General features: G+C 42.5%; 168 protein-coding genes, 1 tRNA gene, 1 pseudogene and 1 riboswitch (2 of these 171 cut by a window edge). Of the genes and pseudogenes, 59 read left to right on the forward strand and 111 right to left on the reverse strand.

Translation table 11 applies throughout. The features are described from left to right. Window positions 1–1,719, reverse strand: the 5' portion of a protein-coding gene (locus tag DXD68_RS08485; protein ID WP_122361219.1) for a SusC/RagA family TonB-linked outer membrane protein. Its footprint begins 1,287 nt before the window's first position; the window shows 1,719 of its 3,006 coding nt (coding positions 1–1,719); the start codon lies at window positions 1,717–1,719; its stop codon lies beyond the left edge, outside the window. 374 nt (window positions 1,720–2,093) lie between these two features. Between DXD68_RS08485 and dgt the strand changes: the two genes are divergently transcribed. Beyond that, window positions 2,094–3,419: a dGTP triphosphohydrolase gene (gene dgt, locus DXD68_RS08490; protein ID WP_122361220.1), complete on the forward strand. Its 1,326-nt coding sequence runs from the start codon at window positions 2,094–2,096 to the stop codon at window positions 3,417–3,419. On the opposite strand, the gene rsgA is transcribed toward dgt, so the two are convergent. The 8 genes from rsgA to pyrH all read right to left on the reverse strand — a co-directional run bounded on the left by rsgA (window position 3,416) and on the right by pyrH (window position 15,639). Next, window positions 3,416–4,348, reverse strand: a complete 933-nt coding sequence (rsgA, locus tag DXD68_RS08495) for a ribosome small subunit-dependent GTPase A (protein ID WP_122361221.1) — start codon at window positions 4,346–4,348, stop codon at window positions 3,416–3,418. The genes dgt and rsgA overlap by 4 nt on opposite strands. A 91-nt stretch (window positions 4,349–4,439) precedes the next feature. Beyond that, a complete protein-coding gene (gene frr / locus DXD68_RS08500; protein WP_122361222.1) occupies window positions 4,440–5,003 on the reverse strand; it encodes a ribosome recycling factor in 564 nt (187 codons plus the stop codon). Window positions 5,004–5,352: 349 nt separating this feature from the next. Further along, entirely contained in the window at window positions 5,353–6,516 is a 1,164-nt protein-coding gene (locus tag DXD68_RS08505; RefSeq protein WP_122361223.1) for an MFS transporter, read from the reverse strand. Window positions 6,517–6,518: 2 nt separating this feature from the next. Next, window positions 6,519–7,388 (reverse strand): carbohydrate kinase family protein, encoded by an 870-nt coding sequence (locus DXD68_RS08510; protein ID WP_122361224.1) that lies wholly within the window; start codon window positions 7,386–7,388, stop codon window positions 6,519–6,521. A gap of 36 nt (window positions 7,389–7,424) precedes the next feature. Continuing rightward, window positions 7,425–9,311 (reverse strand): DUF4980 domain-containing protein, encoded by a 1,887-nt coding sequence (locus tag DXD68_RS08515; protein WP_122361225.1) that lies wholly within the window; start codon window positions 9,309–9,311, stop codon window positions 7,425–7,427. A gap of 19 nt (window positions 9,312–9,330) precedes the next feature. After that, the gene (locus DXD68_RS08520) at window positions 9,331–11,631 is read right to left on the reverse strand and encodes a TonB-dependent receptor (RefSeq protein ID WP_199715613.1); all 2,301 of its coding nucleotides are present in this window, start codon (window positions 11,629–11,631) and stop codon (window positions 9,331–9,333) included. A gap of 338 nt (window positions 11,632–11,969) precedes the next feature. Next, window positions 11,970–14,687, reverse strand: coding sequence for a substrate-binding domain-containing protein (locus tag DXD68_RS08525; protein ID WP_122361227.1), 2,718 nt, complete (start codon window positions 14,685–14,687; stop codon window positions 11,970–11,972). A gap of 241 nt (window positions 14,688–14,928) precedes the next feature. Next, complete coding sequence (gene pyrH, locus DXD68_RS08530) at window positions 14,929–15,639, reverse strand: UMP kinase (protein WP_122361228.1); 711 nt, start codon at window positions 15,637–15,639, stop codon at window positions 14,929–14,931. Between the two features lie 409 nt (window positions 15,640–16,048). On the opposite strand from pyrH, the gene DXD68_RS08535 reads away from it, so the two are divergent. After that, on the forward strand, window positions 16,049–16,270 hold the full coding sequence (locus DXD68_RS08535) for a hypothetical protein (protein WP_122361229.1): 222 nt from the start codon (window positions 16,049–16,051) through the stop codon (window positions 16,268–16,270). Between the two features lie 205 nt (window positions 16,271–16,475). Then, complete coding sequence (locus tag DXD68_RS08540) at window positions 16,476–16,904, forward strand: Hsp20/alpha crystallin family protein (RefSeq protein ID WP_199715596.1); 429 nt, start codon at window positions 16,476–16,478, stop codon at window positions 16,902–16,904. Between the two features lie 232 nt (window positions 16,905–17,136). Here DXD68_RS08540 and DXD68_RS08545 read toward each other — a convergent pair whose 3' ends face one another. The 9 genes from DXD68_RS08545 to DXD68_RS08585 form a co-directional block, all read right to left on the reverse strand. After that, complete coding sequence (locus tag DXD68_RS08545) at window positions 17,137–21,129, reverse strand: DUF6383 domain-containing protein (protein ID WP_122361230.1); 3,993 nt, start codon at window positions 21,127–21,129, stop codon at window positions 17,137–17,139. A 1,056-nt stretch (window positions 21,130–22,185) separates the two neighbouring features. Then, a complete protein-coding gene (locus tag DXD68_RS08550; protein WP_122361231.1) occupies window positions 22,186–23,061 on the reverse strand; it encodes an endonuclease/exonuclease/phosphatase family protein in 876 nt (291 codons plus the stop codon). Window positions 23,062–23,136: 75 nt separating this feature from the next. After that, window positions 23,137–24,735 carry a RagB/SusD family nutrient uptake outer membrane protein gene (locus DXD68_RS08555; protein WP_122361232.1) on the reverse strand — a complete coding sequence of 533 codons (1,599 nt, stop codon included), beginning with the start codon at window positions 24,733–24,735 and terminating at the stop codon, window positions 23,137–23,139. A gap of 19 nt (window positions 24,736–24,754) precedes the next feature. Beyond that, a complete protein-coding gene (locus DXD68_RS08560; RefSeq protein ID WP_158585865.1) occupies window positions 24,755–28,033 on the reverse strand; it encodes a TonB-dependent receptor in 3,279 nt (1,092 codons plus the stop codon). 222 nt (window positions 28,034–28,255) lie between these two features. Next, window positions 28,256–29,191: a FecR family protein gene (locus DXD68_RS08565; protein ID WP_122361234.1), complete on the reverse strand. Its 936-nt coding sequence runs from the start codon at window positions 29,189–29,191 to the stop codon at window positions 28,256–28,258. A gap of 78 nt (window positions 29,192–29,269) precedes the next feature. Continuing rightward, the gene (locus DXD68_RS08570; protein WP_122361235.1) at window positions 29,270–29,830 is read right to left on the reverse strand and encodes an RNA polymerase sigma-70 factor; all 561 of its coding nucleotides are present in this window, start codon (window positions 29,828–29,830) and stop codon (window positions 29,270–29,272) included. Between the two features lie 88 nt (window positions 29,831–29,918). Continuing rightward, entirely contained in the window at window positions 29,919–30,689 is a 771-nt protein-coding gene (locus DXD68_RS08575; RefSeq protein WP_122361236.1) for a biotin--[acetyl-CoA-carboxylase] ligase, read from the reverse strand. Continuing rightward, a complete protein-coding gene (locus tag DXD68_RS08580) occupies window positions 30,682–31,035 on the reverse strand; it encodes an MmcQ/YjbR family DNA-binding protein (RefSeq protein ID WP_122361237.1) in 354 nt (117 codons plus the stop codon). The genes DXD68_RS08575 and DXD68_RS08580 overlap by 8 nt, the downstream gene beginning before the upstream one ends. A gap of 19 nt (window positions 31,036–31,054) precedes the next feature. Beyond that, a complete protein-coding gene (locus tag DXD68_RS08585; RefSeq protein ID WP_122361238.1) occupies window positions 31,055–31,420 on the reverse strand; it encodes a YraN family protein in 366 nt (121 codons plus the stop codon). A gap of 68 nt (window positions 31,421–31,488) precedes the next feature. Between DXD68_RS08585 and DXD68_RS08590 the strand changes: the two genes are divergently transcribed. After that, window positions 31,489–31,716 carry a hypothetical protein gene (locus DXD68_RS08590; protein WP_122361239.1) on the forward strand — a complete coding sequence of 76 codons (228 nt, stop codon included), beginning with the start codon at window positions 31,489–31,491 and terminating at the stop codon, window positions 31,714–31,716. Continuing rightward, window positions 31,713–32,153, forward strand: coding sequence for a nucleoside deaminase (locus DXD68_RS08595; protein ID WP_122361240.1), 441 nt, complete (start codon window positions 31,713–31,715; stop codon window positions 32,151–32,153). Before DXD68_RS08590 ends, DXD68_RS08595 begins: the two co-directional genes overlap by 4 nt. Here the strand turns inward: DXD68_RS08595 and fic are convergent, their stop codons facing one another. The 6 genes from fic to DXD68_RS08625 form a co-directional block, all read right to left on the reverse strand. After that, complete coding sequence (fic, locus tag DXD68_RS08600) at window positions 32,154–33,038, reverse strand: protein adenylyltransferase Fic (protein ID WP_122361241.1); 885 nt, start codon at window positions 33,036–33,038, stop codon at window positions 32,154–32,156. It abuts the gene before it with no gap. A 15-nt stretch (window positions 33,039–33,053) separates the two neighbouring features. Next, window positions 33,054–33,320 (reverse strand): DUF4834 family protein, encoded by a 267-nt coding sequence (locus DXD68_RS08605; protein WP_122361242.1) that lies wholly within the window; start codon window positions 33,318–33,320, stop codon window positions 33,054–33,056. Between the two features lie 57 nt (window positions 33,321–33,377). Beyond that, window positions 33,378–34,070: a CDP-diacylglycerol--serine O-phosphatidyltransferase gene (pssA, locus tag DXD68_RS08610; RefSeq protein WP_122361243.1), complete on the reverse strand. Its 693-nt coding sequence runs from the start codon at window positions 34,068–34,070 to the stop codon at window positions 33,378–33,380. Window positions 34,071–34,091: 21 nt separating this feature from the next. Next, on the reverse strand, window positions 34,092–34,766 hold the full coding sequence (locus tag DXD68_RS08615) for a phosphatidylserine decarboxylase family protein (RefSeq protein ID WP_122361244.1): 675 nt from the start codon (window positions 34,764–34,766) through the stop codon (window positions 34,092–34,094). 140 nt (window positions 34,767–34,906) lie between these two features. Beyond that, on the reverse strand, window positions 34,907–38,170 hold the full coding sequence (locus DXD68_RS08620) for a UvrD-helicase domain-containing protein (protein WP_122361245.1): 3,264 nt from the start codon (window positions 38,168–38,170) through the stop codon (window positions 34,907–34,909). Window positions 38,171–38,183: 13 nt separating this feature from the next. Continuing rightward, window positions 38,184–38,528, reverse strand: a complete 345-nt coding sequence (locus DXD68_RS08625) for a translation initiation factor (protein WP_122361246.1) — start codon at window positions 38,526–38,528, stop codon at window positions 38,184–38,186. A 131-nt stretch (window positions 38,529–38,659) separates the two neighbouring features. Here DXD68_RS08625 and DXD68_RS08630 point away from each other — a divergent pair, with 131 nt between their 5' ends. Then, window positions 38,660–40,570, forward strand: coding sequence for a sensor histidine kinase (locus DXD68_RS08630; RefSeq protein ID WP_122361451.1), 1,911 nt, complete (start codon window positions 38,660–38,662; stop codon window positions 40,568–40,570). Here the strand turns inward: DXD68_RS08630 and ispF are convergent. The 8 genes from ispF to DXD68_RS08670 all read right to left on the reverse strand — a co-directional run bounded on the left by ispF (window position 40,548) and on the right by DXD68_RS08670 (window position 54,170). After that, on the reverse strand, window positions 40,548–41,024 hold the full coding sequence (ispF, locus tag DXD68_RS08635; RefSeq protein WP_122361247.1) for a 2-C-methyl-D-erythritol 2,4-cyclodiphosphate synthase: 477 nt from the start codon (window positions 41,022–41,024) through the stop codon (window positions 40,548–40,550). The two genes, DXD68_RS08630 and ispF, sit on opposite strands and share 23 nt — an antisense overlap. A 7-nt stretch (window positions 41,025–41,031) precedes the next feature. Then, the gene (gene porV / locus DXD68_RS08640) at window positions 41,032–42,231 is read right to left on the reverse strand and encodes a type IX secretion system outer membrane channel protein PorV (protein WP_122361248.1); all 1,200 of its coding nucleotides are present in this window, start codon (window positions 42,229–42,231) and stop codon (window positions 41,032–41,034) included. A 69-nt stretch (window positions 42,232–42,300) separates the two neighbouring features. Further along, a complete protein-coding gene (gene porU / locus DXD68_RS08645) occupies window positions 42,301–45,690 on the reverse strand; it encodes a type IX secretion system sortase PorU (RefSeq protein WP_122361249.1) in 3,390 nt (1,129 codons plus the stop codon). An 87-nt stretch (window positions 45,691–45,777) separates the two neighbouring features. Further along, entirely contained in the window at window positions 45,778–46,392 is a 615-nt protein-coding gene (locus tag DXD68_RS08650; protein WP_122361250.1) for a fumarylacetoacetate hydrolase family protein, read from the reverse strand. A 1-nt stretch (window position 46,393) separates the two neighbouring features. Next, complete coding sequence (locus DXD68_RS08655) at window positions 46,394–47,044, reverse strand: redox-sensing transcriptional repressor Rex (RefSeq protein WP_122361251.1); 651 nt, start codon at window positions 47,042–47,044, stop codon at window positions 46,394–46,396. 281 nt (window positions 47,045–47,325) lie between these two features. After that, window positions 47,326–50,649, reverse strand: coding sequence for a DUF6383 domain-containing protein (locus DXD68_RS08660; protein ID WP_147382986.1), 3,324 nt, complete (start codon window positions 50,647–50,649; stop codon window positions 47,326–47,328). Between the two features lie 910 nt (window positions 50,650–51,559). Beyond that, entirely contained in the window at window positions 51,560–53,014 is a 1,455-nt protein-coding gene (locus tag DXD68_RS08665; protein WP_122361253.1) for an aminoacyl-histidine dipeptidase, read from the reverse strand. 142 nt (window positions 53,015–53,156) lie between these two features. Further along, window positions 53,157–54,170: a lysylphosphatidylglycerol synthase transmembrane domain-containing protein gene (locus tag DXD68_RS08670; protein ID WP_122361254.1), complete on the reverse strand. Its 1,014-nt coding sequence runs from the start codon at window positions 54,168–54,170 to the stop codon at window positions 53,157–53,159. Window positions 54,171–54,266: 96 nt separating this feature from the next. On the opposite strand from DXD68_RS08670, the gene rsmA reads away from it, so the two are divergent. The 9 genes from rsmA (at window position 54,267) to DXD68_RS08715 (ending at window position 61,997) form a co-directional block, all read left to right on the forward strand. Next, complete coding sequence (gene rsmA / locus DXD68_RS08675) at window positions 54,267–55,070, forward strand: 16S rRNA (adenine(1518)-N(6)/adenine(1519)-N(6))-dimethyltransferase RsmA (RefSeq protein WP_122361255.1); 804 nt, start codon at window positions 54,267–54,269, stop codon at window positions 55,068–55,070. Between the two features lie 26 nt (window positions 55,071–55,096). Further along, entirely contained in the window at window positions 55,097–56,812 is a 1,716-nt protein-coding gene (locus DXD68_RS08680; RefSeq protein WP_122361256.1) for a phosphoethanolamine transferase, read from the forward strand. Further along, window positions 56,809–58,146, forward strand: coding sequence for a magnesium transporter (gene mgtE / locus DXD68_RS08685; RefSeq protein ID WP_199715615.1), 1,338 nt, complete (start codon window positions 56,809–56,811; stop codon window positions 58,144–58,146). The genes DXD68_RS08680 and mgtE overlap by 4 nt, the downstream gene beginning before the upstream one ends. 101 nt (window positions 58,147–58,247) lie before the next feature. After that, window positions 58,248–58,598, forward strand: a complete 351-nt coding sequence (locus DXD68_RS08690; protein WP_122361258.1) for a CidA/LrgA family protein — start codon at window positions 58,248–58,250, stop codon at window positions 58,596–58,598. Further along, window positions 58,591–59,289, forward strand: a complete 699-nt coding sequence (locus DXD68_RS08695) for an LrgB family protein (RefSeq protein WP_122361259.1) — start codon at window positions 58,591–58,593, stop codon at window positions 59,287–59,289. The genes DXD68_RS08690 and DXD68_RS08695 overlap by 8 nt, the downstream gene beginning before the upstream one ends. Before the next feature lie 168 nt (window positions 59,290–59,457). Continuing rightward, the gene (efp, locus tag DXD68_RS08700; protein ID WP_122361260.1) at window positions 59,458–60,024 is read left to right on the forward strand and encodes an elongation factor P; all 567 of its coding nucleotides are present in this window, start codon (window positions 59,458–59,460) and stop codon (window positions 60,022–60,024) included. Between the two features lie 54 nt (window positions 60,025–60,078). After that, on the forward strand, window positions 60,079–60,759 hold the full coding sequence (gene radC / locus DXD68_RS08705) for a RadC family protein (protein ID WP_122361261.1): 681 nt from the start codon (window positions 60,079–60,081) through the stop codon (window positions 60,757–60,759). A 147-nt stretch (window positions 60,760–60,906) separates the two neighbouring features. Beyond that, complete coding sequence (locus tag DXD68_RS08710) at window positions 60,907–61,224, forward strand: SUF system Fe-S cluster assembly protein (protein WP_122361262.1); 318 nt, start codon at window positions 60,907–60,909, stop codon at window positions 61,222–61,224. Then, window positions 61,221–61,997 (forward strand): UDP-2,3-diacylglucosamine diphosphatase, encoded by a 777-nt coding sequence (locus DXD68_RS08715; protein ID WP_122361263.1) that lies wholly within the window; start codon window positions 61,221–61,223, stop codon window positions 61,995–61,997. The genes DXD68_RS08710 and DXD68_RS08715 overlap by 4 nt, the downstream gene beginning before the upstream one ends. A 154-nt stretch (window positions 61,998–62,151) precedes the next feature. Here DXD68_RS08715 and DXD68_RS08720 read toward each other — a convergent pair whose 3' ends face one another. From DXD68_RS08720 to folP, 5 genes are all read right to left on the reverse strand, one after another. Next, window positions 62,152–63,315: a hypothetical protein gene (locus DXD68_RS08720; RefSeq protein WP_122361264.1), complete on the reverse strand. Its 1,164-nt coding sequence runs from the start codon at window positions 63,313–63,315 to the stop codon at window positions 62,152–62,154. 78 nt (window positions 63,316–63,393) lie between these two features. Then, window positions 63,394–64,593 (reverse strand): acetate/propionate family kinase, encoded by a 1,200-nt coding sequence (locus DXD68_RS08725; protein ID WP_122361265.1) that lies wholly within the window; start codon window positions 64,591–64,593, stop codon window positions 63,394–63,396. Between the two features lie 22 nt (window positions 64,594–64,615). Then, complete coding sequence (pta, locus tag DXD68_RS08730; RefSeq protein ID WP_122361266.1) at window positions 64,616–65,632, reverse strand: phosphate acetyltransferase; 1,017 nt, start codon at window positions 65,630–65,632, stop codon at window positions 64,616–64,618. Between the two features lie 127 nt (window positions 65,633–65,759). Further along, complete coding sequence (cdaA, locus tag DXD68_RS08735; RefSeq protein WP_122361267.1) at window positions 65,760–66,545, reverse strand: diadenylate cyclase CdaA; 786 nt, start codon at window positions 66,543–66,545, stop codon at window positions 65,760–65,762. A gap of 11 nt (window positions 66,546–66,556) precedes the next feature. Continuing rightward, window positions 66,557–67,417: a dihydropteroate synthase gene (gene folP / locus DXD68_RS08740; RefSeq protein WP_122361268.1), complete on the reverse strand. Its 861-nt coding sequence runs from the start codon at window positions 67,415–67,417 to the stop codon at window positions 66,557–66,559. A gap of 118 nt (window positions 67,418–67,535) precedes the next feature. Between folP and DXD68_RS08745 the strand changes: the two genes are divergently transcribed. Then, a complete protein-coding gene (locus DXD68_RS08745) occupies window positions 67,536–68,819 on the forward strand; it encodes a UDP-N-acetylmuramoyl-tripeptide--D-alanyl-D-alanine ligase (protein ID WP_122361269.1) in 1,284 nt (427 codons plus the stop codon). Between the two features lie 195 nt (window positions 68,820–69,014). Here the strand turns inward: DXD68_RS08745 and DXD68_RS08750 are convergent, their stop codons facing one another. The 7 genes from DXD68_RS08750 to DXD68_RS08780 all read right to left on the reverse strand — a co-directional run bounded on the left by DXD68_RS08750 (window position 69,015) and on the right by DXD68_RS08780 (window position 81,883). Continuing rightward, window positions 69,015–72,551: a DUF6383 domain-containing protein gene (locus tag DXD68_RS08750; protein WP_122361270.1), complete on the reverse strand. Its 3,537-nt coding sequence runs from the start codon at window positions 72,549–72,551 to the stop codon at window positions 69,015–69,017. Between the two features lie 936 nt (window positions 72,552–73,487). Continuing rightward, window positions 73,488–73,955, reverse strand: a complete 468-nt coding sequence (locus DXD68_RS08755) for a hypothetical protein (RefSeq protein WP_122361271.1) — start codon at window positions 73,953–73,955, stop codon at window positions 73,488–73,490. Window positions 73,956–74,054: 99 nt separating this feature from the next. Then, the gene (locus DXD68_RS08760) at window positions 74,055–75,194 is read right to left on the reverse strand and encodes a metallophosphoesterase (protein WP_122361272.1); all 1,140 of its coding nucleotides are present in this window, start codon (window positions 75,192–75,194) and stop codon (window positions 74,055–74,057) included. Between the two features lie 15 nt (window positions 75,195–75,209). Then, on the reverse strand, window positions 75,210–76,664 hold the full coding sequence (locus DXD68_RS08765; protein ID WP_122361273.1) for a RagB/SusD family nutrient uptake outer membrane protein: 1,455 nt from the start codon (window positions 76,662–76,664) through the stop codon (window positions 75,210–75,212). A 20-nt stretch (window positions 76,665–76,684) separates the two neighbouring features. Further along, entirely contained in the window at window positions 76,685–80,053 is a 3,369-nt protein-coding gene (locus DXD68_RS08770) for a SusC/RagA family TonB-linked outer membrane protein (protein ID WP_122361274.1), read from the reverse strand. Window positions 80,054–80,096: 43 nt separating this feature from the next. Continuing rightward, window positions 80,097–81,272 (reverse strand): FecR family protein, encoded by a 1,176-nt coding sequence (locus DXD68_RS08775; RefSeq protein ID WP_122361275.1) that lies wholly within the window; start codon window positions 81,270–81,272, stop codon window positions 80,097–80,099. Window positions 81,273–81,346: 74 nt separating this feature from the next. Beyond that, the gene (locus DXD68_RS08780) at window positions 81,347–81,883 is read right to left on the reverse strand and encodes an RNA polymerase sigma-70 factor (protein WP_122361276.1); all 537 of its coding nucleotides are present in this window, start codon (window positions 81,881–81,883) and stop codon (window positions 81,347–81,349) included. A 153-nt stretch (window positions 81,884–82,036) separates the two neighbouring features. On the opposite strand from DXD68_RS08780, the pseudogene DXD68_RS08785 reads away from it, so the two are divergent. Further along, window positions 82,037–83,071, forward strand: a pseudogene (locus tag DXD68_RS08785) (AAA family ATPase); the annotation flags it as partial. A 296-nt stretch (window positions 83,072–83,367) separates the two neighbouring features. Here the strand turns inward: DXD68_RS08785 and DXD68_RS08790 are convergent. The 3 genes from DXD68_RS08790 to DXD68_RS08800 form a co-directional block, all read right to left on the reverse strand. Continuing rightward, window positions 83,368–87,753: a DUF6383 domain-containing protein gene (locus DXD68_RS08790; protein WP_122361278.1), complete on the reverse strand. Its 4,386-nt coding sequence runs from the start codon at window positions 87,751–87,753 to the stop codon at window positions 83,368–83,370. Between the two features lie 730 nt (window positions 87,754–88,483). Further along, a complete protein-coding gene (locus tag DXD68_RS08795) occupies window positions 88,484–90,826 on the reverse strand; it encodes a DUF2339 domain-containing protein (RefSeq protein ID WP_158585866.1) in 2,343 nt (780 codons plus the stop codon). A 45-nt stretch (window positions 90,827–90,871) separates the two neighbouring features. Next, a complete protein-coding gene (locus DXD68_RS08800; protein ID WP_233577052.1) occupies window positions 90,872–91,837 on the reverse strand; it encodes a helix-turn-helix domain-containing protein in 966 nt (321 codons plus the stop codon). A 109-nt stretch (window positions 91,838–91,946) separates the two neighbouring features. Between DXD68_RS08800 and DXD68_RS08805 the strand changes: the two genes are divergently transcribed. Beyond that, window positions 91,947–92,840, forward strand: coding sequence for a PfkB family carbohydrate kinase (locus DXD68_RS08805; protein ID WP_122361281.1), 894 nt, complete (start codon window positions 91,947–91,949; stop codon window positions 92,838–92,840). 104 nt (window positions 92,841–92,944) lie between these two features. On the opposite strand, the gene DXD68_RS08810 is transcribed toward DXD68_RS08805, so the two are convergent. Continuing rightward, entirely contained in the window at window positions 92,945–94,156 is a 1,212-nt protein-coding gene (locus DXD68_RS08810) for an MFS transporter (RefSeq protein ID WP_122361282.1), read from the reverse strand. Window positions 94,157–94,307: 151 nt separating this feature from the next. Between DXD68_RS08810 and DXD68_RS08815 the strand changes: the two genes are divergently transcribed. Beyond that, a complete protein-coding gene (locus DXD68_RS08815) occupies window positions 94,308–94,850 on the forward strand; it encodes a DUF4840 domain-containing protein (protein ID WP_122361283.1) in 543 nt (180 codons plus the stop codon). An 81-nt stretch (window positions 94,851–94,931) separates the two neighbouring features. On the opposite strand, the gene uvrA is transcribed toward DXD68_RS08815, so the two are convergent. Continuing rightward, entirely contained in the window at window positions 94,932–97,718 is a 2,787-nt protein-coding gene (gene uvrA, locus DXD68_RS08820; RefSeq protein WP_122361284.1) for an excinuclease ABC subunit UvrA, read from the reverse strand. 245 nt (window positions 97,719–97,963) lie between these two features. On the opposite strand from uvrA, the gene DXD68_RS08825 reads away from it, so the two are divergent. The 6 genes from DXD68_RS08825 to DXD68_RS08850 all read left to right on the forward strand — a co-directional run bounded on the left by DXD68_RS08825 (window position 97,964) and on the right by DXD68_RS08850 (window position 105,547). After that, window positions 97,964–99,859, forward strand: coding sequence for a TlpA family protein disulfide reductase (locus tag DXD68_RS08825; protein ID WP_122361285.1), 1,896 nt, complete (start codon window positions 97,964–97,966; stop codon window positions 99,857–99,859). 230 nt (window positions 99,860–100,089) lie between these two features. Then, window positions 100,090–101,619, forward strand: coding sequence for a glycoside hydrolase family 10 protein (locus tag DXD68_RS08830; RefSeq protein ID WP_122361286.1), 1,530 nt, complete (start codon window positions 100,090–100,092; stop codon window positions 101,617–101,619). A 9-nt stretch (window positions 101,620–101,628) separates the two neighbouring features. After that, on the forward strand, window positions 101,629–102,480 hold the full coding sequence (locus tag DXD68_RS08835) for an AraC family transcriptional regulator (RefSeq protein ID WP_122361287.1): 852 nt from the start codon (window positions 101,629–101,631) through the stop codon (window positions 102,478–102,480). A 126-nt stretch (window positions 102,481–102,606) separates the two neighbouring features. After that, entirely contained in the window at window positions 102,607–103,524 is a 918-nt protein-coding gene (locus DXD68_RS08840) for a DUF5119 domain-containing protein (protein WP_233577053.1), read from the forward strand. 58 nt (window positions 103,525–103,582) lie between these two features. Next, a complete protein-coding gene (locus tag DXD68_RS08845; RefSeq protein ID WP_122361288.1) occupies window positions 103,583–104,545 on the forward strand; it encodes a fimbrillin family protein in 963 nt (320 codons plus the stop codon). Between the two features lie 93 nt (window positions 104,546–104,638). Continuing rightward, window positions 104,639–105,547 (forward strand): fimbrillin family protein, encoded by a 909-nt coding sequence (locus DXD68_RS08850; protein WP_122361289.1) that lies wholly within the window; start codon window positions 104,639–104,641, stop codon window positions 105,545–105,547. Window positions 105,548–106,550: 1,003 nt separating this feature from the next. On the opposite strand, the gene DXD68_RS08855 is transcribed toward DXD68_RS08850, so the two are convergent. Both DXD68_RS08855 and DXD68_RS08860 read right to left on the reverse strand, forming a co-directional pair. Further along, a complete protein-coding gene (locus DXD68_RS08855) occupies window positions 106,551–107,081 on the reverse strand; it encodes a DUF3868 domain-containing protein (protein ID WP_122361290.1) in 531 nt (176 codons plus the stop codon). Window positions 107,082–107,088: 7 nt separating this feature from the next. Continuing rightward, the gene (locus DXD68_RS08860; protein ID WP_122361291.1) at window positions 107,089–107,649 is read right to left on the reverse strand and encodes a DUF3575 domain-containing protein; all 561 of its coding nucleotides are present in this window, start codon (window positions 107,647–107,649) and stop codon (window positions 107,089–107,091) included. A gap of 120 nt (window positions 107,650–107,769) precedes the next feature. On the opposite strand from DXD68_RS08860, the gene DXD68_RS08865 reads away from it, so the two are divergent. Beyond that, window positions 107,770–108,903 carry a clostripain-related cysteine peptidase gene (locus DXD68_RS08865; RefSeq protein ID WP_122361292.1) on the forward strand — a complete coding sequence of 378 codons (1,134 nt, stop codon included), beginning with the start codon at window positions 107,770–107,772 and terminating at the stop codon, window positions 108,901–108,903. 50 nt (window positions 108,904–108,953) lie between these two features. On the opposite strand, the gene DXD68_RS08870 is transcribed toward DXD68_RS08865, so the two are convergent. The 3 genes from DXD68_RS08870 to DXD68_RS08880 all read right to left on the reverse strand — a co-directional run bounded on the left by DXD68_RS08870 (window position 108,954) and on the right by DXD68_RS08880 (window position 111,969). After that, on the reverse strand, window positions 108,954–109,292 hold the full coding sequence (locus DXD68_RS08870) for a hypothetical protein (RefSeq protein ID WP_122361293.1): 339 nt from the start codon (window positions 109,290–109,292) through the stop codon (window positions 108,954–108,956). Window positions 109,293–109,295: 3 nt separating this feature from the next. Beyond that, the gene (locus tag DXD68_RS24080; RefSeq protein WP_158585867.1) at window positions 109,296–109,463 is read right to left on the reverse strand and encodes a hypothetical protein; all 168 of its coding nucleotides are present in this window, start codon (window positions 109,461–109,463) and stop codon (window positions 109,296–109,298) included. A gap of 121 nt (window positions 109,464–109,584) precedes the next feature. After that, entirely contained in the window at window positions 109,585–111,969 is a 2,385-nt protein-coding gene (locus DXD68_RS08880; protein WP_122361295.1) for a lamin tail domain-containing protein, read from the reverse strand. A gap of 131 nt (window positions 111,970–112,100) precedes the next feature. Between DXD68_RS08880 and DXD68_RS08885 the strand changes: the two genes are divergently transcribed. Then, window positions 112,101–113,111: an aspartate-semialdehyde dehydrogenase gene (locus DXD68_RS08885; protein WP_122361296.1), complete on the forward strand. Its 1,011-nt coding sequence runs from the start codon at window positions 112,101–112,103 to the stop codon at window positions 113,109–113,111. A 452-nt stretch (window positions 113,112–113,563) separates the two neighbouring features. On the opposite strand, the gene DXD68_RS08890 is transcribed toward DXD68_RS08885, so the two are convergent. From DXD68_RS08890 to DXD68_RS08930, 9 genes are all read right to left on the reverse strand, one after another. Next, the gene (locus DXD68_RS08890) at window positions 113,564–117,109 is read right to left on the reverse strand and encodes a DUF6383 domain-containing protein (RefSeq protein ID WP_147382987.1); all 3,546 of its coding nucleotides are present in this window, start codon (window positions 117,107–117,109) and stop codon (window positions 113,564–113,566) included. Window positions 117,110–118,027: 918 nt separating this feature from the next. After that, window positions 118,028–119,962, reverse strand: a complete 1,935-nt coding sequence (locus DXD68_RS08895; protein ID WP_122361298.1) for a RagB/SusD family nutrient uptake outer membrane protein — start codon at window positions 119,960–119,962, stop codon at window positions 118,028–118,030. Between the two features lie 13 nt (window positions 119,963–119,975). Next, complete coding sequence (locus DXD68_RS08900; RefSeq protein WP_122361299.1) at window positions 119,976–123,431, reverse strand: TonB-dependent receptor; 3,456 nt, start codon at window positions 123,429–123,431, stop codon at window positions 119,976–119,978. A 138-nt stretch (window positions 123,432–123,569) separates the two neighbouring features. Then, complete coding sequence (locus DXD68_RS08905; protein ID WP_122361300.1) at window positions 123,570–124,544, reverse strand: FecR family protein; 975 nt, start codon at window positions 124,542–124,544, stop codon at window positions 123,570–123,572. A gap of 70 nt (window positions 124,545–124,614) precedes the next feature. Next, window positions 124,615–125,157, reverse strand: a complete 543-nt coding sequence (locus DXD68_RS08910; RefSeq protein ID WP_122361301.1) for an RNA polymerase sigma-70 factor — start codon at window positions 125,155–125,157, stop codon at window positions 124,615–124,617. Between the two features lie 116 nt (window positions 125,158–125,273). Then, window positions 125,274–126,461, reverse strand: a complete 1,188-nt coding sequence (locus DXD68_RS08915) for a phosphoribosylaminoimidazolecarboxamide formyltransferase (RefSeq protein WP_122361302.1) — start codon at window positions 126,459–126,461, stop codon at window positions 125,274–125,276. 19 nt (window positions 126,462–126,480) lie between these two features. Beyond that, entirely contained in the window at window positions 126,481–127,368 is an 888-nt protein-coding gene (locus tag DXD68_RS08920; protein WP_199715617.1) for an SDR family oxidoreductase, read from the reverse strand. Further along, on the reverse strand, window positions 127,365–128,588 hold the full coding sequence (locus tag DXD68_RS08925; protein ID WP_122361304.1) for a DcaP family trimeric outer membrane transporter: 1,224 nt from the start codon (window positions 128,586–128,588) through the stop codon (window positions 127,365–127,367). The genes DXD68_RS08920 and DXD68_RS08925 overlap by 4 nt, the downstream gene beginning before the upstream one ends. 15 nt (window positions 128,589–128,603) lie before the next feature. Further along, window positions 128,604–129,830, reverse strand: coding sequence for a hypothetical protein (locus tag DXD68_RS08930; protein ID WP_122361305.1), 1,227 nt, complete (start codon window positions 129,828–129,830; stop codon window positions 128,604–128,606). A gap of 156 nt (window positions 129,831–129,986) precedes the next feature. On the opposite strand from DXD68_RS08930, the gene DXD68_RS08935 reads away from it, so the two are divergent. Further along, window positions 129,987–131,351 (forward strand): TrpB-like pyridoxal phosphate-dependent enzyme, encoded by a 1,365-nt coding sequence (locus tag DXD68_RS08935; RefSeq protein ID WP_122361306.1) that lies wholly within the window; start codon window positions 129,987–129,989, stop codon window positions 131,349–131,351. A 108-nt stretch (window positions 131,352–131,459) separates the two neighbouring features. Here the strand turns inward: DXD68_RS08935 and DXD68_RS08940 are convergent, their stop codons facing one another. Beyond that, window positions 131,460–131,867: a DUF3836 domain-containing protein gene (locus DXD68_RS08940; protein ID WP_122361307.1), complete on the reverse strand. Its 408-nt coding sequence runs from the start codon at window positions 131,865–131,867 to the stop codon at window positions 131,460–131,462. 368 nt (window positions 131,868–132,235) lie between these two features. On the opposite strand from DXD68_RS08940, the gene DXD68_RS08945 reads away from it, so the two are divergent. Further along, window positions 132,236–133,444 carry a hexokinase gene (locus tag DXD68_RS08945; protein ID WP_122361308.1) on the forward strand — a complete coding sequence of 403 codons (1,209 nt, stop codon included), beginning with the start codon at window positions 132,236–132,238 and terminating at the stop codon, window positions 133,442–133,444. A gap of 207 nt (window positions 133,445–133,651) precedes the next feature. On the opposite strand, the gene DXD68_RS08950 is transcribed toward DXD68_RS08945, so the two are convergent. The 6 genes from DXD68_RS08950 to DXD68_RS08975 form a co-directional block, all read right to left on the reverse strand. Beyond that, window positions 133,652–134,323, reverse strand: coding sequence for a DUF2461 domain-containing protein (locus DXD68_RS08950; RefSeq protein ID WP_122361309.1), 672 nt, complete (start codon window positions 134,321–134,323; stop codon window positions 133,652–133,654). 36 nt (window positions 134,324–134,359) lie between these two features. Then, the gene (locus DXD68_RS08955) at window positions 134,360–135,769 is read right to left on the reverse strand and encodes a sialate O-acetylesterase (protein ID WP_122361310.1); all 1,410 of its coding nucleotides are present in this window, start codon (window positions 135,767–135,769) and stop codon (window positions 134,360–134,362) included. Window positions 135,770–136,213: 444 nt separating this feature from the next. Then, complete coding sequence (locus DXD68_RS08960; protein WP_122361311.1) at window positions 136,214–137,713, reverse strand: sulfatase-like hydrolase/transferase; 1,500 nt, start codon at window positions 137,711–137,713, stop codon at window positions 136,214–136,216. A gap of 27 nt (window positions 137,714–137,740) precedes the next feature. Further along, entirely contained in the window at window positions 137,741–139,450 is a 1,710-nt protein-coding gene (locus tag DXD68_RS08965) for a RagB/SusD family nutrient uptake outer membrane protein (RefSeq protein WP_158585868.1), read from the reverse strand. Window positions 139,451–139,462: 12 nt separating this feature from the next. Further along, a complete protein-coding gene (locus tag DXD68_RS08970) occupies window positions 139,463–142,837 on the reverse strand; it encodes a TonB-dependent receptor (RefSeq protein WP_158585869.1) in 3,375 nt (1,124 codons plus the stop codon). A 212-nt stretch (window positions 142,838–143,049) separates the two neighbouring features. Beyond that, complete coding sequence (locus DXD68_RS08975; protein ID WP_233577054.1) at window positions 143,050–144,216, reverse strand: FecR family protein; 1,167 nt, start codon at window positions 144,214–144,216, stop codon at window positions 143,050–143,052. Between DXD68_RS08975 and DXD68_RS08980 the strand changes: the two genes are divergently transcribed. Then, window positions 144,190–144,789: an RNA polymerase sigma-70 factor gene (locus tag DXD68_RS08980; protein WP_122361315.1), complete on the forward strand. Its 600-nt coding sequence runs from the start codon at window positions 144,190–144,192 to the stop codon at window positions 144,787–144,789. The two genes, DXD68_RS08975 and DXD68_RS08980, sit on opposite strands and share 27 nt — an antisense overlap. A gap of 6 nt (window positions 144,790–144,795) precedes the next feature. Here the strand turns inward: DXD68_RS08980 and DXD68_RS08985 are convergent, their stop codons facing one another. Beyond that, entirely contained in the window at window positions 144,796–147,006 is a 2,211-nt protein-coding gene (locus DXD68_RS08985; protein ID WP_122361316.1) for a patatin-like phospholipase family protein, read from the reverse strand. A 160-nt stretch (window positions 147,007–147,166) separates the two neighbouring features. Here DXD68_RS08985 and DXD68_RS08990 point away from each other — a divergent pair, with 160 nt between their 5' ends. From DXD68_RS08990 to DXD68_RS09000, 3 genes are all read left to right on the forward strand, one after another. Further along, window positions 147,167–151,192: a glycoside hydrolase family 2 TIM barrel-domain containing protein gene (locus tag DXD68_RS08990; protein WP_122361317.1), complete on the forward strand. Its 4,026-nt coding sequence runs from the start codon at window positions 147,167–147,169 to the stop codon at window positions 151,190–151,192. A 262-nt stretch (window positions 151,193–151,454) separates the two neighbouring features. Beyond that, a complete protein-coding gene (locus DXD68_RS08995; RefSeq protein WP_122361318.1) occupies window positions 151,455–151,676 on the forward strand; it encodes a DUF3791 domain-containing protein in 222 nt (73 codons plus the stop codon). A 10-nt stretch (window positions 151,677–151,686) separates the two neighbouring features. Then, complete coding sequence (locus tag DXD68_RS09000; RefSeq protein WP_122361319.1) at window positions 151,687–151,905, forward strand: hypothetical protein; 219 nt, start codon at window positions 151,687–151,689, stop codon at window positions 151,903–151,905. 19 nt (window positions 151,906–151,924) lie between these two features. Here DXD68_RS09000 and DXD68_RS09005 read toward each other — a convergent pair whose 3' ends face one another. From DXD68_RS09005 to DXD68_RS09040, 8 genes are all read right to left on the reverse strand, one after another. Then, window positions 151,925–152,329: a hypothetical protein gene (locus DXD68_RS09005; RefSeq protein WP_233577056.1), complete on the reverse strand. Its 405-nt coding sequence runs from the start codon at window positions 152,327–152,329 to the stop codon at window positions 151,925–151,927. 194 nt (window positions 152,330–152,523) lie between these two features. Continuing rightward, a complete protein-coding gene (locus DXD68_RS09010) occupies window positions 152,524–153,702 on the reverse strand; it encodes a 6-bladed beta-propeller (protein ID WP_122361321.1) in 1,179 nt (392 codons plus the stop codon). Window positions 153,703–153,750: 48 nt separating this feature from the next. Next, entirely contained in the window at window positions 153,751–155,283 is a 1,533-nt protein-coding gene (locus DXD68_RS09015; protein WP_233577058.1) for a tetratricopeptide repeat protein, read from the reverse strand. Window positions 155,284–155,298: 15 nt separating this feature from the next. Next, window positions 155,299–156,861 (reverse strand): tetratricopeptide repeat protein, encoded by a 1,563-nt coding sequence (locus DXD68_RS09020; protein WP_122361322.1) that lies wholly within the window; start codon window positions 156,859–156,861, stop codon window positions 155,299–155,301. Window positions 156,862–156,882: 21 nt separating this feature from the next. Then, entirely contained in the window at window positions 156,883–158,886 is a 2,004-nt protein-coding gene (locus DXD68_RS09025; RefSeq protein ID WP_122361323.1) for a M56 family metallopeptidase, read from the reverse strand. A 22-nt stretch (window positions 158,887–158,908) separates the two neighbouring features. Further along, window positions 158,909–159,271 carry a BlaI/MecI/CopY family transcriptional regulator gene (locus DXD68_RS09030; RefSeq protein ID WP_122361324.1) on the reverse strand — a complete coding sequence of 121 codons (363 nt, stop codon included), beginning with the start codon at window positions 159,269–159,271 and terminating at the stop codon, window positions 158,909–158,911. A gap of 318 nt (window positions 159,272–159,589) precedes the next feature. Further along, window positions 159,590–159,802 carry a hypothetical protein gene (locus tag DXD68_RS09035; RefSeq protein WP_122361325.1) on the reverse strand — a complete coding sequence of 71 codons (213 nt, stop codon included), beginning with the start codon at window positions 159,800–159,802 and terminating at the stop codon, window positions 159,590–159,592. Window positions 159,803–159,856: 54 nt separating this feature from the next. Further along, the gene (locus tag DXD68_RS09040) at window positions 159,857–161,596 is read right to left on the reverse strand and encodes a T9SS type A sorting domain-containing protein (RefSeq protein WP_122361326.1); all 1,740 of its coding nucleotides are present in this window, start codon (window positions 161,594–161,596) and stop codon (window positions 159,857–159,859) included. A 70-nt stretch (window positions 161,597–161,666) separates the two neighbouring features. On the opposite strand from DXD68_RS09040, the gene hflX reads away from it, so the two are divergent. Further along, entirely contained in the window at window positions 161,667–162,878 is a 1,212-nt protein-coding gene (gene hflX, locus DXD68_RS09045; RefSeq protein ID WP_122361327.1) for a GTPase HflX, read from the forward strand. Window positions 162,879–162,905: 27 nt separating this feature from the next. Further along, the gene (locus DXD68_RS09050; RefSeq protein ID WP_122361328.1) at window positions 162,906–164,912 is read left to right on the forward strand and encodes a DUF4954 family protein; all 2,007 of its coding nucleotides are present in this window, start codon (window positions 162,906–162,908) and stop codon (window positions 164,910–164,912) included. Window positions 164,913–164,918: 6 nt separating this feature from the next. Here DXD68_RS09050 and xerD read toward each other — a convergent pair whose 3' ends face one another. Continuing rightward, window positions 164,919–165,824, reverse strand: coding sequence for a site-specific tyrosine recombinase XerD (gene xerD / locus DXD68_RS09055; RefSeq protein WP_122361329.1), 906 nt, complete (start codon window positions 165,822–165,824; stop codon window positions 164,919–164,921). Between the two features lie 100 nt (window positions 165,825–165,924). Between xerD and aroQ the strand changes: the two genes are divergently transcribed. From aroQ to DXD68_RS09080, 5 genes are read left to right on the forward strand one after another with little or no spacing between them, the layout of a single operon-like run. Beyond that, window positions 165,925–166,359, forward strand: coding sequence for a type II 3-dehydroquinate dehydratase (gene aroQ, locus DXD68_RS09060; RefSeq protein ID WP_122361454.1), 435 nt, complete (start codon window positions 165,925–165,927; stop codon window positions 166,357–166,359). A 22-nt stretch (window positions 166,360–166,381) separates the two neighbouring features. Continuing rightward, entirely contained in the window at window positions 166,382–167,833 is a 1,452-nt protein-coding gene (gene pyk / locus DXD68_RS09065) for a pyruvate kinase (protein ID WP_122361330.1), read from the forward strand. 29 nt (window positions 167,834–167,862) lie between these two features. Next, entirely contained in the window at window positions 167,863–168,489 is a 627-nt protein-coding gene (locus tag DXD68_RS09070) for an O-methyltransferase (RefSeq protein WP_122361331.1), read from the forward strand. 12 nt (window positions 168,490–168,501) lie between these two features. Next, window positions 168,502–168,837 (forward strand): 30S ribosome-binding factor RbfA, encoded by a 336-nt coding sequence (gene rbfA, locus DXD68_RS09075; RefSeq protein ID WP_122361332.1) that lies wholly within the window; start codon window positions 168,502–168,504, stop codon window positions 168,835–168,837. A gap of 12 nt (window positions 168,838–168,849) precedes the next feature. Further along, window positions 168,850–170,073, forward strand: a complete 1,224-nt coding sequence (locus DXD68_RS09080; RefSeq protein ID WP_122361333.1) for an ABC transporter permease — start codon at window positions 168,850–168,852, stop codon at window positions 170,071–170,073. On the opposite strand, the gene DXD68_RS09085 is transcribed toward DXD68_RS09080, so the two are convergent. Continuing rightward, entirely contained in the window at window positions 170,066–171,148 is a 1,083-nt protein-coding gene (locus DXD68_RS09085; protein WP_122361334.1) for a mannose-1-phosphate guanylyltransferase, read from the reverse strand. The two genes, DXD68_RS09080 and DXD68_RS09085, sit on opposite strands and share 8 nt — an antisense overlap. Before the next feature lie 175 nt (window positions 171,149–171,323). Here DXD68_RS09085 and DXD68_RS09090 point away from each other — a divergent pair. The 8 genes from DXD68_RS09090 (at window position 171,324) to DXD68_RS09125 (ending at window position 177,322) form a co-directional block, all read left to right on the forward strand. Then, window positions 171,324–171,407: transfer RNA gene (locus tag DXD68_RS09090), tRNA-Leu, on the forward strand. Window positions 171,408–171,643: 236 nt separating this feature from the next. Further along, window positions 171,644–172,558 carry a hypothetical protein gene (locus tag DXD68_RS09095; protein WP_122361335.1) on the forward strand — a complete coding sequence of 305 codons (915 nt, stop codon included), beginning with the start codon at window positions 171,644–171,646 and terminating at the stop codon, window positions 172,556–172,558. 124 nt (window positions 172,559–172,682) lie between these two features. Next, window positions 172,683–172,970 carry a helix-turn-helix domain-containing protein gene (locus tag DXD68_RS09100; RefSeq protein WP_122361336.1) on the forward strand — a complete coding sequence of 96 codons (288 nt, stop codon included), beginning with the start codon at window positions 172,683–172,685 and terminating at the stop codon, window positions 172,968–172,970. A gap of 5 nt (window positions 172,971–172,975) precedes the next feature. Next, the gene (locus DXD68_RS09105) at window positions 172,976–174,049 is read left to right on the forward strand and encodes an AAA family ATPase (RefSeq protein ID WP_122361337.1); all 1,074 of its coding nucleotides are present in this window, start codon (window positions 172,976–172,978) and stop codon (window positions 174,047–174,049) included. A gap of 163 nt (window positions 174,050–174,212) precedes the next feature. Continuing rightward, the gene (locus DXD68_RS09110; RefSeq protein ID WP_122361338.1) at window positions 174,213–175,178 is read left to right on the forward strand and encodes a toprim domain-containing protein; all 966 of its coding nucleotides are present in this window, start codon (window positions 174,213–174,215) and stop codon (window positions 175,176–175,178) included. A gap of 147 nt (window positions 175,179–175,325) precedes the next feature. Continuing rightward, a complete protein-coding gene (locus DXD68_RS09115) occupies window positions 175,326–175,709 on the forward strand; it encodes a MobC family plasmid mobilization relaxosome protein (RefSeq protein ID WP_122361339.1) in 384 nt (127 codons plus the stop codon). Further along, window positions 175,675–176,598 carry a relaxase/mobilization nuclease domain-containing protein gene (locus tag DXD68_RS09120; protein ID WP_122361340.1) on the forward strand — a complete coding sequence of 308 codons (924 nt, stop codon included), beginning with the start codon at window positions 175,675–175,677 and terminating at the stop codon, window positions 176,596–176,598. The genes DXD68_RS09115 and DXD68_RS09120 overlap by 35 nt, the downstream gene beginning before the upstream one ends. Before the next feature lie 4 nt (window positions 176,599–176,602). Then, a complete protein-coding gene (locus DXD68_RS09125; RefSeq protein ID WP_122361341.1) occupies window positions 176,603–177,322 on the forward strand; it encodes a hypothetical protein in 720 nt (239 codons plus the stop codon). A gap of 52 nt (window positions 177,323–177,374) precedes the next feature. Here DXD68_RS09125 and DXD68_RS09130 read toward each other — a convergent pair whose 3' ends face one another. From DXD68_RS09130 to DXD68_RS09150, 5 genes are all read right to left on the reverse strand, one after another. Then, on the reverse strand, window positions 177,375–177,707 hold the full coding sequence (locus tag DXD68_RS09130) for a helix-turn-helix domain-containing protein (protein ID WP_122361455.1): 333 nt from the start codon (window positions 177,705–177,707) through the stop codon (window positions 177,375–177,377). 130 nt (window positions 177,708–177,837) lie between these two features. Next, window positions 177,838–178,233 (reverse strand): RteC domain-containing protein, encoded by a 396-nt coding sequence (locus tag DXD68_RS09135; RefSeq protein WP_039848101.1) that lies wholly within the window; start codon window positions 178,231–178,233, stop codon window positions 177,838–177,840. Further along, window positions 178,211–178,453, reverse strand: a complete 243-nt coding sequence (locus tag DXD68_RS24445) for a hypothetical protein (RefSeq protein ID WP_008147932.1) — start codon at window positions 178,451–178,453, stop codon at window positions 178,211–178,213. The genes DXD68_RS09135 and DXD68_RS24445 overlap by 23 nt, the downstream gene beginning before the upstream one ends. Window positions 178,454–178,530: 77 nt before the next feature. Then, window positions 178,531–179,379, reverse strand: coding sequence for an aldo/keto reductase (locus tag DXD68_RS09145; RefSeq protein ID WP_008147931.1), 849 nt, complete (start codon window positions 179,377–179,379; stop codon window positions 178,531–178,533). A gap of 4 nt (window positions 179,380–179,383) precedes the next feature. Continuing rightward, window positions 179,384–180,712, reverse strand: a complete 1,329-nt coding sequence (locus tag DXD68_RS09150) for an MFS transporter (RefSeq protein WP_122361342.1) — start codon at window positions 180,710–180,712, stop codon at window positions 179,384–179,386. Window positions 180,713–180,880: 168 nt separating this feature from the next. Between DXD68_RS09150 and DXD68_RS09155 the strand changes: the two genes are divergently transcribed. Further along, complete coding sequence (locus DXD68_RS09155; RefSeq protein ID WP_122361343.1) at window positions 180,881–181,783, forward strand: helix-turn-helix domain-containing protein; 903 nt, start codon at window positions 180,881–180,883, stop codon at window positions 181,781–181,783. Window positions 181,784–181,938: 155 nt separating this feature from the next. Here the strand turns inward: DXD68_RS09155 and DXD68_RS09160 are convergent, their stop codons facing one another. Together DXD68_RS09160 and DXD68_RS09165 are read right to left on the reverse strand one after the other, a co-directional pair. Then, complete coding sequence (locus tag DXD68_RS09160) at window positions 181,939–183,081, reverse strand: YhcG family protein (RefSeq protein ID WP_122361344.1); 1,143 nt, start codon at window positions 183,079–183,081, stop codon at window positions 181,939–181,941. 25 nt (window positions 183,082–183,106) lie between these two features. After that, complete coding sequence (locus tag DXD68_RS09165; protein WP_122361345.1) at window positions 183,107–184,330, reverse strand: site-specific integrase; 1,224 nt, start codon at window positions 184,328–184,330, stop codon at window positions 183,107–183,109. A gap of 418 nt (window positions 184,331–184,748) precedes the next feature. On the opposite strand from DXD68_RS09165, the gene DXD68_RS09170 reads away from it, so the two are divergent. Genes DXD68_RS09170 through DXD68_RS09180 form a run of 3 tightly spaced genes read left to right on the forward strand, consistent with a single transcriptional unit; the run spans window position 184,749 to window position 188,014 of the window. Further along, on the forward strand, window positions 184,749–185,912 hold the full coding sequence (locus DXD68_RS09170; RefSeq protein WP_122361346.1) for a hypothetical protein: 1,164 nt from the start codon (window positions 184,749–184,751) through the stop codon (window positions 185,910–185,912). Between the two features lie 36 nt (window positions 185,913–185,948). Further along, the gene (locus DXD68_RS09175; protein ID WP_122361347.1) at window positions 185,949–186,986 is read left to right on the forward strand and encodes a quinoprotein amine dehydrogenase; all 1,038 of its coding nucleotides are present in this window, start codon (window positions 185,949–185,951) and stop codon (window positions 186,984–186,986) included. A gap of 23 nt (window positions 186,987–187,009) precedes the next feature. Beyond that, on the forward strand, window positions 187,010–188,014 hold the full coding sequence (locus DXD68_RS09180) for a sensor histidine kinase (protein WP_122361348.1): 1,005 nt from the start codon (window positions 187,010–187,012) through the stop codon (window positions 188,012–188,014). Here the strand turns inward: DXD68_RS09180 and DXD68_RS09185 are convergent. From DXD68_RS09185 to DXD68_RS09225, 8 genes are all read right to left on the reverse strand, one after another. Beyond that, window positions 187,994–188,776 (reverse strand): class I SAM-dependent methyltransferase, encoded by a 783-nt coding sequence (locus DXD68_RS09185; RefSeq protein ID WP_122361456.1) that lies wholly within the window; start codon window positions 188,774–188,776, stop codon window positions 187,994–187,996. The two genes, DXD68_RS09180 and DXD68_RS09185, sit on opposite strands and share 21 nt — an antisense overlap. A 79-nt stretch (window positions 188,777–188,855) precedes the next feature. Further along, window positions 188,856–190,508, reverse strand: a complete 1,653-nt coding sequence (locus tag DXD68_RS09190; RefSeq protein ID WP_122361349.1) for a sigma-70 family RNA polymerase sigma factor — start codon at window positions 190,506–190,508, stop codon at window positions 188,856–188,858. A gap of 430 nt (window positions 190,509–190,938) precedes the next feature. Beyond that, window positions 190,939–191,991 carry a winged helix DNA-binding domain-containing protein gene (locus DXD68_RS09195; protein ID WP_122361350.1) on the reverse strand — a complete coding sequence of 351 codons (1,053 nt, stop codon included), beginning with the start codon at window positions 191,989–191,991 and terminating at the stop codon, window positions 190,939–190,941. A gap of 281 nt (window positions 191,992–192,272) precedes the next feature. Beyond that, the gene (locus DXD68_RS09205; RefSeq protein ID WP_122361352.1) at window positions 192,273–194,327 is read right to left on the reverse strand and encodes an alpha-L-fucosidase; all 2,055 of its coding nucleotides are present in this window, start codon (window positions 194,325–194,327) and stop codon (window positions 192,273–192,275) included. Window positions 194,328–194,353: 26 nt separating this feature from the next. Further along, window positions 194,354–195,814, reverse strand: a complete 1,461-nt coding sequence (locus DXD68_RS09210) for a TolB family protein (RefSeq protein WP_122361353.1) — start codon at window positions 195,812–195,814, stop codon at window positions 194,354–194,356. After that, window positions 195,811–197,571, reverse strand: coding sequence for a DUF6057 family protein (locus DXD68_RS09215; RefSeq protein ID WP_122361457.1), 1,761 nt, complete (start codon window positions 197,569–197,571; stop codon window positions 195,811–195,813). Before DXD68_RS09215 ends, DXD68_RS09210 begins: the two co-directional genes overlap by 4 nt. Window positions 197,572–197,657: 86 nt before the next feature. After that, on the reverse strand, window positions 197,658–199,511 hold the full coding sequence (locus DXD68_RS09220) for a RagB/SusD family nutrient uptake outer membrane protein (protein ID WP_122361354.1): 1,854 nt from the start codon (window positions 199,509–199,511) through the stop codon (window positions 197,658–197,660). A gap of 15 nt (window positions 199,512–199,526) precedes the next feature. Then, window positions 199,527–202,808, reverse strand: a complete 3,282-nt coding sequence (locus DXD68_RS09225) for a SusC/RagA family TonB-linked outer membrane protein (RefSeq protein WP_122361458.1) — start codon at window positions 202,806–202,808, stop codon at window positions 199,527–199,529. 558 nt (window positions 202,809–203,366) lie between these two features. Then, a riboswitch (FMN riboswitch) is annotated at window positions 203,367–203,493 on the forward strand. Window positions 203,494–203,612: 119 nt separating this feature from the next. Here DXD68_RS09225 and ribB point away from each other — a divergent pair. Beyond that, window positions 203,613–204,242 carry a 3,4-dihydroxy-2-butanone-4-phosphate synthase gene (ribB, locus tag DXD68_RS09230; protein WP_122361355.1) on the forward strand — a complete coding sequence of 210 codons (630 nt, stop codon included), beginning with the start codon at window positions 203,613–203,615 and terminating at the stop codon, window positions 204,240–204,242. Window positions 204,243–204,383: 141 nt separating this feature from the next. Further along, a complete protein-coding gene (locus DXD68_RS09235; RefSeq protein ID WP_122361356.1) occupies window positions 204,384–205,817 on the forward strand; it encodes an aspartate ammonia-lyase in 1,434 nt (477 codons plus the stop codon). Between the two features lie 103 nt (window positions 205,818–205,920). Here the strand turns inward: DXD68_RS09235 and DXD68_RS09240 are convergent, their stop codons facing one another. Further along, window positions 205,921–206,253: a DMT family transporter gene (locus DXD68_RS09240; protein WP_122361357.1), complete on the reverse strand. Its 333-nt coding sequence runs from the start codon at window positions 206,251–206,253 to the stop codon at window positions 205,921–205,923. A 159-nt stretch (window positions 206,254–206,412) separates the two neighbouring features. On the opposite strand from DXD68_RS09240, the gene DXD68_RS09245 reads away from it, so the two are divergent. The 5 genes from DXD68_RS09245 (at window position 206,413) to uxaC (ending at window position 212,038) form a co-directional block, all read left to right on the forward strand. Further along, window positions 206,413–207,366 (forward strand): nitrilase family protein, encoded by a 954-nt coding sequence (locus tag DXD68_RS09245; RefSeq protein ID WP_122361459.1) that lies wholly within the window; start codon window positions 206,413–206,415, stop codon window positions 207,364–207,366. A gap of 11 nt (window positions 207,367–207,377) precedes the next feature. Continuing rightward, window positions 207,378–208,565 carry a DUF418 domain-containing protein gene (locus DXD68_RS09250; protein WP_122361358.1) on the forward strand — a complete coding sequence of 396 codons (1,188 nt, stop codon included), beginning with the start codon at window positions 207,378–207,380 and terminating at the stop codon, window positions 208,563–208,565. Window positions 208,566–208,866: 301 nt separating this feature from the next. Then, the gene (locus DXD68_RS09255) at window positions 208,867–209,910 is read left to right on the forward strand and encodes a sugar kinase (protein ID WP_122361359.1); all 1,044 of its coding nucleotides are present in this window, start codon (window positions 208,867–208,869) and stop codon (window positions 209,908–209,910) included. Window positions 209,911–209,962: 52 nt separating this feature from the next. Continuing rightward, window positions 209,963–210,631: a bifunctional 4-hydroxy-2-oxoglutarate aldolase/2-dehydro-3-deoxy-phosphogluconate aldolase gene (locus DXD68_RS09260; protein ID WP_122361360.1), complete on the forward strand. Its 669-nt coding sequence runs from the start codon at window positions 209,963–209,965 to the stop codon at window positions 210,629–210,631. Window positions 210,632–210,634: 3 nt separating this feature from the next. Then, a complete protein-coding gene (uxaC, locus tag DXD68_RS09265) occupies window positions 210,635–212,038 on the forward strand; it encodes a glucuronate isomerase (protein WP_122361361.1) in 1,404 nt (467 codons plus the stop codon). A gap of 88 nt (window positions 212,039–212,126) precedes the next feature. On the opposite strand, the gene DXD68_RS09270 is transcribed toward uxaC, so the two are convergent. The 14 genes from DXD68_RS09270 to DXD68_RS09335 all read right to left on the reverse strand — a co-directional run. Next, a complete protein-coding gene (locus DXD68_RS09270) occupies window positions 212,127–215,720 on the reverse strand; it encodes a tetratricopeptide repeat protein (protein WP_122361362.1) in 3,594 nt (1,197 codons plus the stop codon). Window positions 215,721–215,767: 47 nt separating this feature from the next. Beyond that, complete coding sequence (locus DXD68_RS09275; RefSeq protein ID WP_122361460.1) at window positions 215,768–216,574, reverse strand: metal ABC transporter permease; 807 nt, start codon at window positions 216,572–216,574, stop codon at window positions 215,768–215,770. 169 nt (window positions 216,575–216,743) lie between these two features. Further along, entirely contained in the window at window positions 216,744–217,163 is a 420-nt protein-coding gene (locus DXD68_RS09280) for a phospholipase (protein WP_122361363.1), read from the reverse strand. Window positions 217,164–217,230: 67 nt separating this feature from the next. Continuing rightward, window positions 217,231–218,463 (reverse strand): 3-phosphoshikimate 1-carboxyvinyltransferase, encoded by a 1,233-nt coding sequence (locus DXD68_RS09285; protein ID WP_122361364.1) that lies wholly within the window; start codon window positions 218,461–218,463, stop codon window positions 217,231–217,233. 54 nt (window positions 218,464–218,517) lie between these two features. Next, complete coding sequence (locus DXD68_RS09290) at window positions 218,518–218,847, reverse strand: type II toxin-antitoxin system RelE/ParE family toxin (protein WP_122361365.1); 330 nt, start codon at window positions 218,845–218,847, stop codon at window positions 218,518–218,520. Then, window positions 218,844–219,125, reverse strand: coding sequence for a hypothetical protein (locus DXD68_RS09295; RefSeq protein ID WP_122361366.1), 282 nt, complete (start codon window positions 219,123–219,125; stop codon window positions 218,844–218,846). The genes DXD68_RS09290 and DXD68_RS09295 overlap by 4 nt, the downstream gene beginning before the upstream one ends. Window positions 219,126–219,286: 161 nt before the next feature. Further along, entirely contained in the window at window positions 219,287–219,733 is a 447-nt protein-coding gene (locus DXD68_RS09300; protein ID WP_122361367.1) for an HU family DNA-binding protein, read from the reverse strand. Between the two features lie 211 nt (window positions 219,734–219,944). Continuing rightward, window positions 219,945–220,625: a DUF4998 domain-containing protein gene (locus DXD68_RS09305; protein ID WP_122361368.1), complete on the reverse strand. Its 681-nt coding sequence runs from the start codon at window positions 220,623–220,625 to the stop codon at window positions 219,945–219,947. 32 nt (window positions 220,626–220,657) lie between these two features. Next, entirely contained in the window at window positions 220,658–221,830 is a 1,173-nt protein-coding gene (locus DXD68_RS09310; protein WP_122361369.1) for a DUF5000 domain-containing lipoprotein, read from the reverse strand. Window positions 221,831–221,848: 18 nt separating this feature from the next. After that, window positions 221,849–223,774, reverse strand: a complete 1,926-nt coding sequence (locus DXD68_RS09315; protein ID WP_122361370.1) for a RagB/SusD family nutrient uptake outer membrane protein — start codon at window positions 223,772–223,774, stop codon at window positions 221,849–221,851. 14 nt (window positions 223,775–223,788) lie between these two features. Beyond that, window positions 223,789–227,229 carry a TonB-dependent receptor gene (locus DXD68_RS09320; protein ID WP_122361371.1) on the reverse strand — a complete coding sequence of 1,147 codons (3,441 nt, stop codon included), beginning with the start codon at window positions 227,227–227,229 and terminating at the stop codon, window positions 223,789–223,791. A 132-nt stretch (window positions 227,230–227,361) separates the two neighbouring features. Then, window positions 227,362–228,552: a FecR family protein gene (locus DXD68_RS09325; RefSeq protein WP_122361372.1), complete on the reverse strand. Its 1,191-nt coding sequence runs from the start codon at window positions 228,550–228,552 to the stop codon at window positions 227,362–227,364. Between the two features lie 59 nt (window positions 228,553–228,611). Next, on the reverse strand, window positions 228,612–229,205 hold the full coding sequence (locus DXD68_RS09330) for an RNA polymerase sigma factor (protein ID WP_122361373.1): 594 nt from the start codon (window positions 229,203–229,205) through the stop codon (window positions 228,612–228,614). A 112-nt stretch (window positions 229,206–229,317) separates the two neighbouring features. Next, a protein-coding gene (locus tag DXD68_RS09335) for an alpha-L-fucosidase (RefSeq protein ID WP_122361374.1) crosses the window boundary here: on the reverse strand, window positions 229,318–230,686 show its 3' portion. It continues 155 nt past the right edge of the window; only the last 1,369 of its 1,524 coding nucleotides appear in the window; its start codon lies off the right edge, out of view; the stop codon is at window positions 229,318–229,320.

Here is a 230,686-nt window from a genome sequence, read left to right on the forward strand (position 1 = left end):
TGTACGCTGATTACCATTACCGGCAATATTTTCAGGTACAAAATAGTTCGCTTCGAGCAAACCTAACTTATCACTATCCAAAATAGAATTCTGAACCTTCGAATCCATAAAGCTTGTACCCAAAGAAGCATTCAATTCCCACTTTTCGTCCCAGGTTTTATTGAAATTGACCATAAAGTCCCCATAGAACTGTTTGGCATCAAAGCGTTCCTGACGATAACGGCCTTTACCACCCGGAGCCCATGTAGTCGTTGTGGTAGCATACCATTTGCGTTCGAATCTGTCGAATGTATTATCTACGCTCAAACGCCCCTGTACATTCAGGTAATCAGTAATTTTCAGCTTTGCAGTAGCAGAAGCCATAATACGATCACGTTTTTCTTTAGAAGTGATACGGTTCAACACCCAGTATGGATTGGCAGTGAAGTCGTCCAACGGAGTATACCAGTTCTGGGCATTCCAGTTCTTTGTTCCATCGAATACTTCGAAATTATTCTTATAATAGTCCCAATCACCATTAGCAGGGAATGTATAAGCACCTGTCAATGCATTATTATAAGTACCTCCGTGAGGACGGTTTGAAGCTTTCTGAGTTATATAAGACAAAGTAGCATCAATTGTCAATCTGTCCTGGAACAACTTGAATGATTCACGGGCAGTCATGTTATGACGATAGAATGTATTTTCCGGCATCATACCGATAGCAGACGTGTTCGCATATGAAAGGAAACTCTGAGCCTTTTCCGTACCGCCGTTAATCGTAACAGAGTTGATATAGGTCGAACCGACACGGAAGAAATCATTCAACCGATCTTTAGCTTTTGAATCGTTATCCGCAATTTTTTCACCCCAGCTCATAGCACTCAGTTGATCACCAGTTTTCACAGCTCCGTAACGTCCCTGTAACTTCGGTGCTGTTAACGGAGTTTCCAATGTGATATTAGAAGAGAAATCGACTCTGGCTGCACCTTCACGACCTTTCTTTGTCGTAATCATAATAACACCATTAGCCGCCATACTACCATACAATGCTGCTGCTGACGCTCCTTTCAAAACGTTCATACTTGCAATATCATCCGGGTTCAAGTTAGATAAGGCATCACCTCCGTCACGACCTTCATATTCCCCGGCCTGCTGCGTTGTCTTCGGATTGTTCATCGGCATACCGTCGATCACGATCAACGGCTGGTTATTACCATACACTGATTTATTACCACGTAAGATAATCTTAGAAGAACCACCCGCACCCGTAGAGTTCGGAGTAATAACCAAACCTGCAGTTTTACCCTGCAAAGCATTGATCATATTCGCATCTTTCGCACGAGTTAATTCCTGATTACTTACCTGCTGGGTTGCATATGTCAACGATTTAGCTTTACGCTGAATACCCATAGCAGTAACAACAACTTCTTCGATCTTCTCCGAATCGGAAATCATATCTACATTAATAACAGTACGGTCGCCGACAACTTCTTCAACCGACATCATTCCTATGTAAGAAAACTCAATAGTTGCATTGTCACCAACCGTCAACGTATACTTTCCATCCAAATCGGTAACCGTTCCGTTTGTCGTTCCTTTTTCAACGACATTACATCCAATCAACGGCATATTTACCTCTTTTTCCATAACGACACCGCTTACTGTCTTTTGTGCCCAAAGCACATTTGTACATATTCCTATGCAGAATAGTACTAACATAACAAAGCTCCTTCTCATACAGACAATTTGTTTAGGTTCAACAATAGATAATTTTTCATAATACACTTTTTAAAACGAGTTAAATATTAACACTTAAACAGTATATTCAAATAAACGAACTTAGTTCTACAAGAACTAATATACATTACCGCAAACGTAATCTATTTATTTCATTATTACACCATTCTTATACTTAAAAATCGATTTTCACACTTGTTAATTAACTTATTTTAAGCCCTATTATATTAATATTAAGCCTGAATTATTCCTTTTCAACTAACAAAATGACACAGTTCTTGTAGGACTAATCCCTTTTTGATGAAAATCAATCCATAACTTAGATAATAATTACATTTTTCCTACCTTTGTCGTGACTACATCAATATAAGACTATGAACTGGACCCAATTATTATCAGGCAAACGCTTTGGAATGGAAGAGTATCACGAACGCAAACACGAACGTACGGACTTCCAGCGGGATTATGACCGTTTGATTTTCTCATCCCCTTTCCGCAGGCTGCAAAACAAGACGCAGGTATTCCCTCTTCCGGGAAGCATCTTCGTCCACAACCGTTTGACACATAGCCTGGAAGTATCCTGTGTAGGCCGTTCACTGGGTAATAATGTAGCCAAGGGATTGATGCAGAAATATCCGGAGGGAAGCATTAACTTTCCGGAAATAGGATCGATTGTTTCGGCTGCCTGCCTGGCACACGATATGGGAAATCCGCCGTTCGGACATTCAGGCGAGAGAGCCATTTCTGCTTATTTCCTGGAAGGAAATGGAAGCCATTTGGAAGACGAGATACGTTCTGCCGGAGGACGTTGGGAAGATTTTCTTCATTTTGAAGGGAATGCCAATGCAATACGATTGCTGACCCACCAGTTTATCGGTCGTAGGAAGGGCGGTTTTGCTTTGACATACAGCACACTCGCCTCTATTGTCAAATATCCGTATGCCTCCGTTTATTCGGGTAAAAAAGGGAAGTTCGGCTTTTTCCAGTCGGAGGAAGAAACCTATATGCGTATCGCGACAGAACTGGGGATAAACCGTAATCCGGAAGACAGTAACAAGTTTGTCCGTTACCCGCTGGTCTATCTGGTGGAAGCTGCCGACGACATCTGCTATCAGATCATGGATATAGAAGATGCCTGCAAACTACATATCCTCACCACGGAAGAAGCGATCCAGTTACTGCTCAACTTCTTTGAAGGAGAACGCCTGGAGCACATCATCCGCGTCATGAAAATGGTCGACGATACAAACGAGCAGATTGCCTACCTCCGCTCCTGCATTATCGGGCTCCTGGTAGACGAATGCTCCCGTGTCTTTCTGGAAAATGAAGAAGGTATACTCGACGGCACTTATAATACACCGCTAATAGAAGAGATCGGCGAACAACCTAAACAGGCTTATGCCACCTGCTCGAAAACAGCTTATAAAAAGATTTACCGTGCCAAGGAAGTATTGGATATAGAACTCGCCGGTTATCATATCTTCAGCCATCTGATCGACAGCCTGACGGAAGCAGTCATGAACCAAAGCCATGCGTACAGCAAACTGCTATTGCAACGCATTCCGGAGCAGTATGATACAAATGCACCGACGACTTACGGAAAAATACAATGCGTACTCGACTATATCTCGGGAATGACCGATGTATATGCGCTCGACCTTTACCGGAAGATCACAGGCATGAGCCTGCCGGCTGTTTAAAAGTCGTCGCGATATTTGCTTTCCTCTTTATCCTCCAGGATACTGAGGTAGCTCTTATAACGGGATTCGCTGATGTAATGTTCTTCCAATGCCTGTAAGACGGCACATCCCGGCTCATGCCGATGAGAACAGTTACTGAACCGGCAATCTTCAGAGAATTTGAATATCTCAGGGAAGTAGTGGGAAATCTCTGCCGTCTCCATCTCGATCGTTCCGAAACCTTTGATACCCGGAGTATCGATCAGATAACCACCATCCGGCAGCGGAATCATTTCAGAGAAAGTAGTGGTATGCATTCCCTTATTATGGTATTCAGAAATATCGCCTGTCCGAAGATTCACTCCAGGGACAAGTTTATTTATTATTGTAGATTTACCGACACCTGAATGACCGGACAAAAGGGTTATCTTATCTTTCAGATCGTCCCGAAGCGCATCAAGCCCTTCCTCAGTCTTGGCACAAAGGGTGGAACAAGGATAACCGATCGCCGTATACAGATTGATCAGAGCATCCAGATACTCTTTATCTTCCCCTTTATAACGGTCGATCTTATTAAAAACCAACTTGACCGGCACACGGTAAGCCTCAGCCGTAGCTAGAAAACGATCGATAAAAACAGTGGTAGTGACCGGATAATTGACCGTCACAATCAACATGGCCTGATCCAGATTGGCAGCAATAATATGAGATTGTTTGGACAGGTTGGAAGCCCGGCGAATAATGTAATTTTTCCGGTCTTCGATTTTCGTAATGAAGGCAGTACCTTCATTATTGATATCGATATCGACCCGGTCGCCAACAGATACCGGATTGGTGCTGCGGATCTCTTTCAAACGGAAGTTCCCTTTCACCTTACTCTCCACATCACGTCCGTCATCGGTACGTACGGTATACCAGCTACCTGTATTCTTTATTACCAGTCCCTTCATATCAATTGACAATTGACAGTTGACAATTGACAGTTAAAAGACAATTAGCTAATTATAACTGTCAACTGTCACTTGTCAACTGTCAACTAATTTATACGGTCATTATTTCTTTTTCTTTAGCAGCGTAGAGGTCATCTACTCTCTTGATAAACTTATCGTGTATCTTCTGGACTTCTGCCTCAGTATCTTTAGCCACATCTTCAGGAGTACCGTCTGCCTTCACGCTTTTCTTTACCGCTTCGATGGCATCGCGACGGGCGTTACGAATACTGATCTTAGCTGTTTCAGCCTCCTGTTTGGATTGTTTAGCCAGGTTACGACGGCGTTCCTCCGTCAGCGGGGGAATACCCAAACGAATAATTTCACCGTTATTTTCCGGAGTGATACCGACTTCCGAGTTCAGGATCGCTTTTTCAATTTCTTTGATAAGAGGTTTTTCCCAAGGAGTGATAATAATCGTCTTTGCGTCCGGGGTATTCACTGATGCCACGTTTGAAAGTGGAACAAGACTTCCGTAATAAGGGACTTTCACTCCGTCAAGAATTTTCGGATTCGCCTTTCCGGCACGGATATGAGCTAACTGTTCGTCAAGATAATCGATTGCGAACGACATTTTCTCTTCTGCTGACTTTACATACTGCTTGATATCTGCCATAACTGATTGATATTTTGTTTTCTTTTTTTTCGATAAACAAAAGTACGAAAGTTTTTGAACCTAGCAAATAAGTAGAAAATGATTATTTAGGCTTAATGAAGATCAAAACACTATTAGGGAACGCAGATGACGCAGAATACACAGAGTTACGCAGATTTTTTATTTAATAATCAATATAATCTGCGTAACTCTGCGCTTTGTCTGCGTATTCTGCGTTCCCTAATAGTGGCTTTAACATGCCTTCGTTCATTATAAGCCATCATCAACTAAACATAGTTTCCAAGAGGAACAACTACGAGGAAACTGTAATAAGCCGACAAACAACCGATTAGCTCTTTTCCATAAATCCTTATTGTTTCAACTTCGGACAAAGGGCCGCCAAATACAAAACTCCTATGCCTAATACGATGATTGCTCCCATCTGCGAAGCCATTGCATCGGAAAGGAAACCCATGAAAAGCGGGAAAACCGTTCCACCAAACAAACCCATAATCATCAGACCGGATATTTCATTCTTGCGCTGCGGCATGGATTGAAGAGCCTGCGCGAAGATGATAGAAAACACATTTGAGTTGCCGAAACCAATCAGTCCTATACATATATATATGATTTCCTTGCTGTCGAAAAAGGAAAGACCCAACATGGCCGCCAGCATCATCAATACGCTGATACCGAAAAACAGCTTTGCCGACATCCGCGTCAGTATAAAAGCTCCGAGGAAGCATCCGATGGTACGCAGAATAAAGTACAGACTGGTAGCGAAGGAGGCCTCATGGAGCCCCATCCCCAAACGCTCCATCAATATCTTGGGAGCCGTCGTATTTGTACCCACATCGATACCGACATGGCACATGATTCCGACAAAGCACAGCAAGATAAAAGGTTTACCCAGTAGGGCGAAACATTCGCCAAACGTAGAAGGCTTGCCCTCCGGCTTCTCCTCCTCAATCTGCGTAGCTCCGAGCAGAAAAATGGCAACGACTGCCACCACCATATAGATGGGGAAAAGTACCCGCCAGCCCAATCCGAAGGAAGGGATGGCCGCCGTAGCTCCCCACATAGCGATATACGGGGCCAGGAAAGAGGCGATTGCCTTCACAAACTGTCCGAAGGTCAAACTACTGGCCAGCTTGTCACCACTGATTATATTCGACAATAACGGATTCAGCGAAGTCTGCATCAGTGCGTTACCAATTCCTAACAACGAGAAGGAAAGCAGCATCATCAAATAACCATCACCGAAGATGGGCAAAAGCAGCGAGAAGAAAGTCACAACCAGGCTGAGCAACACCGTTTTCTTTCGTCCGATACGGTTCATCAACATGCCGGTCGGCACGGAGAAAATCAAGAACCAAAAGAAGACCAGCGAAGGGAAGATATTCGCTTCCGAGTCCGTCAGATTCAAGTCGGCCTTTACGTAATTGGACGCAATGCCAACCAGGTCTACAAATCCCATGGCAAAGAATGCCAGCATGATAGGGATTAGTTTGAGATATAAGCCTTTTCCGTTCATAATCAATCTTTATTAGGATAAGGAGGCCATGCGCCTTCCTGCGTACAGACGAAAGCAGCTGTTTCGACTGCCGTCTGATGGGCTTCGCGCAATGACTTACCGGTTAATACAGAATAGACAAATGCTCCGGAGAAGGAGTCGCCGGCACCCACCGTATCGGCCACCTCCACGCGGGGAGTCGGGATAGTAGACACTTCATCGGCTGTATAGATTGAGCTGAAGGCACAACCGGCTGTCAGAACCAGATATTTCAGATTATACATCTGAAGTATCTGCCGACAAACCTCATCATCAGAGCCTTCCAGCTTACACATATCGCGAAGCAAGACCAGCTCTTCATCATTAATCTTAAACACATTCGCCTTGTGAAGCAAGGTTTCAATCAGTTCTTTTGAATAATAGGACTGACGGATATTGATATCGAAAAAGCGCAAAGCGTCTTCGCGGGCATACGACAATAGAGACAGGATGGTTTCCTTCGAGGCCTGCGAACGCAAGGCCAGCGTTCCGAAACAGATGGCATCTGCCCTCTTTATCAGGTCGATAGATTCCTGCGTCAGCGGGATATGGTCCCAGGCTACGCCTTCAATGATGGTGTAAGTCGGGATGCCTTCCTTCAGTTCTACCATGACGCTTCCGGTGGGATATTCCACTGTCCCCAGACTGTTGGAGATATGATTCTTTTCCAGTTCCTGAACAATCTCCGTTCCGGAAAGGTCATTTCCTACTGCGCTGATGGCGTATCCTTCGGCACCCATCTGGGTGGCATGATAGACAAAGTTGATAGGCGCACCGCCTGCTCTTTTTCCTGTTGGCAAAACATCCCATAGGAGTTCGCCGATACCGACTACGATTGGCTTCTTATTTTCCATGATATAACTTTTTATGCGTTGACAGATATGTGTGTATTACAGTGCTAATTTATACAATTTCAGTGAATCAACCTGATAGGAGCCATCTTTGCTGTAGAAGTGCAGGCTGTTGTAAGGTTCGTTGGGGAAGACAAGGTTGGTCATTGCGACCTTGCCGCCATCCAGGAATATTTCGACAGAACATTTATCAACATAAATTCGGAGTGAATGTTCCTTGTCGGCAGAGAGCGGTCCCCAGGTTGCCAGAGCAAAGTCGTCTACGTAATTGATTGAGTTGGCGATCCGGTTGTCGTGTGCTTCCTTTTCATGCGGGATGCTGTTCTTTCCAAAATCGACGATGCCGCTATGCACTCTGTCCATTACCAGCTTTCCTGTTGTCTGATCCAGGTAAATATCTACATATTCGCCTTTGCTGTTCATCAGTTTGAAGCCGGCAACACCAGAACCGTCTACAGACACCTTCATATCTATTTCGAACGCACCGTCGTTGTTGTCGAACAACGTGTTCATTTCGACTTCCTTGTCTGCCTGTACGGCGAAGTTATCAATTTCCTTTGTCTCCTTGCGGATGGCATCCAGTTCCTTTATCGGGTTAACGGCCAGATAGACATTCTTTCCTTCTGAATACATAGAGAGTTCGCGAGGCAGGGCATTGGCACTGCGGAATTGCTGCGTAGGAACGATGTTGGCATACTGCCAGTTGCTCATCCAGGGCATGGCAATGACACGGTCGCCCGTATTGGAGAAGCAGACGGTTGCATAATGGTCTTTTCCCCAATCCATCCATTTCACCTCTTCCGGTTTCGTATCGCAGATAAATTCTTTTCCGTTGAAATCGCCCACAAAATACTGAGTGGCAGAGCCGCCGAACAGACAGCCAGGGTTGATATTCACAATCAAGGCCCATTTCTTGTTGTTTACATCTCCGTTTACCGGCAGTTCAACCATATCCGGACATTCGAACTGGCTGGGCTGCACGCCGTAACCTTCACCGAAGGCACTCATATACGTCCAGTCCTTCAAATCTTGTGAAGAATAGAAACGCATTTCCTTATCGGCAGAAACAATCATAACCCATTTTTTTTCAGGAGCATACCAAAATACTTTCGGGTCGCGGAAATCCTTCAAGCCGTCGAACGGAGTCAGGATTGGGTTCTTTTCATATTTGGTGAACGTACGTCCGTTGTCGCTGCTGTGCGCCATACATTGTATCTGACCGTTCTTATCGCTGGCAGAGGTATAGAAAGAGACGATTTCGCCGGCACCATAACCTGCCGTATTATCCACATCCACCACTGAGCTGCCGGAAAAGATATGTCCCATCGTATCGCGGGCAAGGGCTGCGGGAAGATGCTCCCAATGAACAAGGTCGCGGCTGACGGAATGCCCCCAGTGCATATTGCCCCATACGGAACCATAGGGATTATACTGGAAATACAGATGATATTCTCCATCCTTGTAAACCAAGCCGTTCGCATCATTCATCCAACCGTAGAGCGGCGAATGGTGATAAAGCGGGCGGAACTGGTCACGGTTGCCGGTATCGAACGTATCAGACAGCTTCATTGCTTTCCAGCAAAGTGCATCTTTCGGGGCTTTCCGGATACGGATAACGGTTTCCTTAGCGCCTGCCGGCAGTTCGAAAGGCACGAAATAGTCTGTTTTCTCCTTGGCCAAACGGACATCCATCTCGGTGTCGGCCGGATTACCGGTGATAAGGCAGACCTGGTTTTCGGCAGAACGCTCTTCTACCGGCAGCAACAGATATTTAGCCGGCTGAGTGATACGGACAAGCGTAAGGGTGTCTCCCTGCTGCTCCAATGTAAATCCCTGGTTAGAACCTGACTGGCAGGAAGCCAAACTGAGTGATACGGCACAGGCCATCAAGAAATTCTTGCTGATATTCAAAACATTTGTTTTCATTATGATAATAGATTAATTGTTAAAACGTAATATTTGCACTAAACTCTACTGTGAAAGGACGGATATAGCTACCGGCCATCCATTGTCCGTTATGCTTGGCGGCATCTTCTTTCTTATCCAGTTCCGCACCGGAGATGCTACCGCGTGCACCGGTTTGATTCAGGATGTTGACTACCGTAGCACCCAGGCTAAGATACTTATTTACCTTGTAATTGACACCTCCGAACGTCTCCCAGCGACCATTGAAGTAATAGGCATTATTGATGTTCGCATAGGTCTTGCTGAAATAGCGGGCACTCAACCAGACTCTAAAATCCTTATACGTATAGCTTGGGTCGATTTCAACCAATACCTTCGGTATTTCCGTTACAATATTTCCCGTTGCATTGATGCCGGCATAGCTGCCGTCGGAGAAGCTGACACCTGTTTCATACTTCTTATAGGTCGGATTCTGATAGGTGAAGAGGAAATGCAGGTCGAAGCCTTTGAACAGCTTGGCAATCAAGTCGGTTGTCCAGCCAATTGTCTTGATGTCGTAGCTAAGTGGGGCGGCGTTAATATCCTGGCTGTTATTAGGATTTATCAGATTCAGTGTCGAGTTGTTGTTCGTCTTTCCGATATAAGAGAATAAAGAAGTCAGGCTCAGCCAGTTGTTGTTGTAATAGATACCGGCACGTCCCAATGGGATGGCAACCTTTTCTACGTTCGGCAATTCCGACGGGGCAAAGCTGGAGATTGTCGGATGCTGGGTATTATAGGTGAAATCGCCGGTAAAACCAAACTGGTCAGTCAGTTTGTAAGTCAATGCAAAGGTATAGACCTGGTTGAACCAGTTATAATCGAAATCCTGCGGAGTGATGGTTCCGGTCTGACCGTTCTTATTATAGGTGGCTCCTAAATGATAGTTGGCGAAACGTCCCAATACGCTGTCTCCTCTCAGATAGATGGCGGCGTTCTGTCCGTGCATCTTCTGATATTCAAAACGGGCACCGTAGTAGACGTTCAGCTTGTCGTTGATGTCCCAGTCGTGTGTAAAATAGAGGGCCAGCTTGTTTTCGTAGCCTTTGTAATATTCGGAAGCGTTCTTGTTGAAGTCGTAGTAAACGCCGTCGGTGTTTCCATCCTTAATCAGGCGGCTGGGATATTCCTCAACTGTATGGTCGAACATAGTCGTGTTGGAAGCGTAATCAATTTTGTAATGCCACTGGTTCAAGCCAATACGCCAGGTTCCGTTAGTATATTCGCGGGAGAGTTCGGAGGTAAGGAAGGCTTCGTCGATATTCCCACGGTTCAGGCAGGACATACGGCTCTGCACATAGCCCTCGTAGGGTTTCAGATTGCCTTTCACATCTTTGAGGAAATAGCCGTCGGCAGCTGTTTTCTGAGCTATAGCCATTGGAGTCTGGTAGACATACGAGCCTAGGGCATGGTCGTATTTCGCGTTGACAATCCATTTCATGCCGTTATCCCACTTGTAAGAATGATGCAGGCTGATTTGATTACCCTTGTTTAGAGAAGCGTCATAAAGATTAGTCTTTTTCAGTTCGCCGGAACGCATATCCATGTAGACCATCTCCCCGGTGGTCGGCAGATAAGAACTGGTTCCCAACTTAAAGCCGGGGATTTCCTTCACGCTACCGTCGCCCACATAGATAAACGGGGCACTGGTAGCGGCATTCGACGGCCAGCGGCTGTTGCTGTAATGATAGATGACCGACAGCTCGCCACGGTTCTGATTATAGCGTTTGGTAATGGCAGCTTTGTAGATTTGCGTCCGGTCCTGGTTGGAGGCAAAGCGCAATTTGAATGTGCCCGGGTCGAAATCCTGGTAAATACTTCCGCTGTAATACCAGCCTTTACCGGCATTGCCGCTGATGGTCAGGTCGAACTGTTGTTTGCCGAAATGGTTTGTATTATAGTTCAGCTTGCCTTGGAACTTCTCCGTACCCAACTGCGTTTGGGAGTTTACGGCATATCCGATATTACCGGTCGTGATGGCTGTTTCCGAGATTTTCAGCAATCCGACATGGCCCAGGCTGCCATCGCCACGCCAATGTGTATTCACATTATGAGGATTGGAGTTGTATACAACAGGGAGTCCGTTCTCCAGTACATTGACATCTCCCCCCGGCAATCCGATAGAAATCTCACGGGGTCCATTCGCACTGGATGCATTCAGCATCACATTACGGCTATTCGTTTCGTTCGATTTTTCTTTATTAATCTGAACTGTGTCTTTCACGGCTTCCTGTGCATACGTCACTGCTGTGGCAGTACAGCCGGCGAGCATTAATAAGAAAGACTTCTTCATGGCAATCATGGCAACTGTTTTCATATAGAATGTTTTAATGTTTGTTTCGTGGTAACAAGTTTACAGTTGCAAAAGTAGGGAGCCGGCAAATAAGGGAATATAACAAAACGCACGAGTACTTATACAATCGTCACATGCATGATTTTCAGTGGATAAGTATCAAATTAGTACCATAAATGTGACAAATGTACTATTCCATACAGCGGGGTAATTTTTACAATGCCTATTCTAAGACCCTAACAATAGGCATCGTAAGCACCTAACGATAGGCATTATAACACCCTTACAATAGGCAGTATAACACCTTAATGATAGGCATTGATAAAAAGGACTGTCCAAGAGCAAAATCAAATCTCCTCTGTCTGCTGATATTCCTTCGGAGTAAGATTATAGGCAGCCTTGAAGCATTTGGTAAAGTAGGCGGGAGAAGAGAAGCCGGTTTGGTAGGCTATTTCATTAATATTATATTGTCGTTGCTTTAGGAGCACAGCCGCCTTACGCAAACGATAGTTGCGAAGGAAATCGACAGGCGCCGTTCCCGTCAGCTCCTTAATCTTCCGATGCAAATGTCCGCGTGAAAGACCAAGCGTATCACTCAGTTTCTCCACATTAAATTCCGAATCGGCATACACTTCTTCTATCTGTACCAGGAAGCGACGCAGGAACAAATCATCCATATTCTCCACCTTCTCCGGTTGAGCAATCAAAAGATTACTGCCTTGCAGCTTCTTCAACAAGTTTTCACGCAGCCTCTTCTGTTCTTCAAGAATACGGATGATACGAAGTTTCACAAAGTTCATGCGGAACGGCTTCTGTATATATCCATCCGCCCCACCCGATATGCCATACATCCGCTGACGCTCGTCCGACAAAGCCGTCAGCAGAATAACCGGGATATGACTCACCGCCATATCTGTCTTTACACTACGGCAAAGCTCAAACCCATTCATCTCCGGCATCATCACATCCGAGAGTATAAGCGAAACCTCTTCCGTTTGAAGCATATCCAAAGCCACCTTTCCATTGACGGCTGTCAGCATACGGAAATTACCGGACAATTCCTTTTCCAGAAACGCCCGTACCTCATCGTCGTCTTCTACAACCAAAACAGTATACGAATATTTCTGCTCCAGCAAGGCCTTCTCCTCCGAATCATCCAGATTAGAAGCATCATACGCCAATGGAGAAACCGGCAGCTCGGTGATATACTCGCCTTTCAGCTCCGTCTTATCTTTCCGCAGTGAAAAAGAAAAGACCGTCCGCTGACCGGGAGTACTCTCCACCTTCACCTCGCCGTTATGCATCTTCACATATTCATTGACCAGATGCAGACCGATACCTGTTCCTACTCGGCTGTTCTCCGAATAGAACCGGTTGAACAGATAGGGCAGATTCTCCGGCTGTATACCGGAGCCATTGTCTTCCACTTCTATCGTCACCCATTCCTCCGATTCTTCCACAAGTACCTGGATAGCTCCGCCCTCCGGCGTAAACTTGAAAGCATTGGATAACAGGTTTACCAACACCTTCTCAATCATATCCGGGTCCACCCATATCCGACAACTCTTCATCTCCGAAGAAAAAGAATAGTTGATATTACGCACCTTCGCCATGCTGTTGAAGTAAGACTTCACTTCGTTTGAGAACGAGACAATCTCTATCTCCCGAATCTTCAGTTTCTCTTGTTTATTCTCCACTTTACGGAAGTCGAGTATCTGATTGATAACCCGAAGCAGGCGGCCCGCATTTTTATGAATCAATTCCAGGTCAGATAGATACGGGGAATCGTGCAACAGATTGAGCAATCGGTCCAAAGGGCCGAGTATTAATGTCAAAGGTGTTCGCACTTCATGCGATATATTGGTAAAGAACTGGAGCTTGGAAGCCGTTACTTCTTCTATCTCCGCATTCAGCGAGATAAGTTTACGGCGTTGCTCCTCTTCCTTTTTGTTTATCTCTCGTAGTTCACGGTTTTTGAGGCGTATCTTCCGGTTGATATAAAAGACATAGCCGGAAAGGGTGATAAAGCCAATCATCAACAGCGTGATGATAGTCAAAGAGTCTTGCAGGAAATTGAAACGATGGAAGAGGTCATCCATACGGTTTCGCTGCGTCTCGATGCGCTGCTGGTAATTACTCAGACGCTCGGCCTGGAGCAAGAGCGTGCGTGCAGCCTCCTGGTCGACAAGGCCGCTTGAAAGGGGGATGTATTTATCCACCTGTTCTCCCCGGATAAGTTGCATGGCTGTGCGGATTACCTGCTCACCGCCAGTCGGATACAGGAAGGAGACGTTAATACGTCCGTCTGCCACCGCTTCCAGGCCGGCATTGGCTACAGCGTCCATACCAATGATAGGTAGCGCCTTTCCCTTCACGGAGTCCAATGCCATGAAATGTTCACGAGCGGCAATAGCCATCATATCGTTGTGGGCATACACAAAATCAATGGGTTGGGAAAAGTCAATCTCTTTCAGTCGTCGGGCAGCAACATCATAACGCCACTCACCCTCTACCGGACGAAACGTTACATCTGTACGTTTAGCCAAAGCATCCCTGAAGCCATTGTGTCGTTCCTGAGCAGGGGAAGAGCCGACCATTCCCCATATTTCAAGCACGGAGGCATTCGGGACCAACTGTTTAGCGGCATAGGTTCCGGCGGCAAAGCCTATTTCATAGTTGTTGGCACCGACGAATGTGGTGTATTGATTCGTATTGACTTTACGGTCAGTTATAATGGTCGGGATACCTGCACGAAAAGCTTCTTCTGCTACTTCCGTTATCGGAGTCGATTCAAAAGGGGAGATAATCAAGACATCCACTTTTTGTGCGATCAGCTCCCGAATTTGTTCTATCTGACGGTCGTTGTCACTATCGGCATCCTTAATCAAAACCTGAATGCTGTCATAATTCGAAGCTTCGATACCTACGTCTCTGACCATCTGTTGCCGCCAGGCATCGTCAAGCATACATTGAGAGATTCCTATCACATATTTCTTTTCCTTATCGACCTGTGAACAGCCGGTAAGAAGGATAAAAAAGAGTAATATGGATAAGAGGTGTTTCATGGATTGGTAATTTATCAATAATGAGCCAATTTGCCAATGTGCCAATAGAGATAGCAATAAGTTCAGTATTTATCAGAATTGAGCCAATTCAAATCGTATTAGGGAACGCAGATGACGCAGAACACGCAGACGTCCGCAGACTTTTTATTTTCTTTAAAACAATATATTGTCTGCGTTTATCTGCGCTCGTCTGCGTCATCTGCGTTCCTTAATACAAACTGGATATATAGCTCACTTCTTTCTAGTTGTGTACCAATGTCCCGATATTCTCTCCGCTCATTACCTTCTTCAGATTACCGTTCGTATCCATATCGAAGACAATGATAGGCAAGTTATTCTCCTTACACATCGTAGTTGCTGTCAGGTCCATTACTTTCAGACCACGTGTATAGATTTCGTCGTATGTGATATCGGAAAACTTGGTTGCTGTCGGATCCTTTTCCGGGTCGGCCGTATAGATTCCGTCTACGCGCGTACCTTTCAGCATGACATCGGCTTCAATCTCAATGCCTCGCAAGGATGAACCGGTATCGGTTGTGAAGAACGGGTTTCCTGTACCGCCGGACATAATTACGACATTGCCCTGTTCCAATAGTTCGATAGCACGCCATTTATTATAGAACTCACCGATCGGCTCCATACGGATAGCTGTCAGAACCTTTGCTTTTACACCTTGTGCGACAAGGGCGGAACTTAATGCCAGACTATTGATCACCGTTGCCAGCATTCCCATCTGATCACCTTTCACCCGGTCGAAACCTTTAGATGCTCCGCTCAGGCCACGGAAAATATTTCCTCCACCGATCACAATTCCGATCTGTACACCCATTTCGGCAATTTCTTTGATCTGTGTTGCATATTCGTTCAGACGAACTTCGTCGATACCATATTGTTTTCCTCCCATCAGCGATTCGCCGCTAAGTTTCAGGAGAATTCGTTTGTACTGCGCCATCTTTATCTGTTTTAATTTCTAAATGTTCTGTCGGCAAAGATAATGCAAGTCGCAACTTATCTCCGCTGTAGGACAAAAATACAGAAATTCAATCAGTAAACAATATCAGGAGTTAATTATTACGACATTATTTAATAAAAGTGTATAGCGTATGTAACCGATTTGTAATATCGCCACTTTACTTTTGTTATTGAAATGAAAACACTTTATTCCTTATTTTGAAGACACTAAGAAAATAGCCAAACCTTCTTCCTAACTTTAGGTTTCCCCACTACTTTCAGCGGAAAGAGATGGGGAAACGTTGTTTTGCATAATTCTTATTTTTTCACTTCAAGCGGAAAACAAAATCTTCCGAGCTTCTGTTTCATATATAAATAGACCAGACAGAATCATTTAAAATAAAATAGTTATGAAAAATGTATTAATTGGCATTGCAGCCGGTATTGCAATTGGTTATGTACTCCGTAAAATGGAAGACGATGGTAAATTCAAATGTATTCATGATGACATGAGCGAGTTGGCAGACAGAACAAAAAAGAAATTTAAAGATGTTGTCGACAAAGGAGTCAATCAGGCTGAGTACATCGCTGACCGTGTGGAACATGTAGCGGAAAGAGCCAAAAAGAATTAACCATATTAGAAGCAAATAGAAGAATATGAAAACATTTTGTCACAAAAATAGGTAAAACAGACCTAAATACATGACAAAAAGACATCGTATTTCTTCAGGCTTCTTTGGCACGCAGTTTGTATATTGATAGACGAACAAAGGGTTCAAAAGAACCTGAAGTTCTATAAATTATTGAATGTGTAACTTAAATATAGGAGATTTAATTATGATGCCGATCAGAAAAAATCAAAATTGGTTACCGAGTGTCTTCAATGATTTCTTCGATAACGACTGGATGGAAAAAGCTAATTCTACAGCACCTGCCATCAATGTAATTGAAAGCGAGAAAGATTATAAAATAGAATTGGCTGCCCCAGGAATGACAAAAGACGATTTCAACGTCCGTATTGATGAGGATAATTGCCTGGTCATTTCAATGGAAAAGAAGAGTGAAAACAAAGATGAAAATCATAACGGTCGCTATCTGCGTCGCGAGTTTTCATATTCTAAATTCCAGCAGACAATGATATTACCGGATGATGTAGAAAAAGAACACATCAGTGCTAAAGTGGAACATGGTGTATTAACTGTGGATATTCCTAAAAAGGCTCCGGTTGAAACTGCTAAATTGCAGAGAAACATTGAGATTAAATAATCTCATAACCAATAAATGAATACCCCCCGGTGAATATTTCACCGGGGGGTATTTTTTTATCTGGTTTCTCTCTTCACAGGGATACTGGCAGATGAACTTTATTTTATTACTTTAGTATTAATACTATCACTTGTTCGCCCGTCTCAGGTTAATTGGCTGGGTTTATAGAGGCGTACAGGGAGTACGCCTCTACCGCAACCGCGTGATAATTTTAGAATTATTTCATTGTTTCTTATTTTACGATTGCTTTAACAGCAGCTTCTCCTTCAACTGATACTGCAACGAAACCTGCAGCTACGCTGATTGTTTCTTCATCTGAAGAAGCGATGCGCTGGGCAACTTTCTGACCCAATGCGTTAGTTACAGTAATTGTCTTACCGGCAGCACCCTTAACAACTACCTTACCATCGCTGGCAACTACACTGATAGCTGATACTTCAGGAGTCTTAGCATCTGTTGCCACTTCGTCAGTCGGTTCGATGTTGAAGATTTCAGTATCAAGGATAGCTTCGTTGTAATTTGCAGCTTTTGCAATTACAGGAACACCATTCTGGATCTTGATCCAACCACCCTTACCATCTGTAGGAATTGGTTTGTCACCTACTGATTCGATCAGGAAGTCGCAAGCAGGTTTATCGTCAACCAAACGCAATGCAAAGACTGCATTCTTGATACCATATTCGTGAGCAGCATTAATAGAATCACCCTTAGTATTCTTGCTAGGATCAGCATTCAATGTCCATGTTGTCATATTGTGCTTATTATCACCCAGGAAGATAGAGTCTGAAGCAACTGCATATTCAGCCAGGTTCATATCTTTACCGTGACGCATTACGATCAAAGTATCACCGATATGTTTTGCCCAAACAAATGACAGACGAGTGTACTTTTCATTCCAGATATAATCTTTACCGTTAGCAGCTAACTGTACAGAATCCTGTGCGTTAACTAAATAACGACCGATCTTATAACCCTGAGAAGGTACTTTGTGACCGCAATCACCGTGGTTAGCGATATATTCATCTGTATTATGTTCTGGATTATCAGGACATAACATACCAGCAGGAACTTCTGTTACATCTACAGCAAACATATACTGAGGCATCTTCGTGTTGTTACGTACATAAGCAGTATCAACATACAGAGCAGACAGTTTATCGTCACCCTTACCTTCTACTCCCAGGAAGTTAATTCCCTTACCTTGAGAATAAATGCTGTGAGCATCTTCATACAGATATTCTTTAGCTGTGCTGTTTACTCTGTAGATCTTAGCATACTTGTTAACATCCATATCTTTCAGACCATCTTCAGGATTAGAAACACCCAAACGACGATACAGAGGAGTATCACTTTCTTTCAAAGCAAATGTTGCAACACGTTCTTCTGAACAAGCTGTTTCAATTGAGAATCTCTGAGAAGCATCACGTACACCTACACGGTTGTAAGCATTAGTGTTACCACCAACCAAAGCATAATAGCAAGTTGTGTCACCTTCTTCTGAGATCAATTGATTGTTTTCTTTCAGATAGAAATGAGCTGCGTCTTTTACTTCTACTGGAGAAATAGCGTAAGATGCTTCATTGTCAGGATCTTCTACGATGAACTTGTTATCATTTACCAGCTTAGAGCTATCATATACACGGATTGCATAAGCTCTGTTATACAACTGAGGAGCTGCAGCACCTTCATAACCAAACTTCTGATCTTTGTCCTGAACCGGAACAAGTTCCAAAGTCACTTTTTCACCTTTCAGGTCTACATATACAGTTGTATCGGCAGCAGTTTTGTTTACATTTACATAGTGACCAATCTGAATACCGTTGAAGTAATCCATGATGAAGGATTTTCTTGAAAGATCATCCTGTTCTACTACATTATATCCCAGATATTTGTTAGTAAGCACTCCGGCAACCGGTTTCTTAACTTCAGCCTTAACCCATGCCAAAGTATCTGTACCAACTACACCTGCAAAGATTCCATATTGAGCGAAGATCTGACTTGCATCAGCACCCTTATACAACTGAACGTTCTTTACATTCTGAGCTGGGAATTCACGGTTATAGATATTAACAGTCTGTTCACCAGCCAAACCTGGATTCTGTTCAACAACCCACTGAGTACGTGGCATGTGACCGAAATCCTGAGCTTGTCCATAAAGCTGAGCTTGTTCTTCTGTTGTATATTCCAAATCGTTACCGCAGAAACTTGCAACCAAGTATTTTCCATTCAAAACTTTCTTCACATTAGAAGCTAAGTTAAAGAAGTAAACGCCTGAAGGCAAAGTTGTTCTTACATATTTAGAAGAACCATTGATAGTAATCTTCGTATTGATAGTTGAAATAGGAGTTGCACCTGCTTTGTACTCAGAGCTTCCTACTGTTACTTCACGGTGATTGTCAGCCAAAACAGCAATCTTAATCAAGTTCTGTTCGAACGGATCTTTACTTGCTGTAATTGGAACCAATGTTCCGCGAGCACCTGTTTCATCGGCTGCTGCACTTGCCTTCCACAGACCTAAATCCTTAGGATTAGTAAAAGGAGTCATATCTTCCCATTTTTCTACATTATCCGGTTTTTTAGCAAAACCAGCTGTACGGATTACAATAGAATCCTGAGACGGATACCATGTGAACTGGAAGTTATAACGACCATTCAAATCCTGACGTGTAGGATTGGCAATACTAGCTGTCGGCATGTTATCAACAAACTTTGCAGTAACCATTTTCAAATGTTTGTTACCAGCATCGCTTGTTAAGAATTCTGTTCCAACCTTCAAATAAGTCTTTTCATCAGCAGCTGTAGCATCGTTAGCTTGCAAAGAAACCCAACCTGTAGTTGTTGCCTTTGTCATCCAATCAGCAGGGAAAGTATTTGCATCTAATGTTGCTTTTGAAGCTGTCGTTGCTGCTTCTGCATTAGTTATTAAAGTAGCCAATGTAGCTTCTACAGCCCAAGGATTAGCGATATTTCTTGAAATCGCCATGTGTGCCACAGTTTGAGATGTAGCAGCAATTACATTATTATCAACGCCCCAACCACCATGAATATCTATCGTATTACAGATAAATTCATAAAAAGCTTTCTTCAATGCTTTATAAACAGGTTCATTTGCATCAAAGTTTGTAATTAATGTAGACTGAAATGCATCCAATTCTTTCAACAATTCAGTTCTAGTTGTAATCTTTGTTGTTGCGCTATTATTCTGTAAATGGAATTCATTCAATGCTTGAATAGCTTCTTCATAAGCCACCTGATTATTTGTATAATCAGTACCAGTACCTAATGCTTTTTTTATAGCCTTAAGTAAGGTTTCTGTTTGAGACTTATCTACATAGTCAAGGAAGCTCTGTGAGTAAGTAGTTATGTCAAGATCATTTCCTGTAGCAGTTGTTGCAACAAGACCTACTTTCCAACCTTTATTTGTCGGATCGATATAACCATAGTTCGCAGGGAAGCCAACCGGAGCAACTGCCTTAAATTCTTGTTTAGTAAACAAGTTGATTGCAGCAGGATTACCACCTTTCACATCTTCATCAAATGTAAGTTTCAATTTTCCGGCTTCTGTATTAGCCCAAAGCATTGAGTTCAGATCATCTACACCCAAAACGATAGCTTCCGGATCTACAGGAGCTACAGTCAATTGCCCAGTAACAGTTACCGGATTATTCAACGCATATTTCAATGCATAAACTTCATTAGTACCTTTTACCCAAGTTACAATAGAGTCATTCTTTGCACCAAAAACAGATGTCAATTCCTTTTCGTCACCACTAGCGAAACCTGCAACAGGATTATAAGCATCCTGCCATTTCCATAAAGCAACATCACCACCAACAGTTGTAGCAGAAGCAGAAGTATTTAATGCCTTCAATGCTGTTGCCGGATTAACTGCCAAAACAGATCTGGTTCCTAAGTTGATGAATGCATAACGATAACCGTCAGTCGCATTTCCCTGTACATCAATAGTCCATAAAGTGTAACGAGCATCAACGGCATCTGCTGTAGTAACAGCTTGCAGTTTATAAGTACCACCAGTTACCGGAACCATTGCAACCACTTCTCCTGCCGTACCAGTCATAAGCTGATAATAAGTACCAGCCTTGATTGCTTTTGCATACGTAGTTGATGCAGTAGCATACTTAGCATAGCTAGGAGCAGCATTTACAGTTCCAATACTTGTCGCCAGCAGGACACCGGCTACCAAAGTAGAAAACTTTTTGTTCATAAATCTAAATTTTAATATTAATAATAGTGTTAATGAAATTAGTTCTTGTTCTATCTTTTATACTCTTGTCATAATCGAATGACTAAAATAAACGATCCTTTAATCTCGTCACGTTTTTCTGATTTCCATGTGTTCGTAATCGAAAGGCTTATTTTTGTACAGACTTTGTTATTATCTTGATAAGAAAGAAGATACCTAAGTGAAATTTATTTGGAAAAGAGTTGTGGTTTCAAAAGTTATAGTTAATTTTGTTGACGGATTTAAAGGATCGTTTATTTTAGTCAGTCAAATTATCGCTCCTAGATCTTACTTTTCAAGTTATTAGAATCATCTATCCATTCATCATTTTATAGAGTATACAATTATATTAATGTACACGCGTACATTATATATAAGTTTTTTTCAATTTGGATTCAAAGTCGATATCGGCAACGTATCACATTATAATTCAACTTATTGCAGGTGACTCCGGAGTTTTATTCAGCGTCACCTACTTTCACCTAAAATAATCAAAACTCCCCCTATTACAGCAATATTATATGAGGCTAAAGAAGTTAATAGCCTATATTACAACTATTAAGCTTCAATATTATAACTATTAAGCGTCATTCTCCCTAGAATAAAATTTGAAATGTAATATGTACATAAATGTAAGACTATGCATACAAATATGTAAGGTATACCTTTCTTTTATGTAAAGTATATATTACATATATAAATATCCTAAGATAAGCCATTAATTCTCATATATTATAATCTTCATACTATAGAGCTGCGATTTAATGGAAAAGGCGGACCGAAAGAAAAGAAGAAGGACTGGAAGATTGAAAAACTCAGGTAGCTGCCAATATGAAAAAGAAAGGTATTGATCTGACTTTTATAGCCGGATGTACCGGACTGAATGAAGAAGCAATTAAAACATTGTAGCCACGTAATCCATACCTAGAGGTGATGCCGGATTAACTTCCGGCATCACCTCTATAATTCACTAATATTTAACAGTATAACCCGCTGAATACAGCTGGTGACGCCCTATTCGGGAAAACTTTATTGTAATCACTCCTTTGGAATAAACATACTGATCCCTACAGGATAATGATCGGAAAGATAATCATTGTCCGGACCATTATAGATCTGTGCATCTATACAATTGGGGCGCAGGCTGTCAGTCACAAATATGAAATCGATCCGTTCCTGCTGACGACGTAAAGCCTCCCCTTTCGGAGAACTTGCCAATATCCGGGTAGGGAAAGAATAACGTTGGTTATCAGGCGTAAACATATAACATATATCATGCAAAGAAGCAGCCATAAATGTGGATATAACAGCATAGTCCTCCAGGTGCTCATCCGTCCAGGAGGCATCGAAAGGAGAATGGGCATTCATATCGCCCATCAACAGACAGTCGGTTAATTGGTTACTGCTTATATAATCGATGATGTTGTCGGCTTCCTTCTTACGTTTCAGACGGTCGGAAGGATTCAGATGCGTCACCAGGAAATCCATATTCAGGACTTTGCAATGCAGCAAGCCGTGACCGTAACCATCAATCTTCCGATCGATCACTTGAAGCGGAGTTTTAGAAGTAAGACCGACCGGATAACCGTTCTCCTTTACAATAGCCGCGTAAGGATGACCATAAGAAGCTGCCAGCTCTTTCAGACGGGCTTCGGTAAAGCCGCAAAGTTCGTTCAGTGCCAGGACATCGGGCGACTGCTCTTTTACCCAGGCAGTAAAACGGGCAATACGGTCTTTATCCGAACCATTACTGAAACCATCCATGATATTGTAAGAGATGATCTTGATCTTTTGGCGGTCTGTACGCCAGTCGCGTTCGTAGGAAGTCGAATTCTGAGCATTCATTCCTGACCCTAAACCAAACAATAATGCCAATAGAAATAAACTGAACCAATTGTTGAATAAGCGTTTCATTCTTGTAATGTTTATGTTTATAACAAAGGTATATCAAAAAGACTGTAAATCCTTTCGATACACCTTTCAAGTTTATTAATAGCCAGGATTCTGCGGTTTGAGATTCGGATTCTTGCTCATTTCCGTATTCGGTATAGGCAATAACCTCATCTTTTTGTCCCACGTAAATCCCTGCACCTTTGCCCATGTAGACTCTTCGATATTCCAACGGCGCAAGTCATAACCACGAACATCCTCACCTGCAAACTCGACACGACGCTCATAACGTAATTTCGCCATACCATCTTCCTTACTACCAATCGTTATATCCGGCAACACCTTATTTTCCGGAAAACCAGCAGGGATATACTTATCCGGATGAGCCAAAGCGTAATTGCGGGCACGCGTTCTGACCATATTAATGTATTTGGTTCCGGATTGGAAATCACCGGTTTGTATATAAGCCTCAGCCAGATTCAACAAAACTTCAGCATATCGCATCAAGATATTATTTAAGCCGACATTCGTTTCATTCGGACCATACCACAAGGTATTCTTCTGAAAATCAACTCCACCTTCTTTGTTTAAAAGCCAATCCATAGAATAAACAAGCGGTTCGCCGGTTGTTCGGTGAGTAGAGACATCCATCGGTGTATAGAATGTGATATCAAAGCGAGGATCTCTGTTTTTCCAGTAAGCAGCAGCATCATACAAGGAATTGGCATCGCTACTTATCGGATTCCCATCAATCAACGCATAAGCATCTCTTAGATCAGGTGTCGGATTAAAGTGAGTCGTATAAATTTCTCCACGGCACATCCCCCCGTCAACCGTACCGAAATAACGGGTTTTCCAATTCTGTTGTTCTTTGCTAAACGATACTTCAAAGATAGATTCTTTATTGAACTCATTGGTTTCCATATAAATGGATTCCATATCTGCCAATAGTTCGTAAACGCCTTCATCTGCTAATTTTACTACTTCCTCACCTGTTTTAATTGCATCGGCATAATCCTGACGATAAAGATAGGCTGCAGACAGGAATGCATAAGCTGCACCGGAAGTAGCACGGGGCGCATCCTCGGAATCATAAGACGAAGGCAGATGCTGAGCAGCAAATGTAAGATCAGGAATAATTACCTTTTCATAGACTTCGTCGACAGAAGAACGTCCTGGATGTAACAGGGCTTCATCTTTTAAATCAACCTGGCTCAACAAAATAGGTACATCACCATACAAACGGATCAGATGATAATACCAATAACCACGAATAAAACGCATTTCGCCGACGATACGATTCCTGTCTTCACTACTGATATTATCATCCGGCATATTGGAAACTTTTTCAATACCGATATTGCAACGGGCTATCCCGGCATAAGCATTAACAAAAGAACCTGTTACCAGATAATTATCCCCCGGATCAAAACTTCCGCGGATATATGAAGCATCGATCGAACCACTCTGCAAACAGTCATCCGAACACATATCACCGAAGATTTGTACACCAGTTGCCCAGAAGCCGTTTAATGTCTGTAATGTTTTGTAACAAGCGTTGGCAGCATAGACAGCCTGGTCTTTATTCTGATAGAAATTCTCTTCGGAAAGTTCACCATACGGCTCCCGGTCAAGGAAATCACTACAGGAAGACAATATGGTCATCAAAGCTATTATATATATTTCGAATCTTTTCATATTCTCGTATTTTTACTGTTTAAAACTTAATATTCGCACCGATCATAAAAGTCATTGCAGCAGGATAGCTGTATGCCCAATTGTTATATTGAGCTGTACCGCTCCTTTCCGGATCATATCCGTAAAAATCTTTACTTGTAATCGTTACCAGGTTTTCGCCGCTCACATATACTCTGAACTTATACTTTCCAGCCATATCAAACGAATAACCGACAGAAAGATTTTTCAGACGAGCGTAACTGGAATTTGTCAACAGGAAGTCGTTCATCTGATACATCGAATAGGCTCCTCCCCAAATCACAGCAGGCCATTTTCCTGGAGTTCCTTCGCCATTCCAACGATTATCATACCACCATTTTCCATAGTTAATGCCACCGTCATTCAACCATTTTTCATATGGCATAAACTGTTTCTTGCCTAAATCTCCCTGCCAAAACATCGAGAAGTCAAAGTTTTTATATTGTGCACCCAGTTTAAAACCGAATGTCATCTTCGGGATAGAATTACCAAGGATTACACGGTCATCTGCATCGATCTTCTTATCACCATTCTGATCTTTGAACTTGATAGAACCGACAATTGCACTACCATAAGTTGGAGAATTATCAATATCTTCCTGGCTGGCATACACACCTTCCATTTCCCAACCATAAAAAGAGTCGATAGCATATCCCACCTTATTTATATAGGTATCACGATGACCTCCGTCCCGCAATTCTTCATCCTTACCGTCACTAAGTTGCAAAATCTTATTACGAACCGTACTGATATTAGCTCCGACAAAATAACTAAAATCATTATTTATTTTATCTTGCCAGTTAATTTCCAGCTCAACACCCCGATTAGCTACTTTTGCAAAGTTCACATTAGGAGCACCCAAACCGACAGTGCCCGGAATAACCTGCTGGCGAAGAATTCCAGAAGTACGTTTATCATAATATTCAGCAGAAGCTGTCAGGCGATTATTTAGTAAGCCGATATCCACACCAGCATTGGTGATTGTAGTCGTCTCCCACTTCAAATCTTTATTTACCAGGTTAGCAACATAATAGCCGGGAACGATTGTATGGTTATAACCGCCAGCTCCCATTAATACACTCATGTTACTAAGAGTTGCAATCGTCGGGTATCTTCCTGAAACAGATTGATTTCCCAGCTGTCCCCAGTTCACACGTAATTTCAAATTGGAAATTGCCGGCACATTAAAGAACTCTTCCTGACTGATCCGCCATGCACCGGAGAAAGAAGGGAAGAATCCCCAACGGTTACCAGAAGCAAAACGGGAAGAACCATCAGCACGCAAATTAAAAGAGAACAGGTAACGATCTGCAAAGTTATAATTGATACGTCCAAACCAGGACATCATTGCCAACTGGCTTTTAGCCCCGCTGTTACGGGAATCTGTCGGATTAGTACCTCCATTCAGTATCTGCATGTTCTTAGATTCCGAAACATAGTCGTAAGCGATTCCATAAATATCATCATCAGTCGTCAACTGCTGCGAGAAGCCAGCCATACCGTCTATAGAATGTTTGGAAGAGAAGGTATGATCGAAATAAAGTAAATAATCGGTTAACCAGGTTACATTTTTACCACGCGTTTCCTCATAACTCGAACGAGTATTTCCGTATCTGTCAGCAATATTATAAGTCGGAGTAAACGATTTCTTTTCATAATAGTTGAAATCAAGTCCGGCGTTAATACGGAACCGGAGGAAGTCAAATATCTTATATTCAGCATAGATATTTCCTAACACCTTATAAGTGCGATGATCCGGATTACTTAGGTTAGCCATATAGACAGGACTGATACCATTTTCTCCTGCATGCTTCGCATAACCTGGTGTTACCCCGTCAGCTTCATAAAGCGGAATTGTCGGAGACGTATTATAGGCATCTCCAGCGGCATTGGATGTACCATGTTGCAAACTTGTACTCAGATTAATACTTGTACCAAAAGAGAGACGCTCACCATATTTATTGTCATTATTTATCCTGAAGTTAGCTTTATTATAAGAGGTATTTTCCAGGATACCCTCCTGGTTAACATATCCTCCCGACATATAATAAGATGAATTCTGACTTCCTCCCTGGGCACTTACATTAATATTATAGGTTGGAGCTACGCTGAACAATTCTTTTCCCCAGTCAGTTCCTTTTCCGTAAGAAGCCGGAGAATTTGTGAAATAAGGTGTTATATTACTTCCGCTGATCCAACGGTTGGCATTCGCTATTGCTTCATTCTGTAATTCTACGAACTCAGCGGCATTACACATATCCAAATATTTAGTGATACGCTGCAAGCCAAAATAACCATCTACCGAAATACTGCTCTGTTCAGAAATTCCCCTCTTGGTAGTAACAAGGATCACTCCATTCGCCGCACGTGAACCATAGATAGCAGCGGAGGCAGCATCTTTCAATACATTGACCGATTCAATATCAGAAGATGAGATACTTTCCAGTCCACCGTCAGCCGGAATACCATCAATCACTACTAACGGAGCATTATCGCCAAACGTACCCATCCCCCTGATACGAATATCAGAACTTGCACCAGGCTGACCATTACTCTTCGTAATAACGACACCGGATAATTTTCCTTGTAAAGCCTGTGATACCGAGGAACTGGATACATCTTTCAGATCTTTAGATGAAACCACGGAGACAGCTCCAGTCAGATTGGCCTTCTTTTGTACACCATAACCAACAACTACCACTTCATCGAGATTCTGAGTATCTTCTTTCATCAGGACACGAATAGAACTTTGATTCTTAACCTGTACATCCTGAGTTGTGTAACCAATATAAGTAATCTGAAGAGTTGAATTTGAGGCTACCTCAAGCGTAAAACTTCCATCTATATCGGTAATAGTCCCATTACTGGTTCCTTTTTCCATCACATTCGCACCGATGATCGCTTCTCCTTGCTGATCAAGAATAATACCAGTTATTATCTTCCGATTGGTTTGCTGCATCATAGCAAGCATCCGGTCGCTGCTTTTCATCAAAATGATATTGTTGCTTTTCATCGCATAGACAATGTCCGTATTCCGGAAAATTGTGGAAAGAACTTCTTCCACTGTCTTCTCATGAGCATTAATTGACACTTTATGGTTCAAATCGATATCTCGTTTATCGTAGACGAAATAATACTCTGTCTGTTTTTCAATATTAGACAGGATTTCTTTGAAAGGAACCGACTGTGCCTTTATCGTAACCTTCGCAACCTGAGAAGTAGCCTCAGTCGCAAAAAGCCCCGTCACACATAAGAAAAGAGCTAAAAAGGTTAGTTTCATAATATTAATTATTCGTTTAATAGGATTTAACGGGGCATAACTATCCCCATCTGAAATATTTTTCATACTTTTAAAATCTGTATTAGTTAGTACTAAGTTTAAAGCAATTACACGGTATTAACTTCTCTGCCGGAAGAACGTTGGCGCGTTTTTCCGGTTTTGTTTTTTCATGGGACTTACTTCATAGGCATTCTATTTTAGGTTATTACTTTACATTCATTATTACTTAATGATAATCAAATTCTTTTCTTCATCTTTCTCGTAAACAAACCGATCTTTCAGTTGGAAAACGTTCAGGATATGTTCAACTCCTTTCTTTCCCTGGAACTTTCCGGTATATCTTCTTTTTTTGAAAGCCTCGTTTTCTACAATTATCTGAGTATCAAAATATAGTTCCAGTTTTTCAATCATCCGGTCTACCGGCTCATCTTCAAAACAAATTACCCCCTCCCTCCAAAGCAAATTATTGAATTGGGAGATCGGTCTTTTTACCAAGTAGTCGTTCTCTACATGTACCTGCATATTCGGCTCCAGTAATACTTTCTGCTGTTTTACATCAGAGTAAACCTCCACCGAACCTTTCAACAAAGAGACTTCGAACATGGGGGTTTTGGCATATGCCATTACATTGAACTCCGTTCCAAGTACTCTGACGTTATAAGTAGAAGTCTTTACAATAAAAGGTTTCTTTTCATCCCGGCTGACAGTAAAATAGCCTTCTCCATTCAGCTCCACCTCCCTATGTTCGGAAGAAAATACATTCGGGAAAGTAAAGGTTGTTCCGGCATTCAACCAAACATTGGTTCCATCAGCCAATGTTAATTCGACACGCTGCCCGGGAGGAACAGAGATCGTTTGCATAGCCATTACAGGAACTTGCTGTTTCAAATCAAAAATGTACCAGCTCATTCCCGCCAGGAGCAAGAATACTGCAGCAACAGAAGCAATACGAACCAAACTTAATAAATTTAATCTTACCGTCTTCTTCTGATGTCCTATCACATCACTTTGCTGCCAAAGGGTAACATCATACAGTTTACGCATAGCCATCAACTCATCCCGATTTTTCGGGTCATTCTTCACCCATGCCATGATCCGGTCTTTCTCATCTTCCGATGCCCAACCTGCTATATATTTTTTTATTAAATCTTGTTCCATCATTTTTATTGTAAGATATAATCAGCCTTACATCATATCGACGACTGATGATTACATATCCCTAAACGAAAAGTCATTTTATTTGAAAAAAAAGAAGAAATAAAATAAAGGAAGATAGTCTTTAAGACTTATACGTAAAGCCTTCAATACTTTGGTTATATGATATTCAACACTTTTCACACTAAGCTTCAGTTTGTCTGCTATTTCTTTATTTGTTTTATTATCAAAGCGACTCATTTCGAAAATAAGTTGAGTCTGTTCCGGAAAAGTAGCAAGTGTATTACGGATGATCAGTTGTATCTCTGTCGTAAAAACCTCTTCCGGATCACAGGATTCCAGCATGGAGATACGCATATCCAGTTCTTCCTGATGAGCTGTCTTCATATTACTGAAAGCTTCCTCTTTCACAGCCTCATGTTTCAGATAATCGAGTGATCTATTTTTCAAAAGAGTCAACAGGAAAGCATCCGGATTGTTTATACCTCCCCGTCTGATCTCTGTCCACAACCGGATAAGCACCTCAGATGCAATATCTTCCGCAGCCATCTCATTATGTATATACGACATCGTAAAAAGGAATGATTTCCTATAAAATCGTTTATAAAGATCTTCAAACTCCATATATGATCCTCTCCCCATAATACTCTAACGCCTTTTTATATGGTCAGCGCTGACAAAATTAAACTATTGCATCAGATCAGGTTATTAAAATTCAATGATAAAACATTTACAAATTCAAGTCAGCATCAGTATGTACCATAGTCACCTCCTTGAACGCATACCGCCTCAACTCCCCGTCACGCAGTTCGAGTATCAGATGTCCGGTCAGTTCCACCCCTTTAATGCAAGCTTCGAAGAAACCGTTTTCATCGCGATAGGGATGGAAGCCACTCCCACGATACAAGGCAATCCTGTAATCATTCCGGATATCGTCCTCTTTCTCCCGGATCAAGTCGACATAACGCTCATAAAGACGTTTCCGGAACTTGTTCAGGATTTCCTCCCGGTCATATTCCAGTCCCGTTATCTGTGTCAGCGACACCGGATTCGGAGCATCGCTCAGGAACTCCCGCTGGTTGATATTGATACCGATACCGAGCACGGAGCAATACAGCTCACGACCGGAAAGGTCATTCTCGATCAGCATACCGCATATCTTCCGGTCACGCCAGTAAATATCGTTCGGCCATTTCACCGTCACATCGTCTACATATTCATCGAGCGTTTCCTTTACACTCAGCGCCGTTATCTGGGAAATCAGAAACTGACGGTTTGCCGGCAGAAAGTCCGGATAAAGAATGATACTGAACATCAAGTTCTTTCCGCCCTCCGACTCCCAGGTATTACCGACCTGGCCACGCCCGGCAGTTTGAAAGTCTGTAACAACGACACTACCTTCCGGCAACGGTTCTTTACCGACCAGTCCCCGAAGATAATTATTGGTAGAGGTAGTCTCCTCCAAACGGATCATCCGCGGTATTTCATTTTCGTCACTCATTGTACATCTCCCTTATTTTCTTCGGCAGCTTGGCTATCACTTCGCGGTAGGAATGCTGAATCCAGTAACGTATCTCGTCGTCGGGCATGTCCCGTTCCAAAAAGACACCGTTCCAATACTTCTTGTTGAAATGGTAAGCCGGTTCAACCGCATTATAGCGGTCGCGCAGCTCTTCTGTATAATCCGTACTGCATTTCAAAGCGACATAAGGCTCTTCGGCATCCAGCGGCAGAAGGGCAAACATCTTATTTTCCACTTTAAAGACTAAAGAGACATCGTCAAACGGAAAACATTCCGTCACGTTCTTCAACGACAAGCAATATTCGCGGGCTTCTTCTATATTCATACGTTTCCTCTATTTTCAGTTATCGGCAAGGGGCGTAGAAAGCATCATCGATATGTTCGATCTGAAACCCCTCTTTTCCTTTGACCAGGGTGATGATATCGAAATGAACCGGCATTTCCAAATTAAAATACCGGACATAAGCATCTGCCGCAGCTACGATACGCCTGATCTTTTTATTGTCTACGGCTTCTTCCGGCGACAGAAGGTAATCTTCCGAACGCGTTTTCACCTCGACGACAATCAGTTCACCCTCTTTCATGGCAACAATATCCAGTTCATAATGATGCCATCTCCAGTTGGTATGCAAAATCGTATAACCCTGGCGGATCAAATAGTCGCGTGCTCTCGCTTCACCATCTTTCCCTAAATCGTTTTGTTCAGCCATCTTATTAATTTGCACAAATATAGGGATTTTCTTTTTTATTTGGGCTTTCACTTGTACATTTGCAAAATATGGCAATAAATCGGAAATACTCGCAAGCACAACCGAATCGCCCGAGGGTGCATAAGGTTACTTTTATGCTCAACGATGAAGAGCAGAAGGCTGTCGACCGCTATCTTGCCAGGTATAACATCGAAAACAAATCCCGCTGGTATCGGGAAACAATCCTTTCACATATACTCAAAACGCTGGAAGAGGATTATCCAACCCTCTTCAAAGAAACGGAAATGAGACGATGAATCCATTTAACGACGAATATTTCATGAAACAGGCACTGGTGGAAGCGCGTGCTGCCGCTGACGAAGGAGAAGTGCCCGTAGGAGCCGTGGTCGTATGTAACAACCAAATCATAGCCCGTGCCCATAACCAGACGGAACGGCTGAACGACCCGACCGCACATGCGGAGATGCTTGCCATTACGGCTGCCGTCAGTGTATTAGGAGCAAAATATCTGACCGGATGCAGCCTGTATGTGACGGTTGAACCCTGTATTATGTGTGCAGGAGCCATCGGCTGGTCGCAACTGAGTACGATCGTATACGGCGCGAGTGATGAGAAAAGAGGATACCAGGCATATGCCCCGAAAGCATTCCATCCGAAAGCTGTCGTAAAAAAAGGTGTGATGGAGAAAGAGTGTGCGGAAGAGATGCAGAAATTCTTCCGGCAGAGAAGATAGTTATTCGTTTTCTTCGTAATAATAGGAATAATCAATTCCTTTCATAAATAGTTCACGGTCATTTATCTTGTCGGTCAAAGCATTCTTCAGTAAATGCTTCAACAAGGTACTGTCAGTAGAGCTTTTTACCATGGCATTCAAATAGTCTTTCTTATTGATCAGGCTCCAGTCTACACATTGTTTCAAATGCTTCTTAAAAAGTAAATCCAACCATATCCGCGTACTCCGTCCGTTGCCTTCCATAAAAGGATGAGCAATATTCATTTCTACGTATTTATCGACTATTTCCTCAAATGTATTTTCGGGCATTTCCTCTATCAGCCTTAATGTACTCCCCAGAAAATGGGATACGGCAAACTGAAAGCCCCCTTTCGATATATTCTTTTGCCTGATCTGACCTGCAAAATCATACAACCCGCCAAACAAGTAGGCATGGATTTTCTGCAAGCTCTTTGCCGTACCGACTTCCGCTTCGCTGATCAGATTACTTTCAAAGAAAGAATAGGCCTTTTTCTTACTTTGCCCGTCAATGCTATTGTCGCTGTAGGTAAACCAATCGAGGAATTTAGTCGCCTTATTATTAGGAAAATATTTGGCAAGGGAGATTACGCCTTCACTATCAAGCGTATCAGTCAAATACTTTTTACCATCCGCTGCTGCTAATTTCAGTTGGTTAGTCGTACTAACCAACTCGTTTTTTTCTCTTTTAAGTTTACTTTTGAGATATTTCCAATAGTTCCTTGTCTTCGTATAGTCATCATGTCCCATTAAGACAGCAACAATATCTAAAACAGAAAACCACCATTTGTTATTATCTTCATCCCAAACAGCACGAACTTCGCGGTCGTTAAAAAAGCGGATCGATATTTTAGCATTATTGGTCATTGTCGATAACCAACTTTACTTCACTTCTTCGAAGTCAACGTACTCGCCTTCGTCTTTTGTAAAGATCTTCTTGCGGTTGACCGAGATATAATCATCTTCAGCCGTATTCGAATGATGTTGCCCGCTAGAGTAACTGCTTGTCTGACGACGCTGTTCCCCCTTCTTTGTATTGCTGCTTCCACTACCGAACAACATATTCTTAAATGTACGCAGAATAGAGAATCCCATCAGGAACACTAACAGGATGAAGAAGAAAAACATTACAAACAAAAACTTAAACATAATATTCGTTACTTAGTTGGTTTATAAGAGAAACATATAGAATAGACCTCTTGTTTACTATCTTTTGTTAAAAATAGACAAGAGGATATAGAGGAGAATGGTTCCGGCTATACCCAGCATGCCGAACAAGGCAACGAACAGGACAGCACAACCTACTAATATATAGCGTCTTTCATTACCTTTCCATGCAACCGACTTAATCTTCAACGAGAACATCGGAATTTCAGATACAAGCAATAAAGAGGTAGCCAACGCTACCACCAGGGTAACCACAATGAACAACACAGGCTTTACCTGTGCCAACGGAGCCAGAGAATATCCGGCAGAAGCCCAAAACAGCGCATGCGCAGGAACCGGCATACCGATAAACGATGTTGTCTGCCGTTCATCGATATTGAACTTCGCCAAACGCAAACCGGAGAAAGCCGGGATCACGAAAGCCAAATAAGGAATATAACGACCGATTTCTCCCAACGGAAGACCGGCCTGGCTGAGCATCCAAAATACGATCATACCGGGTGCGACTCCGAAACTGACCATATCCGACAAGGAATCGAGTTCCTTTCCCATCGGGGAATAGGCTTTCAGCAAACGGGCGGCAAAACCGTCCATGAAATCAAAAACGGCAGCAATGATGATCCATATAGCTGCCCACAACAAATTACCCTGCAAAGCCATCACTGTAGCGATGCAACCTGATACAAGACTCATACAAGTAATTGTATTGGGTATATGTTTTCTAATATTCATCTTCTGTATATTTTCCGGATTCTATTCACACGGGCATTTGCTTAACCGCGCGATCGGTGTCTGGTTACCGGTTACCTTCTGATCCATTTCGATCAGCACTTCTGTCCCTACCGGCAAATAAACATCTACACGCGACCCGAACTTGATAAAACCCATCTGTTCATCCACATGACATTTTTCTCCAACCTTGGCATAGGTGACAATACGCCGGGCAAGTGCCCCTGCAATCTGACGTGCCAGCACATCCACTCCGTTCTTGGTAGTAATGACAACAGCCGATCGTTCATTCTCGGTACTGCTCTTCGGTAAATATGCTGCCATGAATCGTCCGTTATTGTGAGAGACATGTTTCACCGTCCCGTTTACCGGAAACCAGTTGGCATGCACATTGAACACGGACATAAAGATAGATATCTGCAAACATTGCCTATGAAGGATCTCGTTCTCCATCACTTCCTCAATCGCCACGATCGTACCGTCGGCAGGTGCGATCACCAATCCTTCGGAATCATAAGGGAAACGGCGGAACGGACTACGGAAGAAATTCAGGATCAGCAGAAAAAGAATGGTTGAAATCGTAGCAACAGTATAGAACAGTATCCCCTTACCCACGGTATGGTATAATGCGACATTCACGACAAATAATACCGTAAACAACGTAAGTAACAGGCCAGTCCCTTCTTTATGTACTTTCATTCTTCCTTTAAAGCTGCGTTTCTATTTCAATTTGCAAAAGTATTCATTTTTACGGAATAACAAAAACAATTGAGAATTGAAATTTGAGAATTGAAAATTATTGTCCAAACTCTTAATTTTCAATTTTCAATTCTCAATTCTCAATTTTTAATTGCCTCTATTTTCTCTAGCTCCACGTACCAAAGGCAACCTTCTACCCTCTCGTATCCCATCTGATTGATCAGTTTCATATAATTCTTCACCTGGTTATGATGGCGTTTATCCTGTATCTCTCCGAATTTATAGTCTATTACGATCACTTTATCATCCGATATCATGACCCGGTCGGGACGTTTGGAGAGTCCTTTACCGAAGAGGATATCGACTTCATTCAAGACACGTGCCGTACCGTCGTACCAGGGGAAAACTTCCGGTGTATTCAGCAACTCTTCCAGACGGATAACCAAAGATTCGGCTTCCTCCTTGTTTATGATACCTGCCAGGCGGTAGCTTTCGACAGCAGAGGGGATATCTTTCCGGGTACGTATCTGGCTCAGTACTTCGTGCATCAATGTGCCGTGCTTGCGGCGGGCATTATCGAAGAAAAAGCCTTTTCCATGCAAACGGAGCTGCAGACGGTCGTCAGGGGAAATCGAATTGATACGTGCCATCGTGATCTCTTCCGGACTGTCTTCATCCGATTTGGCTGCAGAAGGATGCCACCAGCTACCCAATTCAAAAACACCTGTCCGAGTATCAAAAGAGGAAGGCAAAGAGACCAGTGTATCTCCTTCCCGGGTATCGTGTACTTCCACGTACAGACCTGCCCATAAAGCGTCTGCCATGGAAGAGATCTTTTCAATCTCACCGGTTTCCTCTTTAATCTTTTTCGGGCGGGGAGCAAACACGATCAGTTCGTCTTTGGAACGGGTGAAGGCTACGTACAGCGTATTCAGGTTATCGATAAAGGCATGCAGACGTTCACGGAAATAATCTTCCGCAAAGATGGTATTACCCAGCGACTGACTATAACGGACAGGTACCAGATGCAGCCGGTTGAACGGTTTCGTTTCGGGTTTGCACCACAGGATAACCGGCTTGCTGGGTTTATGGTCTATCTCCCAGTCGCCAAAGGGGATAATAACAACTTTGAATCCCAAACCTTTCGATTTATGGACGGTCAGGATACGGATAGCATTCTGTGCATCCGGAGTCGCTATTGTTTTACGATATCCCGTTTCATCCCACCATTTAAGGAAGCGGCTCAGGTCGGCACTTTCTTTCTGGGTATACTCGGATACCATATCGAGGAATGCCTGAACAAAGACTTGCTCATTCGCCTGAAAATCGCCGGAGAAGAGACGGAAAAGTCCTTCCGATATTTCATACAACGACTGACGGGAAAGAGCTTGTAACTCAGCAACCATCTCCGGAGGAAATACATTTTCGGATGTGTTGACGGAATAAGCTACCGAATGGTTCACCTCTTCTTCCGCCCCTTTCAGGATCCGGTAAGAATACAAGGCAGTCTGTTCGTTGATCTTATCTTCCGGGTTCCGCAGATAACGAAGCAGGGCAATCATAAAACGGACAGCCGGCGATCCACTGACAAACAGGGCTTCATCGGAGATTATATCATAATGATAGCGGTCGGACGGATTGGCTTCCTTATAGGATAGCAGCTTATCCGCCACCATCGCGCCTTCCATATTGGTCCGGACCAGAATAGCGATATCCTTCAAGGCATAGCCGTTATCCTGCAACTGTTCGACCACACCGGGCAGACGTTCCAGGGCTTCCTCCTTCCAGTCTTTCTCTTCATCACCGGTCAGGAACTCAATCTTCACATGACCGTCTTTCTGCTGAAAAGGCGGAGGTACCTGCTGATAACTTTTCGTATAAGCGGACATGATCTTCGTCAGATAAGCAGCGCGCTGCTCTTCACTCAACGAGGAGGTCAGCAGCGTTTCATTGTAAACGCTTTGCAGGACACCGGGGAGAGCGGTAAAAAATGTATTATTAAATTCTACGATATTCCGGCAACTGCGCCAGTTCTCTTTCAATGTTTCTTCGTGTACTTCCTCTGCCGGAAAGTCTGCCTGCACCTGCTGGTCCAGCAGTTTCCAGTCGGAGTTACGGAAACGGTAGATACTCTGCTTCACGTCTCCCACAATCAAATTGGTACGGTCGTGTGCCAAACTTTCTTCTATCAGCGGACGGAAGTTATTCCATTGCATACCGCTGGTATCCTGAAACTCGTCGATCATATAATGATCCACATGTGTACCGGTCTTCTCATAGATAAACGGGGCATCGCTTCCGCCGATCACCTTATTCAACAGTTCCGTCGTATCGGCGATCAGCATGACATTCTTATCTTCGCGGTAAGAGGCGATCTGACGGGAGACATCCGTCAGGATTCCCAATGTATAATAATAACGGACAATTTCGCGAGCGGTATTATAAGCAGTCAGGTTGGAGAACAGGGCGATGATCTTCTTGATGCAATCATTCAGCCCCTCTTCAAATACACAGCCGATAATCTGGCGCGTCCCCAGCGGAGTCGTTTTAGTGAAACAGCCCTCCAGGTTATCAGCCAGACCGATGAAAGTAGCAGTCGGCTCTTTCATTTCGCCTTTAGCCAGGCGGTCCAGCAAGGTAAGCGGAGAACGGCTTCCTCCTTTAAAATCGGTTGTACGGATGGCATACTTACTGAGCAAGGCCAGTCCGCTTTCACCTAACCGTTTCGCTTCAGCCTCTACCGAACGGATAATACCGAACAGTTCATTCTTATAGTTTTCGAGTGCTTCCTTGTCACGGATATCTTTCGCCACTTCTTCACTGGAAGCTTTATAGCTTTCTTTAAACACTTCACGGCTCAGCGACATGATGTCTTTACGGAGGTTCCATTCTCCGCCGTTCTCTATTTTATCCTCGGCAAAACGAAGCAACCAGCCCAACAGTTCCTTACTTTCCGGTTTCTCCAAATCTGCCAGCAGATTATCGACAGCGGTAGTCAGCACCAGCTCCTGGTCCATCTCGATTCCGTAACCGCCCTGCAAACCGATCTCACGGGTAAAGGCCCGCATGGTCTGCTGGAAAAAGCGGTCGATCGTACTTATATTGAACGCTGAATAATCGTGAAGGATATCGATCAATATCTTGGCTGCCTGTTTACGTACCTGTTCTTCTGTCAATGAATAGGTGGAACACAATGATTCCACATAGTCGGACTTCCGGCCGGACGAGAGATTGTAAAGTTCCTCTACAATACGGCTTTTCATCTCATCGGTAGCCTTGTTGGTAAATGTTACCGCCAGGATACGACGATAAGCTCCCGGCCCGGCAAACAACAGGGTCAAGTATTCACCGGTCAGTTTATGGGTCTTACCCGCTCCGGCCGAAGCTCTGTAAACAGTCAGCATACTATTTTATTTCTTATATGACGCGGCTTTTCGTGTAGCCTTCCTTTTGTAATATCTCAAGTACTTTCTGACGCAGATCACCCTGTACGATGATCTCGCCGTCTTTAGCAGAACCTCCGACACCGCATTTGACCTTCAGGAACTTGCCCAATGCTTCCAGATCGTCGGTCATGCCGCGAAAGCCGGTAACCAATGTTACGGCTTTACCTCCCCGATTGCGTTTATCCAGTGAAATACGTAACAATTGCTTTTCTTTGGGAAGTGTATCTTCCTCTTCCTCATCTCCTGTATGATATTGAAAATCCGGATTGGTGGAATACATTACCCCCAAACGGTCTTTCCAGTCATTATTCTTCATAATCTATTCAATTTTATTCGGTTCAAAACTACAAATTAACGGCGGGATAAGCAAGATTACAAAGAATAATACATATCTTTGCTTGAAATAGACTGAATTTCATAGCGTCGTAAAATTTCATGATTGTGCGTATGAAAAGACTTTTTTTCATAGTATACCTGATACTATTAACCAGTCGTTCATTGTATGCCTTGCCACACGATAAAGACGATTATATCCTGGTAGTACACTCCATAAACTTCAGCGAAGTATGGACACAAGGTATTTATGAGGCGATCAATAACACTTTCGCCGAAGAGAGCATATCCGTAAAAGGGGAAGAACTCTCTATCCCTGCCATGAGAGACACGACAGACGTAAATAAGAAGGTTGAATTATTACGAAAGAAATACCCTGTCCCCCCTAAAGTGATCGTTTGTATAGGAGACCCGGCGTGGCTGGTTTGTCAACCTCTTTTCGATAAAGAATGGAAAAACGTTTCTACTATCATCTGCCATTCACAAGAGCTGATCCCGACACAAATAGAATATCTGCTGGACAGGGACCTGCAGACCATTCAGCACATGGCTTATACAGAAGATCAGATGAAAAGCTATAATGCAACCAGGTTAGTCCAGCCTCTATACATAAAAGAGACCATTGAAACAATTAAGAAACTGCAGCCCGAGTTGAATCGAATAGTCTTTATCAGGGACAACCGGTATATCAGTTTATACACCCAAAAAGAGCTCTCAAAAACAATGCAGGCAGACTTTCCTGATCTGAAACTGGAAATACTTTCCACCCCGGCTCTTTCTACCGAAAATCTACTGGATAGCCTGAGCCTTTGCGGAAAAGAAACTGGAATTATCTATTACTCCTGGTTCATATTCAAAAACACGCATGAAAACCATTATCTAATAGACAACGTACAAAAGATGACCAACAGCTTCTCCCAACCGCCGGTATATATTTTAGCAGACCTGAATATCGAAACCGGAAACTTTGCGGGCGGACATTACATCTCAGAAAATGACTTCAGCAAGTCCGTTATTGCTACTGTCCGGTTGATATTGGAGGGGACAGAGGCACGAAACATCTTAACCCATATCGGAGGAACAGCTCATACACATCTGAACTATCAGCATTTGTTGAGCCACAGCATCGAACCATCCCATTTTCCGATCAATGCTATTTACTACCAGCAGCCGCCTACCTTTTTCCAAAAATACAAGATACATCTATTCAGCGGATTTGCCATCATCTGCCTGCTGATAACAATTGCCGTACTGCGTTTCCGCCTCTATTTCCAAAAACTGAAACGGGAGGAAGAACGACGGGAAAAAGAAAAAGCAGAAGAAGCCAACCGTCTTAAATCTGCTTTCCTGGCTAATATGAGCCACGAAATACGCACTCCGCTCAACGCAATCGTAGGCTTTTCCAACCTGATCGCCCATTCGGAAAGTCCGGAAGATACTGCCGAATTTTGCCAGATCATAGAAACCAACAACGAGCTATTGCTACAATTGATCAACGATATACTGGATTTATCAAAGATAGAAGCCGACCAACTGGAATTCACCTTTACCAATATCGATGTATCGGCGCTGCTTGCCACACTGGCACAAACTTTCAAGAGCCGAACCAAACAAGGGGTTATACTGGAATATTCCATCCCGGAACAACCTTGCTTCATCTACTCGGAAAAGACCCGTTTAACACAAGTCATAACCAACTTCCTGACCAATGCCTGCAAATTCACCATGGAAGGAAGTATCAAAATGGGATACGAAGAGACAACAGACGGACTGCGCTTTTATGTTACCGACACGGGAAAGGGCATCTCCGATGAAAATATCCCGCACGTATTCGAGCGGTTTGCCAAATTCGACAATTTTATTCAGGGAACAGGATTGGGATTATCTATCTGTATGACGATTGTAAAACGCCTGAACGGAGAGATCGGCGTGGAATCGAAAGAGGGGAAAGGAAGTACTTTCTGGTTCACAATCCCCTGTGAAGTTCATCACGAAAACACGGTTACTTCTGAATCAGTACAGTAGCATACGCAGCAATACCTTCCTGCCGTCCGGTAAAGCCCAGTTTTTCTGTCGTTGTAGCCTTGATGGAAATATCTTCCTCGCCTACCTGCATCACTTCAGCCAGCGTTTGTTTCATGGCAGGAATATGCGGATTCAGCTTCGGACGTTCAGCGGCTATGGTTGCATCGATATTTCCCAGTTCATAACCGGCTTCACGTATTAGCTTCATTGTATCACGCAATAATATCTTACTGTCTATATTCTTGTATTCGCCTGCCGTATCAGGAAAATGATAACCGATATCACGCATATTGGCAGCCCCCAGGAGCGCATCACAAATGGCATGTATCAGTACATCCGCATCACTATGTCCCAGTAAACCCAATGTATGCTCTATCCGTATCCCTCCCATCCACAACTCACGGTCGGGAACAAGGGCATGCACATCATAACCGAAACCTACACGTATCTTCATATTGATATTATCTGAACAGGTTCTTGATTCCGTCCATATCGAACGACAGAGAGAAACGAAGCGTCTGGTCCAACGGGTTACTCTGAACCGTACTTACCAGATAAGCGGCATCCAACTGGAATACACTCATACGGAAACCGGCCCCGACAGAGAAATACTGACGGTTACCTTTATTGGCATTTTCATAGAAATAACCTCCACGAACGAAGAACTGGTCATTATAGCTATACTCTGCACCGATAGAAACCATTACTTCCTGCAACTCTCCTTTGAACCCGTCGGGTGAATCACCGAAAGATTTGAAGATACCGGAAATACCGGATACATCTCTATACTCTTCCTTTTTCTTGTCGTATTCTTCCTTTTCTTCATCTGTATACCCTTCACGCAGATAAGGCAGACTGGGAACCAAATATTTACTCAGATCAAGGTACAGACCGATCCGGTTAAAATCATCGATCGGATACAGCAAACCAGTTCCCACACGAAGAGTCGTCGGGATAAATTCATTGTGTTCTCCACCGTCATAAGATATCTTCGTACCGATATTTGATACATTAAAACCGAAACTCCACAAACACTCGCTGTTACCCAAGATTACATATTTCTCCAGATAACCGGCGATATCCGCTGCAAAGGCATTACCAGGCACACGACTTTCATCGGAAGGATCCGATCCCATATCGGAACGGATATAACGCATGGCAACAGCCATTGAATAAGACTCTGATAATTTACGGCTATAACTTACGTCGAAAGCCATTTCATACGGACTTACAGAATAACCGCCGGTCGATTCTCCACTAATAGGATTATAGGGAACGTCTCCCAAAGAGAAATAACGTAGAGAAGCACCTACCGCCTGCAAATCACTGTCGCCAATCTTATAATATCCCGACAAGTTCGCCAAAGCCACGTCGTTTACCAACTTACGCAACCAGGGAGTATATGACAAAGATACTCCCGCCTTACTATACATAAATGCATACTTTGCCGGATTCCAATATTGAGAGTTTATATCGGGAGTAGTCGAAGCACCGTTGTCACCCATTGCACCACCACGGGCATCAGGAGCGATAGACAGTGAAGGTACTGCCGTATTAACCGGAGCAAATTTAGCCTTATCACCTTCGGCATGTAACGCCGTAAAAGTTGTCAAAAAGCTGATTACAACTATAAGTGTACTGATTTTTAATTCTTTTGTCATACTATATCTGTTAAAAACAAGGGAACCGAAAAGTTACCTTACGAACATATAAACTGATTTTGACTTACTTTATTGTGCGAGGATTATTAATTTCTTTGCATCCGTTGCTTCTTTAGAACCTCCGCTACTGATTGCCGCACGATAGATATATACGCCGGGACGAAGACGTCCTCCTCTGTTATTCGTCAGATCCCAGGTTACCGTATACGATTTGAACAGTTCGGAGGCTCCGGTTTCCTGATGTTTCCATTGCAGGCGCCCCATCATATCGTATACCATAATACCAACCGTCAACTGGCTTTCCGGACGGTTATGGAACAAGTGGAACTCTACCTGTTCGCGTGCCGGACTCGGTGTTGCCGTCAACTCCAGCAGGTAAGGCTTCAATCCTTCCACTACTTCAAATTCAAAATCGTAGGTAGTAGAATTATTCTGAATATCCCACACTTTAAACTCAGCAGTATGCATACCCGGTGCCAGGGCAGGAAGCAGATACTTCACGATACCTTCTCCATCCGTTCCGGGGATCAGCTCATAATAACTGTTCAGGTTGAAGCTGAGTGACGGATCGCCGTCAACGATCAGCATCATATCATGTCCGATACTGCTACCGGTTATATTCACGCCGCTCTTGTCCCAAAGACGTGCCACAAAGAACGGAGTCGTATTAACGGGACCGCCGCTTACAAATGTAGAATCATTCATATACAAGGAACGTATCTCCGGTCCATCGGAATCGTCTTCCGCATTATCATCCGTACCTCCGACACGATAATTCAGATAAGCCCCCTGTGCTTCCAGGTTATTCGTTTCATCCGAAGCATACAGGTTCATCTTTCCGAATTCATTCGAATAAGAAATATCTTTCGGAACGGTAAAGGTAAAGCTGAATTTTCCAGCACGAACCGAATCGTTTCCGACAAAGAGAATATTTGAATAATCCGTATATTTAAATGTCTTGCCGGTCTTGTTGTTATCCAATGTTTCGTAAGAAACACGGCTATCCAGTACGGTCGGGTTTAGCAAACCGGTAAAGTCTGTAGCAATATTACCATCCGCATTCAGTACTTCGCCTTCCACTGTAATCTTTTGCAATGCCTTAAAAGCGACCGGCTCGTCTGTTACCGGATTACCGTTTATCGTCGTCACTTGCATCCGGTATTCCGGATAAGCCAGTTTCAACGCCGGGTCACCGATCAGGGAGAATCCGAGCTTATACCGGCTTGCACTCAAATCCCGCTTGGTTTGTTTCATTACTTCGCCCAGTGTCAGGCGGCGTCCGTTCTTTTTCTCGAACAAATTCCGGATCAACATCTGATTGATCGTGAAGTTGGGAGAAGAATAAGCCACACGGGTTGTCGTAAACAGACCGATACCGCCACTGACCTTATTCAGGAAAACCTGCTCGCCGGCAGAAGTAACCGGAGCGTCAAAACGACAGAAGTCGCAAGTCGCCGTGATCCAGATAGGCAGACGTTTATAAGTTGATTTCGTAATATCGCTTTCAGTCAGTACCTTTTCATCACTCCAGGAAGTTGTATTACCGTGTCCGGTATAGTTAATCAGCAGTAAACCGTTCTTCAGTTGTTTCTGAATATTCGTTTTCACATCCGGATAAGTAGCCAATCCGGCCGAAACATCTTTTTTATAAGAATCGAAATAAATCTTATTGACAAGGAACTCCGGATGGCTTTCATTGATATATTCGCCCAGCTGGTCAGCCTGACTTGCATGATCTGTCATATAACTGTCAGCACTGTTTCCGTCGTCTGCGACAAAGCAAACATTGTTTTTCCAGGATCCGGTATCTTTATTATCCATATAACTGATCACCTTATCCACCATATTACTCGCCTCTGCCTGCGTCCGGACTGGGAAACGACCGATACCGATATCCAGCCTCATAGAGCTTAATCCTTTGCCATTGTTGCTGTCATCCAAAAATCCGAAATAATCGTCGATCACAAAAGATTCTTCATCCAGCGATTCTTCCGTCTGATAGGTCAGCAGCATATTACTTGTCGTTACATTCTTCCAGCTAGAAGTAATGAAACGGTTATCGAACGCGCCATCTCCGAAAAGAAGCAGATACTTGGGCGCATCGGCCTCCGAAGTCCGACGATCGTAGAACATCTTCATGAAACGACGATAGGCAGTAGCATCCGGCGTACCGCTCGAAAACTCATTATAAATAGCCTCCGGTGCAACCACCTGTACAGTCAGTCCGTCGCGTGTACGGTGAGCCTCAGCCAGCCGTTCTGCCTGCGAAGCCAATCCCGGTTGAGCGATAATGATCATATCTGTCTGCGGTAATGCGTGCAAATCCTGATTTGCCACTTCACCGATCACTTTCGGAGTAGGGAACGTCTGGTTTCTCTGTACCAAAGCAAACTCCCTCAGCGTTCCTGCAGGGATGGAAAAAGTCAATTCGCTCCCGCTCAGTTCCGTTTCCATCCGTTTCGGATTCAACTTATCCGTCACATCGAAAACCAAGGTGTTCGCATTGGCGTTCTGAACCGTAAAACGAGATGCATTGTTAACAGAAGCCAAACTACGAAAGAATGTACAGACACCATAAGGCTGCAACTCCCGCTTCATCTGCAAACGGATAAAATCGAGATGAACATTCTTATCTCCCAGTTTCCCGTATCTTACATTCACTTTTACACTGGAACTTTTATCTCCTTTCCAATCCACTACCTGATAAACCGGACGCGCCATTACATACGTATCGTATTTCCCGTTTGCGTTAGCGATGGTCCGCTCCAACAGTTTTTCTCCGTCTACGCTCATGCTCACGCTACCCGTACCGGTGATCGGCTTAGCGATGAAACGCAAGGTCACCTTGCCGTCATCATTGGTTATACCCGTTATACCGGTAAATGAGAAATCCCTGGAAAGAGTCATATCCATGGCTTCCCCGAAAAGTTCCCGTCCCGAATTATTCACAGAGACCAGGTCTTTTTCATGTAACAGATAATCGTCGAACGTCGTCACCTTCAAAGAGGCACCGGCAGCAGAAGCCACTGATTCCATCTCTTTCGTTGCAGTCGCATCCGTCAGGAAGTAATAGCCGTAATCAGAATAGGGATTATTGGTATGGACAAAACTCTTCGATTCCTGGTCGTACGTCCAGTTGATAACACCGCAACCATAGAACAGGAGATAATCGTCACCACGCCAGACTGGCACGGCAGGCACATCGTCTATATACGGATTCGAGAAATTTTCGTCCAGCATACAACCGCCGTAACCGTGTACGGAAACCTTAGCCGGATCCGAAAATCCCATCCCGCGAAGGTCTGCATATGTCAGTTTATAAATTCCCCGGTCTTCGACCTGTATTTTCACCCATTTCCCGGACGATAAAGCAGAGCTGGCTGCATATTTGCTACCATCCGCCCAGACAGAAGTAAAAAAGCAGATACTTATTATGAATGTATATAATAGTCGTAACATACTTGTTTCAATTGACAATTGACAGTTGACAATTGACAATTATTTGTACCATCTATTAATTATCAATTATCAATTGTTAATTGTCCATTATTTAATATGGAAATCAAGTAGCTTCTGTTCACCGATATACCCTTGCAAATGATCATTGATGCTAACGGGTCCCACACCTGCCGGTGTTCCTGTAAAAATCAAATCACCTATCTTCAAGGTAAAGAAACGGCTCACATAAGCGATAATCCTGTCGACCGGGAAAAGCATATCAGAGGTATTTCCCTCCTGCACTTTCTGACCGTTTATATCCAGATGAAACGGGATACGGTTGATATCCCCCACTCTGTCCAAAGGTACAAACGTTCCGACAACAGCCGAATTATCAAAAGCTTTACTGATCTCCCAGGGTAATCCTTTCGCACGCAGCTCTCTTTGCAGATCACGGGCGGTAAAATCGATACCGACAGTTACTTCATTATAGTAACGATGTGCAAAACGTTCGGCGATATTCTTACCCAGCCGGTCTATCTTTACAACGATCTCCGTTTCATAATGTATTTCCGAAGAAAAATCGGGAATAAAAAACGGTTTTCCATCCTTCAACAGGGAGGAGTCGGATTTCATAAAGATAGTAGGCTCCGATAATTCTAACGAATGATGCAGCTCTTTATTGTGCTCTGCATAATTCATTCCTACTGCTATAATCTTCATTTCAGTGATTAATTGAGTTCAAACGATTAAACATGACTGCCAGATGGGCATACATGGAAGTATTCTGTACCACAATATGTTCCGGGACACGGATACGGAACGGGGTAAAGTTCCACAGCGCTTTGATACCTCCGGCAATAATCTGTTCAGTCACCTCTTGTGCCTTGTCTACAGGCACGGTAATAACACCTATCGTCGCCCCGAACTCTTTCTGTTTGGCAGGGAAGTCATCCAAATGGAAAACCGGAATACCATTCACAACCGTACCTGCTAGTTCCTTGCGGACATCAAAGCCGGCAACAATCTCCAGTCCGTACTGATTCAACCCGGTATCCTGCAACAGAGCTGCTCCCAAACTACCGACACCGAATAAAAAAGCCTTGTGTTGTGCAGTAAAACCCAAAAAATCTTCCAACACATCAACAAGGGCGCAAATATCATAACCTACCCTGGTTTTCCCCGAAATATTTACAAACGAAAGATCTTTCGCCACCTGGCTGGGATCTACATTAATTTCTTTAGCAATCTGGGTAGATGATACAAACGTCTCTCCCTTGCCTTTCATCAGTTTCAGAAAAGCAAGATACCAAGGTAGTCTCCGAAGCGTCGGCTCAGGAATTTTCCAGGCTTGTTTTAATTCATCATTAGCCATTATTCTTATTCATAATTAATGTAGCTTACAAAAGTACAACTTTTTTCTTTCTTAGCTAGTTTACCGGGGATTTTATATAATAAGAAAGCCCGGCAGATAAACTCCGCCGGGCTCTGTTTTTGTCTGTCTTCTCTCTTCACAGAGGTAGAACAGAAGAACTTTATTTCATTACTTTAGTATTAATATCTACCACCTGTTCGCCCTCACGGGGTACTTTGTGTAAGGATGTCCTTACAACACATGGTAAACAATTTAGAATTATTTTGATTATAAATTATTTCTTATTTTACGATTGCTTTAACAGCAGCTTCGCCTTCGACAGCAACTACAACCACACCGGCAGGAGCAGAGATTGTAGCTTCATCAGAAGAAACAACTATGTTAGCAATTGTCTGACCAAGTACGTTGCTGATAGCAACATTCTTACCGGCAGCTCCCTTCACAATGATAGCGCCGTTAGCTGCTACAACCTTGATTGAAGATGTGTTAATGTTTTCGTTAGCAACTGTTTCGTCCGGATCAACCAAGAAACGAGTGGCACCTTCAATGTCGGAACCTAATGTCAGCTGGTTGTTGATCTGGATCAAATAACCGTTAGTTTTGTTACGAATTACATACGTACCATCTTCATCTCCTGATTCAATTACCTGGAATTTGAAGTTGTTCAAACCACCTACAACACCAGTTACTTTATTTGCCTTTTCTGCAACCTTAGTCTGCTTACCGTCGACTACAGTCTGCAAAGTATCAGAGTTGATACCGGCTGCCGCCTTAAAGATCAGACGCGTCTGATACTTGTCGTTACCATTGGCAAATGTATACTTCTGCCAATTGGTTACACGCTTACTATCAGCTGAGTCTTTTGCAAAATACAGGAAGTGACGAGCATTATCCACCTTTTTAGAGATATAGAATGAAGGAACATTCGTATCTGTATCTACTGTATCCAATCTGAATGTCATCTTATCGAACGGATTCAGAATACCGTTTTTATCTTCGTTCATATAAAGAGCTCCGAAACCGTCTTTTTCGTTGAATTCAGTTTCCTGCGGAACAGGATTCAATGTACCATATACTTTTTCTGCAACTAAGAAAGTCTTAACCGGCATATTTGCCATAACTTGATAGTCATAATAATAACCATATACCCATGCACGAACATCTACGTTTTCATCTTCTGCAACTTCACCAGATTGCAACTCCGAACTAACTAACAAGACATTTTGTGAGCGAGGACTCTGGAAATTGTTAGCAGGGGTAGTTGTTGCAAATACAGATACAGAACCATCTACATTGTATTTGATAATGTGTTCAGCTTCTGTTTTTGATAAGTTACCTGTATTCAGATAATATTCATCAGTTTCATCCGGTGCAAACAGTCTTATATTGTAAGAATAGAAAGCAACAGTATCTTTCTTAGTCTGAGCAGTTACAACTCTATCGTTTGCGATATAGATGAAGTCATTCAGGATATAAGATACTTTGTCTTCTTTGGGTGCTGCAGTTTTCTTTACACGAATCAGTTCAAACTGGTCAGCAGTCTTAGAGGTTACAACTCCATTTGCAGCTTTTGTAAAGTCGTATTCACCAGTCTTTTTATCTCTCGGAACGGCAGCATACAATCTATCGTCAGCTTCAGCGGTCTTAGCGAATTCGAAAGTAAACAAGCCTTGTTCGCTTTGGGCAGTTTCGAATGTAGCGAATTTATCTACATTTTCTTTCTTGATCAACTCCACCTGCATACCTCTGATTTCTTTATCTTTCAGAACAAGTTTTCCATTTTCCGTATAAGCCACCTGCAATTTCTGATCACGTGTCAAACCATCAGGAAGCGACGGATAAATTGTATAAACATTTTCACCCAGTTCTTCTTCATCATACAGTACTACCGATACAGACGCTTTTGTCAGACGATTTGTAATCTTAACAGTTTCATAGTTATCGTCATCATCATTATCAGCAACACCTGTAACAACAAACTGATACAACGGATCGTTTTCGTTAGCTCCGTCGTTTACACTTGGCATAGCAGCAAATGTAAAGCTACCATTAGACTCAAGGGTCAGATACTGACCATACTCAGAAACTTCTTCATTGGCAGCTTCTTCTGCACCGCTGACAAACTTGATAGCATAGATAGCCGGAGTTGCATCATTGTTCAACAGTTCTTTCACGTCTGCGATAGTTGTTGAAGGAACAGCTTTTACTTTTACAGCGTTACCGTTAGTTACCAGATAAACAAATTCTTCTGTTGTATCAACATTGTCGTTGTTGGTATTAGGTATTTTACCAATAGTGACTTTTTTGAAATATTCATGTTTGTCATCACCTTTCTTATCCAAACGGGCATTGGCAACAGACAAGCTATATTCGTCATTCTTTGACAACGGGTTGATTTCTGTGATTGTGAAACATGCGTTACCAACGAATACTTCATCCTTTTTGGAGTCCATATTAGCGTTATACTTTTCATTATTCTTAGCCGTTTCAGCATCATAGTAATTCATGTCGCTACCTTTCACAGTAGTCAATGTAAAACCTTTACCATCTTCACGTTTTGTATTCGTGATTGTAGTGAAGTCCTGCGGATCGATAGCCAAGAAAGTCATTTTTTGGAACAATTCCTTTTCGGCCGCGTTATCAATAATGTTATCTTCCAGAATAGCTTTTCCTTCTTCTGTTTTAGCCAATTCTTTCCAAGAATCTCCTGTTGCCAAATAGATACCTGCCGGGATTTCAAAATAGTTACCACTTTGGTCTTCCCAACCGATAGAGTCACCAGTTGCAGCCTGTGCACCAGCCAACTTCACTCTGAAAGCTCTCAAATCCAAGTCTTTGAAGATGTTGTCGATTACCGTTTCACCATCAGGGAATGTGAATTGGAAGCCTTTACCACCTTTCTGGTCGTTCAGTTCATCGACTACATCAACAACTCTATCTTCCATAGTAACAATAAGGAGGCTTGCAGATGTACCGCCACCAACACCAATACCGCCACTTACATCAGTAGTATTACCTTCTTCCACCATGAAATTATTTGCTCCACAACTAGCCGGTTGATAATAAAGGGGATCTTTTTGATTAAAACGCGCACAAATATTATCATAAGTTGCAAAGTAAGTACCTTTATCATCTTTATGATAAGTCGCAGAAGTGTACGAGCCTCCAGCTTCAGTTACAACGGAATACTGTCCCCCCTTGGTACTAATAGTCACAAAGTCCCCTGTATTAGCACTTTGTAAGCTATAATAATATTTAGGAGCATCAGGAGTTCCCATTATATGCTCTTTGATATTCCAAACAGCAGCATCTTCAGCATCATCGTTTCCTGCATCCTTAAGCTCACTAAGTTTTTTTACCGTATAAGTTAATGTACCATTTTGGTCTTTTGTAGCCAAAATAACAAGATCTTGTTCATCAATCTCACCAATTGTACCACCATCACGAAGAAGAATAACATTATCCATCTGTCGAGAATCATCGGCTTTGATTTCAACCAGCTTCAGTGGTTTCCCATTCAGCATAACAGCATCCTGAGCACTAACAAACGACGAACCTGCAACCAGCATACCCGCCATCATAAGCGTAGAAAACTTTTTGTTCATAATCAATAAATTTAATATTAATAATAGTGTATATAAAAGTCCTTCTCGTTTGGCTCGTTTAAACTGCCCAAATACAAATGACGAGTTTAAACGTTCCTTTTTTCTCGTCATCATTTAGGACTTTGTAACTGAAAGTTGTAATTTCGTACTAACTTTGCTATTCAATTGATAAGAAAGCATATAAGCAAGAAAATTTTATTTTGAAAAAGATTGGCAGTTAAAAAGAATCTAGTAACTTTGCTGGCGAGAATAAAGGAACGTTTAAATTAGTCACTCATAATACCGTACATTCCTTATTATTCAAAGTATATACCAATTTACCTCTATTTTATATATCTACAAACATGCATATTTCAATGTACGTGCGTACATTATTATATATTATTTCTCCCCATTGTGGCATCACAACTAATCTATTACATATTATCAACTGTTATTCAACGTCTTATAGATGACGCCGTAATAGAACAATGGCGTCACTCACCACTCTTCAATGCCATTGTTACGGAGCATACGACAATTAAAATCCATCCCCCTTAAAACCAAGATTAAAACATAGGACTATTTAGGGCATTTTTCCTATACTTTATAAGCGTAAGGCATACGTTACATATTTGCAACTAGATATTTACATTTATATAAAGCATACCTTACATTTTAGGAATAATAATATTACAAAAACAAAAGTCAGCAGGAAAAAGATTAAATAGATAGAGCTTTAGGCTTAAAGTTCCGCATAAAAGCTATTAACGATAAAAAGAATAACAACTGGAGGAAAACAAAAAAAGGTGATGCCGGAAATAACCCCGGCATCACCTCTCTATCTATTTATTTTCAAGGAATAAACCTTGTTTATCTTTTAGGTGACTCCATTAATAATGAAAAAACAAAAAGATATTCCTGTTTCTTATCAAATCCGCGCCAGCGTAGCCACGATGAAATCCCAAACTTTCTGTACAGACGGAATATTCACCCGTTCGTCCGGTGAATGCGGATGCTCCAGGTCCGGTCCGATAGAGATCATATCCATGGCAGGATAAGACTCCTGGATGATGCCACATTCCAAACCGGCATGCATTACTTTTACCGACGGCTTCTTTCCAAACAACTCTTCGTATGTCTTCTGCATCACATTCAGGATCGGAGAATTGATATTCGGCTGCCATCCGCCATAAGCACCGCCATATTCTACTTTCGCACCTGCCAGAGAGAAGACACTTTCAAGGCTGGAACATACAGATGCTTTACGGCTCTCGGAAGAACTGCGCACCAATATCTTTATTTCGATCAATTCATTCGACGACCTGACAATCGCCAGGTTGGATGAAGATTCCACCGTGCCGGGGAAATCGTTCAACATGCTGATCACGCCATTCTGACAACCTTCTATCGCATTGATGATATCGTCCTGAATCTCTTCCGGAATCAATGTAGCAGGCAAATCAGTCATATCCGCCACAAAGTCAATCTTATTCTCAATACCGGCATATTCTTCACGGAACATATCCCGATAATCAGCCACCAACTCCCACAAAGCCTCCACATTGTCGCCCGGGATCGTGATCACAGCAAACGCCTCCCGCGGAATCGCATTACGCAACGAACCGCCGTCGATAGAAGACAAGCGTGCCCCGTAATCGCAAACGGCTTCTTTCAGGAAGCGGAACATCAGTTTATTGGCATTGGCACGTCCCAGATGGATATCCACTCCGGAGTGACCGCCTTTCAGCCCTGTCAGACTCAGCTTTACAGCCACATCGCCTTCAGGAATATACGTATCTTCTTTAAACTGGATCGAAATATTCAGGTCCGCACCGCCCGCACAACCGACAAACAGTTCACCTTCTTCTTCCGAGTCGCAGTTGATCAATGTTTCTCCTTTCAGGAAACCGGATTTCAAACCGAAAGCGCCGTCCATTCCTTCTTCTTCGTCAATGGTGAAAAGAGCTTCGATCGGTCCGTGCTGAATAGTCGTATCTGAAAGCACCGCCATCGCCAACGAAGCACCGATACCGTTGTCGGCACCCAATGTCGTTTCGCGGGCTGTTACCCAATCACCGTCTATATAAGCATCAATAGGATCAGTCAGAAAATCGTGTTTTACAGAGGCGTTTTTTTGGGGAACCATATCCAAATGAGACTGCAGGACAACTGTTTTGCGATCTTCCATTCCGGGAGTAGCCGGTTTACGGATCAAAACGTTTCCAATTCCGTCCCGTAGGGTTTCCAATCCCAATCCTTTTCCAAAAGCTTCCACAAAACGAGTTACTGCTTCCATATGTCCGGTAGGACGTGGAATCTGTGTAAGGTCATAGAAATAACCCCAGACATGCTGCGGGGAAAGATTCTTGATTTCTGCTGACATAGTTTCTAAGTTGAAAGTTGGCAAATGACTGCTGACAGATAAAACTGCAACTGCCTGTTGTCAACATGATTAATAATATATTAGTAACAAACTTATTCTATAAAAAGGATAACAAACGGATTTTTTTAACAGTCGGCAGTCTCTATTGTTCTACTGCCAGCTCTTTGCTGTTATCTCTGTTGGTAAGCGGCAAAGCCACAATACCGAACAAACCGCATAACACCGTCCAGACTGTCTGTACTGTATGAACCACAAGGGCAAAAGCGGCAGCATCATTCTCGTTGACACCGAAGCAAACCAATGTAGCGATCACCATAAAATGCCAGGCTCCGATACCTGCCTGTACAGGGACGGCAACCCCGATACTACTCATGGTAAAGGCGATCAGTCCGACCGTTATCCCCAAATCGCGGGTGAAGTCAAAAGCGTAGAACGTGATATAGAAATAACAGAAGTAACCGCCCCATATCATCAGTGTCTGTAAGACGAAACGACCTTTCTGCTTTAAGAGCCAGATGCTCTTCATTCCGTCCCATACATTCAGCAACAACGCCTTTGCTTTCTGAACCAGCGTAAAGTTACTCATATATTTGAAAACAAACCAAATTCCGGCAACTAAAATTACTGCACCTACGTAAATCCATATCGAATCGAACATTTTCTGAAAGCCTTCGAGCAACGCCGGATTGCGTGCAAAGAAACTGATGAAGAAGTCGAAATTGAATATAAAGATCAGCAAAGTGATCGTTCCGACCACGATCGTATCGCTCACACGGTCGATCAGCAGGGTTCCGAACAATTTGGTGAAAGGAATCTTATCGTATTTGGTGATGATTCCGCAACGCCATACTTCCCCGACACGCGGCAATACCATATTCACGGCATAATTACCCAGCACGGCATAAATGATATTACTCATCTTGAAGCGTTCACCCAAAGAGGAGATCAACAACCCCCAACGCAATCCGCGGACCACGTTGGCAAACAAACCGAACAGCAAAGAAACCAGTATTATATCATATCTCACCCCTTCACGGATTACGCGCCATATCTCGCTGACATCCATATTGCTATACAGAAACCACAGCAACAAACAGCCAAAACCTAAGGGTAAAAATATCTTGACAAACGTTTGTAGGATACTCTTAAAATTCATTCTACGTAGGATACTTTAAATTATTTGTTGTATTTTTGTGCACCCGCAAAGATAAGCATTATATTTTAATACAAACATTTTAGATCGAATAACCGGATGAGATTAGTTAAGCCAAAGAAAGCATTAGGACAGCACTTCCTGAAGGATTTACAGATCGCACAGCGTATTTCAGACACGTTGTCGGACTACAAAGATTTACCGGTTTTAGAGATCGGTCCGGGTATGGGCGTGCTTACCCAGTATCTGCTGACGGCGGGTCACGACCTGACAGTTGTGGAACTGGATATGGAGTCAGTCGATTACCTGGAACAGAACTTTCCGGCACTCGAAGGACGTATCCTCGCTGAAGATTTCCTCAGGTTGGACCTGGCGAAACTTTTCCCCGGCCAGTTCTGCGTGATCGGAAATTATCCTTATAATATATCCAGTCAGATATTCTTTAAAGTACTCGATTATAAAGAGCATGTCCCGTGTTGTTCCGGAATGATCCAGAAAGAGGTCGCTGAACGTCTGGCAGCCGGACCGGGAAGCAAAACATATGGTATCCTGAGTGTCCTGCTGCAAGCCTGGTACACGGTGGAATATCTTTTTACTGTCAGTGAACAAGTTTTCGATCCGCCCCCAAAAGTGAAAAGCGCGGTTATCCGGATGGTCCGGAACGACCGGAAAGAACTGGGATGCGACGAAAAGCTATTCAAGACAGTGGTAAAAACGTCTTTCAATCAACGCCGCAAAACCCTACGCAATTCAATGAAGCCTTTGCTGGGCAAAGACTGCCCGGACTATGCGCTTCCTATCTTCGACAAACGCCCCGAACAGCTTTCGGTGGAACAGTTCGTCGAACTCACATTGATCGCAGACCATCATCTGAAACAAACAGGAATGATACAGAAAGAATAACAATATAAACAGCAACGTATAATTATATGAAGTCAATAGGAAAAATACTCCGTTCGCTCTTTCCAGCTAACAACTACGGTTGGATGACTCTTTTGTTTTTCCTGCTCCTTCTACCTAATTTCGTTGTTATGTTCAAGTCTAGCGATCTAGCTGGAGATTTTGTTAAACAGGCAGCTTACATGTTCTTCTCTTGCCTGATCCTATTGGTCCCGGCGCTTTTCTTCAAAGTCCGGTTCTACTTTCTTTTCCAAAGTCTTTTTCTATTGATGAGTCCTATCGAAATAGGACACATCCTATTCAGTCGAATGCCTGTCACTATCGGACTAATGTCAGCCATTCTAAATACGAACCAACAAGAGGCGTTTGAGTTAATTTACTCGATGAAAGGGTATGTGATACTCTTTCTATTGATCCTTTTGGTATTTTATGGGATTTTATTTACTCAAATTGAAAATAAACCGCTGTTCACACGACGAGGGAAGATATGGATGTGTTGTTTGTACATTTTTTTCAACCTCGCGCTATGGACTGCCATGTGGAAAATTTCCGATGACACGAACGGAACAGCTTTTCGAATACAGGCGGCAACCAACAATTTTTATTCAAAATATACCAAGACCTACCCTTGCAACTTAATAGCTGTCTTCATCGAGACCCTAGCCACCGAACAAGAGACAGAACAGATGCAAGAAAAACTAAAAGACTTCAGGTTCCATGCACAACGCCAAAAGACGATCCAAGAGAAAGAAATATATGTATTGATCATTGGCGAATCGTGCCGATACGGAAACTTTTCTGTAAACGGGTACGAACGTCCCACGTCCCCTTTACTGGAGAAAGAAAAGGATTTGATATCGTACAGCAAGGCGTTAACAACATCCAATGTAACCCACTTGGCTATACCCCAAATACTAACAAGAGCCACTCCACATGATCCGGATCGAGCGCATAAGGAAAAAGCATTGCCTGACCTTTTCATCGAATGCGGATTCCATACGGCCTGGATTGCCAGCCAGTATGCGAGCAACCGTTTTGTCAAACGCATCACAAAAGGAATGGATTATAGCTTCTTTTCCACAACCGATTTTGACTCCGCCGATAATTACGATGGTAAACTATTGCCTCACATTGATTCAGTTTTGAATATGAATAATCAGAAGCAATTAATCATAGTCCATACATTAGGTAGTCATTTTCGCTATAATGCTCGTTATCCGAAGTCATTCGAACGTTTTACGCCCTCTCTCCAGGATAATACCGGATACGATGTAATCAATCCGGACAACAAAGAGGTACTTGTCAACAGTTACGACAACAGTATCTGTTATACTGATTATGTGCTGGATGAAATCATCCGGAAGGTAGATGCCCAAGACGCCATCAGTGCAGTGGTATTCATCTCCGACCATGCAGAAAACCTATATGACGACGAACGCCATATGACTATGCATGGAAATGTAGAACCAACCATATACGAATTGCATATTCCGCTATTTATATGGACGTCAAGTGCCTATCGGAAAATTCATCCAAACAAAACAGAAACCATAAACAATCATAAAGAGAAAAAAGTCAGCACATCCAACCTATTTCATTCCTTTCTCGACCTAGCAAGCATATCTTATCCGGAAGAGAAAAAGGAAAAAAGTTTTGCATCGACAGAATTCAGAGAAGATAGTGTATGGTATATATTAACTACGGACGAACGTATCATAAACAAAAGTGACCTATGGTTGAAATGACGAAAGACTATATCGAGAACCTGAAAAATATCATCGCCGACAAAGACGATGCCAAGGCTCAGGCATTGCTTCACGATCTATATCCGGCAGATATCGCCGAATTATACCAGGAGCTGAACCTGCGGGAAGCTATCTATCTGTATTTGCTCATGGATGGCGACAAGGCTGCCGATGTCCTGATGGAACTGGATGAAGAAGATCGTCACAAGTTACTGAAAGAATTACCCAACGAGCTGATCGCCAAACGCTTCGTCGACAATATGGAAACCGACGACGCGGTAGACCTGATGCGTGAGTTGGATGAAGATACGCAGGAAGAGATTCTTTCGCATATCGAAGACGTGGAGCAGGCGGGCGATATCGTCGACCTGTTAAAGTACGACGAGGACACTGCCGGTGGTTTGATGGGTACGGAGATGATCGTGGTCAACGAGAACTGGAGTATGCCGCAGTGTATCGACGAAATGCGTAAGCAGGCGGAAGATATGGACGAAATCTATTATGTATATGTAATAGATGACGACGAACGCCTGAAAGGTGTTCTTCCCTTGCAGCGTCTGATCACCAATCCGTCTGTTTCGAAGATCAAGCATGTCATGAAGAAGGAGCCTATCTCCGTCCGCGACAGTGACAGTATCGAAGAGGTGGCTGAAACGATCGAGAAGTACGACCTTGTGGCGCTGCCGGTTGTCGACAGTATCGGACGTCTGGTCGGTCGTATCACGATTGACGACGTAATGGACGAAGTACGCGAACAGCACGAACGTGACTACCAGTTGGCTTCCGGTATCTCGCAGGACGTGGAGACTTCGGATAATGTATTTACCCAGACGGCGGCACGTCTTCCCTGGTTGCTGATCGGTATGATCGGAGGACTGGCCAACTCGGTCATTCTAGGCGGTTTCGAAGGAAATCTGGCAAGTAATCCCAAGATGGCGCTGTTCATTCCGCTGATTGGCGGGACGGGGGGTAATGTCGGAATACAATCTTCGGCTATCGTCGTACAGGGGTTGGCTAATAACTCTCTGAAACAGGATAATATTATTCCGCAGATATTAAAGGAAGGGGTCGTTTCGCTGATCAATGCCAGTATTATCAGCCTGGTCGTATTCGTATACAATTTCTTTATGCTGGGCGACAAAGGGATTACGGCTTCCGTTTCCCTCAGCTTGTTTGCAGTCGTCATGTTCGCCAGCGTTTTCGGCACGCTTGTCCCAATGACGCTCGATCGCCTGAAGATCGATCCGGCATTGGCTACAGGGCCTTTCATCACAATTACCAACGACATTATCGGAATGATGATTTATATGTTCATATCTTCGGCGTTGACGTAATAGGGAAATCAATCATCAGACTATGTTAAATTAATATGTTGTAGAACATATTTCATGTAGAACTGTTATCTTTGCAGTGAATAATAAAACAGCGAAGAAATATGCTAAAACAAGCATTTTACATTCTGTTCTTCTATTTTACCGGAGAATTTATCAGTTCTTTCATTGATGGCTTTATCCCGGGGAGCGTCATCGGTATGATATTGTTATTCCTGGCATTGGTATTCAAATGGGTCAAGCCAGCGAATGTAAAGAAGCTATCGACGATCCTGACTGAGAACATGGGGCTGTTCTTCCTTCCTGCCGGTGTCGGACTTATGAGTTCTCTCGGCATTATCTCACAATATTGGGCAGTAATCGTTACGGCATCCGTGGTCAGCACCATCCTGGTCATCGCCAGCGTCGCCCTTATCCAACAAAAACTCGGCAAGGAGGGCGAAAGCAATGAATAGTCTGGCACACTCCGAAGTATTTGCACTTACTCTAGTGATCGGTACTTACCTGGCAGCACTTGCATTATATAAAAAGACGCGTATCAGCCTGCTGAACCCGTTGCTGACTTCCATATTCGTTATCATTCTCGTTTTAAAGACAATGGGGATAGAGTACGAATCTTTCCAAAAAGGAAGCCATCTGATCCATTTCATGCTGGGTCCTTCGGTCGTAGCATTGGGATTTGTCCTCTATGACCAGATACAATATCTGAAAGGGAATGTGATTTCCATCCTTACTTCCGTATTTGTCGGAGCCATTATAGGCATCGTCAGCGTTATCGTGATCGGCGACCTGATGGGAGCCGACCAGGCATTGATCGCCTCGCTTCAACCGAAATCGGTAACAACTCCTATCGCCATGGGGATTGCGGAAAAGGCCGGCGGAATACCTTCGCTGACTGCTGTGATTGTCGTAGCCGTAGGTATATTCGGCAGTATTGTCGGACCGTTTGTCATGAAAGTACTCGGCATAGAAAGCCGGATTGCCAAGGGATTAGCCCTCGGAGCCTCTTCACACGGACTGGGCACTTCCGTTGCCATTCAGATCGGAGCTATCGAAGGCGCTTTGAGCGGATTAGCGATCGGACTGATGGGGATCATGACCGCTATTCTGGTTCCGGTAATCAGTTTTATCATTTCCCTGTTTTAGATCAATTCTTTCTCCTAGGGCTGCTGTAAATCATATTAGACTGATTTGCAACCCATTTCTAAAGAAAAAAGATAGGCATGTATTGGTTCTTTAAGAGGAAAACACTACTTTTGTACCCGAAAATGACCGGAGACAATTCAAAAAAACATTATAAATAAAAATATTCGTATGATTAATTCACAAGACATTAAAAAAGGAACTTGTATTCGTTTGGATGGCAAACTGTATTTCTGTGTTGACTTCCTTCACGTAAAACCGGGAAAAGGAAACACAATTATGCGTACTACATTGAAAGACGTAGTAAAAGGAGGCCAGATCGAACGTCGCTTCAATATCGGTGAAAAACTGGAAGATGTACGCGTAGAACGTCGTCCTTATCAATATACTTATGCAGAAGGCGAACACTACCACTTTATGAATCAGGAAACATTCGAAGATGTTATTATCGACAAAGAACTGATCAACGGCGTCGATTATATGATCGAAGGACAGATCGTTGAAGTTGTTTCCGATGCATCTACTGAAACTGTTCTTTTCGCCGATATGCCTACAAAAGTTCAGTTAAAGATCACTTATACTGAACCGGGTGTAAAAGGCGATACAGCTACTAACACATTGAAACCGGCCACAGTTGAATCAGGAGCAGAAGTTCGTGTTCCGTTGTTTATCAACGAAGGCGAAATCATCGAAATCAACACGACAGACGGTTCTTATGTAGGACGTATCCGCGAATGATACTATTACTGTAAGGGCGGTTCGCGAACCGCCCCTACCAAAACACATACAACTATGAAAATAAAAGAATGGGCAGAAGAAGACCGCCCGCGCGAAAAGATGTTACTCAAAGGCGTTGCCTCTCTCAGTGAAGCCGAACTCCTGGCTATCCTGATCGGTTCGGGCAATAGTAATGAAACAGCCGTACAACTTTCACAACGTATCCTCAACACTGTAGACAACAATCTGAATGCATTGGCAAAACTGACTATCCAGGAGCTTATTTCCGGCTTCAGAGGTATCGGTGAAGCGAAAGCCATTACGATTTGCGCCGCCCTCGAAATAGGCAAACGCCGTAATCTGGCCGACCCGATCCTCCGCCAGTCCATCCGGAGCAGCCACGACGCTTACTCCCTGTTCCACCCCTTGCTCTGCGACCTGCCTCACGAAGAGCTGTGGATCGCCCTGACCAACCGTGCAGGAAAAGTTCTGAGCAAAGTCCGGATCAGCCAGGGAGGAACCGGAGAGACCTCTGCCGACCTGCGTATCATCCTGAAAACAGCCATCAACGCACTGGCAGCAGGTATTATTCTCTGCCACAATCATCCTTCCGGAAATACCCGTCCGAGTTCACAGGACGACTCCCTCACCAAACGTCTGTATAAAGCTGCCGAATTGCTGGAAATTAATCTACTCGACCACATAATCCTCTCCGACGGGAGCTACTTCAGTTATGCAGACGAAGGACGACTTTAAAGAATTGAAAATTGAGAATTGAGAATTGAAAATTAAAGGGATAGGTGGGTAAACTATATACTAGGGTTAAATGTTTATCAGATAATTATCAATTTTCAATTTTCAATTCTCAATTATTTATTAAGTTTGCATTCAAATTAAAAAAAGATGAACAACGAATTCCTCCAAACAGAAGAAGCGATTGTCGCCATGCTGAAAACAGTATACGATCCGGAAATACCGGTCAACGTATTCGATCTCGGCTTGATATATAAAGTAGACGTAGACGACGAAAAGAACGTCCGTATAGATATGACCCTGACTGCCCCGAATTGTCCGGCAGCCGATTTCATCCTGGAAGATGTACGCATGAAAGTGGAATCGGTAGACGGTGTGAACAACGTGGAAGTCAACCTCGTATTCGAACCGGAGTGGGATAAAGACATGATGTCGGAAGAGGCAAAACTGGAACTCGGTTTCTTATGAATTCATTCCGGAAGAAGATATTTTTTGCATCGGACGCTCACCTGGGCGCCCGATTTCATAAAGACCCGCTGGCCATTGAGAAAAAGCTGGTGCGTTGGCTCGACAGCATCAAAGACGAGGCAACGGCAATCTATTTTCTGGGGGATATGTTCGACTACTGGTACGAATACAAATATGTCGTACCTAAAGGATTCATCCGTTTTCTCGGTAAACTGGCAGAACTGTCGGACAGCGGGGTAGAAATTCATATTTTCATCGGAAACCACGATATCTGGATGTTCGATTACCTGCCGAATGAGATCGGTGCAATTATTCATCGCGACGTACTGATTACCGATTTGCTGGGTAAACGTTTCTTCCTCGGTCACGGTGACGAAGTGGATTACCGCAGCAAGGCTTTCCGTTTTATCCGTGCCCTTTTCCGCAATAAATTCTGCCAATGGCTGTATGCCGGCATCCATCCCCGCTGGACTTTCGGCTTTGCATTAGGCTGGTCGCTGAGCAGCCGCAAAAAAGGATTGGAAAAGCACAAGACAAGTGAGGCAGCCGATTATCAGGGAGAAGACTGCGAATATATGGTTCTCTTTGCCAAAGAATATCTGAAAACACATCCTGATATCAACTTCTTTATTTTCGGCCATCGCCATATCATGCTCGACCTGATGCTCTCCCGCACTTCCCGCCTGCTGATAGCCGGTGACTGGATGAGACTGTTCTCGTACATTGTATGGGATGGAGAAAGCCTGTTCCTTGAACAGTTCGAAGTGGAATAAATGTTTCATACGATCATAAAAAAACTGCTCCAACCGGTGTCGGAGCAGTCTAAACACTAATCCTGTGTTTTGTAAGCTGTGAGGATTAGTACTTCAATTATTCACGGCTGCAATTTACACAGTTTTCTTCAGATATTCCTCACTCGAAAGCAATTTATTTACTTCCTTTGAGTGAAGACACATAAAAATCCCGTACCAGCAAGCCTATAACGCATAAATAAAAAAGAGTTACCGGAACACCCAGATAACGGATCAGAGGCTCATTCAACGAGGTACAGAGTGCATATGAAAAGAAAGAGATCAGAGGTACTCCCAAAGCATTATAGAACTTAGAAGGGAAATACATGATATAAACAATAGCCAGCAGGTCACCGGCATACATATATCGCTCGTGCATTCCCGGCAATATGAAAGGAAAGATCACCGCTGAAAGAAGAGCCAGGCGAACCAGATAATCATCCGTTAACTCCGTCTTGTATTTTTTAGCCAGCAATCCGCCCGTCAAAAGAGCAAATAAGAATGTAAAGAGGATACCACCCCATTTTACCGGCTCATAATAATCGTTACTGATCCACATATACAAATTCGGGAATTGTAACGACAATTCCTCATAGTGACCGGACTGAGCAACGAAAACAGACAACAGTTCAGTCAACGGACGACCTGCACAATACGCAGGCAATAATGAAATCAGATAAACAGCAGGCACCAGCAGAAAATAGTACCATTTGATCCTGTTTCTCAGCAACAGTACAAAATAAAACGGGAAAAGCAGTACAGCCTGCAGCTTAAAGGAAAATGAAATCCCTAAAAACAGGATAGAAAGAAAAGAACGTTTCTTTAACGCAAAATAAATACTGCCGATCAGAAATGAGACATATATCGAATCGCATTGCCCCCAATAAGAACTATTGATCAGTACAGTCGGCAATAGCGGAACGACCGCCAAAGCACACCATCTCACCCAGTTTTCCCTATATTTCTGACAGGCAATCCCACCTATAAACCAGGCTGCGACATATTCAAAACAAATCGACAACAACTTGATCGGAATAAGCGGCTCCACTCCCAGTTTGGCAATTCCCAGCAAGAAATATAAATAAGCCGGTGAATAGTTCGCAAACTCAAAACGGAACGCCTGCCAATAACCATGCGACCGGATAAACTCGACCCAGGGCTTCAGAAAGAAGGTATAATCACCCGGCTCGGGTATAAAGGGAATCATTAGCAGCTTGATCACCAATCCCATAGCGATCAACAGCGCAAGGAACTTTTTGTTTCTGAACAGAGATTGTAAAACAGGCAGGATCTTCAACATAGTATTTATTTTACAAAAAGACCGGAGGATAGTTATACACTATTCCTTCGGTCTTCTGATTAATATCCGGGTATCTGTTTATTTACCTAATATATCCATCGTATCGGAAGCAATCATATATTCTTCGTCAGTCGGCACAACGATAATTGTCACCTTACTGTCCGGAGTACTGATCACCATCTCTTCACCACGCATACCGTCGTTCTTCTGAACGTCGATCTTCATGCCCATGTATTCCATGTTTTCACATACAACACGACGGGTAGCCCACTGGTTTTCACCTACACCACCGGTCCATACAAGAATATCGCAACCACCCATAGCAGCTGCATAGGCACCGATATATTTCTTGATACGATAGTTGTAAATGTTCAATGCCATGATAGCACGCTTGTCGCCTTCAGCTACAGCAGCTTCGATCTCACGCATATCGGAAGAGATACCGGAAAGACCCAAAACACCACTTTGCTTATTGATCAGGTCAGACAAACCTTTTGCATCCAGTTTTTCCTTATCCATGATAAAAGAAAGAGCCCCTGCATCTACGTCACCGCAACGAGTTCCCATCAACAGACCTTCAACCGGAGTCAATCCCATAGAAGTATCTACGCTCTTACCGTTCTTTACAGCAGCGATTGAACCGCCGTTACCCACGTGAGCCGTGATGATCTTTTGTTCTTCATAAGGAACACCCAAAATTTCACACGCACGTTTTGAAACGTAACGGTGGCTGGTTCCGTGGAAGCCATAACGACGGATACCGTATTTCTTATACAGAGAATAAGGCAAACCATACATATAAGCATAATCAGGCATTGTCTGATGGAAAGCTGTATCGAATACACCTACCTGACGGATTCCCGGGATCAATGCGCTCATGGCACGGATACCTTTCAGGTTTGGCGGGTTATGAAGCGGTGCCAGGTCGATGCACTCAACCATTTTACCGATCACTTCCGGAGTAATTTCCACACTACTGCTGAATGCTTCACCACCGTGTACCACACGATGACCTACAGCATCGATTTCGTTAAACGACTTGATACAGCCGTATTGATCGTCAGTCAGCACGCTCAGGATAAACTCGATAGCCGCATTGTGCTCAGGCATATCCTTTTCCAGAATCACTTTCTTGCCGTCCGGCTGAGTGAATTTCAGGAAAGAACCCGGCAAGCCCAGCTTTTCTACGCCACCCTGTGCCAGTACTTCGTGTTTGTTCATATCAAACAACTTGTACTTGACAGACGAACTTCCGCAATTTAATACTAATATCTTCATATCTTTCTTGTTGTGTCTTTTTTTACTTTTTAGCAGCCTTTAAGCCGATAGACTGATTGCTGGCGATGGCAACCATCTTATAGATATCATCAACTGAACAACCGCGTGACAGGTCATTGACAGGAGCAGCCATACCCTGAAGAATCGGACCAACAGCTTCTGCATCACCCAGGCGCTGAACCAGTTTATAAGCGATATTACCTACTTCCAGTGTCGGGAATACCAATACGTTAGCCTTACCGGCAACTTCGCTGCCCGGAGCTTTCAATGAAGCAACCGATTCTACGAGTGCAGCATCAGACTGTAATTCACCGTCGATCTTCAGTTCAGGAGCCATTTCTTTTGCCAGACGAGTAGCTTCCACCACTTTGTCGACCATTTCGTGAGATGCACTACCTTTAGTAGAGAAGCTCAACATCGCAACACGCGGTTCAACACCTACGATATCACGAGCCGTTGCAGCTGTAGCTACAGCAATACTAGCCAATTCAGGAGCTGTCGGGTTCGGCATTACAGCACAGTCGGCAAAGACCAAAAGACCTTCTTTACCATATTCCGGTTTCTTTGTAAACATAAGGAAAGCACCGGATACACAACTCATGCCTGGAGCAGTCTTAATAATCTGCAAAGCAGGACGAAGCACGTTACCGGTTGTATTCTGAGCACCTGCGATTTCACCATCAGCATCACCAGCCTTGATCATCAGGCAGGCAAGGAATAAAGGATCTTCTACCAAAACGGCAGCCTTTTCGGGAGTCATACCTTTTTTCTGGCGTAACTGGAAAAGCAGGTCGGCGTAAGCGGCTTTCTTTTCGTGATCTTTAGGGTCAACAATAGTAGCCTGTCCGATGTGGTTCAGACCGAAGTTTGCTGCCAGAGAAGAAATCTCTGCCGGATTTCCGATCAAAATGATGTCAGCAACTCCATCGGCCAATAAACGGTCGGCGGCTTTCAGTGTTCTTTCTTCTGTTCCTTCAGGAAGAACGATGCGCTGCTTGTCAGCTTTAGCGCGTGCAATAATCTCTTGCATTAAGTCCATAGCGGAAGATATTTTTATAGAATTTAGTAATTGCTACTGTTTGCGGGTACAAAAGTAGGCAAAATGCAACATAGAGTTTGCAAAAAGCGCAAAAGATTTGCATCCGGAGCTGTCACTTTCAGAAGATTTAACAGTAATTCACGACTTCACGGTCACCGGACAAGATTTGCTGCAGGTCTTCGGCTGAAATATTAATTTCCAGTTTACCATTATGAGCCACAGATATTTTGCCACGTTCTTCCGAAACAATAATTATCAACGCATCCGTCTCAAGCGACATTCCTAATGCCGAACGATGCCGCAAACCGAGATCTTTTGGCAAATTGGCGTTTTGGGCAACGGGCAAAATACAGCCTGCAGCCTTGATGCGCCCGTCGGCAATGATCATGGCCCCGTCATGCAAAGGACTATTTTTAAAGAAGATATTTTCAATCAGCCGGGCATTCACATCGGCATTAAACATCTCTCCTGTATGTTCAAACACGGTCAAATCCACCTCCTGCTGTATAACGATCAGGGCACCGGTCTTTTTACGTGCCATATTCATACAGGCCAGTACTACCGGAGCGACAAACTTTCCTTCATTCTCTTTATCCGATCCTCTCTTGGAAAACAGATTTCCCAAAAATTTCCATCCCCTGTGAGAACCGAGAGCCATCAGGAAACGCCGGATCTCATCCTGAAACAAAATCACCAGCACGACAAAACCGACACTGATAAACTTATCCAGTATGGCACCCATCAAACGCATTTCCAACACCTGGGATACCAAAATCCATACAATAATAAAAGAAACGACCCCACTAAAGATAGCCATTGTTCCCGAACTCTTCATCAGCTTATAAGTCTGATAGAGGAAAAAGGCTACCAGCAATACATCAATCAGGTCTTTTACGCCAAAATGCATCCACATAATATTACGAATTAACAATTGACAATTGACAATTGACAATTGACAGTTTTAGAGACTAGCTTGACGGCTTCGACAGCTGCTTTTACATCGTGAACACGGAGAATATCCGCACCGTTCAGCAAAGCATATGTATTTAATACGGTAGTACCATTCAGGCTATCCGCCGGTGTACCGCCCAAGAATTTATAGATCATGCTTTTGCGGGATATACCGACCAAAAGGGGAAGTCCGAATGCTTCAAACTCTTTCAAATGTCCCATCAGCTGATAATTCTGACTGACCGTTTTACTGAATCCGAAACCGGGATCAAGAATGACATCGCTTACTCCCAACAAATGTAGTTCACGGACTTTCGCGGCAAAATACAACATGATTTCTTCCATCATATCCGCATAATCCGTATGCTGTTGCATCGTCTGGGGAGTTCCGCGCATATGCATCATGATATAAGGTACTTTCAGTTCTGCCACCGCAGCAAACATTCCGGGATCCAGTTCACCGCCGGATATATCATTGATGATAGCTGCCCCGTACTCTTCCACACACCTGCGGGCAACACCGGCACGGAAAGTATCCACCGAAACGATTGCCTCCGGATAATGTGCATTCAATATCTTCAAAGCAAAAGCCAGTCGTTCCATTTCCTCTTCCGGCGAGACTTCAGCCGCATCCGGACGGGATGAATAACCGCCGATATCGATGATCTGCGCACCTTCGGATAAGATTGCCTGTATCCGTTCTTCAATGGCTGCCTCCGTTTGTTTCCGGCTATCGGCATAAAAAGAATCAGGGGTAACATTCAAAATCCCCATCACTACCGGAGTAGACAGAGACATCAGTGTTCCCTTTATATTGAGCACTTTATCAAACATTTTACTTTATATTTCCAGCAAAGATACACGATTCTCACTTAAATATTCATTCTTCATTCCTCATTCTTTATTTAATTACTACTTTTGCTCACCAATAATCACCAAACGAAAAAAAGCTATGGGTATTTCAGAACTGTACGAATTATTTATACACCATCCGCAAATAACGACAGACAGCCGTAATTGTCCGCGCGGCTCGATCTTCTTCGCTTTAAAAGGAGACCGTTTCGACGGCAACCAATATGCAGCCAAAGCACTCGACACGGGCTGCGCTTATGCTGTCATCGATAATCCGGATTATGTCACAGGAGAGCGTACCATTCTGGTAAACGATGTATTAAAAGCTTTACAGCAACTAGCTCACCGCCATCGCAAGGTATTGGGTATTCCGATTATCGGGATCACCGGGACGAACGGAAAAACAACGACTAAGGAATTACTGGCCGCTGTCCTGTCCACCAAATTCAACCTGTTATATACAGAAGGCAATCTGAACAACCACATCGGTGTTCCTCTGACCCTGCTCCGGCTGACGCACGATCATGAAATGGCCGTTATCGAAATGGGCGCCAGCCATCCGGGAGATATCAAGGAGTTGGTGGAGATCGCAATGCCTAATTACGGTATCATCACCAATGTAGGCCGCGCCCATCTGGAAGGCTTCGGCTCCTTTGAGGGAGTTGTAAAGACCAAAGGAGAGCTTTACGATTATATCCGTCGCACAAAAGGGAAAATATTCATTCGGAAAGAGAATAAGGACTTACAGGGAATAGCTAAAGGGATCGAACAGATCACATACGGTTCCGACGATACATCATTTGCTTCGGGACATGTGGTCAGCTGCAATCCGTTCCTTACTTTCGACTGGAAGCAGCAAGGGAAAATCCATACGGTAGATACGCATCTGATAGGCGCGTATAATTTAGATAATGTGTTGGCTACCGTTGCCGTAGGTCGTTATTTCAAGATCCCGGCAGAACGCATCAGCCGTGCCATCGCAGCATACGAACCGACCAACAACCGTTCGCAGCTGAAAAAGACAGCCAACAACACATTGCTTATCGATGCTTACAACGCAAATCCCAGCAGCATGAAAGTCGCTCTGGAGAACTTTGCCTCCATGCCGGTATCACCCAAAGCCGTGATCCTGGGAGATATGCGTGAACTGGGACCGACCAGCGACGAATTGCATGCTGAAGTCATTGCAGAAATTAAAGAAGGAAAATTCGATCAGGTATTTTTGTGCGGAGAGCATTTTCAGAAAGTAGGAAAAGATTTTACGACATACGCCACCACTGAAGATTTACTAAATGCATTAAAAAGCAACCCTTTGAAAGGATATCATATCCTTATAAAAGGCTCTCACGGAATGGCATTGGAAAAGACAGTGGAAATTTTATAAACAAAAAGCTCAAACACAAAGAAATCCCCGAAAGTTCGAAACCTCCGGGGATTTTTTTGTGTCTGCTTTCTACCTTCGCAGGAATACTGGCAGATGAACTTTATTTTATTACTTTAGTATTAAACTGTCACTTGTTCACCCTCACGGGATACTTGATCGATGGTCGCGTGACAGATTTATTTGATTATAATTTTCTTATTTTACGATAGCTTTAACAGCAACTTCACCTTCAACAGCCACTACAACAATACCTGCCGGAGCAGCAATTGTAGCTTCGCTAGAAGAAACAACCGTGTTAGCGATTTGCTGACCAAGTACGTTAGTAATTACGACGTTCTTGCCTTCAGCACCTTTAACGATTACAGCGCCATTAATAGCAACTACTGATACTTCAGAAGCTGAAATTTCGTCATTTGCAGTCGGAGTACGAGTTTCATCCTCGTTGATACCGAATACATCACCTCTTTCGAAAGTAGGAACAACAACTACTGTACCGTTGATCCACTTCAGGTAACCTTCGTTAGATACTTCGTCATCAGTTTCCAAATCACCTTCTTTGTAATTCTTGATCTGAGTCTGGATCTTGAATGTTTTGTCGTTTTCGTTTGCTGGATTTACATAACGGAATGCAAACTTGGCGATATTGAAGTCAGGAGTATCTAATTCTAATTTAACAGAATCACCGTTGTTACGAATGATATATAATGTATCATTGATATGGATACCATCTACGAATGCCAATTTAGCAAGGTTTTCACCAGCTTCACCTTCATTGATGTACGGATTGTTATGTAGATGAGATGCACCATATACATTAGCAGAATCAATCACGTTGATCAGATAACGAGCCGTTACCATACGGTCTGTTTTCGGGTGTCCAGGAACTGTACAAGTATCAGGATCATGAACGTCAGCATTTACAGCCAACAGATACTGCCAGCAAGTATTCGGATTTTCTTTTGTACCACGGTTGATATAAGCTGTATCGACAAACAGAGCCGGGTTAATCTTTCCATACTGATTTACATTATCAATATTCAAGAAGCTTGCGCTATCTTTCAGAATATTAGTAGCATCCTTATCCTGTTTTTCATACAATACCTGAGATTCGTTGTCTGCACGGAAGATACTTACAACTTCACCGAAGCCATTAGCTACTTTATGATATTCAGGAGCATCCAAATTTACAATCTTGAACAAGTCGTTAGAGTTGATCTGTTCCCAAGTAGCTTCCACCTGTACCTGACCTTGTTTTGTAGTTGTTGCACCAAACAATTTCTTAGTAAGATCTAATCCGTAATAAGCATATCCTTTTTTATGGTCTTTTTCATCAACCCAAACTCTTCCTTCAATACCAATGATATTAAACAAACCATCTGCTTTTTTCTTCAAAACAAATGCATAATTTGCAATATCTTTTGCATCTTCCAGATCCTTAACATTCTTATCGCAGATCATAGCATCTTCATCCAGTGATAAACTTCCATCCATATCATCATAAGTCAAGAATTCTCTGTTACCAGCGTTCTGGAATGCATAAGTCGGGATAAACAAAGTATCAGTAACTGATACAAAACCCTTCTTCTTCTTACTGTATTCGTAAGATGCATTGACAACGATAGCAGTATCACCTGTAGCAACTACTTTCCAGTTTGCACCGTCATTCTTTTCCTTAGTCAAACCTAGCAAGTGCTTACCTGCATGGTTTTCAGTCACATAGAAATCAGTTTCTTCTGTTGAAGCAACCGCTAGCTTATACTGAGTATCTTTGATTTCTGTTTCCTTATAATTAACATAGAAATCAGCAACAGTCAGTTTCGGATCAACAGCATTGATGATGAATGTATCACGTTCACCATAACTGAATGTAGAAGCTGTTTTATATGTTACAGCATACATATTCTTAGCAGCATCGATTACATTCATATACAGAACATCAAAATCTACTTCTTCACTTTCACGGTTAATGAAAATAAACTCAGTTTCAGTAGTTGCTTTAGGCAATGAAACAACCCACTGTCCTTCCGGTTTAGCCTGCAAATATCTTGCTGCTTCAACCAACTCAGCGGAAGCACCGTCATTGTCCAAACCTAACACTTTACCATTTTTAGCTTTCAGTTTTTTATCGTTTGTCACAAAAGTCATTGTTACATAACGATCCAGGAACGGATTGTTCTTTTCGTCGTAAACATTTACGCGCGTATCTGATGCGAATACATAGCTCAAGTTAGCGTCATCTTTATTAGAAACAAGTGTCAGATACTGTTCATCAATGGCATTACCGTCTTTAGTTGCAACAGCAGATAAATATTGATTACCAACTTTAACATAAAAGATTACTTTAGAAGAAGGAATACCCCATACTTCAACTTTTTCTGCGTTATCTTTTTTATCTGTTGTAGCTAGCTTATCATACAATGTTCCGTCAATTCTCCAAGTTCCGTCAATAGTCAGATATTTGCCGTCAACCTTTAAATAGCCATCGTCAGTCAGCGTAAGTAATTTGCCGTCAAAAATGTCTCCTTTTGTAATTGCATGATCATTAGCTACTAAATCCAGCATAAAGCCGTTACCTAACATGGCGTTTAAGCCATCAGCATCCCATTTTGTAGCAACCAAACTTCCATCCAAATCAATAACCAAGTCTTTATTTTCATTGTCTAAAGAAGCATCACCCACAACTAAGTTTACACCGCCTACTGCGAGAGCGAAGTCATCAGGGAATTCAACAGTTGTAACACCTGCTTCACCTGCCTTCGTAATAGCAGCAACAACATCCTTTATGTCTGCGCCATTAACAGTTAAGTTACTTGTATAACCGCTCTTGTAACCAGATGCCAACTCAGCAACAGCCTGAGCAAAAGCATTTTCTGCTGTATTTTCACCTAGGGTTACCTGAGCATCATAATAATATGATTTTCCGGCACTTGTTTTACGACTATCAGCATAGTCCATTACACAATCATCAAAGACATTCTTTGCAGCAATTTTGGCAGCAGAATCATCATCTCCCTCCAAACCTGTGAAAGAAAGAGCAGAAGGGACCCAAGTTTGGCCTTTAGGATCATTAGCAACAGCTGTAATTTTAAGATCATTATTTTCAATCTTCAATTTTTCCGTATCATTACCTTTTACAACAATTCCATAAGACATCAAACCTGTTTGTTCTGTTGCATCTGTAATCGTATTGTTGGTAATAGTAGCTTCCGTCACATCCGCACCCAACACAATAGCCGATTTTGTTGCTGTAGGCTGATTGTTGCAGCTCTTTACTTCCAGTGTCAAACCATCAATAGTAACACCATCAGAGTTAATTTCAAGTCCCATACCGGTGATCTTTCCATTGCTCTTATCAGCAACAAATGTTACCGGATGGTTGATGCGAAGATAGTTAGCCAAATTAGCTACACCACCATTTCCACCTTTAGCGACCTGGTAAGCAGTAAGTGTTTGATTACTGCTCATTGCGAAAATCACCTTGTCAATAGAAGTATCCTTCTCATTATCCTGTTTTACCTCGATACCCTCAGCCAAATTTTCAGGGATTTCTTCTAACAGCGTCCAAACTCCTGTACCTGTTTCTCCTTGACTTTTGATTTTTTCCCAGTTAGTAATTGCTTGCAAGTCTGCCAAAGAGGTCACCTTAACAGTTGCAGCAGAAGCATCACCACTCCACAGCGAACCGGCTAGTACCAAGCTCGCCGCCATAAGCGTAGAAAACTTTTTGTTCATAATTCTAAATTTAATATTAATACTAATTGTTAATGAAAAACTTCTTCGTATAGTTGTTTTAGCTTAAATGACTAGCTAAAACGTTCCTTTTTTCTCGTCATCATTTAGGACTTTGTAAGTGAAAATTGTAATTTCGTACTAACTTTGCTATTCAATTGATAAGAAAGCATATAGGTAAGAAAATTTTATTTTGAAAAAGATTGGCAGTTAAAAAGAATCTAGTAACTTTGCTGGCGAGAATAAAGGAACGTTTAAATTAGTCATATAGAACTACATACGTGCATTGATTTTCAATTCTTATAACAATATCACCCTATCAAAAATATATAAATTACACATTTTATTAATGTACATGCGTACATTAATATACATTGTTTATACATTTGGCGGCATCAGAACCAGTCAAAAGCTTATTAGAATCTATTAATCAACACCTTACAAATGACGCTACAATAAGAAACGGCGTCACCCGCCACTCGACGGTGTCACCGTAACCGAATATATAGCGATTAAAATCTATCCTCCTAAAAAGTAAAGATACAACATAGGACAATTTTGGTCATTTCTCCTATATTATAAATAAGAAAGGCATACCTTCCGTTTTCGTAATGTAATCATTACAAATAAGTAAAGTAAGCATTACATATTCAGAATATATTTATTTCAAAAATCAAACACCACAGAAAAAAGATTAGATATAAGGAGTTTAAGGTTTAAAATTCCGCATGAAAGCCATTTGTAATAAAAACTAAGATAACAGGAAAATAACAAAAAGAGGTGACACCGGAAATAATCACAGCGTCACCTCTCCATTCATTTATTATCAAAGGATAAAGGCACTTTCTTTCCTTGGTGATCCGGCAATTGACAAACAAATGACCGAAGTCCTCCACAATTTCCTCCATAAAGAAAAAAATCACCCCTAACCTTTCTCATCTACCCTGCGATCATCAGCTGGATGGCAAGTGCAAACACAAAATAAGCGACATAGCAGAAAACTGAAACACCCAACGATACAAGCAGCTGCTTCACAAAAGACTTTTCCTGCCGCATATAATTATAATTGAACGTAGCCCCCACAATACCGAATAAAGCACCGAGTAAGCCACCTAACAGGATGAGTAACACAGGCAATCCACCTACTATATACTCACGGGGAGACAACCGTTCTTCCAAATCGATTTTCCGACCGCGAAACATAACTACATGAACAAAGTCAAAACCATAGACAATCTTCATCTCTTCCTGTTCCCCATTCGTATTGGTCACATAATATTTCGGATTAAATCGCCCTTGCCTCACGACCTCTCTTCCATCCTGATACAAACGTAGTTTAAAAGGACCGTACTCTAACTTCAAATCGCCCTGTACGCCTTCAACTGTGAAATTCAACACTTTTGCCATAACTGCTTTTTTAGAATTAAGTTCTATTCGCAAAGATATACGAAAGTCCTGGTTTTCGGCACCTGCAGGAGTTTTTTATGATCTGTTTTTCAAAAAAGATCACTCTTCCCGTATCAACTCCTTTTTACCGGAATCAAAGATCACATACATTTGACCATCTTCAACCAACACACCACGTCCACGTTTCTTTTCCATATTCTCTTTGTTATCTACATTGACAGCCACGACCTTATATTTATAAAACGTTGTGATGTCATCAAAGATCGTATGGCCGACAAACAGACGTTTAGCCTTGTATTTATCCAATACTTTCGGAAGATCTTCCGGATACAGCGGATGATATCGGTCGGCACTGTGAACCATGCCGCGATACCAGACAGGTCCGTAAGTCGCATACATAAAAGCAATCTCATCCGACGCGGCCTTACGTTCCTGCTTATTAAGGAACAATCCCTCGCTCATGATCTTGTTCACCTCCGGAATACTTTTGTTCTTATCCAGGAAGTTCAGACTCAATCCGGCATGAACAAAAAGATTGTCACCGATCAGCTGCATCGTATTACGCGTACCCAGCCAACGTCCCAACTCTGTCTGCTTGTTCCATAACTCCTGATAAGGAATATGCAACGTATCAGCCAAATGAAGATATTTGCTTTTGACATAACGCAGATCACCGGCAAGCACCATGCCTTCATGATTACCCAGCAAGAAAACAAGCTGTCCTCCGGCATCAGCCGCCTCTTTTTCTAGTTTATAAAGCAGCCAGTAAATAGGAAGAACGTCCTTTCCCCGGTCAAATACATCACCGATAACGACCAGTTGATTCTTTCCAAATGTCCAACGATACTCCTGATCCACCACATTCCACTTTTTCAATATAGAAGAGAAGCACTCCCAATTACCATGAGGATCCGAAAGAATAAGCATTTTTCCTGCCTGTTTACTTTTCCATTCAGGACGCTTGATTTTATGCAGGGAAACCGGGAATAACTTCTCCCCTTTATCAGAATACACATCAAATGAGAAATTCTTCGGTACAGCCCCGTAAGTCTGATCATTCAGAAAACCGGCCGTATCCACCGATACCGACCGAAAACCATGCTCTGCCGTGTAAAGCAAATACGGGCCATCTGTTGAGAGAGCCCGCTTTTCATGCTTTTTATCCGCCCCTGACAGCTGCACGAGGCAGCTTATCAGTAAGACGAATAACCATATAAATCTATATTGGTAGGATTTCATACCTCAATCATTGGATTAGTAACCCGGATTCTGCTGTGCTGCAATATTCGGATTCGTATCGATCTCAAATTTAGGAATAGGCAATACCACCTTATAATAATTCCAGTCGAACTTCTTCGCGTCTTCTGTCATGGATAGATGTTTCGTACTGCTGATTGCCGGGATTTTCACATCCTTACGTTCGATAGTCTGGTTGTTACGCAAAGCATCGTACAGACGATGACCTTCGCCAAAGAGTTCTTTACGACGTTCATTCAGCACACGTTCCAAAGTAACAGTTTCGCCCTCAAGCGTCTTTTCCGGATTCGCGCGATTAACGATCGGTTCGAGATACTCAACTGCTTTCGCATTATTGCCCAACTTGACGGCTGCTTCGGCAGCATTCAGATAAAGCTCGGATACACGCAGCAGCGGAATATTGGCATCTGCCTCATTCTCACCTTTCTGCGGCTGATACTTATTGATATAAGCTTTATTCTTATAAATCTCATACACTTCATTACGGACATCGTCCGGATCTTCGCTCAACAGCTGAAAGAATGTACTTGTCAGAATCATATCCGAATAACCGCTACGCCAGCAGAGGTATCCCATACTTTCCTTACCCGGGCTGTCTACAGTTGTATTCACGATCTCGAAGAAAACTTCACCCGGATCGGATGCACTGCGCTCATCTCCCCAAGCTGTCGGATATTCTTCATTGCTCCACAAATGATATTTATATTCGGACATGCCGGCAATCGCTTCTTCCGCCACTTTCAACGCGTTGGTATTATCACCTTTATACAAATAAGCGCGGCTTAACAGCAACATGGCCCCCCAACGGTTCAATTTACCGAAATTAAACTTCGGGCTCAGCTGCGGAACCGCATCGTTCAGATCTTTAATGATAGCGTCATAACATTCAGCTACCGTGTTACGTCCCGGCTTGCTATCGATCTGACGTACATCTTGAACAATACAGGCTCCCCACGATGCACCATTGTCTTTGGCATAAGGGTAACCATAGATACGAGTCAGGTCGAACAATGCTAATGCACGGATCGTCAGTGCCTGACCGATGATGTCGCTACGTTCAGCCTTGTTATCTTCTGTCTCGGGAATATTTTCGATTTCTTGCAAGATGATATTCGCATTGCGGGTCAACTCATAAGGAATTTTCCACAAAGAAGAAGGGGCATTGTCTTTCGTATATTTCAACAAATAATAGGTACCTGTTCGCTTCGTGGCACTGGCAGCCTGTATATCGTCTGCCGTTACATCACCGTAATAAACAATACGTCCGGAATACCCGTCCGAGTTTTGCATCGCACTGTAAATGCCGTTCAAGGAAAATTGAAAATCCGACAAACGCTCCAGCGAACCTTCAGATGGAATTTCCGTTGAAGATTCCAAATCCAGCCAATCGTTTCCGCAAGAAGTAACGGACAAAGTCAAAATACCGGATAATATATAATTTAATGCTTTCATTATGCTATAGACTTTAATGATTAGAAATTAACATTTAACCCAAAAGTAACCGAACGCAAAGGAGGAGTACCCCAAATAGCCGTACCACCGCTTACAGCTTCCGGATCGTAATAATCATACTTTGCCCAGGTCAGCAAATTATTTCCGGATACATACAGGCGAACTCGGTCGATACCAGCCTTACCGGTCACTGCTTTCGGCAGAGAATAACCGAATGTCAGGTTCTTCAGACGGATAAAGTCCGTACTATGCAGACGGCGTGTCGTTGCATACGATTTCATGGAAACATCACCATTCAGAATAAAACGTTCGATATTCGTATTATCTCCCGGATTCTGCCAACGATCCCGATAATAAGTAGGAATATTTGCTTCCGGATCGTCGCCGCCATGTTCGGTTTTCTGTGCCCAGTTGTCATAAGAATAACCGCCAAACTGATAAGACAACATGAAGTTCAGATCGAATCCTTTATAACTCAAAGTGTTTGACAAACCTCCCTGTACAACGGGATCCGCATTTTTCGTTGCTATACGATACACGTCGTCACTCGGATCTTCCGTAATTGTACGATCCAGCGTACCGTCTGCATTCGGTTTGTTCTTATAGAACTGAGGTGCTCCAGTTTCCGGATTAACACCGGCAAACTCTATCAGATAAAAAGTACGATAAGGCATACCTACTTTACGGATTTGCGAACCGCTGATGATTTCTGTCTGCAGACCATCCAGGCGAACGATTTCGTTTTTGTTATGTCCCAGGTTGAAGACCGTGCTCCAGGAGAAATTCTTATTTGAAATATTGGTAGAGCGTATTTCCAGTTCGACACCTTTATTCTTTACTTCACCGATATTCATCAGATATTTATCAAAACCGGTTGTCATAGACAACGGACGGTCCATCAGCAGGTTCTTGGTCCGACGGGTGTAATATTCCAATGTCACATTCAGGCGGTTAAAGAAACCTAAGTCAAATCCCAGGTTAAAGTTATGGTTGGTTTCCCACGACAGATCGAGATTTTCCAGCTGTGACTGCAAAATACCCGGCTGTTCCAGATAACCTTCCTTGATGGAACTCAATCCCATATAACCATAATAATCGGAAGGCAATGTGCCGTTCACACCGTAAGATGCTCTGATCTTCAGGTCACTCAACCAATCCTTATAATCATTCAGGAATTCTTCTTCGATGGCTCTCCACGCTCCGGAAACAGACCAGAAACTACCCCAACGATTGTCTCTTGACAAACGGGAACTACCGTCCAAACGGTAACTGCCACCTAAATAATATTTATTCTTATAATCATAATTCACACGTGTCAGATAAGAAACCAGACGATATGAACGGCCATAACCTCCCACAGCTTCCAGCTTCATTCCGTTTTCCACATCATTTCTGTCGTTGCGGGCAAAGTTGGAAGATTCGCCGGAGAGGAAATCGCGTTCGTACATATCTGTTTCGTAGCCGACCAAAGCGTCCAGATGATGATTCCGGGCAATAGTCGTCTGATAGCTCAATGCATTCTCCCAAACCAACTTACGATATTCATAAAAGACTTTCTTCATGTCACCGTTCAGGTCATCTCCGTTCGAGGTACGCGGGTCATACCAACGATCTCCTTTCGACAAAGTATAATCGTAACTCAACGTACTCTTCAGCTTCAGATTATCGATAAATTCATACTGAGCATAAGCGGTATTGAATGCACGGGTCACATGTTCACGCTCGTAGTCATACATGGCCGATAACAGAGGATTACGGTCTGCAATACGAATCAGTTCGCGGTTCCAGCTTCCGTCTTCGTTGTAGACAGGATCGGAAGGAGTCACGGCACTTTTAGAAGTATAGAAAGGAGAGGTATAAGAAGTTCCTTCCTGGTTAACATCCTGGTTGACATTGGCAAAAAGGGACTTAACACCCAAACTGAAACGCTTGGTTGCCTGATAATCGACATTCACACGACCGGTTATACGTTCAAGACCGGAATTCAACGCAACACCTTCCTGTTTCAAATAGCCGAGAGAGCTGTAGTATTTGAACTTATCCGTCCCGCCCGTAATGGATGCTTCATACGTCTGATGGCTGCCTTTCTGGAATAACGCATCATCCCAATTGACAAACCCGCACCAGGGAACCGGTGCATAATCATCTATTTCACCATCCGCATAAGCACGGGCTTCGGCCTCCGTCATACCATGATGAACCATTCCGTCGGCTACCAATCCGTCATAAATCAGGTTACGACGTTCTTCACCGCCCATTACCGGACGATAATCCATCGCAAAATCAGAGAATCCCCAGTCAGCTTTCAAAGAGACTGACGGCTTACCTGTTTTACCTTGCTTTGTCGTAATAAGGATAACTCCGTTGGCTGCACGCGAACCGTACAGGGAAGCTGCCGCCGCATCTTTGATCACCGTAATATTTTCAATATCCGACGTATTGATCGTAGACATGATATCCATACCTGCGTCAGATCCCGTACTACTGATATTTCCGGAACTGACCGGAACACCGTCGATGACATACAACGGCGAGTTAGATGCATTGAAAGAACCCATACCACGGATATTAATGGAAGAGGTTGCCCCCGGCTGGCCGGATGCAGACGATATCTGAACACCCGGAGCTGCTCCCTGCAACACTTGCGAGAAAGAAACAGCCGGCACATCTTTCATTTCCGAAGTCTTGATAGTGGAAGCCGAACCGGCATAAGCTGATTTCTTATAGGTTCCGTAACCGGTAACAATGACTTCTTCCAATTGCTGATCTTCCGATTCCAGTACAATCTTCAACGGTGAATTGCCTGTTACACGTACTTCTTTCGGGCTGTATCCGACAAATGAAACGACCAAAGTTATATTTTTACCATCTGCCACTTCAAAAGCGAAATTTCCATCCATATCGGTCGTCGCTCCCTGTACAGTTCCTTTTACTACAATATTTGCTCCGGGAACCGTTTCGCCAGTCTCGTCAAAGACCTTTCCCTGGACCATTCTTTTTTGCTGGGTGGCAGAAGTGCGGGCCATTTCTTCGGCATGGCGGATAGCCACCACTCCATTATGGATCGTATAGGTGAGTTTCGTATCACGTAGACATTTGTCCAGTACTTTATAGACATCTTCATTGACGACATCCACTTTATTCACTTTGACGTTTTGTACGTCAAGTGTACTGTACACAAAAGTAAAGTCGGTCTGTTTTTGCAATTCCCAAATCACATCTCTCAATGTAGCATTATTGAAAGTGACAGTTACTGTCGCAGTAGTCTGCGCGGTAGAACGTGCCGGAGCCTGAGCCAGGCCGGTTGCAAGAAACAAACAAACCAGGCCGGAAATACAGAGAACTCTCTTCCCGGTGGATTGCCCTAGGCTTTCTTTGTTTTTTCTCATAATAATGATGTTTAAAATTTGAAATTATTTAGTTTTATTCTGATCAATAGATTGTTATGTTTCGCTGTTCCACTCGTGTCTTCACTTTGCCGGTAGCATTCAGCAGTTCAAGGAAAGGAGCGATCTCATCATACCGGTTCAGATTACATCCGAATTGCAGGTTTTTCAATTTATCATCGGCAAACACAATATTCACATCATACCAACGCGACAAAACAGTCATAATATCTTCCAGCCGTTCGTCTTTAAAATAGATTTTTCCGGTTATCCAGGATGTATACAGGGAGACATCAACCTGACGGACAACCAGCTCATGTGATTTATTATCCAGTTCAGCCTGTTGGGAAGGTTCCAGTACAATGCTTCCTCCCTCTTTGGTCTGGATCCGGACTGAACCGGTCATCAAGGTCGTTTGTGTCACAAGATCATCCGGATAAGCGGATACGTTGAATTGGGTTCCTAATACGCGTACATCTACTCCTGCCGTCTTTACAATAAAGGGAGCTTCACTTTTACTGACATCAAAAAAGGCCTCTCCGCTCAGTTCCACTTCCCGCACATCACCTGTAAAATGAACCGGATAGCGTAATGAACTCATGGAGTTCAGATGTACCAGGCTGCCGTCACTCAAACGAAGTTTATATTCGCCGCCGCGGGGGATTTCTATTTTATTGTAGACGACTTCTTCTGTAATTGCTTCCGCTTCTTTCTTATCGTAAGCCAGCTCCTCCTTCTTCACATTGATCTGAATCCCGGATTCTTTCAGCTCTGTCTGAGTTTCAGCATCCAGGTCGACCACGGTACCGTCTCCCAATGTCAAGATAGCCTTGCTTTCGCCGGGAGTGATATGTACCGACTGGGCTACGACAGGGATAGCAGGATTTTGTTCTGTCTCGCGGGTAAAATGCCAGGTCAGCATCCCTGCCAGCAAAGGGAGAAGGAAGATGGCTGCATACTGGCAAATAGTAATATAGATTTTTCTGCGACGATCCGTGCTGATCCGCTTCTGCACTTGTTCCCAGCCGATATTTTTATCATATTTCGCGGACTTCCGGGAGTAGGCATATAAATTTTCCTGACGGCACATTGACTCGAACAGCCGGAAATTATGCTCTGACGCATTTTTCCAGTCTTCCAGTTCCTGTTTTTCCTTTTCCGATAAGGAGTTTGTAACTGATTTGGCAATTAATGCTGCAATATAGAAGTCTTGTTCCAACATTCCTGTGTTCTTTATTTAGTAAAACAGGCGAAGTCAAAAACAGGGTGAATGGCGTTGAAGAAAATTTTATCGGTTTATAAAAAAAGTACATAATAATAGTAATCCTTCAGGAAAGCACGGAGTTTCTTATAGGCTCCTTTCTTCAAAGTATGTACTGTTTCTTTGGATACGGACAGTTTTTCGGCAATCTCGGCGTTTGAATGGTTTTCCAAAGCCAGCCGTATGATATTCCGGCTCTGCTGAGGCAGTTTATCGACCGCTTCCATCACAATGCGATGCATTTCTTCTTCGATGAGATAGTCATGAAACGTAGATTCTTCCATCCGGGCAATGGTTACTTCCTGATAGCCCGACACCACCTGCCGGTGTTCCAACTCGTTCAGGCAGGAATTACGAACGCTGGTGTACATAAACGAGCGGACCTGATAAATAAACTGAAAATCATTCTGTTTCTGCCAGACCCTGGCAAAACATTCCTGCACAATATCCGAGGCTATTTCTTCATCGTTCACATAGCGTTCCGCAAACACACACAAAGGCACATAGTAACGGTCAAACAGATTCCTGAACACCTGCTCGTCAGTCAAATTTATTTTCTCCTCATTGTTCACACTCTTTTATAATCGCTGAATATCTTATGCCTCATGTATTTTGGGCGCTTAAAGTTACACAAAATTATATACTTCACAAGAAATGCCCGCCTTTCCCGAAAAAACTATACTTTTGTATACGACTCAAAATAGAAAACTTTAAAACAGATCGTTATAAGCAGTAAGATTTATCCTATCGGGATACAAAGTTTCGAAAAGATACGCAAAGACGGCTATTTCTATATAGACAAAACTGCTTTGGTTTATCAAATGGTGAAGACTGGAAGTTATTATCTCCTGAGCCGTCCACGCCGCTTTGGTAAAAGCTTGCTGCTCTCTACACTGGAAGCTTATTTCCAAGATTTGAACTCCCGCAACTATGAAAATAAAAACTCCCTGTTGGAAGAGCTGAACAAACATTTGGAAATATGGGAACGAGCCTACAACAGTCCGTATGGCAATCGTGCTCCGGAAGAACGTTTCTATCAAGTCATCCGGTTAGCTGCTGAACAAACAGGACAGCCTGTAGTCATATTAGTTGATGAATACGACAAGCCTTTGCTACAAACTATCGGCAACAAAGAGTTGCAAGCCAGTTATCGAAGCATACTGAAACCCTTTTACGGCGTACTTAAGTCGATGGACAAATTCATCAAGTTCGCTCTGCTGACAGGGGTTACTAAATTTGGTAAAGTCAGCGTGTTCAGCGATTTGAATAACCTGGATGACATTTCTATGCGCGAACCGTATATCAGTTTATGTGGTATGACAGAAAAAGAGATTCATGATAATCTGGAAATAGAACTACATGAACTAGCAACTACTCTAAACATAACTTTCGAGGAGGTTTGCTCTAAACTGAAAGAGTATTATGACGGATACCATTTCGTAGAAAACACGGAAGGAATTTATAATCCGTTCAGCCTACTGAACACTTTCAAATATAACAAATTCAGTAATTACTGGTTTGAAACAGGCACTCCGACCTATCTCGTCGAGTTGCTCAAACAAAATCATTACGATTTGGAACGCATGGCGCATGAAGAAATCGATATACCATCGATTGACACTACTTGTTTGATGTTCCCTGAACCAATTCCAATACTCTATCAATATGGATATTTAACAATAAAAGACCATGATGAAAAATTTGAACTTTATCAACTAGGAATTCCTAATAGAGAAATTAAAGAAGGCATATTAAATTTCAGTGCACAGACACGTAATAACGAAAAATGGATAGTGGAATAAAGGATATTCTTCCTTCATTTGAATAAAAACCAAAAGAGAGTCCCAGAAGTTCGAAACCTCCGGGGCTCTTTTTTGTGTCTGCTTTCTTCCTTCACAGGAGTACTGACAGATGAACTTTATTTTATTACTTTAGTATTAAACTGTTACTTGTTCACCTGTCGCAGGGTAGTTGGTTGGTTTGTGGTAGAGACGCACGGCGTGCGTCTCTACGGGGTCAACCGCGTAACAGATTTAAATTTCAATTTAAATGTTTCTTATTTTACGATTGCTTTAACAGCCTTTTCACCTTCAACAGCTACTGTTACATATCCCTTAGGAGCTGCGATAGTTGCTTCGTCTGAAGAAAGAACTGTGTTGGCAATTGTCTGACCAAGAACGTTGCTGATGATAACATTCTTACCTGCTGCACCCTTAACGATTACAGCACCGCCAGTTGCGATTACTGATATTTCACCAGCTTCGATAGCATCTGTAGAAGTTGCAACTTCGTCAGTCGGTTCGATGTTGAAGATTTCAGCGTCACGGATAGCATCTGTATAAGTTTCCATTGCAGCTACAACAGGAACACCATTCTTAATAGCAACCCATTTACCTGTTCCATCTGACGGGATCTTATGATCACCTGCTGATTCGATCAGGAAGTCACAAGCATCTGCATTAACCAAACGGAATGCGAATACCGGATTCTTAATACCGTTAGGTCTTGCTGTTGTTACCTTGTTATGGTCATTATTACCTAAGAAGATAGAGTCTTTTGCAGCAGTGCTAGCTTTACCATTACGGAAGATTACTAATGTATCACCGATATGTTTAGCATCAACGAATGCCAGACGAGTGTATTTAGTATTCCATACATAATTATTGTTTCCTGCAGCAACAGAGTCTTCTGCATTGATCAGGTAACGACCTGTGATGCTAGCCGGAGTAATAGTTGTGTGAGGACAAGCCAGAGAATCAGCCAATGTAGCATGTTTGTGAGTAGATGTAGCATTACACCATACAGTGTCAGCCTTAACGATCTGCGGATTCATAACCAACATATACTGAGGCATGTTAGTGTTTCCACGTACATAAGCTGTATCGATGAACATTGCAGATTTTGCATCTACACCCTTACCTTCAAGACCCAGGAAGTTTATATTCTTACCTGCTGAATATTTGCTTGTTGCATCTTCATACAGATATTCTTTAGCAGCGCTGTTTACAGTATAGATCTTACCATTCTGAACTGTCATATCTTTGAAGCCATCATCAGCCTTTGATACGCCCAGACGACGATACAACGGAGTGTTATCTTCAACTACTGCGAAAGTAGCGATACGTTTTTCAGGAGTGAAATAACAAGATTCTTCTACAGTAAATGCCATTGAAGCGTCACGTACACCTACACGATTCCAGTCGCTATTTACATAGAATTTCTTATCGTCTACATAACGTGAAACTTGCTGCAATGCATAGTAACAAGTAGTGTCACCTTCTTCAGAAACCAATTCGTTATTTTCTTTCAGAACAAAGTAAGAAGGAGTAATACCGCTAGTTTCGTGAGTGATTACATAAGATTTACCATCTTTACCAACTGTTACATAATAACTACCAGTTGTCAACAATGTTTCGTTATGAACACGCAGTGCATAAGCTGCTTTATAAAGTTGTACAGCACCAGCTTTTGTGCTTGCATAACCGAATTCAGTATCTTCAGAAGCAGGAACAAATTCGATAAATGTCTTACCACCCTTCAGGTCTACATAAACAGAAGAGTCACCCTTGAAGCTTACATAGTTACCCAATTCCATACCTGACAGATAATCCAAGTTGTAGAATTTTTCGTAGTCTAATGCTTTTTCAAACTTCTTGTAACCAAGGTATTTGTCTGATGTATATTTATCAGCAACCTTAGTATAAGCCAATGTATCAATTACAGAAGTATTAGCAAATGCACCTACCTGAGCAAATACATTGTCACCAGCTTTGTACAATTGAACATTATTATAACGAACACCAAATTCACGGTTTGTGATAGTTACAGTCTGAATTCCAGCTACGCCTTCGTTCTGTTCTACAACCCACTGAGTACGTGGCATGTGATTGAAGTCCTGAGCTTTACCAAAACGCTGAGTTGTTTCTTCGTTTTCATAAGCTTTCCAGTTATCACCACAATAAGTAGCTACACGATATTTACCATTGTCATCCATTCTTGATTTCAGATCTGTTACCAGATTGAAGAAATAAACACCGGAAGCCAAAGTTGTACGTTCGTAGTTGGAATTTCCACCCAAGTAGATACGAGTGTTGATAGTTGTAGCAGATGTAGATGTGTTCGTTTTATCAGCTACACCTACTGTCACTTCACGGTGATCCTTAGCCAAAATAGCCAATTTAACCTGCTGACCAGCATATTCCGGTTTAGCTTTAGCTGTTGCAACTTCTGTATTAGTTATATCAGCATATGCCTTATCAGTAAATGGATAAATGTAAGAAGCCGGTTCAATCATCAAAGAATCCTGAGTAGGATAATAAGTGAACTTGAAGCTATAACGACCATTGAAGTCTTCTTGTAAACGTGCATCAACCAACTGTTTTTTAGAGTTTTTCAATGCAGAATTAAATGTACCGACAGCAAATGCTAACTGATACTTATCAGAAGATACAGTTGTCAAATAAGTAGTATCTACACGCAGATATGTAGTCTTGCTTGCATCTGTTTTATTGATATTTGAAGCCAAAGATACATAATCAGCAGAAGCACCAACATATTCAGCAGCTTTTTCTACGGCAGCATCAATAACTTCAGCCACAGGTGTTTTTGTATCAGCAGCATCATGAATAGCTTTTACAACAGCTTTTTCTTCTGTAGAATAATAAGATTGTACTGTTGCATTAATTGCAGCAAGAACCTGTGCTTTATTACCAGCATAGCTAGAAACTGCAGTACCTACAGTTGTTGCAATTGTATTTGCTTCTGTTGCAGCCAACTTAGCATCTTCAAAAGAACGAACTACAGCTAAAACTGCTTCAGCCGTTGGTTTTACAAAACCAGGACCAGCAACCAATGCTTTCATAGCCTTTTGAACAGCCTTCATTTCGTCGGCTGTAGCAGATGAACCTCCTACGGCAACTGCTTCTACAGCAGCATCGTAATCAGCTTTTGAATTAACGCCAGTCAATGCTTTAACTGCAGTATTAATTGCCTGAACATCTGTCAGATTAGTAGCAGCTGTTGTTGCAGCGCCATCATATTCAGCTAAAGTAGCTTTTGCTGCAGTTTTAGCTGTTGCTATCGCAAAAGGATTGCCACAATCAGCTTCAGCTACTAAAGCGACCTTATCTATTAACTCCTTCAAAATAATTTGATCTACTGCTGGTAAAGATATTGCTTTAAGATCAGTGATCAACGCTGCATAATTAGCACTTGTCAAACCGTCAATCTCAGCATCAATCAAATCTCTGATAGCCTTCTTTTGATCTGCACTAGCTTTTTTTGCAACATATTCATCTTCCATTTCTTGGATAGCCGTTTTTGCAGCAGTCAAGCTATAACCGGCTTCTGCAACTAAGGCTTTTGCATCATTCTTCAAAGCAGTTGCAGCAGAAGCTCCATCCACAGCACCAACAAATTCAGCATAAGTTGCAGCAGCTAAAGCGTTAATAGCAGTCTGTTGCAGCACTGCATAATCATATTCATGAGTCGCTGCAGTTTGAGCTGAAGTATACTTACCAACAGCAGCAGTCGCTTTTGTTTTTGCTTCAGTAACTGTACTTCCTTTAGCAGCCTCTGTTGCGATTGTATATACAATCTCTCTTTGAGCAGCTGTATAGCTAGGAGTAATTGTTGCAATAATGGCATCTGCAACTCCAGAAGGAGTATTTACATTCTTTGCAGCTTGAGCAGCAGCTTGCGCAGCTTTAGCAACAACACTTTCACCAAGAGCCGTTACTGCTGTGTATTCTTTTAACCAAATGTTCTCAACACCATTCAACTGATCGCGAGTGAAGCCTAATTTCATCTTGCCATCTGTCGGCTGGATACCCAACATTGAGTTCAAAGCATCAACCCCTAAAACAACTTCCTCTGCCTGATATGCATCAACAGTAAAAGAACTTGAAGGAGTTGTCGTCTTTGCATACACTTTCTTTGCAGAAATCGCTCCACCATTATTTTCCAAAACCAAAGCAGAGTCCTTATGGAAATAAGACACTAAATCTTTAGCACCTTTGACAGAAGTTCCTGTTCTCCATTTCCACAAAGAAACATTACCCATTGCATTTGTAGCATTTGCACCACCTAATTTTGCATCTTTTGTATCGAATGCAAGAGGAAGACCTGTTGCTTTGTTGATGAATGTATAAGACACACCACCTTCACCATCATCTTCAGATACAATCGTCCATAAAGAAGACATCAAATCTGCTTCATCGGCAGCAACCATCTTTAATGCCATAGTACCATTGCTCTGTTCCTGCATAACCAGAACATTAGCGCCTGAAGTCAATTGATAGGACACACCATTAACAACTGTTTCTGCCTGAGTACCGACACCGGCACTCTTCACATAACTGTTGTAAGGAACAACAGCCCCCACAGTTCCAACGGCACCCGCCAGCAGGACGCTGGCAACAAGCGTAGAAAACTTTTTGTTCATAATTCTAAATTTAATATTAATACTAATGTTAATGAAAACTTCTTTGTACACGTTCTATAGCTGTAATGACTAGCTAAAACGTTCCTTTTTTCTAGTCATTTTTTCGGGGGTTCGTATCTAAAAGACATAATTTCGTACTAACTTTGCTATTCAATTGATAAGAAAGCATATAGGTTGAGAAAAAAATATTAAAAAAGGATTGCGCATTCAAAAGTTATAGCTAATTTTGTTGACTAGAAAAAAGGAACGTTATTTCTAGTCATTTCGAACTTTTCGTATCACACTAATTTCCATAACATTATATATCAAATTCGACCTATATATTAATGTACGCGCGTACATTAATTACTAAAGGGAAGCAATCTGTTAATCAGACGTTTAAAAAAACAGACTTTCAGGGGCCGTTTAAAAACCATGATTTCATCCCTTTTTTACAGGTATTTCACGACTGAAAACAACCGGGCTCTTTCCTGCAATCAGTAAGGACTACTTCCCCATTACCTGCCGGAAAAATTCAACTACCCCAAAGATCTTTTGGAACCATACGCCTGACAATCCAATTTACCTGGCACATTTTTATTGTTCGACACGGCTCGAACAGCTGTCCGACAGCGGTGGGATAGCTGTCCCACTCCCGTCAGACAGCTGTTCCACGACTGTCAAACATAAAATAATTAGGATAATAAACAGGAAAAGAAGGTAAGTCTCTGACTACAAATATATAGGTATTTCATTCTTTTGTCAATAGATTCTCTTCATTATCCATAAACAATACTTTTTTCAGCTTCTGATACAAGAAAGACAAGACCAACAGGATTACCCCCAACATAATGAAAACAATAATCTTCCCGACCGTCGGAAGCAGCCACAAATCGACAATGACCAACTTCAGCAAGACTACACCGAAAACCGCCAGGCTGATCATACGCAATATCTTCAGATGCAGACGCATACCCAACGACATCTGAATAAACCCCGCCATACTCAGAGAAATAGACAAAGCCGCACTCGATTCATTCTCCCAACCAGCCAGATGCAGCATATTATTAACAGCAACCGCAAACAAAACAGTAGAAGCAATCGCAATAAACGAAGTCATCGGATTCGCTCTTTTCTGCCGGAAGTCAAAGGAACGATAGTAATATCTTGCCAATAAAAAGAGATGAATAATCACAACAACCAACGAACCCCACTGCAACAAAAGCAAAGAAGTATCGCCATACTCATTGACTATCGGTGACAACAACACGAACAAACAGACAGAAAGTCCGGCAGCTATTACATAAACAACAGCATATCGATCGATAGCAAAACGTCTCCTCAATCCAACCAATAACAGCAATAACGCCAGACTGGTAAATGCCAGGCAAGCACTTTCCTCCAACGGATAATAAGTAATATTCAAACAGAAATCGACAATAAACGACAGATAGATTATTCCGCACCCCACCAACAAGGCAATCGCATTGAACGGCATATATGAAATCTTCGAAGCAGTTGTGAATGAAGCCTTCCTGCGCTCCATCAGCCACGCGAAAACACCGAACGCCAAACCGGTAAATATTCCGGTAGCAAACGTCCCGTTCACGAACAGCGAAGAAGCCACACCGTCAGACAAAGCATTCTCCAGATCGATCATATATGAAATAAGCGTCAGGAAGAAGAGTATATAAGTGAAATAAGCATACACCGGTTTCCCGAACCGGCTGAAAAGCCATAGAACAACCACCATTTCCGTAGCCCACAACAACGTAATGAAAGTCCCTTCCAACTGGATCGGTATGCTTAACGAAATAAAAGTCAAAAACATACCCGTCAGCAGAGCCAGCAACAACCCTTTGTCCGCCGCCCGTTTACGTACAGCAAAGGCTATCACACCATTGATCAAAGCAATAAACAGCGTAAACACACCTTTAATATTATAAGGCAGCTGCAATTCACGTAAAAACCAAAGGGCGAAAAAGAGATACAGGAAATTATTCAGCACGACCGTCATCACCAGCCACTGATTGATCTTCTTATCGTCCGTACGCAACACCGATACGACGGGCAACAGGAATATCAGATAATATAACGTAGAAAAAAGCAACAGATGAACCAGCTGCGCGTTTCGGGCAACATCTAGATCCGCGACCATCGAATAGCCCAGCATAATCACATAAGTAGCGATAAAACAGATAAGCGGCAATTCACCCCATTTCTTATAGAGTGCCAATCCGAACATCCCCATATTCAAAATGGTCATATACGTAAACAACACCAGATAATTTCCCATCCCGTTACTTACCAGGAAAGGAGCGATAAAACCACCTATCAAGGCGATAACCGCCAGCTCACGCCGGTTATAGAGAACAGAAAGAAGCGACATAAAGACCGTCAGCACCACCAGTATGATAAAGGCAGCCACCTGACTGAACAACCCATAATAATGATAGGCCATCCCAACCGTCACATAGAAAATGGCAAACGCGCCACCCGCCAACAAAGAGCTGAACGTCCGGTATGTCTTTTTAAGTCTTTGAGATAAAAACAATAACCCTCCGCCGACAACAAACCCGAGCACCGTACGGAACACTTCATTGATCCAGTTCTTATCGATGGCATATTTGACAAACAATCCCATACCGACCACCAGCACCAGAATCCCAATCTTCCCGAAGAGATTCTCGCCGATATATTTTTCATAATCGACCTTTTTCTTCTCCTTGACAATCCCAAAAGGTTTGATAACAGGCTCAGGAACGACCTTCTTCTCTTCAATATTTACAGGAAGGGGCGGTTCTTCCTGCTCACTTTCAGTCCGTTCTTCTACCACCGTGACAGGAGTGACTGGAATAACAGGAACTACGACTTCTTCAGCCACAGGCACGGAAACAACCGCTTCCTCCGGTTTTTCTTCAACAGGGGCCATTGCTGCCTGCTGTTTTTTGAGTTCTTCCAACTGGATCTCGATATATTTCCGCAAGCTATACAGATCTTTTCGCAAAGAATCCGTATGGCTATTCATCTTACTTATATGGGAATACAGGCTGATCCACACAACCACGATCAATATAACTAGCAGGGTTTCCATAAGCATCTTATTAAGAACGCTACTAATATACAGATTAATTTAACATTACAAGCTATCCACAATCCTCCTTTGCTTTTCAAAAAACAAAATACGCTGCTGCTCTCCGCTGACAGAGATCATTGTAGATGATTTCAGCAAAGACTGCAACCAATTACGAATTATCTCATACGCTTTCCGGTCCAGCGAGATAACCGTATTCAAAATAAATGCACGAATAATACTGATTTGATATTCCTGCGTTTCCAAATAACTGTAGCTGGCATCAAAATTGATACTGGAAATATAGAACTGGATCGGGTTACCAGTCTCGCTGTGCACGCCACGGGTTGCCAATATCTCCATATTGTCGAGGAAACGAAGCAGTTCCTGTTTTAAAAGACGGACATTCTCCTCGTCTATCAGATGAATGCTGCGGCAATACTGGATGTCATTCACGATATACTGGAAAATCAGCGGATCCATAATATAAGAAGTCTTCCTGATATACTTCGATTCCGCAGCTGTCACCCGCTGCACTTCCAGTAACTCAGCAGACGTCTCTATATCCCTGAAATGGACGGCCTTATCCGAATCGCCATACTGATTATACCATTTACATAAGTAGAAACGGGTGATATAGTCATAGTCGAGCAGGAAAGTAGCAGGAAGTACATTCATACACTCCACACTGCAGGAAGCAGGGTCGTTGCGAACGCGGCGCAACCGTTCATTATACATCCTCCACATCTTAAAATCATCCTCGATCGGATCGACATACTCCACCAGGCTCAGCTGATAAGGGCGGCTCTTTGCCGCAGATTCTCCAACCAGACTATCCAACGAAATCCCGAACTTATTGGAGATCGCTGCTATCTCCGTAAACGAGAAAGCGACATCGCCCCTCATCCGGCGGTATACGGCTTCTCTCTCTATGCACAGTAAATCAACCAATGCATTGGTTAAGGTGGCTTTGTGGGGTATCTTTTCTCTGATCGCGCTGATTAACTTTTCGTAAATCAGGTCTTTACTCATAACATCCATTTTAATAATTGCCAACACACAAAAATAAGAAAAATAAAGAAGCATTCCTACCAATGCACATTTTTGACTACTTTTGTACGCTTATCAACAATATTATATTATGCACGATCTTTGTTGTATCGGTCACATCACACTAGATAAAATAGTGACCCCGAAAAATACGGTACATATGGCGGGAGGAACCGCATTTTACTTCTCGCATGCTATCAAACATTTCAACGATATCGATTATTCGCTGATCACGGCTTTGGCTGAAACTGAAATGAAAGAAGTGGAGAAACTACGGTCGGAAGGGATCGATGTTTCAGTCATGCCCAGCAAACATTCCGTTTATTTCGAAAACATCTATGGCGAGAATCAGGACAACCGTACACAGCGGGTTCTGGCGAAAGCAGATCCGTTCACGGTCGATTACCTGAAAGATATACAGGCACGTATCATCCACCTGGGAAGCCTGCTTGCCGACGATTTTTCTTTGGACGTTGTAAAGTTTATGGCTGGAAAAGGACTTGTGTCCGCCGACTCTCAGGGATATCTACGCGAAGTACGTGATAAGAACGTATACGCCGTCGACTGGACCGAAAAAGAGGAGGCTTTAAAATATATTCATTTCCTGAAAGCGAACGAACATGAAATGGAAGTATTGACAGGCCATGATGATGTAGTGGGCGCTGCACAAAAAATGTATGACTGGGGAGTAAAAGAGGTACTGATCACACTAGGCAGCCTCGGTTCCGTGATATACGACGGAAAGACCTTCCATAAGATCCCCGCCTACAAACCCAGGGAAGTGGTAGATGCCACCGGCTGTGGTGACACCTATATGACCGGCTACCTGTATCAGCGTGCCAAAGGTGCTTCCATAGAAGAAGCCGGCCGTTTTGCCGCTGCTATGTCGACCCTGAAGATAGAGGCTTCAGGCCCTTTCAGCGGTACGAAAGAGGAAGTCATCCATTGTATGGAAACTGCAGAACTACGTTTTCCGGAGATTTAGCAAATAAATATTCTCAGTTGACAGATGACAGTCAGGATTCGCGTTGTGTGAATAAATCGACAGAAAGTCGAAAGAACTGTCAACTGTCACTTGTCAACTGTCAACTATTTAAACGCCTTGCTGAATGTCGTCATCAACAGAATGCAAAGTCCCAGCAAGCCGACAACCATATAGGCATACTCCATATTAAATGCCTGTGATATAGCACCGATCAGCAATGGTGCAATAAGCGAACCGATAAAGCTGATGCTTGAAAGGATGGTAAGGGCAATCCCCACGGGTGTCTTCGACTTGGCACCGACCAAACTATAGATGGTCGGAACCATACTCGATATACCCAGCCCCACCAGCATAAAACCGAAAGAGTTGACAATCACCTTCAAGGCCATGGAGTCGAACGTGCTGCCCAGCAACGCCGAGATAAAGAACCCGATAAAAATAAAAGCGCCCGACAGTTGCAGTACCCGTTGCTTTCCACAAATCCGATAGGCATAATTAGCCAGGAAACGCCCTACAGTCATCATGACCATAAACACCAGGAATCCGATCTGTAAAGACTTAGGCACCTGCAATACCGATTCAAAATAAACACCGCTCCAATCGAACATCGCACTCTCCACCACCAGTGCAAACAATCCGACCAGTCCCAACTTGATCAGCAGCATTTCCGGCTTCCGGATATATTGCCATTTCTCCGATTTATCTGCAGCCGGTTCTTCTTTCACGTCGGCAACAACAATATCTTCCTGCAAATACTTACGGTTCACCATGGTAAGGAACAGAATCAATACGGCGATCAATGTAAAATGCCAGAACGGAGTAACATCCGAAACAATCATGATAAAGCCGATCAACGCCCCCATACATGCCGCCAGGCTCCATCCTCCGTGAAAGGATGCCATGATCGTCCGCCCGTAGAGCCGTTCAATGCCTATCCCCTGCGTATTCAACGATATGTCGCATAAGTTCCAGAACACCCCGAAGCAAAACAGGAATGCGCCCAACATATAGATATTCAAAGCCGTTCCGATCGCAAACAGCGACAAGGCATATCCCATAATACTTATCTGCACCATGATGCGGCTTCCCAGCTTCGACACCAAATAACCAGCCAGCGGAATGGCCACAAATTTCCCTACCGGAATCATAAACAAGACAATTCCCCAATACAGAGCATCGTTCACCGTAAAAAACTCCTTAATATCGGGAATACGACTTGCCCAGCTCGAAAAACAAAGTCCCTGGGCAAGGAAAAAGGAAAGAACCGCAAAACGTATGCGCTCTCTCGGATAAATAGCATGGTTAGTAGAATCCATTTCGTCAGATATTTTTGAACATACAAAGATACTTAATAAGAGTAAGATACAAGAGAAAAAAATAAATAGTGCCAACTAAATGCAGCATTTTCCAACTTCATCCCATCTTAATAGTCGTACATAATTTATTAACATTAAAAAAATAAGAAAGATGAAGAAGACGTTGAAATGGTCGATTGTGATGATGTTAGCTGTAGTAGGTATGACTTTTACCTCTTGTGATGATGACGACACTCCTGCTGTTCCTACAGTGGAAGAAGTGAATGGCAACTATAGCGGTACGATGAAATACCTCGAAGCTGATGCCAAAGAATTAGATCTGAAAGTAGCTAATGACTCTGTCATTTTCGAAGCATTCCCTTACCAGCCATTAGTAGAAGCGGTCGTAGGTAAAGAAGCTGCAGCCGGTATCATTGCTTTAATCGGCGACAGCCTGGCATATAAAGTAAATTATACTGCAGCGATGAACGCAGCTAATGATTCTGTTATTATCACACTGAAACCGGAACCTCTGAACATTCCGTTAGGAGAAAACGCAGCAGTAGTCGTTACTATTACTGCAGACAAGAAAGCATCTTATGCTATCGACAAAAAGAACTTTAAATTCGACTTAACAGCAACAGAAGCTAAGTTAGGTGAAGCGAATGCTCTTCAGAATCCGATTGATTTGGCATTCGATATGAATAAAAAGTAAGAAGTAAATAATAATTAAACGTTCAAATAAAAAGCGGTGTGCCATTGTGTTCTTCTGGCACACCGTTTTTCTATGATACTACTACAATTTTTCTTTTAAATATTTTCCCGTATACGATTCCGGACATAGAGCCACCTCTTCCGGTGTTCCGGCACAAACCAGATAACCGCCGGCGTTACCACCCTCCGGTCCCAAGTCGACCAGATAGTCCGCACATTTGATCACATCCATGTTATGCTCGATGATCACCACGGTATGGCCTTTATCGATCAAGGCATTAAATGCTTTCAACAACGTCTTGATGTCATGGAAATGCAGACCGGTAGTCGGTTCGTCGAATACGAACAAAGTAGGCTGCTGCTTTTCCTGCCCCAGATAATACGCCAGCTTCACACGCTGGTTCTCACCACCCGACAAGGTAGAAGAAGTCTGTCCGAGTTTGATATAGCCCAAACCAACATCCTGCAACGGCTTCAGCTTCTTGATAATTTTCTTTTCCTGCGAGCCGGGATGCTGTTCGAAAAATTCGATCGCCTGGTTGACAGTCATTTCCAGCATATCGTAAATACTCACGCCAAAATATTCCACATCCAGCACATCCTGTTTGAAACGCTTACCGTGGCAACTTTCACATTCCAGGGTGATATCCGCCATGAACTGCATCTCAACCGTAATACGTCCGTCCCCCTTGCACTCTTCGCAACGGCCTCCCTCTTTATTGAAAGAGAAATAAGCTGCCGTATATCCCAACTGTTTTGCCAGCGGCTGTTCGCCGAACAACTTACGGATCTCATCGTAAGCGCCGATATAAGTCACCGGATTGGAACGGGAACTCTTACCGATCGAATTTTGGTCGACAAACTCGATCCCTTCGATCATCTTCATATCCCCTTCCAGACCAGAACAGTCCACCATCAGCCGGGCGGCTTCATCCAGGTAATGCTTCACCCCTTCATAAAAGATATCGCGCACCAGCGAACTCTTTCCCGAACCGCTGACACCGGTAACCACCGTCATCACATTCAGCGGGAATTTCACATCGATCCCTTTCAGATTATTCTTGCGTGCCCCTTTTACCTCTATATAATTATTCCACAAACGGCGGAAAGCCGGAACCTCGATCTTATCTTCACCGGTCAGGTAACGTACCGTATGGCTGTTACTGCTGGTCTGCAGGTTATTCACATCGCCCTGGTAGACCACTTCACCACCCAGACGGCCAGCCTTCGGACCTATATCGATAATATAATCGGCCGACCGGATGATATCCTCGTCATGCTCCACCACGACCACCGTATTGCCCAATGCCTGCAACTGGCGCAACACCTTTACGAGCAGGTCGGTATCCCGCGAATGCAGTCCGATACTCGGTTCATCCAATATATATAAGGAACCGACCAGGCTGCTACCCAGCGAAGTCGCCAAATTGATACGCTGGCTCTCACCACCCGACAAGGAAGCCGACAGGCGGTCGAGCGTCAGATAACCCAGCCCCACATCCAGCAGGAACTGCAGGCGGTTCATAATCTCCGTCAGCAGACGTTTAGCCACAGCGGCATCCGTTTCGTCCAGCACCAGATTATCGAAAAACGCTTTGGCTTCCGTGATAGGCAACGATACCAGTTCAGCAATGTCCTTTCCGCCCACTTTCACATAAAGCGCTTCCGGTTTCAGCCGGGCACCTTTACAGGAAGGACAGGTCGTCTTTCCCCGGTAACGCGCCTGCATGACACGGTATTGTATTTTATACAGATTCTCTTCTACAAACTTAAAGAAGTCGTCGATGCCATGCAATCCCCGGGCACCGTGCCACAGCAGGTCTTTCTCCTTCTGCGTCAGGTCGTAATAAGGACGGTGGATCGGGAAGTTGTATTTCTCGCTCTTGGCGATAAACTCTTTCAGCCACTCTCCCATCACTTCGCCTTTCCAGCAGACTACCGCTCCCTGGTAAACCGACAGGCTTTTATCCGGCACCACCAGATTCTCATCGATCCCCAGCACCTTGCCGAATCCTTCGCAGACCGGACAGGCTCCCAGCGGGTTATTGAAGCTGAACATCATATCGGTCGGCTCGATGAACGTAATGCCGTCCGCCTCAAACTTCTTCGAATATTCTTTCACCACCGTTCCTTCGGCAGCATAGATACGGATGATACAGGTGTCATGCCCTTCGAAGAATGCCGTTTCCGCCGAGTCGGCAAGACGGCTCTTCAATGTCTTGTCGTCCGAGACTGTCAGACGGTCGATCAGCAGTTCGATATTGGGAGAAGCAAGCAACGCCTCGTCCGCCATCACCTCCTGAATACGGTGAGCCGTATCGTCGATCGACAAACGGGTATACCCTTCTTTCTGTAATATCTCCAGTTGTTCCTTCATACTCCGCCCTTCCGGCAGAACTACGGGAGCAAACACGGCGAAGCGGGTACCTGCCGGATAGGACAGGACTTCGCTGATAATGTCTTTTACCTGATGCTTCTTCACCTCCATCCCCGACACCGGCGAGATCGTCTTGCCGATGCGGGCATAAAGCAACCGCAGGTATTCGTAAATCTCCGTCGATGTCCCCACCGTCGAACGCGGGTTGCGGGTATTCACTTTCTGCTCGATCGCGATAGCGGGCGGAATGCCTTTGATATAGTCACACTCCGGCTTGCTCATACGCCCCAGGAACTGGCGGGCATACGATGAAAGGCTTTCCACATAGCGGCGCTGTCCCTCGGCATATAACGTATCGAAAGCAAGTGAAGATTTGCCGCTGCCGGATAATCCGGTTATGACGACCAGTTTGTCGCGTGGGATCTCTACATCAATGTTCTTCAGATTATTGACACGAGCCCCTTTGATAAATATAGAATTGTTTTCAGACATAATTTTTAAATATACATGCTGTTTTTACAGACTTTCAAAGCCAAATATCTCATAATGACAGGTTTTTATGGCTCTACAATGTCACAAAGATAGGTATTTTTATAAGAACACATATCTTTTCCCCCTTTCAATTTGCATGTATACACGGCTCTTTGTATCTTTACCAGACATAGGAGATCAGCACATGACTAAGCGATTGGAAACGTTCAAATCTCCCTTTTTATCCATTTAACAGGCAGAATAAAATGAAGTTTAAACAGCTCTTTATGGCCGTCCTCCTGACATTGATGGTAACGGCCTGTGCTCAACCCGACAAGACTGTCGAGTATCCTTTTATCGAAATGGCAAATACTATGACATTGGATATTGCCAAGGTTGAACTGTCGGACACAGCGACCGTACTACATACCGATGCCTATTTCCAACCGCATTATTGGATCCAAATCAGCTCCCAGGGGTATCTGCAGGCTGACGGCAAGCGATACGCTCTCAAAAAAACAGAAGGCATCGATATGGATACCAAGTTCTGGATGCCTGATTCCGGAGAGGCTTCATTCCGGTTGATTTTCGAACCGCTGCCGAAACGAACAAAGACATTCGACTATATCGAAGCGGACGACTGCCCCGACTGTTTCAGGTTATATGGCATCAGCTTGGACACCAACAAAGCCACTACACTTGCCTACGACAAACCTAAAAGCGTACCTGCCGAACTGACGAAAGTAGACTCGAACGCCCCTATACCCGACCCTGTTTTCGAAATAGGTGAAACGACCGTCAACATACACCTGCTGGGCTATCGGGAGGAGTTAGGTAATGAAGTAAACCTATACCTCAACGAAATGTTTGGTAACCAGGAACCTTACTCTGCCAAGGTTGATAAAACAAACGGGATAGCCACCATCCGGTTCATGCAGTATGGCCCGGCACAAGCCCTGTTCTCATTCGGACAAGCCAGCGGAAATCTTTGGCTTGCTCCGAACGAAAAAACGGAAGTGTACCTCGACCTACGCTCTTCCGGTTGGTTCCTTTTGAAACGTAGAGAGATGAAAGGAAAAGGCCCTCAACCGGGTATCTTCCAAGAATTATACACTTCCGGGAAATATGCCAACCTGAACAATGTAATGGCTCAACGGGCGGCAGATTCATTCCATTATTCAATGAATCTGTACTCAGGAGAGTTTGCCGATTATAAGATGTCGGCAGACCAATATGCACAACTTGTTATTGATAAGTATAAAGCATATTCAGATAGCATAGCCAACAGCACGAGCGCTCCCCTTGTGAAAGAATTTAACCTACTGAACTTGAAACAAGAAGCACTGGGAGGAATTGTGCAAGGGAATTATTTCAGAGAACATAATTACCGTCATACCTATAACAAATGGGACCGTACCGACAAAGTGGAGGGTATCGACCCGATCCGTACCGAACATATAGCATCTGTTTGTAGTCTGTTCGACATCAACGACCCGAAACTACTGATGGGAACACATTCATCGGAGTACGTATATGCATTGTACAGTCCGCTTATCCAGGATAAGAAAGGTTTTTCTTACAATATATCACAAACAATGGGTTTCCCCTCGAAAGCAGAGAATGCAGCATTGACCGAAGAAGACTTCAACAAGCTCAAAGCCTTAGACAATCCGTTCTTCCTGTACGTATTTGAAAAGAAACAGGAAATTACCAAGGCGAAACTGGCCGAACTTACCAGCAAAGCCGTCATCGAGCCGACCCCCGACGTACCGAACGAAAAGCTGCTGGAAGCCATCTTTGCCCCGTACAAGGGGAAAATCATTATGGTGGACTTCTGGAACACTTGGTGCGGTCCATGCCGGGCAAGCATCAAAGCCAACGAACCGCTCAAGAGCGGTGAGCTGAAGAGCGACCAGATCGTTTGGCTGTACATCGCCAATGAAACCTCACCCCTGGTGAAATATAAAACGATGATACCGGAGATACAAGGCAAACATTACCGCCTCAACGACAAGCAATGGGCGTATGTCTGCGACCTGCTGAAGATTGACGGAATCCCCTCTTACGTCTTAGTGGACAAATCGGGACAGTTCAAACTGCGCAATGGCTTCCGTGACCATGAACTCATGAAGAATGAATTGAAAAAAATGTTCCAACAATAAACTGACCGGTTGTCAGGAAACAATTATAGACCTATCATTTGACCAAACGTACTTGTTTGGTCAAATGATTAGGTTGTCTTTTGTTCAGACAGGCATGTTTGGTCAAATAGTAACTATTCTCTTCCATCAAACAGACAAATTGTTATCCACCCCCTACGTAACAAGTCTCTTTTTTATGTACTTTTGCCATCGAATAAAATGTTACTATAATCTCAAACCAGACAAGATTCATGAACAATCAGTATATCCGGCTGCTTCTGGCAGTGATCCTTTTTGTAGTTACCTCCTGTTCGACTACACGCCAGTTACCCGTCCGCGAAACAGAAGGAAAAGACAAACGGGAATTCAGGGGAGCCTGGATCCAGACAGCCTTTCAAGGAGAATATAAAGACATGACTCCGGCACAGATGCGGAAAGATTTTGTACGCAAGTTGAATTACCTGCAATCCTGCGGTATCAACGCCATCATCTTCCAGGTCCGTCCCGAAGCGGATGCGTTCTATAAATCGGACATCGAACCCTGGAGCCGCTTCTATACCGGCCAGCAGGGTCTCGCTCCTGCCGGCGATTTCGACGTGATGGAATTTCTGGTCAAGGAATGCCACAAACGGAATATGGAGTTCCATGCCTGGCTGAACCCTTACCGTGCCAGTACGGCAGGCAACACTAGGTTTGCCGATTCGCATATCTACCACCAGCACCCGGAATGGTTCGTCACTTACAACAAACAGATCCTGTTCGACCCGGGACTGCCTCAGAACCGCGAATTCATCTGCAAGGTGGTACGCGACATCGTCAGCCGTTACGACGTGGATGCCATCCATATGGACGACTATTTCTATCCGTATCCTGCTCCGGGAATGCCTTTCCCCGATGATAACAGTTTCCGGAAATACGGCCTGAACAAAGGATATACCGAAGCACAGCGAGGCGACTGGCGACGGGAGAATGTGAACACCCTGATCCGCGAACTGAAACGGACGATACTGCTGACCAAACCCTGGGTACGTTTCGGTATCAGCCCGTTCGGTATCTACCGCAACAAGAAAAGCACGCCCGACAATTCCGGCAGCAACACCAACGGCCTGCAGAACTACGACGACCTGTATGCAGATATCCTGCGCTGGGTTAGAGAAGGATGGATCGACTATAACATGCCACAGATATACTGGGAGATAGGTCATACGGCAGCCGACTATATCACCCTGATCCAGTGGTGGAACAAGAACGCGACCCTCGAAGGTCCTCACCTGTATATCGGACAGGACGTGGCACGCACGATGAAGGCGGACCAGCTGACACGTAAAATGCTTTACGAACGCTCCTTGTCGAAAGTGAAAGGCAACTGCTTCTGGCCTGCCAACGAACTGCTGTGGAACAACAAAGGCGTGGCGGATAGCCTGAAAAGAAACTATCACCGTTATCCGGCACTGATCCCGGCTTATACCCATATGCATAACCGGGCACCGCAGGAGGTGAAGAAACTGAAAAAGGAATGGACCCCCGACGGTTACATGTTGCACTGGCAGGCAGAGCAAAGTCCGACAAATCCGGAGCTTGCCTCTTACTTCGTCGTTTACCGGTTCGAGGACAAAGAACCGATCGACCTCAGCAACCCTGCCAAAATAGCAAAAATCACCCGGAACACAAGATTTTTAATGCCTTATGACAACGGAAAGAAAAAATATCGCTATATTGTGACCGCCGTAGACCGTTTCCATAATGAAAGCGACGGTAAGAGTATAAAGGTAAAATTATAAAGGGTGTCTATGTTCTCTTCCGACCTGAGATATAGCAAATTCACAGATTGTGGCTCCTGTCCGGAATATAGGAAACACATCTTTAAATATCGTTCTTACCCCAAAGGGATCATCATTCCCCGGGAACGCTGCCTGCAGAATACATTGTATTTTCTGCTGAAAGGTAGCGTATGGGTCAACAGCGAAGAACATCCCGACACCACTTTCCATGAAGGACAATTTATTCTGCAACCGATCGGTTCAAAAGTTGAATTCAAAATACTTGAAGCCACCGAATGTGTTCTCTATCTGTTCGAGCGACCGATCAATGTCTGCAATGAACGTTTTAGTAAAGGAGCAAGTATTGCAGAAACTTCACGTATTGAATCGATCGTGATGAATATGTGTCCGCCCCTGCGATACTTCGTAGAAGGCATACGAATGTATCTGAACGATGACTTGTTGTGTGCCGGTTTTCTGAATGCCAAACGGACAGAGCTGGTATACCTGCTCAACTGCTACTATACATTAAAAGAACTTGCCGCTTTCTACTCCCCGATCTACCGGTACAGCAAGAGTTTCCGTTATTTCGTTATGCAGAACTATATGAAAGCGAAAGACGTGGAAGCATTTGCACAGCTGGGAGGTTACAGTACGCCGACTTTCCGCCGCCTGTTCAAAGAGACTTTCGGCGAACCTGTTTACCAGTGGATGCTGAAAAAGAAATGCGAAGACATCCAGACTGACCTGACCACAACCGAAATGTCCATATCCGAGATCAGCTACAAATATGGTTTCGAATCCCTTTCCAACTTTTCCCATTTCTGCCGTGCCAATTTCGGCATGTCTCCCCGTGCCTTGCGGACGAAAAAAGAGGAATAAGCAGTAAAAATCAACAACTCTCACATTTTTTACAACTTATTGAATAGAAAAAGCAATTTTCAGCATGCTTTTTCCCGATACATTTGCGTCATAAAGAAAAAGTAATTGAATTTCAAAGAATATCTGATGATGATAATAAGAGGAGAGATAGGTTGCTCGTGCGGAATTGCCGCTTGCATATTAATGATCATTACATGCTTCATTAAATGCAGTACGAAGGAAGAGCCGGAACAGTCCTCCTACGGTTTTATCTCCTATTCGCTGAAATGGGAACAGGCCTTGAGTGGTTATGAAAGCCCGAAGAAAGTACGTTACTGCTTTTATCCCATGGAAAAGGGTGCGATGACCCAGATCGAAGGCGATGCCGACGGTCTGAAGTTCACACTGCCACCGGATAAATACCGCTTGCTGGTTTTCAATTGCGATGCCGACAATATCGAATTCCGCAACATGAACACCTACGAAACGGCAGAAGCATTCATCCCGGAGACGAAAGCAACGGGAACCCGAGCTTCAGTACGCACTCCTTTATATGGAATAGCCATCAATGAACTGGAAGTGGAAGCCAACGAAGGAACAAACAACGAACGTGAGTTCAAGATGGCTTCATTGATCCGCGAAGTAACGATCGACATCAAAGTCGACGGCATGGAGCACATAAAAGAGTGCAAAGGGGAACTGTCAGGGATACCTGCCGCCTTCAACCTGAGCAAACAAGAGATCGTACCGGATAAAACAACAACAGTAAACTTTGAAACGACGACTTCAGCGGAAGGAGTCAAAACCAATCTATTGATACTGGGAACTGCCCCCAAAACAGGAGAAAAGCCGCCCGTCCTCCCCACCAACGAGGTAAAGCTGGATTTCACCCTCAATGACGGAAGTACCATCTCTTCCTCTCTCGACCTGGGAAACTCAATAGGCGAGGCGGAAGGCGACCATGTAAATGTAGACGTGTCGGTAGCTGTAGAAAAGAATGTCACTTTCTCCGTAACAATCAAAAACTGGGAAGTATCTGCCGGCGACAACATGACCATCGAGTAAATCGAGTAATTTAAATAATAAGCAATAATAAAGTTCAAACAATTTAATTTTTATAATTATGAAAGCATTAGTATTTAATATGTTAACCATTGCTGCAACATTTGCAGCAATGACCGCTTGTACAAGCGAGAGTGATCCGGTAGACGAAGTACAGACAAAGGGTAAAACTCCAATAGAGTTTAGTAGTTCTATATTAGGAGTTCAAACAAAAGCGATTGTTAGTGATGATCAATTTCAAGATGGTCAAAAAATCGGCATCTATGGATATAAAACCGCAGAGCCTAGCAGCGATTATTTAACGACTAACTTTATAAACAATAAAGAATTTACATACTCAGGAAGTACCTTTACTGCAACCGATGCATATTGGGAACGTGATGCTACACATTTTTTTTATGCATACTACCCAGTAGCCTCAACTACTGCAGATCCAACGGGCTATCAACTAACCGAAGCAACAAACAGTGTTGCTCCTTCAGTAAAAGTTGTATGTCAAAAAGATAGCGGTATTGACCAAGATTTATTATGGGCACAACCTGCAAGTAACGGTTTTCAATTTTCTGGTGTTAGTGTTAACAACGTATCATTACCCTTTTCACACAAACTATCTCAAGTTAAATTCTTAATCAAATTGGAAAATACTAACATACCAACATCAGCTCTAACCAAAATTTCTTTGAATGTTGATAAAAGTGAAGGTTCTCTCAACATAATTACTGGAGAATTAACAGAAACAGGTTCTTCTGTAGCTCTTAGTAAGACGATCTCTTCAACGGATATTACAGTCGCAGGAATTAATTGCGATAATTATAATCCATTAGTTTTACCAAGTTCAATAATTTCTGATTTAAAAGTTACTATTAATAACCAAGAACTACCTGTAACCTTAACTACTGCTCCTGCATTAGTAGCAGGAAAAATCACCACTATAACAATAACAGTTAAGCCAACCAATGTCATAATGGAGTCTTCTATTACTCAATGGGGGGATGGAGGTACTCCTGGAGTAGGAGAAGTTTAATCATTTTCCATATTAATAAAAAAACTGTTCTCGTATAGAATACGAGAACAGTTTTCTCAACTTTATAGATCCATTATAATACTCATCGCCCTTATGACTAGTAAGATCTTATATATATCAATTTTCATAACGTTATGCTTAAGCTGCAACAACGACAAAGTGGATACAATCCAAATATCAGATACCTCCATCATAATATTCAGCGGAAAAATTAATAACATTATTCAAAGTAAAAGTATAATTAATGAAGAATACTTTCCTTCAAACTCATCTGTTGGAATTTTTGCATGGGGGCACAAAGAAAATAACACAGAAGCAATATCTATTCGAAAAGATTTAAATAATACACCATATACAAGAGATATTGATAGCAATACTCTTTCTTCATCCAATCATGCTCACTACCCAGTCAACCCCGACACCTTACTCAACATTTACGCCTACTACCCATATACCGAAGCAGCAACTACCGCTCCTTTGAGTATCCCATTCGACCTAAAAAAACAAGACGACATCATGTGGGCAACCCCCGTACTGAATCTTAGTAAAACACAAGGAGATACCCCAGTCAATCTATCTTTCAACCATATCCTATCCGCCATCACTCTTAAATTCAAGAAAGCGGATGATATTAAAGAAGATATGATTCTGCAAAGTATTTCAATGGAGAATTATCCCTCCACCATACAGTTAAACGTACAAACCGGTAAGCTAAGCGCAGCCACCTCAACAACGCCTTACACGCTTATTGACAATCTGAGCGAAACAATGACACCGAACGAAATAACAATCGTCACAAACTACCTTCTTTACCCGATAGAGAATCCTGTTTTCATCGTTCGAATGAGTGGCAAGGATTACCGCATCGAATCTAAAAAGGCGTTTGAAGGAGGAAAAAAACAAACCTACTCTTTCACCATACAGGCACAAAATATCAGCATTTCAGGTAGTATCACTCCCTGGCAGGATGGCGGCACAAGCAACGAAACGGTTTATTTCTAAACGATAATTCTTTTCCATTCAGAAATCACCATCAATAGCTACACCGTCATATCCGGTTAGGAGATTTTATTATTACACGAAAAATGAGCCAATTAGCGTCGTTGTCTTGAAGGCTGTAAGCCTGACCCCAAATTAGCCCAGAGTTTTAACTCTGGGTATCAACAGGTTATTCTCTCGTTTTTTAAGTCCTGCAAGGACGAAACAAGGAATACGAACTTCTTGTAACGCCCTTACAGGGCTTAGGAGATAGAACGGGTAAAACATTGATACCCAGAGCTAAAGCACTGGGCTAATTTGGCTCGCCCCGACGGGGCTCTTAGTTGCTACAACCATCATACACTAGCGAATTTGAGAATATACCTTTCAACCATTCACCTTTTACATCCATCCTTTGATTATTACCTTCTCATAGGTGAACAGTTAGGGTGAACGGTTTGATAAAAAGGTGAACGGTCACCTCTAAACCGTTCACCTTCTTATAAAACAGTTATCCGGCAACTCAAAACTATCTTTACACACGGACAATCCAAAACTATCTTGGCACACAGTATCTTTTACCATCAAACCTACTACCAACTAACTCAGTAGTCACGACTTACAGTTCCGCACACCACCATCGTCAAGCTTTGCGACCAAGGCCGTTAAGGTTTGCGACGTCGCTCATCAAGCTTAACGACGGTGGTCGTTAAGCAAAAAGATTATGACCTTCGGCTTAGTCAGTCCGGACTTTCCATGTAGTGATCAATTACATACAGGCTAAACATAAGAAGCCCTAAAAAGACAGAGGTTCGTCTACTTTTTTACATTCATAGACAACCCATAACAGGATTTTTTTAATACACAGTCAACCAAAATCAGGACGAGACAAGGTGAATGGTTTATGCCAACCGTTCACCTTTTTACGAAACCGTTCACCCCGACCATTCACCCATCACCGTTTAATTATCAAAGGATGATTGCGAAAAGGTGAACGATGAACGGTTAAATGCAGTTTTACTATGTATTATTCAGCCATCTGAATATAAAAATGATCGGTCAGGACATTCGTATACGTCTGAACCGGAATATCATCATAATTATTCAACTCACCGATAAGAATCAGTTCAGCGTCTTCCATCCATGGCTGGAAAGAAATCACTTTCTTATAGTTGACCTCCTGCAATAAGGACGGATTACTTTTCAGAACCACATAAGCCTCTCCGTCAGCCACCCGTTTTCCCTCAAAAGCGATGGTACGCTCATACATCTTTTGCTTGTTCGCCCCATTAATACGGACAGGTACAAAACGGAACGAATGATTGCCGTTACGCAATACCGGAGTCAACACCAACGTCTGATAACGCCCTACCGACAATCCGCTCAGCAAAAGATCCATATCCAGTTTCAACTGGCCGTTCTCTACTTCAGCCTTGTTCTGCTTGATATTGACGAAACCATTGTAAACAGTAGCCTGCGCTTGCGTCTGCGACAGCAACCGGACAGGACACAGCTGCATGATCAACAGAAAAAGAAATATATAGACCGGAGTTTTCATCGTTCATTTATTTAATTATATATACAATACTAACACCGAGTTTGGTCGGTCCGAAGTAGTCATTACGGTATTTATAGGCAGTCTCGCCATTGGAAGGATACGCCGATTTGTCGTATTCGAAATGTACAAAACCGACTCCCGCAGAAAATTCAATGTTCCAATGCGGAGAAAGGTACAACTGATACCCATAAGAAATACCACCGCCATAGCCGTTGCCGTCGTAGGCAAATTTCTTTTTCATCACCGACATGAAGTTTGAATTTGAAATATCGTAATCGATATAAATACCATGAACACCGAAGTAATGCCCGTTAAACTTTTCGTGTAACCAATAACGGGCCTCGGGCTGCACCATCCAATGTTGCCATGACTTGTCACTCGCGATATCCCACCCGTTATAATTTCCGGAGATATCCAATGACCAATGTCGGCTGAAAGCCACTTCGGCACCCAGATTCACTGTTGCAGTTGCATCATACAGGATATTAGACTTGACAGCCACGGTCTGAGCCTTCATTCCCCCACCGAAACAACACAAAAGCAATGCGATGAACAGTATCTTTTTCATATTCGTTTCTTTTTCTCTACATGCTTTAAAATCAATTAGCACACAAAGATAGAAATAAAGAAATATAAATCATTAGATGCAAACAAATTATACGTAACTTTGCAATGAAATAAACAAGACATGAAAATCAAATTTATCATTTATAGTATTCTCTGTGCTTTCTTGCTGGCTAGTTGCGAAAAAGAGGAGATCGATCATCCGACAGAAACACCAAAACGTACGGTACTCGCCTATATGGTTGCCAGTAATCTGGGAGGCTATCTTCGCGCCAATATCACCAAAATGATGACCGTAGCCTCCAACAAAGAACTGAACGGAGGAAATTTGGTTGTCTATTATTCGGAAAATAAAAGCAAATCTTACCTGTTCCAGATAAAAGAAGACAAGAACGGAACAATAGTCACGGACACGATTCGTTTTTATGAAAATCAAAGTGCTATCTCACCGGAGACTATGCATAATGTGATTCAGGAGGTGACCGACTTGTTTCCTGCTGAAAGTTACGGTTTCATTTTATCCAGTCATGGCACATCCTGGTTACCCGGCAATTACAGTTCCTTGCGTTCTTTTGGCGAAGAGAACAAGAAATACATGGAAATAACAGAGATAAACGAAGCTCTGGAAGGTTTTCATTTCGACTTTATGCTGTTCGATGCCTGTTATATGAGCGGCATTGAATGTGCGTATGAGCTGAAAGACAAAACGGATTATTTTCTCGGATCGCCAACGGAAGTGCTTGCCCGCGGATTTCCTTATGAGAATTTCCTGCCTGCCTTATTTAAGGAAGAAGCCGACCTGGAGATGGTTGCCAAAAGTTTCTATGACTACTACAACAATAACAGCGGCGGACCATATGGTACGGTTTCTCTGATCAAATCCAGCGAACTGGACGAGCTGGCTTCGGTTGTCAACGAGATATTGAAAGACAAAACAGAAGAGGATATTTATGCATTACCTTTGTCGGAAATGCAGATCCTGGAATATCTGACGGCAAGCAAGCCGCATATGCTTTATGATTTCGATGATTTTATCCGACATCTGGCTAGTAACGAACAGTACGAGCGTTTCAATGCCTGCATGGAGAAAGCTGTTGTCAGTAAATATACCACTCCTTATTCCTATTATGCTGCATTGTATGGAGCGAAGAAAATCGAGCATTATTCCGGCCTGTCTGTCTTCGTTCCCCAACCGTCTCTGACAAAGTTAGCCGATTGGTATAAACAGCTGGCGTGGTATAAAGCCGTTTATGAATAAAAAATTAACCAGTTCTCGTGGCAGTACGGGAACTGGTTAATTTCATCTTATTATAGGCTTGCTATATTATTGAGCTTTTTACGAATATCCTCCCATGTTACTTTATTTTGCTTCTTGGAAGCTTCCAACATCTTCTTTTCATAAGCTAACCGAGGTATTTCTTCTTTCGCAAATTCGATCAGTAACTCAGTGCCTTTAACTAAATTATCCCAATCTTGCTTACGTTCTTCCGGTGACATTGTGTCTAATTTAGCCTTATGCTCTTCAAAATAAATACGTCGTCCGTCTTCATCAAGATCCATAAAACGTACGAAATCCTCATACATTTCCTGTGTTGGAAACAAACTTCTATATTCCGGATGCGATTCTAAATATTCTTTATTATCCATAAATTACTCCTCCATCTCTTTAACTAAAGCATTATACCAATCAAGAATAACATCTATATTCTTCATTATTAAATCTTTTTCCTGATCAGAATGATCATTCATTTGTCCCGAATAGTTCATGAAAAGACTTTCCAGGAATCCTTTTCTACGTTTAAAATCTTCTTCTTTCATAGGCATTAAAATAATTTTGATTAACGCTCTATGTTTATCGGAGACATTACAAAGATAAAGGTTCCGAACGTCTCCAACAAACATAAAACTATTTATTAACGAACAACTTATCCACCTCGTTTTACCGGATAAGGAATACCTGTTTATATCGTTTTACAGTACCGCCGGAATGGTAAACCTCAGCATAGAAGATATAAACACCTGTTGGCAATTTTCTTCCTGCAGACGAGGAACCGTCCCAGGTAAGCTGTCCGGAGAGGCCCAATAGTTCATGGTTGGCAATTTCAGCGACACGCTGTCCGGCCGTATTGAAGACAAAGGCGCGGCAATTGTATCCCGGTTGATCCAGATAATAAGTTATCGAATAATGGTTCGAGCCGGGAACCCATTCCGGAGCTTCTACTCCGGTCGGCTCATCCGGCTCATCCGGATTGGGTATCTTCGACTGGGAGTTTTGATAACCGGGAGTTCCATAACCGGCTGTAGCAGACGCTGAAGTCCAGTTTGCTGCCGATTGTGTTTCAGCTTCGGGATCAATTCGTTCAAGGGCTACGCCTTTCTGGTCTTTTATGGAGGAAGCATGCCATTTGGAGGAATAGGAGACTTCATCGATCACTGTTTCATCCTTTGTACGGAATAATACAAGTGTAGAAGATGTATTTGCCAATATAGGAAGTTTGGGGATTTCAAATAAAGACAAGGAAGACAGGATCGTATAGAAATCAGTGACCCCCGATTTGTTTTTAGTCAACAGCACATAACCATCCGGTTCAATCATTGAAGTAACAGACGATAAAGGGTAACGGGTATTCAATGTGCCGTCGGCTTTACGGACAGCTACTGATAAGCCGGATAGCGGCAAAGAGCGATCAGAGCGGTTATACAATTCTATATATTCACTGCCACCGGCAAAAGGATTCGGCAGAAGTTCGTTAATAATAAATTCAGACGGTTCAACTATAACGGAAGGATCATCTTCAGAATCATCCGGTTTATCCGGATCGTCAGGATCTTCTGAATGATCGGGCTTGTCGGGATCATCCGGTTCCACAGGTTTTTCCGGCTCGGTCGGTTCTTCTTCTTTACCGGACGAATTAACGGAACCAGGTGTCCCGCCACGAGGATCGGAAGACAGATGCCAGTCACCGGAGGCGGAACGCTCCCACGATTTGGCAGGGGTAGCCTTGGGGTATTCGTATTGGTCAATAATAGTTCCGGAGGGATCTTTCAGCATCAAGCTTTGTCCTTCATCTCTTAATGGATAATACATACTAACAGGTATAACAATTCCATCTAAATCAAAATCAATTTCTGATCCACTCTTACATAATAGTGCATATTTATTCGTTTGCAAATCAATATCCGGCAAAACAAAACATCTTGTTCCACACCAAAGTTCCAGACCTTTAAGAGCAACTGACGACCGAGATGTATTATACAACTCTATATATTCAAAAAATGGACCATCGCCTGGTTTAGCCATAATTTCATTGATTAGAATTGTACCGGAAGGAATCACAGGATCATAACCTTCATCTTCCAATTTAAATTCTTCAGATGCTAAGTTCAATGATTTACCTGACAAATCCGTAAGTCCGGTAAATGAAATAATATAAGATTCTCCAGGAGTCATATCTTTAGGAAAGCCAGCATTCACAACAGCCTTTGTATCACCATATTTTAGGTAATCAGCTTTTCCTATCCCTGATATAAATGAATTAGCATTGGATATATCAACAGGAGATTCGAAATTAAACTGTAATTCTGACAGACTTACTATTTCCACATCAGGAAAAGGCATTTCCACAGATGGGACATCGGGATCATCCGGATCAACAGGTGTTTCATCCGAGTCTGTAATTGTAGGAGTTATTTCATCTGATATTCTTATATTATCCATTAAGAAGTGCTTATTTCGACTTCCTGTATAAATCATATTAATAATGAAATAACCAGACACCGGAGCATTTGCAATTGGATATGTACAAGATCCTTCTTCTTTATAATATTTATCATTAATATTGCGAGAATACATTTTCCAATACTTATTATCTTCTAAAGTTACTTTGATACTAAGGTGAGTTTTACTATCAAGACTACTTTCTTTTCGGTCGAACATATCAACTCCACCATTTCTTCTCAACCCTATTTTCTTTTCAACTTTATCATTCTTTTCTTTTTTACATCCGATCTGTACATAATAGTAAGTTTCCGCATTTTCCATATATAAATAGATACGCATATAATTTTTCTCGCTTGGGACTGTTTTCATCTGTATTTCAAATTCCCATTGCATATTGGGTGTATAAGTAATTAGTCTTTTCAAAGCGGCAACACCACCATACCCTTTCGTAGCATTAAGTTGCAATTGACCATTTACGAGTAGAAAAGAATCACGAGCACCAAGCCATTCTGTAGATAAGACAGGCCCATCAAACGTTTCTGTGAACTGTGCAAATGCACAAACAGGAAGTAATACAAGGAGAAAAAGAATAAATTGTTTCATAGCTATATAGTTTTGTTATAAAATTATCTATCTTTGCGCACTAATAGTTTACAACTATACGCGCGACCCTGATTTTGGATGCGGTAAAGTTATAACATTTTTTTTATATTACAATTTAATTAGTGCTCAAAATGAAAGTAGCAATTGTTGGTGTGAGTGGAGCGGTAGGACAAGAATTCCTGCGCGTACTCGACGAAAGAAACTTCCCGATGGATGAGCTTGTGCTTTTTGGCTCATCGCGTAGTGCCGGACGTGTTTATGACTTCCGTGGTAAACAGTACACCGTTAAGGAGCTTAAGCATAACGACGACTTTAAGGGAATCGATGTTGCTTTTGTTTCGGCCGGTGGCGGTACATCTGTCGAATTTGCAGAAACCATTACAAAACATGGCACTGTAATGATCGACAACTCCAGCGCATTCCGTATGGATAACGATGTACCTTTGGTAGTTCCTGAAGTGAACCCGGAAGATGCACTGAATCGTCCTCGCGGTATCATTGCCAATCCGAACTGTACTACCATCCAGATGGTCGTTGCATTGAAGGCAATCGAAAAGGTATCGCACATCAAGCGTGTACAGGTAGCCACTTATCAGGCAGCCAGCGGTGCAGGTGCAACTGCAATGGCCGAACTGATTAAGCAGTACGAACAGCTGTTGAAGGGCGAAGAACCTACAGTAGAAAAATTCGCTTATCAGCTGGCATACAACGTGATCCCTCACGTAGACGTGTTCACTGATAACGGTTATACGAAAGAAGAAATGAAGATGTATAACGAAACACGCAAGATCATGCACTCCGATATCGAAGTGAGCGCAACCTGTGTTCGTGTTCCGGTTATGCGTGCTCATAGCGAAGCAACCTGGATCGAAACAGAACGTCCGATCAGCGTAGAAGAAGCCCGCAAGGCTTTTGCAGAGGGTGAAGGTATAATCCTGCAGGACGATCCGGCAAACAAAGACTATCCGATGCCTTTGTTCGTAGCCGACAAAGAACCGGTTTACGTAGGCCGTATCCGCAAGGACATCAGCAACCCGAACGGCTTGACATTCTGGACCGTTAGCGACCAGATCAAGAAAGGCGCTGCCCTGAATGCTGTTCAGATCGCTGAATATTTGCTTAAAGTAAAGAACATAGGATAACAATTTTGTAATCTTTCTATATAAAAGGGACGGTCTGTTGGAGGCCGTCCCTTTTGTTTTAAAAGTGGTGAATTCCCGGATTGTCTTCTATAAAAGATAAAATGAGGATTGTTTTATCTTTTATAATCGATAAAATAAGCCTGTTCAATAAAATATTTTGGTGATTTAACAACACACTATTCCATCCGGAGTGATCCGACAATGGAAGTCCTGATCCTACACGAATTACTCATATATAATACAAAAAGCTCCGATAACCATAGTCACCGGAGCCAATTTTGTATCTGTGTCCTCTCTTCGCAGAGATACTGACAGATGAACTTTATTTTATTACTTTAGTATTAATATCTACCGCCTGTTCCCCCATCGCAGGTTACTTTGCAAGGGCGGTTCACGAACCGCCCCTACGCACGGTAAACAATTTAGAATTTTATTTTCAATTTGTAAATTGCTTATTTTACGATTGCCTTTACAGCAGCTTCGCCTTCAACAGCCACTACTACAATACCTGCCGGAGCAGAGATAGTAACTTCGTTAGAAGAAGCAACAGTGTTAGCAACCTGCTGTCCAAGTACGTTAGTGATCACTACATTCTTGCCTTCAGCACCCTTAACAACTACAGCACCGTCGATAGTTGAAACACTGACAGCAGAAGCGTCGATAGCTTCGTTGTTTACAGCATCCTGTGTTTCTTCTTCGTTGATACCGAATACATCACCTCTTTCATAAGTCGGAACAACAACTACTGTACCGTTGATCCATTTCAGATAACCTTCGTTGGAAGCTGCTTCTTCGTTCGCCTTCACGTCATCTTTGTCAACTGAAGCGATATAGTTCTTATACTGAGTTTGAATTTTGAAAGTCTTATCGCTTTCGTTAGCAGGATTTACATAACGGAATGCGAACTTAGCAACATTGAAGTCAGGAGTATCCAATTCTAATTTAACTGAATCACCGTTGTTACGGATGATATACAGAGTGTCATTGATATGAATACCATCTACGAATGCTAGCTTAGCCAGGTTTTCACCAGCTTCACCTTCATTGATATAAGGATTGTTATGCAAATGAGTTGCACCGTATACATTAGCTGTATCGATCAGGTTGACCAAATAGCGAGCTGTTACCATACGGTCTGTTCTCGGGTGACCAGGAACTGTACAAGTATCAGGATCGTGAACGTCAGCATTTACAGCCAACAGATACTGCCAGCAAGTATTCGGGTTTTCTTTTGTACCACGGTTGATATAAGCTGTATCAACAAACATAGCCGGGTTGATCTTGTCAAACTGATGAACGTTGTCAATATTCAGGAAGCTCTGAACTTCGTCTTCTACTACAGAGTTCTTGTCAGCCTTTTCATACAATACCTGAGAGTTGTTGTCTGCACGATAAATACTTACGATTTCACCGAAGCCTTTAGCTACTTTGTGATATTCAGGAGCATCCAAAGAAACCAGTTTAAACAAATCATTAGAGTTAATCTGTTCCCAAGATTCTTCTACCTGAATCTGACCTTGCTTAGTTGTTGTTGCACCGAACAATTTCTTGCTCAGATCCAAAGTATAATATTTATTATCTTTAGATATCTTACCAGCTACACCGATGATATTGAATAAGCCGTTTGCTTTTTTCTTCAATACAAAGCTATTATTTGCAGTCAGACCTGCTTCAGAGCTATAGTCTTTAGAATCCGGATCGCAATACATTGCATCTTCATCCAAACCTACTTTATTCTTATCGATATAAGTCATATACTCTTTGTTTCCAGCATTCTGGAATGCATAAGTCGGAACGAACAGAGTATCAGCAACAGCCTTGAAACCTTTCTTATCATAATCATAAGAGTTGCTAATTACAATTGCAGTGTCGCCAGTTGCAACTACACGCCAGTTAACAGAATAATCTTTTTCTTTTGTCAAACCAAGCAAATGCTTACCTGCATGATTTTCTGTCACATAGAAGTCAGTTTCTTCTGTTGAAGCAACAGCCAGTTTATACTGAGTATCTTTGATTTCTGTTTCTTTGTAGTTTGTATAGAAATCAGCAACTGTCAATTTAGGATCAACCGGGTTGATGATAAATGTATCACGTTCTCCAAAGCTGAACATAGCTTCGTTATCATCATAAGAAATAGTATACTTGTTATTAGCTGCATCCAACACATTCAGATACAATGCATCAAATTTAGCAGTTGCTTTAGAACCAGCTTCACGGTTTGTGAAAGTGAACTGTGTTTCAGAATCTTCATCTGACAATGAAACTACCCACTGAGCTTCGGGAACAGCCTGCAAATATCTAGCAGCTTCAACCAATTCAGGAGAATAGTTACCTTCGTTATCCAAACCTAAGACTTTACCATTCTTAGCTTTCAAATTTTTATCTGTTGTAACGAATGTAAGTGTTACATAACGATCACGGAATGGGTTGTTCTTCTTATCGTATGCATTTACTCTTGTATCAGAAGCAATTGCAATATTCAAAACGGTAGGAAGTTCTTCCGTTGTAGTCAAATAGATCTGAGGATTAGTATCTGTTCCAGCTTTTACTGTTGTCAAATAAAGCTCATCATCTCCTATTTGGATAGCTACAATTGATTTTTCGTCCGAATTACCTAATACTGTTACTTTCTCTGCATCATCAATTTTACTTACCAAAGCCAATCTTTCACCAATACCAGTAACATTTTCCCACTGGGTATCAGCAAAAGCAAGGTACTTATCACCAACTTTTAGATATGTAGAACCACTTTTTGTTTCCAGATAAAGCAATTTGCCAGCCAATACATTTCCATTGTTAATAGTAAGGCTAGTTTCTGCATCAACCGGTCTTGTCAGATTCAGCATAAAGCCATTACCTAACAATGCATTCAAATCGTCTGCATCCCATGCAGTAATAGCTGCATCTGCATCAACGCTACCATCTGCTTTTACCTCTACAGTAATATCCTGATTATCATTAGAAACAGAACCCTTACCAGCTACAACATTCTTGTTACCTACAACAAGAGCAAAGTCTGCAGGAAGTTCTGTTTTTGAAACAGTAGAGTTAGACAAAGCATCAATAACTGTATTAGCATCAGCATTATTTACAGACAGAGCCTGAGTGCTCTTAGTATTATAGTTAGCTGCCATATCAATAACAGCCTGCTGGAATACTTCAATTTCTGCATCTGTAGCATCTTCTGGTAAACTTACCTGAGCACTATAATAATAAGATTCTCCTTTTGATTGACGAACATCTGCATATTCGAATACACTTCCTTCAAAAGTATTTTGAGAAGCGATATCAGCAGCAGCATTAGTCTTACCTGTCAATCCTGTAAAAGTAAGAGCAGTTGACAGATAAGTAGCGTTATCGCCAGTTGTCACTTTCTTTTGAATTGCAAGATTGTTATCTTTGATCTTCAAACCTGCAACATCATTTCCTTTAACAACAATGCCATAAGTCATGAACCCCTCTAAAAGATTAGTGGCTTCTGTTATAGTATTATTAGAAATAGTAGCTTTTTCAACACTTGCATCAAGTACAATACCCGTTTTATTTGCAGTTGGCTGATTATTACATGTATTTACAGTGATAGGAAGATTCTTTACTGTAACATTATCCGCACTAATTTGTAACTGACCGACAATAGCACCATCACCCTCAGCTGTAATTGTTATACCTTCTACATTTACATTTAAGAAGTTTGCACAATTTCGTAGATAACCACTACCAGACCACTTTATGCCATAAGTAGGAAATGTTATTTCTTCGGCAAATACAATCTCATCACCTTTTACAATGCCATCCTCTCCTGTTTTAAATTGCCATACATCAGTATTAGTTTCTTGGCCATTTTGGGCATCCCCTTTCCAATCTGTAACAGTTGTAGTGATGTCATTAAGATCAGAAATACTTTTAATTACGTACTTCTCTGCCCAAGCATCACCACTCCACAGCGAACCGGCAAGCACTAAGCTCGCCGCCATAAGCGTAGAAAACTTTTTGTTCATAATTCTAAAATTTAGTATTAATAATAGTGTTAATGAAATATATGTTCTTCTTATAAATTGTCTCTTCTAAATAGAATGACGAGAATAAACGTTCCTTTTTTCTCGTCATTTTTTGAGGGTTTGTTACCATAAAAGACAATTTCGTACTAACTTTGCTATTCGGTTGATAAGAAAGCATATAGGGAAGAAAAAATTATTTTGAAAAAGATTGGAGGTTTAAAAGAATGTGGTAACTTTGCTGACGAGAAAAAAGGAACGTTTATTCTCGTCACTCGTTTTTCCCTCCATAATTTTTGATTATCAAACTTCTTATTAGATTTATGTTCATTAATAATATAATAATGACATTAATATATGTACGTATGTACATTATTATATAGAAAAGTAAACTTTTCCTATTAGCACGAATTGACCACACACACAACAAGCTTATCAACAAAGAATTACTAACAAACAGAGATGTAATTATATCATCTCACATCTACTTTCATTCTGATCGGATGAAGTGTTCAAACCCTAAGAGAGAACCACTGAAATACTAAAATCTAGATATTGGCGAATTAAGGGCAATTCTCCTATGTTTCAAATACACAATAATAACTTTACAAAAAAACAGAGCATACTTTACACTTTAGAATACTATAGGTTATAAATAAGGAAGGAGTGCGTTCCTTATTCAAATTATAGGAGAAAATGGCTTAATTATAGGGAGTTTTAGAAGTGAAAGTCCTAAGAATAGTTCTTATATAAAACGGGAAAAAGGGTGACGTCATAAACAATCGCGACGTCACCCTTTCAGATGTTTATCTTCAAAGGACAGATACGGTTTTACACAGGATGATTCCGTAATTATAAATTACAGGCAGGTACCAATTTATCTCGTTGAGCTGCTTTAATAAAATAAAATCACCTTTTACTTTATTTATCTTCCCAGCCTTTCGTCTGAATTAAGTTCGTGTTCAACAATAATTCACCTTTCGGGATAGGCCAGTAGTAACGGTAATCGGACCATGGTAATGTGCCAGTTTGAATATTTATACTTTTCGGATAAAGAATGATGAAACCTTCTTCATCTAAAAAGACATCTTTATTGGCAATTGCCGTCACTGCTGTTTCGCGGATACCGGTTTCCGGATCTACTACCCCATTGTTGTAATCTCCATTATAAAGAGCCTGCATCTCTTCAGTAAATTTTACACCTCTCATCGGAACAGTCAACAGGCCTGCCGCCTTCCAACGCATTAAATCCCAATAACGGAGGTCTTCCTGGGCCATCTCAACACGTCTTTCACGACGTATCTCACGCAATAAGGGGGAAACCGTATAATCCAACTTTTCTCTGTAAATAGCATCCAAGCGAGGGTCTGCCGGAATATTTCCCATATTCAGCTTAGCTGTTGGATATTTCTCGAAGTCGAACCCGGCACGTAGACGCAACTTATTGATAGTTATATCAATATCATTCTGCGAGATTGTGCCCAGTTCACATTTTGCTTCTGCATATATCAGCAGAGCTTCTGCATATCTAAACTCAATAGCCGATTGCGTTGAGCCACTGGCTCTCTGGTAGTTCACCAGGTCCGGTTTCCAATGTTTGATGAATCGGTAGCCAGACTGTTCAGTACCAAGATATTTCAGGTTAGGATAGGTTATTCCATTTTCGTTGATGCCATATACTCCTGTGTTTCTGTTCCAGACGGTGATATATTCTCCCGGTTTACAGATTGTCTGCGACATACGGGGATCGCGATTGTTCAACTCGCTCCATTTTCCATATCCTTCAAACAGCGGGTTTACTTCATAATTACCTTTCGAACCACCGATATAGACAGGACGTCCGTCTTCGCACAGATATTCATCGACCAGACTCTTTTGAGCACAAATACCCATGTGATTATTCTGGTCATAATAACGAAGCAGGTCATTGCCAATCTTATTATCAAAGCTATATTCTACTCCCAAAATGGCCTCCGGATTGGTTCTAATTTCGGTATCAAACTGAGCGAACAGTGCCCAATAAGCATCATCATTTCCATTGGTAAACAATTCATATCGTCCCGATTTAATCAGATAATCGGATGCTTTAACAGCTTCTTCCAACCATACATTAGCAGTGTTCTGCAAATTCAATTCTGTGTGGTATTTCCGGAAAGTTCCTTCATTCAGACAGATTCTTGCTTTCAAAAACTGAGCCATATCCTTGTTTATACGACCTACCGAGTTAGGTGTTGCAACTTCCGGAAACCATTCAATGGCACGGTTTATGCAAAACAACACCGAGTCCATCACCAATTCTCTCGAATCACGCGGCGCGTACAGTTCTTCCGAGTCTATGTTCAAGTCGCGGCTAAGCCAGGGTACATCACTAAAAATCTGTACTTTCTTAAAGTAGTCCCATGCCTTGAAAAAATAAGCTTCAGCAGCATAAGCCTTTTTCTTATCCTCGCTAATAGGCGCTCTGTCGTAGTTTGTCAGGAAATAATTTACGCGACGTAAATCTCCCCAACTCCATCCATTGTAATTATCATTCAAAGGAACGGTATAAGCATTAGTCAGTCTGACGTTCACATTCTGACCGCTACGAACTGCATTATCTGAAAAAGCATCGCCATAAGCAATGTGGCTTCCTCTAAAGTTCAAAGGTGCAACGTATGGATCCTGGTTATGCCCTCGGGCATAGATACGGTACATACCATTGAGATAAAGCTCCAGGTCGGTTTCCGTGTTCCAGAAGTTTTCACTTACTATATCGTCTTTGGGAGGACGGTCCATAAAATCGTCATTACAAGCAAAAAGGCAAAATGACAACGCTGATAAAGCCAGCACTTTTATATTTGAACTATGTTTTCTCATACTATCATATCTTTTAAAATCCAACTTGTACACCTAAAGCAACACTTCTCATCTGAGGATAGGAAGTTGACAGCAAATCCGGGTCGTATACACCGGGTAATTCTGTAATTTCAAACAAGTTAAAGCCTGAAACATAGACTCTGAGTTTACTCATCTTAATCTTGTTCGTGATTTCTGCCGGAACAGTATAACCCAGAATAGCCTGTTTCAAACGTAGATAAGCTCCGTTAAACATGTAAGCCGATTGCGTATACCAGTTCTGCGAACGACGGGCCCCATAAAGCGGATATTTGGCATCCGTCCGTTCCGGTGTCCATGAATTTTCATAAACGGTTTTACTGCCGGGACCATCTTCATCTCCCCAATATGTTTTATCGCTAATCCAGACATCTCTTTTGGCAACTCCCTGGAAGAAGAGATTCAGGTCGAAACCTTTCCATGCAAAATTTGCTGTCAAACCAAACTTCAGGCGTGGTGTATTATTTCCAAGAACTTTCAGGTCGCCATGATCGTCTAATGTATTCATACCTCTGTTTACTTCGCCATCTCCATTGATATCTTTATACATGATATCGCCCGGATAGTAAGCACTATTCGATTCGTGCGGACGATGCAGGTTGTTTCCGTTTACGTCTGTATATTGGATAATCAGGTTGTCAGCAATATCCCCTTCCTGCAGAATGCGATCGGTTTCATATCCCCAGATTTCACCTACTTTCTTTCCTGTATACAAAGAGCCCAAACTACAATTGTCGTTGCCATTGAAGAGAGCGACTTCGGTCTGATAATCGGACAACACAAAGTTCAAATCGTAAAAGAAACCATTTGAAAGGCGATCTTTCCATCCAATGCTCATCTCCCATCCGTGTGTTCTCAGCTTACCGGAGTTCACCATAGGAGCACTGGTTCCGAGCACTGACGGATAAGTTGAACCGTCCATAATGATATCTTTCGTTTCACGTCTGTAGATGTCGAAAGAAAAGTTCAGTCTGTTGGTAAGTAAAGAGATATCCAAACCGCCATTGATAGTAGTAGCCGTTTCCCAGGTAAAATCCGGACTAATCAATCCGGGAGGATTCACCTGATAAGGACGTTGCCCGTTAATCATAGCACTCGACTGACTGGAACCCATTCTGGAATAGAAACCATAGTTGGCCACATTCTGATTGCCGATCGAACCATAGGAAGCTCTTATTTTTAGATTATCCAACCAACTACGCGTATCGGCCATAAAACTTTCTTCCGAAAGACGCCATGCAGCAGAGAAAGATGGAAAAAATTTGAAACGCGAGTCGTGCGGGAATTTAGATGAACCATCATATCTTCCGTTCATTTCAAAAAGATAACGGTCAGAAAAGTTATAGTTAACCCTCATGAATACGCCACGTACAGCCCAATGTTCGTCCACTTCACTTTTCGAAGGATTCATGCCATAGGTATTTCCCAGTGTCGGAGCGCCAATACTCATGATTCCTGTATTTCCTGCAGACAACTGTTCTTTCTTCCAGACTTCCTGGTTGAAACCTACCAATCCTCCCAATGTATGCTTGCCAAATGTCTGATTATAATCGGCATATATATTAGTTGTGAAAAGCTGTACATCTTCTTTCGTTTTACTGATACGTCCTGTTTCCGTATTAGTCGCAATGTTTAATGCTTCCCAGCTATCCTGAATATACTGAAATTCGGGTTCCACGTCTTTTACATCATAAGAAGAAGGACGATAGGAGAAGTCGGCTTTCAATTTTAATTGTGGCAAGACCTGATATTCCGGACTTGCAGTGAATACGGCTACACTTCTGTCTGTTCTTTTGTTTCTGTTGCTATAAGCATAAGCCGAAACAATGCTGTTGGTCGGAGTATTGGGAACCGGGTCATTCGGTCCTGTCAACAAGGGCATATTCTGATTCCATTTCCCCTGATATAGAATAACCGACCAGGGATCGCCTTTATAAGAAAAAGGTAATGGTTCGTTATAACGTGTTGCGTTATATGACAATTTGATATTGACACTGAACTTGTCATTTATCTTCGCATCCAGATTAACCATTCCGTTATAACGACGCATATTGTCATTGCGGAGTTTATAAAAACCATCCTGATCCTGGAAGCCCAGCGAAGCGTAATAGCGCAAGGCTTCAGAACCTCCGGAAATACTTACGTTATGCTTTTGCGTAGGAGACCAGTCTCTTACCATCATTTCAAACGGGTCAAAGTTTCCAACCCACCAAATAGATTGCTGGTTGCTTCCCGGCTCATACATCCAGGCATTTTCGGGAACAGGATTATCTATATATTTTTGTAATGCTTCCAGGCGCATATCATCTTCTGTTGTTCTGGAACCACCTGTATAGACTCTGTTCATTATTCTTGCATATTCGGCATCATAAGAGTTCATGAAATCCGGACGTGCTGAAGGATGATTCCACTGTACATCATACGAATATTGCACTCTTCCTTTACCTTTCTTCCCTTGCTTGGTAGTCACCAGAATAACCCCATAAGCGGCACGCGCACCGTAGATGGCCGAAGCAGAAGCATCTTTAATAACAGAGATACTTTCCATATCATTCGGATTTAAAGCACTAAGGTTAAAATTCTCCATCTCGATACCATCTACCAAAATAAGAGGGCTGCCATTATCAACCTGCCATGTTCCGCTGCTATTCTTCGACATGGATGTTGCACCACGCACATTATAAGAAGCAAAAGTGTTAGGTGCGCCGTTGGATATATTGACATTCAGGTTGGGCACAACCCCTTGTAGGGCTTGGGCTATATTTGTAACAGGGCGACTTTCCATAACTTCAGCCGAAACGGAAGATACCGCACCTGTCAGATTCACCTTTTTCTGTGTGCCGTAACCTACAACGACAACCTCATCCAATGTTTGCGTATCTTCTTTCAATATAACCGATATATCGGTCTTGTTTCTGACTGATACATCCTGTGTCATATAGCCAATATAAGACACTTCCACCACTTCACCTTGCTCCAAAGTTAACGAAAACTTTCCATCAAGGTCTGTTATAATACCGTTTCTCGTTCCTTTTTCCACTACGTTAGCACCGATGACAGGTAATCCGGACTCATCTTTTATAGTACCTGTAATTGTTTTCCTCTTCTCCTGCTGTGGTTGTGTTGATACAGGTGCAGGTTTTATCAGAATTTGATTTTCTTTAATTGTAAATACAGCTCCCGTACCTTTCAATATCTCTGTCATCGCCTCTTTTACAGGTTTTTCAGAAATGTTCACGGACACACGTCGGTCTTTATTAATTGTCGATTCGCTGTAAGCAATAGATAATTTTGTCTGATTTTCCACTTCCTCAAAGACATCGGCCAATGTGGCATTTTGCTTGTTGATATTTACGTTTTGTGCCGATATACTTGTGGTTATGAAGAAAAGGAACAAATAGGTAAATATCTTTCGTAAAGATTTACAGGATAAATTGTTATTCTTTTCCATGAATAATATTATTTTTGTTGTTGAATACTATTTTTATAATTAAGCCTTATGAAATGTGTTCGATTTCAAACCGGAGAGTTGTGCAGCAAATAAAACTCTCCGGTTCTTTTTTTCATGGTATCGTTTGTGTGTTCATTATTAATAAATATATACTTTATCTCCATCTATCTTATATCTGAATCCGGCTATGATTTGCTGCAAAGTATAAAAGACCTCTTCCAACGTCTCATCATGCAGGAATTTGACTGTCAAGCGTTCGTCTTTCAAACCTTTGGAATTAAGATAAACCGTTACTCCATACTTTCTCTCAATCTCGTTGATAACAGTATACAACGAAACACTTTGGAATACCATTTGTCCTTTTTCCCAAGCCAGTACATAATCCAGCCGAGTATGTTTATGTTCGCTTTTTCCCGTTTCCCTGTCATATATAACCTGTTCTTCCGGATTAAGAATATAACTTTCCTGACTGGAATTAATGTCCACTTTAAGCTTTCCTTCTACCAGTGAAGCTACTGTTGTTTCGGCTTCCGGATAGGATGATACATTAAAAACAGTTCCTAAAGCTTCTACGGCCATATCGTGTGTTTTAACAATAAATGGCTTCTTCTTATCTGAAAAAACAGAGAACTTAGCCTCTCCACTTAAATAAATATTACGAATCTTTCCTTTAAATTCGGCAGGATATAATAAAGAACTTCCGGAATTAAGCAAGACCTCCGATTTATCCGGTAAAACAACAGAACGAATTTCGCCTGCCGCAACAAAACATTCTACCCATTCGATCTCCTCCTGAGTATAATTCTGCACATACTTCCATGAAAACCATACACTAAGTAAAGGAATAAGCAAAACAGCTGCTATCTGTCCCCACTTTTGCAATGAAAAAGAGAGTCTCTTTCGCACAGGAAATCCCAATCGTCTTTCAACATGCTTGAAGGAACTTTCTGTCGAGGCATCGGAATGAATCTCCAGTTCTTCCCAAATCCGGAAAAGAGCTTCATCTTTCTCTTTCCTGGAAGAAGAGAAAAACCAATGGGTAAACCCCTTTCGAATCTCTTCCGGATGATCTTTCTTAAAGAAACTTTCTATGATCTGATATACTTTCGACATAATATTATTTTCCGTTATCTATTATTAAGACACGCGAAAATAAACTTACACCCAAAAAAAAGAAGGTATTTTATATAAAAAAGGAAGTGAATAAAAATAATGTCTTTTTAATTTCTTTCAATGCCAGGTTCAAGTGGTTCTCTACGGTCTTTTTAGAAATACCCATGCGGGTCGCTATTTCATCATTAGTCAGCCCATCTTTCCGGCTCATTTCATAAATAGCTTTACGCTTGGGAGGCATACGACTGACAGTCAATTGTTCCAATAGTTTTATCTCACGAGCATACAACTCTCCTTCAATTGTAAACTCGGTTTCTCCATCATATTCTTCTAGATAATTCTCTTCCAAATATTTATGCCGCAGATAATTCAAAGCTATGTTTTTGGCCATTCGGTAAACATATGAATTAAACGATACGACGTTCCTCAACTGTTCCCTATTCTCCCAAATTCTCATAAAAACATCCTGAGCCAATTCCTCAGCTATAACCTCCGATTTAATAAGATGGCTGATAAAATATTTAACTTTGGGGAAATAATTCATAAACAAGCATCTGAAAGCCTCATGACTTCCTAACACCAGTTCTTCTATATATGATGTATCCTTTTCCATAAGAGTATAGCTCGAACAAATATAGTATAAATAACCAACACAAGAATAACGTTGATGCCATTAATAAAAATGAGCAGATTTCTTGAATGGAAAATCTGCTCATCTTCTTCTATAAATTAATGATGGAACAACCGCACTCCGGTAAAAGCCATCGTTATACCATACTTGTCGCAAGTATCGATCACATGGTCGTCACGGACTGAGCCGCCTGCCTGTGCAATATATTCCACGCCACTCTTATGCGCACGTTCGATATTGTCGCCGAACGGGAAGAAAGCATCCGAGCCCAAAGCCACACCGTTCATGGTATCCAGCCAGGCACGTTTCTCTTCGCGGGTCAGGACTTCCGGTTTTTCAGTGAAGAACTGCTGCCATACACCATCGGCCAATACATCTTCATGGTCGTCGCTGATATATACATCTATCGTATTATCACGATCGGCACGGCGTATTTTTTCGATCCAAGGCAGATTCATTACTTTCGGGTGCTGGCGGAGGAACCAGATATCAGCCTTGTTTCCTGCCAGGCGGGTACAATGGATACGGCTTTGCTGGCCGGCACCGATACCGATCGCCTGTCCGTCCTTGGCATAACAAACGGAGTTACTCTGTGTATATTTCAAAGTGATAAGGGCAATGATCAGGTCGCGTTTAGCATCTTCCGAGAAATTCTTGCTCTTTGTCGGGATATTGGTCAGCAAGCTTTCGTCCAGCTTGATCTCGTTACGTCCCTGTTCGAAAGTGATGCCGAAGACATCCTTATGTTCGATCGGAGCCGGTGTATAAGCCGGATCGATTTTGATAACGTTGTAAGTACCTTTCCGTTTGTTCTTCAGGATCTCCAGAGCTTCCGGCGTATAGTCGGGAGCAATGACGCCATCGGATACTTCACGGTTGATCAGGCGGGCTGTCGCTTCATCGCAAGTATCGCTCAAAGCGATAAAGTCACCGTAAGAAGACATGCGGTCTGCACCGCGGGCACGGGCATAAGCGGTTGCCAGAGGAGTCAGAGGAAGATCGTCTACAAAGTAGATTTTCTTCAACGTATCGCTCATCTCGATTCCAACAGCGGCACCAGCCGGGCTGACGTGTTTGAAAGAAGCGGCAGCGGGAAGTCCTGTAGCCTCTTTCAGTTCTTTCACCAATTGCCAACTATTGAAGGCATCCATGAAATTGATGTATCCGGGACGACCGTTCAATACCTCGATAGGCAATTCCCCCTGCTGCATGAAAATGCGCGACGGCTTCTGGTTGGGGTTGCAGCCGTACTTCAGTTCTAAAGAGTTTTTGTTTTCTGTGCTCATATTGTTGTTATATAAAATTCTATTTCATTTCTGCCATTCCTTCTTCCAGGGAATGGGGAGTGTAGCCTAGTTCGCAACCAGCCTTGTCGATACTCAGTCCGCTGAAACGGGGACGCGGGGTGGCTTCGTTCATTTCTTCCGTAGTGACCGGAATGATCAACGAACGATCCAATTGGAAATAATCGGCTACACGGTAGGCAATATCGGCTATTGACAGGCATTCGCCGCCACAAATATGCCAGGTTCCGTTCAGAGAGGTGTGCATAAGTTTCTCCACACCGTCGGCAATATCTTGTACCCAGGTCGGTGTACGATACTGATCGGAAACGACACGTATCTCCTGACCGGCTTGCAGACGGTTCTTCACCAGTTGCAGGATATTACCGTGCTGTCCCGGCAATGCCTTTCCGTAAACAACGACTACACGGACATTCGCATAATTACTGCAACTAGCAGCAACAGCCAATTCGCCCTGGTATTTGGATATGCCATAATAGTTCACAGGAGCCGGGGTATCCGTTTCCGTATATAATCCGGTCTTCTTTCCGTCGAAGACGAAATCAGTAGACAGATGGATGAAACGGCTGCCAGTCCTCTCACAGCAACGGGCTATATTCTCTACTGCCAGCACATTGGCGGCGTAGGCTTCTTCATGATGTGATTCACAATAATCGGGGACGGACAAGGCGGAACCGTTGATTACGACATCCGGACGAACATCAGCAATCAGCCGGTCGATAGCCGGATGGTTATTTATATCTGCCTGAACAAACCGGTAATTATCTCCCGGCAAAATATCTTTATGCAAGGAACAGCCTGTCAGTTCATACTTTCCCTGCCGGGACAGGTGCTGCAAGATTCGTCTGCCAGTAAAGCCATTCGCTCCAATTATCAGTGTTTTCATCAGAACATATACATTAATACACCTAATACACGGTGATTTGTTATCGAATGCGTATCGCGGATACGTCCGTCAGCCAATGTACGGTCACCATACCAGGCGAGGGACGGACTGTATTCCAAGCCTACTTTCCAGTGAGGCAGGACATACGACATCTGCAAATTAGTAGTAAATACCTGGTCCACATCCAGTCCGACACCATAAGTCGGTCCGACAATATCCTTGCCTGCACCCAGGTTCTTCAGATAACCGACAAACAGGCCCGGTTGCCATTTCTTACCGTAGACAACATTCAGCCAGGTCATCGAATGACGGTAAGGCGTATATTCCTGTTCACCCGTACGCTTATCGATACTGCTTACGCCATAACCGCCCAGCATGCAAAGGTGAGCCAGGTTGGAACCCAGCAATGTCTTGGCAGATATCTTCCAGTTTTCATTGGTATAGCGGGCATGAGCTTCGAAAGAGACGGAAGTAACCCGTTCCTTTACCTTATATACATTATCTCCCACCGTAGATTTGACACGCGGTGCGATGGAAAGGATATCGGCTCCTACACCGGCCATCCAGTTATCCTTCTTATAATCCACACCGAAATAAAATTCCGGCACGCAACCGTTCTTTATATATTCTTCGCTCTTTCCGTTCGGCCCGGTAGACAAATACTGCAACTGCCAAATCGCCGCCCCGGTCAGGCTCCATCCCTGATCCGTATAACGGTAACGCAACATCGGGTTACGGCTGAAAGGCTGAAAAGGGGCTCCCGTGGAGAGATTCAGCATCTGCGGAAAGATATCTCCGAACAACGGATGCCAGGTCTGACCGATCAATACGGCTGATTTTCCCCAATCGAGATTCACATAGGCATGTCGCACACGAATCATCGCAAAGTTACTTCCGGAACCACGGAAATCGACTTCCAGTTTGGCAGTCGTCTTTGCTTTCCCGACATTCGGTCCTGCCACATCTATCCCCAAACGGGAATAAAGCAGATAGAAACTACCGTTAGCCGTAGCATTCAAGTCGTTGCCGTCGGCATCCGGTTCGACGTCTTTCGGATAGAGATGGAACAAACCGTCCACGATCTCCGAATTGGCACGCGAGTTGTAAAACAAGTCACCGCGCACCTGTCCGTAAAATTTGTACGAAAAATTCTTTTTCTGTGCATAACCGGAAGTTGCCATCAACAGTCCGGCCAATAAAAACATACCTAGCTTCGTTCTCATTTAAAAGCGTTCAAATTAGAAATAATACATAACCAATCCCAATATGCGGTGATTGGTTACGGCGTGGGTGTTTCCCACTTTGCCATTCTTCTGGTCGATCGTACCGTACCAGGCTGTTGCCGGAGAATATTCCAGACCGATCTGCCAATGAGGCAAATTATATGATAAATTTACATTTACAGTAAATAACTGGTCGATGTTCAGTCCCATACCGTAGACCGTTTTCGATGCGGTCAGTTCGTCGTCCGTACCGAGATTCTTGGTGTATCCCATGAAAAGACCCGTTTTCCATTTCGTTCCATAGGTAAAATTCGCCCAGGTTGTCGAATGGCGGAACGGAGTGTATTCCTGTTCACCGGTCTTCGGATCGACAGAGCTGATGCCATAACCTCCGATCAGAGCCGTCTGGTCCAAACAGGAAGCCATCAGGCTTTTGGCTGCAAAGGTATAATTACGTCCGGTATATTTCAAGTGAGCTTCATAGGAATATGTCGTCATTCGCTCATTTACCTTATAAACTTTGTCATTTATCTCCGATGTCGTACGAGGTTTCAGGGAAATCAGATGGATACCCGCCCCTGCCAGCCAGCCGCTATCGGAAGTATAGTCCGCTCCGACATAAAATTCCGGCACGCAGCTGTTCTTAATATAATCCTCGCTCATTCCTTTCGGACCGCTCGATGTATATTGCAGCTGCCAGATAGCAGAAGCCGTGAGCTTCACCTGTCCGGCTTTATACTGATAACGGATTTGCGGGCTGCGGTTGAACGGCTGGAAAGGTGCTCCCGTAGAAAGATTCAGCATATCCGGAAAAACGGAACCGAATAACGGATGCCAGGTGTGACCGATCAATAAATTACTCTTTTCCCAATCCAGTGCTACCCATGCCTGACGGATACGGAGCATAGTCGTACTTGCCGAGAAACCACCGAAATCAGTTTCCAGGCAGGCGGAAGTCCTTGCAGAGCCGACATTCGGGCCGGTCACACTGATTCCCAATCGGGAAGTAAATGTATAAAAACTACCGTTGGGTGTCGCGTTCAGGTCTTTCCCGTCAGCATCCGGTTGTTCATCAAGAGGGAAAAGGTAGAAGTTTCCGTCTACCGGAGCCATATTCGCACGCGTGTTGTAAAACAAGTCACCACGCACAAATCCATAAAACTTGTAAGTGAAGTTTTTCTTCTGGGCAGTTGCGGAAAACAAAGTCAGTGCACTTACCAGTAGCAGAGCCAGTTTTTTCATTGTTGTCGTTTGTTATCTATTTGTCTAATTTGAAGGCACAAAGGTATATATTTTTGTTTATTCAATTTGAAGAATGAAATATTATTTGTTACTTTGCTTCCAAGTTGTAAGCCTTAAAGGCCAAATCGATTAATAATGTAAACTACATAAATAATTATGAATACGAAAAAGTTTTTATTGGAGGAGAAAGACATACCCACAGCCTGGTATAATATTGTGGCTGATATGAAGAACAAACCACTTCCTATTTTGAATCCGCAGACCAAGCAACCGATGAAAGAAGAGGATCTCTATCCCCTGTTTTCCAAAGCTGCTTCCCATCAGGAAATGAATACGACCGATGCCTGGATCGAAATACCGGAAGAAGTTCGCGAATTATATAAGGTATGGCGTCCCACTCCGCTGGTTCGTGCTTACGGACTGGAGAAGATGCTGGATACTCCTGCACATATTTACTTTAAGAACGAAAGTGTCAGCCCGATCGGTTCACACAAGCTGAACTCTGCTATCGCACAGGCTTACTATTGTAAACAGGAAGGTGTTACCAATATCACCACTGAAACAGGTGCCGGACAATGGGGTGCCGCCCTCTCCTATGCTGCCAAGGCTTTCGGCCTGGAACTGGCTGTTTATATGGTAAAGGTCAGCTATCACCAGAAACCTTACCGCCGTTCGATCATGCAAACTTTCGGTGCACAGGTGATCGCTTCACCGAGTATGAGTACGAAAGCCGGACGTAAGATCCTGACCGATCATCCTAATTATCAGGGTAGTCTGGGTACTGCTATCTCGGAAGCCGTAGAGTTGGCTATGCAGGTGCCTAACTGTAAATATACATTGGGTAGCGTTTTGAACCACGTGATGTTGCACCAGACTGTGATTGGCCTGGAAGCTGAAAAGCAGATGGAAATGGCAGGCGAATATCCGGATGTGGTGATCGGTTGCTTCGGTGGCGGTTCAAACTTCTCCGGTATCACTTTCCCGTTCCTGCGTCACAAACTGACAGAAGGTAAAGATATTCGTGTGATCGCCGCAGAACCGGCATCCTGTCCGAAACTGACACGCGGACAGTTCCAGTATGACTTCGGAGATGAGGCCGGATACACTCCACTGATTCCGATGTTCACGTTGGGACATAACTTTGCTCCTGCCAATATCCATGCAGGCGGTCTGCGTTATCATGGTGCAGGTTCGATCGTCAGCCAGCTGATGAAAGACGGACTGATGAATGCTGCGGACGTAAAACAGTTGGATACATTCAAAGCGGCAACAATGTTTGCCCAAGCAGAAGGAATCATCCCGGCTCCGGAATCATCTCACGCTATTGCTGTTGCCATCCGCGAAGCAGAAGAAGCGAAGAAAGAAGGAAAGGCACGTACGATCCTGTTCAACTTGTCCGGTCACGGTCTGATCGATATGGCGGCTTACGACCAGTATCTGGCAGGCGACCTGACCAATTATGAAGTAACAGACGAAGATGTTGCCAAGAATCTGGAAGAATTAGAAAAGATTATCGGATAACCCGATAATCTTTCACAAAATAAAAGTGGCGCTAATAACAGGGACTCACGTCTTTTGTTATTCGCGCCACTTTCGTGTGTGTCTATGAATGTTTTATAAAATAGGTTCTTAAGAGAAAATCTCTTCATAGCTTGTAGCCGGAACAATCATTTTCTGTTGATTCAGGCTATAGTCTTTTTTCTTTTTGTTCCACATTCCGTATTCGGAAGTTATATTTCCATCTTCATTATACTGATAAGAAATCAGATAATAAGGATCCCATGTTTCTTGTGTCTTATTCCAGCGGTACGCTTTCTTTTCAGCGACTCTGCCGTTCTCATTATAGGTGAATTCATATTTCACCTGTTTATTCAAAAGTCCTTCTTCCTGCAAGAATACTACTTTTGAAACGATCTTTCCGTTCTCCTCTTTCGTATCATAAAGATAGTTTCTAGGAGATGCGGCACTCATTGCCAGACTACAAACGAACAAAACAACAAGTGACAAAATCTCTTTTCTTAAAACTGAAGCTTTCATAAAATATATTACTTATAAGATTTACTTTCAAATTGCGTGCAAATGAACATAGTTTTCCGATATAAACCAAATATTTGCTGACATTTTGATAGCCAAAATAAGTTATTTAACTATTTTAAACCACCTCTACATTACAACAAAAGACCGATCAACTTACAATTTATAATAAACCTACTTCAAAAGCACAAAATAAAGCTACTTTTTACCCGATATTTCTAAATAAACCAATACAATATCACTCACAACTTACAAATTGACACAAAGAGTTTTTTTGAGTATCATACACATTCTTTAAAACTAAATATCCATACTCGTTTGTTATTTACAAATAAAGGAATGATATTAGTACCCAATTAAATCAGTATATCATGGAGAGAAATATTTTTAAACTGGAAAACGAGCAATTGAAAGAGATCGCTCTTTCATTGCGACAGAAAGTAGAAGAGGGGTTAGCAAAAGAGAATGCTGAAATACAATGCCTCCCGACATTCATTACCCCCAAAAGTAATAATATAAATGGTAAGGCATTGGTTCTCGACCTGGGAGGGACCAACTATCGTGTCGCTACCGTTAACTTCGCAAACGACAAAGCGACGATTCATCCTGAGAACGGATGGAAAAAGGATTTATCGGTTATGAAAACTCCCGGTTTCACCCGAGAGGAATTATTTAAAGAGTTAGCCGATCCGATCGGAGAGATCAAACGGGACGTAGAAATGCCTATAGGTTACTGTTTTTCATATGCGGCTGAATCGCTTCCGGACGGCGATGCCAAATTATTGCATTGGACAAAGGGTGTTCACATCAAAGAAATGCTGGGACAACCCGTAGGAAAACCGTTGCTCGAATACCTCAATGAACGGAACGAACCTAAATTCACGAATATAAAAGTATTGAACGATACGGTTGCCAGTTTGTTTGCCGGACTTACGGATAGTAACTACGATGCTTATATCGGACTGATAGTCGGAACCGGAACCAATATGGCAACTTTCATTCCTGCAGATAAGATAACCAAACTTCCTGCATCCATACAGGCAGACGGCTTGATCCCTGTCAATTTGGAATCAGGCAATTTCCATCCGCCTTTCCTGACGACGGTAGACGAAATGGTCGATGCCTGCTCTGACAGCCGTGGCATGCAACGATTTGAAAAGGCTGTTTCCGGCATGTATCTGGGAGAAATACTGAAATCGACTTTCCCTCTCGATGAGTTCGAAGAAAAGTTCGATGCCCAAAAACTGACTACCATCATGAATTATCCGGATATCCACAAGGAGAAATATGTACAGGTTGCGCATTGGATCTATAACCGTTCTGCCCAACTGGTAGCCTCCTCACTAGCCGGTCTGATCTCTTTACTGGTTTCATATAATAAGGATATCAAAAAGGTTTGCCTGGTAGCTGAAGGCAGTATGTTCTGGAGCCTCAACAGAAATGATAAGAATTATAATGTACTCGTAATGGAAGAATTGGATATTCTTCTGAACGAACTTGGAATTGGTGACGTAAAAGTTCACGTTAATAAAATGAATAATGCCAATCTGGTAGGGACTGCGATTGCAGCATTATCTTGATCATTATTTCCGGATAACGACACAGCTTTTTTTCAAATTTGAATCTATTTGTCGCAATAAAAGAACCAGGTACGCGGATGACGCGGATTGAGCGGATTTGAACGGATTTGAACGGGTCGAATCATTTAATCCGTTTTGATCCGCCTAATCCGTGTCATCCGCGTACCTGGTTCTTATTAAAATAGTTCAAATCTTTCTAATTATATCCTATACCCTTCCCAGATATTCATCCACCGTATAATTCAGGAAATTATTGAGAGGGAGAAGTTCCTGGAAAATCTTGATTGTCTGATCCATCCAATCATCTTGCAAAAAGAACTCATCCGGTTTATTAGCGGCAAAACAAAAATCCTTATGACGTAGAATTTCGTCATATTTAAAATCTGTCGGATAACCTGCCGGCATACGCTTCAGCACTTCACCCTCCATCACCGGATACGTATTCTTAAAAGACGGTTTTTCTATAATGCTTACAAACTCGTCAATATGATCGTATATATCCTGACGAAGCATCTTCAACAGCTTGGGAGGAGGACACCAGACTCCACCCGACAACATGCAGTTACCCGGTTCGAGATGAATATAATATCCGCCCCGTTCACTGGCACGTCCGCCCTGAGCCATGTAAGCGGCAAAATGAATTTTATAAGGAGTCTTGTCCGGAGAAAAGCGCAAATCCCGGTAAATACGGAACTGACAATCTTTCGCTTCCAAACCTGCTACCTGCGGATCGAACAGAGCGATCCTGTTGATCAGCTGCTGAACCTCATCCAAAAAAGCCTTATGCAACACATCGTAACGGTCTTTGTTAGCCTGGAACCATTCCCGGTTGTTGTTTGCACTTAATTCCTTCAGGAATTGTATAATCTCTGCATTCATACTATCTGTTTTTAAGAACAAAGATAAGGAATAATATCATTCATTATTCCAATTTCTATCCGTTCGGAAAGGAGCGACCGGCAAACCATCCTTATTAAATAAGTTTCCGATAGTTGCATCATCAAAACAATATTGTACGGCTACCGGATTCTTTACGCGTAGCGAAGAGACAACGACTGTATTCTCCTTGATCTGTGCTTTTGCAGGCTCAAAAACACCATCTTCACCGGCAATACGAAAACCGACGATCTGCTTATCTTTACACATCAACCCATTCTCCGCATGCAAAAAAGAAATCACTGCTTTATTTTTATTGACAGTCAGCGTATTAAATACCGGACTTTCAAAACCAGAATCAAGCCGGGAGTAGGTTTTACCCAAAGCCATATTAGCCAAACGTAAACCAACACTTTGTTTGTCAGTAGGATGAATATTCTTTACATCGGCAACACAGTCGGAAACAGCGACCATACCGGTACCAGGGACTGTTCGGGAAATCCACTCCTGATGTTCACGAATCAAAGCTGCCCCGTTATCAATTGAATTATAAGTATGAGGAGCGATTTGTACGAGATAGAAAGGAAAGTCTTTTTTAAAACTTTTCCGCCAGCTTTCGATCATTGTCTTCATCAGGATACCATACGAGTCCGGATGATCGCGGTTTGACTCCCCTTGATACCAGATTGCACCTGCCAAAGCATAAGGAACGATCGGATTAATCATCTGATTATATAACACACCCGGCTCAACCGGCCACCACGGATATGTCTTACCAGGCATCGCATCGCGTATCCGGGGATCATTCACAACTAACTCTTCCGGTGTCCATACTTCAGCCGGAGTTCCTCCCCACGCCGAAACAATCAGTCCGACAGGTACATTCAGGTCCTTCTGCAAATTGCGTCCGAAAAAGTATGCCACAGCACTGGTATTCTTCATCACATCCGGTGTACAGGCAGCCCAGGATGCTTCGCAATTATTCTGCGGAGTAGCTGCTCCACGCTTAGGAATATGGAAAAAGCGGATATCAGGATGATTAGCGGCAGCAATCTCTTCGTCCCGGTTATCGATGTTACTCATCGGGGTCCATTCCATATTGGATTGTCCGCTGCAAAGCCAGACTTCGCCCAACATGACATCTTTCAACTGGCATTCTCCATCTCCTAAAAAAGACAAGGTGTAGGGGCCTCCTGCTTCCACCGTCTTTAATGACGTTTCCCAGGAACCGTCAGAACGGACTACCACAGAGACAGTATCTTTCGGAGCCCAACTCCCTACTACTTTAATTGTTGCACTTGCCGTTCCCCATCCCCACACAGGAACTTCACTTTTTTGCTGCAATACCATATGATCAGCAAAAACGGATGGCAAACTAATCTTAGCCTGCATACTGGTAACCAGCAGTAATAATCCAGCTGTAAAACCGGCAATCTTTGTTTTATTCATAATATCCTTATCCTTAATTATTAATTAAACGATCTATTTGAGAGCACCAAACTTTATATCCTTCAGAATTCAGATGTAAAAAGTCTCCCCTGTATAATTCGGTCTATAGACTTCCATCCGGGTTAACAAACCAAGAAGTCGGATCAATATATTCTATTCCCAAAAGGACATCTCCTACTATCACCATTAATACTGGTAATAACAATAATCTCTGATTGACAACAAATATAGTCATCATTTATCAAATGTCACAATAAATATAGAGTCCGGTTACCTAATATTTATTCATGAAGACTCTCTACCACATATCATAGTGAAATACCGATCTTCCAAAGAAAACCCAGAAATCCGACATCGATTACTAATTTGTAAAGAACAAAAATATAATAAAACAAACCATATACATAATTAGGGTTTGTAATTCAACAAACCCTAATTAATAATCTATATCGAACTTTCGTTATTTGTCATAAACGCATTATAATAAGGTCTTACATCTAAAGGATCTTTTATTTCTTGTTGTAGTTCCTGAAAACGTTTAAAAAGTTTATCCATTATTTTATGATACTTTTTATTACCGGCAAGATCATTTATTTCATGTGGATCTTTCTGTATATCATATAAACGTACGATATTTGCTCTTGGATAAATAATCATTTTATATTTATCTGTACGTATCATCCTCTGACAACCGATATAACAACCAATAACAGCATCTCTAGTTTTCATCTTTTTACCTTGTGCCAAAGGAAGAAAAGACTGAAAGTCTACAGCATTAACCCCATCACTTCCTGCAATATCCAAAGAGGTTGCCATGATATCCTGCAAATACATCAAATCATCAACTATTACTCCTTCCTTAACCCCAGGACCAATAATAAACATTGGAACTCTTATACTGGCATCATACTGATTTTGTTTACCCATAAAACCATGATCGCCAACTGCTAAACCATGGTCTGCCGTAAAAAATATATATGTATTGTTTAGTTTGCCACTCTTTTCCAAGGCATCAAAAATTTTTCCAATTTGAATATCCAAATGCGTAATCAGAGAATAATATTCCTTACGGTTAACTTTTACAGCATATTCTGTACGAGGAAAAGGTGCCAACATTTCATCACGCAAATCTTTACCAGATCCTCCCTCTTCTGCATAAGGATAGACTGAAAGGAAATTTTCCGGAACAGATATTTTATCCAACGGATACATGTCCAAACATTCCTGGGGAGACTGCCGAGGATCATGTGGGGCATTAAATGCCAAATACATGAAAAAAGGATTGTCTTTTTGCTTCGCTTCTTCTATATACTCTAAAGCATCATCACATAAGACTTCACTCCAATGTTTACCTCCTTTCCAATACCCTCCATGAATTGTATCTGCCGCACTCCATGTATCAGGCTCTCCTTGTATAAATTTACGATTGTAACGTACTTTCGTCTGATTTGGCATACCCGGACGAATATGACTGACACGGTCAAAAACTTGCTCAGCCGGTATAGGTATGTGCCATTTACCCGTTATATAAGTATCATAGCCTTCCTCTTTCATGTATTGACTCCACAAAGGAGATGCTTTGGCAGGTTTTTGCAGCTTGTAAGGTTCTATACCATCTGGCCATTCATTTTTCCCACTTCCCGTAATATCGCCTGTCTCATCCAGAGATTTCCATAAATATTTACCAGTGTTCATCATGGCACGACTTGCAGCAGAAATAGCACAGTTAAAGCCTCCCTGATTGAACGTATGGGAAAAAAATGTTCCCCGACTTTTCATACGATCTAAATTAGGAGTTATTACTTCTCCATTTGAAGTAGACCCTAAACTCCTAATCGTCATATCGTCCGCAAAAATAAAAACTATATTTGGCTTATCTGTTTGCTGAGCCATCGATAAGCTACTCAAACCTAACTGAATGGCTACCAATAAATTCTTTTTCATAAATTATCTTCTATTGATTGATTTATTTTATTTCCAACCCGGATTTTGTTTCAAATTCGGATTAATAACTAATTCCTCTGTAGGAAGTGGAAAATAATAATGTTTTGATTCATCAAACGTGCGTCCATTTGGTAATATGTTCCAATAAGGAAGTATAAAACCTTCATCATCTATCTGAATATGTTTCCCTAATACGACTTTAGGATATTGTGAAGCAACATACTTCATTCCTCTAACTGGGTTTTCAAATAATTTTCCAGCTTTCCAACGCATCATATCGTCATATCTGAAGGATTCTAAAGCTAACTCAACTCTACGTTCTCGTCTGATTTCATCTATCAAAACAGGCAATAACGGAAAATCAGATAAAGGATCTTTTATTAAATTTGCCATTATCATGTCTGGCATACCTACGCGTTTCCGTAAAAGATTGATCGATTTATCCAAATCATTTTGAGTACATTCGCCTAATTCCGCTTTAGCTTCCGCATAAATTAATAAAGCTTCTGCATATCGGAAGATAGGAGCATCCAAAATACCTTGTTGATAACGCAAATATTCTTCCGGATCATCCACCCAAAACTTTATAATACGGTATCCTGTAGGTATATTACTCGTAGACATACCAGAACCAGGAATAGAAGGTAAAATACTTTCTCTTAATAAATCTTTACCAGGATAACACACGGTTTGACATAAACGTGGATCCCGATGAAGCATTTCTACCTGGATACTGTCATGACCTAAAAAATGTTCCTTACATAAAGAAATAGGTTTTCCACATTCACAAAGATACGAGTCAACCAAAGATTTACTGACACTCCATCCAAGAGCAGATTCTTCCCCTTCCAACAGGTTGCTTATTCTATTCCCCAAAAGCCCCAATTCATATTTTTTATAGTAGATCATTTCCGGGTTTCCAGCCAAATCCAAATCACAAAATAAATTTCTATAATCTTTATCCGGGTTACCTGTATTATAAATGGAGTAATTACCCTCATGCATCAAGGTTGAAACAGCATCAACGGCCTCTTTTAAAAAAGTAGTACCATCATCTATTCCATGATATTTACGAAATGTTCCTTCGTGTAAACAAATCCGAGCTTTTAAAATCAATGCTACATCTTTATTAATACGACCATCTACAGCTTCACTTTTAACTGGCAAATTAGATATTGCCCAATTTAAATTAGTTAAAACCGAATCCATAACTAGTAAGCGAGAATCCCGAGGAGCAAATAACTCTTCTGAATCTGTCGTTAAATCTTCGGACAACCAAGGAACATCACCATAACGCTTCACCTTATTAAAGTATTCCCAACATTTAAAAAAATGTACCTCTGCAGCATAAGAATCCTTTATTTTTTGTGCTATACCGGCTCGATTATAGCGTGATAAAAAATAATTACATTTACGAATGAATTCCCAGTTCCATTCATTATCTCCCGATTTTTCAGGAACTATATGTTCGCCAGCCGCAACTTTATCATAATTTTGCGGTACCATATTATCACTTTGATTATCTCCAGCAACTATCGGACTTTGATCATGCCCCACTCCATGCCCCTTAATGTATGTATATAAACCATTACAATAAAGCTCCATATCTCTCTCAGAATTCCAGAAATTATTATCTGTAACACTTGTCGTCGGGAAACGATCCATAAAATCATTGTTACACCTGGTAAACAATGCTATAAATGTACACCCAATAGCTAATATATATCTTGTTTTCATCTCCATTCTATTTTATAATGTTAATTGTAAACCAAACAACATTGAACGTTGCAAAGGATAATGTTGTCCAATAGTTCCTATGATCTCAGGATCAAAATCGCCACGCATATTGGTTATTTCAAAGACATTTTGTCCCGACACATACACCCGCAGTTTATTCAAGAACATTTTATTGACCCAGGACTGAGGAAGTGTGTAACCCAATGTAATGTTTTTTAATCGGGCATAGGCTCCACTTTGTAAATAGCGTGTTTGAGTTTTTATATTATAACCAGACTCGGCTTTCCACATAGGATAAAAAGCATCCGGCATATCTTCACGCCAAGCATTTTTATAAACTTCATACGTACTTACAGCTCCGAGACTATTAAGATGCCCCCAGTAATAATTACCATTCGGGAAAAAATCTCGCTTACCAACTCCTTGTAAGAAGAAATTGAAATCAATACCCTTCCAAGATAAATTTCCTGTAATTCCAAATTGATAACGAGGTGTATTATTCCCTATAATTTTTGTGTCTCCCGGATTTTCTACTGTTTTATCTCCCCAGTTTATTACATTATCTCCATTTAAATCAGCATAATGTACATCACCAGGTTTCCATTTATCACCATTTCCTAATTGACTTTGATTTGCAGAAGAAATAACTTCATCTTGTGTCTGAAAAATACCAACAGTTTCATATCCCCATATTTCACCTATTTTTTTCCCTACATAATAATCTTCATATAGTTTACTGGGATTATTATCAAATTTAGTTATTTCACTTTGATAATCAGACAAGATCAGACCTATATCATAACTTAGTCCATTTTTTAATTGATCACGCCAATTAAGAGATAATTCCCAACCTATAGTCTTCATATCAGCATTATTTCTGCGAGGAACACTTGTTCCTAATATTCCGGGTAGCTTCTCTCCAGCAGTAAGCATATCGATCGTACGACGATCGAACCAATCAAAGCTACCTGACAATTTTTCAAAAACAGTAACATCAAGACCAATATTAAATGTTTTGACTTTTTCCCATGTTAAATCAGAAGCGACCAAACCCGGTGCACTTACAGAAATTGGTAACAAGCCATTAATAATAAATGGGGTTTGCTGAGTCACACTAAATGTAGAAATATACGGATAATAACCTTTTATATTTTGATTTCCCAAATTACCGTAAGAACTACGAAGTTTTAAATCTGTCAGCCAACTCTGTGTTTGTTCCATAAAACTTTCTTGAGATATACGCCAAGCTGCCGAAAAAGAGGGGAAAAATCCAAAACGAGAATTATGAGGGAATTTAGATGTTCCATCATATCTACCATTTACTTCGAATAAATATTTATTCATAAAATCATATTTCAAACGGAAAAATGCACCACGAATAGCCCAACTATACTCATCATCTTTGGTTGTCACCTTTCCAGTACTCAATCCAATGGACGGTATCTCATTCGAAATAAGTTCCTCCTTTTTTGTATAATCCTCCCGATAAGTTTGCCATTCTTGGTTAAAACCACCTAAAACACTTATGTGATGTTTATCCTTTATATTCAGATTGTATTCTCCATAAATATTGGCTGCAAAATAATGTGCTCTTGAATTTTGAGCAACAATAGATGATGGAAATGTAGCACTAATTTGTTCAGTCCAAGAGTCTCGAATATAGCTAAATTCTTTTTGAATATTTTTCTGACGATTATTTGTACCGCGATAGCTAAAGTCTCCTTTAAGATTTAACCCTTTTAAAATATTCCATTCAAAATTTCCCACCAATAATGACACATCATTATTTTCAATATCTCTTGAACCAGAAGTAAGAAAATTATAGAAATGTTCAGTCGGGATACCTCCTCCGACCGGACAATCGTCCGGAGTAGTGATAGGGAATAAAATTTGAGGTTCTCCTCGTGCCATTTGTTGCCACCAATTCCCTTTCGTTGTATATACATGAGGTTGATCGTAAATTGTATGCGTATATGAAGCTTTAAATCCTACTCGAAAACTATTCGTAAGATCAGCAGAAATATTACTCAAAAAGTTATAACGTTTAAATACATCTGTCGCATCCTTAAGCATACCTTCTTGATTCATATAACCTGCAGATGCATAAAAACGAATTCCTTTACTTCCTCCATGTATATTTATAGTATGTTTATGAGTAGGTGCCCATTTTTGGAGCATTTGTTCATAATTGTTATTATTACCATTCCAAAAGATCTTGCCACTCTCCATAATATGATAAACCGGATTATTTATAGGATCATTATAATAATCTTTTACCCATTGTACTTGATCTTCTGAATATTTACTTTTGCCACTACTATTGAATGAGGCCTCATTGGCAGCGAGCATATAATCAGGGGCCGACAACATATCAGGAATATATGTGTATGTGTTCAATTGAATACTTCCAAAATATTCGATTGTCGGTTTTGTGTTAGTTTTACCTGTTTTAGTGGTAATCAATATAACCCCAAAGGCCCCACGTGCACCATAAATGGCAGCAGAAGAAGCATCTTTTAAAACAGATATACTTGCGACATCTTCCGGATTTACCATGTTCAGATTCATTTGCACACCGTCAACCAACACTAAAGGAGAACTGCCTTCACCACTAATAGAGGCCAAACCTCGTATATTCATTGTTGCTTGTTCATTAGGATTACCACTATTAAAAGTTACATTCAAGTTTGGAATAGTCCCTTGAAGCCCTTGCCCCAAATTTGTTATAGGCCTATTTTCTAACACCTTAGATGTAACTTGTGATACAGCACCTGTTAGGTTAACCTTCTTTTGTGTGCCATATCCAACTACAACGACTTCATCCAATGCTTGTGTATCTTCTGCCAATACAATCGATAATTCTTTGTTTTTACCAACTTTTATTTCCTTTGATACATAACCTATATAAGAAATTAAGAGAGTTGAATTCTCCGGAATATCTAATAGAAAGAGACCATCTATATCCGTAATTGTTCCAGTCGTTGTTCCTTTTAAAGTAATATTTGCCCCTATTACAGGCAGTCCTGAAGTATCAACGACTTTTCCTTTCAACGGAGATTTTTTTCCTTCATCAGTATCAGTCATTATCTTTTTTGATAAAATAATCTGCCGATCAACAATCTGATATTGCACATTCATCCCCTTAAACAATTCATCCAGAATATTCGTGATATTCCGCTTCTTCACATTTAGATTTACCAGTTTCTTCATGTCCAACGAATTATCGACAATCAGAAATGTAAACTCACTTTCTTCTTCTATTCGATCCAAAACCTGCTCTATTGTGGTATTTTTCAGAGACATAGATAAGGATGTCACTTGCGAATAGGAATTCTCTGCTTTAAGTTGCATAAGAGCTACAAGCAATAAAAATAAACCTATTTTCATTCTACGATATATTTTTAAGAAATAATGGGAATCCTTGTTCCAAAATAATTCCTGGAATTTCATAACTTTGTATTGTATTTTATTAATGATGTCTTTGGAGTCGTTTGTTCCAAAGATGTTATTTTTCTCAGACAAGGGTAAGTAGCCGCTTACTCTTGTTTTTTATTACGATCTAAGGCTTATCTCATAGGCAATTTATTTTAATTAAACAATCATTTTTTCTTTAACCACACATCGACGCGCTGCCGCACCAATGTTGAATCATTTTTCTGAACAGGTGTACTAACTGTCCATCTTATAGGAGCTGCAATTTCCAAATAACCGAAAATTTGCTGTATCGTTTCATCCGTAAAAGTTACCCGACACCGATAACCGTCAGATAACTTATAATCATCATGGAATACGATATCAACATTATAACGTCTGCTTAGCTGATGGAAAACATCCTCCAAAGAAGCATTTCTAAATACAATCTTACCGTCTTTCCAAGCTGTTTTTTCATAAATACTGATTGGATTTATAACCAAAGAATGAGTATTCTTATTAAAAACAGCTTGTTCACCGGACTTTAATTCCCGAAGGTTTTTTCCTGAGAAAAGAAAATCTATTTTTCCTTCTACCAAAACAGCCTCTATATCTTCATACTCATCATATGCATTAACATTAAACCGAGTACCATGGGCCATCACCTTTGCTCCTGAATTAGTTATAACATAAAAAGGATTTTCTTTATCTGATTTTACCTCAAAATATCCTTCCCCATTTAATTCAACTTCACGTATATGTCCGGTAAAACGGGATGGATAACGAAGAGTACTACCTGAATTTAACCAAACCTTTGACTGATCAGGTAATTCAAACCTTGACACTACTCCCGGAGCCGCTGATACTTCCATCCAGTCTATTTGATTCAATGCTTCTCGCTGTTTTTGATTTATATAAATCAATGTCAATGTAGAAATCAATAAAGGGACAACCAAAATAGCTGCAATTCTCACTAGCCAAAATGACCAATTCAAAGTTTCTTTATACCCTTTTGTTTTTTGCTTCATCCTCAAATATCCTTCTGAGGTATCATAGGACAGCAAATCTTTCATCTCATTTTCAACAGATACAATTTGCCTGACCAGATCCATTTCTAGCCGATTCTCTTCAGATACAGACAATAACTCCTGAATTCTAACTTCTTCATCAGGAGTTATCTTCTCGCTATATTGCTTGAAAAATAATATTTCTTTGTCACTTATATTCATTTGTATTTTTCGGGTAATTACATATAAGAGACGAACAGGAAAAAATATAGTGCCACCAAAAAGAGATTTTTTCAAATTATTTTTAATTACATTTGCAATATGGAGAACAATACCAAATACAACCACAATCCGGAAGATCATTTTTGGTATGCAGCAACCGGTGACGATAAAAAAGCTTTCAAACAACTATTCGAACTTTTTTATCCGCCTCTTTGTTCATATGCCCGACGATATATTGATGATAGGGCCATAAGAGAAGATATTGTTCAAGAAGTATTCGCTACCCTTTGGGAAGACAGAAAGAAATTGACAATCAGCACCTCCATACGTAGTTATCTGATTGTTTGTGTAAAAAATCTATGCACCAGTCATTTACGAAGAGAAGGCTATATGCAACAATATGTAGATTCACAAATAGGAAAAAAACTCCACTCGGAAACCGAATCGAATGATATTTATCTATTGACAGAACTACAGGAATTATTAGAGAAAGCATTGGCTAAGCTTCCGGACACTTATCGTACCGTTTTTGAAATGAACCGGTTAGAAGGAAAAAGTTTCGATGAAATAGCTGAAATTTTAAATATTTCAGTCCGCACTGCCAAACGATATAAAAGTCAGGCCACTGATGTCTTAAAACAGGAGTTAAAAGATTATTTACCTCTTTTATATCTTGTTTCTCCCTCTCTATTCAATTAACCATAATCAGAATGAGAATCCCAAATTCAGATAAAACTGAAGACTCGTATTCTGATTAGACATACCGAAAGTCGCACTCAACGGTCCTGCAATGCTATTATAAGCATATCCCAGGCTTCCTCCCCATACACTCTTACCTTTCAGCAGGTGGAAGAAATCATCATGATGAAGCGCATAGTTTCCAATCAGGGAAATATAGTTATTTCCCGCAATCCGCTGGCGGAAATGCAGACGGGTGACAACAACTGAATTATCGAATATTTCCATCCGGTTGATTCCTGCAAAGGACAACTGCTGAGGGACATAGCGTCCGTCTACCTCACCGCCTACCGCATTCAAGAACGGATACGCCAAATTTCCACCGATCAACACACGCCCATATAAAGAAGGAAGAACACTGAAATGGGAAGTTACAGGAATAACGGATGTAAAATTCAGTCCGACCGCCGAGAAAGGAGCATGTCCGTTATAATTGACAAAGTTATCCGTATATAAAGAATAATCAGCCTTCAGGGAGACACCTTTCGTCGGAAAATACCGCCGGTCGAACGTCTCCAGGTGGGCCATCGCAAAGTAACTGATAAAACCTTCAGGCTTCACCTCATACTGGTTGTTATCTCCGGTATACAGGAAAGAATTGTAATCATAATATTCATAACGCAAACCCAGCTTAAACTTGAAATTCAGCCAGTTCATATCCGAATAACCGAACTCGGCAAAATGATGGGTATAACTGGTATTAAAAGTTTTATGCCCTTTCTTGTAAATATCCAAATCCTGATAAGTAAACTGGTAAGCAAGGTTCAGGTTACGCAACGGATTCCTTTCGATTGCATAGTCCAGACGGGCAAAAGATGTTTTTCCTCCAACACGTCCGGTAAATCCCAGCTTGGAATGATTACGCGCCCGGTGATCGAATGTAGCATTCACCAATACACCGATAATCTCTTCCGAATCGAAACGTAAACCGAGATTCACAGAACTAACCGACTTCTTTTGCGCCGTCAGTACCAGGTCTTGCTGCTGCTCTCCCGTCAGCATGTAATTCACATTTGAATAAGCATTTGAACCGATCAACACAGACATCGCATGATGAAGTTCATGCAAGGTGATCCGACTATTCTCACGCAGACCGCTGATCTTCATCAACCACTTCTCATCCCTCGGATCCGTACCGGTAAAAGAAATCGTACGGATATAAAAACTATCGGTAGGCAATGCCGGATATGATTTCCGGAAATGTCCATGTTCTTCCGGACGATAATCGTCCGCAATTCCGATCTTCTTTTTCAACGCAATAATCTCGTCCCAATGTGCATACGCCTCCCGTTCCCCGCGTCTGATCAGGGTATCCAGCGCAACCGTACTGAAACTGGCGGCATTATAAGACGTCATATTCGGACGAAGCAACAGGTCCGTCTGTTCCTTGTTCTTCGCATACTTCTCGTATCCATGCAGGGCAATGATCTGTCCAATCACATCACCGGGCGTATTCAGAGCTTCCAGCTTCTTCAGATCGCTTGTTCCCAAATCCACACCGATAATGATATCAGCACCCATCTCCCGGGCGACATCTACCGGAAAGTTATCATTCAATCCGCCATCTATCAAAACCATACTATCCAGCCGGACAGGAGCAAACACTGCCGGTATCGCCATACTGGCACGCATCGCCACCGGCAGGCTACCTTTGCGAAAGACATAGTCCTTCCCGTCGACAGCATCTACCGCGACACAGGCAAAAGGTATGTTAAACTTCCGGAAATCTACGGAATCATGATAACCGATAGTCAGATTGGAAAACAGATTCATCAGGTTTTGCCCTTTGATCATTCCCTCGATGACACGGTCTTTCTTATTTCTCCCGAAAGGTAAAGACAGAATATATCGTTCTGCATTCTCTTTTTCGGGAAAAGTCAGGCTGCTACGCTTGATCCGATCGCTGAGCAGCATCGTCCAGTCCTGCTCCAATACCATCGTATCAATCTCGGCCGGTGTATAACCGATCGCGTATAATCCTCCGACAATAGCCCCCATACTGGTTCCCGCCACATAATCGACCGGAATGCCAGCTTCTTCCAACACCTTCAACACGCCTATATGAGCTACTCCTTTTGCTCCTCCGCCACCAAGCACAACCCCGACTTTCTTCCGTTGGGCTGTCAACGAAGGCAAAACAGCCAGCACCATCAGCAAAAAGTATAGTAACTTTTTCATCTCCACTCTATTTATGACAAATGTAGTCGGTTTCTGCCAAAGATGCAAACAATTTACTTTAAAGCCGGTAAGTACATAAAAATAGTAAACAAGTCGTTCTCCTCTCCGATAAATGTACTATTTTTGAGGCAGTTTTCTCACCATAGAAAAAACACTCAATATGCAAAAAATTACATTATGTCTGTTACTATGCTGCTTCACCTTACAAAGTCATGCCATAGTAGAACCATTGAAAGGCTATCAGTATGCCACAAAGCAAGCGCCCGAAGGGAATGAATGGGAATCGCCCGAAAACATCGCGCTGAACAAAGAACACCCCCATGCCTGGTTCTTCTCCTTCCAGGATCAGGAAAGTGCCCGGAAAGTCTTACCGGAAAACAGTGCTTACTGGCAATCGCTGAACGGAGACTGGAAATTCAACTGGGTACCGACTCCCGAAGACCGTCCGAAAGACTTCTATCAGACCAGCTTCGACGTATCGGGCTGGGACAACATCCCCGTACCGTCAAGCTGGAACATCGTCGGTCTTCAGAAAGACGGAACACAGAAGTACGGTACGCCGATCTACGTAAACCAGCCTGTTATCTTCCAGCATAAAGTGGCGGTCGACGACTGGCGTGGCGGCGTGATGCGTACACCGCCCGAAAACTGGACTACATTCAAACACCGCAACGAAGTCGGTTCCTACCGCCGCGAGTTCACCATCCCTACGGACTGGGAAGGAAAGGAAGTATTTATCAATTTCGACGGAGTCGATTCTTTTTTCTATCTCTGGATAAACGGGCAATACGTCGGTTTCTCAAAAAACTCGCGTAATACGGCCAGTTTCAATATCACTCCTTATCTAGTGAAAGGGAAAAACATCGTAGCCGCTGAAGTGTACCGCAGTTCGGACGGTTCTTTCCTCGAAGCACAGGATATGTTCCGCCTGCCGGGTATCTACCGTACCGTATCGTTGACTGCCGTTCCTCAACTGCACGTTCGCGATCTGGTTGCCACGCCTGACCTGGACGCAACTTATACAGACGGTTCACTGGCTATCCGGGCAGACATCCGTAACCTGGGTAAGAAGATGGCGAAAGGATACTCAATGGTCTATTCGCTGTATGCCAATAAACTCTATTCTGACGACAATACGAAAATAGAGAACGTAACAGCTACTGCCCCCATCGCCCAAATTCCTCCGGGCTTGGAAATGAATGCTGAAACAGTCCTGAAAATACAAAACCCGAATAAATGGTCTGCCGAACAACCGTACCGTTATACATTAGTAGGCGAGTTGAAAGATAAAAAAGGCCGCACGGTGGAAACAGTCTCTACCACCGTCGGTTTCCGCAAAGTGGAAATCAAAGATACGCCCGCTTCGGAAGACGAATTCGGACTGGCCGGACGCTACTATTATGTAAATGGTAAGACTGTCAAGCTGAAAGGCGTGAACCGTCATGAAAGTAATCCGGCTGTTGGCCATGCCATCACCCGCAAGATGATGGAAGACGAAGTGATGCTGATGAAACGTGCCAATATCAATCATGTCCGTAACTCCCATTATCCGGACGATCCGTACTGGTACTACCTGTGTAATAAATACGGACTTTATCTAGAAGATGAAGCGAATATCGAATCGCATGAATATTATTATGGTGCAGCCTCTTTGTCACATCCGAAAGAATGGCGGGATGCCCACGTAGCACGTGTTATGGAAATGGTACACGCCAATATCAATAACCCGTCCATCGTAATCTGGTCATTAGGAAACGAAGCCGGTCCCGGACCGAACTTTGTTGAAGCCTACAATGCATTGAAAAAAGCGGATTTGTCACGCCCTGTCCAGTACGAACGAAATAATGATATCGTGGATATGGGCTCCAACCAGTATCCGTCCATCTCCTGGGTGCGCGGTGCCGTGAAAGGAGATTATGACATCAAGTATCCGTTCCATATCTCTGAATATGCCCATTCGATGGGAAATGCCTGCGGAAACCTGATCGACTACTGGGATGCTATGGAATCGACCAACTTCTTCTGCGGCGGTGCTATCTGGGACTGGGTAGACCAGTCACTCTACAACTATACACCGGACCGCAAACGTTATCTGGCTTATGGCGGTGACTTCGGCGATACGCCTAACGACGGTCAGTTCGTTATGAACGGCATCGTATTCGGGGATCTGGAGCCGAAGCCTCAATATTATGAAGTAAAGAAAGTATACCAACATATCGGCGTATCGGAAGTCAATGCAGAAAAAGGGCTTTTTGAAATCTTCAACAAATACTATTTCAACGACTTATCCGGCTATGATGTCAAATGGTCGCTTTACGAAAACGGAAAAGAAATGGAAAGCGGTTCACTGAATCCAGGCAAGGTTGCTCCTCGTAACCGGGTACAGGTATCCGTTCCCTATACATACAGTCAATTGAAAGCAGACAAAGAATATTTCGTCAAAATACAATTCCTGTTAAACGACAACAAGCCCTGGGCTGACAAAGGTTATGTAATGGCGGAAGAACAGCTTCCTGTAAAGGCAGCAACGGACAAACCCGCAATCAACGAAGTAGCAAATGCTTCTGCCGGAGAACTGACTATTGAGAAACAAGCGGATCCTCGCTTCCAGACCATTAAAGGAGATCATTTTGTTGCCACATTTGACAATGAAACGGGAACAATCTACAGCCTGAATTATGGAAACGAAACAATCATCGCCGACGGTAACGGTCCGAAGCTGGATGCTTTCCGTGCTTTTACCAACAACGACAACTGGTTCTACGGAAGCTGGTTTGAAAACGGACTGCACAATCTGAAGCATAAGGCTACCGCCGCTAAGGTACTTAACAGGAAAGACGGAGCCATCGTATTATTCTACACCGTAGAGTCCCAGGCTCCTAACGCAGCCAAGATACTGGGAGGAACTTCCAGCGGCAAGAATAGCGTGGAAGAGCTGACCGACAAAGTATTCAGCGACGACAACTTCAAATTCACTACCGACCAGGTATGGACGATCTATCGCGACGGCTCCATAGAGCTGCAGGCAAGCATCACATCCAACAATCCGAGTCTGGTTCTGCCTCGCCTGGGTTATGTCATGAGAGTTCCTCAACGCTATGAGAACTACACGTATTACGGACGGGGACCTGTTGAAAACTACGCTGACCGTAAAGTCGGACAGTTCATCGAAATGTATCAGTCGACCGTAGCCGACCAGTTCGTCAACTTCCCGAAACCGCAGGATATGGGTAATCACGAAAACGTACGCTGGTGTGCGCTGACCGACAAAGCCGGTAAAGGAGCTGTATTTGTGGCAACCGACCGTCTTTCGACTTCGGCATTACAATATTCCGCACTCGATCTGACATTGGCCGGACATCCTTACCAGCTGCCGAAAGCCGGTGACACGTATCTGCATCTCGACCTGGCTGTTACAGGCTTGGGTGGCAACAGTTGCGGACAGGGTGGTCCGTTGGTGCACGACCGCGTATTTGCCGGACAAAACAACATCGGTTTCATCATCCGACCGGCAGCACAAGACCTTTCTGCCGTTGCACAGGTTTCAGCCGCAGGTGATATTCCTTTCTCTATTACCCGCAGTCGTACAGGATTGGTAGAATTGTCGTCTATCGACAAAGATGCCGTTATCTGTTACACCATCGGTAAAGACAAGAAAGCGAAAGAATATACGGAAGCCATCCCAATGCGCGAAGGCGGGACGATCACAGCCTGGTTCAAGAATAATCCGGAGATCAAGTCCACAAAGACATTCAACAAGATGGAAAGCATACAGACGGAAGTTATCTATGCCAGCAGCGAAGAGGTAGACGGCGGCGATGCCAAGAACCTGGTAGACGGCGATCCGAACACGATCTGGCACAGTATGTATTCCGTTACCGTTGCCAAATATCCGCATTGGGTAGACCTGGATGCAGGCGAAGAAAAAGCTATCAAAGGCTTTATCTACATGCCCCGTCAGGACAGCAACAACGGTAACATCAAGGAATATTCCATCCAGGTCAGCAACGACGGCAAGAATTGGGGCGAACCTGTTTGCAAAGGTCAGTTCGAAAGAAACAGAGACGAGAAACGAGTTCTTTTCGACAAGCCGGTGAAAGGCCGTTATATCCGTTTCACAGCCCTGAGCTCACAGAATGGGCAAGATTTCGCAGCAGGGGCGGAACTTACGATTCTAAGTGAATAAGAGAAGAAAACGACTACTTTCCCTTATATATAAATAACGAAAGCCCCGACGGAATTTCCGCCGGGGCTTTGTTTTACCTGCCGTCACCCTTCACAGGGGTCAGAACAGAATTTCCATCTGATTTAATGTTTAATTATAATTCGCTCAACAACAAATCAAGCTTGTTTCCATAGCTAATCATCAGCGATACAAGCTTGAATAAAGATTTGTTACTATTTGGAAAATCAGGAAAATCATGTTTCTTTGTAAAAAGGCTATATCAATGAGTAATATAAAAGGTAAAGTAGAATTTATAACGGCTATGATTGATGCATTCGCACAGCAGAATAGCCTGAATAAGCAGCAAGCTTACCGTTATATCCGCCGTTTTCGTGGAATTGATTTCCTGGTGCAACACTATGAGGCTATTCATACGCTCGATTTTAAAGAGGCTCTTTCTTATCTGACACTTTATTGCCAACGCCAAGGAGGGGCTATCGCATGATACTTTATCTATGACAGATTTTGATTATATAGTTGAATCGGTTACGGCGGACTTAGTTGTTTTACTGATGGAACGCTTGGGGATGGATTTGCAAACCGCTTTGGATACGGTTTATACATCTGATACCTTCGTAAAATTATCCGACCCGACTACTGAGTTATATTATCAAAGCCCATATTATATTTATTCTTATCTCGAAACCGAAATAAAAACAGGGGCAATGGGATAAAAGTTAAATCTTCATCATCTCACTCAATAATCAGGTCAAACCATATGTATTCTTTCATATCGAACACGTTATACCATTCCTTCGGTGGCAATTTTGCATTGCGGACATCACAATAGCTGCCGCCCTGCCTTAACTCACCGTCAACCATAGTCTCATATAAAGCACCACTCGTATATCCGATAAGAGATATTGTATCCTTAGAGAAATACGGGACAGCAGAATATGTTTCCAGCAAGATACTATGTAAAACATCCTCCACTTCCACTCTTTCCTCTATTATTTTTTCCCCTTCAATAGTAAAACGCACTTCGTGTGCATGAAGCGGTTCGGCTTCAATACGAATCGACAACACCGTATCCCTGATTACAGAGGGTTCCTCATTTAATATTTTATAGGAAACAACCCCATCCCTGTAGTGTGCCATCCGAATCTTATATACCAACCCTTGTAATTCACCGGACAATTTTATTTTTTGAATACTTGCCGGAGATTCTGTCTCTTCATAATGAAGTTGAACAGGATACAATCGTTTATTTCCACAACTAATTATTAGCAAGAGTAAACAGGTTGATAAAAGAGTTATACAAAGTTTCCCCATAACCGCTTCCTATTAATTATTCAATTTACCAATTGAGCAACTACCAATACTTGATTGTCATCTTCCATCAGATCCGGCAAGAGCCCTTTCAGAGAGCCTTTGGTTTCAGCAGGTTTTACTTTCTCCAAAAGGATAGCGGCAGAGGCAACGGCAATCATCTTATTTTTCGAAATAAAACGAGGGGAAATGGTACAGCCGCCTTCCATATCATCTGTAAAACCGTCCCATTGAGCTTTCGGGGAACGGACACGGCAAAGAGCTCCCTTTTCTTTGTCATACCAGGCAAAACGACGTTCATTTTCCTGGGCATACTCGATACCCATTCCATGATTTGTCTCCAGGATATTGAAGAAGTTGAATTTCTTATCGGCAGCTTTATTGGGAAGGTTGGTTCCCGTATTCGTTTTCTTGTCAACAACGATCACGGCATCATCTTCATCCGACAATTTTTCATATTGGGAAAGATCCAGTTTATATTCCGGTATCCTTTTTTTACCCTCCAAACGAAAGATCGTCGTCTCTAAAGGATTCTTATAATAAGTTTTTCCCTGATGGTCATAAAGAATACCGTAAGTAAAGATAATCCCCGGATAACGAACACCCTGTTCCGGTCTGAAATGGAAGCTGTACAATTCCTTTCCTTTGGTGTTATATACGAACAGTTCTTTACCCCTTTTATCCCTCGTATACAAGTATTCATTGGTTACTCCGAACAGGTTACCGGCTTTATCCCTGTAAGTAGTCATCGATCCCCGTTGTGTATCGATGTCATACAAGTATTTGCCGTCAAAAGAATAAACCAGTACCTTTCCTTTTCTGAAATCAGACATAAATATCTGTTGTGCATCTTCATCATAAACGACAGCCATCACGGACTGCGTATATTCTCCCGGACCTTCTCCTGCCTTTCCTATCTTACGGACGAATTTACCTTCCGAGGTAAACTGGAACAGATTAACATAATCGCAGACAAACAGATAGTCACCGGCAAAAGTCACATCCATAATATCTTTACCCAACAATGACTCCGCAGTCGTTTCCAATGGGATGTATTTCACACCGGAGGCCACCTCACTCAATTTTATCTCTTTCTGCTTATTCACTCCATCCGCAAAAGCAATATTCTTTTGTGCCATAAGCGGCATATAGAATGCCAATACGAGCAACCAAACACCTGTGATCCTGATACTTTTTCCCATATTTGTACTGATTTAACGATTAATACTGTATGCTTTCCGTTCTGCCGTTCATTCCAGCTTAACGGCCTTTCCTTCAACGTTAACTTCCTTTGCCGAATCTCTTGCAGCTATTTCTTTCTTATGTTTTTTCTCGTAATCCTTCATAGCTGCTTTCATTTGTTCGCGCCGTTTCTTTTCCAATTCGGAAGGTTCGGGTAACTGGTTGATGAGGTTTTGCAGATCCGGCATGGACAACCGGCTTTTTTTACCGTCGGGAGCCAACATGGTCAACTCCGTCATATTCCGGAAGAAAGCCTCTTTGTATAAGTCTTCCAGGAAATAACGGAAGCCGAACAGGTTCTCTTTCGATTCCTTTCTCTTCATCAACTCTGTCATGTAAATATATTTGCTGAAAAGCGCTTTCTGTAACCGTTTCTCATCATCGAACATCTCCGAATCTCTTAGCCAGTAATGTTTGTTGATTTCATATAGCAGGTTCAACTGTGTCGGGTCTTTCTTCCAGGCTTCATAATAGACTTTTTCAGCTTCATTGAATCGGCCATCCCGCTCCAAAGCGCTTCCCCGGAAAGTAGCCAGCAAATTGACGAAAAACTTCTTCGGTTTCATACATTCTTCCGCCTGGTCGAATAATTCATATGCCCGCTGTCGGTCGTAAGTTTTACCTAATGTACCTCCATAAAGCAAAATCGTTTCCACATCAGTCGAATCGATTGCATAAGCCAGCTCCAAAGGTTCCACGGCATCCAATGCATGCCCGGACATATAGCGGGAAGCACCGGCATATTTTAGATTGATAAAAGAAGAATCTCCTTCCGCCAACAGACTGCTGTAGACAGTGTCCGCTTTCAGGTATTTTTTCGTCATATACAAAGCCATCCCCTGGCTCTGCCGTATCTGTCGGTTATCGGGGTTATAGTACAAAGCGGTATCGCAGACCTGCAATGCTCCTTTCCCATCTCCCTGCCACAGTAACAGGTTGATCAAGGAAGAAGCGACACGGATATTCTCCGGATTGATCTCCATTGCACGGGCATATAACTCCAAAGCGATCAGCGTATTCATTCCTCCTTTTTTCATATGGCAATCGGCGAGACCAGCCAGGATGGTAGGATTATCGCTCTCAAACGTAGCCAGCGTACGATAGTGATCCATCGCCTTCCCGTAATCCCCTAACTGATAATACAGGCGTGCCAGTTGATTGTTCGCATAAAAGTTCAGACTATCTACTTCCAGTACTTTCCCGTAGCAACGCTCCGCCTCCGCTATCTTTCCATAATTAATAGCGGCACGGGCAAGCGCATTCCATGCATCCATATTCGTCGTATCCATCGACAGGCAATGCTGAAAACAACGATATGCATCTTTATACCGAAACATACCCTCATAAGCCTGCCCGATGGCCGACATAGTTGCATAATTCGCAGAATCTGCCGCCGTCAGACTATCCGTGCGAGCAAGCACCTCCGGAAACTGTTTTCTGTTTACCAACTCCTGCAAAGAAAGCTCCTGAGACTGCAATGTAAAGACGTAAAAGGTAAGGATGAATAACATCGTACTCATCATTCTGATCAACTTCTGCATATCTGTTCTATTTAATTATTCTGATTTCTTTTCTGTCAGTTTCTGTTCCTCGTGTAATTTTCCTGCAGCCTTCATGCCCGCTTTAAAAGCTTCAGAGTTCTCGTCGAGAGGCTCCAGCTTAGGATTCGCAGCTTGCTTTCTCTGTTTGAAGTTGTCCTCCATCTGCTTTTGAAGTTTCTTTTCGAGTTCCGGAGTTTCCGGCAACTGATCGATGACAGACTTCAATTCGTCCACCGCCAACTTACTCCTCTTACCGTCGGGAGCGATCATAATCAGCTCATCCTTTTTCTTGAAGAAAGCATCTTCATACATATATTGCAACAAAGGACGATATACATGGAACCCTTTCAGCTTCTTTCCTGTCAGGATACATTCTTTCAGGAAAGTGACTTTGACAAATAAGGCACGATCACGTTCTTCTTCCGTGTCATAAGTCGGTCCCCAATTTGAGAACTTCTGTTCGATACGGAACAACAAATCCAAACGGTCTTTATTCGCCAACCATTCCTTATACAACAACCTTTCAGCTTCCCGCGAACGCCCGTCTTTCCATAAGGTCTCGGCACGGGAGGTCAACAACAAATTGACCAAAGCCTCATTCGGCTGCATCAACTGTTCCGCCTGGTCGAACAACAGGTAAGCACGTTTACGATCGTATGTCTTCCCCAAAGCGGCTCCCAACAACAAATTTGTTTCTACATCTGTCGTATCTTTCCGGTAAGCCCATTCCAACAAGTCGATCGCATCCATGGCACGCCCCGACAGATAACGCGAAGCACCGCCATATTTCAAGGTAAGAAAAGAGGTATCGCCTTCCGCCAACAGATCCTGGTATAAGGTATCGGCTGTGGCATACTGCTTATTCATATAGAACCCCATCGCCTTGCTGCGACGCAGGGACTGATTGCCGGGATTATAAAACAAAGCCGTATCGCAAACAGCCAGACCGTCCAGTACGTTCGGGCCGCCCAACCGGTACAGACAATTGACCAGCGCACTTGCAAGGCCGGCATTTTCACGGTTCACATTATAGGCTTGATAATAACAAATCGTAGCTGCCGGTACGGAATTCATCTTCATATAACAATCAGCAATATTCCGGTAGATAACAGGATTTACCTTCGTCGTGTCCTGATCGCGTAAGACGTTGAACTGCAGGACAGCATTCTCATAATCACCGATCTGCGAATACAGACGCGCCAGTTGATAATTGGCATAAAAGTCCGTACTGTCCGCTTCCAAAACTTTCAGGAAACAATCTTTAGCTACCGATGCTTTTCCCAAATTCATCGCCACCCGGGCAACGGAAGTGAAAGCATCTGCATTCGTCGTATCCATTTGCAGACAATACTGATAATACCGGTAAGCCTTATCATACTCCAAGATACCTTCGTAAGCCTGGCCGATAGCCGACATAGTAACATAATCGGCAGAATCTGCCGGAGTAAGGCTATCGGCCCGGGCAATCACTTCCGGAAATTTCTTCTTATTCACCAGTTCCTGAAGCGATACACTCTGTGCCTGCCCCATAAGGGACAGGACACTGAGAAGAAGCAAAACAGTATATTTGTGCATCATCCGCTCGTATGTATAAAATGATTACTGCAAACTGAAAGTCATAGGAACGGTATATTTCACCCGAACCGCTTTTCCACGTTGTGTACCCGGAATCCATTTCGGCATTTCACCGATTACACGTACAGCCTCTTTATCCAAAGCCGGATCAAGACCTCTTATTACCTGGATATTACTGAGTGAACCATCTGTTTCCACAATAAATGAGCAAGTTACCCGTCCTTGAATTCCCTTTTCCTGAGCCTCTTTCGGATATTGAATAGCTTTAGCTAAAAAAGCAAGCAATGCCCCTTGACCACCGGGATATGTCGGCATCTTCTCTACCATCGTAAAGACTTGACCGGAAGCATCGACAGACTTCTGTTCTCCATAACCGACAACAACGATTCCATTATCTACCATTTCTTCCTGCTTGTTCTGTTGTTCCGGATTGTTACTATCAGTTTTTCCTTGCAAACGGAAAGTAACCGGCACTGTATATTTAACAGCAACATCTTGTCCCCGTTGCTTTCCGGGCGTCCATTTCGGCATTGTAGAAAGTACCCTGATAGCTTCTTTATCGAGCGACGGATCTACACCACGAATCACTTCTATATCCGTCACCGAACCATCTTTCTCTACAATAAAAGAAGCCGTCACACGTCCCTGGATTCCATTTTCCTGGGCGATTACCGGATATTTAACGGTTTTTGCCAGGAATTGCAATAGAGCTTCTTGTCCACCCGGAAACTCCGGCATAACTTCTACTACCGTAAATACCTGGTCCGTTGATGTTCTGGGCTTAGGAGAGGCAGTAGGAGCAGTTCCCGTAGTCGGTTGCGTTCTTTGTATGCTTCCGTCCGGATACAGCTGTACTTTCAGGTTACCCAACACATCCTTTACCGCAACCTCTTTCGGTTTCATTCCAGGGAAAGAAAAACTAAGAACGGCATCTTTTGTTGTTTCAAGAGTAAAGTTACCTTTGGTATCGGTAATCGTACCGACATTGGTTCCTTTGATTATCACTGACGCACCGATAACCGGTCCGTTAAAATCATCGATTACCTGACCTGTCACTTTCACATTATCCCCTTGAGTGATCATCACCTCGGTAGCTTCCTTTACATCGGCAACAGCATCGGCTGCTATTTCCTTTGTAATACGGGCTACTGCCTCGATGTTGCTCAGCAGCATCAGGAATACTGCCAGAGGAATGAATATCAGGTATTTTGTTCTTCCGATCCCGTGGGATCTCTTTTTGTTCATCATACTAATTCTGTTTTTTAGATGTAATACATTAAAACTATTATATAATGTTGCTGCAGCCTGATAATGATGGGCAAGTCCCAGTAGATGGTACTGATAGCTCTTGCAGTCGTATCCGGATTGGATAACGGTATTGTCTGCCAGATATTCCAGGTTATGGCGCACCTCGCGTTTCAAAAGCCACGCAAAAGGGTTCACCCAACATACGACAGTAATCAGCTCGCAAATCATCACGTCTATCGAATGCCATTGGAATACATGGGTACATTCGTGTGTAAGTATTTCATCTATCTCTTTCTCCGAATGGCTTTCCGGATGTATGAATATCATTTGGAAGAACGAAAAGGGTCCGGCGGGTTTATCGAGCCGATAAACCAGGACACCATGAATAAGAGTCCGTTTACTACGGTATGCCAACAGCAGGATGCTGGTCAACTGCACAAAGAAACGGACTAGTAAAAGGGCCACGACACTCCAGTAAATATACGAACTTGCGGAAAGCATCACGGCTTTCCAGTCTGTCTTAACGACCGTTTCGGGGGTGATGGTAACTTCCGGCATCATCGCCGAATACATCATGATCACTTCCGTCATTGGTTCCTGTTCTTTCACCCACTCCTGAATATTCAGCAACGGATAAAGCAATGCGAGGCCAAAGAAAGCAAGGAGGGAGACCCGACGCAACTTAAAGAACGTGTCCTTGTAAAAGAGCAGACGGTAGAAGGCATAAAAGAGTACAAAGGCTACATTCACCTTCAAAAAGTAGGCAAATTCCGGTGTCATGGTAATAAGGTGTTTATAAGGTTTATTCTTTTCCTTTTTCTATCAGATCGATGATATCTTTCAGGTCATCAGCCGAAATCTTCTGATCTTTGGCAAAGAAAGAGACCATTTCCTTGTACGAGTTCTCAAAGTAATTACGAACTACTCCGCTCATAAAAGTACGTTTGTATTCACTTTCCGGGATCAACGGAGTGTATTCATACGTATTTCCATAACGTTTGTTCTTCACATACTTCTTTCGTTCCAAATTCTTTACAATAGAAGCAAGCGTTGTATAAGGGGGTTTCGGATCTGCATATTTCGCCAGTATCTCTTTTACGAAACAAGGACCAATCTGCCAAATCAAGCGCATTACCTCTTCTTCCTGCATTGTCAATTTTTCCATGATTCTTATCAATTTACGATTGTATCGCAAATCTACGAATAATTCGTATAATTACAACAGAAAAGGCGTTAATAAGTATTAAATACACTATAATCTCTTTTTTACTCCGAATGACAAAACCTATCTTCCCTGCTTCAGCAAGAATATAAAGTTCAGTACCCTATTCTACCCATCACTGTGGGAATCTTTCCCCATTGGGATGGGGGAAAAAAACCACAAAGAAGGGGAAAACTCCCCACTTAGATGGGGATAATTCCCCACAACTATGAAAATAGTGGGGAAAGCGCACACTATGATGAGGGCGCACCTTTTTTTATTTTATTTTGTCTCGTTCTCTTCTTTCCACTTTTTCCGCATCTTCACACGTTTGACCTGCAGATAGCGCAGTAGGAAGATAACGAACAGGGAAACTCCCAGGACCGAAAAATACTGTACCCAATCCGGATCCGGCTGTTTTCCAGGCCATCCCCATACACACATAACAAGCAGGTAGACAAGCAGAACGCCAGTTGTAATATTAATTCTCTTCATAACGGATTCTTTTTTTACTTTTCAACAGGCAAAGATACAAGATAGTTTATTTTATCATTGGGCCAAAACGCATTTGTGTTGGGCACGATAACCACCAGCTTCAATAATCAGTATATACAAACCGCCCCGAAGAGGTAACGATTGCACAGACGAACCTTGCGGTACCGGACAGGAATATACAAGTTGTCCCGCGACATCGACCACTTTCAGTTTCCCGACAGACGAAAATCCACTCAGATAGAGCACATTACCTTTTAAAATACTCGTCTCGTTTTCTTTTCTTATTTTTAACAGCTGAGTTTTAACATTTATCGGCTCCGTCAGTTCAGAACGCAAAGGATAACCGGATTTTAGCAACACTGCCTTTGCGGTAGACGGTTCATTCGTAACAGTCAGTTCAGTTGTGGCACTCGCTTTGACGAAAAAGGCAGCCAAGGGGGGAAGTTCATAATTGCTGCCTATTGCATAAGGGGCATAGTTCTTTCCATCATATAGATAAATGTTTCCGTCGAGTGCCGGATCAGGCTGTATCTGAGACAGTTTTAATGGAGCGGGCAAAGGGTTACCACAAAGATACCAACCACTGTTATCATCACCTGCATCCATAGACGAAGCGACATTTACAGGAATGGAAACCGTCTTTCCGAAATCCTCAGGTATATTTTCTCCCTCAACGGAAAAGGTTAATGTATTATCAGAAGCTGCCGCATCCAATGCGACCAAATAACCTTTTCCTCTTTCAAAAACAAGGGGGTTATCTGAAGAAACAGGAAGAGAGAAGACCTCCCAATTTCCTGTCGGTGTTTGAGTAGAAGATCGTTTGTCACCGTTATATGTTAGCATATAGAAGTAATCGCCGTTGCCTGTAAATTGCTCATCCTTCAATTGAAAGCGGTTATCGATCTCCTTCAGATAGACATCGAAAGGGAAAGAGAGGAAATACCATTTGCCTTTTTCGGGAAAAGTATAATACATTGTAATCCGGTTATTAACAATAAACTTCCCAGCAACTGTCAGAGAAATACCTGTGCTGTGGAGATAAAGTTCGTCTACAATGAAATGCCCATTTTCTGCAATATGTAATCCTCCATTCGCTAATTGAGTTTGATGACACTGGACAAGAGTATTAATCTCAACATTACCGCTTATTAATGCAGCTCTGTGACGCAAAGGAGGGAGGTGCGACCAGCAGAGTGTGTCATTCCAGCATCCATTTTTAGTAAAAAGAGAATACTTTGGAATATTGCCGAAAGCAAAAATATTACTTAGTAAATAACATCCTCCATGAGTTCCTTTTGACGGATTTGCTGCTACAAATTCCATAGAAGAAGGAGACTTTTCTATTAAAGCGTCTTTATAATCGAAGCTGACATTATCTTCTTTAGGTTCATATAAACTTCTTGTCTTCAAATCACCACCGCTTAAATAATGCAAAGTCATAATTTCGTCCAAAGCAAGAGATAATGCTGCACAACGTATTTGTATTGCTCCATTCTGATATTGATTAACATCAAAAGGCTCAAATACAACACTGCTTCCTGGTGGCACAACTAAAGTTTTTTTCCCTTCTGGAATATTCGCTTTACCAGTTATCTTATAATTCCAGTTATTACTGACTGATTGCGAAAATGTTTGCATACGAAACGTATCGACAACCAGTGGATTCTCTTTTCCTTTCACGAAATCACCCCATGCAGACGGATTAGACACTTGTGCCCGGACAGGCACTAAAATTGCCAAAATGGCTGTTCCGGCAAAGATGCGCCGAAACATACGTAAATGTTTCTTTTTCATAGCTAAACTATTTTGATCGTTATTATGTTTGCAAATATAAAGAAATAATTGAAATGATTATCTTTGCTGCATGAAAGAATTTATCATATCAGAAGCAAAAACTGAAAAAGCTGTGCTCGTCGGTTTGATTACCCCCGAGCAAAACGAACAGAAAGTAAAAGAATATTTGGACGAACTGGCATTCCTTGCCGATACGGCCGGAGCAGATGCTGTCAAAAAGTTTTATCAGAAACTGGATTATCCGAATCCCGTCACATTTGTCGGTACCGGTAAATTGCAGGAGATCAAAGAATACGTGGTCGAGAATGAAATCGGACTGGTTATCTTCGACGACGAACTCTCACCGAAGCAGCTTCGTAATATTGAAAAAGAACTCCAGGTGAAAATACTCGACCGTACCAGCCTGATACTCGACATATTCGCCAGCCGTGCCCAAACAGCCAATGCAAAAACGCAGGTCGAACTGGCACAATATAAATACATGCTTCCGCGCCTGACCCGCTTGTGGACCCACCTGGAACGCCAGCGTGGTGGTGTTGGTATGCGCGGACCGGGTGAAACCCAGCTGGAAACCGACAAACGTATCATCCTGGATAAGATTGCCAAGCTAAAACGCGACCTGGTGGATATTGACAAACAGAAAAGTGTACAGCGGAAGAATCGTGGCAAGATGGTCCGTGTCGCACTGGTCGGTTATACCAATGTCGGCAAATCCACGTTGATGAACCAATTGAGCAAAAGCGATGTGTTTGCCGAAAACAAATTGTTCGCCACGCTCGACACCACTGTCAGAAAGGTGATCGTTGAAAACCTGCCGTTCCTGTTGTCAGACACGGTCGGTTTTATCCGCAAATTACCTACCGAACTGGTGGAATCGTTTAAATCAACACTCGACGAGGTGCGCGAAGCCGATCTACTGGTCCATGTAGTGGATATTTCCCATCCGACTTTCGAAGAACAGATTGAAGTCGTAAACAAGACACTAGCGGAAATCGACAAAACGGAGAAGCCGATGATCATGGTATTCAACAAAGTCGACGCATTCACCTTCACCCCCAAAGAAGAAGATGACCTGACACCACGAACACGGGAGAATATCGACCTCGACGAACTGAAACGTACCTGGATGAATAAGCTACAGGACAACTGTATCTTTATCTCAGCCAAAGAACGCACCAACATAGATGCGCTGAAAGCATTATTATACGAACGGGTTAAACAGATACATATCACCCGCTTCCCCTACAACGATTTCCTCTTCCAGCAGTACGACGAGGAATAGGCAAGAAGATTATTAATAAGTTGACCAATGGAAAAAATCAGAAACCTGCGGCCGGAAGAGATTGCGCTCCTGCAATCTCAGGGCTGCCATGCAGAAAACTGGGAAAATGTTATAGTCCCTGTTGCTTTCGGTACACAGTATATTCATAACGTACATTTCTCCGGCACTGTCGTCCTCGGTACTTTTGAAAAGGAATTCACTCTGCCGGGCGGGATCAGGAAGCATAGCGGTCTAAAAAATGCGACCTTACATAACTGCATGCTGGGTGATAACGTATTGATCGAGAATACACACAATTATATCGCCAACTACCGCATCAAGGATAATTGTTTTATAGAAAATGTCAATGTGATTGTAGTTGACGGAGAAAGTTCCTTCGGTAATAATATACCGGTTTCGGTACTGAACGAGACGGGAGGACGAGAGGTCCCTATCTACAACTGGCTTTCAGCACCGATAGCTTATGTGATCGCACTTTACCGCCACCGCCCGAAACTGATCGAACGATTGCAGGAACTGATTGCAGGTTATACTAAAAGCGTCACTTCCGACCACGGTACAATCGGAGAGAACACCCGGATAATCAACACCGGAACGATCCGGAATGTCAATATAGGCAGGCATGCAACCCTGGAGAACTGTACACGCCTGGAAAACGGGACGGTGAACAGTAACGAAGAAGCCCCTGTATATATCGGCGACAGTGTGATCGCCCAGGATTTTATCATCTCATCAGGTGCCGTGATTGCCGATGCGGCGAAGATCATCCGCTGTTTTATCGGGCAGGCATGCCACGTAACACATAACTTTTCGGCTCACGATTCCCTGTTGTTCAGTAACTGTTCCTTTGAAAACGGGGAAGCCTGCGCCATCTTCGCCGGCCCGTTCACCGTTTCCATGCATAAAAGCAGCCTGCTGATCGCCGGTATGTATTCATTCCTGAACGCCGGAAGCGGTTCGAACCAAAGCAACCATATGTACAAACTCGGTCCGATCCATCAGGGTATCGTGGAAAGAGGCTCCAAAACAACCAGCGATTCATATATTCTTTGGCCGGCACGCATCGGAGCATTCTCCCTGGTTATGGGACGACATCACCATCATAGCGACACCTCCGACATGCCTTTCTCTTATCTGATAGAGAAAGATGACGAGACTTATCTGGTGCCGGGCGTAAACCTGCGGAGTGTCGGTACGATCCGTGATGCCCAAAAATGGCCGAAGCGCGATAAACGCACCGATCCGAACCAGCTGGATATGATTAACTACAATCTGTTAAGCCCATATACGATCCGGAAGATGCTAAAGGCTGTCGATATCCTGACAAACCTGCAAACGCTTGTCGGAGAGACTTCGGAAATATATTATTATCAGAATACCCGCATCAAAGGTTCTTCTCTGCAAAATGCACTGAAGTTCTATAGAATGGCTATCAACAAGTTTTTAGGAAATTCGCTTATCAAACGTCTGGAAGGAACTCCCTTCCGCGACATCGAAGAAGTCCGCAGGCAACTGGTCCCTACTACTGCCGAAGGGACTGGCGAATGGGTCGACCTTTCCGGATTGATCCTTCCCAAAGATCAACTGGACAGTTTGATCGAGCATATCGAGAGCGGTGAAATAAACTCCCTGGAGAGGGCGGAGGCTTTCTTCCATCTTATGCACCGCTCATACTATGACATGGAATGGACATGGGCTTACCAAAAGATAGAAGAATACTACGGCATTAGCCTCAGCAAGATTACCGCCGATAAGATCATCGAACTGGTCGAAATATGGAAATCATCCGTTATCGGTTTGGACGAACTCCTTTATAAAGATGCTAAAAAAGAATTTTCCCTCACCTCAATGACCGGCTTCGGTGTAGACGGCACCCGTAAAGAAAAAGAAGAGGATTTCGAAATCGTACGCGGAGCATTCGAGCAAAACCCGTTCGTCACAGCCGTGAAAGAACATATCAGTACCAAACGGGCACTAGGGGACGAGCTGATCGAAAGGATAAGCCGCATTTGTAACTCAGAAGAAGAAAAGTAAAATACATCATTCCCGGCGATGGCTTCGGGGATGATGTTCCAGTATTTCTTTGCGCAGAAACTGGCGGTCGATATGGGTATATATTTCTGTTGTCGTTATCTTTTCATGTCCCAGCATATCCTGGATGGCACGGAGATTGGCGCCACCTTCCAGCAGATGGGTGGCAAAAGAATGCCTGAATGTATGGGGACTGACATTTTTATGGACGCCTGCCATCTCCGTCTGTTGTTTGATAATATGAAAGACCATGATGCGGGAAAGAGCCGTTCCCCGGCGGCTCAGAAACAGAATATCTTCAAACCCTTTCTTCACTACCATCAAGTTACGATCCAACAGATAGTTCTTTATCTCACGGATAGCCGTATCGGAGATCGGAACCAGCCGTTGCTTACTGCCTTTTCCTTCCACCCGGATAAATCCTTCATCGAAATAAACATCCGAATAACGCAAAGTGATCAACTCTGAAACACGCAGGCCGCAACTGTATAATACCTCCAGCATCGCCCGGTTACGCTGTCCTTCCGGCAGAGAAAGATCGATGGAATCCAATATATTATTTATTTCATTGACTGTCAACACTTCGGGAAGTTTCAATCCAATCTTCGGCGACTCCAACAATTCCGTCGGATCAACTGTTATATACTCGTCCAGTAGCATGAAGCGGTAAAACGACTTTATACCGGAGATAATCCGGGCCTGCGAACGCGGGTGTATGCCGATGTCGCGCAACTGGGCAACGAACTGCTGTAAATCCTGATAAGTAATGTCGGTATACTCTTTCCCCTCATTTTCTATAAAGCGGGTCAGTTTATCCAGATCAGTCAGGTAAGCATCTATCGAGTTGGCAGATAGAGACTTTTCCAGCCGGAGCCAGGTCTTATACTTGCTGATTATATCTTTTCCTTGTTGCATTGTACACAGGTCATTATGTATGTGTCAAATAAAATCACTACCTTTGCCGGATATTTTTCAGCCCGTACCAGGTGGTGCAAAGGTAATAAAGTTACAGCAAATGAAGAAGATTCAGATTATTAATGGTCCTAATCTTAACCTGTTGGGCAAACGTGAGCCAACAGTATATGGTAATGCTTCTTTCGAAGGATATCTGGACGAGTTACGTGCCCGATACCCGCAATGCGAAATAGCTTACTTTCAGAGTAATATAGAAGGTGAAATGATTAACAAGATCCACGAAGTGGGTTTTGAATACGATGGTATTATAATGAATGCGGGAGCATATACACATACATCCATCGCATTGCACGATGCCATAAAATCAGTGACTACTCCGGTAATAGAAGTACATATCTCGAATGTACATGCACGCGAATCGTTCCGTCATGTATCGATGATATCGGCAGCCTGCAAAGGAGTGATCCTGGGATTCGGACTGGATTCATACCGTTTGGCGCTCGAAGCGCTTATACAATTCGAAAAAGGTAAATAATAGGTTATAATATTTAAGGTATATGTTAAAGCATACGAAGATTGTTGCTACAATTTCTGATCAACGTTGTGACGTGGAGTTCGTCCGCTCATTATACAACGCAGGAATGAATGTTGTGCGCCTGAATACGGCCCACATGATGGAAGAAGGTTTGAACCGTGTTGTTACAAATGTACGCGAAGTGTCTGACCGCATCGGTATATTGATGGACACCAAAGGGCCGGAAGTCCGTACTACAACGGCCAGCGAGCCAATACCTTTCACTACCGGCGAAACCGTTAAGATCATGGGCGACCCGGATAAAGAGACTACGCATGATTGTATATATGTTTCATACAGGAATTTTGTCGGAGACCTGACGGTCGGCAGCGATGTGCTGATCGATGATGGCGACCTGGAGCTGAAGGTGATCGAGAAACATGACGACTACCTGGTCTGCGAAGTGGAAAATGACGCTACACTGGGAAGCCGCAAGAGCGTGAATGTGCCCGGCGTACGTATCAACCTCCCTTCCTTGACAGACAAAGACCGTAAGAATATCCTTTGGGCTATCGAGAACGACCTCGATTTCATCGCACATTCTTTCGTAAGAAACAAACAGGACGTATTGGATATCCAACACATTTTGGACGAACATAAAAGCCCGATCAAGATCATTGCCAAGATCGAGAATCAGGAAGGCGTCGACAACATCGACGAGATCCTGGAAGTAGCTTACGGTATCATGATCGCCCGTGGCGACCTGGGTATCGAAGTGCCGGCAGAAAAGATTCCGGGAATCCAGCGCGTATTGATCCGCAAATGTGTGGAAGTGAAAAAACCTGTGATCGTTGCGACCCAAATGCTTCACTCCATGATCAAGAACCCACGTCCTACCCGTGCGGAAGTAACTGATATCGCCAATGCCATCTATTATCGCACAGATGCGTTGATGCTTAGCGGCGAAACAGCTTACGGTAAATATCCGTTGGAGGCAGTACAGACAATGACTAAAGTTGCCCGCGAAGCAGAAAAGACCAAACTGGCAGCAAATGATATCCGTGTCCCTATCGAAGGAAATGACCTGGATGTTACTTCATTCCTGGCAAAACAAGCTGTAAAATCATCCAACAAATTACATGTAAAGGCAATCATCACTGACAGCCACACCGGACGTACAGCACGTTACCTGGCAGCTTTCCGTGGCACATCTACTGTATTTGCTATCTGCTACAACTCACGCGTAACCCGCATGCTTTCTTTATCATACGGCGTATGGGCAGTTTATCAGCCGTGGGATGACAGCCGCCGCGGATATTTCTACAGTGCACTGAACGAACTGATCAAGAGCGGACGTATCACACGTAACGACATGGTTGCTTACCTGAGCGGTAGCTTCGGCGAAGGCGGCGGTACAACATTCCTCGAAATCAATAACGTAGGAAAAGTACTGGACGCAGGAAGTAAATATTCCCTCCCGACCTTCAAAGAATAAATAAAATAAAACCGAAAAAGGTGTAGCAAATGACATTAGACGAATACATTCTCTCTCATAGCGACGAAGAAGGCGCATTGTTATCCGCCCTAAACCGGGATGCCAATGTGAATTTGCTGCGTCCGCGTATGTTGTCCGGACATCTGCAGGGACGTATACTGAAAATGTTTTGCCGCATGCTTCGCCCCCATCGTGTACTGGAGATCGGTACCTATACGGGCTATGCCACACTTTGTATGGCAGAAGGAACCGAAGATGACGCTTTGATCCACACGCTGGAGATCAACGACGAGATGGAAGATTTCATCATGAAATACCTCTCCCGCTCTCCTCATAAGGCTAAAATAAGATTGCACATCGGTGATGCTATGGAGATCATACCGGAACTGGACGAGACATTCGACCTGGTATTTATCGATGCCGACAAACGTTTGTACTCCGATTATTATGACCTGGTATTTCCCAAAGTCCGCCCGGGCGGACTGATTCTCGCCGATAATACCCTGTGGGATGGGAAAGTTTTGGAAAAACCTCACCCGTCGGATAAACAAACCATCGGGATACTTAGTTTTAATGATAAAATAAAGGAAGACCCACGGGTGGAGAAAGTGATCCTTCCGCTTCGAGACGGTCTGACAATGATATGGAAAAAATAAATTGAGAACGATATGGAAAGTACAAGACTGAATAAGATAGGTCGTCTGATTCAGAAAGAATTAGGCGATATTTTCCAGAAACAGACCCAGGCAATGCCGGGTACATTGATTTCTGTTAGTGCCGTGCGTGTCAGTCCCGACCTGGGCGTAGCCAAAGCTTACCTGAGCATATTCCCTTCTGAAAAAGGCCAGGAACTGCTTGAAGCGATCCGCACGAATACCAAAGCGATCCGATTCGAACTGGGTAAACGTATAGGAAAACAGGTCCGCATCATTCCGGAACTGAGTTTCTTCATCGACGATTCGCTGGATTATATTGAAAACATCGACAAACTGTTGCAGAAATAAGAAAATCAAGCTTTGAATCTTCCGTTTTATATAGCCCGGCGGTACCTCTTTTCGAAGAAATCCCACAATGCCATCAACATAATTTCGATGGTATGTGTTTGCGGCGTGGTCGTTGCAACGATTGCAGTCGTTTGTGCACTGTCGGTCTATAACGGATTCAACGACCTGGTAGCAGGTATGTTCAGCAGTTTCGATCCGGAACTGAAGATCAGTCCGCGTACCGGCAAGGTTTTCGATCCGACTACAGCCGAATTTCAGAAAGTAAAACAGTTACCGGATATTGCCTGGTTCGGAGAAGTCCTCCAGGACAATGCCCTGGTTCGCTATCACGACCGCCAGGACATAGCCGTCATCAAAGGAGTCGATGAAAACTTCAGCCATCTGACACTGATCGATAGCATACTGATAGACGGCAGTTTCATACTGAAAGATGAAGTCGCCGATTATGCGACATTAGGTGTCGGACTGTCTGCCAAACTGGGTGCCAAACCGGGATTTGCTTCACCTTTGGAGATATATGTTCCCAAACGGGATGAAAAGGTTAATCTATCCAATCCGGCTTCTTCTTTTAACCAGGAATATGCTTACATAGGCGGCGTGTTCCTGATCAACCAACAGGTATATGACGAAGGGTATATGATACTCCCTATTTCACTGGTGCGCCAATTGCTCAAATATGACAAGGAGGTCAGCTCCATCGAACTGAAACTTGCAGACGGTGTAGATATCTCTTCGGCTAAGAAACAGATAAAAGTGCTTTTAGGCGACCGGTTCATTGTACAGGACCGCTATGAACAGCAGGAAGCCTCCTTTAAGATGATGCAGGTAGAAAAATGGATGACCTTTCTGATCCTTTCATTCATCCTGGCAATTGCCTTATTTAATGTGGTAGGTTCCCTGTCCATGCTGATGATCGAGAAAAAAGACGACGTACGTACCTTGCAGAATATGGGAGCTGACGACAAACTGGTCCGTCGTATCTTTTTATTTGAAGGCTGGATGATATCCGGTTTCGGGGCAGTGATAGGAATTGTGATCGGTCTGGTATTATGTCTCCTGCAACAACATTTCGGATTTATCAAACTGGGACAGACAGCAGGTGCTTTTGTCATCGATGCTTATCCCGTACGGGTCGTATTCACCGATCTTCTCGTTGCGTTTATTACGGTAGCGGCCATCGGGTTAATGGCCGCCTGGTATCCCGTACATTATTTGGGAAAGAAATGGTTTAATTAAATTCTTTCCCGAATTTTATCTGCGCATCCGCCACAAACTGCTTGATACGCTGTTCGTCATCTTTCTTACAAATAAGCAATACATTGCCTGATTCAGCGACGATACAGTCTTCTACACCTTGAATGACAGCCAGTCTTTTTGAATTACCTACGGCAATCACATTCCCTGAACTTTCATAAAGCAGCGCATTACTATTCTTCAATACTGCATTATTATTTTCATCTTTCGGTGCCAGCTCGAACAACGATCCCCAGGTACCCAGGTCAGCCCAACCGAAATCAGTACACAGCATATACACATTATCCGCCTTTTCCATGATACCATAATCGATAGATATCTTCAGGCAATAAGGGAAATTTTCACGGATAAATTCACGTTCGTTCTCAGTATTGAATTTGTCTTTCCCCAAATCAAAACGAACGGCAATATCCGGAAGATATTTGGCAAACGCATCCAGTATGGCATTTACATTCCACAGGAACAGACCTGAGTTCCAAAAAAACTCGCCGCTTTCATAAAAGACCTTCGCCAATTCCAGGTTCGGCTTCTCCGTAAAGGTTTTTACTTTGGTAAATTCGCCCAGCATAGAATCACTACTCTGAATATAACCATAACCTGTTTCCGGACGACTCGGCTTGATACCTAATGTTACCAGTGCATTATTATTCTTCACAAAATCCAATCCTTTCTGAACATCTTTCAGAAAAACATCTTCTTTCAGAATCAGATGATCGGAAGGAGCGACAACGATATTGGCATTCGGATTGCATGCTTTTATATGGTAAGCAGCGTAAGCAATACAGGGAGCTGTATTTCTACGTGCCGGCTCCAGCAGGATCTGGTCTTCCCTCAATTCGGGTAATTGTTCTTTGATCAGGTCGGCGTAAGCTTCATTCGTTACAATAAAAATATTTTCAATCGGAATAATCTTGGAAAAACGATCGAAAGTCATTTGCAACAGGGAACGGCCAGTTCCAAAGAAATCAAGAAATTGTTTTGGATAACTTTCTCTGCTAAAAGGCCAGAAGCGACTGCCAATCCCTCCACCCATGATAACGCAATAATTATCTTTCATGATATACAGGTTGTTTTTAATTATACTCTTACAAAGTTAACGAAATAATCCGGGATTTATTCTCATATAAAGTATTATTAGATTTTTCTCAAAGAATATTTGAAAAAAATACCCCGAATGCTTGCATGTATGAAAATTATGCGTACCTTTGCAACGCATTAGCAAAAAAGCAGATGCCCAGATGGCGGAATTGGTAGACGCGCTGGTCTCAAACACCAGTGGATTCACTTCCATGCCGGTTCGATCCCGGCTCTGGGTACGAATAAACCCTGATAATCACCTGATTATCAGGGTTTTCTGCTTTTATAGGGCGTACTAAATGTGTACTGAATGACGAATACAAAGAAAAGGTGTACTTTTATAATTTTTCTCCCTGTATCTTTATAATTTCTTAACTCTTATCCTGTCTTTTCTTCCTTATTATTGCCGATGTTTTCGGGAAAAGTGAGATTCTTACCTTATATTTGTAGTAAGAACGTTTAAAGGCACACGATTATGGAAAATCATATAGAAACCAATTTCAGAGAAATACAGAAGATATTAGATAGTTGTATAGCGCATGACTATAAAACTAAAGTAGATGCACTATTTTTAAAACGTGAGTATTTGACGCAAGCCCAGCTAAAGGATTATTTGCGACAAGAAATTTTCCGTGTGACTGAAAATATTGTAGCTATCCAACAAAAATACCGTGTCGTGCGTAACATTGTATTGGATATGGATATTTCCGATTTTTTGTGGGAAAGCGGTTATTTTGAGGACTTGAATTCTGATGAAAGAAAAAAGTATATCGGTTTCCGCTGCTCTGATTTTGATATGGACGCATATTTGCATGAACCGTCCTGCTATGATGGGCGGCTTCCTTATTTGTCCATCATCGTTAACCTCGTCGTACTTTCCAAGTATTTGCGCCATCTTCAAGAACAGGAAAGTAATTACTATACAGATACAGTTGCCATCCAAGCACAAGAACAGACCTTGCCAAAAGAAAAAGAAGAGAGTACGGAAAATAAACCAGTTAAGATTGTAGGTAAAAGTAATCCTTTTAAATCCGTACTTACCCAAAAGGAAATCAGTCTGCTTACTGACTGTATCAATGAAGCTCATGTTTTTACTACCACTATAAATGCAAGAATACTTACCGATTTTTTCAACTGTAAACTTGACGGTGTTCTGAAAGTTAATAATACACGTTTGTTTGCCTACCTTATGATGCAGCTTGGCTGCTATAATTACATTGTTTATGAATGGCAGTCTGTCATAGCAAACAACAAGCTGATATTAGGAAAGATAAAAGGAGAACCACTTACACGCACTGACCTGTCAAGTGCGACAGACCAAGCAAAAAACATCTATCCGAAAGGATATGAAATAATAGACAAGTACATCAAACAACTGAAAAAAGGTTGAGCATAGATTGAACGCTCAAACAAAGGTCAATTAGACTTCATTTTCAAGCTCTTAACTTTGCCCCCGTTAACAAAGAAACGAGGGTGCGCACCTTCATATTGTTTCACCTAAATTCCTAAACAATATGGAAAGAGATTTAGAGTTAAGAGTTTCCGAACTCGAAAAGATGTTGTTCCTTTCAAAGAACGTGCTTAGCTTCGATGAAGCGAGCAAGTTCTTGAACCTTTCAAAAAGTTACCTGTACAAGCTGACTTCGGGTAACTTGATACCCCATTACAAGCCGCAGGGCAAAATGCTTTATTTTGAGAAAGCGGAACTGGAAGCATGGTTACGTCAGAACCCGGTCAAGACGCAGGCGCAGATAGATATGGAAGCGCAGAAGTATATCCTTAACCGTCCTCTAAAGAAATAACGGTTATGGAAAATAGAAAAGCGACAGAAGCCGGGCAGGATGTCACCATGCAGAAAGAGGATTTCGCAGCCCTTTGGAAAACCATTCATTTAAAAGTGACGGACACTTTTGAAGTGCCGCCTGAAATACTTTGGGTGAACGGCTCTACCATTGGCACGCTGGGTAATTTCAGCGCATCCACGGGTAAAGCCAAGAGCAAAAAGACATTCAATATTTCCGCTATCGTTGCGGCAGCGTTGAAGAATGACGAGGTGCTGAAGTATTCGGCATACCTGCCACCGAACAAACGGAAAATCCTCTATGTAGATACCGAGCAGAGCAAATACCATTGCCACAAGGTCATGGAACGTATTTTGCGGCTTGCCGGACTACCGACCGACAAGGACAGGGACGATTTTGTTTTCATCGTGTTAAGAGAGCAGACACCCGACAAGCGGAAACAGATTATCGGCTATATGCTGGAGAATATGCCCGATGTGGGGTTGCTCATTATTGACGGAATCCGTGACTTGATGTACGACATCAACAGCCCCAGCGAATCAACCGACCTAATCAACCTTTTGATGCGCTGGTCAAGTGGATATAACCTGCATATCCACACTGTGCTACATTTGAACAAGGGGGATGATAACACAAGAGGACATATCGGTACGGAACTGAACAACAAGGCTGAAACCGTCCTGCAAATCACGAAAAGCCAGCAGGACGGCAACATAAGTGAGGTAAAGGCGATGCACATACGTGACCGGGAGTTTGACCCGTTCGCATTCCGTATCAACGACAGCGCATTGCCCGAAGCCGTGGACGGTTATGTGTTCAAGCAGCCCAGCCAAGACAGGGGCTTTCCACTGGCAGAACTGACGGAGCAACAGCACAGGACAGCTTTGGCAAACGGTTTTGGCAAACAGGTTATATATGGTTACGAGAATGTCCTAAAGACTTTGAAACAGGGTTATGCGAGTATCGGTTACGAGCGTGGGCGCAATATCCATGTGGATTTGAACAAATTCCTTGTGAACAAGCGCATGATTGTGAAAGAGGGCAAAGGCTACCGCTACAATCCTGATTTCCATTATTAAAAATCGGTTTGGTTTAGTCCGGGTGTATATATAAGCGGAAGGGACTTACTATTTCCCTGTATTGGCAACAAGCAGGTTTAGTATGGTACGGGTGTATATATAGCGGACTAAACAGGACTGGCGCACTTTTCAATTATTCTTTCAACCATTAAAAGAAAATATTATGAATATCGAAGATATAAAGAAAATATCCATTGTGGATTATTTGCACAGCTTGGGCTATTCGCCCGTCAAGCAGCAGGGCAATGGCTTATGGTACAAATCACCGTTGAGGGAGGAACACGAACCGTCTTTCAAGGTGAACACTGACCGCAACCTTTGGTATGACTTTGGCGCAGTCAAGGGCGGCAACATCATTGCACTGGCAAAGGAACTCTATTGCTCCGACAGCCTGCCATACCTTTTAAACCGGATAGCGGAACAGACACCGCACGTCCGCCCGGTCAGTTTTTCTTTTCCCCAGCGTAGGACAGAACCGAGTTTCCAGCATTTGGAAGTCCGTGACCTCACCCATCCGGCATTGCTCCGTTACTTGCAGGGACGGGGTATCAACATCGGACTGGCAAAAAGAGAATGCAAAGAACTCCATTTCACCCATAACGGCAAACCGTTCTTTGCCATCGGTTTCCCGAACATGGCAGGCGGTTACGAGGTGCGCAATTCCTTTTTCAAAGGCTGCATTGCTCCGAAAGACATCACCCACATACGGCAACAGGGAGAACCGAGAGAGAAATGTTTGGTATTCGAGGGATTTATGGACTATCTTTCTTTCCTCACGCTCCGGATGAAGAACTCTCCGACCATGCCCGACCTTGACAGGCAGGATTATGTCATACTCAACTCTACTGTCAATGTGCCGAAAGCCATTGACGTGCTGTACCCGTATGAACGCATCCACTGTATGCTTGACAATGACAAGGCAGGATATGAAGCGACACGGGCTATCGAATTGGAATACTCCTACCGTGTGCGTGACTTCTCGCACAATTACAGGGGGTATTCGGACTTGAACGATTACCTGTGCGGCAGGAAGCAGGAGCAGAAAAACAGTATCAGCCAAGCGCAGGAAATGAAGCAGGAAACCGGACAACGTGCCGCCCCAAGACAGAAAAGGGGCAGGGGCATTTAGTCCGGCAGGATTACCAACGGCAGGCGGTCTGATTTGGAGAGCAAGGTTATGTTTCGGTAAACCGAAACTGCCTTGCTTTGCTTGACAGCAAAGAAAATTTCTCCCGTTGGTCGCAATTTTTAAGATACCATTTAAATGTAAAAACCTATGACGAATGTAAGGGATAAGCCGGGGGGACGTCCGGCAAAGAAACGGATAGAGAAGCAGCAACGGGTAGTCAGCACGAAACTGACCGAGTTGCAGTATTACGCCATCAGAAAGCGAGCCGGGGAAGCCGGGTTGCGTGTCAGTGAGTATGTCCGGCAGGCGGTTGTTTCGGCAGAGGTCATACCCCGGCTGAACAGGCAGGATGCTGATACCATCCGCAAGCTGGCAGGGGAAGCCAACAACATCAACCAGTTGGCGTATCGGGCAAATGCCGGAGGTTTCGCACTGGTGGCGGTGGAACTGGTGAAACTGAAAAACAGGATTGTCGAAATTATAAACCAGTTGTCGGATGATTGGAAAAATAAAAAAGGGAAGCGGGTTTAAGGGCTGCGTAAACTATGTGTTAGGCAAGGAACAGGCAGCTTTGCTCCATGCGGACGGGGTACTGACAGAAAGCCGGGGAGATATAATCCGCAGCTTCTGTATGCAGACCGGGATGAATCCCGACTTAAAAAAGCCAGTCGGACATATTGCGCTAAGCTATTCGGTAGTGGATGCACCCAAATTGACAGACGAGAAGATGATACAGCTTGCGCAGGAATATATGCGTGAAATGAAAATCACCGATACGCAGTATATCATCGTGCGCCATCAAGACCGGGAGCATCCGCACGTGCATATCGTGTTCAACCGTATAGACAACAATGGCAAGACCATTTCGGACAAAAACGATATGTACCGCAACGAGCAGGTATGCAAGAAGCTGAAAGCCAAACACGGGCTTTATTTCGCTGGTGGGAAAGAACAGGTAAAGCAGCACCGCTTGAAAGAGCCGGACAAATCGAAATACGAGATTTACAACGCTGTAAAGAATGAAATCGGGAAGTCCAAGAACTGGCGGCAGTTACAGGAGCGGTTAGCGGAAAAGGGTATCACTATCCGGTTCAAGTACAAGGGGCAGACGGGCGAGATACAAGGCGTTTCCTTTTCCAAAGGCGAATACACGTTCAAGGGTTCGGAGATAGACCGTAGTTTCAGTTTCTCCAAACTGGATAAATGTTTTGGGAATGTAGGGCAGACGACAGTCGGAAGCAATAAGCAGACGGTTACCGCACTGGTTCAGAAATTAGTATCAGCACCTGACAAAACGGATAATTCTTTTATTGCAGGTTTAGGCGGTCTGTTCTCCGGTTTGTCAGCCCCGGCTGATGAAATGCCCGATGATTCCTTTTTGAGAAAGAAGAAAAAGAAGAAAAAACAACTAAAGTTATAAGCGTATGGAGAATAATTTGATTTTAGAGGGGCTTCTCTCAATGGTTACTGAACTGAAAGAGAAGCAGGAAGCACAGGTAACGCCAGCCAGTCGGGAGGAAACCATCGAAAGGCTGAACGCAATCGAACAGGCATTGTCGGAACTGCACAGTGACCCGGCTATTCCCGAAAAGGAATTGCAGGCTATCCAAAGCCAGCTAGACGATATAAGGAACGGGATGCAAGGTCAGCGGAAACATATCGAGGACACCAAGAAAATAACATTGGAAACCTATCGTTGTTTTAATGCTATGGTTGAAACCTTGAACTCTAACAAGACGGAGAAAGAAAAAGTAGAACCAATATCGCTTTATCAACGAATTTATAACAAGGTCGCTTCTAGGGTTCGTCCGTGCTTGTTTCTTTTTTCGGCAGTGCTGGTTATCTGTTCCGTTTCCATATCCTTGAATATCCGTTTGGCTGAACGTATGCAGCAGTTGCAGGATAACGATATAAAATACCGCTATTTGCTGATGCAAGGACAGGCAGACGGGGAAACTTTTGATATGCTGGAAAACAAGTTCAAGTGGCAACGGGATAATGGTTTTATCCGAAGTCTGACCGATTCAGTGATGGATTTTGAATACCGCATCCAAAAGCAGGCGGAAGCACTGGAACGTGCAAGGCTGTTGAACGAGCAAGCCGAGCAACTAAAGGAAGAAGCAGATAAGTTGGTTAAGCCATAAATGGAGAAAGCCGGAACGGATGAGACACATTCACCGTTTCGGCTTTTCAAATTCATTTCTTTTTCTTAGTGCAGTGTTCTTTCTCGAACTTGCGCAATGTGGTTACGTTAAACCTTTCCTTGATGAACTCCCGGACATCGGAAGCCTTGTAATACACTTTTCCGCTGATTGTGAAGTATGGCAGCACACCGATAGCCCGGTAGCGTTGCAGGGTTTTGATACTTACTTTGAACAGCAGGCACAAGTCCTGATTATCCAGCAGGTTATCATCTTCGGGCAGTACCCTGTCTGCATTGCGTAGTACCCGTACATCTTTGCAGAGTTCTTCCAGTTTGGCATACAGCTTCTGCATCCATACGCTGAAATCGTCATTGTCTATATACATGATTGCTTCATTTTTCTGATTATACATTCTTGTTTGTCAATCGATTGATGAAGCAAAGTTCTAAAAACGGATGCAAAGAAATTACAGGAGAACTAATGGAGTCCCCTATAAATAAATCATAAGTTGCTGATTATCTATATCCTTTCTTATCATGTTCATTTTTGATTAGGTTTGCCAGTCCATTAAGAAATTCGGTGAGTTTGCCCGGCTTCCGTTTTATCACGTCCTCATGTTTTTGGTGGCAGTCGCTTATCTTGATGTTAAACAACCATTCAAAACCTTTGGATAAATCCACCAAATAGGCAGGCTTTCCGTTCTGATAAACGATGTCTTTGGAGAGGAACAGACCGCTTATCATTTCCATGATGTCGATAAGAGCTGTTTTGTCTGCAAGAAAAAGAGGAGAAAGAGCTTGTTTATTAATGCGTTGTTGTAGCTGTTCCGGGTATTTGATGCGCCATTCAACAAGGCGTATTTCGGTGTTTAAAAGTTCTATCGCTTCATCAATTAGATGCAAAGAGGGTATTTTTTTCTTGCTCAAACCGTGTGCGATACGATTTAAGACGATACAAGCCAAAAGAAAAATAGCGGAGTAGTACGCTATAATCCTGTTCGTTAATACTGAAATCAGTTACGTGGGTAGCCAATTCATTGATAGCTTCTGTTAGTTCATTTGCAGAAACTTTGCATTGTGAGTATTCCGACAATAGGCGGAAAAATCTCTGTTCTAATAAATTCTTAACCATTAGGCAATAAATTACACAAAATAAAATCCAACCCTAACCTTAAAAAGTCAAGATTGGATTTTGCAAACAATAGTATTTTAAATCTCAAATTTGATATTATTCAAACGTTCTACCGCTTCCGGGTCATAATGGGAATAGAAAGCCGTTTGGTCTTTATCCAATGACTTGATTTGGTTCATGTCATCATCGGAAAGCCGGAAATCGAAAATGTCGAAGTTCTGTTGCATACGTTCCTTGTGCAAGGATTTGGGAATACAGACAATCCCCCTTTGGATAAGCCAGCGTAAGGCAACTTGAGGTATTGATTTTCCATATTTCTCTCCTATGTTTTTTAGAGTATCGTTTTGGAAGAAGCCGTTTTTCCCTTCTACAAATGCTCCCCAAGATTGAAGCTGTACACCTTTGCTTTGCATTAGCTTTTGGTATTCGTTGTGCTGCCAAAATATATGTGTTTCTATTTGATTGACGGCAGGAACTATTCTATTATGCTGAACCAAATCAACAAGACGGTCAGGGAAGAAATTGCATACCCCGATGGCACGTATTTTACCATCTTCATAAAGTTCTTCTAAAGCTCTCCATGCACCATAATAATCTCCCAGCGGTTTATGGATAAGGTAAAGGTCAAGATAGTCTAATCCCAATCGTTCGAGTGAACCGTAGAATGCACGTTTCGCACTGTCATAGCCAGCATCTTGAATCCAAAGTTTGGTAGTTATAAACAGTTCTTTGCGTGGAATATCACTATTCCTAATAGCTTCTCCAACAGCTTTTTCATTCATGTATGCCGCAGCTGTATCAATCAGTCGATAACCGACTTTTAGGGCATCTGTAACACATCTTTCGCAATCTTCGGGGGCAATCTGATAGACACCGAATCCCAATAAAGGCATTTCAACCCCGTTGTTTAATTTTGTAAACTCCATAATTTTAATTATTTGATTTGTAATTACTTGAAAAAATGGTGATAAACGATAATAATGTGAAGATGAAGCCGATTAGCATGGCTGTGTGGCAAATAGCAACCATATCTGCTGTATGGGTTGTACAAGCCACCATCACAGAAAGCCCGACAGAGCATCCTATCTGATGTGCCGCATTGACCACCCCGGATGCCGCTCCTGAATCTTCAGGTCGTACTTCCTGTATTCCAAGATTTGTAAGAGGGCTCATCACCAATCCTTGCCCAAATCCAATCAACATCATCGGTATGCCTATTCCCAGCCAATAACTACTTGTAGTATTTAAATAAAGCATGCCTATAAATCCGGTTAGCATCAGTACAAATCCCCCGAACAGAGTTTTTTTATTTCCCCAGTGTCTTACTGCCCGTGGAACCTCTATTGCTCCCCAAAAAGTAAATAGAGTTAAAGGAAAAAACGCAATACCCACCCATAAGGGTGAAAACATAAAAACCTCTTGTAGATATTCAGACACGAAGAAATAAAACCCCATCATAGCTCCGGCAAATAATATGCGGGCTATGTTGGCACGAGTGCGGGACTTGTTGAACAGGCGCAAAGGCATAATGGGGGCTGTGGCTTTTGATTCAATCCGCATGAACAGAAAAAGGGAAATGCAGGAAACTATCAGCCATAGCCATATATTGCTCGCCCCATTAACGGCATAGACAAAGCTGAAAATGCCTATGACGGAAGCAATCGTTCCACAAATGTCAAAATACCCCTTGGAATGTTTTTGCTTATTTTTGTTAAGCACTTTCATTGAAACAATAAGCATGAACACAATAAGTGGAAGATAAATAAAAAATCCATATCTCCAAGAAAAGAAACTGGCTAAAGTTCCGCCTATAACCAAACCTATGCACATGCCCAAACCAGAAATAGAACTGTACCACGCTATTGCTTTTATACGTTCTTCGCCAGTGAAGTAGTCCATAATCAAAGCCAGTGAAGTAGGTGCGAGAATAGAAGCCCCCACGCCTTGAATAAATCGGGAGAAAATCAATATTGTTGCAGATGTAGCGATTCCTGCAAATAATGAACCAATTCCAAAAAGTAAAAGAGACAGGTTCAAGATACCTCGCCTGCCGAAAGCATCACTCAATCGCCCGCCCAATAACATGAAACATCCCCAAGCCAATACATATGAATTCTGCACCCATGACAATACAGATTGGTTTAAATCCAAATCTTTAGCCATGTTCTCCAATCCTGTAATGACTATCGCCCCATTGATGGCAGTTGCCAAATAGCTTAACAATACAATGGTCAATATGAATTTCTTTTTTATCTCCATATTCTTATTCTTTTTTCGGGTGCAAAATTAGGATGTATCAGGCTTGTGGTCGGTGCAAATACTACGGATAGAATTATAAATTTTATCGGTACAAGGTGGAAATTCTGCATTTCAATACCTGTATTGACTGGAAATAAATACCTTTGCTTTAGAATTTTGCAATAAACGATGATGAAAATAACAGAAATAAAGAATATACGGCAATATTGTGATATGATTGGGGCGGAAACATTACATCCATTGGTCAATGTCGTGGATTTCGCAGCACTTCCACCTATCCGTTATATCAATTTGCATCGGAGAGCAGAGTATTATGCCATTTATTTAAAAGAAAGCAAGCATACGGCTTTAAGGTATGGGCATAGCGTGTACGACTATGAAGAAGGTACACTCGTTTTTATAGCTCCCGGTCAGGTGGTCGGTTCAGAAGAAGATGGTGAATATCATCAAGTAAAAGGGTATGCGTTACTGTTCCACCCTGATTTGCTGCAAGGAACTGAATTGGCACAGAACATGAGGCGTTATTCTTATTTCTCTTACGACATTCACGAAGCATTGCACCTGACGGAGCAGGAAAGGCTGATTCTTGTAGATTGCCTGATACACATACAAAACGAATTGCAGCATTATGATGAGCAAAGCAAATATTTGATTACTGACTACATTAAGTTGGTTCTTGATTTTTGCGTTCGCTTTTACGACAGGCAATTCAAGACACGGACAATAGAGAATCATAATGTCTTGGCTCGGATGGAAAAATTGCTTGATGATTATTTCCTTTCTTCCTTGCCTGTGCAGAAAGGATTGCCTACCGTGCAATACTGTGCCGATAAGCTATGCTTTTCCGCTAATTATTTGGGCGACCTTGTCCGAAAAGTGACCGGAGTCTCAGCTTTGAAACATATTCATCGCAAAACATTGGAAATAGTAAAGTTGCGATTAGATGACCAGTCCAAATCTATTAATCAGATTTCAGAAGAGTTAGGCTTCTCTTCTCCGCAACACTTTAATAATTGGTTCAAAAAAATGGAAGGAAAAACGCCCAATGAATATAGGATACAGGGACATTAAAAGATTAGTTGAATGAGTTTAGTTTATTCTTTTGTCTATATATCCAAAACGGACTAAACCTATTTCTATTGACAGCAAAGTATGTATGCTGGCGAAAAGAAACAGAGTTCTATTTTCTTTTCGCCAGTGTTGCTTTTATGATAGAGTGTCTTGTTTTAATAATTTGAGGAAGCTATGAACTCCTTAATTTCTTCTTCTGTTGGAAGTTCTATCCTATACTTCTGTACAAAGATATTTGGGTCTAATCCGGCAGTGGCATACTTTACTAATGTATCTCCCTTTTCAGTGCAAAGCAGAATACCGATAGGTGGATTATCATCCGGCTGCATCACTTCCGCTTTGAAATAGTTCAGATACATATTTAGTTGCGAAGCATACTCATGGTGGAACTTGTCTATCTTCAATTCTACAATAACATGACATTTCAAAATACGATGATAGAACACAAGGTCGGCAAAGAAATAATCTTCATCAATCAAGATGCGTTTTTGCCGGGCTTCAAAGCAGAAGCCATGTCCCATTTCCAATAGGAAGCGTTGCAAGTTGTCAAGAATGGATTGTTCCAAATCGTTTTCCGTCACTAATGCACGTTCATTCAACCCTAAGAACTCTAAAGTAACAGGTGTATTGATAACATCTTTAGGTTGTAATAAGGTTGCTTGTTGCTGGACTAAAGCGGAGAGGGCTTCTTTGTTTTTGGATAGTCCGCTACGTTCGTAATATAAAGATGCGATTTGTCGCTCCAACTCCTTTACAGACCAGCAGCCACGAATAGTTTCCATTTCATAGAAAGCACGTTTTACGGGGTTGTCAATAGCGGAGATGAGCATTAAATTAGAATATGTGAGTTTATTAAAGAGTCTATCTGCCGGAATTATCCACTCTTTTGCAGTTTCCAATTCGGCGGACGGCATCCGCCGAATGTTCATTGCAGATTCGGCGGATGGCAACCGCCGAATTGGTTCTATGAATTCGGCACACACTGAGTGCCGAATTTGGATTTGCGATGCAATGTATTGTGTAACAGGTTCTTTTAATTGTGGATAAACAAGGTACAACCGTCTAAATTCCCTGAATCTACGTTCATTCAGACCTTTTGTTTTCAGCCGTTGTTCCAGCTTCTTCAACAGTTGTTCACCGTAGGCGGCACGGTCTTCTCCGTTCTGCTCAAATTCTACGATATAGCAACCCATAAGCCAGTTTCGGGAAGTAAGGGCAAGGTTTACAGCGTGTGCGGCTTGTGCCTGCAACGTGTTCTGTATCGTGCTGATATGTTTTACTAATGCTTCAAAGTTCATAGTTACAAAGATAAGTCTTTTATGGTTAAAACTTTAGTTCGGGTAAGCTGTTTATTGCTTCCTCTTTCAATTTATCCACCGCACGGGTGTACTTCTCCGTATGCTTCAATCCGCTATGCCCTAAAAGACTGGCTACTGTTTTGATATTGGCTCCATTATTCAGAATGTTCACGGCAAACGAATGTCGGGCACAATGCCAGCTTATATGTTTGTCTATTCCGGCTCTCTTTACCCAACGCTTTACTGACTTGCAGCAGCTTTCGTAAGTAGGCAAATCGAATATCAAACAGTTTTTATCTGCCGGGGCTTCACCTATGATAGACAATAGACCGTCATTCAGAGGAATAACCACACCACTACTGGCAGAATGTCCCTTTGTCTTGCTTTGTTCAAACTTCAATAACCGATTAGCGTAATCCACATTCTTATAGGTAAGGTCTTTTACATCACAGAAACGCAAACCACTGTATAAGCAGAAGATAAAAGCTCGTCTGACATTCGGGTTCTCGTTGTCATAATGGCAAGCCGCCAACTTTTGTATTTCTTCGGGAGAAAGAACATCTTTTCGAAGCATTTGGCTATCCACTTTACAGGTAACACTTTTACATGGGTCTTTCAACATTACATCGTGGTCAATCGCATATCGAATAACTTTCTTGAAACGCTGGTAAATGCTTTTAGCACCTTCACCCACACTTCGGGATTGCAAATAGGCTACAAACTGCTCCATCATTTCTTTGGTGATAAGTTCCGGTTTGATACTAAACTCATTCATGGGGTATTGCTCTTTTAAGAAGTCCTTAAAACGGCTAAGCGCAATTTGTACCATGCGAATATCTTTCTTGGTATAACTGTTGATATAGGCTTGGAAATAGTCTAAGAAATTGACCGTTCTATCTTTTTTTAACCGATAGCCCAACATACTTTCTTTAAATTCCTGCTCACGCTCTGCACGTATCTTTGTGGCAAGCTCCAACGTTTCTTTGTTCTGCTGACGCTCCGCAGGGGTACGGGGCTTATCTATCAGATACAGACAAAGGTTTTCTTTTCGCCTGTTATGCTTTACTGCAAACTTGGGCTTGCCTTGCATCTTTCCGCTATCATAGTACACTTGATTGCCGTTTTCATCTAATACGGGCTTTTCCTCTCTACCTAAATAATACTCTAAGTAAAGGCTAATTCTACCATCCGAGAGCTTATTTTGCTCTAATTTGGGGTTTTCTTTCGTTTTATTTTCTAACTTTGCCATTGTTTAGAGGTTTTATCCCGATTTAGGTACCATAACCGGGTGATTACGCTAAATAGTTGATTTTCTTTTGTTTTCTGATATTGCAAAGGTACAAAAGAAAATGATATTTCAAAGTGTACTAAAAGTGTACTGAATAACGGAAAATGGGCAAAATATGGCAAAAATAGAGAAAATAGGAAATGTACAAGTAATTGATAATAAAGAAGATAGATTCTTTTATTTTCCTATGATTTCTATGGTTTGTACCGGGTCTGGGTACACAAATTAACCCTTGATTATCAAACGATAGTCGAAGGTTTACTTTTTTTGATAGTAAACTATCCAAAAAGTAAATTCATGACAAAAAGTATTTGTTGCATCTTTGCAGCAAAATCAGTTTTTAAAGTATTTATAACAACCAAAGAGACAAAGACAGACGATGAAGAAGTTATTTTCCACCAGCCTGTTTATGCTGATCTACAGCCTTATTCTATTCACAGGATGCTCAGAAGACGAGCTGCCGGATTCCATTCCGGAAAAAGATGATTATACGATTGATTTGCCAATCGAACTAAGCGAAAAAGAATATACAACGGATAATACCTATTATCTGCTCAACGATGATGAGCCTGATGAAGTTTATTTCAACAGCAGCCAACGCAGCTTCTATGTCAATCGCCCATTACAGTTATCACTGGAAGAAGAGCATTATTTCCAACTCCGCTTTTACAGCCCCAGGGCTATCTCGCATGTAACCATTTGGGCTAAGATCGAAGGTTATGACGAGGATTTTAAATTTCTGGAACTGGAAAAGGTTCAACCATTCCAACAACTCAGAATACAGATTCCGTTTGCGACCAAAGATATGAAAGCGATCAGCCGTAGTGGAAAACAGATCCGAATTATAGCCAACCCGCATCTATCGGCCAGTAATATATCGTTTGAAGTGGAATGTAATGATCCCTACTACCAAAAAATTACTTCCAGCCTATGCAATTGGCGTATCTACTTTTCCGGTTATAGCGGCGAAGGAAGCTGGAAATACAAACTGCTGCCACCACATGCACGAGAAGCTGTTGCCATTGCTCTGAATATGAGTTATATGTTTTCTTCTGAAGCTTTTGAAGAGGCCTTACATGAATTTGGACCGCTGCATAGCGACAGCAACAAGACGTTGATTGACAAATACCAACTGAGAAAAAGAGTCCTAAACCACTCCGGACTCCGTTTCGGACACTGCTCCGGAGTAAACGGTCTTGGTGGTGGTGAGACTTACGGGCTCAACGAATGGTGCTATCTGGAACATTATGTAGATGACAAAAATGAAACACATACAGTCTTTCATGAACTGGCACACTGTATCGGATACGGTCATGACGGCAATATGACTTACGAACAAACAGGGCCGGGATGGATTACCCTATGTGCGAATGTATATCGTGCCCTGTCGCTGGCAAAAGAGCTTCCCGTTTATTCACGCCGATTCATGCACACACGCAAGAATCCAAACAGATACAACAAAAACGATTTGAATGTTCCCTCCAAATATATCATCGAAGATCCCGAACTTGATCTGCTGGATGGCGGCCTCACTCAAAAATAAAGATTTCAACAACGATAATTGCAGACTGAAAGAACAATGAAATTAAAGATATATATCCTATTATTTTTATACGGAATAATAACTGTTCAATGCAGCAAAGACGATATAGATCCGAATGACGGTAACAACCCGGATGCAACAGATCAGTATGACAGCTACTGGTATTATTCCTACAAGGCCCAATTGGTACTTACTGGTGAAAGCCTCAAACTCACAGATGCCTTTAGCCCCTATACCATCGCCCACTCCGGAGATACGCTCTTTATAGCCAACTCTGCCGATAACAGCTTGTTATTGATTGACTCCGAAACAACCCGGGTGATGCGCACCTTACGTTCTTGGACTTTTAACGGCCAGGAGAAAAGTTTCAACAGTCCGATTGAGGCTATTGTTCCCGTAGGCAATCGGCTGTATGTAGCCGAACGACAGTCACGTATTCATGTATTCAAACTTCCGGGATTTCAGTACATTGCCTGCATAGGTAACGGAAATTATAACGGTCCTGTGTTTCAAGCACAGGCTATGGATGTGGCAGACGGCTTGATTTTTGCACGTGACAAAGACGGCAGTGTCAGTATCTATCAGGAAGCATCGGTCACTTCGCAAAACTCAGGGAAAATAGACCGCTATCGGAAAGCAGCCGGAATTGGAACGCATAACAACAGTTTCGCTCCCCACAAAATGCTTGCCGATGAAGATGGCTATCTGCTACTAACAGACTATGAAGGTCGGAAAATCAGACTATTAAATCCGTCTTTGGTCAATGATGAAATGGAGAACGGAAGTTCCATTGACATGGCAAAACTAAGCCTTGACCTGGACTTCAAACCGAAATCATTGATAAAGACTGAAAACCATTTGTATATAACCGGTGACAACAATGCCATCAACATCTACGACCGAAAGGAACACAAATGGAACAACAAACTAAAAAGCGTCAACGGTTACACCTTCAGCCAACCTACTTGTATCTGTGCACAAAATGACTCCGTCTTTTGGATATCAGATACACATAACTCCAAACAGGCACTGATTAAGATTAATGTATATAAAGGGGAGATCAGAGAAGAATAAATCATACCTTTGCAAACAAGATTATGCTGAATCACAGACTACACCGGAGCATCGTCATCGGGATAACAGGTATCGTGTTATTCTCGGTTGCGGGAGCGTGGCTTTTAGTTAGCCAAACTTCGCTCTTTTTTGCTTTTGTTTGCGGTTGTATGGTCGTGGCGTTGGCGATTATGTTGGCAAGGAAGATGGAGAAGACCGACCGCCAGCTGGAAAGTTTCTTCAGCGCGATCAAGAACAACGATTTCAACGCACATTTTACACAAAAGAAAGGAGATAAGTTTCTGAATAACCTGTTTCGGGAAATGAACCGAATCATCACACAATTCGAGAACAATCATACCGAACTGGAAGAACGTCGTTTCTATTACGAAAGTATCATCCGCGTATTGACACATGAAATCAGAAACTCCATCACCCCGATCGCTTCCCTATCTGCCGACCTCATCAAATACAGTGATGAGTACGGGAAAGCCGGAATGCTAGACGGCCTGCAAACCATTCACCAGCAGGCACAGCAACTGAATACGTTCCTAAACGCCTATCACCGGCTGACACATCTGCCCGACCCGGTCAAGACGAAAGTAAACATCAGCACCTTGTTCGATAAGCTAAGCCGGTTACTCAAATCAGAACCTGGATGCGAAAACGTTCGTTACACCTCATCCCCTCATATCGAAATTCTACTTGACCCTAATCTCATCACATTGGCTCTAATTAACTTGATCCGCAATGCTTTACAGGCTACGGCTAACAATCCGAATCCCGAAATAAAAGTCGAAGCTATCCAGACATCCGGCTCCTTCTTCCTGCAAGTAACCGACAACGGAGAAGGCATCCCCGACAACCGGCTGGATGATATATTCACCCCCTTCTATTCCACCAAGAAAGAAGGAAGCGGCATCGGCCTGCCCTTATCCCGCCGCATCATGCAGCTTCATGGGGGAGAGTTGCTTGTTAATGTAGATCCAGGTGAAAAGACTGTATTTCGTATGATATTCCCCAATCATTTACAGACTAGCTTTTCGTAGTATATAAAAGCAACTTGTACTGAAGAAATTCCTTATATACGGGATAGAGGCAATCACTTTCCACAATTTCCGGGGAGATAATCCGAACTTAATTTCATAATGCGGATTAATCAAATACAGTTGCTGGTCAACAATCTGATAACCAGCCTGCCTCACAACTGCCTGAAACATTTCAATAGTACACCTCGTCTTCTTAATACTCAATAATTCTTCAATTGTACCTTTTTCCTCTCCGCTCTGTTTCAATATCCATTGATAAATAGGGACAGGAAGCAAATGCAGGAAAGGCAGATGAGATATAACTTTCCCCCGAGCAATCTGCTGATGTCCTCCAAATGGCATCTGCCAGGCAGGGAAAGCGACAAAAATGACTCCGCCGGCACTTAAATAACATTTCATATCAGACAGAAAACGAGACTTTTCTCCGATATGCTCAATCACATCATGTATAAGAATCAGAGGGAAGCGTCCTGCCAGTTCTTTCAACTGAAAAATATCAGAAGCGACAAACATTCCTTTCTGTTTCTTTTCGGCAAAGAAAGCATGTGCCTGCTCTATCCGCAAAGCTGCAATATCTACTCCGACTGTTTCACAGCCCCGTTCGGCAAAAGGGAGCAAGTTCCCACCTTCCCCACAGCCGACTTCCAATACCCGTGTCGGAAGATTTCCTAAAACATTCTTTACATACGGAAGATAGTATTTCTCAGAAGTCTGTGCCTGTTCCTCAAAATAACGTTTACGGTCAATATGTCGTTCTTGCATCTTTCTTTTCTGTTGATTATCTATAATGATGATAATCAACAGAGGGAAAGACTGCACGGTCAGGCCCGTTTTTTATGTTTTACCAGCTGAAACGCAAACCGACAGGGACAGTGAATGTCACCGGATGTTCCTTTCGGATCGTACGCAGTTCGCTTCCGTCCGGTATATAATAATTGAGAGTCGGTTCTACATACAGACTGACGCGGGGCGTGATATGATACTGCATACCTGCACTCGTATTCACCGACCATTGCCAAGGTACATCCAATGGCTGACAGCTGATACTGATCGGCACGCTATCCGTTACATGGAACGTATGGAGTCTCCCTTTCAAGGGGATGTCTAGCTGGACACCGGCCGTCGAGTAGAACGAAAACTTTCTGAAAGTCCCCCAACGATAAGAAACACGAAGAGGAAGGCCGAGATAATGAATCTTTTGTGTTTCCTGAATACGTGCTTCATCTCCTGTGACAAAATCTGATTTTAAATAAGTATATTGCAATCCCGTCTCAAAGCTCCATCGCTCATTCAGTTTTTTATTGACAGAAAGCCCAATCGTAACAGGGGCATCATGATGTTGATGTTCAACAATCCGCCCTCGGTTGTTTCCGGCTATTTGCATCAATGAAAGCGAATCGCCTGAAAGACCTTCCTGGTAACGGGTTTGCAAATAGGTATAATACTCTTCCCAGGTACTTACCTGCTGAGGTAGATCCGGATTTCCTTCACTGTCGGTATGAGGCGTAGCAATCAGTTTATATAGGTTCTGAGCCAACTGAGGACCTAAGGAGCCTGCCAGCATGAATTTCCATTTGTTCGATTTCCGGCTTCGTCCCGGAGAGACAAAATCTACTGTCGGGCAGGGAGTGAAAAGCGGCTTATAAGCCAATTCACCTATAAACAACGGCTTTGCAACAGATTGTAAGTCAAATGTAATCTTTTCCGAAGATAACAAAGGCGGAGTGTTAGCCGGTATCAATGGTGGAGCAGTCAATTTCTCTAAAGGCTGTGGGCGCTCCACTGGTATTGAATGGATTATTGGGTTCGGAGAGTCTAGTTTTTGACCTTCCATTGTTTTCTCTTCTTTTTCCGTTTCCGCCTGTTGGGCTATATCTTCAAACGTTTTCGGTAGTCGCCGAGGATGCCTATACACATATTTATATAGCAAAGGAACAAACGATAACAGCAGCAGCAACAAAGCCAGCCGATGCTCATTTATCATCTTTTTCAACAACAGTTTTGCCCGAGACAATTGTGAAGAAGACGAATGTGGAGCAATATGCAACAATTCTCCGATTTCCTTATGAGGTAATCCTTCCAGCACCGCCAGTTTGAACACTTTCGAATATCCTTCGGGCAGACTTTCCACCAACTCCATAATCCGGTCATACGAAACGAAATTCATTTCCACTATACTTTCAACCGGTTCGTCTTCTTCGGACATCTCTGACAAAGATATGATGCCAACCCTATTATTCTGGTTCAGATAGCGAAGAGATATATTTTTCATGACGATACCCATCCAACTTTCCAGCTTCTCCGGGTTACGTAGGGAATGAATGGATGTGAAAATAATAATGAAACCGTCATGCAGTAAATCTTGCGCAGTCTGTCTGTCAGGCACGTAATGAAGGCATATCTTCATCATCTTTCCCGAATATGTTTTATAGAGTAAGTCCAACGCCTGCTCATCTCCCTTTCTGCACAAATCTACCAGTTCCCGTTTATCCATCTATTTCAACGCTAATATAGATATGATACATCAATAGTGAAAAGACTGCATGGGTTTTATATTTTTTTTAATAGCATTTCTCAGGGAATGTGTTTGTACCGGATGATCTGGAGAAAATTTCATTATAATGGCGTCACCTTCCAGTGTAACAACCATTACGAATTGATATTCATATTGTCAAGAGGTGACGCCGAATATTTTTTGGCGTCACCTCTTGACAATATGAATATCAATAGCCAAACTCATCAGAAAGCTATAGTGACACCGGTGGAGGCAAAACATTTGCGAGTAGGCAGGGAATAGAGAACGGGTGCCTACTCATTGACGAATCGGTGCCTACCCGTTAGAAAAACATGCCGACCTTTTTCGAGAAACACTTACGTTTTCAGAAGAAAATACTTACGTCTTTTTTTATATCCCAGCAGAGAAATCAAAGTTTCCCCCAATCTTTATATCTGCTTTCAGCCTTTTCAAGCAGCTTCTCATCCAACTCCGGACAGTCGACAAAGAAAGATGTCTCGCATTTCACTTCACCTTTCTTCATTACTTTTTTCCAGTTTCCGACAATCTTTCCGTTATATAGAATCACCGGATAGAAAGTACCGTAGTTGTTGAAAGCCTTTGGGTGATGTTCTTTGTCCATGGCTGCCGTACGGTCTTTATAGCTAATCAGATATTCATCGAAAGGAGGCAGAAAATGTAATACTTCACAGCCTTTAAATCGTTTATCCCAATTCTGATGGATAAATAGCTCCTGTGAAGCGAATTTATCCTTTATCAATTCCGAATCGATAAGTCCGATTGCCTGGCGTGCTTCCGTCGCCGACAATCCCGACCACCAGATAAAATCATTCAGGCTGGCTGGTGAATGACTACTGAAGTATCTTCTTGCCAATAAAGCAATCGACTCTTCCCTGGGTAACTCTTTAGCCATAGGAGCACGTTCCGCCAGCAAAGCATAGGTTGCTTTCCCTCCTTTATCCGCCCCACTACAAACAATGGCTTCCTGTTCAGCCCGTGTCAGCAAATATCCTATACATTCAGCATCAGAGATAATACCGGAATTGACCATCTCTTCTCCTAACTCCTGTTTTGTCAGATGGTTATTCCCTGCCAATATCTTTATAAAATGATCATTCGCTCTTGAATAAAGTTCTTCCGATATATTTATCCCGTTTCCTTTGGCAAAGGTATTGCAGGCAGTTATAATCCTTCGCGAAGACAACTTCAACATCCAGCGGATATCTTCAGACGCGACCATATGCCAGGTCGGACGCATCACATGGGTACGAAGGATCTCTCCTTTCTGAAACGCATCCTCTACAGTCTTTAACGAACCGGATTTCAGCCGGACACCCAATGCCCATCTGACCATCCGATAGTCTTGCGCCTGAACAGCTCCCATCCAGGTAACCAATTCCTTTGGATCCTTAAACTCAGGTTTTATCAGTTGCTGGCTCCGCAAACGAATGTTTGTTATCATGTTCAGCTGTGTTTCGTGAAATTATACTTATCACGTAAGGTTTGTTGCTCTTCTACGTTTAAGGAAGTAAAATAAGCTTTCCATCCCGGGCAGAAATTAATATGCCAACGCCAAAAGCGTCCTATCAAAGATTTAGGACTTCTTTCATACTTCGCCCGCAAAGGGCATTTGTTACAATGATGATTCATAATAAGTTATTTTTATAGACTTGTACAAAGATATAAAAAAACAGCAAGCGCCTTCACAGGTACTTGCTGTCACCATCAATTATGTTGAATACTCTAGTCTTCCGTAATGACGGAAAACTCAGCAATCCCAACACGTTTAGCATTATCCACTATTCGTGTCGCCTTAAAAACCAAATTCTGACCTCTTACCGGCTCAAAACGTATTTCCTGTTCGATCGGGTTATGCTTTATATTGGAAAATTCTCCGGAAGCAACCACTTTTCCGTCCACCAGTAACTGATAATCAGAGATATGTCCATTAGCATCACGTCCCTGATTGGGGGTATAGACAAATCCTTTTATAACATGAGGGTCTCTCAGTTTTATGACCAATTCATTTTTACCTTCAGGCAAATAACAGGTCGAGTAGCCGTTCCCGTCAAAAAGTAAAGCCGTATGATCATCCGTGGGATTCAACACGTTGTAATCTGAGGCAGGAAGATCGAAATAACGTATCCCGACAGGTCCTGTTTTACCGGATTGGGGATCATAGGTTACAGCCTTGACCGTTCCTTTTTTATCCAGGATAAACGGAGCTTTATATTTCGCAGACTGAACAGTAGGTTCCGATCCGTCCGTCGTATAATGCATATCAACCCCTTCACTCTCCACACGAATGGAAACCTCATTTTGGGCATTCCGTACAATCATTGGCTGCTCCAGTAGCGGAGGAGCCAGAAATGCCTCCACATTATTAATGCACAACGGCCCTTTCGCCTCGGTGAAACTGATACGTAACGCATCTGCTTCCGTTGTCTTGAAACGAACAATCCGTTTGTAACCTATCGTTGACAACGTATCTGTAGTCTCTACCGGCTGCCACTTTCCATCCTTTTCCACATCCAGTGTAAAAGAACAGACACGTTGCCCCAACGGGATATATTCCTGAATCAATACTCGATTCAACAAGGTTCCTGCCGGCAATGGGAATGTTAATGTACCCGTTGTTACGCCATCGGAGGTAGCCCAATAAGAATCCCAATTATCATCCGTTGTATTTGTAGATCTATAAGCACTGCCACGTTCCTCACTGGCTTTAGCTCTAATTCCTTCCAACAAATTTTTGTTCAGCTCAGCCTTTATCGCATGAGACCAGTCAACCGCACGTGCCGAGTCCACCGAATGAATCTGTCCATTCAAAGCCACGGGAAAATTCAACAGGAAATTGGCGTTATGACCTACACTCCGGTAATAGAGGTCCACCAAATTCGGTACAGTACGAACCTGATGGTCTTCCCGATGATGATAGAACCATCCCGGACGAATCGACACATCACATTCTCCCGGAAGCCATTGGTTACCATCCTTCATACCCCATTGATTCTGTGTATAATGAGTTTCTTTTTCCAATGAATAAGGAGCCCAGTTCGTTTCGCCTGCCCAACCAGACTCGTTGCCGATCCAACGGATATCAGGCACCGTACCGCCGAATATCATTGCGCCCGGATGTTTCGCCTTAATCATCTGCCGAGCAATCTCATACCCGTAATATTCTTTCGGATTAATAGAACGGCTTTCGTCGGCACCACCATACCAGCCATTACCGCCATTCGCTCCGTCAAACCAAAACTCGAACAAAGGACCGTAATTAGAGATCAATTCATTGATCTGCTCATGATAAGTTTTTTGATAACCTTCTTGTCCATACTCCGCATTGTGGCGATCCCAGGGCGAGAGGTAAAGTCCGAACTTCAGACCATACTTTTTGCAAGCATCCGATAATTCGCGCACCATATCTCCTTTTCCTTCTTTATAAGGAGAATGAGAGATATTATAATCGACTGTTTTAGTCGGCCATAAACAAAAACCGTCATGATGTTTAGCTGTCAGGATCACGCCTTTCAGACCTGCCGCCTGAATGACACGCACCCATTGTTCACAATCGAGGTCAGTCGGATCGAATGTTTCGGCAGGCGTATTTCCATATCCCCATTCCAGGTCATTGAAAGTATTCAGCCCGAAATGTACAAAAGCATAATTTTCCATTTTCTGCCATTCGATCTGTTCCGGTGTCGGAACAGGTAGAACCGGAGCAGGAGGAGCCACTTCCTGACAAGCCAGAAGCGAACAAGCGCATAGGCCGAGAATCAGCATGTTTTTCATTTCCATATTATCCTGTTTTAATCGTTTCTTAGTTATTTCCCCATAAAAGAGACTTTACAATTCTTACCTTCTTTGATTCGGGAATCCAATCGGTACATGTCCATTTTCACTTTCCCTTTGACAAATTCCGGAATATTATACGACTTGGTAAGGAATGTATAATAATCGGCAGATTCCTGTGGCAAAAGGAACGGTTTCGAAAGAATACCGCCCTCATCCACATGGGCTATAAAAGGGCGTGTATACAAACCATCCAACCGGCGACTGCTGAACACGACCCATTTACTGTTGGACGACCAGGAATGGTAGCTGTCCGTATCCGGACTGTTCACATCCTCCGTCGGGACTTGTCTGCCCGTGTCCAGGTCAAACATGCAAAGATCCGCATCCTTATGCCAAATCGGAAATGTTCCGTAAGAAGTAGTCGTACAAAGCAGATACTTTCCATCCGGTGAAACACGCGGGAACAAAATACTCCGTTGCTCCGTTTCCGCCTGATAAACCGTATCGACCGCAGATCCGAATGTTCCCCTTTTCGGATCGAACGAGATACGGCAAAGACTGTAACGGAGTTCTTTCAATCCTTCCGGTACCCGGACAGCCGGAGCTGAACAAAAATAAAGAGATTTCCCGTCCGGCGAAAAAGTCGGGAATGTCTCAAAACAATTCTTCGAGAATAAAAACCCGGCTGTCAGAACGGTCCGTTTCTCCACATCGTAAACAACCACATCGGAAGCTTTGTCGTAGACCTCTGTACGGTGGACCGGATGCGTATCCTGCGTCGTATTATTCACAGAAAAAGCGACATATTTCCCCGACGGGTGCCAGGACGGATAAACCAACGCTGATATCGTATTTTCAGTTTTCGTATCCAATGTCTCTATTTTCTCACCGTCGACTAACACCGTACACCCATATTTAGCACGAATATGGAGCAACATCTTATCCGGATCCTGATTACAGAACGAATGGCAATTCATACAATTGCTATCCGTCAAACGGTTTTCCAAAATAGGATCTTGTTCAAAAGAACACAGTTCCCGCTGATAGATACCCATACTTCCCCACAACTGATAACCCGGATCGATCAGGCGATAAGCGATATAAGGATCGATCGGGTCTGCCGATACGTATATATGGAAAGTACGAAAAGCTTTCCATTTCCCCGCATCTTCCACCAAGACAGAGATATCTACCTGTTTTCCTTTACCCACAGCCAGCAGCTTCTTCCACTTCGCATCGGGTATAGAAAGTGATCCGTTCGACGTATAGACAGAAAACAAACATCCTTCCGTCTGAAAAACCGTACAAACCTTCCCGTATCCCCGGACAGAAAAATTCAGCGGAGCTATTGTCGCAGGGATTGTCACCCCCACATAATCCGGATAAATATCCGGCAATTCATCGATCTGAACGGAAACGACAGGCGGCCGATCAGGAGAACATCCCCCTGATAACAATATAGCAAACAGAAAATATAACAATTGTTTCATTTATCCATTGTATTAAACATATAATAAAACCAGTAAGTCTTTCCAAACTCGGGAGCCAGTACTACTGCCGGGTTCTGTCCGAAACGGGTTCCCTCTTTTACTTTCTGCATAAAAGCCAGCGCCTGATTCCTTACTTTTACACTCACTCCATGTTCCAACCAGAAGCGCGGATCGTCAGGACGACAAATCACCACAGCCTCCTGCTGGCTGTCAGTCATTTCAGGCCACGCAGGAGTCCTGAAAAGAGATTCCTGCAAAACCATATATGTACCAATATCTTTATTCAGTAACAGGAATGATGTCAGATATTGTAAACCACTTTTATTATCCGGACAAGCCGGCACAAGATGTGTCAACGTACTGACCGGATCTGTATATAATTCAGGAATAGCAGCCTCAGCCTTCCAACAACGACGCTTTAACCCTAAAACAGGATCTTGTTCTACCGCCTGGTCGTTCTGCAGAAAACGACGGTAAGAAGAAGCCCACTCTTTATAATACCAGGTATTTTCGAGCAGTCGGATATATTTTTCCGCTACCGGATAAGCTCCTGTTATAATATTTGTTTCCACCAATCTCTTCAACATCCGTGGATTACCAGAAGGGCGAGAACTGACCAACGCCTCAAAAGCAAATTTCTGGGAAGTACTGATAATCCCCATACAATAATACAGATCACTATGTAATTCAGCCGTAAACACCGACTGATCCCAACGTAACATCAATGTCTCTATCCCTCCCTGCGGATAATCGAATAATCGTTCCGATAATTGTCCCGTCTGCGCCAGTGCCAAATTCAAATTACACATACGCCTTTTTGACAAAACTGTTTGGTCAAAACCGGATATGATCTTACCCCATTGCCCGGTACGGACATAATAGTCTTGCTGAAACTGGTCGAGAGCATCTATTTTTCCGAAATGGATGATACTTTCATAACCTAATAAAAAAATAATCGCCCATTGAAAACCTTCCCACCAACATTTCCCTTTAAAAGATACGGGAGAGTGATACTTTTTCAAAAAAGCAGCCAATAACATGGCTGCCGGAAGAGCATACCAGGAATAACAAATCTGTGAATTATGGACCTGCGGATTATAGTAAGCATCCGGAAAAAAAGCCATTGAGATATTCGTACTATACCCTAAATAGCAACCTCCAACAGCAGAAAGAACGGCTACCGGCAGGTAAATGATACAAATATATTTCTTTGTTCCATTGGTCAGAAACTCTAAAAGGAGAGCGGAAACAGCAAATAAATGAGTAATCGGTCCGGCGATCAGATAAAGGAGAGGTATTATACATAGACCGTAAACAAGTCGGATACGAGGGGATAAGTTTACATATATCCATAAAAAAAGTAACAAAAACAAATAAGCTATCGTTCCCTGTTCCAAATAGTCGTAGTCAAGGTGCATGATCAGCAAAGAGAGCCAGGGAAGAAAGAAAACAACAGGCAAATCATTCCGAATACTTATTTTTTTCAGAATCAATGAAGAGACTATAGCGACCAAAGTCAAAAGAAAGGCTGTAATAACGGGACCTATCCCTATAATAATATAAAACTGTGAAAGAAATTCCGAGAGATAAAGAGCCACACCGCCAGCTTGCTTCCATGTTGCAGCAGCATACTGACCCGTAAACTGAAACATTTGAAATTGTTCCTTAAAAGGATACAGGAAACGGAATACATAAAATAAGACTATAACTTGCAAAAAGAACAAGATAAATCCGGATGTCAGGTTCTTATATTTCATATCGGATAATTTCATAATAAGGAAATAATAAGAACAGGGGACAGATATGTTCCCATCCCCTGTTTTTATCAGTTAATAACTACCTGTTATTCCCAGCCCGGATTCTGCTTCAGAAGAGAACCGTAACTTGCAGATAATGTAATCTGGCTTGTCGGAACCGGATAATATAAACGCTTATCATTCGTAGTCCATTTACGACCTGCTTCGCTCAGACTTTTACCTGAATACATGCGGATATAAGTTTTACCATTATATTCGAGTAAATCACGAGCTGTTGCTCCTTCGAATACTTCAGGTTGATATAATTCTTTTACTTTATCCGTAACACGCATACCCAAATATGTTTTGGGATTTTCAAACAATTTCATCGCATTCCAACGCATAATATCGTCATAACGGAAACCTTCTAATGCCAACTCGATACGACGTTCACGACGAATTTCATACAACAGCGGAGTTATTGAATATCCGTAATCAACCGGATCCAAATCAGCAACCGGAGAGACAATCAGATGTTTCATATTAACACGGTCACGCAATTTATTGATCGTTTCATCTAAAACAGCTTGTGTACACTCGCTCAATTCACATTTTGCTTCAGCGTAAATCAACAGGATTTCTGCATAGCGGAAAACAAACCAATCATAAGAAGAAGTCTTAACAGCATCCTGCTGACTCTGACTTGCCGAAACCAGTTTAATAGGTGAATAGCCTGTAGATGTACCAGTCAATCCCGGTGCAGAATGAACAGTAGCCCCCGGCTCTTCAGAGCCACTGAATTCTTTCTTATCATTGATACCGGTATTTACCACACGCATACCATTACTTTTCACTGTATATGGACGGAACTTACTGTCTATAATCTGATACATACGAGGATCGCGATTTGTCATTTCATCATCCAGTGTTTCGTCACCTTTATACTCCTGACTATTTGCAATAGGTAAACCGTCCGTACAAAGGAACGATTCTGCAAAATCTTTAGAAAGGCCGGCACCTCCGCCACGAGCAAGATTGTGAGTCAATACATCGGCTTCAAAAACACGGGCCAAAATACATTCTTTATTGCTTGTTAAATCCTCCTGTGTAAACTGGTTGGCATAATACAAAGGATAATTGGCAAACGCAGATTGGTTTGCTCCGGCATCCGACCCTTGTACAATATCATAAAGTCCACTATCCATAACCTCTTTAGCGAGAGTTGCTGCTTTTTGCAATAACTCCTGAGAAGTAGGAGAAGTCGAAACATTATGATATTTTTTATATGTACCGTAATGCAAACAAACACGAGCCAAGAATGTACGGGCAGCATCCTTATGTAAAGCTCCTACCTCTGCCGCACTTTTCTCCGGCAGCCATTCGATTGCAAATTCCAAATCTTCGATAATTTTCCCCAATACCAAGTCACGGTCGTCACGGGCCTTATACAATTCATCGGTATCTGCAGTTGTCAAATCCTTATCATACCAGGGAACATCTCCAAATGTTTTAATCTTATCGAAATAGTCAAAAGCACGGAAAAAGCGGACTACGGCAACAACCGGATTCACTTCAGATTCAGAAGCATTTACCCGTTGATAACGAGTCATAAAATAGTTCAGGTTACGAATATTATTCCAGTACCATTTTGAATCGAAATTCGCTTCAGAAGGTATAACCCATTCATTAAACAGCCACTGGTCGGGAGAAGCGGTTAAACGGTTGTCACATCTTTCATCAAGAGTCGTTAAATCATCCAGATTTTCAGTTCCGTCTGACCTTAATCCCTTTCCTGTCAAATTCATGTAAAAGCCTTTGGCATAATTTTCCAGGTCACTTACCGTATTCCAATAGCTATTATCAGTAATACTGTCTTTAGGATTGAGATCCGTCACGTCACAAGCCGTAAATCCTCCCAATAATCCAAGACTTAATCCTAATAAAATATATTTAGTTTTCATTGTCTTCTCTTGTTTTTACAGTGTTAAATTTAATCCAATTGCAACTTTTCTGTTAATCGGGTATGTCAAACCACCCAAAGTCTCAGGGTCGAATGCATCATTCAGCGGAGTGATAGTCAGCAAGTTCTCTCCTGTTACATATAACCTCAGACGAGAAATACCCCATTTGGCTGTCAGATTCTTCGGGATTGTATAACCTACCGTCAAATTCTTCAAACGTCCATAAGCTGCACTTTGCAAATAACGATCGCTTGTCACCCTGTTACCGCCATTTTGCCATCCCGGTCTTGGGAAATAAGCGTTCGTATTCGTCTCAGTCCAATAATCCAAAGCCGGAGTATACGGAACATCCCATTGGCTGGTGAAACCCCAGAACTGAGCGCCACTCAGCATGTAATCACGCTTTCCTGTTCCTTGCCAGAACATTTCAAAATCAAAATTCTTATAATCAAACCCGACAGTAAGCCCAAACTGATAACGAGGTGTTTTATTACCTATAATACTCTTATCACCGGGATTATAGATTGTTTCCTCACCTTTTGTTATTTTACCATCACCATCCAAATCTTCGTATTTTACATCACCGGCACCCCATTTACCTGCATAAAGCTCACTTTGGTCTGCTGCAGCTGCTTCAGCATCCGATTGGAAAAGACCATTTGAATGATACCCCCAGATTTCACCGATCTTCTGTCCTACATAATACTTTCCATCATTATCGCTCTGTGAATAGAAACCAGCATCATTTCCAGCATACTTGGTAATTGTTGCCTGATAGTCAGATAAAACACCTTTTACCCAATAAGAGAGTCCGTTTTCTAACCGGTCGTTCCATCCTAAAGAAAGTTCCCATCCAATCGTCTTCATATCAGCAGAATTGCTTTTAGGAACACTCGCTCCCAGCGTTGCGGGTAAAGTTGCTCCTGCTACCAACATATCTTTCGTATTACGACGGTACCAGTCAAATGATCCGGTCAAACGATTACTTAAAAATGAAGCATCAAAACCAAAGTCCATTTGAGTAACAGTCTCCCAGGTAAAATCAGAAGCAACAAGCCCCGGAGCTTTTACAATAACGGGTTTGGAACCGTTGATCAAATAATTATAAGATGAATTTGTTCCATAAGTTGCTAAATATGGGAAATTACCCAAATCACCCATAACCTGATTTCCTAAAGAACCGTAGGATCCACGAATCTTCATGTCATTCCACCAACCTTTCAACGGTTGCCAGAAGTTTTCTTCTGAAATACGCCATGCAGCAGAAACAGATGGAAAGAAAGCATAACGATGATCTTTAGCAAACTTGGATGAACCGTCATAACGTCCGTTTACTTCAAGCAGATAACGTTGTTTATAGTTGTAGTTAAGACGGAAGAAGAAACCATTAATAGCCCAATAGGTATCTTCGGAAGACATACTCTGTTCACCTGTAGCCAAATCCAAGTCAGGAATGTCTTCAACAATCAGGTTTGTGCGTTTAGCATTATATTTTTTGTTAGACTTTTTCTCCTGGTTATAACCTGCCATAATTTTGAAATTATGCGTATTATCCAAGAATGATTTGGTATATTCTGCAAATGCGTTGAAAGCATAGTAATAATCTTCATTGGTCGTATAATTGGCATAACTCGGCTTTGTCCAACCATAAAGGGCTTCAGTTCCGGCAACTGCTGTATAATCAGTAAATGTCCGCTGAACCTCTGAAGAATTCTTGCTATATATATTATATGTATAATCAGCATTAATAACCAACCCTTCTAACGGGGTAAGCTTCACGGCACCAGTTAACCATATATCGTTGACTTTATATTTCGTATAGCCTCCTAAATCTCCGACAGCAGCTGGATTCGTGTTTCCGTTTTGTCCGGAGTAGTTATTAACACCCTCATCTTCATAAACATAATCGCCTGAAGTCTGGATACCTAAACCGGAATCATTAATAGCAGCCGCACCAGGACTGTAAACCAGCCTGCCGGTATGCCCGAAACGTACAGGCATCAACGGGCTTAAGTCATTTTTCAACATACCACCATAAGCATCAATTCCCGCCGTAGAGTTAGTAATAGGGTGATCCTCCGTAGAATAGTTATCTGTGATTTTAGCACTTACCTGCAGCCATTTTGTCAATTGTGAAGAAAGATTCAATGTGGCATTAAATTTCTTGTAATTATCATCAGCAGTCTTCAAAATACCATTCTGGTCTGCAAAACCAACAGAACCATAATATGTGGTTTTTGAATCTCCGCCACTGATATTAACGTTGTATTGTTGTGAAAAGCTTGTTTTGTACAACTCATTAAACCAGTCTGTGTTACCACAATAAAGCCATCTACTTTGATTTTGCGATTGATCGAAATATTCCGGATATTTGTAAGAACCGTTCATATAAGCCTTTACATAATCCAACTGTCCCGGAGTGATCAAAGAACTCATTCCACTATTTGCAGCTGCAATATCTCTCATTTCCAGATAATCCAGAGAGTTAATATTATGCATCCTCAATGCCGGACTTTGCCAATAACCGCTTGCAGATACGGAAATCTGAGGCTTTTGTTCACTTTTACCTTTCTTTGTCGTAATCAGGATAACGCCATAAGCAGCACGAGCGCCATAGATAGCGGCAGATGCAGCATCCTTTAAAACAGAAATAGAGGCAATATCATCCGGATTAACAAGGTTAGCATCCATTTGAACATTATCTACCAACACCAGTGGACTACCGCCATTAATAGAGTTATTACCACGAATATTAAAATCGGAACTACTTCCCGGAGCCCCTCCTTTACTCATCGTTACATTCAAGTTGGGTACAACCCCCTGCAGCCCTTGTCCCACATTCGTAATAGGACGGTTTTCCAAAACATCGCCTGCAACCTGCGCTACAGCACCAGTCAAATTCTCTTTTTTCTGTGTGCCGTATCCTACGACAACCACTTCTTCCAAAGCTTGTGAGTCTTCCTTTAGTTTTACAGAGACTGAAGGTTGTCCTGTATACGCAATTTCCTGTGTTGCATATCCGATGTATGAAATCTGGATAACATCTCCTTTCTTTACATCTTCCAGTACAACCTTACCATCCATGTCGGTCACATTTCCGTTGGTTGTTCCTTTAATAATAACTGAAGCTCCGACCACAGGGCCGAATGAATCCTCTACCACACATGTGACCTTCCCATTTTGTTGGGCCAGACTTACTGACGGTCTCTCCGGCGTTATATCCGCAGAAACTCCTACGGGAACAGTTAAAGCTCCCGCCAGTAGCATTAGACTTACTAATTTAGTTTTTTTCAACATAAAGTTATAATTTAAAGAATACATCTTTTATAAAAAGGGCGTCAGTCCTGCGTATGATCACTTATATTCATTCTCATACTATGAAATTTGGCGTACTTTTTATTCTCATTTGCTTGTTGTTTTTTATCTAGTTCTGAAAGAACTCTGTTTAGTCGAGACAAATATATTAAAATATTCACTTAAACATGATTTAATTATATAAAAATATGGTGACATGGTTCAATTTTAACAAATGGAATAGGTGTATGTGCAGAATGTTCTAAAAATAAATCAAGAAATTGATATCATACCTTACAATTTATAAGCTCAATGAAATAAAACAGGAACCCTGTATACAAATACACCGATGCAAGGACAGAGTTCTTTCAGAACTAGAGATATTTTCACAATGCTTCTCATTCCACACAAACATCAACATTCAAGGGGACCATGTAAGTATCAGCAAAATAGCTTCGGCAAAATATTCTTCCATACTCAAATCGATATTTAAATCAGAATTCAAACTTTTTTAACCGTTTCATATTCGCACATTTCCTAATTCTTGCTACTTTTGTGGTGAGTATTCTTCGGGGCAGGGCGTAATTCCCTACCGGCGGTGACAGTCCGCGACTCCTCTGTGTTACAGGGGACTGATCTGGTGTAATTCCGGAACCGACAGTTAAAGTCTGGATGAGAGAAGAAGCATTATCTACCATATAATATATACCGGCATATTCATATATGCGGGAGTGCGTTATATATAATACTTTCCAGCCCTGTTGTAATGCCCTATTATAAACAATTATTTTAATACAGGGTTTGAAAATGAAAACTATTAAAGATTTCGGCGTTGACTACAAAGAACGTGTAGAAAAAGCAATCAGTTATTTACAAGCAGGCAAGGGTATCTTACTTGTCGATGATGAAGACAGGGAAAATGAAGGTGACATTATTTACTCTGCAGAAAAAATGACAGTAAAAGATATGGCATTAATGATCCGCGAATGCAGCGGCATCGTCTGTCTTTGTCTGACACCTGAAAAATGCGACTCGCTCGGATTGCATCAGATGGTAAAAGACAACACAAGTAAGAATCAGACCGCATTCACCATTTCGATAGAAGCCAAAGAAGGAGTCACCACCGGTGTCTCGGCAGCTGACAGAATACAAACGATCAAAACAGCCATTGCTCCCAATGCCAAACCGGAAGACTTGTCACACCCGGGACATGTTTTCCCTCTACAAGCCCAAAAGAACGGAGTACTGGAGAGAAGAGGACATACAGAAGGTAGTGTCGACCTGGTCAAACTGGCCGGATTAGGCGATACGGCTGTTTTATGCGAACTCACCAACGAGGATGGTACAATGGCCCGACTACCTGAAATCATCCGCTTCGCCACACAGCATGACATGACGGTTGTTTCGGTAGACGATATATGCAGATATAGAAAATAATATCATTTTATCACAAAACACATAAATGACACTTACCAAAAATAAAATGATTGACATTTTTTAAATACATCAAAACATTTTTTGATTTCAAAATGACATTCCATATCTTTGTTGCGTAAACAAAAAACAACAGCATTGGACATGAATACTGAATTTACAGGCAAAACCCGCACCGAGAGTGATCTGATCGGCGCACGGGAAATACCCGCCGAAGCATTATACGGCGTACAGACACTCAGAGGGATCGAGAATTTTTCCATCAGCAAATTCCACCTCAACGAATATCCGTTATTTATCAACGGACTGGCGATCACCAAAATGGCAGCTGCCGAGGCTAACTATGCCTTGGGACTGCTAACTGACGAACAATACCGCGCCATCATGCAGGCTTGCCGCGAAATATTGGACGGACAACACCATGAGCAATTCCCGGTCGACATGATCCAGGGAGGTGCCGGTACGACCACCAACATGAACGCCAACGAAGTCATTGCCAACCGTGCCCTTGAAATCATGGGACATCAGCGGGGAGAATACACCTACTGCTCACCCAACGATCATGTGAACCGTTCGCAATCGACCAACGATGCCTATCCGACAGCCATCCACCTGGGTATGTATGCTATGCATCTGCAGTTACTTCCTTATTTGGAAGCACTGATCGCTTCTTTCCGCAAAAAAGGAGAAGAATTTGCCCATATCATCAAAATGGGACGTACTCAACTGGAAGATGCCGTTCCAATGACTTTGGGACAGACATTCAACGGTTTTGCCAGCATCCTGCAGGATGAGATCGCTCACCTGGATCATGCAGCGAACGATTTCCTGACTGTCAATATGGGAGCGACGGCCATCGGTACAGGTATTTGTGCAGAACCGGGATATGCTGAAAAATGCATCGAAGCCCTGCGTCAAATCACCGGATGGGATATCAAACTGTCAGCCGACCTGGTCGGTGCAACTTCCGATACCTCCTGCCTGGTAGGCTATGCCGCTGCCATGAAACGTGTAGCTGTCAAAATAAATAAGATATGTAACGACCTTCGTCTGCTGGCAAGCGGTCCGCGCTGCGGGCTGGGTGAGTTCAATCTGCCGGCTATGCAACCGGGTTCTTCCATCATGCCGGGCAAGGTGAATCCGGTTATCCCGGAAGTTATGAACCAGATCGCTTACAAGGTGATCGGCAACGAACTTTGTGTGACAATGGCGGGCGAAGCTGCCCAAATGGAACTGAATGCGATGGAGCCGGTTATGGCACAATGCTGTTTCGAGTCAGCCGAATTGCTTATGAACGGCTTTGAAACACTACGTACCCTTTGTGTGGAAGGTATCGTTGCCAATGCCGAACATTGTATCGACGAAGTGCATCACAGCATCGGCGTAGTGACAGCCTTAAATCCTGTTATCGGTTATAAAAATTCCACTAAAATAGCCAAAGAAGCATTGGAAACAGGTAAAAGCGTGTACCAACTGGTACTGGATCACGGCATCCTGACAAAAGAACAACTGGATACGATTTTAAGTCCGGAGAATATGATCCATCCGGTAAAGCTGGACATTCATCCTGCCAAATAAACAACCGCATCTATTTGCTATAACCTGAAAAAAGAGAACCTGAACCCTGAAAGTTTGAAAAAACGATCAGGGTTCAGACATTATCAGCCCAAACAACATATCCTCAATGAGAAACCGACTTTGAAAACAGATTAATGATTATAACCCCTGCAATGATCAGTCCTAATCCGGTAATAGCAGGCCAATCCAGTGATTGCTTAAACAAAACCAATCCGATAAGGGATATTAAAACAACTCCGGCTCCCGACCAAATAGCATAGGCTATTCCGACAGGAAGCGTCTTGAGCGTCAACCCTAGAAAATAAAAAGCACAAACATACGAAACCACCGTTATAACCGACGGCAACAACTTTGTAAACTGATCGGAGGCTTTCAGTCCGCTCGTTCCTACCACTTCCAGCACAATTGCCAGAAACAAAAAAACAAATTGTTTCATAACCTAATATTTCTATTTTGCAGGGCAAAATTAGCTGGTCAAAACCGGATAAAAATTATCATATGATAAATTCAACGACAAAAAATAATCACATGAGCAAAGGTACTCTTCAAAAATTCAATACTTTTGCAATTCGATCATCAATTCAATCATAAGACCATGAATCCATTAAAAATTGCAACAGCCCAGTTTGAAACCTATGACAATAACAAAGCGGCTAACCTATCTTCCATACGAGACATCTGCCTGAAAGCTTCTGCCGAAGGAGCAGACGTTGTCGCCTTTCATGAATGTTCCGTTTGCGGGTATACATTCGCCAAAGAACTGTCGCGCGAAGAATTACTCGCCATTGCCGAACCCATTCCGTCCGGAGAAAGTACACAGGCATTGATCAGCATTGCCAGGGAAACTCATGTGACTATACTTGCCGGTTTCTTCGAACGCGATGAATCCGACCGTATCTATAAAGCACATATCTGTGTCGATAAAGACGGTTTAAAAGCTAAATACAGAAAACTCCATCCGTTCATCAACCCTAATATCTTACCGGGAGACCGATATGTCGTATTCGACATCCACGGCTGGAAATGCGGTATATTAATATGCTACGACAATAACATCGTAGAGAATGTAAGGGCTACAGCCCTGCTTGGGGCAGATATTATATTCATGCCCCATGTAACCATGTGCACACCTTCCCCGCGCCCCGGAGCCGGGTTGGTCGATCCTTCCCTATGGGAAAACAGGGAAAATGACCCGACCTCGTTGCGACAGGAATTCGACGGTTTGAAAGGTAGAACATGGCTGATGAAATGGCTTCCGGCACGTGCCTACGATAATGCCATATATGCAGTCTTTTCAAATCCGATAGGAAAGGACTACAACGAGATCAAGAACGGTTGTTCCATGATAATAGATCCATTCGGCGACATAATAGCCGAATGCCGGAAGTTAGGTAATGATTATGCCATTGCCACGATCATACCGGAAAAGCTGGAACAAGCAGGAGGATACCGCTACAGAAATGCACGCCGCCCCGAACTCTATGCCGATATTATCGGACAACCGCATAAATCAGAACAAAAAGTAGCTTGGTTAAACGCAAAATCATAAAATAATATAGTATGCAACAAACAACCCTTACTAAAATTCCACGTATCGAAGTGGTAGACGCTCTGCGCGGTTTCGCTGTGCTGGCAATTATTCTCGTTCATAACCTGGAACATTTCATTTTTCCGGTTTATCCCGATCCCGCCAGTCAACCGGAGTGGCTGAATATTCTGGACGAAGGCGTATTCAGCATCATCTTCTCTCTTTTTGCAGGAAAAGCCTATGCCATCTTTTCCCTGTTATTCGGTTTCACATTTTACATTCAATACACTAACCAATTAAGAAAAGGAAAAGACTTCGGGTACCGTTTCCTCTGGCGTTTACTTCTGCTGGCAGGTTTCGCGACACTAAACGCTGCCTTTTTCCCGGCGGGTGATGTGTTATTGTTATTCTGCGTTGTAGGATTATTCCTTTTCCTCGTTCGCAAATGGAATGACAAAGCCGTATTGATCGCAGCAGTAATCCTGCTACTGCAACCTGTCGAATGGTTCCATTACATCGCCAGCCTGTTCAATCCGGAATATACCTTACCCAACCTGGGCGTAGGTGCCATGTATAATGAAGTGGCCGAATATACCAAAGAAGGAAATTTCTGGAATTTCATCTGGGGCAATGTAACGCTGGGGCAGAAGGCAAGTTTGTTCTGGGCAATCGGCGCCGGACGTTTCCTGCAAACAGCCGGACTGTTTATGTTGGGATTACTGATCGGCAGAAAACAACTGTTTGTCACTTCCGACAACAATACCCGTTTCTGGGTAAAAGCACTCATCATTTCTGCCATCCTGTTCTGCCCGCTTTACCAGCTGAAAGTAATGCTTTATGACAACAGCGATGCCGTTATGATAAAACAAACGGTAGGTGTCATCCTCGATATGTGGCAGAAATTTGCTTTCACAGCCGTATTGGTTGCCTCTTTTGTACTGCTCTATCAGAAAGAATCATTCAAGAAACTCACAGCAGGATTACGCTTTTACGGTAAGATGAGTTTGACAAACTATATCTCTCAATCTATCTTGGGAGCTATTATCTATTTTCCTTTTGGATTATACCTGGCTCCTTATTGCGGATACACCGTCAGCCTGTTGATCGGCTTCGTACTGTTCTTGTTGCAGGTAAGTTTCTGTAAATGGTGGCTGAAAGGCCATAAACAAGGACCTCTGGAAGGCCTCTGGCACAAGCTAACCTGGATCAATTCCAAATAGCAGGGCAAATCTGGTTTAAAACGAGCGATATTTCGTTTTAAACGGGGGTAAAGTCCGTTTTAAACCAGATTTTACTCGTTTTAAACGAAGTTGAGGCTCGTTTTAAACGGAATAATGCCCCTTAACACAGCATACAAGTATTTACATGCTTCTCTACGGTCTTCTGAAATAAATTAGCGACTGACAAAAGAATCAAGCCATCGCCTTTTTTATTCCATTTTGTGCAAATGTTTTCGCACACACTTAGTAGGATATTAAATATAATCTACTACTTTTGCACTGGAATATAAAAGTTTATGCCATGGATAAAAAAGTAATCACCTTTGGAGAGATAATGCTTAGACTGGCCACACCAGACTATCTCCGTTTTAGTCAGAGTAATCAATTGAATGCCACCTTTGGCGGCGGCGAAGCGAATGTTGCCGTATCCTTAGCCAATTATGGCATCCCAACAGAGTTTGTCACCCGTTTACCGAAAAACGATATTGCACGCGCTTGTGTAATGGATTTGCGCAAATATGGTGTAGGCACTTCGAACATTGTTTATGGGGGTGACCGCCTGGGTATCTATTTCCTGGAAACAGGAGCCGTAGCACGTGCCAGCAAGGTTGTCTACGATCGTGCACATTCTTCTATTGCTGAAATACAGCCGGGAATGATCAACTGGGAAGAAGTATTGAAAGATGCTTCCTGGTTCCACTGGACGGGTATCACGCCGGCAATCTCACAAGGTGCTGCCGATGCTTGTCTGGAAGCAATACAGGCTGCCAACAAACTGGGTGTACCTGTATCCTGCGATATCAATTACCGTAAAAATTTATGGAAGTACGGAAAAACAGCTTCCGAAATAATGCCGGCACTGGTTGCCGGATGCGACGTTATCCTGGGTAATGAAGAGGATGCGGAAAAAGTGTTCGGTATCAAACCGGAAGGATTTGACGTGGCACAGACAGCCGGTGAAGTAAATGCTGCTGAATTTGAATCGGTATGTACACAGTTGATGGCTAAATTCCCGCGCGCAAAGAAAGTGATCATCACATTACGTGGTTCTATCAATGCCAACCATAATACGTGGGGGGGCGTTTTATATGCTGACGGTAAATTGTACCAGTCACGCCGTTACGACATTACACATATCGTTGACCGTGTTGGCGGCGGCGACTCTTTCATGGGCGGTCTGATCTACGGTCTGCTTACTTATACGACGGACGACCAGAAAGCACTCGACTTCGCTGTTGCCGCTTCCTGCCTGAAACATACCATCTACGGTGATTTCAACCAGGTAACTGTCGACGAAGTGGAAAAACTGATGGAAGGGGACGGATCAGGACGCGTTTCAAGATAGTTGACAGTTGAAAATTGACAGTTGACAGTTAATATTTAAAGAATAAATAGTTATGGCTAGATTTAATAAACTACAGGTATTGAATGCGATGATCAGCACCGGCATGGTACCTGTTTACTATAATAAAGATGTAGAAACAGCCAAACAAGTACTGAAAGCTTGTTACGATGGCGGTGTCCGTGCATTCGAATTTACCAACCGTGGCGATTTCGCGCACGAAGTATTTGCCGAACTGGTAAAATATGCAGCAAAAGAATGTCCGGAAATGATCCTGGGTATCGGTTCGATTGTCGATCCGGCTACTGCCGCTTTGTTCCTGCAACTGGGAGCGAACTTTGTAGTAGGCCCGTTGTTCAACCCGGAAATCGCGAAAGTATGTAACCGCCGTCTGGTTCCTTATACACCGGGATGCGGATCTGTTTCCGAGATCGGTTTTGCCCAGGAAGTAGGATGCGACCTGTGCAAAGTATTCCCTGCCGGAAATGTGGGTGGACCTTCTTTCGTAAAGAATATGAAAGCACCGATGCCCTGGTCGCTGATCATGGCTACCGGAGCTGTAGAGCCGACGGAAGAAAACCTGTCAGGCTGGTTCAAGGCCGGTGTAACCTGCGTAGGTATGGGTTCGAAGCTATTCCCGAAAGAGGCGATTGCAGCCAAAGACTGGAAAGCGATCACCGACCTTTGTATCAATGCGCTGGAAATTATCAAAAAATACCGTTAAGCTATGAGACCATTTCTTGATTCAGATTTCCTGCTACAGACGGAGACAGCACAGAAGCTGTATCATGAACATGCAGAGAAAATGCCGATCATTGACTACCACTGTCATCTGATCCCGCAACAAATAGCCGACAATTATCAATTTGCCGACCTGACAGAGATTTGGCTGGGCGGAGACCATTACAAATGGCGTGCCATGCGTGCAAATGGTGTTCCCGAAGAATATATCACCGGTAATAAACCGGCTTACGAGAAATTCCAAAAATGGGCGGATACGTTACAGCATGCGATGCGTAATCCGCTTTACCACTGGACTCACCTGGAACTGAGCCGTATATTCGGTGTCGACAAGGTATTGAATCCTTCTACTGCACGAGAAATATACGACGAATGTACCGCCAAACTGCAAACACCCGAATTTCGCGCGCAAGCCATCATGGAACGCATGAATGTAGAGGTTGTTTGTACGACAGACGATCCGATAGATTCGCTGGAATATCATAAAGCCATCCGTAACACCCCGTTGAAGACCAAAGTGCTTCCAACCTGGCGTCCGGACAAGGCTATGGCGATCGACAATACAGCTGCCTACAACGAATATCTGGGCAAGCTGGAAGCGGCATCCGACTTGGCGATCCTTTCTTTCAAGGATTTGCTGGGTGCTTTACAGAAACGTCATGATTATTTTGCTGCCGAAGGTTGCCGCGTATCCGACCACGGTCTGACTACGTTCTACGCAGCCCCTTATACGAATGCCGAGATTGAAGCGATCTTCATGAAAGCACGTATGAACAAGTCTTTGACAGCTGAAGAAGTAGATAAATTCCGTTCTGCCATCCTGTATGAACTGGCTGTTATGGATGCGAAAACCGACTGGGTACAACAGTTCCACATCGGTCCGACACGTAATAACAATGCCCGCATGTTCAAATTGTTAGGTCCGGACACGGGATACGATGCCATCGACGATGCACCGGTTGCCGTTCCGATGATCCGTTTCCTAAGCCGCCTGGAAGAAGAAGGCATGTTGGCAAAGTCTATTTTCTACAACCTGAATCCGAAGGACAGCGCGGTTATGATGACTACAGCTTACAGCTTCAACGACGGTTCGCTGCCTGGCAAGATGCAATATGGTGCCGGCTGGTGGTTCCTCGATCAGATACACGGTATGGAAGCGCAAATGAATACGCTTTCCGACCTGGGGCTGTTGAGCCGTTTTGTCGGAATGCTGACCGACTCACGCAGCTTCCTGTCTTATCCTCGTCACGAATATTTCCGCCGCATCCTTTGCAACATGTTGGGTAAGGAGGTGGAAAACGGTGAACTGCCTGTTTCTGAAATGCCTTTCATCGGTAAGATGGTAGAGAATATCAGTTACAAAAACGCAAAACAATATTTCGGATTTTAACCGTTTGGTAGTTTTTAGCAAATAAAAAAGGTGTATCTCATAGCATGGCTATTCTGATACACCTTTTCTTTTTATCGATTCTACCGGTTTATTTTTTCCGGTTTCTCGCTGCCGCCTCTTTCGCCTTCCGAGCTTCACGGCGAGCCTTTTCTTTCGCTTTCAGTGTCTCCTTATATGCTTTTTCTTTCAGCTTACGCTCTTTTTCCTTTTGTTTGAGCGTCTCCTTATACTGGCGTTCTTTCTGCTTGCGCAGTTCTTCGCGGGCTTTCAGCTTGGCTTTGCGGTCGGCTTCTGCCTGTTTCTGCTTGTTCTTACGATCCTGCTCCAGTTGCTTTTCGCGATCGGCTTTCGCTTTCAGAAGAGCCTTTTCTTCTTCTTCCTGTTTCTTCAACAGTTCGGCACGTTCTTTCTCTTTCTGCTCCTGCAATTCTTTTTCAGCTTTCTGCTGAGCTTCAAATTCCTTGCGGGCCTCTTCCTTACGAGCTTCTTCTTCCTTAGCCTCACGCTTGCGGATAGCTTCTATTTCTTTTAAAGTAAGTTCTTTCCGCTCTTCCGGAGCTTGAACCGCAGGGACAGTATCCTGAGAAGAAGATATAATTGTCGTATCAGGTACAGAAGGCTGTACGGATACAGTATCGACCGGAATCTCTAGGGCCGGAACAGGGACAGAGACAACCGTATCCGGTACGATGGTTTCCGGAATAACAGTATCTTTTACAGCAGGCTGTTCAACGGTTTTCTCCTTTTCTTCCGCCGGAGTTTCTTTCTTACGTACCGACTTGATTTCTTTTGACGGAGTTTCACTTTCCGGCTTTTCTGCTTCTTCCGACGGTTCTTCATCCGGAGATTCCGTATCGGTTTCGTCCTGCATACGGTTCTTCCAACGGGCTGCCAGTTCCGGTGCTTTTTCGCCGAAGTTCTCTGCAAAGAAGTTGATATATTCTTCCAGTGTCTTACCGCGCATCAACGTTTCGTAGTTGTCTTCGGATATCGGAAGGATAGCGACATTCTTATCCAACGCCTGCGCATAGCCGTCCTTACCATAAATCATCTTATAATATTGCAGAATCTCTTCGATACCTGTGAATCCGCTGATGTTCAGCATGGACATCGGACCGGCTTCTTCAAAGGCGAGATCGAACTCCTTCACCATAAAGTTAGCGAAGTTATAAGCTGCCACAGCAAACAACAACTGATTCTTATCTACCGTTCCGGTCGGATACATCAGGATCATGCGATACGGAGTATTCGGCTCAGCAGTAAACGTACGGGCAGAATCGGCGGCAGACAAACTACCGTCTTCACCCAGACCGAAACGCAGGTTCCAGGTCATACCAGTTACATTGCCTTGCATCAAGGTACGGCCACGAAGGATTCCCTTCAGCATTTCACCGGCCAGCTCCGTCACATCGGCTGTAGGATATTTCTCCACCAAAGCCTTCAATGCAGTCTTGAAACCTTCTGCATCACCCGCCTGTACGTAAGTCAACGCATCCAGGAACATAAACTTAGGCATCAAAGTTGCCAACGGATATTTGGCACTGACATCGCGGAAATTCCGGCGTACGCTAACCGTATCGCTTGCCAGATAACTATTATAAGTCGCTTCGTAGATAGAATCCTGCACGGAATCCATCCTGCGTATATTATATTCATAATTCGGATCGGAAATGGCAATCGTATAATCCTCGTTCGGGAAAGCATTGATCATCTTTGTCTTGTATTCAGAAGCCAAAGCCGTGTTCCCCGTGCGGAGAGCCATCAGATACACCTGATAATAGCTGTCCAGGCGATGTGAGTTATCCGGGAAACGACGTTCCAACTCTTCGAATGCCTCGATAGACAACGGCAGATCTTCCAGTTTATCTTTATAGATCATAGCCATATTATACAATCCATCCTCGATAATGATATTCGAAGCGTCCACATCTTCCTTTGTAAAAGGCAACTGCTGCAAATAATACTCGCGTGACTTCGGATCGTCGGCAGCCACACCCGGCAAACCGGCTTCCAAAGAATCAGTAGGCAAAGGTTGCCCGTCAGGACCAACAGCGCCAGTTGCTCCCTCAGCCATTTCTCCTTCTTCCAAAGGTTCCTCGTTGAAGGTCGACATTTCTTTTTTCCGTCTCCGCCAGTTATCTTCCAACGCACGGCGTCCCCACTTACGCTGGAACTGTGCCTTACCCTGCGATACGGTCGAAGGATTATAGAAGTAGAAAGCTGTCCCACCCGATGAAGTCGGAAGAACAATCCCTCCCGTTTCTGTTCCCGGACGGTTTATTCCGGAGCCTTTAGCCTCCTGGTCAGCCAGGTAAGCCTCTTTTTCCGCCAGAGCTTTCGCCTCTTCTTCCTCTTTTTTTACCTGTTCGATGATTTTGTCGATGACAGCCAGGCGTTCCGCTTCCGGCATCTTTGCCAACGTCTGCAAACTATCCTGCAAATGAACGGCTTCGACATGCACGACCAGTTCGTCCAAAACGGCAGAGAGCTTCGAGACACGCTTAAAATCTTTATACTCTTTCTGGATACCGGACAAAGCACCGCTAAAACAGGGCTGTGCTTTCACATAATCACGCATGGTAAAATAGATATCCCCCAGCTTGATCTGACAAATCGCTTTCTCCAGTCCGTTCTGCGTACTTTTCTCAATACCCAGTTCGTAATTTTTGATCGCATTTGCCGTATCTTCCCTGTTCAGGTAGACATTTCCCAACGCATAATAAACCTGGTCCAAATAGTCTTTATTCTTATCACTCTTCGCCATCCGGTTAAGCATCTTGACCACTTTCTGATAGTTCGCGCCTGAAAAGACTTCCGTCTGACGGATACGTGCAGCAAACTCCAGCTCGTAAGGAGGGCTTGCTTTTGCCACTTCATTGAACATCTTATAGGCCAGTCCCGGCTGATCCTGCTCAGCATAGATCTGCCCCAACAGATACTTCATGCGGGTACGCTGGAGCTTGTTTTTCTCCGATTTGATAGCAGTCTTAAAATAAGGGACAGCGTCATCATACTGCTTGCTTTTCACCAGATAATCGGCATAGACGGCTGCATACTGATTCAGATTCTTCCGGGGAATCCCATTGGTATTCAGCTTACTTAAAATATCTTCGGACTCATAGAACCAGCCCATCTCCGAATAACAGCGGGCCTGCCACAAACGGGCTTCGGCTACCACTTCTTCGTCTTGCACATAATGGCGGGCAATATAGGAAAAGGTAGCGGATGCCTGCAGGAAGTCGGCATTATAAAACTGCCCCTGCCCGATCAGCAGCCAGCATTTTTTCAAAAAAGGATTGTATTCTTCCTGTTCCTGAAGAGCACGTTGCTTGGGGTCGTTGCGCCAGCCCGGCTTCTTGGCTGGTTTGGCTTTAATGGAGTGAAGTTTGATGGCTTTGTTGCCTTTTTCGATAGCACGGTCGAAAGGACCGCCGGTCTCTTTCTTGTCTTTGGGTTGCGCACTGATCGGGTACATGTGGATCATTTCGGAATAGCTTTCCTTATATCCGGTCTGCATGGAGTTCAAAGCTTCGTCAAAAGAAGTCTTCCCGTTAAAATAGATATTATAACGGGATGTAAAAGAATGGTAGAACCGGCTTGCCTTGGTGTTTTTCTTCGTACTGCACGACCAAAGCAAGAGTACCACGAACAATGAAATTATATAGTAAAAACCTTTCTTCACGTATTATGTGTGCTCTTTATCATATAATAAACTGGAAAGAAACCGTTTTATTGCCTTTTCATAAAGAATAATACAGCTTTAAGGATCAAAAAGATCATTACCAGCACCAGGATTATAAAAGCCCCCGAAGGTACGTTCAGGAAATAGGAAAGGACCAGTCCGGTCACACAGCTCAGAAAACCAAGACCGATACTTCCCCAGATGATCTTTTTAAAATCGGAAGTAAACAGATTGATCGTTATCTGCGGCAAGGTCAACAGACTCATCAACAACATAATACCGACTAAACGAATAGAGAGTACGATAGTCAGTGCAATGAAAAACATCATCATATACTCGATCCATTTGACATGGATATGCTGTGTCTTGGCAAAGTCGCTGTCGAAAGCGACATAAACAATTTCGCGCAGGTAAAGGGAAAAGACAGCAATCAGTACCACTGCCAGTGCAGCCACCCAAATTATATCTGCCATGGAGATCGTCAGGATATTACCGAATAAGTAAGCAGAGAGGTTCGGTGAATAGCCGGGGGTCAGAAAAATGAAGATGACACCCAACGCCATTCCTAAAGCCCAGACACCGGCAATTGCCGAGTCCTCGCGGACGTTCTGCGTCTTACTCGCCCACTCCACCCCAAAAGCGGAGAGAACGGAAAACACCATCGCCATCAGGATCGGATTCATCCCCAGATAAAACCCAAGTCCCAGCCCCCCGAAAGAAGCATGCGTTATTCCTCCGCTGATAAATACCAGCCGGCGGGCAACAACGTAAGTACCGACAATACCGCAGGTGATGGCAGTAAGCAAGCTACCCAGCAAAGCATGTTGAAAAAAAGTATATTGTAATAGATCCATATTCATTCCGTATGATGGTTCGTCTTATTTGTGCTATCTTTTCTTTATATCCGGTACGAGGCGCTGACAGTTTCACCCTAATGAAACAACTGTTTCTCCTAGGTGAAACAAGTGTTTCATTAGGGAGAAACAATCTTTATGCCGAACACTTGTTGACATTCTCTACCGTCTAATGTATTCTTCTCTCACCGACAATTAGAAATGCTTCATCCTTCAGCGCATCGGGCAGGTTCACACCACGAAGTTGCAGGCTACGGAGCCATCCGGCTACCTCTTCCGACTGCAAAGTATAAAGCACCTCGCGGAACTCATCGACAGCATCCTCTTCATACTCATCTCCCTCCAGTCCCCGGAAACGATCCAGTTCCTCATCGTCATAATATTCAATCTTTTTGCTGACAGCAGCCAAGAGACTGTCGCGTTCGCAGGTCTCATGCTGGCCGCAACATTCTTCGGGAATCTCACGTGCTTCGGGTATTTCACTGATCTCCCCGCGTTCCAGCATCTGCTGCAATTTCTTATTTCGAAAATAACCGGCTATGGCGGCAATAACGCCCAGCACGATTATGCCTATGACTATGTACCACATGTTAGTTGACAGTTGACAATTGACAGTTGACAGTTGACAGTTATAAGTGCCAAGGCTGTCGGTTGTGTTATTGAATTTCCATTATATTAAATCCGGCCTGCTTCAAGTCTTCCCAATAGGCTGGATAACTCTTTGTCACCACTCCCGGCTCGGCAACTTGCAGTCCCAGCGGCAATACTAGTGCTGCCGGGGCAAAAGCCATTGCCATCCGGTGATCTTCATAAGTGGCGATAACCGGATCTGCTTCCGGTTCGCACCGTTCCCCGTTCCATTCCAGGATACTATCGTTGCTGTCGGTCAGCAGGTAACCGAGTTTACGAAGTTCTGTTTTCAGAGCTTCGATACGGTCGGTCTCTTTTATCTTCAGACTCTGAAGACCGGTGAAGCGGAAGGGGATATTTAGTAACACGCAGCAGACAACAAAAGTTTGAGCCAAATCCGGTTCATTGACGAAATTATAAAGTAACTTCTTTGCCACATTACCTGTATGTTTCAACCGGACACCCTGATCCGTAAAGATCGTTCCGACACCCAACTGAGCGAATAGCTTCGCTCCGGCAGCATCGCCTTGCAGACTGTTTTTGAAAAGACCGAGCAGTTCTATTTCTGCATTTTTCGACAAAGCCATGATGGAATACCAATAAGAGGCGGCACTCCAGTCAGATTCCACGGTAAAATGGATCGGTTTATATTCCTGAGGAAGAATCTTGATGGTTTGTCCGTTCCAGGTTGCTTTCACCCCGAACTGTTCCATCAATTGTAATGTCAGATTGATATAAGGACGGGAGATAATGTTTCCTTCGAGGTTAAGCGTCAAGCCATTCTCCATCAACGGAGCGATCATCAATAAGGCAGATATATATTGCGAACTGATACCTCCAGCCAATGAAATCTCGCCTCCCTGCAAAGCACTTCCGAATATACGCAAAGGAGGATAGCCTTCTTTCTCGATATATTCAATGCGGGCACCTAAAGAGTTGAGTGCATCGACCAACAGTTTGATCGGGCGGTTCTTCATCCGTTCTGTTCCGGTGATCGTCCATTCACCCACTATCTTGGAAAGGAAAGCAGTCAGGAAGCGCATCGCCGTCCCGGCTGCCTTTATATCGAAATCACGACTATCGGAGTTCAGCGCCCTGACCATCACCTCCGTGTCATCACAATCGGAAAGATTCTGTATATCGTAAGGACTATAACTCAGGGCATTCAATATCAATGCACGGTTACTGATGCTCTTGGAAGCAGGAAGTTGTACGGAAGCCCGGATAGCTCCCTCCGGGCTTTTTATGAGATATTTCATTGCTTTTGTCTGTTCTTTAAATTAGAAGACAAAAGTACGGAAATTTCCGGATAGTTAAGTCTTCTTTTTACGAATACGGCTTATTAACGTAGAGGGGGCGCGGCGAACATCCCAAAGAGAAACAATATAAAGTACAGATTTCTTCTCATCCACATAATACACCAGTTTAAATAGTTTATGAACTAACAAAGTTCGATATTGGCGACGCGATGTATCCAATTCAGGAACATGAATCCCCATCAATGGATTTCCAGCCAAAAGTAAAATCTGATGGTCTACTGAATCAAGAAATTTCTCTGCAACTCTTTTTCCAAATGTTTTCGCACAATATTTTGTAGCTTTAGTCAGTTCTGCCATAGCAGTTTTCTTCCATTCGCATGTCATAACGAAACTAGCATTTGACGTACATCCTTCATCACATCTTGATGAGAAACCGTTTCTAATATATCAGCATCAAGATCTGCCTCAAAAGCCTCAATATTCTGCTTTACCTCATCCAAAGAAGAAGGGATGCCAGGAATAGATTCTGTGTTCTTAGCCTGAGCCGCTTTAACCGCGCGGTTGAAAGATTGTTTCACTTTATCAAGAACCTCTATACTGTCTGTTTCCATAATCTTTCGGATAAGTTCCATCCGGCGGGCATCCAGTTCTATTGTGCTCATAATATATTCCTTTCTTTAAATTATATCTGAAGACAAAAGTACGGAAAAATCCGAAGTCAAAACATATACACAAACAAAAAGAAAGTGTCACAAGCCCCTCTTCTGTCCTGACGAACAAAACAGTTGCTTTGCAACACTCTCTCCATACATTCAAAAAACGATCATTCGATAACAGGGCGATCGTCCTCGCCCGGAGTTGTTTCTTCCGCACCGTTCAGTTCCATCCAAAAGATGTTATCACTGACAAGCGTACGGTTCATCGACTTGCTACCGCTCTTCTTCGTAGCTTCGGGGATGAAGCGGACACGTACACCGGTGATCTGTGAAGCATTCACCTTGTCGGCCGTCTCTGCTCCGTTACCATTGGAAGTACATGTGTAGTAAAATGTACCTAACCCATCGATCTTCACGCTACGTCCCTGTGCCATATAGTCTGCCAACACACCTGCCAAATCCATCAGGACAGCATACACATCGGCACGGCTAACAGTTGAGATTTGTGACAACCGATCGGCAACCTCTTTCGTTGCCACAGGTTTCCCCACGGTAACAGCCTGAGGATGCCACTTACCACTCATTTTCTTTAGAACTTTTTTAAAGAATGCCATGATTGAATATTATTAAAAAGTTTTACCTTCTTCTTTAAATAAAAAGTAGCTTTGACTTTAATGATCGGGAGACCTATAAGAAGCCACCACGCCATCTATAAGAAGTCACTATATCACTTATAAGAAGTCAGTACAATTCACCATGCAGGAGTTCCCGCGCCATCTCCGGCTTAGCGTGTCGTGTTCGGGTAAAGGATGACCTTTCCTTTTTTTATTCAGGCATTGCCCCCGTCTCCTTATCAGTATCAAAAGTATCCGGCGAATTACTCGCAGGACGATAAACCGTATAATAAGAGAATGATGATGTTGGTAAATAATCGGAAATTGTATCTTGTGATAACGCAGCATCAATTTCTCGTATTTGTAAATTATTCTTATTATCGGTGTATTGTAAAACTGTATATTGAGCATCATCAGCAGCAGGTGCCCATGAGAAAAGAGCTTCACCGTGTTCTCCTTTTTTCAGACTACTTATTATTCTATTAGATAGCGTACTCCGATATGATTCACCATAAGTTCTAGAAGTAACTTCTACAGGAAGTGAATGGTTTCCGTATTTATCAAAACTAACTATCTGGAAAAGATATTCCCGCTCTGGTAAATTTTCAACCATGATATTAAATACACCTTTGTTCTCGTTTATCATATAGTCCAAAGAATCTTGATAAGAATTCCAATAGATACGTAATTTGTTTATACGTTGTGATTTAATAAACACTTCCATATTAACTCGCAATTTTCCAGCTCCAGGAGATACACTATCAACCTTGGCTGCATATATTCGTTCGCCTTCTTCCAGATAGCCGACATGAAGATCATTCATTCCATCACAAGCAGTCATTAAAACAACCATGCTTAAGACGATCATTGACACTATATTTTTCACTTTCATATTTACTTTTGATGATTAGAATAAGATTATTTTTACTTTTCTACTTGTCCGTAAACTTCCATTTCCATCAGATGGAAAAATTCTCCGCCTGACCAAGTTTCTGTTACTTTGAAGCGAAGGAAACGCACAGCCGGCATATCCGGAGGACAGAGAAATTCTTCTCCAGCTTTAACATAAGCCAGATCTTCTGCAGAATATGAGCCTTCTGGAAGTCCTGATGGTTTTATACTTTCACCTTCAAACAATTTAGTCCATACATTCCAATCATTCAAATTAGCCTCATCATTCGTTCCATAGACCTCAAAACGTTTAATATTGCCATGCCTATAAGGATAATCATCTTCCCAGCGTTGCCACAGTTTTATTCGACTAATTTTCCCTGTCTGTCCCATATCCATAGAAAAAGTTTGAGGCCAGCGTCCGGTTCCTACATTTGTATGAAAACCATTTTCTCCTGTAGTCGATCCATCCCAAAGTCTAGACATAACCCATCCCCAACCTTCTGACTCATCTCCGTCCAACTTCAAAGAAGAAAATTTTAACATATTAAATTTTTCCTCAAACAAAGGTGTTAACTTTTTCTCAAGTGAATTACTTTTATTACCCCATTTATCCCGCACAAAAATTCTGAAGTCTTTTGCCTCTGGATTCATACCCCTAGTAGATCCAGATCCATCCACAACACTACTATAGTAAACATCAAGCGGTATGAAATCCTCATACTCATCTTTAACTTCAAGCACGACTGAAACTTCAGCTTTAGTTTCATTTACCCAAAAAGCAGTCACGCCCCCAAAATCAGCCATTAGATTTAAAGACTTTCCAATTGATACTACCGGAGGCTCTAATGGTTTTATATCAACCTGTACAGGAACAGATTCATTACCACTATGATCTACAGCAATAATTTTAACGCTACGTTCATCCTCTGTTCCAAACCCCCGAATTACCAAACTATCAATATAAGATGAAGCTCGAACTTCATTTTCTTTTCCTTCATTTAAAGAATAAAGCGCTTTTACATAGAGCAAATCTTCATCTTCCGGCAAGTTATATTTTAAAATAGCACCTCCCGGAATATTTTCAACGATAACATCACTTACACCTCCTGGCGCTATAGTGTCCGTCTTCACGACTAAACGACGATCTTCGGAACATGCCACAAAAACGATCGAGGTCAATAATATTAGAAATAAATTTTTCATAATGTACTTAGGATTAAATTACCAATCAAAATTTTGTACCAAATTTGTATTAATCGTCATCTCGCTCTCTTTTATAGGCCAAAAATAATCTCTCACTGATAATTGGACTAATGTTGGAGATACAGATGTTACAATATAAAATGTTTCCGGTGTATCTCCTTTAGTTACATTCCAACCCATAGGCTGATCATTCAATTCTTGAATACGTTTCCATCTACGAATATCCCAGAAATGTTCACCTTCAAAAGCTAACTCAATCGTTCTCTCCTTACGAATTATATCTCTTAATCCAGCCTGATTTGATGGTTTACCTGGAGTTACAGAATATTTTCGCCAAGAATTTTCTACTCCTTCTAAACCTACTCGCTCACGAACCATATCCAAATATTTGTATACTTCGTTACTTGGACCACCATACTCATTTAAAGCTTCTGCATATAACAAATATAAATCAGCTAATCTCATAATTGGAAATGGAAAATATTCGAAATTGGCAGAATTCGCAGTCTGAGCATTTTTATAACTGTGCATTTTTTTGGGACAATACCCCGTAATAGATAAATTTTCAGTCGTTGAAAACATTCCGGATACACCTCTTGCCAAAAAATCTGCATATTTTACATCTTCTGGGAATTTGATATAACCATTACCAAAATAAATCCCACGATCAAAACCTATGCTTGCATAAAAACGCGGTTCTCTGTTATAATGCAAATAAACAGTTTTTTCCCCCTCCTTTACATAATACCTTTCTTTACCTGAAGAAACCTCCTGACGAATATCATACCTATTAGCGTACCAATTATTAGTTTGCCATTCCTTATCTTCATTCATAGGAACACCATTCGATGTATAATACTGTTCTACCATTTTTAATGTAGGAGCCCATTCTGTACGAATAACATTAATTTGCTCTGATGCTTGACGAACAATACGTGCTTCAGAAAGTCTTTGCAAATAATTATTATCATAATTAGTACCACCCCAGATTAACTCACAATTCCATCGATCACAAATAGCCTGACGATATGTTGTTTGTATCTTAAAAGTATCATTGACTGTGCTTAACTGAGGATCCACAGTCGCGTAAAGGCTCTTACCTTGTTCATGACACAAATCTATTGCTTCTTTACAAGCATCTGCTGCTTTTTTCCATTTTTCTATATCATAACTTTGTGGAAAAAGTTGTATCCCTCTATTATCTATGAGCGACACGTAATCTGTATTTCCGTTAAATAAACTACTGGCTCCATATACTAGAACCTTTGCTCTCATTGATTTCGCAATCAAATTATTAATATGACCAGCCTCTGTGCCCTCTATTACTTCCCTTTCATCTGGTAAATCCTGGGCTGCTTCATCCATTAAATCGGCTATATAATTAATAACCTCATCCACAGGTTCACGATACACCTTAACATCTTCTGAGGAAGCTGAAACAGGTATATTTTGATCCATTATAGGGATAGGTCCATACATGCGGAACAAATAAAAATGAAAATATGCTTTCAGAAATTTCACCTCTGCAATCCATTCTTTTTTTTCTGTTGGGGTCAAATCCTGTACCTTATCAACATTCTCCAGAAATATATTACAATCGCGTATACCATCCCATAAAGCAGGAAGGCCATCCGTTCCACTCCAACCATTCATATAAGGATTAGATACATTTTGTTGCCCTCTAGCAATATTACGTCCGGCCCATTTTATGTATGACAAATACCAACACTCATCTGTCGCAACCATAGCCGGATCAGATACTGCATCCCCATGTTTTGGTAGATAACTATAACAAGTAAACAAAAATTTCTCACATGCAGTCCTATTTCTGAAAGCATAATCTATAGTTGCCACATTATCAGGGACCACATCCAAATAATTACAAGAAACAAATATTCCGTTAAAAGCAACTAAAGCCAATATGTATTTTATTACAGTATTCATAATATTATGTGTATTTAAAATGATAATTGAAGTCCAATATTATACACCTTCTGAACAGGATAGCCTAATCCTTCACCTCCCATTTCCGGATCCCATAACTTAAATTTAGAAAATGTAAGTAAATTAGTACCGCTTAAATAAAGGCGCAAATCTGCGACATGGATCTTTTTCAAAAAAGATTGAGGAAGACGATAACCCAATTCCACGGATTTCAAACGTAAAAACCCTCCATTTTGCATAAACCATGTAGATGGTTGATTATTATTCTCAATCACAGTGTTAGATAATCTTGGCCATAACGCTTGAGTATTACGATTATCTTCTGCCCAATGATCATTTGCGTAAGCCTCTAACAAAGCCCCCTGGTTATTTATAAAAGGCGATGTTTTTGCTATATCAATCCAGAAAGACTCTCTAGCCAGTCCTTGAAAGAAAAAGGAAAAATCAAGATCTTTATAGCCAGTAGAAAGACCAAAACCATACACTATTTCCGGACTAGTCGGATAACCAATAGGAACCATGTCTATTTCAGTAATCTGTCCGTCATCATTAATATCCTTATATTTAATATCTCCAGGCATATATTCTCCAAACTGAGTCGGAGAATTACGTATATCTTCCTCATCAATAAATAAGCGTTCTGCAACATATCCGTATGTCTGATTTAAAGATCGACCAACCATCGACCTCCATGGAGTTTTACTATAATCAGGCTCTTCATATACACTAAATTCACTGGTTGCATAAGTAAAATTAGCTCGTCCTGTTACCCAAAAATCTTTATTGATTGAATGATTATAATCTACTGACATATCAAAACCGGAACTTTTAGCTTCACCAACATTCGCCTTCAAAGCACTTTGTAATCCCATTGTTTCTGGAATATAGGCACGATCCATCAATATATTCCAACGATTTTCCGTAAAATAGTCGGCCTGAATTTCGACTTTATCAAACAGTCCTAACTCTATTCCATAATTTGCTTTTCTCGCTATTTCCCAAGTAATTTCATCATTCGCATAACGTGAAATAGAAACGCCATTCTGATAATATCCTCCAGCATTACCCAATGTTCCAAAATAAAAACCTTTATCTTTATTATTCATATTAACATTAGACAAATAGAAGAAACGGTCTTCTTCATTACCAATAGCGTCATTTCCAACCAAACCGTAAGTAGCTTTCAATTTCAATTTATTCACAACTTTCTTCCATTCGTCTTTGTAAAATTTTTCATTTGAAACAACCCATCCTAAACCTCCTGAGGGAAAGAAACCAAAACGTTCTTTTTTAGAAAAACGTTCAGAACCATTATATCCAAAATTGAACTCAAAGAAATAACGATTATCATAAGCATATGTATAACGACCAGCTAAATTCAAATTACGCGTAGGCAAAGATTTTTGCAAGTCTCCTGCATTAGCAGCTAGTGATTCTCGCATAGTAAAGACCAACATAGCTCCAGTATTATGCTTTTCCTTAAATACTCTATTCCAGTTTAATGCACCTTCAAAATAAATTGATGATGTAACATTTTTTGTTCCTTCTTTATAATCAAGATATTCTGTACCAGATTGGTCATTTAATACATCCAAAGTATATTCATCTTTTAACTTATCATATATACCAACTTGGTAATAAAACGGATTATAGTATCGCTGTACATCAAAATATGAGTAACGGTTTGTATTGAACAACCCTCTAAAAGAAAGTCCCTTTGTAAAGAAGCTCAAATCTTGTTCCAATTCAACCTGAGCAAACATTTGAGATGTTGAATATTCCTTATATCCTTTTACCATTTCCGCATATGGATTAGTATACTGTGCCTTATCATAATTACCAAATAAAATATGATTGGTATATTGATTTGCTACGTCCGGAACATAATAAGGAGGAAATAACACTGGATTAGAATTCATTACCATTTTGTACATATCAGAACCACCAGTTAAAGGACCTGAATAATCATCAAATATACCCTGCAATCTAACTTTAACCTCCGTCGTTTTTGTTACATTAATATTTACATTACTACGCAACATGTAACGATTCAGTTTCACATTATTATTAAAATTATTCTTTTTGTCAACTTTTAAATTTCCATTATCGGTATTATATGTACCTGCCAAATAATAACGAGCCACCTTTCCACCACCACTCAAATTAAAATTAAGCCTCTGACTATGAGCCATATCTTTAAACAGAGTATTATACCAATCATTAGCTGGATACACATACGGATTCTTCCCTGCTATCGTATTTTCAATTTTTTGTTGTGAATAAAGAGTTACTCCCAGTGGATCACGGGTTGTGATTGCTTCATTATGTAATTTCATGTATGTAACAGGATCAGCTAACTTAATCATTTGGGTAGGAGTTGACATTGATTCTTCAAAGCGAATATTAAAACGAGCTTTTCCTTCTGTTCCCTCTTTAGTTGTAACCAGAATAACACCATTTGCACCACGAGAACCATATAAAGCAGTAGCAGCCGCATCTTTCATAATATTAAAACTAGCAATATCATCCGGTTGAATTTTCGACAAATCAGAAGATGATATTTCGTTGTTATCTAACAGAATAAGAGGATCTTTCTTATAACCGAAAGTTGTAACCCCACGGATAAAGAACTCCGCATTATCCTGTCCCGGTTCACCACTCCTCTGATAAGCTATTAAACCAGAAACACGCCCGGCAAGGGAAGTAGTCAAGTTACTACTAGGAACTTTCAACTCACTCGGTTTTACGCTTGTAATAGAAGATATCACCGATTCTTTCTTCTGTTTAGCAAAAGCAACAACTGTCACTTCCTCTAACATATCGGTTTTTTCCTTCATCGTAACAAACAACTGCTTTTTATTCGCAACAGCAACTTCCTGATCCTGCATTCCCAAATAAGAAAAGACTAGTATATCAGTATCTCTGACATCGATGGAGAAGGAGCCATCGATGTCAGTTGTTACCCCACGTGGGGTACCTTTCACCTGAATGGCAACACCAGGTAAAGGTTCTCCCAATTCATCTATAACCTTACCAGTAATCTTTTTTTGTTGTTGAGTGATTGGTAAAGAAGCGTTTCCCTTCCCTTTATCTTCTTTTTTAGTAATATAAATCTGCTTGTCAACAATATTATAAGTATTGTCAGTCCCTTCAAATAAAGTATCAAGAATCTTATCAACCGTTTGTTTCTTGACATTAAGCTTTACTCGCTTATTGGAATCTACAACTCCTTCGTAATAAAAGATCACAAACTCACTGTTTTTTTCGATCTCTTTAAACACTTCCTTTAGTGTTTTATTGGAAAGATTTAAGGATATCTGGGTCTTTTGAGAATAGGCTAATTTCGCTGAGAAATCGACAGCCCAACAGGATGTTGCCACCAGACAGGCAACTATAATACATTTTAACTTTCTGAAATCACGTATTCCTACGCTATTTATTCGTTTGTTTTTCATACATTTGTATTGATTTTTGATTTAACTGGAAAGAATTTTAGCAGAATTCTTTCTTTTAAATTTACAGCCGGATAATACCCACTATTATCCGGTTTTGTTTTTCAAGGCATTACTACGTCATATTCATATTTTTTATGGTTTAACAATTACTGATACTGATTCTCTCTCTATTGTAAAATTGACTGGCATGGTCGACTCTAAACCCGTCAATACTTTTACCATATCTTCATCCAGATTCAAAGAGCCAGAACAACGTAAAGCTCCTGCGGCAACACTATACTCAAATTTTTTCCCGTAATAATCGGACAATTTGTCCAAAACAGTGGAAAAACATTCATTATCAAACGTATAAAATCCATCTTTCCAAGAAATGTAATTCTCAACATTTACTGTTTGAATATCCGTAGTTCCTTTTTTATATGAAAGCCGATCAGTCGGCTTCAAAACAGATTCAATACGATTATCCGTTTTTACATTTACTTTTCCCGACACAAGAACGACCGATACTTCCTGCTTAGACTCATAGGCTGAAACATCGAATTTCGTTCCCAGCACCTGGATATCCATCTTTTTCGATTTAACAATAAATGGGCGCTCCTTATCCGGATATACTTCTATATAAATTTCACCGTCAACATAAATTTCACGCTTCTTTTTCTCAAAGGTTACAGGGTAAACAACTCGCGTATTTGCATTCACCCAAATTTTCGACCCATCAGCCAGTTCTAAAAAAGTTCTTTTAGCAACCGGAACTACCAATTGATTATAAACCGGTTCTTTTTTCGTTTGATAATCAGTCTCTTTTTCTTGAGTTGTCGCTACTTTTTGAGTATTAATATGTAATTCACCTTTCTTATTATACTGTAAACGTGAATTTTCCTCTATTTCCACCTTTTTCTCTTCTGCCAGAATTAACTGAATCGCTTCTGTCGAAGATTCAGGTTTTTGAACTTTTTCTATAGCTGTTAAATCTGCTTCTGCATAATGATCCGCATAATAAACTCCTCCAATTGCCAGCAACAAGCCGACTATTGCTGCTGCCGATGAATACCAGAACTTATATAATCGCTTTTTATGGCTTGTTGTATCAATACGCTTCCACAAGGAATCTTTATCTTCCTCTGAAAAAACAGATTTACGATAGGGAATAGAAGCTAGGACAGCATTCGCATACGCAATCTCTTTAGCTAAAGCCTCATTCTTATGAATCAGCTCTTCCCAAAAAGTCTGAGAATAAACAGTCGGACTAAAAAATGATTCCAGAAAAAAATCATCCTCTAATAACTGTTCCATCGAATAGCCTGTATAGTCTTTATCTATCATTCCCGATTATATTTTTAAGATTTCTCTATAATGAATACAATCGAACGGAAGATTTATACTCAACAAAAAACGATTTTTTTATAACAAATGAAGAAAAAAATCAACATAGGAAAAGATTCCCGTATTTTCTTGAGGGAGCGTTGTATGGAATTTTGGACAGATTGGTAATTCATATTCATCAGTATTGCTATTTCTTCTGTCGAAAGTTCTTCTATATACCGATAGTAAATAATTTCTCGTTGGTGGTCAGTCAACAAACTCAGAACTTTCCGAACCCTCTGTTTCAATTCATTTTGGCTTAAGATCATTGTCACCTGCTCTTCTGCGCCAGGATCCAAATATTCATTTTCCTCTATATCAATGTTATCAAAAAACAATTCACGTTTCAACAGATTATACAAGTGATTCTTTAAACAAGAAAATAAATAAAATTTGATGTTGACCTCTGTTTTTAAATATAGCCTATCATTATACAGTTTTACATATACATCATGAATTGCATCTTTGACCAGTGCTTCATTTGAGGTAAACTGAATACCATATCGAAATAAAACATCCGCATACCTCCTATACATGAGTTCAAAGCTACTGTTATCCCCGTTTCTGAAACTCGACCAAAGCTCATTTTCCGATTTGTTGTGATTTATCTCCATATGAAGTTTCAAATTTAGGAAAACATTTGATTCCGCAAAACACTAAATCGAATATGTCATAAAAAAGAGGCGTGAGGATTGTTGATATAAATAACACCTCACACCTTTTTTTCTACTCAATCTTCAATACATGTGCGAAGTTTGACGGTTTGCGAGTCGGGTACTTAACCTCTAAACCCTCCTCTGTATGTTTCCATTCAAGCATTTCGTCACTGCCCAGCATGGATACAGATGTAATCTTTCTGTCGGGATCAGCTTTTTTAGCTAACGAATGAATGAAAATCCGATCGTCTGACCAAGCCAACGAAATAGCATACAAGGTCTCTCCTTTCGTTGTGAACCGGATATCCTGTGATGTATATTCAGCTTGCTTGTTATCCGTCATATACCCATATTCACTTTTATTATTTCCTTCCCCAGAAACAACCCATGGCCGTGTTCCATAAATTGCTTCTCCGTTCACTTTCAGCCAGTCTCCAATTTCATGTAAGACCTTCTGCTGTTTTTCCGGAATCGTACCATCGGCTTTGGGACCGACATTCAATAATAAATTCCCGTTTTTGCTCACAATATCTACTAAGTCATCAATGATATGGTTGGTCGATTTCAAATCATTTTCATCTTCCATATAAAACCAAAAGACTTTACCGATCGAAGTATCTGTTTGCCAAGGGTACGGACGGATTTCATCACTTTTTCCCCGTTCTATATCAAATACCTGAATATTGTCACCATATCCAAATTTAGTATTTACGACAACTTCCTTATTCCAGTCGACTGCATTATTGTAATAATAAGCCAGAAATTTATAGAACGTTTCTTGAAACGGTTGCTTACCGACTGTCCAGTCAAAATAAAGAAGCTCCGGTTGATACTGGTCGATCAACTCGTACATATGCGTCAACCAGTTTTGCCGAGAATGTTCATTAGAACCCGGGAATTTATCATAAACAGGATCAAGTGTTCCTCCATCAGGAGCTTCGATGCGTTCCCCATACAAAGAAATAGTCGTATCTTGCACATCAGAAGGAATTTCCATTCCTTTGTTATAAAACCAGCAATGTTCAGCACGATGAGATGAAAGACCAAAATGCAGGTTCTCTCCCTGAATAGCATCCTTCAATTCTTTCATTAAATCTCTCTTCGGTCCCATCTTTACAGAATTCCATGGGTTAAATGTACTGTTATACAACGCAAAACCATCATGGTGTTCTGCTACGGGCACGACATAAGTAGCCCCTGCTTCTTTAAAAAGTCTTGCCCAGGCCCAGGGATCAAACTTTTCAGCTTTGAACATGGGTATAAATTCTTTATAACCGAACTCTGTGACCGGACCATATTTTTTTAGATGATGCTGATGCACATGACTGTCCTTATCATACATGCCACGGGCATACCAACCATCGAAAGCCGGAACAGAAGCTGGTCCCCAATGAATGAATATTCCAAATTTACCATCACGAAACCAATCCGGAATCTTA

Origin of the sequence: Parabacteroides sp. TM07-1AC (assembly GCF_003480915.1) — a bacterium.
Lineage (GTDB): Bacteria > Bacteroidota > Bacteroidia > Bacteroidales > Tannerellaceae > Parabacteroides > Parabacteroides chongii.

Excerpts from the sequence above, each read along its gene's own strand:
- dgt (WP_122361220.1), top strand. The coding sequence starts at position 2,094 with ATGAACTGGACCCAATTATTATCAGGCAAACGCTTTGGAATGGAAGAG.
- rsgA (WP_122361221.1), bottom strand. The coding sequence starts at position 4,348 with ATGAAGGGACTGGTAATAAAGAATACAGGTAGCTGGTATACCGTACGT.
- frr (WP_122361222.1), bottom strand. The coding sequence starts at position 5,003 with ATGGCAGATATCAAGCAGTATGTAAAGTCAGCAGAAGAGAAAATGTCG.
- DXD68_RS08505 (WP_122361223.1), bottom strand. The coding sequence starts at position 6,516 with ATGAACGGAAAAGGCTTATATCTCAAACTAATCCCTATCATGCTGGCA.
- DXD68_RS08510 (WP_122361224.1), bottom strand. The coding sequence starts at position 7,388 with ATGGAAAATAAGAAGCCAATCGTAGTCGGTATCGGCGAACTCCTATGG.
- DXD68_RS08515 (WP_122361225.1), bottom strand. The coding sequence starts at position 9,311 with ATGAAAACAAATGTTTTGAATATCAGCAAGAATTTCTTGATGGCCTGT.
- DXD68_RS08520 (WP_199715613.1), bottom strand. The coding sequence starts at position 11,631 with ATGATTGCCATGAAGAAGTCTTTCTTATTAATGCTCGCCGGCTGTACT.
- DXD68_RS08525 (WP_122361227.1), bottom strand. The coding sequence starts at position 14,687 with ATGAAACACCTCTTATCCATATTACTCTTTTTTATCCTTCTTACCGGC.
- pyrH (WP_122361228.1), bottom strand. The coding sequence starts at position 15,639 with ATGGCGCAGTACAAACGAATTCTCCTGAAACTTAGCGGCGAATCGCTG.
- DXD68_RS08535 (WP_122361229.1), top strand. The coding sequence starts at position 16,049 with ATGAAAAATGTATTAATTGGCATTGCAGCCGGTATTGCAATTGGTTAT.
- DXD68_RS08540 (WP_199715596.1), top strand. The coding sequence starts at position 16,476 with ATGATGCCGATCAGAAAAAATCAAAATTGGTTACCGAGTGTCTTCAAT.
- DXD68_RS08545 (WP_122361230.1), bottom strand. The coding sequence starts at position 21,129 with ATGAACAAAAAGTTTTCTACTTTGGTAGCCGGTGTCCTGCTGGCGACA.
- DXD68_RS08550 (WP_122361231.1), bottom strand. The coding sequence starts at position 23,061 with ATGAAACGCTTATTCAACAATTGGTTCAGTTTATTTCTATTGGCATTA.
- DXD68_RS08555 (WP_122361232.1), bottom strand. The coding sequence starts at position 24,735 with ATGAAAAGATTCGAAATATATATAATAGCTTTGATGACCATATTGTCT.
- DXD68_RS08560 (WP_158585865.1), bottom strand. The coding sequence starts at position 28,033 with ATGAAACTAACCTTTTTAGCTCTTTTCTTATGTGTGACGGGGCTTTTT.
- DXD68_RS08565 (WP_122361234.1), bottom strand. The coding sequence starts at position 29,191 with ATGGAACAAGATTTAATAAAAAAATATATAGCAGGTTGGGCATCGGAA.
- DXD68_RS08570 (WP_122361235.1), bottom strand. The coding sequence starts at position 29,830 with ATGGGGAGAGGATCATATATGGAGTTTGAAGATCTTTATAAACGATTT.
- DXD68_RS08575 (WP_122361236.1), bottom strand. The coding sequence starts at position 30,689 with ATGAGTGACGAAAATGAAATACCGCGGATGATCCGTTTGGAGGAGACT.
- DXD68_RS08580 (WP_122361237.1), bottom strand. The coding sequence starts at position 31,035 with ATGAATATAGAAGAAGCCCGCGAATATTGCTTGTCGTTGAAGAACGTG.
- DXD68_RS08585 (WP_122361238.1), bottom strand. The coding sequence starts at position 31,420 with ATGGCTGAACAAAACGATTTAGGGAAAGATGGTGAAGCGAGAGCACGC.
- DXD68_RS08590 (WP_122361239.1), top strand. The coding sequence starts at position 31,489 with ATGGCAATAAATCGGAAATACTCGCAAGCACAACCGAATCGCCCGAGG.
- DXD68_RS08595 (WP_122361240.1), top strand. The coding sequence starts at position 31,713 with ATGAATCCATTTAACGACGAATATTTCATGAAACAGGCACTGGTGGAA.
- fic (WP_122361241.1), bottom strand. The coding sequence starts at position 33,038 with ATGACCAATAATGCTAAAATATCGATCCGCTTTTTTAACGACCGCGAA.
- DXD68_RS08605 (WP_122361242.1), bottom strand. The coding sequence starts at position 33,320 with ATGTTTAAGTTTTTGTTTGTAATGTTTTTCTTCTTCATCCTGTTAGTG.
- pssA (WP_122361243.1), bottom strand. The coding sequence starts at position 34,070 with ATGAATATTAGAAAACATATACCCAATACAATTACTTGTATGAGTCTT.
- DXD68_RS08615 (WP_122361244.1), bottom strand. The coding sequence starts at position 34,766 with ATGAAAGTACATAAAGAAGGGACTGGCCTGTTACTTACGTTGTTTACG.
- DXD68_RS08620 (WP_122361245.1), bottom strand. The coding sequence starts at position 38,170 with ATGCTGACTGTTTACAGAGCTTCGGCCGGAGCGGGTAAGACCCATAAA.
- DXD68_RS08625 (WP_122361246.1), bottom strand. The coding sequence starts at position 38,528 with ATGAAGAATAATGACTGGAAAGACCGTTTGGGGGTAATGTATTCCACC.
- DXD68_RS08630 (WP_122361451.1), top strand. The coding sequence starts at position 38,660 with ATGAAAAGACTTTTTTTCATAGTATACCTGATACTATTAACCAGTCGT.
- ispF (WP_122361247.1), bottom strand. The coding sequence starts at position 41,024 with ATGAAGATACGTGTAGGTTTCGGTTATGATGTGCATGCCCTTGTTCCC.
- porV (WP_122361248.1), bottom strand. The coding sequence starts at position 42,231 with ATGACAAAAGAATTAAAAATCAGTACACTTATAGTTGTAATCAGCTTT.
- porU (WP_122361249.1), bottom strand. The coding sequence starts at position 45,690 with ATGTTACGACTATTATATACATTCATAATAAGTATCTGCTTTTTTACT.
- DXD68_RS08650 (WP_122361250.1), bottom strand. The coding sequence starts at position 46,392 with ATGAAGATTATAGCAGTAGGAATGAATTATGCAGAGCACAATAAAGAG.
- DXD68_RS08655 (WP_122361251.1), bottom strand. The coding sequence starts at position 47,044 with ATGGCTAATGATGAATTAAAACAAGCCTGGAAAATTCCTGAGCCGACG.
- DXD68_RS08660 (WP_147382986.1), bottom strand. The coding sequence starts at position 50,649 with ATGAACAAAAAGTTTTCTACGCTTATGATGGCGGGTATGCTGGTTGCA.
- DXD68_RS08665 (WP_122361253.1), bottom strand. The coding sequence starts at position 53,014 with ATGTCAGCAGAAATCAAGAATCTTTCCCCGCAGCATGTCTGGGGTTAT.
- DXD68_RS08670 (WP_122361254.1), bottom strand. The coding sequence starts at position 54,170 with ATGAATTTTAAGAGTATCCTACAAACGTTTGTCAAGATATTTTTACCC.
- rsmA (WP_122361255.1), top strand. The coding sequence starts at position 54,267 with ATGAGATTAGTTAAGCCAAAGAAAGCATTAGGACAGCACTTCCTGAAG.
- DXD68_RS08680 (WP_122361256.1), top strand. The coding sequence starts at position 55,097 with ATGAAGTCAATAGGAAAAATACTCCGTTCGCTCTTTCCAGCTAACAAC.
- mgtE (WP_199715615.1), top strand. The coding sequence starts at position 56,809 with ATGACGAAAGACTATATCGAGAACCTGAAAAATATCATCGCCGACAAA.
- DXD68_RS08690 (WP_122361258.1), top strand. The coding sequence starts at position 58,248 with ATGCTAAAACAAGCATTTTACATTCTGTTCTTCTATTTTACCGGAGAA.
- DXD68_RS08695 (WP_122361259.1), top strand. The coding sequence starts at position 58,591 with ATGAATAGTCTGGCACACTCCGAAGTATTTGCACTTACTCTAGTGATC.
- efp (WP_122361260.1), top strand. The coding sequence starts at position 59,458 with ATGATTAATTCACAAGACATTAAAAAAGGAACTTGTATTCGTTTGGAT.
- radC (WP_122361261.1), top strand. The coding sequence starts at position 60,079 with ATGAAAATAAAAGAATGGGCAGAAGAAGACCGCCCGCGCGAAAAGATG.
- DXD68_RS08710 (WP_122361262.1), top strand. The coding sequence starts at position 60,907 with ATGAACAACGAATTCCTCCAAACAGAAGAAGCGATTGTCGCCATGCTG.
- DXD68_RS08715 (WP_122361263.1), top strand. The coding sequence starts at position 61,221 with ATGAATTCATTCCGGAAGAAGATATTTTTTGCATCGGACGCTCACCTG.
- DXD68_RS08720 (WP_122361264.1), bottom strand. The coding sequence starts at position 63,315 with ATGTTGAAGATCCTGCCTGTTTTACAATCTCTGTTCAGAAACAAAAAG.
- DXD68_RS08725 (WP_122361265.1), bottom strand. The coding sequence starts at position 64,593 with ATGAAGATATTAGTATTAAATTGCGGAAGTTCGTCTGTCAAGTACAAG.
- pta (WP_122361266.1), bottom strand. The coding sequence starts at position 65,632 with ATGGACTTAATGCAAGAGATTATTGCACGCGCTAAAGCTGACAAGCAG.
- cdaA (WP_122361267.1), bottom strand. The coding sequence starts at position 66,545 with ATGTGGATGCATTTTGGCGTAAAAGACCTGATTGATGTATTGCTGGTA.
- folP (WP_122361268.1), bottom strand. The coding sequence starts at position 67,417 with ATGTTTGATAAAGTGCTCAATATAAAGGGAACACTGATGTCTCTGTCT.
- DXD68_RS08745 (WP_122361269.1), top strand. The coding sequence starts at position 67,536 with ATGGGTATTTCAGAACTGTACGAATTATTTATACACCATCCGCAAATA.
- DXD68_RS08750 (WP_122361270.1), bottom strand. The coding sequence starts at position 72,551 with ATGAACAAAAAGTTTTCTACGCTTATGGCGGCGAGCTTGGTACTAGCC.
- DXD68_RS08755 (WP_122361271.1), bottom strand. The coding sequence starts at position 73,955 with ATGGCAAAAGTGTTGAATTTCACAGTTGAAGGCGTACAGGGCGATTTG.
- DXD68_RS08760 (WP_122361272.1), bottom strand. The coding sequence starts at position 75,194 with ATGAAATCCTACCAATATAGATTTATATGGTTATTCGTCTTACTGATA.
- DXD68_RS08765 (WP_122361273.1), bottom strand. The coding sequence starts at position 76,664 with ATGAAAGCATTAAATTATATATTATCCGGTATTTTGACTTTGTCCGTT.
- DXD68_RS08770 (WP_122361274.1), bottom strand. The coding sequence starts at position 80,053 with ATGAGAAAAAACAAAGAAAGCCTAGGGCAATCCACCGGGAAGAGAGTT.
- DXD68_RS08775 (WP_122361275.1), bottom strand. The coding sequence starts at position 81,272 with ATGTTGGAACAAGACTTCTATATTGCAGCATTAATTGCCAAATCAGTT.
- DXD68_RS08790 (WP_122361278.1), bottom strand. The coding sequence starts at position 87,753 with ATGAACAAAAAGTTTTCTACGCTTGTTGCCAGCGTCCTGCTGGCGGGT.
- DXD68_RS08795 (WP_158585866.1), bottom strand. The coding sequence starts at position 90,826 with ATGGAAACCCTGCTAGTTATATTGATCGTGGTTGTGTGGATCAGCCTG.
- DXD68_RS08800 (WP_233577052.1), bottom strand. The coding sequence starts at position 91,837 with ATGAGTAAAGACCTGATTTACGAAAAGTTAATCAGCGCGATCAGAGAA.
- DXD68_RS08805 (WP_122361281.1), top strand. The coding sequence starts at position 91,947 with ATGCACGATCTTTGTTGTATCGGTCACATCACACTAGATAAAATAGTG.
- DXD68_RS08810 (WP_122361282.1), bottom strand. The coding sequence starts at position 94,156 with ATGGATTCTACTAACCATGCTATTTATCCGAGAGAGCGCATACGTTTT.
- DXD68_RS08815 (WP_122361283.1), top strand. The coding sequence starts at position 94,308 with ATGAAGAAGACGTTGAAATGGTCGATTGTGATGATGTTAGCTGTAGTA.
- uvrA (WP_122361284.1), bottom strand. The coding sequence starts at position 97,718 with ATGTCTGAAAACAATTCTATATTTATCAAAGGGGCTCGTGTCAATAAT.
- DXD68_RS08825 (WP_122361285.1), top strand. The coding sequence starts at position 97,964 with ATGAAGTTTAAACAGCTCTTTATGGCCGTCCTCCTGACATTGATGGTA.
- DXD68_RS08830 (WP_122361286.1), top strand. The coding sequence starts at position 100,090 with ATGAACAATCAGTATATCCGGCTGCTTCTGGCAGTGATCCTTTTTGTA.
- DXD68_RS08835 (WP_122361287.1), top strand. The coding sequence starts at position 101,629 with ATGTTCTCTTCCGACCTGAGATATAGCAAATTCACAGATTGTGGCTCC.
- DXD68_RS08840 (WP_233577053.1), top strand. The coding sequence starts at position 102,607 with ATGATGATAATAAGAGGAGAGATAGGTTGCTCGTGCGGAATTGCCGCT.
- DXD68_RS08845 (WP_122361288.1), top strand. The coding sequence starts at position 103,583 with ATGAAAGCATTAGTATTTAATATGTTAACCATTGCTGCAACATTTGCA.
- DXD68_RS08850 (WP_122361289.1), top strand. The coding sequence starts at position 104,639 with ATGACTAGTAAGATCTTATATATATCAATTTTCATAACGTTATGCTTA.
- DXD68_RS08855 (WP_122361290.1), bottom strand. The coding sequence starts at position 107,081 with ATGAAAACTCCGGTCTATATATTTCTTTTTCTGTTGATCATGCAGCTG.
- DXD68_RS08860 (WP_122361291.1), bottom strand. The coding sequence starts at position 107,649 with ATGAAAAAGATACTGTTCATCGCATTGCTTTTGTGTTGTTTCGGTGGG.
- DXD68_RS08865 (WP_122361292.1), top strand. The coding sequence starts at position 107,770 with ATGAAAATCAAATTTATCATTTATAGTATTCTCTGTGCTTTCTTGCTG.
- DXD68_RS08870 (WP_122361293.1), bottom strand. The coding sequence starts at position 109,292 with ATGGATAATAAAGAATATTTAGAATCGCATCCGGAATATAGAAGTTTG.
- DXD68_RS24080 (WP_158585867.1), bottom strand. The coding sequence starts at position 109,463 with ATGAAAGAAGAAGATTTTAAACGTAGAAAAGGATTCCTGGAAAGTCTT.
- DXD68_RS08880 (WP_122361295.1), bottom strand. The coding sequence starts at position 111,969 with ATGAAACAATTTATTCTTTTTCTCCTTGTATTACTTCCTGTTTGTGCA.
- DXD68_RS08885 (WP_122361296.1), top strand. The coding sequence starts at position 112,101 with ATGAAAGTAGCAATTGTTGGTGTGAGTGGAGCGGTAGGACAAGAATTC.
- DXD68_RS08890 (WP_147382987.1), bottom strand. The coding sequence starts at position 117,109 with ATGAACAAAAAGTTTTCTACGCTTATGGCGGCGAGCTTAGTGCTTGCC.
- DXD68_RS08895 (WP_122361298.1), bottom strand. The coding sequence starts at position 119,962 with ATGAGAAAACATAGTTCAAATATAAAAGTGCTGGCTTTATCAGCGTTG.
- DXD68_RS08900 (WP_122361299.1), bottom strand. The coding sequence starts at position 123,431 with ATGGAAAAGAATAACAATTTATCCTGTAAATCTTTACGAAAGATATTT.
- DXD68_RS08905 (WP_122361300.1), bottom strand. The coding sequence starts at position 124,544 with ATGTCGAAAGTATATCAGATCATAGAAAGTTTCTTTAAGAAAGATCAT.
- DXD68_RS08910 (WP_122361301.1), bottom strand. The coding sequence starts at position 125,157 with ATGGAAAAGGATACATCATATATAGAAGAACTGGTGTTAGGAAGTCAT.
- DXD68_RS08915 (WP_122361302.1), bottom strand. The coding sequence starts at position 126,461 with ATGAGCACAGAAAACAAAAACTCTTTAGAACTGAAGTACGGCTGCAAC.
- DXD68_RS08925 (WP_122361304.1), bottom strand. The coding sequence starts at position 128,588 with ATGAGAACGAAGCTAGGTATGTTTTTATTGGCCGGACTGTTGATGGCA.
- DXD68_RS08930 (WP_122361305.1), bottom strand. The coding sequence starts at position 129,830 with ATGAAAAAACTGGCTCTGCTACTGGTAAGTGCACTGACTTTGTTTTCC.
- DXD68_RS08935 (WP_122361306.1), top strand. The coding sequence starts at position 129,987 with ATGAATACGAAAAAGTTTTTATTGGAGGAGAAAGACATACCCACAGCC.
- DXD68_RS08940 (WP_122361307.1), bottom strand. The coding sequence starts at position 131,867 with ATGAAAGCTTCAGTTTTAAGAAAAGAGATTTTGTCACTTGTTGTTTTG.
- DXD68_RS08945 (WP_122361308.1), top strand. The coding sequence starts at position 132,236 with ATGGAGAGAAATATTTTTAAACTGGAAAACGAGCAATTGAAAGAGATC.
- DXD68_RS08950 (WP_122361309.1), bottom strand. The coding sequence starts at position 134,323 with ATGAATGCAGAGATTATACAATTCCTGAAGGAATTAAGTGCAAACAAC.
- DXD68_RS08955 (WP_122361310.1), bottom strand. The coding sequence starts at position 135,769 with ATGAATAAAACAAAGATTGCCGGTTTTACAGCTGGATTATTACTGCTG.
- DXD68_RS08960 (WP_122361311.1), bottom strand. The coding sequence starts at position 137,713 with ATGAAAAAGAATTTATTGGTAGCCATTCAGTTAGGTTTGAGTAGCTTA.
- DXD68_RS08965 (WP_158585868.1), bottom strand. The coding sequence starts at position 139,450 with ATGAAAACAAGATATATATTAGCTATTGGGTGTACATTTATAGCATTG.
- DXD68_RS08970 (WP_158585869.1), bottom strand. The coding sequence starts at position 142,837 with ATGAAAATAGGTTTATTTTTATTGCTTGTAGCTCTTATGCAACTTAAA.
- DXD68_RS08980 (WP_122361315.1), top strand. The coding sequence starts at position 144,190 with ATGGAGAACAATACCAAATACAACCACAATCCGGAAGATCATTTTTGG.
- DXD68_RS08985 (WP_122361316.1), bottom strand. The coding sequence starts at position 147,006 with ATGAAAAAGTTACTATACTTTTTGCTGATGGTGCTGGCTGTTTTGCCT.
- DXD68_RS08990 (WP_122361317.1), top strand. The coding sequence starts at position 147,167 with ATGCAAAAAATTACATTATGTCTGTTACTATGCTGCTTCACCTTACAA.
- DXD68_RS08995 (WP_122361318.1), top strand. The coding sequence starts at position 151,455 with ATGAGTAATATAAAAGGTAAAGTAGAATTTATAACGGCTATGATTGAT.
- DXD68_RS09000 (WP_122361319.1), top strand. The coding sequence starts at position 151,687 with ATGACAGATTTTGATTATATAGTTGAATCGGTTACGGCGGACTTAGTT.
- DXD68_RS09005 (WP_233577056.1), bottom strand. The coding sequence starts at position 152,329 with ATGGCACACTACAGGGATGGGGTTGTTTCCTATAAAATATTAAATGAG.
- DXD68_RS09010 (WP_122361321.1), bottom strand. The coding sequence starts at position 153,702 with ATGGGAAAAAGTATCAGGATCACAGGTGTTTGGTTGCTCGTATTGGCA.
- DXD68_RS09015 (WP_233577058.1), bottom strand. The coding sequence starts at position 155,283 with ATGCAGAAGTTGATCAGAATGATGAGTACGATGTTATTCATCCTTACC.
- DXD68_RS09020 (WP_122361322.1), bottom strand. The coding sequence starts at position 156,861 with ATGATGCACAAATATACTGTTTTGCTTCTTCTCAGTGTCCTGTCCCTT.
- DXD68_RS09025 (WP_122361323.1), bottom strand. The coding sequence starts at position 158,886 with ATGACACCGGAATTTGCCTACTTTTTGAAGGTGAATGTAGCCTTTGTA.
- DXD68_RS09030 (WP_122361324.1), bottom strand. The coding sequence starts at position 159,271 with ATGGAAAAATTGACAATGCAGGAAGAAGAGGTAATGCGCTTGATTTGG.
- DXD68_RS09035 (WP_122361325.1), bottom strand. The coding sequence starts at position 159,802 with ATGAAGAGAATTAATATTACAACTGGCGTTCTGCTTGTCTACCTGCTT.
- DXD68_RS09040 (WP_122361326.1), bottom strand. The coding sequence starts at position 161,596 with ATGAAAAAGAAACATTTACGTATGTTTCGGCGCATCTTTGCCGGAACA.
- hflX (WP_122361327.1), top strand. The coding sequence starts at position 161,667 with ATGAAAGAATTTATCATATCAGAAGCAAAAACTGAAAAAGCTGTGCTC.
- DXD68_RS09050 (WP_122361328.1), top strand. The coding sequence starts at position 162,906 with ATGGAAAAAATCAGAAACCTGCGGCCGGAAGAGATTGCGCTCCTGCAA.
- xerD (WP_122361329.1), bottom strand. The coding sequence starts at position 165,824 with ATGCAACAAGGAAAAGATATAATCAGCAAGTATAAGACCTGGCTCCGG.
- aroQ (WP_122361454.1), top strand. The coding sequence starts at position 165,925 with ATGAAGAAGATTCAGATTATTAATGGTCCTAATCTTAACCTGTTGGGC.
- pyk (WP_122361330.1), top strand. The coding sequence starts at position 166,382 with ATGTTAAAGCATACGAAGATTGTTGCTACAATTTCTGATCAACGTTGT.
- DXD68_RS09070 (WP_122361331.1), top strand. The coding sequence starts at position 167,863 with ATGACATTAGACGAATACATTCTCTCTCATAGCGACGAAGAAGGCGCA.
- rbfA (WP_122361332.1), top strand. The coding sequence starts at position 168,502 with ATGGAAAGTACAAGACTGAATAAGATAGGTCGTCTGATTCAGAAAGAA.
- DXD68_RS09085 (WP_122361334.1), bottom strand. The coding sequence starts at position 171,148 with ATGAAAGATAATTATTGCGTTATCATGGGTGGAGGGATTGGCAGTCGC.
- DXD68_RS09095 (WP_122361335.1), top strand. The coding sequence starts at position 171,644 with ATGGAAAATCATATAGAAACCAATTTCAGAGAAATACAGAAGATATTA.
- DXD68_RS09100 (WP_122361336.1), top strand. The coding sequence starts at position 172,683 with ATGGAAAGAGATTTAGAGTTAAGAGTTTCCGAACTCGAAAAGATGTTG.
- DXD68_RS09105 (WP_122361337.1), top strand. The coding sequence starts at position 172,976 with ATGGAAAATAGAAAAGCGACAGAAGCCGGGCAGGATGTCACCATGCAG.
- DXD68_RS09110 (WP_122361338.1), top strand. The coding sequence starts at position 174,213 with ATGAATATCGAAGATATAAAGAAAATATCCATTGTGGATTATTTGCAC.
- DXD68_RS09115 (WP_122361339.1), top strand. The coding sequence starts at position 175,326 with ATGACGAATGTAAGGGATAAGCCGGGGGGACGTCCGGCAAAGAAACGG.
- DXD68_RS09120 (WP_122361340.1), top strand. The coding sequence starts at position 175,675 with ATGATTGGAAAAATAAAAAAGGGAAGCGGGTTTAAGGGCTGCGTAAAC.
- DXD68_RS09125 (WP_122361341.1), top strand. The coding sequence starts at position 176,603 with ATGGAGAATAATTTGATTTTAGAGGGGCTTCTCTCAATGGTTACTGAA.
- DXD68_RS09130 (WP_122361455.1), bottom strand. The coding sequence starts at position 177,707 with ATGTATATAGACAATGACGATTTCAGCGTATGGATGCAGAAGCTGTAT.
- DXD68_RS24445 (WP_008147932.1), bottom strand. The coding sequence starts at position 178,453 with ATGGTTAAGAATTTATTAGAACAGAGATTTTTCCGCCTATTGTCGGAA.
- DXD68_RS09145 (WP_008147931.1), bottom strand. The coding sequence starts at position 179,379 with ATGGAGTTTACAAAATTAAACAACGGGGTTGAAATGCCTTTATTGGGA.
- DXD68_RS09150 (WP_122361342.1), bottom strand. The coding sequence starts at position 180,712 with ATGGAGATAAAAAAGAAATTCATATTGACCATTGTATTGTTAAGCTAT.
- DXD68_RS09155 (WP_122361343.1), top strand. The coding sequence starts at position 180,881 with ATGATGAAAATAACAGAAATAAAGAATATACGGCAATATTGTGATATG.
- DXD68_RS09160 (WP_122361344.1), bottom strand. The coding sequence starts at position 183,081 with ATGAACTTTGAAGCATTAGTAAAACATATCAGCACGATACAGAACACG.
- DXD68_RS09165 (WP_122361345.1), bottom strand. The coding sequence starts at position 184,330 with ATGGCAAAGTTAGAAAATAAAACGAAAGAAAACCCCAAATTAGAGCAA.
- DXD68_RS09170 (WP_122361346.1), top strand. The coding sequence starts at position 184,749 with ATGAAGAAGTTATTTTCCACCAGCCTGTTTATGCTGATCTACAGCCTT.
- DXD68_RS09175 (WP_122361347.1), top strand. The coding sequence starts at position 185,949 with ATGAAATTAAAGATATATATCCTATTATTTTTATACGGAATAATAACT.
- DXD68_RS09180 (WP_122361348.1), top strand. The coding sequence starts at position 187,010 with ATGCTGAATCACAGACTACACCGGAGCATCGTCATCGGGATAACAGGT.
- DXD68_RS09185 (WP_122361456.1), bottom strand. The coding sequence starts at position 188,776 with ATGCAAGAACGACATATTGACCGTAAACGTTATTTTGAGGAACAGGCA.
- DXD68_RS09190 (WP_122361349.1), bottom strand. The coding sequence starts at position 190,508 with ATGGATAAACGGGAACTGGTAGATTTGTGCAGAAAGGGAGATGAGCAG.
- DXD68_RS09195 (WP_122361350.1), bottom strand. The coding sequence starts at position 191,991 with ATGATAACAAACATTCGTTTGCGGAGCCAGCAACTGATAAAACCTGAG.
- DXD68_RS09205 (WP_122361352.1), bottom strand. The coding sequence starts at position 194,327 with ATGGAAATGAAAAACATGCTGATTCTCGGCCTATGCGCTTGTTCGCTT.
- DXD68_RS09210 (WP_122361353.1), bottom strand. The coding sequence starts at position 195,814 with ATGAAACAATTGTTATATTTTCTGTTTGCTATATTGTTATCAGGGGGA.
- DXD68_RS09215 (WP_122361457.1), bottom strand. The coding sequence starts at position 197,571 with ATGAAATATAAGAACCTGACATCCGGATTTATCTTGTTCTTTTTGCAA.
- DXD68_RS09220 (WP_122361354.1), bottom strand. The coding sequence starts at position 199,511 with ATGAAAACTAAATATATTTTATTAGGATTAAGTCTTGGATTATTGGGA.
- DXD68_RS09225 (WP_122361458.1), bottom strand. The coding sequence starts at position 202,808 with ATGTTGAAAAAAACTAAATTAGTAAGTCTAATGCTACTGGCGGGAGCT.
- ribB (WP_122361355.1), top strand. The coding sequence starts at position 203,613 with ATGAAAACTATTAAAGATTTCGGCGTTGACTACAAAGAACGTGTAGAA.
- DXD68_RS09235 (WP_122361356.1), top strand. The coding sequence starts at position 204,384 with ATGAATACTGAATTTACAGGCAAAACCCGCACCGAGAGTGATCTGATC.
- DXD68_RS09240 (WP_122361357.1), bottom strand. The coding sequence starts at position 206,253 with ATGAAACAATTTGTTTTTTTGTTTCTGGCAATTGTGCTGGAAGTGGTA.
- DXD68_RS09245 (WP_122361459.1), top strand. The coding sequence starts at position 206,413 with ATGAATCCATTAAAAATTGCAACAGCCCAGTTTGAAACCTATGACAAT.
- DXD68_RS09250 (WP_122361358.1), top strand. The coding sequence starts at position 207,378 with ATGCAACAAACAACCCTTACTAAAATTCCACGTATCGAAGTGGTAGAC.
- DXD68_RS09255 (WP_122361359.1), top strand. The coding sequence starts at position 208,867 with ATGGATAAAAAAGTAATCACCTTTGGAGAGATAATGCTTAGACTGGCC.
- DXD68_RS09260 (WP_122361360.1), top strand. The coding sequence starts at position 209,963 with ATGGCTAGATTTAATAAACTACAGGTATTGAATGCGATGATCAGCACC.
- uxaC (WP_122361361.1), top strand. The coding sequence starts at position 210,635 with ATGAGACCATTTCTTGATTCAGATTTCCTGCTACAGACGGAGACAGCA.
- DXD68_RS09275 (WP_122361460.1), bottom strand. The coding sequence starts at position 216,574 with ATGGATCTATTACAATATACTTTTTTTCAACATGCTTTGCTGGGTAGC.
- DXD68_RS09280 (WP_122361363.1), bottom strand. The coding sequence starts at position 217,163 with ATGTGGTACATAGTCATAGGCATAATCGTGCTGGGCGTTATTGCCGCC.
- DXD68_RS09285 (WP_122361364.1), bottom strand. The coding sequence starts at position 218,463 with ATGAAATATCTCATAAAAAGCCCGGAGGGAGCTATCCGGGCTTCCGTA.
- DXD68_RS09290 (WP_122361365.1), bottom strand. The coding sequence starts at position 218,847 with ATGACATGCGAATGGAAGAAAACTGCTATGGCAGAACTGACTAAAGCT.
- DXD68_RS09295 (WP_122361366.1), bottom strand. The coding sequence starts at position 219,125 with ATGAGCACAATAGAACTGGATGCCCGCCGGATGGAACTTATCCGAAAG.
- DXD68_RS09300 (WP_122361367.1), bottom strand. The coding sequence starts at position 219,733 with ATGGCATTCTTTAAAAAAGTTCTAAAGAAAATGAGTGGTAAGTGGCAT.
- DXD68_RS09305 (WP_122361368.1), bottom strand. The coding sequence starts at position 220,625 with ATGAAAGTGAAAAATATAGTGTCAATGATCGTCTTAAGCATGGTTGTT.
- DXD68_RS09310 (WP_122361369.1), bottom strand. The coding sequence starts at position 221,830 with ATGAAAAATTTATTTCTAATATTATTGACCTCGATCGTTTTTGTGGCA.
- DXD68_RS09315 (WP_122361370.1), bottom strand. The coding sequence starts at position 223,774 with ATGAATACTGTAATAAAATACATATTGGCTTTAGTTGCTTTTAACGGA.
- DXD68_RS09320 (WP_122361371.1), bottom strand. The coding sequence starts at position 227,229 with ATGAAAAACAAACGAATAAATAGCGTAGGAATACGTGATTTCAGAAAG.
- DXD68_RS09325 (WP_122361372.1), bottom strand. The coding sequence starts at position 228,552 with ATGATAGATAAAGACTATACAGGCTATTCGATGGAACAGTTATTAGAG.
- DXD68_RS09330 (WP_122361373.1), bottom strand. The coding sequence starts at position 229,205 with ATGGAGATAAATCACAACAAATCGGAAAATGAGCTTTGGTCGAGTTTC.